The sequence below is a fragment of the Streptomyces sp. NPDC006463 genome (assembly GCF_042870715.1).
GTDB lineage: Bacteria > Actinomycetota > Actinomycetes > Streptomycetales > Streptomycetaceae > Streptomyces.
In genome coordinates this window covers 153,520-378,401 of record NZ_JBIAHP010000005.1, presented here as the reverse complement: position 1 = coordinate 378,401, position 224,882 = coordinate 153,520, and the positions used below count along the sequence as shown (strand labels likewise).

Here is a 224,882-nt window from a genome sequence, read left to right as displayed (position 1 = left end):
GTACACCGGCTACCTCGTGCTCGCGCCCCTGTTCGCGATGTACCAGGTGGCGGTCGCGGCGCGGTCCCGAGCGGTGACACTGGCCTGCGCCGGTCTCCTCTTCCTGGCCACCCTTGCCTACTGGCACCCGGCGGAGCTTCCGGAGGAGTGGACGCCCGAGTACGGCCTGATGGGGCTGGTCTCCGCTCTGCTGGCCAGCGCGGGCCCCACCGCACTGGGTTCGCTCGCGCGGGCGAGGCAGGAACTGTCCCAGCACATCAACGGGCTCGTCGCGGCGCAGGAACGCGAACGGGTGCTCCATGCGCGTACCGCGGCGGCCGAGGAACGGGCCCGGCTGGCCCGGGACATGCACGACTCGGTCTCGTACCACGTCAGCCTCATCGTGGTGCGGGCCGGGGCGCTGGAGCGGACCGCCGGCGAACGGGATAGCCGGGAGGCGGCCGCGTCGATCCGGCAGCTGGGCGCTGCGACGATGACCGAACTGCGGCGCGTGGTGGGCCTGCTGAAGGACGGCCCGGGCGGCGACGGGCCGGAGCTGCGGCAGGTGCCCGCGCTGATCGAGGAAAGCGGTCTGGACGTCTCGGCGGACCTGGAGGACGCACTGGCGCGCCCGTGGCCCGCGGCCGTGCAGGAGGCGGCGTTCCGGATCGTGCAAGAGGCGCTGACCAACGTACGCAAGCACGCGTCCGGGGCGGCCACGGCGGTGCTGGCCGCCCCCTCGCCGGGGCCCGGCCCGGAGGGCCTGCTCGTCGAGATCCGCAGCCGGGTGCCGACGCGCGCCGCCCGGCCGCAGCCGAAGCCGACGCCGTTGAAGGGCGGGGGGCACGGGCTGACCGGGCTGCGCGAGCGGGCCCAGGCCCTCGGCGGCAGCCTGGAGGCCGGCCCTACGCCGGACGGCGGCTTCCTGGTCCGCGCGTACCTGCCCGCCCCGGTGCTCGCAACGGAGCCGGAGCGGCTCCGGTAGGGCGGCGGGAAACCCTAGAGGGCGTCCCGCCTCCGGTAGGCCCAGGCGCCGGCGGCAGCCAGGACCAGGGTGAACAGGACGTACACCAGCAGACCGGTTCCGGGGCCGAGGTCGCTGCCGAGCATCGCCTGCGCGAAGGCGGCGTCCCCGGCGTCCGGCGCGTGGTCCGGGGCCCCCGACATGGCGGCCCGCGCAGCCGCGAAGGGCAGCCATCCGCCGAGCCCGTCGACGCCGAGGAGCCGACCGAGGAGCAGGCCTGTCAGCCGCTCGGCGATCAGCGGCCACACCACGAGGACCAGTACGGTTCCCGCCCGGTTGCGCACGATCGCCGCCACCGAGCCGGCCACCGCAGGCCAGCAGGCCAGTACCAGCACGAAGCGCAGCAGCGCGGGCAGCGCCTGCCCCCAAGCGGGCTGGGGCAGCCCGGACGCGGCGAGGGCCACTGCCCCGGCAGCCCCGGCGAGCAGCGCGGACGCGGCGGCGACGGCGGCGGCCGACGCCGCCGCGACGCCGAGCTTCGCGGCGAACGCCGTCCCCCGGGAGGCGGCGGTCAGCCATGTCGTACGAGCCGCTCCGCGCGCGAGGTCGGTGCTGACGGAGCCGGTGCCGAGCGCGATGAGCAGCAGGGCCAGCATCGGTACCTGGGTGGCGGCCGGAGACCATTGCAAGGCGTCGGCGACGGCCGCGGGCGTGGGGGCCGCGTTCGCGTCGGCCACCAGCAGCAGGCTCACCCCGTTGCCGATGGCCAGGAGGGCCACCACGGAAAGCAGGATCCAGGTGGAGCGCAGGCCGTACAGGTGGTGCCATTCGTAGGCGGCGGCCCGGCGCAGGGCGGTGGCGGCAGACGGCGTCTGCGGCCGGGGGCGCGCTGGGACGGCGTGCGCCGCCATCTCCGTCTGCGTCTGCGTCTCTGGAGGGTCCGTCATCGGGGTGCTCATCGGATGTGGAACTCCTCGTGCGCGACGGAGAGGTAGAAGTCCTCCAGGGAAGGCGGTCGTTCGTCCAGCCAGCTGAGTGCCAGCGAATCGGCAGCCGCCAGTGCCCCGACCTGGAAGCGGTCCAGTCCGCTGATCGCGACCATGTCTCCCTCGATCGGCCGCGTCGTGCCGCCTGCCTTCGATACGAGCTCCGTCAGCCGATCGGGGTGCGGACTCTGCGCGGTGACGGTCCCGGTCCGGGCGGCGATCTCCCGCACCGTGGTCTGCGCGACCACCCGCCCCCGTGCGAGAACGATCACCCCGTCGGCGAGCTGCTCCATCTCCCCCAGGAGGTGGCTGGAGACGAGGATGGCCCGTCCCTCCGCGGCGAGGCCGCGCAGGAACGTACGCAACCAGCGCAGGGAGTGTGGATCGAGGCCGTTCCCCGGTTCGTCGAGGATGAGCACGGGCGGATCTCCGAGCATCGCTTGGGCGATGCCGACCCGCTGGGCCATGCCCAGGGAGAGGGCCCCCAGCCGCAGCGCGGCGGCCTCCCGCAAGCCGACCAGGTCGAGGACCTCGTCGACCCGTTGCCCCGGCAGACCCATCCCGGCGGCGACCATCCCCAGGTGAGTGCGGACCCGGTGGCGGGGGTGGCCGGCGACGCCACCGAGAACGGCCCCGACCACATGGCCCGGGGAGCTCCAGGACGAAAGGGGCCGGCCGAGGAAGAGGCTCTGTCCCTCGCCCCTGAGCAGGCCGAGCACGATCCGGATGGCGGTGCTCTTTCCGGCTCCATTGGCTCCCAGAAATCCGGTCACAGAGCCGGGGGGAACGCGCAACGACACATCGTGCAAAACGGTTTTCGAGCCGAACGCGCGGCTCAGGGAATACGCGGTCAGACCACTTTCGGAGAGGGGTCCCGAGGAATTCACCAGGGCCACCCGTGGATGTTCCAGGCGATCAGGCCGATGACGGCTGCGCCGACGACGCAGCTCGCGCCGCCCCAGCTCGGGCTCTTCCGGGAAAGGCCGCAATAGAGCAAACCGCCGAGGGTCAGAAGTATCCCTGCCCCGTAAAGCAGCCATCCGGCGGTCCGTCCGGTGTCTCCCAGGAAGAAGAAGACCGGGAAGGTGAGGGCGAGCAGAACCATGGGTGCCGCGAAGAATGAGTCCACCGGAGTGGATCCGGACTTTCGTGTGGTCATGCCGCGCCTTCCGTTCGTCGAAGAGGGGCCGCCCCCTGAGGGTGCCCAGGGGGCGGCCCGGAGTTTTAGCCGATCCAGTTCAGCAGCTGCTCGAACACCCAGGTCTGGGTGCCGCCGCTGAGCGCCCACCAGGCGGCGCGGACGGTCCAGTGCTGGTCACCCATCCAATTGTTGAACGCGGCCCGGCCTTCCTTGGCCTTGGCGACGGCCTTCGAGAACAGGCCGCCCGTCCGCTTGAGCAGCTCCATGAAAGCCTTGCCCTTGCCGCTCGCGGCGGCTTCCTGCACAGCGGCCACGTCGGCTGCGCTGGCGGCCGGCGCCTGCGCGCTGCCGCCGAGCTGCCCGGCGGCGGTCACCGCGCCGGAGGGCGAGTGGGAGGCAACGGAGACGACCGGGGTGGCGGTCTGGGCGGCGCTGGCAACAGGAGCCGCGACACCGATCGCAAGGGCCGCGACGATCGAAGCGGCGGCTATGCGGGCTGACTTCGTCATGCTGTTCTCTCTTTCAGCGACACGATCACTTGACGAAGACAACTTTCGCCACCCCAAAGCGCTTGCCTCTACTGGCTCTTAGGGAGGTTCAGGATTCCGTGGACCTCGGCATGACGGAGTATCGACAAGGCCGTCGCATCGCCGCGCGAGCGCAATTCGAGCTTCGCGATGATGCTGGACACATGGGCCTTGACGGTGCGTTCGGCGATTCCCATCCGCCTGGCCAGCAGGCGGTTGCTTTCGCCCAGCCCGATCACGTGCAGCACTTCCAACTCGCGGCGGGTGAGCCGGGAAATGTCGGGAGCAGCAACGTTCATGACGTGCGATGCCCCCAAGTCGCAGTCGTGGAAGGGATCGAGCACGTCGTGGGAGGTACAGGGACCAGAACTGCGGGCAGCCTCGAGCATCAGGAATCCCCCGATTCGTTCGTGTACAAGACGCTGGTGCAGCCCTCTCGTGGTCAGCGGGAGGACCTTGTTGGCCATGCTCCCATCGCGCCGATCATGAAATGTCATCCATGGGAAGGACCGCCGATCCGGCGTTGCCGCCGTCCGGTGGGGTCCTGCCCCCGCCGAACGGCGGGGGGCTCGCCCGGCTGATCGCGGGTACGGCGGGTCTGCCGGCCCTCGGGCAACCGCCGACCGGCCGGAAGGCCGGGAGCCGCGGCGCGAGTTCGTAGAGCGGGGCCCAGGTCAGCGAGCCGGGTCTGCTTCGTCGTCCGGGTCCCCGCTCTCGGCAGTGGCGAAGATCCGGTCCAGGTGGTGATGGAGTACCGCGATGGCCGACTCGGGGCCGCGCTGGCCCACGAGGATGCTGGTGCCCATGGTCGCGGTCATCGCGAGCAGGCTGATCGCCTCCGTGCGCGCGTCGATGCCGGGATCGGCCAGGCCTGACGCCTGGGCCCGTTCGAGCAGGCCGGTCAGGGCGTTCTCGGCGGCGTCGGGGTTGTCGATGAAGGGCTGGGCGGCCAGCGCCTCGTCGGTCACGGACAGGATCGAGTAGGAGCTGTAGAGGAGGTGGAAGGTGCGGCTCTCCTCATCCGTCGGGAGGGACGCCAGCAGCAGCGCCTCGATGGTCGCGCGGGGGCCCGGGTTCGGACCGGCGGCACCGAGGCGGGCGCCCACCCGCGCGGTGAAGCGGTCGGTCAGGTGCTGGAGCCCGTAGAAGAGCAGCTTCTCCTTGGTCTCGAAGTAGTACTGCACCAGCCGGAGTGACACGCCGGCCTCGGCGGCCACGTCCCGCATGCCGACGGCGTGCAGCCCGCGCCGTCCGGCGACACGGATGAGCGCCTCGGCGATCTGGGCGCGCCGTTCCTCGTGGTCCACGCGCTTTGGCATGTGCCGGTCTCTCCGCACGTCGGTGGTGGGTTCGCGGTCCGGCTCACGCCGGACCTCTTTATGGTACCGCCGTACCATCATCATGGTACGCTCGTATCACGAAGAACGGATCCTTCCGGAGGTGCCCCGTGCCCGAGAACACGACCCGTGTGCGCCGCGACATCGGCCGCTACGTGAACGACGAACTGCGCGACCGCTACTTCGCCGCATGCGACGCGCTCTACGCGATGGGTGCGCCCGCCCGCTCCGAGACGGACGTGGAGACCAGCTTCGGCACCACGCACGTGTACCGGTACGGGCCCACGGACCCGGCGGCCGAGTCCCGTACGCCGGTCGTCCTGATCCACGGTTCCGGCGGCTGCTCCGCCCAGTGGTACCCCAACACCCGCGCACTCAGCGCCGAACGCCCCGTCTACGCCCTCGACACCCCCGGAGACCCCGGCCGCAGCGTGCATCGCGAGCCCATGTGGCAGCCCGAGCGTGCCGCCCAGTGGATGGACGAGACGCTCGACGCGCTCGGGCTGGACCGGGTCCACCTCGTCGGCTCCTCCTACGGAGGCTGGCTGGTCATCAACCAGGTGCACCTGCGGCCCGGCCGGCTCGCCTCGGTCACCGCCCTCGACCCGGGCGGCCTGGAAAAGGTGGGCCTGCGCTTCTTCGTCTGGATCTTCGCCAGCCTCTTCGCCACCTTCGCCCCCAAGGCACTGCGCCCGCGCCTCGCCTCCTGGCTCGAACAGCCGGTCCTCGTCGTCCCGGAACTGCGCAGGTTTGTCCAGGCCGGGGTGAGGGCCTTCCGGATCCGCCGCCCCGCCCCGCTGCCGCTGTCCGACGAAGAGCTGGGCTCCATCCGGACGCCGTTCTACCTGATCATGGGCAAGCGCAGCCTGCTCGTACACCCCAAGCGCCAGCTGGAACGGGTGCCGCGCCTGATACCCGGCGCCCGCGCCGAGATCGTCGCCGCGACGGGACACGGCCCGCAGATCGACCACCCCGACCTGGTCAACGCCCGGATGCTCAGCTTCATGGAAGACGTCGACTCCCTCGACCCGGCCGCGGTCGACGCGTAGGACCTACACCTGGGTGTGAATTCGCCCTGCCGGAGCAGCGGTTGGCGCTCCGCCCGCGCTCGCGTACCGCGGCGCGGGGGTCACCGGGATGCCCATGCCCGCTGCGACGCCCTCGCGCCGCGCCGATCCTGGTGGCATGACGCCCAGCCGGCCACAGGTCATCGTGCACGCACCCGACGGCCGGGGGCTGCGCGAGGTCGGCGTCGCCGGGCAGATCGTGGGCCGGGCGTGGTCCCCGCGGGACTCCGCCGGGTGCTGCGGCGGGCCGGGGTGCCCGCGGACATCGACCTCGGCCATCCGGGGCAGGTCCGGTGGCGGGCCGACCCTGGCCTGTGGCCGGACCGTCCCTGGCGCAGGCGCGCCCAAGGCGGCTTCATGATGCTCGGGCTCCTGGTGTCCGCCGCCGTGCTCTTCCGGGTGGGGCTCTCGGACGCCCTGAGGGCACTGACCTTCGCCGGCCGGGTCATGGAGGTGGTGTTCCTCGCCGGGGCGCTGGTGGAGACGGTCGCGGCGGCAGCGGTCGTCGACCACTGGGGCAAGCGGGCCACCCGGTACTCGGGGCAGTGCGTGCTGCTGGGCGTCGTCATCGTGACCGTCACGAGCCTGATGTTCCTGATCCTGCAGTGGGAGGGGGGATATCGCGCCGGGCTGTTCTGGCTCTGGACCGCCCTGGTGGCGTGGTCCGCCTGGGCGCTGTGGGAAGTGGGCCGGCAGAGGGTCTGGCGGGGGATTCCGCACCCCAGGAGCTTCGCGACCGGAGTCGCCCTGTCGGCTCTCATCGGTTCCGCGAGCGTGGCGTACTCCGCCATGTACACCCCGTACGTCGCCCCGCCCAGAGTCCCGTTCATGGAGTTCAGTGGGCGACCACCGGCCCGGGACGCCCACGGCTGGGCACCGGCTTCCCGAAGGACCCCTGCCCGCCGGGATTTCAGCGCAGGGTGAGCGGGATCCCGGACTGGACGTGGGAGAGCTTCTCCGGGTTGCGGACGTAGTAGAGGCCGGTGATGCGGGCGTCCTCGACGCGGACCGCCATGATGCCGTCCAGCTCCCCGTCCAGGTGTACGACCAGTGCCGGGCTGCCGTTGACGACGGTGATGCCGACGGCGATCGGGAGCTGGTTCTTGCCCAGCCCGCCGACCATGAAGCGGGACACCTTGTCGGAGCCGACGATCGGCCGCACCGCGGCCTGCTTGATGCCTCCGCCGTCGCTCATCAGGACGACCTCGGGCGCGAGGACATCGAGCAGGCCCTGCAGGTCCCCGCCGTCGAGGGCGCGCCGGAACGACTCCAGGGCCGCCCGGGTCTCGCTCTGGGAGACCACCTCGCGCGGGCGGCGGGCATCGACGTGCCGGCGGGCGCGGTGGGCGATCTGGCGGACTGCCGCGGGGCTCTTGTCGACGGCGGCCGCGATCTCGTCGTAGCCGACGTCGAAGACCTCGCGCAGCACGAACACGGCCCGCTCGGTCGGAGACAGCGTTTCCAGGACGAGCATGACCGCCATCGACACGCTCTCGGCGAGCTCGGCGTCCTGGGCCACGTCCGGCGCGGTGAGCAGCGGCTCCGGCAGCCACGGGCCGACGTACGACTCCTTCCGGCGCGACATGGTGCGCAGCCGGTTGAGCGCCTGCCGGGTCGTGATCCGGACCAGGTAGGCGCGCTGGTCGCGCACCTGCTCCAGGTCGACCTGGACCCACCGCAGCCAGGTCTCCTGGAGGACGTCCTCGGCGTCGGCGGCCGAGCCGAGCATCTCGTAGGCGACGGTGAAGAGCAGATTGCGGTGGGCGACGAACGTCTCGGTCGCCGGGTCGGTGGCGTGGTCGCTCATATCGCGAACCCCCTTCCTCGCGGCCGGTCCTGGCGGCCGACGACGGCCGATCGTGCATCCACGGTTGGGTCCCCTCTTCGCGTACGGCGATGGTGGTGCCGGTGGTAGCCCAGCCTGCCCGTTCCCGTTCAGGAAATGGCCAACGCCCCGTTCAGGAAATGGCCAACGCCTCGCCGCGCCCGGCCTCCAGCAGCTGCTGGCGCGTGCCCCCTCCCGAGGCGCGGTGCAGGCTGTACCCACCGGGCTTGTGTGCCTCGTCCGCCAGGTGCTTGACGACGCCCTTGCACACGAACTCCTTGAGCTTCGCGCCAGGGCGGCCGTCGATGTGGAACCACAGCGCGGTGTCGTTCTTGTGCGCGAACTGGAAGATGCCGGCGCGTCGGCCCAGGCTGATGCACTGGCCGGCGAACACCTGGTTGAGGGTCGCAGGCTGCTCACCCGCGATCCGGCTGAGCACCGTGTCGGCGGCCCGCGCGCCCAGCGGCATCGCGGCCTGGCAGCTCATCCGCAGCGGCAGGTTCGACGGCGCCGCCGAGTCCCCGGCCGCCACGATGCGCTCGTCGTCCACGCTGGTCAGCGTCTCGTCCGTGAGCAGGCGGCCCAGGACGTCCGTGCTCAGCCCGCTGCGCGCGGCCAGGTCCGGCACGCCGAAGCCGGCGGTCCAGATGGTCACCGCGCTCGGCAGCTCGCGGCCTGACCCGAGCAGCACGGCGTCACGGGTCACCGCCGTCACCTCGGTGCCGGGGCCGTCGACCACGGTCACCCCGAGCGCCTTCAGCCGCCCGGCCACCGAGCGCCGGCCGCGCGGGTGCAGGTACGGGCCCAGCACCCCGCCGCACACCAGGGTCACCGCGCGCCCCTGCTCCGCCAGCTCGGCGGCGGTCTCGATGCCGGTCGGACCGGCTCCGACAACGGTCACCGCGGCCGAGGCGGGCGCGGCGTCGAGAACCGGCCGCAGCCGCTGCGCCTCCTCCAGGTCGGCGATCGGGTAGGCGAACTCGGCCGCCCCGGGCACGCGCGGGTCGGCGCTGCCGCTGCCCACCGCGTAGACCAGGTAGTCGTAGCCCAGCGTTCGGCCCGACGACAGCGTCACGCTGCGCCCGGCCGCGTCGATCCGGGTCACGGCGTCGACCACCAGCCGCGCGCCCTCGGCCAGGACCTCTCGGTAGTCGACGACCGCGTCGTCGGACCCGCCCACCAGCTGGTGCAGACGGATGCGGTGCACGAAGGTCCCGCGCGGGTTGATCAGCGTCACGGTCACGTCGTCGCGCTGCGTCAGGCGATTGGCGGCCATGACGCCCGCGTACCCGCCGCCGATCACGACCACATCGGTGTGCCCAGTCATGGTGTCTCCTCCGTCTTCAGGGGTTCGACCACAAGACACCGCGCGGCCGATCCCTGTGACAGCACGTGACCCGGATCACTCCGCGGGCGGGGCGGGCGCCGGCACCGGGCCCGGTCAGGTGAAGTCGAGCGCTCCCGTCCGCGTCCGCTTGAGTTCGAAGAACTTCGGGTAGCCGGCCAGGAGCCGGACGCCGTCGAAGACGCGGACCGCGTCCTGGCCGCGCGGTATCGAGGTGAGGACCGGGCCGAAGAAGGCGGTGCCGTCGATGTGGATGGTGGGGGTGCCGACCTCCTCGCCGACGGGGTCCATGCCCTCGTGGTGGCTCTTGCGCAACGCGTCGTCGTACTCGGTGCCGTCCGCCGCGTCGGCCAGGTCCTCGGGGAGGCCGGCCTCGGCCAGGGCCTCCCTGATGACGGTGGCGTCGGCGGCCCGGTCCTCGTTGTGGAGGCGGGTGCCGAGTGCCGTGTAGAGGCCGCGCAGAACCTCCTCGCCGTGCTCCTGCGCCGCGGCGGTGCAGACGCGTACGGGCCCCCAGCTCGTGGCGAGGAGCCTTCGGTAGCGCTCGGGAAGGTCTTCGCGGCCCTCGTTGAGAACGGACAGGCTCATGACGCGGAAGGTGAGGTCGAGGTCGCGGTGGCGCTCGACTTCCAGCATCCAGCGGGAAGTGATCCAGGCGAACGGGCAGATGGGATCGAAGAAGAAATCGACTCTGTTGGTCACCGGCTCAGGCTAGGAGCGGGGCAGCCCGGTCCGTAGCGCCATTTCCCCGCGGGAATCCTGGGCCAATCCGCGCCCGGGACGCCCCGGGAGGCCCCGGGGGCGGCTACGGCTGGAGGCGGCTGAAGGCCACCTCGAAGTGCTCGACCGAGACGATCCGCTGGCCTTCGCGCTGCGCCGTCTCCTCACGGATCCGGGCGGCCCGGTCCTCGCTCGCCCGCATGGTCTGCTCGTCCTCCCACAAGGTCAGCGACTTGGCCTTTCCCGAGGCCCGGTCGACGAGGTAGTACACGCCCCGGAAGCCCGGAACGTCCTGGACCTGCTGGACGATCGCCTCCGAATGCGCGCTCAGGTCTCCCGTCGCGGGAACCGGTGATCCCTGGTAGGTGCTCAGCCTCGCGAACATCTCGAGCAGTCCTTTCCTCGGGCCCCACGACCAGCGTGCTCCGGCCGGTCGCACACCGCATGCCGAGCGGCGGCACAGCCGAGCAGCGTGACAATGGGAGGGGAGTGCTGCGTCTGCCGTTGCGGAGAGGCGGGTCGTCGTGGTGGCGTACATAGCTGTGACCGCCCTGAGCCATGTCGGGCTGATCCGTGACCACAACGAGGACAGCCTGGCCGTCGGCCCGTGGACACTGTGCGGGACCGTGACCCTGAGCCCCCAGACGCTGTTGTTCCCCCTCGGCAGACCGCTCGTCGTCGCCGTCGCCGACGGGCTCGGCGGGCAGCCGGCCGGCGAGGTCGCCAGCGAGCTGGTCGTCCGCGAGCTCGCCTCGCTCGGCCCGGCGCTGGACAGCGCGGAGGCGATCAGTGACGCGCTGAACCGCTGCAACGACGCGGTGTACTCGGCCACCGACGGCCGTCCGGATCTGGCCGCCATGGGAACCACGGTCGCCGGGGCCCTCGTACTGGCGGAGTCCCTGCTGGCGTTCAACGTCGGCGACAGCAAGGTGTTCCACGCGACCGAGGACGGGCTGCACCAGGTCAGCGTGGACGACAGTCCGCCGCCCGCGCCCGGCCATCGCACCACGTCGGCCGTCACCCAGACGCTCGGCGGCAGCCCCGGGCTCAGCCCCATCACCCCCCACGTGGCGGCTTTCCCGCTGTCCACGGGCGATCGCTACCTGGTGTGCAGCGACGGGCTGACCGACCCGCTGCCCGACGACGTGATCGACGACCTGCTGCGCGTGCACGACGACGGCAAGGCCGCCTTCGAGCTGTGGAAGGCGGCCATCGAAGCCGGAGGTCCGGACAACATCACGCTCGCCCTGGTGCGCATCGGCGCGTGAGGGGCCGGGTCCCGAGAGCGGCTGCAGGCCCCGCCCGGAAGGGCGGGGCCTGCAGCCGTCGAAGTGGCGCTGACGCGACCGCTCACGCCAGGAGCTTCGCCTTGGCGCGGTCGTACTCCTCCTGGGTGATGTCGCCCTTGTTCTTGAGCGCGGCGAGCTTGCTCAGCTCCTCCGCCGAACCGCCCCCGGGTCCCGCCGCCTCCTGGACGTAGCTGCGGAAGGCCTGCTCGTTCTCCTTGTACTGCTTCAAGTCCCGCTGGCCCATGCCGGATCCGCGGGCGATGAGGTAGACGAACACGCCGAGGAACGGCAGCAGGATCACGAAGATGAGCCATCCCGCCTTCCCCCAGCCACCGAGGCTGTGGTCACGGAAGATATCCGTGATGACCTTGAAGAGGAGGAAGAACCACAGGACCCACAGGAAGAGCCACAGCATCGTCCAGAAGATGTTGAGAAGCGGATAGTCGTCCATGCTCGCTCCGATCATGCATGCGGGTACTTCATTGATACAGCCGGTACTCAGCGTCCGCATTTCGGAGCACATTTCATATCTTTTGCAACCGGCCGCAGGGTCGGACGACCATGGACACCATGCTGCTTGACCTACTCGTCATCGGCCTCGTCATCACCATCTACCCGCTGCCCGTCATGGCGTTCGTGCTGGTGCTGTCGGCGCCCAAGGGCCTGTGGAAAGGTCTCGCGTTCATCCTCGCCTGGCTCGCGTGCCTCGTCGCCGTGATCGCCATCGTGCTCCTCCTCACCGGCGGCGAGCCGCCCGCGCCCAGGTCGCCCCCCTCCACCGCCGGGCTGGCGGCGAAACTGGCCATCGGCATCGGGCTCGTCGTCTACAGCGAACGCAGACGTCGCCGCCGGAGCCGCGGTGGACCGGACACCGCACCGGACGCCGCACCCGACACCGCATCCGGCTCCGCCCCGGGTTCCGCCCCGGATCCCGGATCCGACTCCTCCCAGAACTCGCACACGTCCCGGATGGACCAGGTCACCGCGTGGTCGGCGGCCGGGCTCGCGGTGCTCCTGCAGCCCTGGGGCATGGTCGGTGCGGCAGCCGCCACCGTCGTGGACGCGAACCTCAGCCACAGCGAGTCGTTCCTGGCGCTCCTGGCCTTCTGCCTCCTCGCCACCTCCAGCCTCCTGGCCATGGAGCTGTACATGGTGTTCGCGCCCGAGAAGGCCGGGCGGGCGCTGACGGGCTTGCGGACGTGGCTGTCGGACCACAAGGACCCCGCCATCGTGGTCACTTGCCTCGTCCTCGGACTGTGGCTGGTGGGCAGGAGCCTGTACGAGCTCACGCGCTGAGGCACGGACGCGGGCCGCTCCGGTCGCGCGATGTGCTCCGCCCCCTTCTCCTGAAGCCATGGAACGCAAGGCACCCGGGCGACATGGCCCCGCCGACGCGTCGTACCGGCGGCGCCGTCGCGTGACGGCAGGTCACCTGATCCGCTCACTGGGCTCGGCCTGCCTGCTCACGGCGCTGTACTACCTGAGCCCGCTGGACGGCGGGCTCGACGTCTCCATCGTCGTCACGCTCGCGCTCGGTCTGGCGACCTTCGGAGGGCTCGTCACCTGGCAGATCATCACCATCACCCGTTCGGAGTATCCGCGGTTGCGCGCCATCGAAGCGCTCTCCACCGCGGTGCCGCTGTTCCTGCTGCTCTTCTCCGCGGCGTACTACCTGCTCGAAGAGCAGGCGCCGCATTCCTTCTCGGAGCCCCTGGACCGCACGGACGCGCTGTACTTCACCGTCACGGTGTTCGCGACCGTCGGCTTCGGTGACATCACGCCCACCACCCAGACCTCCCGCATCATGACCACCGCCCAGATGACCCTCGACCTGATCCTGGTGGGCGTGATCGCCAAGGTCCTCTTCAGCGCCGTCCGGATCGGAATCGCGCGGCGGGACACGGCCGCCCCGGCCCCCGGCGGCGAAGGGGACCCCCCGGGTGGACCATCGAGAGGGAAAGGAAGTGACCCATGACGGAGCAGCGACCCCGATCCGACCCGCCCGTCAGCGGCACCCAGCCTCAAGAGGCGGACGTCCTGCGCCACATGCTCCGCAGCGCCGGGTACCTGAAGACACTCGCCTTCTCCGCCCTCGTCGGCGTCCTGGTGTCCCTCGCCTCCTTCTGGTTCCTCGCCGCGCTGCACGAACTGGAGCACGTGCTGTGGGCGGACCTGCCGCAGGCCATGGGCCGGGACACCCCGCCCTGGTGGTGGCCGCTCCCCCTGCTCCTCTTCGCCGGGATCGCGGTGGGCCTGATCGCCACGCACCTGCCCGGCGCGGGCGGCCACGTACCCGCGGCCGGACTCCACACGGTGGGCGCCGTGCCCGCGGCGCTGCCCGGGGTCGTGCTCGCGGCGGCCGCCAGCCTGCCGTTCGGCGCCGTGCTGGGGCCGGAGGCCCCGCTGATCGCCCTGGGCGGCGGACTGGCCCTGGTGTTCCGGGACCTCGCACAGGCGCCCGCGACCCCGCAGAGCAACGCGCTGCTGGGCGCGGCCGGCGCCGCCGCGGCCGTCTCCGCCATCTTCGGCAACCCGCTGATCGCGGCGGTGCTGCTGATGGAGTTGGCGGGCGTGGGCGGGCCGCGGCTGTTCGCGGTCATGCTGCCCGTCATGCTGTCCAGCGGAATCGGGGCCCTCGTGTTCACGGGACTCGGACGCTGGACGGGGCTGGAGACGGGGGACCTGACCCTGAAGCTGTTCGCCCCGGCCCCCCGTCTGGACCTGGCGGACGTGGCCTGGACGCTGGTCATCGCCGTCGCCCTCGCCGCCGCGATCCATCCCCTGCTGGCCGGGGCCCGGCGGCTCGCCGCGTACGTCACGTCGGAGCGACGCCTCGTACGGACCGTCCAGTGCGCCCTGGGCGCCGCGGTCTGCGCCTGCCTCTACGCACTGATCACCGGCCGCTCCCCCGCCGAGGTCGCCTCGTCCGGCCAGGCGGGCCTCGCCGCGCTGGCCGCCGACCCGCACGCCTGGGGTATCGGCGCCCTGTTCGCCGTCGTGCTGTTCAAGGGCGCCGCCTACGCGTTCTGCCTCGGCAGCCTGCGCGGCGGCCCCGTGTTCCCCGCGCTCTTCATCGGAGCCGCGGTGGGCGTCCTGCTCTCGCCCCTGCCCGGCCTGGGGGTCGTACCCGGGATGGCGGTGGGCATGGCGGCGGCCGCGGCCGCCACGCTGCGGCTGCCGGTGGGCAGCGCGGTCCTGGTGATCCTGCTGCTCGGCAGTTACGCGATGATGCCGGTGGTGATCCTGGCGGCCGTGGCCGCCTTCGTCGTCACCGAACTACTGCCTCCCGGGCGTGAGGTCCTGCCCTAGGCGGGGTTCAGCCGGTTCAGCGGCACCGGAGGCCGGTGGAGGCATTCGTCGTGGCCTGGTCCAGCTTCTCGATCTGCGGCTGCAGCTGGGTGCGCGCGTCCTTGCCGGTCGTGTCTCCCGGCAGGTCCTCGTACGCCTTCTTGAGGTTCTCGGCGGCGTCCTGGACAGCGGCCCGCTCCGCCTCCTTCAGCTGCTGGGCGTTCTCCTTGACGTTGGACCAGTCCTCTTTGACGGCGTCGACGGCGTCCTTGATCTGGTCCTTGGTCGCGGTGGCGGGACTCAGGGCCTTCAGCTTGGCGTTGTCCGCCTTCAGCGAGGTCAGGTCGGTGCAGAGGTCGGCCGCGGCCTTGGTCGCCTCCTCTTCGGGCGAGGTGTCGTCGGAACACGCGGCGAGACCGAACAACGCGCTGACGCAGAGCACGCCGATCACCGGGAAACGCTTCATGAGAGACCTTCCTCGACGAGACAGAGCAGGCGTAAGGGACCTTTCGCCACACATAGCACAATATGCACGGTCGGCTACGTTTCGCATCCTTACGCTCACACACGGTCAATGCCGGTGGTCGCCGCCCACCGCGTTCTCCCGGCCCTGGGTGGACGGGGCTGGGGGCCGATGCGTGATGATGTGGCGTGCCCGAGTGGGCAGTTGACCAGAAGAGCCGGTTGGGGGCCCTGCTTGTGAACGATGCGGTCGAGTTGGCGGACATGATCACGCAGCTGCGCCAGGAGCTGAGCCGTGCCATGTCGGAAGGCGACGAATCAGGCCTGCGGTTCAAGGCGGAGCGGGTGGAGCTGGAGCTGACCGTCGGGGTGGAGCGGACCAGCGAACCGGGGGTGAAGGTCAGGTTCTGGGTGTTCGACGCCGGCGCCACGGCCAAGCGGTCGACCACGGTCACGCAGAAGCTGACGCTGACGTTGCAGCCGGTACGGGCGGACGCGCCCGACCAGATGGCGCTGATCTCCGGGGACGAGCTGCTGGGTGAGGACTGACGGTGAGCACTGACGGTTCGGACGGGAGCGGCGGACTGGATCCGCACCGCATCGCGGAGGTCATCGTCACCACCGCCGACGGCGGCGGGCGGCGCGGCTCGGGCTACCGGGTCGGCGACGCGGTGGTGCTGACCGCCCACCACGTGGTGGCCGGAGCCGCCGGCGTCCAGGTGCGCTTCGACGCCGGCCGGCCGGGGCAGTGGGCCGCCGAGGCGACCGTGGCCTGGTCGGACGCCGGCACCGACGTGTCCGTGCTGGCCTTCGCGCCCCGGCCGGGCGACCCGCCCGTCCCGCCCGCCCGGTTCGGGCGCGTCGGCGACGACCGGCACGCCGTCATCGGTGTACACGCCGCGGGATTCCCGCTGTGGAAGCGGCGACGCACCCCCGACGGGCGGCAGTTCCGCGAGCTGCACCAGGCGGACGGGACCGTGGCGGCCCTGTCCAACCTGCGGACCGGCACCCTGGAGATCACCGTCCCGGTGGCGGCCGCCGACCCCGACCCCAAGGTGTCGCCGTGGTCGGGGATGTCGGGCGCCGCCGTATGGGCCGGGCCCCACATCGTCGGGGTCGTCGCCGAACACCACCGCTGGGAAGGGATGGGCCGGCTGGCGGCGGCCCGCATCGACCACACCCTGCACCGGGTCGGCGAGCAGCGCCGGGCCGAGCTGGCCGGGCTGCTGGCGATCGGTGACCCGCAGGCCCTGCCGGACGTGGTTCCCGGCCAGGGGGTCGCCGGACCCCGCCCCCGCCAGGCGGGTTCGAGGGTCATCGGGCTGCCCGTCACGCACGGTCTGGAGCTGTTCAAGGACCGGACCGAGGCCCGCGAGACGATCGGCCGGCTCCTCTCGGATCCCGCCGTCCGCATGGTCACCGTCACCGGCCGCCGGGGCATGGGCAAGAGCGCCGTAGCGGCCAAGGTCATGGAGCTGCTGGAGCGGGGCGAGTGGCCGGGCCACTCGCGGGCGTCCGCTCCGTCGGGGCTGGTCAACCTGAGCACCCGTACGTCGGGCATCTCCCTGGAGCGCATCTACTTCGACTGCGCCCGCGCACTCGGCCCCGAGGACGAGGCACGGCTGCTGGACGTCTGGGCCACGGGCCGCCCCGTACAGGACAAGATCGGCGAGCTGTTCGCCGCGATGGGAGACCGGCTCGTCGTCATCCTGATGGACAACCTGGAGGACCGGCTCCAGGACGACGGCACGCTCGACGAGGCAGCCGAGGAACTCGCGGTCTTCTTCGACTGCCTCTTCCGGGCACGGTCCACGCCCCGGCTGCTCGTCACCTCGCAGATACCGCTACGGCTCGCCCCCGAGCTGCGCCGCTTCGCCGCGGAGGTCGAACTGTCCGACGGTCTGCCGCCCGGCGAGTCCGTCGCGCTGCTGCGCGAGCTCGACCAGGACGGGAGCCTCGGTGTGGCGCAGCTGTCCGACGAGCAGCTGCTGCGGGCCGCGGTCCACGTCCACGGGGTACCGCGTGCGCTGGAGCTGCTGGTGGGCGCCATGGCCGACGACACGCTGGCGCTGCCGACGCTGCAGGAGGTCCTGGAGGACTTCACCCTGCGCGGAGACGTGGTCGCGGGGCTCGCCCAGGACCGGTACCGGCGGCTCGGCCCCGAGGGCCGCGGCGTGCTGAACGTCCTCGCGGTGCTGCGCACGCCCGTACCGCGCGAGGCGGTCGAGTGGATCATGGCGAGCCTCGGTACGGACAGCGGTACAGACCTCGGTGCCGTCCCGGGTCCCGGCCGCTCCGGCGTCGCACCGGTCCTGTCCGACCTGCTGCGCATGCGCATGCTGTCGGTGGACCGGGCCACCCGCACCGTCGCGCTGCACCCGATGGACGCCGACCTCGCATACGGCGCCATGCCGCGGGAAGGCGTCCTCGGACGGCGGTCCCTGGAGCGGCGGGCCGCCGACTGGTACGCGAGCATCGCCCCGCCCCGGCCGGAATGGCGCGGCCTGGACGACGTCCAGCCGTACCGGCGCGAGTTCGACCACCGGGTGCGCGCCGGTGACATGGACGGCGCCGCGCTGGTGCTCGGCTCGATCACACGATGGATGGTCCGGCACGGATCGGTGCTCGCGGCCATCTCGATGCACCTGACACTGGAGGGACAGTTGACCGACGACCGGGCACGTCTTGCCCATCTCATCAGCTTCGGGCACGCCCGGTTGAGCGGAGGCCCGCTGGCACACGCGGCCGAACTGTTCACCGAGGCAGCCGGTCTGGCCGAGCGCCTCGACGACCGCCGGGCCCTGCAGGACGCCATGTTCGGCCTGGGCGACGCCCACCGTCAGCTGGGCCGCCTCGACGCCGCCATGGGCCCGCTGGCCCGGGCCGGCGACCTGGCCCACGAGAACGGCGACGCCGAAGCCGAGGTGCACGCACTCCTGGGCCTCAGCCTCGCCCACAGCACCCTGGGCGACGGCGCGGCGGCCCTGGCCGGCGCCGACCGGCTGAGCGAACTCGCCCGTACGTCGGGGGACCCGCTCACCGAGGCCCGTTCGTGGAACGCCCGCTTCACGGCCCTGCTGACCCTGGGCCGGTGGGAGGAGACCATCACGGCGGGCGACAGGGCCGTCGCCGCCTACCGGGACGCGGGCGTCCAGGAAGCGACCGACTACGCGCTGAACGCCAAGGGCGTGGCGCTCCTCGCGCTGGGGCGGGTCGACGAGGCCCTGGCATCGCTGGAGGCGGCGCTCGGCGCGGCGTCGGCGATGGAGAACCCGCGCACCGAGGGCGTCTGCCTCTACAACACGGCGTGGGCGTACTGGACCGGCGGCCGGTACGGGCAGGCGGCCGAGGCGGCCGAGCGCGCGGCCGCCTCGCTGCAACTCGCCGGGGCGGCGGAGGCCGCGGCGGCAGGAGCGCTCGCCGAGGCGGCCCGCGCCCGGGCGGTGCCCGGCCCGCGGGAGGCCGCCGACGCGCTGGTCCGGGCCGCCGACGGCACCGGGCGCAACGTCGAGATGGTCCGCCCGGCCTGGCTCACCGAGGAGGCGGAGCGGCTGCGCGCCGGAGCCTGACGCCCCGGCGCGCCCCGGGCCGCGGTTACTTGGTGTCGTAGTAGCCGAAGACGTCGACGACGAGGTCGATGTTGTCCCAGCCCCGGTTCCAGAAGTCGACGATGCCGTTGGCACCGGTGCTCGCCTGGACCAGGTTCGGGACGGTCCTGCCCTGCGTCCAGTTCAGGTTGGAGGAGTTGGGCGGGGTCGGCCAGGCCTCCGTCCCGTTCTCGTACTGGCCGGACGTGTTCGGGTCCGGGGCGACCGTGAGGTACCCGCCGCCCTGGGTGTTGGTGACCGTGGTGTTCAGCACGAAGCCCGAGATGCCCGGTTCCGTGTCGGAGAACGGCACGTAGATGTAGCTCTGGCCCTCCAGCGGCCCGTACACCGGGCTGCCGGGGTCACGGGTGTCGACCAGGCGCAGCGGATCCAGCGGCAGGTAGGCGCCCTTGCCGTCGGGGCCGTAGTAGCCGACGACGTCGACGACCACGTCGGTCCCGGCCCAGGCGCCGTTGCGGACGCTGATCTTGCCGTCGGGGCCGACGGGCACGATCACCGAGTTGGCGATGGTCTGGCCGGCGGTGAAGTTCACGCTGGAGGTGGACGGAGCCGCCTGCCCGCTCGGGAAGACGGTCAGGTGGCCGTCCTCCTTCGGGTTGGTGACGGTCACGTTGAGCGCGACGGCCTTGACGCCCTGGGGGACGCCGCGCAGGCCGCTCATCTGCGTGCTGAAGGTCGCCTGCCCGGCGACCTGGCCCTTCGCGGTGCCGAGGCCCTCGCGGGTGTCGACGAAGCGGGTCGGCGCCATCGGGGTGTAGCCGCTGGACGCGGTCTGGGTGAAGTAGCCGGTGACGTCCGCGAGCAGGTCGACCGACTCCCAGCCGGCGTTGTACAGCTCCACGTAGCCGTCCTGGCTGACCGGCACGATCACCAGGTTCGGGACCGTCTGGCCGGCCGAGAAGTTGACGTTCGACGAGGTCGGCCGATCGGCGTCCTTGGCGTAGGCGGTGATGTGCCCGCCGCTGGTGGTGTTGGTGACGGTGACGTTGAGGACCACGGCGGTGACGTTGTCCGGGATCGAGCCGTTGCCCTCGACCTTGACGCGGGTCGTGCCGTACGCGGGCACCTTGCCCTTGGGCGCGCCGATGCCCGACCGGGTGTCCAGGAGGCGGGTCGGGGCGTACGGGGTGAAGTCGGAGCCCTCGGTGACGACGTCGAGCTGGTTGACGGCCTGCGTGTTGTTCGCGGCGTCGACCACGGTGACGGTGACCTTGTACGAGCCGACCTCGGCGTACATGTGCGGCGTGGTCAGCACGGTGGAACCGGCGGCGTCGGCCGTGTCCGTGGTCCCGTCGCCCCAGGCGATGGTGACCTTGAGCGAGGCGGCCTCACTGGTGATCGTGGACTTCAGCTGCAGCCCGTGCGCGCTGCTGTTCTCGGCGCCCAGGGCGACCGCGAGGTTGGGGTTGCCAGCGACGGTACCCGCGGTCATCGGGGCGGCGGCCGCCTTGTTCTGCGGGGCGGACAGCGTCTTTCGGACCGTACGGTCCGCGGGGCTGGTGAACGTCTTGAAGCTGCGCGCCGCGGCGTCGTCGAGGTTGACGTCCGGAGCGGCCAGCTTGGGCGCACCGGCCGTACCGGACGCGGCGGGATCGGCCTGGGCCGTGCCCGGTATGAGACCGACACCGGCCGCGATGAAGGCGGCGGAGAGAACGAGTCGGCGGTTGCGCACCGGACCCCCTTTTGGGATGTTTTTGAACACGCTCAGGGCAGAATCCCGCACAGCGTACAGAGCCCCGCGGCGGCCTCCGCGGGGGGTGCCCGTTCACGGTTCCAGCTGGTCACAGAGGCGCCCCAGCACCCTCGCGGCCAGCGGCGCCATCAGCGGGCGCAACGCCCGGTCGGCCACGCCGATGCCGGGCAGGCGCAGGCCGCCGAAGAAGGCGAACCGGGTCCCGTGCCCTTCCGGCACGGCGGCCATTCCGCCGACCACGAACCGGCTCTGCATGAGGCACCAGCCCGGCCGCAGCACGATGTCGAAACGCGCCCGCATGCCGAGCGGGCTGCGGGCCCGGGCTTCGAGGCGTTCACCGGCGGCCGAGGTCACCGTGAAGGAACTGATGTCGGTGATGAGCCGGGGCAGCTGGTCCTCCAGGTCCGAGGCGAGGCCCCAGACCCGGTCGAAGGGCGCGGCGAGGAGGTGCTCGGCGAAGCCGGCGCCCGGGGTGGTGCGGGCGATCACCCGCAGCCTGCGGACGGCGTCGAGTTCGGCGACCGGCCAGGAGTCGTTCAACGTTCCCACGCCTTCCGGAAGTTGCGGCGGGCCCGGAAGAGCCGGGTCCGCACGGTGGGTTCGGGCACCCCGAGCAGAGCGCTGACCGCGTGCTCGTCCAGCCCTTCGAGGTCGCGCAGGACCAGCACGGCGCGGTGCGCCGGGGAGAGCCGTTCCAGCACGTCGCGCACGTCGGCCGCGAGCTGCGGATCGCCCCGCGCCGGAACCTCGTCGAGCGGGTCGGCCACGGTCCGCGCCCCGGCCCGGGCCATGCGCACCGCCTCCCGTACGGCGATCACGCGCACCCAGCCGAACAGCGCGGCCGGCTCCCGCAGCCGCCCGATGTTCCGGAAGACCGCGATCAGCGCCTCCTGTGTGGCGTCCGGTCCGTCCTGCAGCGCGATCGGCCCGCACAGCCGCCCGACGTACGGGGTCAGCAGGTCGAGCAGCTCCTGGACGGCCATCCGGTCGCCGCGCTGGGCGGACCGCACGAGCGCCGACAGCTCCTCCTCGGTCGCCGTCACCGTGCGCCGGGCCGGGTCGCCGGGGCGATCCGGCACAACTGGGTCCACTGCCCCGGGATCCTCATGACTTCCTCCTTGACCGCGTCTCGAACGGGAAGAGGCCGCGAACCCTCCGAACATTCCATGTGACCTGCATCACAAGGGAGTTGGAGCCGGACGTGTGGGACTGCTTGCCGGATCATCGCGCCGGAGGACCGGCCCGAAGAAGCCCTCCGGCCGAACGAGGAGACGCGCCGCGGGCACGAAAATCCTGAAGCCGTCGGCAGCGTTCATATGACTTCCGTGCACGGATATCCGATTCCGCCGGCGCAGAATTACGAGTATGCACAGGGAGGTTTAAAGCCGCGCCGACCCCGAATGGCCGACATTCCCACGCCCTGACCTTCGCCCTGTGCTACGGTGACACCAGTTGCAGTTGTGGTTCCCGAAAACTTACAAGTGCTCTCACCGGATTTTTCGGGCGGGCGCTTTTTTTATTTACCGGTTGAGTTTCCGGTCGGGGCAATCATCGCGGCGACTCCGGCGCTCGCACAGTGCGATCCCGGGCACTGCCCCAAAGGAGATTCACCATGGCATCTGGCACCGTGAAGTGGTTCAACGCGGAAAAGGGCTTCGGCTTCATCGAGCAGGAGGGTGGCGGCGCTGACGTGTTCGCCCACTACTCGAACATCGCCTCCTCCGGCTTCCGTGAGCTTCAGGAAGGCCAGAAGGTTACCTTCGACGTCACGCAGGGCCAGAAGGGCCCGCAGGCCGAGAACATCGTTCCCGCCTAATCACCGGCGTATACGGGCTGGGGCCCGCACCTTGGGGTGCGGGCCCCAGCCCGTTGCGTTTTTTGGAATTCCTCGATACGCGTCTGCTGCTTGAAGCACACCACTCGCACGAACGACCGGCATTCCCGCACCCGTACGGGTGGCGGCCCCGTCCGGGGCTGACCGCTTGCTAGAGTCCGTGCCCATGTCGATCCCTGATGACCTGCTCATCGATCTCGCTGCCATGGTCGAGTCGGAGCAAACCAATCAGATGTCCCTCACCGTCGTGGTGGGCGGCGCCGTCATCACCGGCCGCCTCGCCCCCGAGAGCGTCTGGCGTCAGCGCGTCGCCGAGGTCCTCCAGGACTCCGACCAGCTGGTCCCGTTCGCCAAGGTCTTCAGAGCGTCCGGACAGCCCGGCCCCACCGGCCCGCCCGCCGGGCCGCCCTCGCACCTGCACTTCCACGTGGCGCGCATCCTCCAGGGCACCCTGGGCATCCCCGAAACCGGCGGCATGTACCGGATCGCACTCGCGGACGTCAGTGCGTGGACCGTCGGGGACTTCAGCTACTCGGACAAATAGGCCCACCCCCGATCAGGCGGCCAACTCCCGCCGCCCCACGGCGTTTCCGGCCTCAGGGCCTCCCGCAGAACGGCGTCATGCGCTTTTTCCATGCCGGGGGCCCTTGAGGCACGGGGTGAGGACGGGGCCGGCCCCGGTGTCGGCGGGGCGCGGCTGCGGACGCTGCTGATCCTGCTCGCGCTGGAACCGGGCCGCCTGGTGGCCTCCGAGCTGCTGATCGACGGGATCTGGGAGAACGATCCGCCGATGGGCGCCGCGAACGCCCTGCAGGCGCTGGTGTCCCGGCTGCGCCGGGCACTGCCCGGCGTGGCGGTCGAATCGCATCCGGCCGGGTACCGCCTCGTCGTCGAGCCGGACGACGTGGACGTGACCCGCTTCGAGCGTGCTCGGCGAGTGCCCCGGGCTCCGCGTCCTCGCGACCAGCCGGGAGCCGCTCGGCCTCACCGGCGAGGCCCTGTGGCCGGTGCACCCGACGGCTCTGCCTCCCCGGGACGCCGATGCCGCGCAGGCCACGTCGTACGCCGCGGTCCGGCTGCTGGGGTGCGGGCGGCGCGTTCGTAGCCGGCGCCGGGTCGGTGAACTCCAGGCGGAGCTGCCCGCCCGGGACCAGCCGCTTCAGCTCGTGCGCGGTGCCCTCCGCGACCAGCCTGCCGCCGTCCAGGACCGCGATCCGGTCGGCGCGGATGATCTGCGGGCCGCCCATCAGGGGCATCGCCAGGTCGAGGCGGCGCAGCATGCCGCCGGAGAAGGTCACGGAGACCTTCCGGGCCACGTCGGCCAGGTAGAAGGCCTCCAGCAGTTCGGCGGCGCGGCGGCCCTGCGCCCTGCCCAGGTGGCGCAGATCCGCCATCAGGCGGAGGTTCTCCTCGGCGGTGAGCAGCTTGTCGACCGCCGAGAACCGGCCGGTGACCCCCATCGCGGACCGTACGGCGCCGGGCGAGGCGGCCAGGTCGTGCCCGGCGATCCGTACCTGGCCGCCGTCGGCGCCGATCAGGGTGGAGAGGATCTGCACGGTGGTGGTCGTCCCGGCGCCGGGCGGGCCGAGCAGCGAGAAGATCGTGCCGGCCGGGCCGCGCGGGCCGGGATCCCTGCCACGGTGTCAGGTCGACTCGCGGTCGTTCCGTCGTGATGCCCTCACCTTGGCCGGGGTCCTGACCGACGAGCGAGGACACGGGGGGTACGGGATAATTTGTAGGGGTATATCCCCTTGGACAGCGCGACGACGCACCCCGGGCACTCCCCCGGGGTCCACCCGTCGGAGGAGCGCAGCGCCATGCACCGTACAGACCTCACAGACGTCTCGACCGACGAGGCCAGGGCCCTGTCCGTGTCCCTGTTCCGGAGAATGGCCGAGTTGGAGGAAGGCGGCGCGGAGTACTCGTACGTCCGCAACACCCTCGTCGAGCTGAACCTCAGCCTCGTGAAGTACGCCGCCCGCCGGTTCCGCGGGCGGAGCGAGCCGATGGAGGACATCATCCAGGTCGGCACGATCGGTCTGATCAAGGCCATCAACCGCTTCGACCCGGAGCGCGGGGTGGAATTCACCTCGTTCGCGATGCCGACGATCACCGGGGAGATCAAGCGGTTCTTCCGGGACACCAGCTGGGCCGTCAAGGTCCCGCGGCGGCTCCAGGAACTGCGCATCGATTCGGCCAAGGCACACGACGCCCTGGAGCAGGAACTCGGCCGCGAGCCCACGGAGACCGAGCTCGCCGGGCACCTGCACGTCACGCCCGAGGAGCTGGTGGAGGGCCGCAAGGCCGCGTCCGCGTACTCCGCGCGCTCCCTGGACGCGCCGGTCCAGGAGGACGGCGACCACGACGCCGGCGCCGACCGGCCCTCGCTCGGCGAGGAGGAGGCGGCGTACGACCGCATCGAGTGCCTGGAGTCCCTCAAGCCGATCCTGGCCGGCCTGCCGGAGCGCGAGCGCGTCCTGCTCTCGCTGCGGTTCGGGCAGGAACTGACGCAGTCCGAGATCGGCGACCGGCTGGGGCTCTCCCAGATGCACGTGTCCCGCCTGCTGGCCCGCACCCTGGAGCGGCTGCGCACCGGGCTGCTCACCGACGAGCCCGACGAAGCGCCGGAAGCGGCCGAGCTGTCGGCGGAGGCGGGCCGGGTGGGCGTTACGGCTGCGGAGCCCGCGGCGCGCTGACCGGTACCTCCAGCCAGACGGTCTTGCCCGGCCGTCCGTCGGCCGACGGCTCCCAGCCCCAGCCTTGCGAGAGCCGATCCAGCACGATCAGCCCGTGCCCTCCCGGCTGCGCGCGGTCGCGGGGCGGCCGCCGCCGCGGCGGCTCGGAGCTGTCGTCGCTGACCTCGACGCGCAGCAGCTCAGAGGTGTGCCGCAGGACCAGTTCGCGCGGGCCGCCGCCGTGCAGGCAGGCATTGGTGACCACCTCGGAGACCAGCAGGAGCACGTCCTCGACGGCGTCGGTCTCCCCCGGCCACTGCCAGTCGGCCAGCGCCCGGCGGGTGAAGTCCCGGCAGCGGCCCACGACACCGGCCGTGGCGCCTCCCAGGACCAGCCTCCGCGTCTGCTCGGCCACAGGGCCTCCCGTCTCCGCGCGCGCCGCTCAGCGCCGCACCTACCCCCACCCCAGGCTGCCAATCCTAGGACGGCGACCATCACCCACTCCCCATTGATTCCACATCGCGGAAATTGAATTCCGCAATACGGTAAATCGAGATCCAACCCGCGGCGCCCGCCACATCGCCCGAGTCCGCCCGCCCACCGGACACAGCCGCCGTTCCGCATCGTGGACAACTACTCTCGTTTTATGAACGCAGAAGCCGACGCCCTCGCCGCCGCGGAAGACGACGCGGCGCGAGGCGCAGTGAAAGACGCAGTGAAGGACGCCGACCGGAAGCACGTCTTCCATTCGTGGTCGGCGCAGGAGCTCATCGACCCGCTCGCCGTCGCCGGGGCCGAGGGCTCGTACTTCTGGGACTACGACGGCAACCGCTTCCTCGACTTCTCCAGCGCCCTCGTCTACACGAACATCGGCTACCAGCACCCCAAGGTCGCCGCGGCCATCCAGGAGCAGGCGGCCAAGCTGTGCACGGTCGCGCCCGGCTTCGCCGTCGACGTCCGCTCCGAGGCGGCCCGGCTGATCGCCGAGCGGACGCCCGGCGACCTGGACAAGATCTTCTTCACCAATGCCGGGGCCGAGGCCGTCGAGAACGCCGTCCGCATGGCCCGGCTGCACACCGGTCGGCCCAAGGTGCTCTCCGCGTACCGCTCGTACCACGGCGCCACCTCCACCGCGATCAACCTGACCGGTGACGCGCGGCGCTTCGGCAACGACACCGCCACCGCCGGTGTCGTGCACTTCTGGGGCCCCTTCGCCTACCGCTCGCCCTTCTACGCGACCACCGAGGCCGAGGAGTGCGAGCGCGCCCTGCGCCACCTGGAGGACACCATCGTCTTCGAGGGTCCGCAGTCCATCGCCGCGATCATCCTGGAGACCGTCGGCGGCGCCCCGGGCGTGCTCGTCCACCCGGCCGGCTACCTGCCCGGCGTGCGCGAGCTCTGCGACCGCCACGGCATCGTCTTCATCCTCGACGAGATCATGGTCGGTTTCGGCCGGACCGGTAAGTGGTTCGCCTCCGAGCACTGGGACGTGCGGCCCGACCTGCTCTGCTTCGCCAAGGGCGTCACCAGCGGCTACGTACCCCTCGGCGGGGTCGCCATCTCGGCCGCCATCGCCGAGACCTTCGCCCGCCGGCCCTACCCGGGCGGGCTGACGTACTCCGGCCACGTGCTGGCCTGTGCGGCCGCCGTCGCCACGATCAACGTCATGGAGGAGGAGGGCATCGTCGAGCAGTCCGCCCGCACCGGCGCCGAGCTGCTCGGCCCCGGGCTGCGCGAGCTCGCCGAGCGGCACCCCTCGGTCGGTGAGGTCCGCGGGCTCGGCACCTTCTGGGCCCTGGAACTCGTACGGGACGCGGCGACGCGGGAGCCGCTGGTTCCGTACAACGCCTCGGGCGCCGACAACGCGCCCATGGCGGAGTTCGGGGCGGCCCTGAAGAAGGGCGGCCTGTGGCCGCTGCTCGCGGGGAACCGCATCCACGTCGCGCCGCCGTGCAACATCTCGCCGAAGGACGTGGCCAAGGGCCTGGCGATCCTCGACGAGGCCCTGTCGGTCGCCGACGCGCACACGGTCTGACCTGCACGGACATACGGTCCCCCAATCCGTGGGTGCCGCTCTCGGAGGATTCGCGGCATTACGAACAGCACGTGAACGTGCTGAAATCCGAAAGAGCACCTACGGACCGGGATGCACGTCAGTCCCGGGGCGGTCCTGCGTGACCGAACGGCGGGGAGCGGTCCGACCGCTGGACGCCGGGCGTACGGGATCCCGCCAGCCGGACTCCGTGTACCCGTAAGGAAGTCGACCCATGAGCAAGCACGTCCTGGCCCAGAACCAGTACGGCAAGGCCGAGAACCGCATCGTCAAGGTCACCCGCAAGGGCGCCGACGGTTCGTGGCACGAGATCCGCGACCTCAACGTCTCGGTCGCGCTCCGCGGTGAGTTCCGCGACGTCCACCTGACCGGCGACAACGCCAACTGCCTGCCGACCGACACCACCAAGAACACGGTGTACGCCTTCGGCAAGGAGCACGGCATCGACTCCCCCGAGGCCTTCGGCATCCTGCTCGCCAAGCACTTCGTCTCCTCGCAGGAGCCCATCCGCGAGGCGCAGATCCGCATCGAGGAGTACGCGTGGGACCGCATCCCGGTCCCGACGCGCAAGGAGCAGCACTCCTTCGTCCGCAAGGGCCAGGAGGTGCGCACCGCGCAGATCACGTACAGCGAGACGACGGGCCTGCAGGTCATCTCGGGTCTGAAGGACCTGACGGTGATGAACTCGACCAACTCCGAGTTCCACGGCTACATCAAGGACAAGTACACGACCCTGAAGGAGGCGTACGACCGCATCCTGGCGACCAAGGTCACCGCGCGCTGGGCGCACTCGGCGCTGGCCGCCGACGACGCCGGGTACGACTGGGACCAGTCGTACAAGAAGGTCCGCAAGAACATGCTGGAAGCCTTCGCGGAGACGTACTCGTACTCGCTGCAGCAGACCCTGAACCAGATGGCCGAGCGGGTGCTCGACAACTGCGCCAAGGTCAACGAGGTGCGGCTGAACCTCCCCAACAAGCACCACTTCCTCGTCGACCTGGAGCCCTTCGGCCTCAAGAACGACAACGAGGTCTACTTCGCGGCGGACCGGATGTACGGCCTGATCGAGGGCACCGTCCACCGCGACGGCGTGCAGCCGGTCATCGCGACCTCCGACTGGATCGTCGCCTAGGCCTCCTCGGGCGCCGGGTACCGGTTCCCGATGCGCAGGTTCCACCGCCCCGCGCGCCCGCTGAGTTCGGTCAGCGTGCGGGGTCGTGCGTCCAGCCGCCAGAACGCGTGCGGCGGCAGCTCCAGCGCGTGCACGACCGCCGCCCGGACGAAGGCCTGATCGGCGGTCACCCGGTGGGTGCCGGGCGCGAGGCCGGTCAGCCAGATTCCCGCGCGGGCGACGAGCGCCTCGACGGACTCGCCGCCGGGCGGGGCGTACGCGGGGTCCGTGAGCCAGCTGCGCACCGCGGCCGGGTCCTCGGCCGCCACCTCGTCCAGGGTCCGCCCGGCCCACTGCCCGGTGTCCAGGGCGTACGGCCCCCCGTGGCCGAAGCGGTGCTGCCGCATCGAGCCGTCAAGCGCCGGGGTGACCAGGTGAACTCGTACCGACTGGGGGTTCATAAAGGGAGCGTAAGCGCGGTACGGTCTCGGACGACATAACTACATGACGACGGTACGACGGAAGCACGGTGAAAATCCGGCACGGTCGCGCCACTGTGATCCTCCCCGCAAGGGAGGCAAGTCAGACCCGCCGCCGTCGTCGCGAGCACCACTGACCGGGACGCGTGTTCCCTCTGGAGGTACCTGCCATGGCCGCTCACACCGCCGTGCCCACGACGGCTCCCGCCGTCGCCCCGATTTCGCTCTCCGCGCTCGCCCCCTGGGCGGCCTTCGTCGCCGTCCTCATGCTCGTCCTGCTGTACTTCATCGGCGTCGAACAGGGCGCCACCGCGGTCTTCGAGGGCGAGACCATCCACGAATGGCTGCACGACGGCCGCCACCTGCTCGGCTTCCCCTGCCACTGATCTCCTCGCCGCAAGGGAACCCGGACACAGATGAACTCTCTCTCCCCCCGCGTCCTTCTCGTCAGAGGCATGCTCGCCGGCCTGCTGGCCGGCGTCGCCGCCTTCCTCGTCGCGTACCTCCTCGGTGAGTCCAAGGTGGACGCGGCCATCGCCATCGAGGAGGCCGGCCATCTCGCGGCCGGCCACGACCACGGCGCCGAGGAGGCCCCGGTCAGCCGGGCCCTCCAGGCCACGGCCGGACTCGGCACCGGCGTCCTGCTGTACGGGGTCGCGCTCGGCGGCATCGCCGCGCTCGTCTACTGCTTCGCGCTGGGCCGCATCGGCCGCTTCGGCCCGCGGGCCACGGCCGCACTGGTCACCGGCGGGCTGTTCGTCACCATCACCCTGGTGCCGTTCTTCAAGTACCCCGCCAATCCGCCGGCCGTCGGCGACCCCGAGACGGCTGCCCGGCGGACCGCCCTCTACCTGCTCATGATCGCTCTGAGCGCGCTGCTGGCGGCGGGCGCGCTGATCCTGGGCCGACGGCTCGCCCCGAAGCTCGGCAACTGGAACGCGTCGGCCCTGGCGGGCGCGTTCTTCGTCCTCGCCGTCGGGATCTCGTACGCCTTCCTGCCCGGCATCAACGAGGTTCCGGCCGACTTCCCGGCCGCGCTGATCTGGGACTTCCGCCTCGCGTCCCTGGCCATCCAGGCCGCGCTGTGGACGACTTTCGGCCTCGCCTTCGGTTTTCTAGCCGAACGTGCCCTTGTGCCGGGCGCCGCACCCAAGGAGGCTGTGCAGCCGACGAGTTGACCATGAGGGGGCCGGTAGTACATGCCGTACGTGCCGACGGCGGTGAGACAGTGGCGAGGCTGGACGGGCGCCGCCCCGTTCTGGCTGAACTCGCTCCTGCTGCTCCTGGCCCCCTTCACCGCCGTCACGCTGTTCGGCCAGATCGGCGTGATCGCGGCCCTGGCCGCACTGGGCGGCCTGGCCCGGCACCTCTGGTTCGGCGACTACGGCCACCCGGCCGTCCACCTCGCCGCCATCCTGATGGGCGCGACGACGGCGACGATGGTCGCGGTGTGCTGACGACGGCCGGATGAGCTTCGCCGTCCACGCCCGCCGCGTCCGGGATCCCGGACGCGGGAGCGCGATCAGCCTCTACGCCCCCTTCGGCTCCCGGGAGACCTCCGGCACGACCCGGACGCCCTCGTACGGGCCCTGGACGCGCTGGAGCTGAGCCGCGAGGCCCGGATCGGCGAACGCTCCTGCCCGGGGTGCGGGAGCTGTGGCTCCGGACCCGGGGTACGGCCGCGCGGCGGCTGCTCGTGACGGCCGAACTGATCGTGGGGGACGGGCTGGGGGGCCGTAGGGCCTGCGGCGCGGACCCGTGAGATCACCCGTTCGGACGTACGGTCCCGCGCGCTCCCAAGGGGTGGCCGGAGCGGTCGTCAGCTGCGAAGACGTCGGAATCCCGATGCGACACACCCGTGACGTTCTGTCAGTCTCCCGTGTTGCACCACGTGCTGACGGGCAGAGGAGGTGTCCACTGCTCACATGACCCGGCTGCCCGAGCCGGACAGGAGGGATTCCCATGCCCCGCGCCAAGTGGGTCGTCGCCGCCCTGACGGTGGTGCTGCTGTCCACCGGAATCAGCGTTCTGCAGCGCACCGAGGGCGCCGCTCCCTCGGCCGCGACCACCGACGACGCGCTGCCCTCGCGGGCGCTGGGGCTGTCCGACCACCGGCGTCTCGCCCGGCAGCGGGAACATTCCGGTGAGCACACCCCCGGCCAGGGCGCGCGCTCGCCGAGGACGGCCCCCGGTCCGCTGCGGCCGGTCACCGGGCCCATGCGGCCCGCGCGACCGGTGCGGTTGCGCGTCCCGAGCCTGGACATCGACGTGCCGCTGGCCAAGGCGCGCGAGGGGCACGAGAGCCATGAGGGGCATGAGGAGCATGAGGGGCATGAGCGTCGCGAGGAAGCCGCCTGGGACACCGCCGGTCCGCCGCCGGGCTCGGCCGGCACCGCGGTGATCAACGGGTCGGGCCTGGACCTCGCCGGACTTCAGCGCGGCCGGACCGTCGAGATCTCCCGCGCGGACGGGCGTACGGCCGTGTTCACCGTCATCCGGATCTCTCCCGGCGAGGCCACGGGCCACGAGGACCGGGCCGGACGGGCCCAACTGCGCCTGATCGGCGGCGAAACCGCCGCACTGGCCCGGCTGACCGGGCAGCGGCGCGGCCGCTGACCCACCCTCGCGGGCCGTCACCCGTGGGGAGTGACTTCGTCCCCCGGTCGGGGGCTTCTGCGCACCCGGCCGGGAGCCGCCCGACTTGGAGGGGCACACCCCCCGCATGAGCGGGAGGCGGCGCACGCGTGCGGCATTGACCCGGGCCCTGACAGCGGCCTGTGTCGTGCTGCTGTGCGTGTTCGGCGCCGGTCCGGCCGCCGCGACGGTCGCCGAATCCCAGACCTCCTCCGCCGCGCCCGCCGAGCCCTCCGAGGGGCAGTCGGATCCGGCCGCCGACCCCGAGGTACGTGCCGCCGTACGGTGGCTGCCGCGCGGGGTGCCGGGCCTGCGCCGGACACCGCTGCCGCTGTTTCACGTGAAACACGGGGACCTGCCCGCGGGCGAGCCCGCACCGGGCCCGGGGAGGACCGAGCCGGTGCCGGCGCCGCCGACGGTGCGGAGTGTGGTCCTGCGCTGCTGAGCCGGCCCGTGCCCCGGGGTCCGGTCCGAATCGACCCGGCGGCCCCGGCAGCAGCGCAGTCCCCCCACACCCCTTGAGCACCGTGAGGTTCCGTCATGCCCATCGACCCGTACACCGCCCTGAACGCCATGCTCCGCGCCGAGGCCGCCCGCTTCACCCCGCCGGTACGCCAGAGTGATCCGGCCGCGCCGGTGCGGACGCCGGCCGCGGCCGCCGACTCCGAGAGCACGAGCGGTAGCGAACCGCAGCACACGGCCGCGCCGGACTCGGCCGCGTAGGAGCCCGCCGCAGACATGGAAGAGCCGCCCGGCCGAAAGTACGGCCGGGCGGTACGGCCAGGAGCCGGGGCTAGGGCTCCCGTGTGTAGTAGCGGTAGAACGCCGCCGCGCCGACGCCCACGCCGGAGAAGAGGCCGATGACGGTGGAGGTGAACACGCTCGCCCCCGTGAGGCTGTGCAGGTAGCCGACGGCGATGCCCGCGAAGGCTCCGTACGCGGCGGCGTGGATCTCGCGCATGAGGCGGGGACCGACGCGGTTGAGTCCGAACATGCAGCCTGCGAAGAGCGCGCCGCACAGGATGCCGTAGAAGACGTTGCCCGCGTCCACCCCTTCCGTGTCGCGCCTGATGAAGGCGGCCCAGACTCCGTAGACGAGTCCCATGAGCAGGGCGCGGATGAGGGCGTTCCTTGCGGAGTGGTCCGTGACCGCCGACTGGCGGTGGGGCTGCCGCCGGAAGGCTGTGGGTGCCGCATGTGCCATGACGGGCTCCTCTCTCCCATCCTCCAGGGCACACCCGAGAACCGGGACCGGCAAGTGGATCACGGCCCTCTCAGGAGGGGCGCACCGCCACGGCGTCGACCTCGAAGAGCATGCCGGGCATGCTGCGCGTCATACCGAGCTCCCTGGCTCCGTTTCGGTACGTACGGATGTGTGGCGCGACCACCTCACGCGTGAGGTGCCTACTGCGCGGCGAGCCAGGCTCGCAGCCGCTGCGGGGCCTCGGGGGCCTGCCGCTCGGCCTGCTGCCGGATCTCGTCGAGGTCCTGCGCGGCCAGGGCCCTGCGCCAGGCCAGTTCGGCCCGGGCCATGGCGTGCGCGACGGCACACTCCGCGGCGTCCGCGTCCGCGTCACGACCGGCCGCCGGTCCGGCGCCCGGGCCCTGCTGCCGGATCTCCGCGCACCTGAAGGCCTCTTCGGGCCCCTCGACGGCGGCGACCACGTCCATGAGCGAGATGGCGGCGAGCGGGCGGGCCAGCCGGAAGCCCCCGCGGGGGCCGGGTGCGGAGGTGAGGATGCCCGCCCGGGCCAGCGCCTGGAGCTGCTTGTTCAGGTAGGCCGCGGGCAGGTCGTGCCACGCGGCGAGCCGCGCCGCCGACACGGCCCGCTCGGGGCCGCTCCACGCCAGGTTGACGCAGCTGTGCAGCGCCCACTCGACGCCCTCGCTCATCTTCATAATCTGGATATTAGATATCCAGATTAAAACCCACAAGGGTGATACCCGCACCCGCCCGCAGCAACAAGGCTCGCGCCGCCGCCCCGCCCCGGCATTCCCTGGTGACGTGCGCACCATTCTGTCGGCGGTCCTCATCGTGCTCGCGGCCCTCCTCGTGCCCGCGAGCGCCGTCGCGTACTGGGCCGACCACGAGCTGGGCGACGCCGACCGCTACACCGCCGCCATGTCCCCGCTCGCCGCGGCCCCCGCCGTACAGGGCGTCGTCGTCACCCAGGCCGGCCGCGCCCTCTCCGGGCAGATCGACGCGGGCCCCTTCCAGGGCGACCTGGACGCCCTGCTCGGCGAAGCCCTGAGCTCCTTCTCCGGCACCCCGGCCTACCGCACCGCCTGGGACGCGGCCAACCGCGCCGCCCACAACGCCTTCCTGAAGGCGCTCACCACCGGCCACGGCAACGCCGTCACCATCGACCTCGCACCCGTCATCGCGCAGGTCAAAGAGGAACTCGTCGCCGACGGCGTGCCCTTCGCCGACCGCATCCCGCAGACCCACGTCTCCGTGAAGGTCATGGAGTACGACAACCTCGGCGCCCTCCGGAAGGGATTCCGCATGCTCCAGATCGCCGGCATCTGGCTTCCCGTCCTGACCGTGGTCCTGGCCGCGACGGCCGTCGCGGTCGCCGTCCACCGCCGACGCGCCGTCGTAGCCACCGGACTCGGGCTCGCGGGCGGAGCCCTCCTCCTGTGCATCGCCGTGGACCTGTGCCGACGGCTCACCCTGGACGACCTGCCGGCCGACATCGACCGGGCGGCCGCCGGGGCCGTGTACGACGCGCTCACCGCGTTCCTGCGCACCAGCGCCTGGATCGTCCTGGCGATCGGGGTCACCGCCGCGCTGGGCGCCTGGCTGGCGGGCCAACTGCGCCGCACCCCATAAGCTCGGAAGGTACCAACGTACGCAGAACGACGCAGAAGAGCCCAGAAGAACCGATTCGCGAGCGGCGGCACGGAAGCGGAATGAGCACCGAACGCACCGAACACATACCGTCCGGGCGAGACCGGCAACGCCCGCTGGCTCCACCCGCCTGGCTGCTGAACGGACTGCGGCCGAGCACCGCACCGATCCCCTGGGCCGCCGTGGTGCGCGCGGCGGTCGCGCTGTCCGTCCCGCTCGCCGTGGGATTCGCCCTGGACGAGCCCGAGTACGGCGCGCTCGTCTCCATGGGCGCCCTCGCCGGAGTCATCGGCGACACCGCCGACGCCTACCGGATGCGGATCCTGAACATCGCCGTACCCCAGCTCTTCGGCGCCGTGGGCGTGGCACTGGGCACCCTGGTCTTCGGACACGGCTGGGTGGCCGTCGGGGCCCTCACCCTCATCGCCCTGCTCTCCGGGATGATCTCCTCCATCGGCACGGTCGCCTCCGTGTCCGGACTGCTGCTCCTGCTCAACGCCGTGATCGGCGCCGGTCTGCCGCTGCCGCAGCCCTGGTGGACGGCGCCCCTGCTGATGAGCGCGGGCGGGCTGTTCGTCCTCGCCCTGACCCTGCTGGGCTGGCCGCTGCGCGGCCGTCAGCCGGAACGCGTCGCGGTCGCCGCCACCTACCGGGCACTGGCCGACACCCTGCAGGCCGCCGGCGGACCCGACTACACGGAGCGCCGCCAGCAGCTGACCCAGGCCCTGAACCAGGCCTACGACCTGGTGCTCGGCCGACGGGCCCGGGTCCACGGGCGCAGCCCCTCGCTGGTGCGGCTGCTGACCCAGCTCAATGTGGTGATCCCGCTGGTGGAGGCCGCGCCCGCCGCACACCTGCGCGGCCGGCCGCTGCCGCCCGAGATCCCCGCGGCCGTACGGGACCTGGCGGCCGCCGTCGAGGAGGAGCGCACGGGAAGCCCCGTGATGGAGCTGCCCACCCCGCACACGCCGGCCGAGCGGGCCGTCGATTCGGCCCTGCGGCACGCGGCGACCCACGTGTTCCTCGCCGAACCGGACCCCTACAGCCTCGACGACCGGCTCGGCCGACCCGCCGCCCTGCGGGTCCGGGCCGGGCACGCGGTGCACGACATGATGCTGTCCAGGGCCTCCTGGCGGTACGGGCTGCGGCTCGCGCTGTGCATCGGGCTCGCGCAGTCCCTCGTCTCGCTCATCGAGGTCGAGCGCTCCTACTGGGTCGCGCTGACCGTCACCTTCGTCCTCAAGCCCGACTTCGGCTCGGTGTTCTCCCGGGCCGTGCTGCGCGCGCTGGGCACCGCGGCCGGGCTGGTGATCGCGGCGGCCGTGCTGGCCGAGGTGCCGCGCGGCTGGTGGGACGTGCCGGTGATGATGGTCCTGGCCGCCCTGATCCCCGCCTTCTCCGTGAAGGGCTACGCCTTCCAGACCGCGGCGATCACGCCGGTCATCCTCCTCCTCTCGGACCTGCTCAACCACCAGGGCTTCGACCTGATCCGTCCCCGGCTGGTGGACAGCCTGATCGGCTGTGCCATCGCCCTCGTCGCCGGCTACCTGCTGTGGCCCGAGAGCTGGCACACGCGCATCGGCGACCGGCTCGCCGACACCGTGGAAGACGCCGCCCGGTACGTGGAGCGGGCCTTCGGCGCCCATCCGCCGACGCAGGCGGGCCTGCGGGAGGCCCGCACGGCCCGCCTGCAGGCACGGCGCCGGATCTACCGCGACCTGTCGGACGTGCGCAGCGAGTTCCAGCGGGCGCTGACCGAACCACCCCCGACGGGAGCGCGGGCCGCCGCGTGGTGGCCGCTGGTCGTCGCCGTCGAACGCATCGTGGACGCGACCACCGCCGCCCGGGTCCGCGTCGACCACGGCGCCCGCGCACCGGAGCCGGCCGAGGTCGACGGCATCACCCGCCGGCTCCGCGCCCTGGCCGGGGCCGTCCGCTCCACCACCACCCCGGTCCGCTCGGAACCGGAACCGACGGACGACGAGTCGAGCGTCCTGTCCCCGCTCCACCAGGAACTGGCGGCAGCCCGCGCCATCACCGATCCGGGCAGCTGACCCCGCTCCCGTCAGGCCCCGGATGGCCCAATGGCCGGGCCGAAGGCACCCCGGCGGGAGAGCATCGGTACATGCACCGCGCGCTGGCCGCCATACCGGTCCTCGCCGCCGTTCTCGCGGCGACGGCCGGCTGCGCCGACGTGGAGGGTCTGCAGAGCGACGGTGACCTCGGCACGGTGCACGCCCCCCGCTCCCTGTGGCAGGACATCCACCCCGACCCGCCCGACCCCGGGCAGCAGCCGGGCACGGCCGCCCCGGTACCCGGGCTCCCCAAGGTCTCGGACAAGGGCAAGGGCATGCGCGGCGTCGACGCGCTCGCCGTCGTGCGCGCCGACATCACCGCCGGCACCACCCAGGACGGCGGCACGGGCCGCCTCGTCGACCCCCGGGCGGTACAGCGGCTCGCGCTCTGTACACAGGCTGTGGACGGCGGCCCCGACTGCCCGGTGCGCCCCGGCGTCCTGCACGACCTGACGGGCGACGGCAAGGACGAGCTGATCACCGCCCTGGACGTGGACGGCCGCGTCAGCGAGCTGCGCGTCTACACCGCCCGCGACGACGGCTCCGTCGACCGGATCCTGGCCCGGCGCGGGGTGCTGGAGGGAGTGGAGGTGGCCGCCGAACACCTGGCGGTGCGCGAGCCCACCTCGAACCCGAAGTACGTCGCCGTCTCCGACTACGTGTGGGACCCGGGGGCCGGGCTGATGAACCTGTCGCAGCTCACCCTCGACGAGTGCCCGACTCCCAAGGAGACACCGCTGAGCTGGGGCCGAACGCGATGCGCGCGCTGAGCAGCCTGCGCTGGAAGATCGCCCTGACGACCACCATGGTGTGCTGCATGGTCGCCGCCGCGCTGGGGATCCTGGTGCACAACGTGGTCGCCCGGCAGATCGTCGGAGAGGTCCGCAAGGAGGCGGACGGGGATCTGGACCACGCCCTCGGCCACTACGAGTACGGCACCGCGCACGGCGATGTGAACGCCGCCCTGGACCCGCCCGACCTGCCGGAGCCACTGCGCGAGCTGGTCGCCCGCGGGGACACCGGAAGCATGGTCGGCGAGCACGGGGCCAAGCCCGTCATGTGGGCCGCCGCACCCGCCGACAACCAGGCCCTCGCGGTCTGGATCCCGTACGAGAGCACCCGCAACCGGCTGCGGGACATCGACGCGGCGATCCTCGCCTCCTCGGCGCTCGCGGCCGGCGTGGTCGCGCTGGCCGGCCTGTTCCTCGCCAACCGGATCAGCCGGCGGCTCACGACCACGGCCGCCGTGGCCCGCCGGATCAGCGCCGGGGACCTGGACGCCCGGGTGGACTTCCCGGCCGACGGGGACGCCCGCGCGAGGGACGCCGGAGACGGTCCGCGGCCGGCCCGCTCCCGGGACGAGGTACGGGACGTGGCACAGGCGCTGGACTCGATGGCCGGGTCGCTCCAGGACCGGCTGGAGGCGGAGAAGCGCTTCACGGCGGATGTCGCGCACGAACTGCGCACCCCGCTCACGGGTTCACTGGCCGCAGCGGCGCTGCTGCCGGAGGGCCGCCCCAAGGAGATGATCAACGACCGGCTGGGGGCCCTGCACCTGCTCACCGAGGACCTGCTGGAGATCTCCCGGCTGGACTCCGGCGTCGAACAGGCGGAGCTCGCCCGGGTGGAGCTGGGCAGGGCGGTGCGGCGGGCCGTCGCCGCGACCGGCCTGGACGCCTCCGTACGGGTGCTCCGGGACACGGTGGTGCTCACCGACCGGCGCCGCCTGGACCGGATCCTGGCCAACCTGCTGGTCAACTCCCACAAGCACGGCGGGCCGCCGGTCGAGGTGACCGTGGAGGGCCCGGTGGTGGTGGTCCGCGACCATGGGCCCGGCTATCCGTCCGAGCTGATCGAGCAGGGCCCACAGCGGTTCCGCACCGGGGACCCGGGGCGCGGCCGGGGCCACGGGCTGGGGCTGACGATCGTGGCAGGACAGGCAGCGGTCCTGGAGATCACGCTCGGCTTCACCAACGCCCCGGACGGGGGCGCGGTGACCACGCTCCGGCTTCCCGTAGGGCGACTGCCGGACGGAAGTTGACCGAAGCGACGGCATGCGCGAGGGCATGAACGAGGGGATGTTTCACTGGGGTACCTCCCAGCGTTGGCTGGGGGAGAAACATCCCCTCGTGCTGCCTCAACCGGACGTGCTCATCGGCTGGGTCAGACGCCGATGTTCTTGCCGTCCTTGCGCCAGACGGAGATGACCGCCGGACGGACGATCTTGCCGGGGCCGTCGGGCCACACGGACTGCGGCTTCTCGACGGACGCGCCGTCGATCTCACCCGGGTGCTGCACGGACACCAGGACGCGCTTGTCCTGGACGAGCGGGCCGCAGGTCTCGGCGCCGCGCGGCATGGTCAGGAACTGCTTCAGCTCACCGCGGCGGTCACCGGCGGTGGCGACACCGAACAGGCCGTCGTGGGAGCCGAGCTGGTTGCCGTCCGTGGAGATCCACAGGTTGCCGTGCGGGTCGAAGGCCACGTTGTCCGGGCAGGAGATCGGGCTGACCTTGTCCTTCGGGAAGCCCGCGAAGTAGGTCGCCGGGTCGTTCGGGTCACCGGCGACCAGGAAGAGCCGCCAGGCGAAGCCGTCGCCGGCCGGGTTGTCGAAGTTCTCGGCGAGCTCCAGGATCTGGCCGTGCTTGTTCAGGTTGCGCGGGTTGGCCTCGTCCGCGCCCGCCTTGCCGGGCTTGCCGCGGTCGGCGTTGTTGGTCAGCGCGATGTAGACGCGACCGGTGCGCGGGGACGGCTCGACGTCCTCGGGGCGGTCCATCTTGGTCGCGCCCACCTTGTCGGCGGCCTGACGCGTGAAGACGTAGACCTCCTCGGCGGTCATGCCCTCGACGTGCGAGACGTTGCCGGTGGCGAGCTTGATCCAGACGCCGGAGCCGTCGAACTCGCCGTCGGCGGGGAGCTTGCCGGAGCCGTCGATCGCGTCGGCCGGGGAGTCGCCGGTCAGCTTGGCGACGTAGAGGGTGCCCTCGTCGAGCAGCGTGAGGTTGTGCTCCTTCGCCGCGCGCGAGTTGCCCTTCTTCATCTGCTTCGACGAGACGAACTTGTAGAAGTAGTCGAAGCGCTCGTCGTCGCCCATGTAGACGACGGGACGGCCGTCCTCGGTCAGGCGGGGCTGCGCGGCCTCGTGCTTGAAGCGGCCGAGCGCGGTGCGCTTGCGCGGGGTGGAGTTCGGGTCGTACGGGTCGAGCTCGACGACCCAGCCGAAGCGGTGCGACTCGTTGGGCTCCTGCGCGACGTCGAAGCGCTTGTCGAACCGCTCCCACTTGCGCTCGGTGGCACCGGCGGTCACGCCGTAGCGCTTCAGGCGGGCGGCCTGGGTGGGGTCGGTGACCGTGCCGGCGTTGCCGAAGTACTGGTTGAAGTTCTCCTCGCCGTGGAGGGTGGTGCCCCACGGGGTGGTGCCGCCGGCGCAGTTGTTGAGGGTGCCGAGCACCTTGGTGCCGGTCGCGTCGGCCGACGTCTTCAGCAGGGCGCTGCCCGCGGCCGGGCCGGTCAGCTTGAACTCGCTGGTGGCGGTCAGACGGCGGTTGAGCTGGTGGCGGGTGACGGCGGTCAGCTTGCCGCTGCGGTGGTCCTCCTGGACGACGACCACGGACAGGCCGTGCGCGGCCCAGGCGATCTCGACCTGCTCGCGGGTCGGGTTGGCCGGGTCGTACCCCTTGAACATGAGGTTCTCGTCCGTGTACTCGTGGTTGGCCACGAGCAGCTGCTGGCGCTCGTAGTCGCCGCCGAGCGGGAGGAGGCTCAGGAAGTCGTTGTTGTAGCCGAACTGACCGGCCTGCGCGGCGGCGGTCTGCTTGTCGGCGTTGAACCCCGGGGCACCCTTGAGGATCGGCTCGCCCCAGCGGATGACCACGTTCTGGTCGTGGCCCTCGGAGACCGTGACCTTGTCGTCGGTGTTCGGCGCGACGGGCTTGAAGCGCAGACCGCGGGCGGCCTCGCCGCTCTTGGAGGCGCCGGCGGCCTCGGCCTCGCCGACCGGCGCGGCGTTGGCGCTCTGGCCGGGGCCGCTGAGGGCGACGGCGGTACCGGCGGCGGTGGCGACGGTCACGACGGCGGCGGTACGCAGCATCGAGCGGCGGGAGTACGCGCGGGCTATGACATCGCCGGCGTACTCGTTGTCGCTGGTGTTCGGCACCTCGTGGAAGCAGGCGTCGCCACAGCGGTAGCGGCAGGTGAGAGCGGAACGGCCGCTCCCATGCGGGTTGCCGATGAGCGGCAGGAGCTTGCGCACGAGTGTCCTCCGAGTAGCTGCGTGGGCGCCGACAACATGTCGGAACAATCCAGCGGTGACGCTAGGCGGGAGTTGCGCCGAAGTGGCGGCGCGGGGATGAACGATCGGTGAACCCCGCGCGTCGGAGCGGGAGTTCGGGACGGGGGTGAGCATGTCCGGAAGTCGGACACCACGAAAGGTGCCCCTCCCGAAGATCCAGCCGGGCGGCCGATAACCTTACGTGTCCACTCTGGGCAGGGATCATCCGCGCAGCACGGACAAATGACGCACGCACTCATGCGAAAGGCCTGGCCCATGGGTATTCGGAGCTTGTTGCGCAAGGTGTTCGGACGGTCGGCGGAACCCGTTCCGGAGACTTCGGACGCCCCCTCGGCGAACCTCCCGAGCCAGACGGAACGCACCCCGTTGGACGTGGCGGCCGAGTTGGTGGCCGCGTCCTTCGACAACCCCACCGTTCCGCCGCAGTCCGCGCCCCGGGACCGCGAGCCGGGTACGGTCCTCACGGCCCCGGCCCCGGACCCGTCCCCCGCGTCCGCGTCCGCGCCGCCTGCGGAGGCCACGGTCCCGGAGGCCCGCCGCCCCGTGCCTCCGGCGGTTCAGCAGAACCCCGCCGAGCCGGTGGTGCCCGCAGCCGAGGCCGAGCCGGTCGCGGCCGAGCCCGAGGCCGCCGCCCCCGAGGCGGAGCCGGTGGCCGCGGAGGCCGACGTACCGGCGCCGGAGACGGACCCCGAGCCCGAGGTCGCCGCCGAGGCTGAGGTCGCCGCCGAGGTCGTGGCGGAGCCGGTGGCCGAGCCCGAGGCCGAGGTCGAGGCGGAGCCCGAGACCGCACCGGAAACGGCTGCCGCCGAGGTCGCGGCCCCGGAGACGGAGCCGGTAGCCGCCGAAGCCGAAGCCGCCGCCCCCGAGGTCGAGGTCGCCGCCCCCGAGGCGGAGCCCGAGGTCGAGGTCACCGAGGTCACCGCCGAGGCCGAGCCCCTGGCCCCCGAGGCCGAGGCTGAGGTCGTGGCGGAGCCGGTGGCCGAGCCCGAGGCCGCCGCGCCGGAGGCGCAGCCCGAAGCCGAGGTCGAGGTCGAGCCCGAGACCGCACCGGAAACGGCTGCCGCCGAGGTCGCCGCCCCGGAGACGGAGCCGGTAGCCTCCGAAGCCGAAGCCCCCGAGGTCGAGGTCGCCGCCCCCGAGGCGGAGCCCGAGGTCGAGGTCACCGCCGAGGCCGAACCCCTCGCCGCCGAGGCCGAGGTCGCCGTCGAGGCCGAGCCCGAGGTCGAGCCCCTGGCCGCCGAGGCCGAGGTCGTGGCGGAGCCGGTGGCCGAGCCCGAGGCCGTCGAGGCCGAGGAGGCGGGGCCCGCACACGGTGCCGCCGCGGTGCGCAAGCGGGCTCCCGGGGTAGCCGGGGCCTACAAGGCTGCCGGGCAGGTGCTCCGGGGCAAGGGCAAGACCGGGGCGCGCGCCAAGGTCTACCTCGTCCTGGACCGGTCCGGATCGATGCGCGGGTTCTACAAGGACGGCAGCGCCCAGTACCTCGCCGACCACGCCCTCGCCCTGGCCGCGCACCTCGACGACGAGGCCACCGTCCACACGGTGTTCTTCTCCACGGAGCTGGACGGCACCGCCGACCTGGCCCTCGACAGCCACGACGAGGGCTGGGTCGAGGCCCGCCACGCCGAGCTCGGCCGGATGGGCCGCACCAGCTACCACGTAGCCGTCGAGGCCGTCGTCGAGCACTACCGGAAGGACGGCGGCGAAGGCCCGGCCCTCGTCGTCTTCCAGACGGACGGCGCCCCCGACAACCGGCAGCCCGCCAAGGCGGCCCTGACCGAGGCGGCCACCACCGCCCCCGGCATCCACTGGCAGTTCGTCGCCTTCGGCGACCACGACGCGAAGGCCTTCGACTTCCTGCGCAAGCTGGACGCCGAGAACGCCGGGTTCTTCCACGCCGGCCCCGCTCCCCGCGAGCTGACCTCCGCCGCCCTCCTCAAGGGCGTCCTCGACCGGTTCTAGAAGGTCCCGGAAGGTTCGGGAACGGGGGAAGGGCCCGGGATCCAAGGATCCCGGGCCCTTCCTCACACCTCGGCCTCACACCTCGGCCGGATTACCGCATTACCGCGAGGCGTCCGGGTGGACGGCCTCGGCGATCGGCTTGGCCTCCGCCGGCTTCGTCTCCACCGGCTTGCGCAGCGCGATGTTCAGCTCGCGCAGGCGGGTCTCCTCCAGGACGGTGGGCGCGCCCATCATCAGGTCCTGCGCGTTGCCGTTCAGCGGGAAGGCGATGGTCTCGCGGATGTTCGGCTCGTCGGCCAGCAGCATCACGATGCGGTCCACGCCCGGGGCGATGCCACCGTGCGGCGGGGCGCCGAGACGGAAGGCGCGCAGCATGCCGGCGAACTCGCGCTCGACGGTCTCGGCCTCGTAGCCCGCGATCTCGAACGCCTTCAGCATGACCTCGGGCTCGTGGTTGCGGATGGCGCCGGAGGACAGCTCGATGCCGTTGCAGACGATGTCGTACTGCCACGCCAGGATGTCGAGCGGGTCCTTCTCCTCCAGGTCCTTCATCCCGCCCTGCGGCATGGAGAAGGGGTTGTGGGAGAAGTCGATCTTCCCGGTGTCCTCGTCCTTCTCGTACATCGGGAAGTCGACGATCCAGCAGAAGCGGAAGACGTTCTCCTCGAACTGGCCGGCGCGCTTGGCGGCCTCGACCCGGACCGGGCCCATGATCTTGGAGACCTCGTCGAAGTCGCCCGCGCCGAAGAACACGGCGTGGCCGGGGACCAGGCCCAGGCGCTCGGTGAGGACCTTGACGTTCTCCTCGGTGAGGAACTTGGCGATCGGGCCGGTGAGGGCGTTCTCCTCGCCGACGCGGACCCAGGCCAGGCCCTTCGCGCCCAGGGAGACCGCGTAGTCGCCGAGGCCGTCGAAGAACTTGCGCGGCTGGTCGCCGGTGTCCGGGACGGCCAGCGCGCGCACGTGCTTGCCGGCGAACGCCTTGAACTCCGAGCCCTCGAACACGTCGGAGATGTCGACGAGCTCCAGCTTGGCGCGCAGGTCGGGCTTGTCGTTGCCGTACTTCAGCATCGACTCGCGGAACGGGATCCGCGGGAAGGGGGAGGTGACCTCGCGGCCGTTGCCGAACTCGGTGAAGAGCTCGGTCATCAGGCGCTCGATCGGCTGGAAGACGTCCTCCTGCTCGACGAAGGACATCTCCACGTCGAGCTGGTAGAACTCGCCCGGCGAGCGGTCGGCGCGGGCGTCCTCGTCGCGGAAGCAGGGCGCGATCTGGAAGTACCGGTCGAAGCCGGAGATCATCAGCAGCTGCTTGAACTGCTGCGGGGCCTGCGGCAGGGCGTAGAACTTGCCCGGGTTCAGGCGGGACGGCACCACGAAGTCACGGGCGCCCTCGGGGGAGGTCGCGGTGAGGATCGGGGTCGCCATCTCGTTGAAGCCGAGCGCCACCATCTTGGAGCGGATGGAGGCGATGACGGCCGAGCGCAGCATGATGTTGCGGTGCATGCGCTCGCGGCGCAGGTCGAGGAAGCGGTACTCCAGGCGCCGCTCCTCGTTCACACCGTCGTCGGTGTTGATGGTGAAGGGCAGCGGGGCGGCGGCGCCGAGCACCTCGACCTCGGAGACCTCGATCTCGATCTCGCCGGTGGGCAGCTCGGGGTTGACGTTGTCCGCGCCACGGGAGACGACCTTGCCGTCGATACGGACGACGGTCTCCTTGGTGACGCTGCTAAGCGCCTCGTTCGCGGCGGTGCCGGGACGGGCCACGAGCTGCGTGATGCCGTAGTGGTCACGCAGATCGATGAAGAGGATGCCGCCCAGGTCTCGACGGTTGTGCAGCCAGCCGCTCAGCCGGACGTCGGCGTTGACGTCAGAGGCGCGGAGCTCGCCGCAGGTGTGGGACCTGTACCGATGCATCAGTCATCCAGTTCTTCGCGATACCAGGGTGGATTCAACCGTCACAAGGTTACCGTCCGGGCGGCGGCCGGGTCGGGCACGCCCGCCGGGCCCCGCGAATGCCGCCCGCCGGGCCGGGTGACCAGGCAGGTAAGAGTGATGACCTGTAAAGATGGCCGGGTGCGCACCGAGGACGTCCTGACCGCCATCGCGACCGGCTTGTGGAGATGGGACAACGCCTCCGGGACGGTCACCCTCGACAACGAGGCCGCCCGGCTCCTCGGGCTGCCCGCCGAGCCCGTGGTGCTGCCGGAGGTCGCCGTACGGTCGCGGTTCCACCCGGTGGACTGGAACGAGATCAACGGCATCGTGAACCTGGCCGTCGCCGAGGGCACGCTCGCCGAGGCCAGGCTGCGGATCATGGACGAGGACGGGCGGGTCCTGCGGACCGTACGCAGCCGCTCCAAACCGCTGGAGAACCGCGGCGCCGACGGCCGCGTCGACTACGAGCTGATCGGCACCATCCAGGAGATCGCCGAGCCGCAGCCCGGCACCACCGCCGCGCACACCCCGATCACCGGTGACTGGCGGCGCTCCCGCGAGGCCTTCCTGCTGGACGCCGGCCGGGCCCTGGCGGAGGCCCGCTCCACGGCGGAGGTGCTGCGGGTCGCGGCCTCGCTGTCCATGCCCGGGTTCAGCCCGGACGGCCTGGCCGTCTTCGGCGTGGCCGGGGACCGGCTGTCGGTCATCGGGCACCACGGGCACGGTCCGGGGGACGAGGGCCCCTTCACGGACATGACGCTGGAGACGGACTACCCGGCCGCGGAGGTCGCCCGTAACGGCCGGGCGATCTACCTGCCCAGTCCGGAGGACTACAAACGGCGCTTCCCGGCCACCTGGCCGCTCGCCCAGCGCTTCGACCGGGTGTCCTGGGCCTTCCTGCCCCTGATCGTGGCCGGACGGACCATGGGCGCCTGGATGGCCGCCTTCAAGCACCCGGTGTCCTTCTCCCCCGACGAGCGGTCCGTCCTGACCACTGTGGCCCGGATGCTCGCACAGGCCCTCCAGCGCGCCGGGGTGGCCGAATCGGAGCGGGAACTCACCACGGGCCTGCAGCGGTCGATGATGCCGCAGCTCGGCCCCGAGATCCCCGGCATGCAGATCGCCGCCCGGTACGTCCCGACCGGCGGCGGGCTCCAGGTCGGCGGCGACTGGTACGACATGATCCCGCTGCCCTCGGGACGGTTCGCGCTGGTCATCGGCGATGTGCAGGGCCACGACGTGCGCGCGGCCGGGCTGATGGGCCAGCTGCGGATCGCGGTACGGGCGTACGCCTCCGAGGGCCACCGCCCGGACGCGGTGCTCTCCCGCGCCTCCCGATTCCTGGCCGGGCTGTGCTCTTCGCAGGAGTCCGATTCCCCCGAGGACCCGGACCTCGACCCCGGCGCCGACCCGGACTTCCAGAGCCCGCGGTTCGCGACCTGCCTGTACGTGGAGTGCGACCCGCGGACCGGAGTGCTGGAGGTGGCCCGCGCCGGCCACCCCGACCCCGCGATCCGGATGACGGACGGCACCGTCCTGATGCGCCCCACGGCGGGCGGCCTCCCCCTCGGGATCGTCCCGGACACCGACTACCCGACCACCCGGTTCACCCTGGAACCGGGCGAGACGATGATGCTGTGCACCGACGGGCTCATCGAGACCGGCGGGCACGACCTGGACACCGGCTGGGCCCGGCTGCGCGCGATCCTGGAGACCGAGACGGACCTCGACGGCGGCCACCTCGAAAAGCTGGCCGACCTGCTGGTCCAGGCCGTCCACGGGCCGTCCTCGCACCACACCACCGGCCCGCTGGCCGACCGCCGCGAGGACGACATAGCCGTGGTGCTGCTGTGCCGCGAGGGCGGCGGCTGCGGCTGCGGCTCCCCGCAGCTCCACCCCGGCCGGCCGGCCCGCCGCACGATGCTGACCGTGGCCCAGGCCGAACCGGAACGGATCGCGGGCGCCCGCCGCCAGATCCGCGAGCTGCTGCACGACTGGGCCGACCCCGAGCAGGTGGATTCGGCGGTGCTCATGGTCTCCGAGATGGTGACGAACGTACTGGTGCACACCGACGGCGACGCGCTCCTGGTCGCGGAGGCGGCGGGCGAGCTGGGCGGGCGTCGGCTGCGCGTCGAGGTCGCGGACTCCAGCGACGAGCCCCCGCACAAGCGGCACCCCGGCGAGATGGCCTCCAGCGGCCGCGGCGTGCTGCTGATGGAGATGCTGGCCGACACCTGGGGCGTGGACCCGCAGGGCGAGGGCAAGTCGATCTGGTTCGAACTGCACGAGCAGTCCAAGGCGGACGCCGTCCCGGTGTTCTGAGCCCGGGCACCGGGGGCGGTCTGACGGACCGTGATTGGATACAGCGGTGCCCGATCCCCTCCTGCCGGAGCCCGTGCGGCGGCTCGCCGCCTGGTGCGCGGTCGCCCTGCTCGTGACCGCGGTCCTCGCCGTCGGCGTGTGGCTGTGCATCGTCTTCCAGACCGCCGTCACGCCCGTACTGCTGGCCGTGCTCGGCACGGCCCTGCTCGGGCCGATGCACCGGCGCCTGGTCGCCATGAGGATGAACCGCTCGCTCGCCGCGGCCCTGACCTGCCTCGCCGTGGTCGCGGTCGTCGGCGGGGCCACGTACATCGTCGTCCTCGCGCTCATCGAGACCGGCGATCAGATCGTCGACGCGCTCCGGCGGGCCGGCGAGACCCTCGCCGGGCACTTCGGGGCGGTCGGCACCTCGCTGGAGGACGTCACCGCGAACTCCAAGGAGCTGCTCACGAAATTCGGCAGCACCGCCGCGTCGGGCGTGGTCGCAGGGCTCAGCGTGGTCGGCTCGATGATCGCGATGGCCCTGCTCTCGCTGGTGCTGATCTTCTTCTTCCTGCGCGACTCCCACCGGGCCGTGGGGATGCTGCGCTCGCTGGTCCCGAGCCGGTCCGGCGACCTGATGGAGGCCATGGGGCGGCGAGCCTTCGAGGCCGTCGAGGGCTTCATGCGCGGGACCACCTTCGTGGCCCTGGTCGACGCCGTACTGATCGGCGCGGGCCTGCTGGTCCTCGACGTGCCCGGCGCCCTGGGCCTGGCCTCGCTGGTCTTCGTGACCGCCTACATCCCCTACCTCGGCGCCTTCCTGTCGGGCGCCGTGGCGGTCCTCGTCGCCCTCGCCGACCGGGGCTGGGTCATCGGCCTGTGGGCGCTCGGTCTGGTGCTGGCGGTGCAGATGATCGAGGGGTACGTGCTCCAGCCCCTGGTGCAGAGCCGCACGGTGCAGATGCACCCGGCCGTGGTCATGCTGGCCATCACCGCCGGGGCGAGCATCGCCGGGGTCCTCGGGATGCTGCTGGCGGTACCGCTGACGGCGGCCTTCTTCGGGGTGATCTCGGAACTGCGGGCCCGGTACGGCGATGCGCCGCGACCCGGGCCCGTGGATACCGCCTAGCGCAACGGACTCCCCGGACGGAGTGCCTGCCGGGATCCCGTCCGGACCGGTCAGTCCTGCGCGTCGCCCGCGCCGCGGTGGCCGAGCCCCGTGCGGGCGGTGGTGGGGATGCGCCCCAGCCGGCCGGCCTGGAAGTCGTCGAAGGCCTGCTGGAGTTCGTGCTTGCTGTTCATGACGAACGGGCCGTAGTGCGCCATCGGCTCCCGTATCGGACGGCCGCCGAGGAGGACGATCTCCAGGTCCGGGGCGTTGGAGTCCTGGGACTCGTCCGCCCGCAGCGTGAGCGAGCCGCCCTCGCCGAAGACGGCCGTCTGCCCGGTGTGGACGGGCCTGCGGTCCTCGCCGACCGACCCGCGCCCGGCCAGCACGTACGCCAGGGCGTTGAAGTCCTCGCGCCACGGCAGGGTGATCTGCGCGCCCGGCGTGACGGTCGCGTGGATCATCGTGATCGGGGTGTGGGTGATGCCCGGACCCTGGTGCCCGTCGAGCTCACCGGCGATCACGCGGAGCAGGGCGCCGCCGTCCGGGGTGGTCAGCAGCTGGACCTGGCCGCCGCCGATGTCCTGGTAGCGCGGGGGCATCATCTTGTCGGAGGCCGGCAGGTTCACCCACAGCTGGAGGCCGTGGAACAGCCCGCCGCTGACGACGAGGGACTCCGGCGGAGCCTCGATGTGCAGCAGGCCCGAACCGGCGGTCATCCACTGCGTGTCACCGCCGTTGATGACACCGCCGCCGCCGTTGGTGTCCTGGTGGACGAAGGTTCCGTCGATCAGGTACGTCACGGTCTCGAAGCCACGGTGCGGGTGCCACGGGGTGCCCTTGGGCTCGCCCGGGGCGTACTCCACCTCGCCCATCTGGTCCATCATGATGAACGGGTCGAGGTGCTGGTAGTTGATCCCCGCGAATGCGCGGCGCACCGGGAATCCCTCACCCTCGAACCCACCGGGAGCGGTGGTGACGGCCAGCACCTTGCGCGGAACGACCGCCTGCGGCTCGGCCACGCGAGGAAGCGTCAACGGGTTCTCAACAGTCACTGCGGGCATGGTCAGGACCTCCTTCTGCGTCGAGTTTAGTTGAAACTCGAACTTTCTGCCACACCCGACAGAACAGAAGGAGCCCCGGGGGAATTCCCCCGGGGCTCACTCGTCCCTCACCGCACCCTCTCGACCTGGAACCGCAGGTCAGGAGGGTTGGCTCACGCCCACGAGACGTAGCAGTTGACGCCGTCGGACTCCCGATAGCAGTCGGCGTTCTCCACGTCATAGATCTTGGTGTAGACGTTCGCGCCGATCCGGTGCCAGGTGCCGTGCATGTTCAGCCAGTAGTCCTCGAACTGCAGGGTGAAGGCGTCCGTGTCACCGAACACCGTCCAGCTGTAGGTCCGACCGTTCATGCTGGCGGTCGTACAGTTCCCACCGGGGTTGACCCAGTTCGACGCGTTGCCGCCGTCCCAGTTCCAGATCGCACAGTTGCTGCCCCGGCCGGCGTTGTAAGCGGCGATGTCCTTGGCGATGACCAAGTTCTGGATGCTGTCGTGCCGGATGACATCGCCGCCGACGACGGCATGTGCGGGCGCGACACCCGCGAGCAAGCCACACGTTGCCGCCACGCTCACGGCGAGACTGCGCAGGACCGTTTTGCGGACCATGAGGGTCTCCTTCACTGCTACGAGGACGCGATACGGATCGAGTTGATCGGCGAGAGGTTCTCCGGCCAGCCGTCGCCGGGGCGCATCTTGGGCAGACAATCGGTGCCGTAGGAGGTCCTGCAGAGCTGTACGGTCCAGCCCCAGGTCTGATTGTTGTAGACGATGTGCGACCCCTCCTGGTTGTAGAGCTTGTGCACGCCGACGCTCCAGTACATGTCGGTCGGACGGGTGTCCCATCCAGCGTTCTGGCCGTAGATACACACGGCCCCCTCCGGACACTGGAACGAGTCCGCTTGCGCGGTCCCCGTCGCCAGCACACCCATACCGAGCGCCAGTGCCCCCGTGGCGACGACGGCGGCGAGCTTCGTGCGGATCGACATACGTGCCATTACTGTTTTCTCCCTGGCCATTGGACCGAGACGGCCTTCCGCGGTAATGCTGTACACACAGAGACGGAAACCCCGTCCGACATTCTGTCTAGCGATGCTGCCGGAGGCGGAGCGGGCACAAAGGGAAAGGCCCGGATCACGCGGAGACATGTCTCGCATTCCTCCGATGTAGCCGTTTGTCCGCGGCGGCTCCGACCCCCGCTGCACCACAGACTGCGAAATGACCGGGCGACGCTGCAACGGTGTGGACTAAGCTGGGACGCTGGGATGATTCACCTATCCCGACCTGCATAAATGCCGACGCCTGGGACGGGCGGCCGGCGCCGAGGGGGGATCGTTCGTGAGCGAGTCCAGCGCAGGGCATACGGAGGGGAACCAACCGGGGCCGGCCCGCACGGCCAGGGCCCGGCAGCAATTCGCGGATCGGCTCACCGAATTCAAGGACCGGCGCGGCTACAGCTACGAGTCGCTGGCCCGAAAAGCGCATATGAGCCGCTCGTCGGTGCACCGCTATTGCCGGGGAATCGTCATTCCCGTCGAGTTCGGAACAGCGGAGAAAATCGCCCGATTATGCGGTGCGAGTCCTCGTGAGCTGGCCGATCTTTACCGCCTGTGGGTGGCGGCCTCCGCCGCGGAGAGCGACCCGGGTCCGGACCCGGCCGGAGGCGAGGGGGCCGAAACGGGGGAAAGGGCCGAAGGCGCCGACGTCGCGGGCCCTGCCCCACAGCCGGTCCCGCCGCCCGCCCCGCGGCGGGCGGCCCGCCGCCCGCCCGCCGGCGCGCGCTTCGCCGTCGCCTCGTTCGCGTTGGTCCTGCTGTCCGTGGTATCGCTCAGCGGTTCCGTGCCCGCCCCGCGCCGGGCCGCCACGGCACCCCCCACGTCCGCCACCGCCGCGCCCTGGACCCAGGTCCCGACCCCCGTGTCGAACGGCATCTTCGGGATGACGCTCAACTCCTCCACCGGCGCCATGCCCACCTTCCAGATCGACACCGTCCGCCTCTGGGACAGCCGGACCCGGTGGTCCAACATCCAGCCGCGGCGCGGCGTGTACGACTGGTCGGTCCTCGACCGGCTGGTCACCGCCGCCAACGAGGCGGGCCTGCCCGTGCTCTTCACCATGGGAGGCACGCCCGACTGGGCGAGCCCGGGCGGCCCGCACACGGCGTACGACGACGGATCGCGCACCAGCCCGCCCGACGACCTCGCCGACTGGACGGCCTTCGTCGCGGCGGTGGCCGGCCGCTACCGGGGCCGTATCGACGCGTACGAGCTGTGGGTCATGGGCAACGACCCCCGCTACTTCAGCGGCAGCCTGGAGACCCTGGTCGAGATGACCCGCAGCGCCAAGGCCGTGCTCGACGCCGTCGATCCGGACGCGACCGTCGTCTGCCCCTCCATGGGCCGGCTCTGGGAAGCCGAGGGGATGGGCATGCTGGAGCGCTTCTCCGAGCTGCGCGGGTACGACTCCTGCGACGTCGCGGGGGTCAAGCTGTACCAGCGCACCGCCTCGGACCCGCCGGAGCAGATGCTCGGCCTGGTCGGCGAGATCGACCGCGCCTTCCACCGGGGCGGATCGCACCCCAAGCTGTGGAGCACGGGCACCACGTACGACATCATGCTCGAGAAGCCCCTCGAAGAGCCGGCGGCCTCCGCGAACGCCGTCCGCTTCTTCCTCGTCGGCCTGTACGCGCGCTACCAGCGCATGTACTTCTACAACTGGGGCGGCGTCAAGATCCCCATCGTGATGCAGCCCGAGGGGCAGCCTCCGACCCGGGCTGCCCTGTACGTCGAGGAACTGCGCCGCTGGGTGCACGGCACCCGGATCCACTCCTGCGGCAACGGCCTCGCGGCGGGGCTGCCGGTGGGGGTCTGGCAGTGCCGGTTCGACCGCGACGGCACCGAACTGGCGATCGTGTGGGCCCCCACCGGCACGGCGCGCCTGAAGGCGCCTCGGGGCGTGAGCGCGGTACGCCACCTCGACGGCACGACCTCACCCGTCGGCACCGACGGGACGGTCGAGGTCACGGCCCTGCCGGTCCTGCTCACGACGACGCGGTGACGCTCAGCCGCCGTTGTAGCTAGCCGTACATGCGGCGCATCGCGAAGTCGACCATCTGCTCGACCGCCTTCGCGTCGAAGACCATCCGGTGGTCGCCCTCCATGTCGAGGACGAAGCCGTACCCGGTCGGCAGCAGGTCGATGACCTCCGCGCCGGTGATCACGAAGTACTTCGACTCCTTGCCGGCGTACCGGCGCAGCTCCTTGAGCGTGGTGAACATCGGGATGACCGGTTGCTGCGTGTTGTGCAGCGCCAGGAAGCCCGGTGTTTCGCCGCGCGGACAGTAGACCTTCGAGGTGGCGAAGATCTGCTGGAAGTCCTCGGCGGACAGCGACCCGGTCGTGAAGGCGCGTACCGCGTCCGCGAGGGACGGCGGCGACGGCTCCGGGTACAGCGGCGGCGCCTGCTGCGCGTAGCCCTGCGGGGGCTGCTGCGCATACTGCTGCTGGGCACCCGGGTTCTGGTCGTAGCCGTACATGGGCGCCAGCCTACCGAGCGGCCGAAGCCGTACCGGCCGGTACCGGCCACTGCTGCCCGGCGGCGGGCGTCAGCCGGACGGTTTCCCCGCCTTCAGCGCCCGCACGAACGGCACCCACGCGCCGGCCGTGACGATCACCGCGGGCTCGTGTGGCCTCTTCGAGTCCCCGACGGGAACGATCCCGACCAGGCCGTCCGCGACCTCGACGCAGTCACCACCAGTGCCGTCGCTGTGGCTGCTCTTGCGCCAGCGGGCGGCACCGGGGAAGGCCTCGGTCGCCGACGCGTCGCGGTTCGTCACAGTCAGTCCGCACAGGAACGGAATCCCCATGAGTCACCACGCCGCCGACCGCGAGGCGATCGAGGCCCTGACAAAGCTCCGCGCCGCCCTTGCCGCGCACGGGATCGCGCTGCCCTCCCTCGACCTCCATCTCCCCCTCCTACGCGGACACGTACCGGACCGGACCCCACCCCTCCTTGCCCTCGGCAACTGCAACACCGACACCGCCAGCCGCCTGGCCGCCGCCCTCCAGGCGCCGGCCGGGGCCGACCGGTGCGGCCGTTCACCGCGGGGCTGCTCGCCGTACCGAAGGCGGTGCCGAACTTCGGCTGGCCGTGCGGGAGCACCTCGGCCCGGTCTGCCCCGACGCGGAGCTCTGCGTCAGCGAGCTGACCAACGTGATCACCCACCTCGGCGAAGGCACGCCCGTCACCCTGCAGATCACCGGAAGGGCAACCCGTACGCGGGTCGAGCTCACCGATCCCGAGCCGCGGGTGTGGCCCGCACCGCGGCAGGCGGCCGACGGCGACGAGTCCGGGCGGGGGCTGGCCCTGGTCGACGCCGTAGCCCTGAGCTGGGGGGTCACCCAGGGCCCGGACACCAAGACCGTTTGGTGCGAGCTTTGACGCTGGTCACATTGCCCGCCAAGGGTTGCGTCTTATTACCCGTGGGTAGCATCATTACGTTACCGATCGGTATGCACTCGGTATGTACGAGGAACCTGTCTCCCCGAGCCTTAACGGAGCCGTCGCCATGGGGCACTACAAGTCGAATCTCCGCGACATCGAGTTCAACCTCTTCGAGGTGCTCGGCCGCGACAAGCTGTACGGCACCGGTCCGTTCGAGGAGATGGACACCGAGACCGCCAAGAGCGTCCTGTCCGAGCTCACCCGTCTCGCCGAGAACGAGCTGGCCGCCTCCTTCGAGGACGCCGACCGCAACCCGCCGGTCTTCGACCCGGCCACCAACACCGCGCCGGTCCCGGCCTCCTTCAAGAAGAGCTACGAAGCCTTCATGGACTCGGAGTACTGGCGCCTGGGCCTGCCCGAGGAGATCGGCGGCACCACCTCGCCCCGCTCCCTCATCTGGGCCTACGCGGAGCTGCTGCTCGGCTCGAACCCGGCCATCTGGATGTACTCCTCCGGCCCGGCGTTCGCCGGCATCCTCTTCGAAGAGGGCAACGAGGCGCAGAAGAAGGTCGCGCAGATAGCCGTCGAGAAGCGCTGGGGCTCCACCATGGTCCTCACCGAGCCGGACGCCGGCTCGGACGTCGGCGCCGGCCGCACCAAGGCGATCCAGCAGGCCGACGGCTCCTGGCACATCGAGGGCGTGAAGCGCTTCATCACCTCCGGTGAGCACGACATGGAGGAGAACATCCTCCACTACGTCCTCGCCCGCCCCGAGGGCCACGGCCCGGGCACCAAGGGCCTGTCCCTCTTCCTCGTCCCGAAGTTCCACTTCGACTGGGAGACCGGCGAGCTGGGCGAGCGCAACGGCGTCTACGCGACGAACGTCGAGCACAAGATGGGCCTCAAGGCCTCCAACACGTGCGAGATGACCTTCGGCGACCAGCACCCCGCCAAGGGCTGGCTGATCGGCGACAAGCACGACGGCATCCGCCAGATGTTCATGATCATCGAGTTCGCCCGGATGATGGTCGGCACGAAGGCCATCGCCACCCTCTCCACCGGCTACCTCAACGCGCTGGAGTACGCCAAGGAGCGCGTGCAGGGCCCGGACCTGGCCAACTTCATGGACAAGACCGCGCCCAAGGTCACCATCACGCACCACCCCGACGTGCGCCGCTCGCTCATGACGCAGAAGGCGTACGCCGAGGGCATGCGCGCCCTCGTCCTGTACACCGCCTCCGTCCAGGACGAGATCCAGCTGACGCAGGCCGCGGGCGAGGACGCCTCCTCCCTCATCGGCCTGAACGACCTGCTCCTGCCGATCGTGAAGGGCTACGGCTCGGAGAAGTCGTACGAGCAGCTCGCGCAGTCCCTGCAGACCTTCGGTGGCTCCGGTTACCTGCAGGAGTACCCGATCGAGCAGTACATCCGCGACGCCAAGATCGACACCCTCTACGAGGGCACCACGGCCATCCAGGGCCAGGACTTCTTCTTCCGGAAGATCGTCCGCGACCAGGGGGCCTCCCTGAACGTCCTCTCCGAGACGATCAAGAAGTTCCTGGCCGAGGCCGTCGGCGGCGAGGAGCTGGCCGGCGCCCGCGACGCGCTCGCCAAGGCCGCCGTGGACCTGGAGGCCATCGTCGGCCAGATGATCGTCGACCTCACCGCCACCGGCGAGGACGTCAAGAACATCTACAAGGTCGGCCAGAACACCACCCGCCTGCTGATGGCCTCCGGCGACGTGGTCGTCGGATACCTGCTGCTCAAGGGCGCGGCCGTGGCCGCCGAGAAGCTGGCGACGGCCTCCCCCAAGGACGTGCCGTTCTACACCGGCAAGATCGCCGCCGCGAAGTTCTTCGCCGCGGAGGTCCTCCCGGGCGTCTCGGTCCAGCGTCAGCTGGCCGAGGCCGTCGACAACTCCCTCATGGAGCTCGACGAGGCCGCTTTCTAGCCCGCACCGCGCACCGAACGTCCAGCGGCCGGGTCCTCCGCACGGGGGCCCGGCCGCTGCCGTACCCCGCCACAGGCCTGTGTCCTGCGGCTTTCCCCGTTGTCGGTCGTTCATGGGACGCTCGTACGCATGAGTCCACAGGATCAGCACGGCAGCAGGGGGTACTCCGTCCCCACCGGGCGGCCGTACGCCCTCAAGGAGCTGCAGGCGAGCCTGGGCAGCCTCGGCGACCACCTGCGCGAGCTGTACGACGGCTCCCACCCCGCCGAGTACGACGGGATCGCCGACGCCCTCTACGTGGCCTTCCAGACCGCCGCCGGGCTGGCACCCGCCAAGAGCTACACCGGCTGCCCCGAGCACCCCAACGGCGCCCTCGACCCCGAGGCGCCCGAAGGCTGGGGCCGCTGCCTGATCTGCAACGACCGGCGGCGCCTCGGGCGGCGGCTGCAGGGCGGCCGGGCGGCCGGCCCCGCCGGAGAGCAGCGGCGCCTCGGCTACCCCGTGCCGGAGGGCCCGTACACGCTGCCCGCGCTGCGCGCGTGCCTGCGTACGGTCGAGGACCAGCGCTTCCACCTGAGCCTGTCCTCGCCCGCCGAGGACTTCGTCCGCATCGCCGACGACCTCCACCGCGCCTTCATCGTCGCCCGTGAGCTGTCCCGGCCCCGCAACGCCTCGGGCTGCTCCGAGCACCCCGGTGCGCCCATCGATCCCGACGCGCCCCCCGGCGAGGCCTGTATCTTCTGCGCCGGACGCAAGAGGCGCGCGCAGCGCTCCGCGCAGACCCCGGAGATGCTCCCGCGCATCCGCCGGGGCGAGCGCAGGCAACTGCACCGCAGATTCGAGCGCCCGCCGGGCTGAGAATCGACGCGACCGCAGAGGCGCGCGGGCGCGGAACCAGTTCTCTCGGTTGTCCGCGCGGTCCGGCCATGACGAACACGAACCCGACCCTCGTTAAGGTGAACCACTTGCCTTCCTCCCCTCCCTAGCGGGAGGGGATTCCCACACTCACGAGTGGGGATTCCTGTTTCGCCACGGACCGCCCCGACCGAGAGGAGGACTCCCGATGAGGTCTCGCATCCGCTCCACAGGCAGCAGCCGCCGGCCCGGCGGCCAGAAGACTGACCGCGGCGTTCCCGTCCCGGTCGTGAGCGGTCCCGCAGCTCTCACACGTCCACTCGCGACCGGTGCTGTCGCACGAGACCGTGACCGTGGACGGCGTCACCCCCTCCGGCAACACCTCCGCCAGGAAGGCCGGTTCCTCGGTCTTCTTCCACGCGGTGAGCACGGCCGACGTCCGCCCGTAGCCCATCCGCTCGCCGCTCGCCTTCCAGGCCTCGGCTCGGGCGGCGAGAGCCAGCTCGTAGACCTTCCGCACACACCCGAACGTCCGCGACAGTTCCCCGGCCTGCGCGTCCGTCGGATAGAAACGGTACTTGAACGACCGCTTCACCGAAGGAATCCCCACACCCCGGACGCTAGGGTCGGGCACGATCCGAACACAAGCACAGGTCACAGCCTCACGCTGCGGCAATCCTCCGCAGCGAGGCTCCGAGCCGGAAATGCGTTTCCTCACCCGGCTGAAGCCGGGGGCTTCCACACAAGGGAAATACGATGAGCTCTCCCGCCCGCTTCGACCGCGGCCACACCGACGATCTGATGACCTTCCTGACGGCCAGTCCGTCGCCGTACCACGCCGTGGCCAACGCGGCCGAGCGGCTGGAAAAGGCAGGCTTCAGGCAGTTGTCGGAAACGGACGCCTGGGATGCGGGCACCGGGGGCAAGTTCGTGCTCCGCGGCGGCGCGCTCATCGCCTGGTTCGTCCCCGAAGGCGCGGCCGCGCACACCCCCTTCCGGATCGTCGGCGCGCACACCGACTCGCCCAACCTGCGGGTCAAGCCGCTGCCTGACACGGGCTCACAGGGCTGGCGGCAGATCGCCGTCGAGATCTACGGCGGGACCCTGCTCAACACCTGGCTCGACCGCGACCTGGGCCTCGCCGGCCGGCTGACCCTGCGGGACGGCACCGACCGTCTGGTGAACGTGGACCGCGCGCTGCTGCGCGTGCCCCAACTGGCCGTGCACCTGGACCGGTCGGTGAACAGCGACGGGCTCAAGCTCGACAAGCAGCGGCACATGCAGCCCATTTGGGGTCTGGGCGATGTCCAGGAGGGCGACCTGATCGCGTTCCTGGAGGAGGAAGAGGGCCTGGAGCAGGGCTCTGTGGCCGGCTGGGACCTGATGGTCCATTCGATCGAGCCCCCCGCCTACCTCGGCCGCGACCGCGAGCTGCTCGCCGGTCCCCGCATGGACAACCTGCTGTCGGTGCACGCGGGCGTCGCCGCGCTGGTCGCCGCGTCCACCGCCGGGAAGCTCCACCACATCCCGGTGCTGGCCGCCTTCGACCACGAGGAGAACGGCTCGCAGTCGGACACCGGCGCGGACGGGCCGCTGCTGGGGAACGTGCTGGAACGTTCAATCTTCGCGCGCGGGGGCTCGTACGAGGACCGGGCGCGCGCCTTCGCGGGCACCATCTGCCTGTCCTCCGACACCGGGCACGCCGTGCACCCCAACTACGCGGAGCGGCACGACCCTTCGCACCACCCGCGGGCCAACGGCGGACCGATCCTGAAGGTCAACGTCAACCAGCGGTACGCGACGGACGGCAGCGGGCGCGCGGTGTTCGCGAGCGCCTGCGAGCGGGCCGGCGTGCCGTGGCAGACCTTCGTCTCCAACAACTCGATGCCGTGCGGCACGACGATCGGCCCGATCACGGCCGCCCGCCACGGCATCCAGACCGTCGACATCGGCGTCGCGATCCTCTCGATGCACAGCGCCCGTGAACTGTGCGGCGCGGACGACCCGTTCCTGCTGGCGAACGCCCTGCTGGCCTTCCTGGAGGACTGAGCCCCAGGAAGGCCGGGTCGCGGCGCCACCGAGTTCGCGGTCCGGGTTACCCCTCGTCGTCCATCCCGGCGAGGACGAGGGGCAGCCGGGCGGCGCCGCCGTCGGTGACGCGCACGGGTACCCCCCAGTCCTGCTGGTGGACGTGGCAGGCCGGGTACTCGTTGGCCGGGTCGTCGTCGCAGGACGCCGCCATCGCGGAGACGTGCAGCACGCCCTCGGTGACGTCCGGGTTCAGCGCGAGCTCCCGGAACAGGTCGGTCCCGGCCCCGTCGCCGCCGGCGAGGAGCTCGGGCGGGGTCGAGGAGACGAGCAGGCGCGTCGAGGGCCCGTAGCGGGTGTCGAGCTTCTGCCCGCTCGGGGCCTGGAAGACCACGTCGAGGCGGAGCGTGCCGGGGGCCACCTCGGTGGCGGCGCGCTGGGTCCGGTGGGCGACCGAGTCCACCCGTACCGCCTCCTCCGGGAGGCGCAGCCGGGTCAGCCGGTGCCGGGCGGACTCGACGACCACGATGTCGTCGTCGACCAGCACGGCGTCGCTCGGCTCGCGCAGGTCGGTGGCGAGCGTCGAAACCTCGCCGGTGGCGGGGTCGTAGCGGCGCAGCGCGTGGTTGTACGTGTCGCACACCGCGACCGAGCCGTCGGGCAGGGCGGTCACCCCGAGCGGGTGCTGGAACAGGGCCTGGCCCGCGTCCCCGTCCCGGTGGCCGAAGTCGAAGAGCCCGCTGCCGACGGCGGACGTGACCTCGTAGCCGGTGTCGGTGGGGTGGACGTACCTGAGGGCGCTCGTCTCGGAGTCGGCGATCCACAGCCGGTCCCCGGCAGCCGCGAGACCGGAGGGCTGGGCGAACCAGGCCTCGGCGGCGGGCCCGTCGAGGAGTCCCTCGTTGGTCGTCCCGGCCGCGACCTCGACCGTGCCGGTCTCCGGGTCCCAGGTCCACAGCTGGTGGACGCCGGCCATCGCGATCCACACCCGGCCCTGCCACCAGGCCACGTCCCACGGCGAGGACAGGTCCACCTCCAGCGCGGGGCCGGAGGTGGGCGAGCCCTGCCACCACTGCCGGCCGGTGCCGGCCACGGTCTCGACGGCCCCGGTGGCCGGGTCGAAGCGGCGCAGCGCGTGATTGACCGTGTCGGCGACGACGACGGTCCCGTCGGGCAGCAGCGCCAGCCCCTGCGGCTCGCTGAAGCTGTCGGAGGTGAAGCCGCGCTTCCCGCTGCCGACGCGCCGTACGACGCTCTCCCCGTCGGCGGCCAGCTCCACGAGCTGGTGCCGCGTCGAGTCCGACACCAGGAAGTTCCCGGAGGGCAGGAGCAGCGCCTTCCCGGGGAACCGCAGGTCGCTCGCCACGGCCTCGGGCGCCACGTACGGCCCGTCGCCGCGCCGCAGCGTCCCCTTGGCCTCGTGCGCGGCCTCCAGTTCCTCGACGAGCCGCTCGATGGCGTGCGCGTGCCCCTCACCGGCGTGCTGCGCGACGACGTACCCCTCGGGGTCGATCACGACGAGCGTGGGCCAGGCCCGTACGGCGTACTGCTTCCAGGTCGCGAGCTCCGGGTCGTCCAGGACGGGGTGGTGCACCTCGTACCGCTCGACGGCATCGACGACGGAGGCGTGCTCGGCCTCGTGGGCGAACTTCGGCGAGTGCACGCCGATGATCACGACGGTGTCGCGGTGCTTCTCCTCCAGCTCGCGCAGTTCGTCGAGGACGTGCAGGCAGTTGATGCAGCAGAAGGTCCAGAAATCCAGGATCGCAATACGTCCCCGCAGGTCGGCGAGGGTCAGCTCCTTCCCGCCGGTGTTCAGCCAGCCGCCCTTGCCGATCAGCTCGGGGGCACGGACACGGGCACGGCGGCGGGGCGCGGGCGCGGGGGTGGGCGCCGGGGCAGCATCGTTCATCCTTCAAGCTTGCCATCCGGGTACGAACACCGGATCACAGGTCCAGTGCGCCCGCAGGGGCGACGACAGGCGGACAGGACACGTGGGAGCCTGAACGTAGGCAGCGAAGGAGTCGTCCGCATGACCACCGCGCACAAGTACGGCGAGGGCATCGATCCCGAGCACGCCCTCAAGTACGCCGTCCAGCACCACAGCGGGGACCGCACCGAGATCGTCGAAGGGGTCATCAGCAACGTGACTCCGGGCTGGGACCACGAGAACGCGGCCGAAGAGATCCGCGATCAGATCCGCCCCCGGGTCAAGGAGCTGGACTGCGTCACAGGCTCGGGCAACCTGGACCTTCCAGGTTCGCCGAACTGGTACGTCCCCGACCTCGCCGTCGTGCCCAAGGCGCTGGCGAAGGGCGGGAGTGCTCTGCTGCCGGACCAGGTGCTGCTCGTCGTCGAGATCACCTCCGAGTCCAACGCCGAGACCGACCGGGTAGTCAAGCGCAAGCGGTACGCCGAGTACGGGGCTCCGCTGTATCTGCTGGTCGACCGGCTGGACAAGACCGTCACCCTGTTCGCCGGGCCCGGTCGGCTCGGGTACACCAAGGTGGACGGACCGCACCCGTTCGGGAGGCCGGTGCGGCTGCCCGAACCGTTCGGGATCGACCTCGACACCAGCGGGCTGTAAAGATCGTGATCACCCGGTAGCGTGCGTGGGCGTGACTGCCAGTACGCCGCCGAGCGGGCGGATATTCGATGCCGTGAACGCCACCGCCGTCCGGAGCACCGCCCAGTTGCGGGAGCTCTACGAGGAGCCGAGCGAGCTGGTCCGGCGCAAGGCCGTGGACCGGATCCACGACGCCGCCCGTGCGGTCATCGGGCGATCGTCGTTGGTGTTCGTCGCGAGCGCCGGCGCCGACGGCCGCTGCGATGTGACTCCCCGGGGCGGTCCGCCCGGATTCGTGGCCGTCCTGGACGAGTTCACCCTCGCCGTTCCCGACGCCACCGGCAACAAGCGGCTCGACACCTCCCACAACATCGTGGAGACGGGTCGGGCCGGGCTGATCTTCGTCATCCCCGGCCGGGCCACGACGCTGCGCGTGAACGGAAGGGCCTGCGTCTCCGCCGATCCGCGGCTGCTGGAGCAGCTGACCGCCGTCGGCAAGCCCCCGCGCAGCGCGATCGTGGTGGAGGTCGAGGAGGCCTACCAGCACTGCCCGAAGGCATTCCTGCGCAGCGACGCGTGGAAGCCCGCGAAGTGGCTCGCCGAGGACGCCGTTCCGAGCTCCGCCGAGGTCACGCTCTCCCACCTGGACCTGCCCGGTCTGACGATCGAGGAGATCCGGCAGCAGGAGCGCGAGTCCTTGCTCTACCGCTACGAGTAGTCGAAAAGGGCGCTCAGGCGGGGCAGCCGGGCCGTGATCTCGTCCTCGTCGTCGAAGTCGAAGTCCCAGGACGGATCCAGGGGCGGATAGCTGATCGTGAAGGAGTCCGAGGGGAGTTCGTGGCCGGTGGCCGACTCGTACGCGGTCCAGGCGATGGACAGCGCCTCCTCGTCCCACAGCTCCAGGCCCGCCGCCGCGGCCTCGCGGACCGGCGGGTGGGCCGCCAGGGAGTCCGGGTCGGCCAGGGCCGCCGCGAAGGCCGCCTCGCCCTGGGTGAGCAGCCAGCCCCGGAAGTAGTCGAAGCCGTCGTCCGAGCAGCCGCCGTTGATCACGTAGGCGGCGGCCCAGAGCGGGCTGCGGTAGGACTCCGCCAGCAGGTCCCACAGCACCTGCTGGGCCGCGGCTATCTCCGCCTCCGGGAGGCGGGCGAGCAGCGCCGCCGCGTGCTCCGCCACCTGGTCGTCCGGCGCCTGCGCGCGGGCCGTGTCGATCAGCTTCCAGAAGCTCTGCTTGTCCATGGACAGAGCCTCGCACCCGCCTCTGACATCACGTGAGGAAGGAGTGGAGAGATCCCGTGAGCGATGCGATGAAGCCGTCCTGGACGTCGGAGGGGACGAGGTCCAAGGAGAGGTACGGGTTCAGGTCCTCCAGCTCGACCAGCAGGAGTTCGCCCGAAGGGGCCCGGCAGGCGTCCACGCGCTGGATGCCGTGGGAGAGGGTGTTCCAGGCGACGAAGGCGCGGGCGAAGGCCAGGTCCGCGTCGGTCGCGGCGTAGGGCGCGAGCTCCCAGCGCCGGGCCGGGTCCGGTGCGTAGAGGGCGTACTGGAAGGCGTCGTCGACGAAGTAGAAGGACACCTCGTACGCGAAGTCGATCCGCGGCTGGATGAGGATCTCCCCCGCCGGGCCCGCCGGGTCGGCGGTGAAGGTGAGGCCGATGGAGTCGGCGCCCTGCTTGGGCTTGACCGCGTACTGCGGCACCTGCGGCAGCTCCGCCAGCCGCGCCGGGTCGTCGACCGTCGGGATCACCGGGTAGCCGGCGGCCGTCAGGTCGAGGAGGTACTGCTTGCCCGCCATGTCACCGCGGCCGGTCAGCGGGTTGTAGACCCGGGTGCCGGCGGCGAGCGCGGCGGTCCGGAAGGAGTCGTAAGCCTGCTGGTAGTGCAGGACCGGGCCGCTGTTGCGGACGATCACCGCCTCGAAGCCCATCGGCAGGAGTGCCTCCGCGTCCTCGGGGTGGCACAGGGCCAGGTCGAAGCGGGCGCGCAGCCGGGACGTGAGGAATATGTCCTCGTCGCAGTACCGGCGGCCGCGCGCCGGGTACGCCAGGTCGGTGACATAGAGCAGAGGCATGACGGCAACCTATCGCGGGCACGGATCAGCGCACGAAATACCCCGTAAGGGGCAAAGTACGGGCAATCGGAGGCGACCCTCAGGACCGAGAGGCCACCGCGACGATGCCGTAGACGATCCCACCGGCCGCGCACAGGCCGATGACGCCCGCGATGCCGGCCCGCACCCGGGCCCCCACCGGGTGGCGGCGGGGGTCGGCGCCGCGGGCCAGCAGCAACAGCACGGCCGACGGGATCATCAGGAACATGCCGATGAGGAACAGGACGAGCGAGATGGGGATCAGGACGACGGGCAGCCAGGCGCACAGCCGCCGGAACCCGACGGGGCTTCGGACGAGCACGGGTGCCGTGAGGGCGAGGAGGGGGAGGACGAACGCGCCCGCGGTGCCCACGCCCAGGCTCCAGGCCGTCGCGAGGCCGCCCAGCAGCAGCGCGCCGCCGGCGATCGCCCGCTGGACGGCATGCACCCGTGTCCGCGCCTGATCGGCCTCCGCCGTGTCCACTGCCGTTGTCATGTCCGCGAGGGTAGCCATCACCCCCTAGAGGCCCAGGCGGCGGTCCTTGAGGGCCGGGAACTGGGCGCGGGTGTCACGGACCTTGGCCGGGTCGAGGTCGACCGTGAGGACGTCCTCGCCGGGGCCCGCCTCCGCCAGGACCTCGCCCCACGGGTCGACCACCAGGCTGTGTCCGGCCTGTTCGACGCCCGCGTGGGTACCGGCCAGCCCGCAGGCCAGCACGTACGACTGGTCCTCCACCGCGCGCGCCCGGCTGAGCAGCGTCCAGTGCGAGCGGCGCCGCGCCGGCCAGCCGGCCGCGACGACCATGGTGGTGGCCCCGGCGTCGACCAGCCCGCGGAACAGCTCGGGGAAGCGAAGGTCGTAGCAGGTGGCGATGCCGAGGGTCTGCTCCGGCAGCTCCACCGTGGTCAGGGACTCGCCCGCCGACATGAGCACGGCCTCGCCCTGGTCGAAGCCGAACCGGTGGATCTTCCGGTAGGTGGCGGCCAGCTCGCCCTCCGGGGAGAGGACGAGGGTGGTGTTGTAGAGCGAGCCGTCGCCCGCGCGCTCCACGACCGAGCCCGCGTGCAGCCAGACCCCGGCGTCGGCCGCCGCCTTCGACATGGCCTCGAAGGTCGGACCGTCCAGCGGTTCCGCCTCGGTCTCGAACTGCTCGTAGGCGAAGGCCCCGACCGTCCACAGTTCGGGCAGGACGACGAGGTCGGAGGCGGACTGCTCCCGTACGAGATCGGCCGCCCGGGCACGCCGGGAAGATACCGACTCGCCCTCATTCACCGCGATTTGGATTAGCGAGGCGCGCACATTACCACCGTCCTGGCGTTCAAGCCGTCAACTCGGGCCCACGATCGTCACACGAAAGCACTGCCGGGGCGCTCACCGGCAGCGTAGTTTTGGAAACCGAGTCTGATGTCCAGAGCTTCCAGAACGCGCCACTGAACAGCACCGCGAGGGGTCCCGTTGACCGTCCATCCCAGCCTTCAGCCCTATGCCGACGCGTGGACGCACTCCATCGAGGCGATATCAGAGTTGGTCCTCCCGCTGGCGGAGGGCGAGTGGAACCGGGCGACGCCCTGCCCGGGCTGGTCGGTCCGCGACGTCGTGTCGCACATCATCGGCATCGAATGCGAGCAGCTCGGAGACCCGCGGCCGATCCACACCGTGGCCAGGGACCTGCGGCACGTGGTGGACGAGTTCAGCCGGTACATGGAGGTGCAGGTCGACGTACGGCGACACCACACCGCGCCGGAGATGACCTCGGAGCTGGAGTACACGATCATCCGGCGCTCGCGGCAGCTGCGGAACGAGAAGCGCGATCCGGCCACGATGGTGCGGGGGCCGCTGGGTGACCAGGTGACGCTGGAATTCGCGCTGCGGCTGCGGGCGTTCGACGTGTGGATCCACGAGCAGGACCTGCGGACGGCGCTGGGCGTGCCCGGGAACTGGGACTCGCCGGGGGCGTTCGTGGCGCGGGACATCCTCCTGGCCGGGCTGCCCAAGGTGGTCGCGAAGCTGGCCGGCGCGCCGGCGAACTCGGCCGTGGTGATCGACGTGCACGGTCCGGTCGAGTTCCTGCGGACGGTACGGGTCGACGCGGAGGGGCGGGGGACGGTGGACAAGTCGCCGTCGCTGGGCCCTGCGGTGACCCTGACGCTGGACTGGGAGACGTACGTCCGCCTCGCCGCTGGCCGGGTCCGGGCGGGGTCCGTCGCGGACCGGGTGAAGGTCGAGGGCGACGCGGAGCTGGCGGGCGCCATCCTGGCCAACTTCGCCGTCACCCCGTAGCCGCCGCCTGGTCACCGCCCGGGCACGCGGGCGGCTTCCCGGCGGAACTCGCTGGGGCTGATCCCGTACGCCTCGCGGAAGGAACGGCTGAAGACCGGGGCACTGGAGAAGCACCAGCGGGCGGCGATGTCGTGGACGGACCGGGCGGCCAGCTCCGGGCGGGCCAGATCGCTGCGGCAGCGCTCCAGACGCCGGCGGCGGACGGTCGCCGCGACGCTGTGCGGCTGATCGCGGAACAGCAGGTGCAGGGCGCGTACGGAGATGCCGTGGGCGGCGGCGATCAGGCCCGGGGCGAGCGCCGGATCGCCCAGGTTGTGCTCGATGAAGGCGTCGATCCGCTCGCGCAGGGCGCGGGCGCGGGCCTCGGCGGGGAGTTCGCCGTAGGCGTCGACGCGCTGGGCCAGGACGGCTGCCGCCAGATCGACCGCCACCGATCCCAGCCCGCGCAGCTCCTGCGGCTCGCATTCGGCGCCGTGCGAGCGGAGCGAGGACATGAACCGCGCGAGGACGGCCCCCATGCCGCTCTCCCCGCCGATGCGGCGGCCGAACAGCCCGTCGACGCGGCCGGCCCGCAGCGGCAGCGCGCCCCTGGGCATCTGCAGGATGACCGCTTCAATCGTGGCGTCCCCGGCGCGGGTCGCGGCCTGCCACTGCTTCGAGGTGTCCCACAGGATCATGTCGCCGGGGCCGACCAACGCGTCGCCGCCGCCGTGCTGGGACATCCACATACCGCCGCGGACCATCAGCCCCAGCTGGAACTGCTCCGGGTCCGAGCGCCGTATGAGCGCGGAGGTGCGGCGCGAGTGCAGCTGCCCGTACGTGTGGGCGGAGACCTGGGCCGCGCCCAGGTCCAGCACCGATGCCGCGCACCGGAAGTCCGCCGACTGATCGCTCGTGAGACTGACCGGCACCAGCGAGCTGGCGACCACCTCGTTGTACCAGTCGAACCTCTCCTTCGGCGCGACCATGTCCGCGGACAGCTTTGCCCACATCCCCCGGATCCCTCCTCCACGGTGCCCGCTCCCCCGACGGGACGGCGCTACCGTGCCGTGCGGCCCCCTGATTCCGGGAGGGGACACGCAGGGACGCCCGGCACCGGTTCCGTGACCGGTCCCGTGACCGGGGCGGACGCTCGCCGCTCGCGTTCGCGCTCCAGGGCCCGGCCCCGCAGGCGCAGGATCTGCGCGACGCCGAACGCCTCCAGGACGAACACCGTCGAGAAGGCCAGGCGGTAGTCGTCCCCGGTGGCGTCGAGCAGGACGCCCACCGCCAGCAGGGTGGTCATCGAGGCGATGAAGCCGCCCATGTTGGTGATCCCGGAGGCGGTGCCCTGGCGCTCCGCCGGGTTGGCGGGCCGGGCGAAGTCGAAGCCGATCATCGATGCCGGGCCGCAGGAGCCCAGTACCAGGCACAGGGTGACCAGCAACCACATCGGCGCCCGGTCACCCGGGTAGACCAGCACCGACGCCCAGAGCAGGGCCGTCACGCCGACCGTGCCCAGGGCCAGCGGTATCCGCGCGGACTGCCTGCGGCCGACGATCTGTCCGTAGACCAGGCCGAGCGCCATGTTCGAGGCGACCACCAGCGTCAGCAGCCCGCCCGCGGTGGTCCGCGACAGCCCCTGCGCCTCGACCAGGAACGGCATTCCCCAGAGCAGCAGGAACACCATCGCCGGGAACTGCGTGGTGAAGTGCACCCACAGGCCGAGCCGGGTGCCCGGTTCGCTCCACGATTCGCGAATCTGGCGGCGTACGAACCCGCCGGGAGCCCCCGCAGCGCGCGTCGGGGGAAGCGGGCCGTGGCCCTCCGGGTGGTCCCGCAGGAACAGCACCAGCGGGACCAGGACGACCAGCCCCGCCACCGCGCTCCCCGCGAAGGCGGCCACCCAGCCGGCCCCGTGCAGGACGGGCGCCAGCACCAGCGTGGAGACGAGGTTGCCCGCCATGCCCACCAGCCCGGCCAGCTGCGCCATCAACGGCGCGCGCCGGGCCGGGAACCACCGGGTGCCGAGCCGCAGCACCGAGATGAAGGTCATGGCGTCGCCGCAGCCGAGCAGGGCCCGCGCGGCCAGTGCCATTTCGTACGAGGGCGAGAGCGCGAAGCCGAGTTGGCCGACGGTGAAGAGGACCGCTCCCAGGGTCAGCACCTTCTTGGTGCCGAGCCGGTCGACCATCAGCCCCACCGGTATCTGCATCCCCGCGTACACCAGAAGCTGGAGCAGCGAGAAGGTCGCCAGCGCCGAGGCGTTGACGTGGAAGCGGTCGGCTGCGTCGAGTCCGGCGACGCCCAGGCTGGTCCGGAAGATCACCGCCACGAAGTAGACGGCGACGCCGATGCCCCAGACGGCGACGGCCTTGCGGCCGCCGGGAGGATCGAGGGCGCTCACCGGGCGTCGCCGCGCATCAGGCTTCCGACCCGGCCCACGTGCCCCCGTACGCACGCCGCCGCCCGGTCCGCGTCGCCCGCGCGCAGCGCCGTCAGGATCTCGCGGTGCTCGACGAGGCTCTGCGCGACCCGGTCCGGGTGGGCGTGCATCACGGCGACGCCCATCCGCAGCTGCCGGTCGCGCAGTTGGTCGTACAGGCGGGAGAGGATCTCGTTGCCGGCGTGCCGGACGATCTCGGCGTGGAAGCAGCGGTCCAGGGCCGCGAAGGCCGCGAGGTCGCCGCTGTCCGCGTGCCGCTCCTGCGCCCGCAGCAGCTCCTCCAGCCGTCCGAGCAGCGCGGCCGGGGCCGGGACGGCCCGCCGTACGGTGAACTCCTCCACCAGCAGCCGGGTCTCGACGACATCCGCGATCTCCTGCGCCGACACGGCCAGGACCAGCGCGCCCTTCTTCGGGTAGAGCCGGATCAGCCCCTCCGTCTCCAGGCGCAGCAGCGCCTCGCGCACCGGCGTACGGGAGACGCCCACGGCCTCGGCGACCTCGCCTTCGGTGAGGAGCGTGCCGCCCTCGTACCGGCGGTCGAGCACGCTCTGCTTGATGTGCCGGTAGACGCGGTCGGCGGCCGGGGCGGGTGCAGGTGCTGGCATGCGCACAGCATAGATACATGATCGGTACACCTGTATCGCGTCTCAGCATCCAAGACCATGCGGAGCCCGGTCCAAGGCCACGGCGACGGCGACGGCGAGGACTGCATCGAAGGATGTAGCGCGACCTCGTCCAGCGGCACGACGTACGGCGCCGCGCGCCCCGGGACGCTGAAGGCATGGCCGACACACTCATCGCCCCTGTGGACCGCAAGACCGCCCGGCTCCCCCTCCTCGACGTCCTGCGCGGCGCCGCCATCCTCGGCACGCTCATGACCAACGTATGGATCTTCGCCTCGCCCGGCTCGGAGTGGAGCGTCCTGACGGGCGGGCTCGCCTCCCCGGACCCGCTCGCCGACCCGTCCGCCGCGACGATCGCGGAGTCCGTGTTCCGCTTCCTCGCCGACGGCAAGTTCCTGGCCCTGCTGACGGTCCTGTTCGGAGTGGGCCTCGCCATCCAGTACGACTCCGCCGCGCGCCGCGGCGACCCCTGGCCGGGCCGCTACCCGCGCCGCGCCGCCTTCCTGTTCGTCGAGGGAACCGTCCACTTCGTCCTCGTCTTCGCCTGGGACGTGCTGATGGGGTACGCCGTCACCGCCCTCCTCGTCGCCTGGCTGCTGGCCCGCTCCGAGAAGGTCCGCCGGCGCGCCATGCGGGCGGCGGCCGCGGTGCACCTGACCCTGATCGCCCTGGTGACCCTGGCGGCCGTGACGAAGCCGGAGGGCACGCCGAAGGCCCCGCCCGCCGACGCCGTCGAGCTGTACGCCCGGGGCGGCTACGGCGCCCAGATCGCCTTCCGCCTGGAGAACTTCGCCGCGCTGCGCATCGAGCCCGTCTTCTCCTTCGGCCTGCTGGTCTTCCTCTTCCTCCTCGGTGTGCGCCTCCACCGCGCGGGCGCCTTCACCGACACCGCCGAAGGCCGCCGCATCCGGACCCGGATGGCCCTCTGGGGCCTCGGCCTCGGACTGCCGCTGAACGCGGCGACCGCACTCGGCGGCGACGACTTCTTCGCCCTGGGCCGCTACGGGGTCGCCCCGCTGGTCGCCGTCGGCTACATCGGCCTGATCGGCGTCGCCCTCGACCGGCTGTGGATCCCGGGGCCCGTCACCACCGCCCTCGGTTCCGTCGGCCGCACCGCCCTGTCCTGCTACGTCGCCCAGAACCTGCTCTGCATGCTGCTCTGCTACGGGATCGGGCTGGGCCTGGCCGACCGGCTCGCCGGGACCGGACCCTGGTGGGTGATGGGTCTGTGGGCGGCCGTCGCGCTGACCCTGACGGCCGGGTCGTGGCTGTGGCTGCGCCGCTTCGGCCGCGGCCCGCTGGAGTACGTACAGCACGCCGCGCTCAGCCCGCGGCGGTGACCTCCACGTCCAGCACGAACTCGTCGTACGGTGCCTCGTCCGGGTAGGGCGGCCGGACCTGCGCGAAGCGGATCCGGGCCCGGCCGCCGCCCGGAGCACGGCCCCGGACGACGTACGTGCGCTCCACCGCCGCCCCGGGCAGGCTCTCGTCGGACACCGCAGGCCCCGCCGACACGGCCACCACCTCCGCGTCCCCGCTGACCTGCCAGGTCCACACGTACCCGCGCGCCCCGCGGCCGGCGAGCCGCAGCTCGTACGGCTCACCGGGGCTCAGGACGACGCTCCGTACCTCCACCCTGTTCCTCCCGGGCCGTCTCAGGCGGGGCCGATCACGGGCCCTTCGTGCCAGCCCGCCCCGTCCCTCCAGTAGTGCTGGAGCAGGCGGTCGGTGCGCAGGACCACGACTTCCAGGTTGAACCCGAAACTGCCCTGGAGCATCCCGGTGACCGCGACGACGTCGTGCCCGAAGACCGCGCTGCGGCTCCAGGCCGAGCCGGCCGCGTTGCCGCGCCACCAGTGCTCGACCCGTCCGTCGGCGACGGCCACGCACAGCTCGTAGTTCCCGGCCGTGTCCTCGTCGACGGCTCCGTGCTGCCCTTCGATCAGGCACGGTGCGGAGGTGGCCCCTTCGCCGAACACCTCCCCGGCGCGCCAGACGAAGGCGTTCGCGTCGTCCCGCCACCACAGCTGCATCCGGCCGTCGGTGCGGGTCGCGACGAGGTCGAGACGGCGGCCGCGGGTCTGGACGAGGGCGGGCCCGTAGTGGGCGATGCCGGAGGCGAAGCGGCCGCCGTCGTTCCAGGTCCAGGGGGCGCCGTTGATCCGCCACCAGTGGTTCAGGCGGCCGTCCGCGGTCCGCGCGACCACCTCGAAGTTGCCCGGCTTGCCGTAGTCGCTCTGGATGAACGCCGGGGTCGAACCGATGGCCGCGTCGCCCGGACCGAAGGCGCCGCCGTCACGCCAGACACCGGCGGACTGCTCGTAGTACCAGTGGCGCAGCCGGCCGCCCGTGGTCACGTGCAGGGACTCCATGTTCCGGTTGTAGGTGGTCCCGGTGAAGGCGGGCTGGCCCGAGGCGTCGTTCGCGAAGGTACCCGCGCGGCCCCACGGGAAGGGGGCATCGCCCTCGCGCCACCAGTGCTGGAGGCGGCCGCCGCCGGCCCGGGAGAGGAGCTCGAAGTTGCGGTGGGCGCGGCCGTTGCCGCTCTCGTAGACGTTGCCGGTGTGCAGGCGGCGCTTGGTCCACGGGTCGACGCTGGTGCCGCGCAGGCCGCACTTGGCCCAGTAGTCGATGTTGACCTCGCCGTAGGCGATCCGGCCATAGCCGCCGACGTGGTAGCCCGTCCCCCAGGAGTTCTTGAACAGCCAGCAGCCCGCCGCGTCGTCGTAGCCGACGATCAGCACGCAGTGGCCGCCCGCGAGTTGGTCGCTGGTGCGGTGGTAGACGCCGGAGCCCAGGGCGAAGAAGTCGTCGTACACGTCGAAGCAGGCGGTCAGCGGGCCGACCGTGTCCAGCCAGACCTTCTGCTGCTCGACGTCGCCGAGGCGGACGTAGTCGGTGATCCGGACGGTCCGGCCCGAACGGTCCCAGCTGGGCGTGTACTCGGCGCGCCAGGCGTCGCGCCGGGCGGCGGGCAGTCCGGCGGGCGGGGTGCTGTACGGCCAGCAGTCCGGGTCGGCGAGCCCGCCGTTGTCCTTGATCCAGTCCAGCGCGGTCTCCGGGTTGCTCCCCTGCCCGCAGCTGAACTTCAGGCCGTCGTGCACGTCCCCCTCGGAGCGCGTGGCCCACACCCCGTGCTCGATGCGGGCCATGGACTCCACCAGACCGGCCGCGCCGAAGGCCCAGCAGGACCCGCACGGGTTCTGGTCCTTGACCTTGGTGATCCAGGGCCGGCCCCAGCGGCTGCGCCAGTCCACGGCGGCGGGCCGGACGGCGGGGCCCGCGGGCCCGGCGGCCGACCGCGTTCCCGCAAGCAGCCCGTGCGCGGCCCGGCGCCGGGTCAGGTCCGGGTTGGCGCTCTCCCGGCCGACGAGCGCCCGCAGGTCGACGGTCCGTACCGCCTCGGCGGGAGTCAGGTTCGCGCCGGGCTCCAGGCCGAGCGAGGGGCGCGGCACCGGCTCCTCGTCGGCCAGGTGCTCCAGGACCGACCACCGGGCCCCGAGTGCCGCGAGCCGTGCCCGCAGCTCTCCCACCGTCTGGACAGATTCCTCCGGCATGGCGGCCCCCCAGCTGCACCCGTTCGGATCCCGGCCCGGGGAGCCTCCCGCCGCCACCGGGGGGCGTCAAGGGGGGCCGTACGGTCGCGCGGTGGCACGAGGGGGGCTCTTCGGACGGCGGCCCGGCCGCCCGGGTCAGCTGTCCAGCGACATCGCGTTCTTGGCGTGCGCCACGGATTCCTCCGAGGCGGGTCCGCCGGGATTCTCGGTGGCCAGGGCCTGGTTGAGGGTGACGTAGGGGCGCATGCGGCGCTCGTACCCGGCGTACGCGGCGCGGTGGTCGCCGCCTGCCCGGGCAAGGCAGTCGGCCAGCACGTGGGCGCCCACGAGGGCCAGGCTGGTGCCCTGCCCCGAGAGGGGGGAGGGGCAGTAGCCGGCGTCCCCGAGCAGGGCCACCCGGCCCCGCGACCAGTGGTCCATGCGGATCTGCGCCATCGCGTCGCAGTAGAAGTCGGGCGCCGTTCGGGCGGCCTCGGCCAGCCGGGCTCCTTCCCACCGCATCGGGGCGAGCTTGTCCACGACGATCTGCCGCAGGGCGCCGCCGTCGCGCAGGGCGGGGGCGAGGGGTTCGGACTCGAAGCCGAAGGCGATCCTGAGCTGGGTGTTGTCGCGTACGGGCATGATGCCGAAGCCCGTGTCACCGGCCCGCAGCCACATCTGCCAGTCCTGCAGGGCGAGGAAGTTGTCCGCGCCGAACACCGAGAGGTAGCTGCCCAGGTGGTGGGCGAAGTCCTCCTCCGGCCCGAAGGCCAGACGCCGCACGGTGGAGTGGAGGCCGTCGGCCCCGACCACGAGGTCGAAGGTGCGCGGCGCCCCGTTCGCGAAGTCGACGCGCACGCCGCTCCCGTCCTCGTCGAGCGCGGTGACGGTGTCGCCGAAGAGGTACTCGACGTCCGGGCGGGTGTGCTCGTACACGATCTCCACCAGGTCCTCGCGCAGCACCTCGACGTCCTCGCTGTCGAGCCGGCCGCTGCTGAAGGTCGCCTCGGTGGAGCGGTCGATCTCGCGGCCGTCGGGGTCGAGGATCGACATGCCGCGCATCCGGGTCCGCACGCCCCGCACCTGCTCCAGCAGGCCCATGCGCTCCACGACGTCGAGCGCGACGCCGCGGATGTCCACGGCCTGGCCGCCGGGGCGCCGGCCCGGGGCGCGTTCGACGACGGTGGGCGCGAAGCCGTGGCGGCGCAGCCAGTAGGCGAGGACGGGCCCGGCGATTCCGCCGCCGGAGATGAGTACGGTCTGCATGGGACGCTCCTTCAGCTGCTTGTACGGTGTACGCACTCTGAACGTACGCCGTACGCACAGCGCCTTCAACTGCCCAAATGCGGCACTGCACTAGGACAGACACCTCCCCTGCCGACGTCGTCGCTGCTACCCTCTGCACTAGTACAGGACAGGAAGGTGGCGGCACGTGACGCAGACCACAGGAACCCCGGGTGATCCGCCCTACCTGCGCATCGTCGCCGCCATCCGGCGACGCATCGCGGACGGTGAACTCGCCCCCGGGGAGCGGATCCCCTCGACCCGGCAGATCGCCGCGGAATGGGGCGTCGCACTCGCCACGGCCACCAAGGCCCTGACCACCCTGCGCCTGGAGGGACTCGTCGAGGCCCGGCCCCGGATCGGCACGGTCGTCGCCGGAGCCGCCGCCGGCACCGCTGCGCCCGCCGGGCCCGCCACGCCGGCCCGCAGGCGCCCGTCACCCGCCGCGGACCCCGAGCAGGAGCTGAGCCTCGACCGGATCGTCCGGACCGCCATCGAGATCGCCGACGCCGAGGGGATCTCGGCGCTCTCCATGCGCGGCGTCGCGGCCCGGCTCGGGGTGGCGGCGATGTCGACCTACCGGTACGTCCCGAGCAAGGAAGACCTCGTCCTGCACATGGCCGATGCCGCGTTCGGCGAGGAGTCCTATCCCGCGGACGCGCCCGCGGAGTGGCGTCCTCGCATCGAGCTGGGCGCCCGGACCCTGTGGAAGCTGTACCGCAGGCACCCCTGGCTGGCCCAGCTCAGCTCCCTCACCCGCCCGTTGCTCGTACCCAATCTGATCGTCCACGGCGAATGGGTGCTGGGCGCCCTCGACGGCCACGGCCTCGACCCGACCACCCTGTTCGACATCCACGTCCTGCTCTACAGCCACGTCCAGGGCCTGGCGGTGCACCTGGAGATGGAGGCGCACGCCGAAGCCGCCACGGGCCAGTCGGAGGACCAGTGGATGGACAGCCGCGCCCCCGCCCTGCGGGACCTGATGGAATCCGGCCGCTTCCCGACCTTCGCCAAGGTCGTCGGCGCCTTCGAGGACGGCTACGACCTGCGGCTGGACGCGCTCTTCGAACGCGGCCTGCGGGCCCTGCTCGACGGCCTGACCCCCGTCGTCGAAGGACGGTAGGCCCTCAGCGGTAGTACCCCTCGACCACGGCCCGCACCTCGCCGAACAGCGCCGGCCCCTCCTGCGGCACGGGCGGCCGGCCGCTGCCCGGCCTGATGTCCAGGAGCTGCTCGCCGGACAGGGCGAACACCACCCGCCGCAGTCCGGCCTGCCGGATGACCGGCTCGCACATCCCACACGGCTGGCAGCTGGTGTACATCGTGGTTCCCGCCGCGGTGTCCGGGTCCAGCTCCCGCGCGGCCCACCTCGCCAGCTTCAGCTCGGGGTGCGCGGTGATGTCCCTGTCGGTGAGGGTCGTGTTGCGCTCCTCCGCCAGCACCGTCCCGTCCGGTCCCGCCAGCAGTGAGCCGAACGGCGGGTTGCCGCCCGCGCGCGCCTCGGCCGCGAGCGCGACGGCCCGCCGGAGGAGGGCGTGGTCGTCGGGTGTGGTCATGACTGCTCCGTTCCGGTGCGGGGCGGGAAGAGGTGCGCGGCCACCGTGGCCAGTGCCTGCCAGGCGGCCTGCGGGTGGCACGTCTCGCGGGGGTCACCGCGGTACGGGTCGAGGACGACGGCCTCGGCGCCGAGGCGCCGCAGCTGGCCGAGGTCGTCCATGACCTGTTCGATCGTGCCCTGACCGGCGAGCCGGTGCGGTCCGTCGACCGGCGCCGCGGTGAGTTCGAGGGCGATCCGGGGGGCCAGCGCGGGCACGGGGAGGTGCTGCTCGTCGGCGTGCGCCTGCAGCCTGACCACGGCTTCGCGCAGCCACGGCATGGTGCAGCGCAGCGGATGCCACGCGTCCCCGAGCCGCACGGCCCGGCGTAGCCCCGCGTCGCTGTTGCCGCCGACCCAGACCGGAATCCTCCGGTCGCCGTAGGAGGCGGTGTCCGCCCAGGCCGCCCGGATGTCCCGCAGGTGCCCGTCGGTCAGACGCCCGCGCTGCTCGAAGGGGATGCCGAGGGCGGCGAACTCCTGCCGCGCCCAGCCGACCCCCACGCCGAGGACGAGCCGGCCGCCGCTCAGCTCGTCCACGTTGGCCGCCATCCGGGCGGTGAGCAGCGGGTGCCGGTAGGGAGTGATCAGGACCGTCGTGCCGAGCCGGACCCGGGTGGTGAGGCCGGCCAGCCAGGACAAGGTGGTGAAGGGCTCGTAGAAGGGTGCCGGATAGCGCTCGGCTACATCGGGCGTGATGGCGACGTGGTCCGACACCATCAGCAGGTCGAAGCCCAGGCCCTCCACGGTCTGGGCCCAGCTCCGCAGGACTCCCGGGTCGGTGCCGGGGCCGAAATTGAGGACGTTGACTCCGATCTTCACGACCCGAGCCTAGCCAGGCGGCAGGGGCCTGCAGAAGTAACTCCCGCCTGTTCAAGACCGGTTCACCCGTGGATCCGCCGGTAATCTGGCCGGATGACCGAGAGTCTCGATGCGACGGACTGGGCGATCCTGGCAGAACTCCAACGGGAGGGCCGGATCGCGTTCACGGAGCTGGCGCGGCGGGTGAACCTGAGCGCGTCGGCGACGAAGGAGCGGGTACGCCGGCTGGAGGCGGCCGAGGTGATCACCGGGTACCGGGCGGAGGTGGACCTGGAGCGGACCGGGCACGGCGTACTCGCGGTGGTCCGGCTGAAGTACCCGGGGCCGGGCACCCGGCACGAGCCGTTGCGCCGCCTGCTGGAGGAGCGCGTGGAGATCCTGGAGTGCCTGCGCACCACCGGGGACGACTGCTACGTCCTCAAGGTGGCGACCACCTCGATGGCCCACCTGGAGGAAATCGTCGACGAGCTGGCCCAGTTCGGGAGCACGACCACCAACCTCGTCCTCAGCCGGCCGCTCCCGTTCACCGGGCTCCGGCGAAGGCCGCCCGCGCGGTGTCCGTGACCCGGGCCGAACTGGCGATCGACGGCTCCGGCTAGGGTTTCCGCATGGGGAACTGGACCGCTCCGAGCGCGATCGAACGAGAACTGGCAGAGGCCAAGGAACGGGGCGACTGGGTCGCGTTCCTCGACCGTCTCTCGCTCACCGAACTATTCGTACCGCAGTCCCGTACCTACCAGGACGCCAATCCAACCCGTGTACGGCTGGACCCTGCCTACTTCCCCCAGGTCCGCGCCAACGCCTACGTTGTCATCACGGAGGGCGTGCTCCCTGTCCCGACCCCGGAGCTGGTCTTCAAATGCCAGAACCTCGGCTGGTTCGTCGACAACTACCCGTCCGACGGACCCCCGTACCTGGCCATCAACCCCGGCACCCCCTTCGAGGTCTTCCTTCCGGCCACACCCGCCCACCGCGCCACCTGGGACTTCCACTGCAACCGGAACCAGCGCCCCGTCGGGCTGGAGCAGAACAAGGTCCACTCCCTCCACATCGGCGGCCCGCTGCAGGGACCCGTCGCCTTCGGGCTGGCTTGCGGAGCTCACCTATCCGTCCACAACGGGCTGTTCTGGAACGCCGTCGCCTACCACGGGCAGGGCTACACGAAGGAGCGCGAGAAGCTCAAGGAATGGTGGGGCATCACCACCCGCGAGGAGTGGCTGAGCAGCACCGAACAGCTCCTGACCGCCGACATGGTCAGCTCCGTATGGGAGTTCGCCCTCCGCGTCCGCCGCGCCCTCGCGAAGGAGTTCGCGGGGCCCGTGGACATCGAGCACTGGCGGCACGCCACCGCCTCCATCCTCCGGGCGAACGCCGAACGGGCCGCCGAGCCCCGGATCACCCCCGACGGCGTCACCATGGCCGAGCCGCGCCCGGCCGCCGAGGTCGAGGGCGAGATCGCGGGCATACAGCGGGTCATCGGCCGCATCGCCCGCTACGAGCAGCGCTTCCGCGCCGACGGGCTGCTCGCCGAAGACAAGTACGTCCGGTCCGTCGAGGCCTGGGACTACGGCCGGGCCTCGCAGATGGCCCGCTGGGGCCTCGGCGCCCGCTTCGGCAGCCTCGCCGAGACCGAGGACGCCGTCATCCGGGCCGGAAGGGTCTGCAAGCTCGCGTACCGCTCGTGGGAGGACCTGTCCGTCGGCTTCATCCTCGGGCGCTGCCTGCACTTCGACGAGGAGGAGTTCGGGCACTGGTACGAGGACATGGTCGCGACGCACCGGGCACTGACGACCGATCCCGGCAGCCCGTGGCTCAACATCCCCTGGACGTGACGAAGACGTGTCCGGCCCGGCGCATTCCCGGCGCCGCCCGGCCACCGGCAACTAGCCTTCCCCGCATGACTGTTGAGCTGAACGACACCGTGCGCACGCTGCTGGACTCCCCGCACCCCGCGGTGCTGTCCACGATCAACCCCGATGGGAGCCCGCAGAGTTCCGTCGTCTGGGTGTCCCGCGAGGGCGGCGACCTGCTGATCTCCACCGAACAGGGCCGCCGCAAGGAGCGCAACATCGTCCGGGACGGGCGGGTCGGCCTGACCGTCTTCGACCTGGCCAATCCCTTCCTCTACGCCGAGATCCGCGGCACGGCCACGGTCACCGAGGACACCGGCCGGGCCGTCGCCACCCGGATCGCCGAGGAGTACCTCGGCCCGGGCGCCGGCAAGGAGTACCAGGACCTTCCGGCCGAGGAGGTCCGCGTCGTCGTCCGCATCACCCCGACCAAGGTCCTCGGCAACGCCGCCAAGGCCGAAGGCTAGGACGCGGCCGTCAGATCCGGCGCAGGTTCCGGTCGAAGAGGGCCCGCAGCCGGTCCACGTCGGCCGGGTCCTGCGCGCCGCGCTTGGGGAGCACGAAGACGCCGCGGGTGTTCTTGGTCTTGATCGCGAAGTACTCGTCCGTCTCGAAGTACCAGGGGAACACGCGCCATTCGATGTCGCTGGACAGTTCGCCGCCCGTGGTGGTCAGCCCGTCCTCGCGGACGACCGTCCGGCAGGCCCCGTACTCCTCCATGTCCGCGTACTGCTCCCGCGCGGTGCGGGCCAGGACGCGGGGGAGCGTCACCAGCACGGTGACCACGGCGCAGGCCATCACGAAGGCCGTCGTGATGGGCGAGAACCTCTTGAGCGTCGGCAGGGTCCACGAGAGCGCCAGGGAGAAGGCCGTGACGAAGAGCACGCTCCTGCGCCCCGGCCAGGTCCCGAACGTGAAGCGCCGTACGGCCTTGGTGTAGTCGGCCTGCGTCGGCTCGTAGACGAAGGTGACCTGCTCGGTCGACTGCTGTACCCGATCCCCGCTCATGTTCATGACAGCGGAGCATAGCCACAGGTCAGGGCGGCACAACAGGCTCACGGTCACGGCAGGTGGGGCCGGACCGCCGCCCACGCGTCGACCGCCTCCGCGAGGGCTCCCGCGTCCGGGAGGTGGGGGCGCACGAGGGCCATCCGGGCGATCAGGACCTTGATGCGGCGCAGGTGCAGGATGCGCTCGTGCGGGAGGTCGCGCCAGACGCGGGCCTGCGCCACCGCCGCGCCCGGGGACAGGTCGATCAGATCCAGCAGCTCCCGGCACAGGGCCGCCGGGTCCCCGCCGCGCTCCGGCCCGAAGCTGCGGATCAGGTAGCCCCGTACGGCGGCCAGTTCGGCTGCCCGGGCCAGGTCGCCCGCGCCCTCGGCCCGCGCGCAGCGGTACGTCGCGGCCAGCGCCACCCGGCCCCAGCGCAGCCGGACCTCGTCGGGCCCGCGTTCGTCCTGCATCCGGCCGACCGCCATGACGCGCAGGGTCCGCGGCGGCGGCTCGTCCTCCGGCGGCGGGCCGGTGGCCAGCCATGCCTCCAGCTCCTCCAGCGTGTGGCCCTCGGGCGGCACCGAGGTCAGCACCTGGCCGCGGCTGAGCAGCGCGACCACGGTGCCCGTGAGGCGGACCTTCGCGATGTGCCCGGCCCCGAAGGAGCCGACGGGCCGCCCGTACCGCTCGATGCGGCGCAGCCAGAGCCTCAGCTCCCCCGCCGCATAGACCTGTCCGGTCCGCGCCACGCCGCCGACGCACCGGACCACGCATACGCCGCCGGTGACATCGGCTTCCTCGACGGAGTACACCTGCAGTTCGGCGATGGACACCCCGCCCCCCCCTTCCCCGGGCGGGAGGTTACCGCCCCGAGGGGCCTTCCAGGACGAGGCGGATCTCCGAGACCTGGTACCCGGCGCGGTCGAAGGCGGCGGCCATAGGGGCGTTGGCGGTGTCCGTGGTCGCGGTGATGCGTTCCGCGCCCTCGGCCGCGTGGAAGCGGGTGATCTCGCCCAGGATCTCGTCGATCAGGCCCTGGCCGCGCTGCTCCGGTACGACGCCCAGGTAGCCGACGTTGCGGTGGTACGGGGTCGCCGAGGGGATCGCCATGCCCGCCAGGGTGCCGTCCGGGAGGTGGGCGAGGCGCCACCAGGAACGCTCGCCGGGGCAGTCCAGGTAGAACTCGACGTCCTCCCGTGCCAGTTGTTCCGCGTCCATGGACCGGAGCTCGGTCTGCGTGTGCAGGTCGAGGCTGCCGGCCGACAGGCGGACGAAGGCGTCCAGGAACTCCTCGTCGGTGCCGTCACGGAAGACGAGCCGCCCGGTGGGCCCGGCGGTCCCGGCTTCCGGGGTCCACTCGTAGCGCAGACGCTCGATCTCGCGCGTCAGGCCGCTCCTGTACGCGGCCTCCTGCCGCCAGGCGACCGCGGCGGCCAGCTCCGGCTCGGTCCGCCAGCCGCGGGGCAGGGAGATGTTGAAGACCGGCAGGTTCCCGAAGGCGGCGTGCCCGGCCGCGAGCAGCCCGGCGGCGACGGCGGCCGGGTCGGCGACGGAGGCCCGCACCTGGAGGCAGTCGAGGGCGATGGGCCGCTCGCTGTCGGCGCGGCCCCACCACAGGGCGCGGGCCAGGACCTCACCGTCCTCGTCCTCGGCGAACCAGATCCACTCGGGGCGGAACTGTCCGGCGGCCAGCTCCTCGCGGATCTTCTCGGCGGTCAGGGCGGCGATCGGGCCGTCGGCCGGGTAGGCGACGGCGCGGGCCAGGTCAGCGGGGTCTGCGGTGGCAGCGCGGAAGAACATCCGATGATGATCACATCATGTGTTCTCGTCGGACAGGGATATTCGGCCGCCCCACGGCCGATGGCCGGCCTCCGCAGGGGAGACCGGCCATCGGGTGGGGCGTCGTGCGTGCCGCTACGACCAGGTGATCAGGCGGCGGGGGTGTTCCAGGACCGCCGCGATGTCGGCCAGGAAGCGGGAGCCGAGTTCGCCGTCGATGAGACGGTGGTCGAACGACAGCGCCAGGGTCGTGACGTGACGCGGCTTGACCTTGCCCTTGTGGACCCACGGCTGGAGCTTGATCGCGCCGACCGCGAGGATCGCGGACTCGCCCGGGTTCAGGATCGGCGTACCGGTGTCGACGCCGAAGACGCCCACGTTGGTGATGGTGATGGTGCCGTTCTGCATGTCCGCCGGGGAGGTCTTGCCGTCGCGGGCCGTGGCGACCAGCTCGGACAGGGCCGTCGACAGCTCGCCGAGCGTCTTGGCGTGGGCGTCCTTGATGTTCGGGACGATCAGCCCGCGGGGGGTGGCCGCCGCGATGCCCAGGTTGACGTAGTGCTTGAGCACGATCTCCTGGGCCGCCTCGTCCCAGGACGCGTTGACGTCCGGGTTGCGGCGGATGGCCACCAGGACGGCCTTGGCGATGAGCAGCAGCGGGTTGATGCGCAGCCCCGCGAGGTCCGGGTCGGCCTTGAGCTCCTGCACCAGCTTCATCGTGCGGGTCACGTCGAAGGTGATGAACTCCGTGACGTGCGGCGCGGTGAAGGCGGAGCCGACCATGGCCTGGGCGGTGACCTTGCGGACGCCCTTGACCGGGATACGGGTCTCACGGGCCTCCCGCACCGACACCTCGGCCGCGGCGGGAGCCTGAGCCGGAGCCGGTGCGGCGGCAGCCGCGGGCGCCGGCGCGGCCTGCGGGGTGATCGCCGCGGCGGCCGCCGCGTGGACGTCCTCCCGGGTCACGACCCCGCCGTCGCCGGTCGGCACCACGAAGGCCAGGTCGATGCCCAGGTCCTTGGCCAGCTTGCGCACCGGCGGCTTGGCCAGGGGCCGCTCGCCGGCCGGCTGGGCCGGGACGGCGGGGAGCACCGGGGCGGCCGGAGCCGCCGGAGCAGCGGGGGCCGCCGTGCCGTTCTGCGCGGCCACGGCGGGCGCCGGAGCCTTGCGCGGGCGGCGCTTCGTGGACGCCGTGGAGACGCCGTAGCCCACCAGGACGGGCTGGCGCGCCTCGGGCGCGGCCGGCTCCTCGGCGGCGACGGCCGCAGCCGCCTCCTGGACCGGGGCCTCGGCAGCGGCGCCGCCCTCCGTCTGCACGGAGATGATCACCTGGCCGACGTCGACCGTGGTGCCCTCCTCGAAGAGGAGCGCGTGCACGACGCCGTCGAACGGGATCGGCAGCTCCACGGCGGCCTTGGCCGTCTCGACCTCGCACACGACCTGGCCGTCGGTGACCGTGTCACCCGGCTGGACGTACCACTTGAGGATCTCGGCCTCGGTGAGGCCCTCGCCCACGTCGGGCATCTTGAATTCGCGGATGGTCATGAACGTGCTCCTCAGTACGCCAGCGAGCGGTCGACGGCGTCGAGCACCCTGTCCAGGCCCGGCAGGTACTCGTCCTCCAGGCGGGCCGGCGGGTACGGGGCGTGGAAACCGCCCACGCGCAGCACCGGCGCCTCCAGGTGGTAGAAGCACCGCTCCGTGATGCGAGCGGCGATCTCGGAGCCCATGCCCAGGAAGACCGGAGCCTCGTGGACGATCACGAGCCGGCGGGTCTTCTCCACGGACGTCTGCAGTCCGTCGAAGTCGACCGGGGACATCGAGCGCAGGTCGACGACCTCCACCGACTTGCCCTCCTCGGCCGCCGCGGCCGCCGCCTCCAGGCAGACCTTCACCATCGGACCGTAGGCGGCCAGCGTGATGTCCGCACCCTCTCGGGCCACCCGCGCCTTGTGCAGCTCACCGGGGATGGCGTCGACGTCGACCTCGCCCTTGTCCCAGTAGCGGCGCTTCGGCTCGAAGAAGATCACCGGGTCGTCGCTGAGGATCGCCTGCTGGAGCATCCAGTACGCGTCGCTCGCGTTCGACGGGGAGACCACCTTGAGGCCCGGGACGTGCGCGAAGAGCGTCTCGGGGGACTCGCTGTGGTGCTCGACCGCGCCGATGCCGCCCGCGTACGGGATGCGGATGACGACCGGCATCTTGATCTTGCCCAGGGCGCGCGCGTGCATCTTCGCGAGCTGCGTGACGATCTGGTCGTACGCGGGGAAGACGAAGCCGTCGAACTGGATCTCCACGACCGGCCGGTACCCGCGCAGGGCCAGGCCGATGGCGGTGCCGACGATGCCCGACTCGGCGAGCGGGGTGTCGATGACCCGCTCCTCGCCGAAGTCCTTCTGCAGGCCGTCGGTGATCCGGAAGACACCGCCCAGCTTGCCGACGTCCTCGCCCATGATCAGGACCTTCGGGTCCTGCTCCAGGGCCTTGCGAAGCGACTCGTTGAGCGCCTTCGCGATCGACATCTTCTCGACAGCCATCAGTGACCCTCCTCGGCCGACTCGAAGGACGCGAGGTAGGCGGCGAACTGCGCGCGCTCCTCGTCGACGAGCGCGTGCCCGTCCGCGTAGACGTTCTCGAAGATCGCCATGGTGTCCGGGTCGGGCATGGAGCGCACGGCCTCGCGCACGCGCTTGCCCATGGCCTCGCTCTCGGCCTCCAGCTCGGCGAAGAAGGCCTCGTCGGCGCCGCCGGTGGCCAGCAGGTGGGCCTTCAGGCGCAGGATCGGGTCCTTCGCCTCCCAGGCCGCCGTCTCCTCGTCCCGCCGGTACTTCGTCGGGTCGTCGGAGGTGGTGTGCGCGCCCATCCGGTACGTGAACGCCTCGACCAGCGTCGGGCCCTCGCCGCGGCGCGCCCGGTCCAGGGCCCAGCGGGTCACGGCCAGGCAGGCCAGCACGTCGTTGCCGTCGACGCGGACGCCCGGGAAGCCGAAGCCCTGGGCGCGCTGGTAGAGCGGCACGCGCATCTGGCGCTCGGTCGGCTCGGAGATCGCCCACTGGTTGTTCTGGCAGAAGAACACCACGGGGGAGTTGTAGACGGCGGAGAAGTTGAAGGCCTCCATCACGTCGCCCTGGCTGGACGCGCCGTCGCCGAAGTAGGCGATGACGGCCGAGTCGGCACCGTCCTTGGCCACACCCATCGCGTAACCGGTCGCGTGCAGCGTCTGCGAGCCGATCACGATCGTGTAGAGGTGGAAGTTGTTGGTGTTCGGGTCCCAGCCACCGTGGTTCACACCGCGGAACATCCCGAGCAGGTTCGTCGGGTCGACCCCGCGGCACCAGGCCACACCGTGCTCGCGGTAGGTCGGGAAGACGTAGTCCTCGTCGTTCAGCGCCCGGCCCGAGCCGATCTGTGCCGCCTCCTGGCCGAGGAGCGAGGCCCACAGGCCCAGCTCTCCCTGGCGCTGCAGCGAGGTCGCCTCACCGTCGAAGCGGCGGGTCATGACCATGTCGCGGTACAGCCCGCGCAGGTCCTCGGTCGTGATATCCGCGACGAAGGGGGCGAATTCCGCGTTCTCCGCGTTCTCTACCCGGTCCCCTTCGGGCGTCAGCAGCTGTACGAGCTGAGGTACGGCGTCATGCGTCTGCGCGGTGGCAGCGGCGGGCTTGGCGGCGCTTGCCGCGCCTGCCGCCCGCTTGGTGCCGCTGCTGCGTCGCGGCTTGCGCGCGGCAGTGCTCTCCACGGTCACGTGTGCTCCTCCGTCGGTCCGGCACCCGGGTTCTCCGGGGTCCAGTGCGGCTCACCTGTATCCGTAACGAGCGCACGGGGTGGGTGCGCTACGCGTTCGGGATTCAGGCGTGACAGGTGCCCCGGCGAGTGCCCTGCGCAATGCACGTTACCCAGTGCGCCGCATAACTGCGAAACCCCGTTTGACCTGCGTTTTTGCTTGGATTTCCAAGTAAATCCGCGGTCGCGGGAACAACCACTGGTCACAGCCTTGCAGGGGCCGGGAACAACGGCACGTTATCCCGGGTAACTCCGGCAGGGAAGGGGTGAGTGTGTGAAACTGACTTCGTGCGCGAAGACGGAAAAATCAAGGTATTCCTCCTGGACGACCACGAAGTGGTACGTCGGGGCGTCCACGAGCTCTTGTCGGTCGAACAGGACATCGAGATCGTGGGCGAAGCCGGTACCGCCGCCGACGCCATGGTCCGCATCCCCGCCACCCGGCCCGACGTGGCCGTCCTCGACGTGCGCCTGCCCGACGGCAGCGGTGTGGAGGTGTGCCGCGAGGTCCGCTCCCAGGACGAGGACGTCAAATGCCTGATGCTGACCTCGTTCGCCGACGACGAGGCACTCTTCGACGCGATCATGGCGGGCGCCTCCGGCTACGTGCTCAAGGCGATCCGCGGGAACGAGCTGCTCAGCGCCGTACGTGACGTCGCGGCCGGAAAATCGCTGCTCGACCCGGTGGCCACCGCGCGGGTGCTGGAGCGGCTGCGCGACGGCAAGAACGGCAAGGGCGACGACCGCCTGTCCAACCTCACCGATCAGGAGCGGAAGATCCTCGACCTGATCGGCGAGGGTCTGACCAACCGTGCCATCGGCGAACGGCTGCACCTGGCCGAGAAGACGATCAAGAACTACGTCTCCAGCCTGCTCTCCAAGCTGGGCATGGAGCGCCGCTCGCAGGCCGCCGCGTACGTGGCCCGCCTGCAGGCGGAGAAGGCCCGCTAGGCGGCTGCGCCGGGTGCCGAACGGGCGGGTCGGCTCGAGAATGCACGCCGGTTTCGACCACCGCCGAACTGGAACTATTCGGTCCCGGTCCGCATTTCGTGGACGGAGCGGTCTTCGGCCCCGTCCACATGCGGATCGGACTTCGGATCGAACCTCAGTTCGTCACCGTGCACTCTCTTCCCGGCAATCCCGGCCGTGAATAGCGGCACGCACTCTGACCAGGTCATTCCTCGGAAGTGACGCCGCCCGTCTCCACGGGCTTCGACGGCGAGTTCGTGACCGACTTCGACACCGTCGGCGTCGGGGAAGTCGTGGCCGACTTCGACGCCGAGGCCGAAGCCGAGGGCGAGGTCGAAGCCGTCGGCGTGGGCGACGTACTGAAGGTCTGGGACCGGGTACGGGTCGACGTGGGCGCGGTGCTCCACGCCGGGGTGTCGTCGGGGCTCGCCTGGGACGACGTGGTCGGCGGGGTACCGGAGACGCTCGGCTGACCGCCGGTGGAGGTCTGGACGTTGCCCGACGGGCTCTTCTGGTCGGCCTTGCCGCCCATGGACTTGACCGCGTAGCCCACACCGCCGGCGACCGCGATGATCGCGAGCACCGCGAACAGCCACATCTTCCAGCGGCCGGCGCCGCGGTCCTCGTATCCGTCGTAGCCGCCGTGGCCGTGGCCGCCCTGACCGTTGCCGCCGCCGGGGAAGGCCGAGCCGTCGTCGGGGTTCAGCGGCGGCACCATCGCCTGCTGGAACTGCGAGGTCGAGGCGTTCGAGGAGTACTTCTGCTGGCCGCCGGCGCCGCTCACGGGCATGGCCGTGGTGGCCGCCGCCCCGCCCCGCCCGTGCGGGAGGGCCATGGTGACCGGACCGGTGTTCCAGGTACCGGTGCCCGTCCCCTGGTCGTGCAGCATCTGGAGCGCGTACTGGACCAGCCCGCGCATCTCCTCGGCGCTCTGGAACCGGTCGTCCGGGTCCTTGGCCAGCGATCGCATGACCAGGCCGTCGAGTTCCTGCGGAAGGTGCTGACCCTCCGGCAGTTGTGAGGGCGGCACCGGTGGGTCCTGGACGTGCTGGTAGACCACCGAGAGCGGGGTCTCACCGGTGAACGGTGGCCGCAGCGCGAGCAGTTCGTACAGCAGGCAGCCGGTCGCGTACAGGTCGGAGCGGTGGTCCACGGCCTTGCCGAGGGCCTGTTCGGGCGACAGGTACTGCGGAGTGCCCATGACCATGCCGGTCTGGGTCATCGTCGACTGCGCGCCGTGCAGGGCGCGGGCGATGCCGAAGTCCATCACCTTGACCGCGCCGGTCTCGGTGATGATGACGTTCGCCGGCTTGATGTCACGGTGCACGATGCCGTGCTGGTGCGAGTACGCGAGCGCTTCGAGCACACCCGAGGTGATGATGAGCGCCTGCTCGGGGCCCGGGGCCTCGGCGCTCATCAGCAGGTCGCGGATGGTGCGGCCCTCGACCAGCTCCATCACGATGTACGGGACGGTGTTCGGACCGACCCGGTCCTCGCCCGAGTCGTACACGGCGACGACGGCATGGTGGTTGAGCCCGGCCACGGACTGCGCCTCGCGCGTGAACCGGGCCTTGGACACCGGGTCCTCGGCCAGGTCGGCGCGCAACAGCTTCACCGCGACGGTGCGGCCGAGGCGCACGTCCTCGGCGGCGAACACCTCGGCCATGCCGCCACGGCCAAGCCTGTGGGTCAGCCGGTAACGGCCGTCCCCCACCAGGCCGCCGGCGCCCCAGTGCTCAGGACCATCGGCCATCCCGGCGCCGTTTCCCTCGGGTTCGGGTGCCATCAGTCCTCGCCGTCGTCTCTCTCGGCCGCCGCTCAGCGGTGTCCTCTTCTTTGATGCTCCGATGAACGCTACAGCCTCGGAACCGGTCGCCGTTCGGACAAGGCTCCGTGTACGCGTGTGGTCACGGAACGGGTACCTGGCTTGACGTGTGCTTGCCCTCCGGCAGACTGGGCGCGACATGCGCTCAGCCAGACGCGTAGGGACCATCCCGAGGGGAAGCAACAGTCATGAGCCAGGACGGCACTCAGGGCCAGTACGCGGGCGGCTCTCTTGCCGGTGGCCGTTACCAGCTAAGGGACTTGCTGGGTGCGGGCGGCATGGCCTCCGTGTACCTGGCCTACGACTCGGCGCTCGACCGGCAGGTCGCCATCAAGACCCTGCACAGCGACCTCGGCCGCGAGCAGTCCTTCCGGGAGCGGTTCCGCCGCGAGGCCCAGGCTGTAGCCAAACTGTCGCACACGAACATCGTCTCGGTATTCGATACCGGTGAAGGCGAAGTGACGTTCGGCACCGGCGCGGGCGACGGCGCCGTGATGCCGTACATCGTCATGGAGTACGTGGAGGGCCAGCCGCTCGGCTCGGTGCTCGACGCGGACATCCGGCAGTACGGGGCCATGCCGGCGGAGAAGGCGCTGAAGGTGACGGCCGATGTGCTGGCCGCGCTGGAGACCAGCCACGAGATGGGCCTGGTCCACCGCGACATCAAGCCCGGCAACGTCATGGTGAACAAGCGCGGCGTGGTCAAGGTGATGGACTTCGGCATCGCCCGCGCCATGCAGTCCGGCGTCACCTCGATGACGCAGACCGGCATGGTCGTCGGCACCCCGCAGTACCTGTCGCCCGAGCAGGCGCTGGGGCGCGGGGTCGACGCCCGGTCCGACCTGTACTCGGTCGGCATCATGCTGTTCCAGCTGCTGACCGGGCGGATCCCGTTCGACGCCGACTCGCCGCTGGCCATCGCGTACGCGCACGTGCAGGAGGAGCCGGTCGCGCCGTCCTCCATCAACCGCTCGGTGACCCCGGCGATGGACGCGCTGGTGGCGCGGGCCCTGAAGAAGAACCCGAACGAGCGCTTCCCCACGGCCGCGGCCATGGGCGACGAGGTCGCGCGCGTGCTGGGCTCCGGGCAGACCGGGGCCCCGGTCATCGTCCAGGGCGCCCCCACGGGCGGCAGCGGCGCGGGCGTGGCCTCGGCCGTTTTCCCGCCGGTGGACTCCGGGTTCCAGGCGGCGCCGTCCGTGCAGCAGCCGTACCAGCCGCAGCCGCACACCCAGGCGCCGTCCCCGTACGCGCCGACGCCCGCCCCGCAGACGCAGGGAGGCTACGCCTACCCGCACACTCCCCCGCCGCACCAGCAGTACGCGCCGCCGACCCCGCCGCCGTACACGATCTCGCCGGCGACCGCGGCGGGCACGGCCGCCGCCGGGGCCGGGGGCGACAAGCGGAACATGCCGGTGATCGTGGGCGCGATCGCGGTGGCCCTGCTGGCCGTCGGCGGCCTGATCGCCGCGATCTCGATGAACGGCGACGACGACAAGAAGGACAAGGCGACGACCGCGGGGAGCTCGGCTGCGCCGTCCGGCTCGGCCAAGGCCGGGTTCAAGGGGCCGGACCCCTCGCGCACGATCGACCCGAAGAAGTGCAAGGAGCCGACGAAGCACTACAAGGACGCGGGGAAGTACCAGGCGCCGGACCTGCGCTACAAGAACCTGCTCTCCGTGAAGGAGTGCATCCAGGCCTCGGGCGGCAAGTACACGATCGTCGAGAAGGACGAGGCGGTGTACGGCAAGGACATGGTGCTCGAGCAGAACCCGCGCCCGGACGACCCGATCAACAAGGAGGGCACGGAGTACACGCTGACCGTGTCCACCGGCAATCCGGAGTAGCGGCTCAGGCACCTCGGCCCGGTCAGGGCGCGACACACCGGCATCCCGGGACCCGATAAGGGGCCCGGGATGCCGGTTTTGCCCCATTATGTAAATCTGGGCGGGACAGCTCGGTCTCTCGGGACGGGAGGGGCACCCGTGATCCAAGGCTTCCGCCCGCCGCGCCGGCTGGCCCGGGCCGTTCTGACCGCCGCCGCGTTCGCGGTGGCCGGCCCGGTGTACGCCGTTCCCGCGCTGGCCGTTCCCGTACTCGCCGTTCCGGTACTCGCCGTTCCCGCGCTCGCCACTGCCGCGCTCGCCCTCCCCGCGCCCGCCGCTCCCGCGCCCGCACTGGACGACGTACCGGAGGACGTGCGCGAGGGGCTCGCCGGCAGCGCCGCCGGGTCCGGGCGGGAGCGGCCGGGCAGGCCCGCCACCGAGCCCGCGAACCCGGAGATGCTGGTCGCCTCCCGCCCACTGCTGCCGGTCCGGCCGCCGCACCTCGAACCCCCCGCGCACCCCGCGCACCCCGCGCACCCCGACGCGCCGCAGGTCGCGCCCACCCCGCCCGAGGCCGTCGTCCGGGCCATCGGCACCGAGCCGAACGACCGGGCCGCCGACCTGGCCGCCCACATACTGCCGCTGGGCACCGGATTCGCCCTGATGGGACTGGGTCTGGGCTACCTCGGCGTACGGCTGCGGCGCGGGCACTAGCCCGCCGCCGGCCGGCGCGTCCCCCTTCAGACGTACGACCGGAGTTGGTTGCACAGAGTGAACATACTCGGTATACATACCGAGTATGTCGATCCGCCACGGCCTTCTGGCCCTGCTCGAACGGGGTCCTCGGTACGGCTCCCAGCTGCGCACCGAGTTCGAATCACGCACCGGCTCCACCTGGCCGCTCAACGTCGGGCAGGTGTACACCACCCTCGCCCGCCTGGAACGCGACGGCCTGGTCGCCCCCGGCGGCGAGGACGCCGCCGGGCACACCCTGTACGCCATCACCGACAGCGGCCGCACCGAACTGCGCGAGTGGTACGAGCGCCCCGTCGACCGCGCCAACCCGCCCCGCGACGAGCTGTCCATCAAGCTCGCCATGGCCGTGGGCGCCCCCGGCGTGGACATCCGCGCCGTCATCCAGTCCCAGCGGCACGCCACGATCAAGGCGATGCAGGACTACACCCGGCTCAAGGCCACGGCGCTCGCCGCGGTCGAGAGCGGACAGTCCCGCGAACGCGACGACGTGGCCTGGCTGCTGGTCCTCGAACAGCTCATCTTCCAGACCGAGGCCGAGGCCCGCTGGCTCGACCACTGCGAATCCCGGCTCGTCCGGCTCTCCCTGACGGCCGACGGGAAAGCCGCCGCGACCGCACCGCCGCGGGCCGCCGACACCGGTACCGAGGCCGACGAGCCCGTCCCGGCCGCTGCCCCGACCACCACCGCCCGACCCCGCAGCGCCCGCACGCGGCGCGGCTGAACCGCCTTTCAGGGGGGAACCCTTCATGCCTGACCAGCGCCAAGCCCAGCAACCCGTACTCCAGTTGGACAAGCTCGTCCGCACCCACGGCAGCGGGGCCACCGAGGTCCACGCCCTGCGCGGCATCGACCTCTCCGTGTTCCCCGGCGAACTCGTCGCCGTCATGGGCCCCTCCGGCTCCGGCAAGTCCACGCTGCTCACCCTCGCCGGCGGACTCGACACCCCCACCAGCGGCCGGGTCTTCGTCGAGGGCACCGACATCACCACGGCGGGCCGCAAGGAACTGGCCGCGCTGCGCCGGCGCAGCATCGGGTACGTCTTCCAGGACTACAACCTGATCCCGGCCCTCACCGCCGCCGAGAACGTGGCCCTGCCCCTGGAACTCGACGGCACCTCCGCCCGCAAGGCCCGTGTCGCCGCGCTCGCCGCACTGGAGGAGATGGGCCTCGGCCGGCTCGCCGACCGCTTCCCCGACGAGGTGTCCGGCGGCCAGCAGCAGCGCGTGGCCATCGCCCGCGCCCTGGTCGGCGACCGCCGCCTGGTCCTCGCCGATGAGCCCACCGGCGCCCTCGACTCCGAGACCGGCGAATCCGTCCTCGCCCTGCTGCGTTCCCGCTGCGACGCAGGCGCGGCCGGGGTCCTCGTCACGCACGAGCCGCGGTTCGCCGCCTGGGCGGACCGCGTGGTCTTCCTGCGCGACGGCACCGTGGTCGACGAGACGCTGCGCAGCCAGGCCGACTCCCTCCTCTCGGGGCAGGCGGCCGGCCAGTGATCTCCTGGTACCACTCCTGGGTCGCGGCCATCCGCATAGCCCGCCGCGACGCCTGGCGCTCCAAGGGCCGCAGCATCCTCGTCCTCGCGATGATCGCCCTGCCGATCGTCGGAGTCAGCGCCGCGGACCTGACGATGCGCAGCGCCGAACTCTCCGTCGAGCAGGACCTCCAGCGCCGCCTCGGCGCCGCCGACGCCGAGCTCAGGCTGTCCCGCATGAACGTGCCGATCTACCAGAGCCCGGACGGCAACCGCTTCTCTCCGGTCGGCGGCTACGACTCGTACGAGCCGCCCCAGGACGAGAACCCGGAGCTGCTGCCGCAGTCGCTCCCGGCGGGCGCCCAGGCCGTCAAGGACAGCACCGGGCACGCCAAGTTGCGCACCACGCACGGGCTCCTCGACACCGACCTGCGTGAGATCGACACGCACAGCCCGCTGGTGAAGGGCCGGTTCACCCTCGACCGGGGCCGACTGCCAGGGGGGGCGGGCGAGGTCATCGCGACCACCGCCTTCCTGAAGGAGTCCGGCTACTTCGTCGGCTCCAGCGTCAACCCGCGCGGCACGGACCACGAGTACAAGATCGTGGGCGCTTACGAACTGCCCAGCGCCCTCAAGGAAGTGCAGCTCATCGCGCAGCCGGGGACCCTGCTCACCCCGCTCGACAAGGCCCTGCAGGCCGCCGGGGTGCCCGGGGTGCACGCCGAGGACAAGTACCTCGTGAAGGTCGGCGGCGCCGATGGTTTCACGTGGAACATGGTCAAGGAGGCCAACGGCAAGGGCGTGATCGCCATCTCGCGTGCCGTCACCCTCCACGCTCCCGCCGACTCCGACGTGCCGTTGTACGCACAGGAGCCCAAGGACCGGTTCACCGACGACTCGGGCCACGCCGTCGAAGTGGCCGTCCTGGCCACCGTCGTCGGTCTCGCCATGCTGGAGATCTGCCTGCTCGCCGGTCCCGCCTTCGCGGTCGGCGCCCGGCGCTCGCGCCGCCAGCTCGGCCTCGTCGGCGCCAACGGCGGCGACCGGCGGCACATCCGGGCGATCGTGCTCTCCGGCGGCCTGGTCATCGGCGCCGCCGCCGCGGTCGTCGGCACCGTCATCGGCATCGCCCTCACCCTCGGGCTGCGGCCACTGCTGGAGGAGTACCTCGGGCTGCGCTGGGGCGGGTTCGAGCTCCGCCCGCTGGAGCTGGCCGCCATCGCCCTGCTCGCCGTAGTGACCGGCCTGCTGGCCGCCATCGCCCCCGCGATCACCGCCTCGCGGCAGACCGTACTGGCCTCGCTCACCGGGCGCCGCGGCATCCGCCGGGCCAACCGGGTGCTGCCGGTCATCGGCCTGATCGCCGTCGCGGGCGGCGCCGCCATCGCCCTGTACGGCACGGTGTCCGAGACGGGCTCCCTGGTCGTCGCGGGCGGCAGCGCCGTCGCCGAACTCGGCGTGGTCGCCCTCACGCCGGTGCTGGTCGGCCTCTTCGGGCGGATCGGGCGCTGGCTGCCGCTGTCGCCGCGGCTCGCGCTGCGCGACGCCGTGCGCAACCGGGGGCGCACGGCGCCCGCCGTGGCCGCGGTCCTGGCCGCCGTGGCCGGCACCGTCGCGGTGGCGACGTACCAGCACAGCCAGGAGGTCCAGGCCCGGCACGAGTACGTCGCCGACCTGCCGCACCACACCGGGGTGGTCTCGATGGCCGACAACAGCGCCTACAAGGACGTGGCGGCCGTGCGCGAGGCCCTGTCCAAGGAGTTCTCGCCGTCCGTACGGGCCGACGTGGACCGCCTGGTCGTCGGCAGGCCGGGCTGCGACTCGTACTCGAACGACACCGGCTGCGGGCGCGCCGAGATCGTCGTGCCCAAGGAGCAGCGCTGCCCGATGTCCGAGTCCCCGCACGGACCCGCGGACTTCACCCCCGAGCAGGTCAAGGAGTTGCGCAAGGACTGGCGCTGCGCGATGCCCCGGCACCGGAACTTCGTGGAGAACGACGCGGTCATCGCCGACGAGAAACTGCTGACCGCGCTGGCCGTGACCGACCCGGGCGCCGTGGCCGCGCTGAAGTCGGGCAAGCCCGTCTCCTTCGACAAGCAGAACGTGAAGGACGGCAAGGTCACCATCCGGCTCATCACCGACCCGGACGCGGCCGACAGCGCGCGCAGCAAGCGCGAAGACCCGCCGGGCGAGGACAAGGTCCTGGCGGTCTACCAGGTGCCGGAGGACGTCAACGGCTGGGGCTTCAAGCTCGTGCTGCCCGCCGCGACGGCCAAGGCCGCCGGGATGACGACGGCCCCGTACGGCTCGTACTTCGCGCTCGACGCCGCGCCGAGCAGCGAGCAGCGCCAGCGGCTGGACGGCACTTTCGACACGATGGGCGTGGACGCCCAGGTCAAGATCGAGCAGGGCTATCAGGGAGACAACAGCATCGAGATGCTCGCCCTGGCCATCTTCGCGGGTCTGGTCACCATCGGCGCGGCGGGCATCGCCACCGGGCTCGCCCAGGCCGACGCCGAAGCCGACCTGAAGACGCTGGCCGCGGTCGGCGCGCCCCCGCGGGTACGGCGCACGCTGAGCGGCTTCCAGTGCGGGGTGATCGCCCTGATGGGCGTCGTCCTGGGCTCGGCGGCCGGCATCCTGCCGGCAGTCGGACTCCGGCTCGCCCAGGCCCGCGAGATGCAGCGGTTCCTGGAGCGGGCCGTCACGATGGGGTACGAGTCCTCGGACACCGAGATCTACGTGCCGATCGTGGTGCCCTGGGAGACCCTCGGCGGACTGCTGATCATCGTCCCGCTGGGCGCGGCGCTGCTGGCCGCCCTGGTCACCCGGTCCAGCGGTGCGCTCGCCCGGCGGGCCGCCGGGTAGTGAGCACGCAGTGACGAGTTGCCTCCGTACAGGGTGGATCACGCTCGTACGGGGGCACACCGTCTGCTAACGAAGGTGTGCGAGAGAATGACGGCATGGAGATGCCGAGGAGTGAACGGTCGCAGGACAGTCCCCCGCACGTCCTGATCGTGGGACAGGACGGGATGACGGTCGGCGGCGCCGATGACGAGTCGCGCGAGGTCCCGGTGACGGAGATGGTCGAACAGCCCGCCAAGGTCATGCGGATCGGCAGCATGATCAAGCAACTCCTGGAAGAGGTACGCGCCGCGCCTCTCGACGAGGCGAGCCGAGTCCGGCTCAAGGACATCCATGCCGCCTCGGTGAAGGAACTGGAGGACGGCCTGGCCCCCGAGCTCGTGGAGGAACTGGAGCGCCTGTCCCTCCCGTTCACCAACGAGGCCATTCCTTCCGAGGCAGAACTGCGCATCGCCCAGGCGCAGTTGGTGGGCTGGCTGGAAGGCCTGTTCCACGGCATCCAGACGGCCCTGTTCGCGCAGCAGATGGCGGCGCGGGCCCAACTGGAGCAGATGCGCCGGGCCCTGCCGGCCGGCGCCCCCCACGACGACGAAGACGACGGCGGCCACGGAGCGATCCGCTCGGGCCCGTACCTCTAGCCACCCGACGGCGAGCAGCACCACGGCGGGTCCGCATCGCACTCACGGCGATCCGGACCCGCCTCCGTCTTTTCGGCCACCCGGATCCCTCGGCACCGCCGGGAGGTCCGCCGGGGAGGTCCGCCGGGGAGGGGTCCGCCGCATACTCTGGGGCATGAATTACGACGCGATCGTCCTGGCCGGCGGAGCCGCGCAGCGCCTCGGCGGGGCGGACAAACCCGCGCTGAGCGTCGGCGGCCGGCCCCTCCTGGACCGCGTCCTGGACGCCTGCCCGGACGCCCGGAGCACCGTCGTGGTCGGCAGCCGCCGGGCCACCGCCCGCCCGGTGCGCTGGACCCGCGAGGATCCGCCCGGTGGCGGTCCCGTCGCCGCGCTGGACGCCGGTCTGCGGCAGACCGCCGCCGAGCTGGTCCTCGTACTCTCCGCGGACCTGCCGTTCCTGGACCGGGAGACCGTACGGTCCCTGCTGACCGCGCCCGGCGGGCGCGAGGGGGCGCTGCTGCGCGATCCGACCGGCCGGGACCAGCCGCTCATCGCCGTCTACCGGGCCGAACCGCTCCGCCGCGAGCTGGCCCTCCTCGCCACCGAGCACGGCGGACTCGCCGGGCTCCCGCTGCGCGCGGTCACCGCCGAACTGGACCTCGCCCGCGTCGCGGCGCGGCCACTCGCCTCCTTCGACTGCGACACCTGGGAAGATCTTGCCGCCGCCCGCGCCCGGATCAGGGAGCATGGAACCGTGCTGGACCAATGGATCACCGCCGTCAAGAACGAGCTGGGCCTCGACCTCCCCGTCGACACCAAGGCCCTGCTCGACCTCGCCCGCGATGCCGCACACGGCGTCGCCCGGCCCGCCGCACCGCTGACCACCTTCCTGGTCGGCTACGCGGCGGCGCGGGCCGAGGCCGCCGGAACCGACCCCGCCCAGGCCGTCGCCGAAGCCTCCCGCAAGGCGGCCGATCTGGCGCTGCGCTGGGCCGCCGAGGCGGAGGCCGACGCCACATCTCAAGAGAACGGCTCCGGATGACCCCCACCGACGGCGAACACGCGCTGGACCAGGCCCTGGCCCTGGTCAGACGCGCCCCCGAGGCGGGCGGCGCCGGCGGCCACCGCGCCAGCGTCTGGGCGCGGGCCCGGGACATCGCCGTCCACGCCGGGAGCGGTGTGCGGGCCCGCACCCACCAGGTCCCCCTCGCGGACGCCCTCGGCGAGGTACTGGCCGAGCCCCTGGATGCCCTGACCGACCTGCCCTCCTTCGACACCTCCGCCATGGACGGCTGGGCCGTCGCCGGTCCCGGCCCGTGGACCATCCGCGCCGGCGCCGACGTACTGGCAGGCTCCGGGCGGCCCGAGCCCCTCGCGGACGGCGAGGCCGTACAGATCGCCACCGGCGCCCGGATCCCCGCCGACACCACCGCCGTCATCCGCAGCGAGCACTGCCGCGAGAGCGGCACGCAGCTCTTCGCCGGCCGGCCCGTCCACACCGGCCAGGACATCCGCCCGCGCGGCCAGGAGTGCCGCTCCGGCGACCTGCTGCTGCCCGCCGGGTCCCTGGTCACCCCGGCCGTGCTGGGCCTCGCAGCGGCGGCCGGGTACGACGAACTGACCACCTGGCCCCGCCCCCGCGTGGAGATCCTGGTGCTCGGCGACGAGCTCCTCACCGAAGGCCGCCCCCACGACGGCCTCATCCGCGACGCGCTGAGCCCCATGCTCGGCCCCTGGCTCACCCGCCTCGGCGCCGAGGTCATCGGCACGCGGCGGCTCGGCGACGACCCCGCGGGGGCCGAAGCCCTCCACGAGGCCGTCACCACCTCCGCCGCCGACGTCGTCGTCACCACCGGTGGCACCGCGTCCGGGCCCGTCGACCACGTCCACCCCGTACTGCGCCGGGCCGGCGCCGAACTCCTGGTCGACGGCGTGGCCGTTCGCCCCGGCCACCCGATGCTGCTGGCCCGCATCGGCGAGGCCCCCGGCCAGAACACGGTCCGGTACCTGGTCGGGCTGCCCGGGAACCCCCTGGCCGCCGTCTCCGGGCTGCTGACCCTCGCCGATCCGTTGCTGCGCGCCCTGGCCGGCCGTCGCCGACGGCCCCGCTGCACGGCCACGGTCGAGGGCGACGTACCGGGCCACCCGAACGACACCCGGCTGGTCCCGGTCCAGCTGAGCGGCGAGCACGCGGCGCCGCTGCGCTACAACGGCCCCGCCATGCTGCGCGGCGTGGCCGCCGCCGATGCGCTGGCCGTCGTACCGCCGCACGGCGCCCGGTCGGGGCAGGAGCTGGAGATCCTGGATCTGCCGTGGGCGTCGGGAGGATGTTTCACGTGAAACTCCACGGTTCCGACGCCATGGCCCGTGGCGCCGACGAGAAACTCGTCTCCCGGCGCATCAACCTGCCCCGGCGCGTCGTCGAGAAGCCGCTCAGGCAGGTCGGCAAGCGCCTGCTGATGGCCTTGTCCGTGCTCTTCCTGACGGTCCTCATCGTGTGGCTGGACCGCGACGGCTACCACGACAACGCCAACGAGCAGGTCGACCTCCTCGACTGCTTCTACTACGCCACCGTGACCCTGTCGACGACCGGCTACGGCGACATCGTCCCGTACAGCGACAGCGCACGACTGATCAACATCCTGGTGATCACGCCGCTGCGCGTGCTGTTCCTGATCATCCTGGTCGGTACCACCCTGGAAGTCCTGACGGAGCGGACGAGGGAAGAGTGGCGGCTGAACCGCTGGAGGAAGAACTTGCGCGAGCACACGGTCGTCGTCGGCTTCGGCACCAAGGGCCGCTCGGCCCTGCAGACGCTGCTGACCACCGGCCTGTCCAAGGAGCAGGTCGTCATCATCGACCCCAGCAGCAAGGTGATCGACATGGCCAACGCGGAGGGCTTCACGGGCGTGATCGGCGACGCCACCCGCTCCGACGTGCTGCTCCGCGCCGAGCTGCACAAGGCCCGGCAGATCATCATCGCCACCCAGCGGGACGACACGGCCGTGCTGGTCACGCTGACGGCGCGGCAGCTCAACCGGGGCGCGAAGATCGTCGCAGCGGTCCGCGAGGAGGAGAACGCGCCGCTGCTGCGGCAGTCCGGCGCCGACGCCGTCATCACGAGCGCGAGCGCGGCGGGCCGACTACTGGGCCTCTCGGTCCTCAGCCCCAGCGCGGGCACCGTGATGGAGGACCTGATCCAGCAGGGCAGCGGCCTCGACCTCGTCGAACGGCCCGTCAACCGGGCCGAAGTGGGCAAGTCGGTGCGGGAGACGGACGACCTGGTGGTGAGCGTGCTGCGCGGGCACCGGCTGCTCCCGTACGACGACCCGCACGCGAGCCCGCTGCAGCTGACGGACCGTCTCATCACCATCGTGCGGGCGGCACCACCGACTTCGCCGCCGGTGATACTGGGTCCTGCGCAGTAGCCGCCGCTTCGCGTAGCCTCCGGGCCATGCATGCGATCACCATCGAGCAGCCCGGCGGCCCCGAGGCCCTCGTCTGGACCGACGTACCCGATCCGGTGGCGGGCGAGGGCCAGGTCCTCGTCGAGGTCGCGGCGAGCGCCGTGAACCGCGCCGACATCCTCCAGCGCCAGGGGTTCTACGACCCCCCGCCCGGTGCCTCCCGGTACCCGGGGCTGGAGTGCTCCGGGCGGATCTCCGCGGTCGGGCCGGGTGTGTCCGGCTGGTCGGTGGGCGACGAGGTGTGCGCCCTCCTGGCCGGCGGCGGGTACGCGCAGAAGGTGGCCGTACCGGTCGGCCAGCTGCTGCCCGTCCCGACGGGCGTGGACCTGGTCACGGCGGCCGCGCTGCCCGAGGTCGTCACGACCGTGTGGTCCAACGTGTTCATGGTGGCCGGGCTGCGACCCGGCGAGACCCTGCTGGTGCACGGCGGATCCAGCGGCATCGGGACGATGGCGGTCCAGCTGGCGAAAGCGGTGGGCGCGACGGTCGCGGTGACGGCCGGAGGGCCGCAGAAGCTCGCGCGGTGCAAGGAGCTGGGCGCCGACATCCTGATCGACTATCGCGAGCAGGACTTCGTGGCCGAGCTGCGGGCGGCGACGGGCGGAGCCGGGGCGGACGTGATCCTGGACATCATGGGCGCGAAGTACCTCTCCCGGAACGTGGACGCCCTCGCCGTGAACGGCCGGCTGGCGATCATCGGGCTCCAGGGCGGCGTGAAGGCCGAACTGAACCTCGCCGCGCTGCTGGCCAAGCGGGCCGCGATCACCGCCACCTCACTGCGGGCCCGCCCGCTGGAGGAGAAGGCGGCCATCGTCGCGGCCGTACGGGAGCACGTGTGGCCCCTGGTGTCGGCGGGGCGGGTGCGGCCGGTGGTGCACGCGACGTTCCCGATGCCGGAGGCCGCCGAGGCGCACCGGGTCATGGAGTCGAGCAGCCACGTGGGCAAGCTGCTGCTCGTCACGCCGGCGGGTACGGCGACGGGTACGGCGGCCTGAGCCCCGGTTCGGGGCCCGGGTCCGGGCCCCGAACCGGGAGAAGGGCGGGGTGGGGCGGCGCCGCGCAGCGGCCCCGCCCCACCCCGCCCCCGCCGGACTACAGGCTGCGCAGCAGAACCGCCGGGGACTCCACGCAGTCGGCGACGTAGCGGAGGAACCCGCCCGCCGTCCCGCCGTCGCAGACCCGGTGGTCGAACGTCAGCGACAGCTGTACGACCTGGCGGACCGCCAGCTCCCCGCCGTGGACCCACGGCTTCGGCATGATCCGCCCCACCCCGAGCATCGCCGCCTCCGGGTGGTTGATGATCGGCGTGGAGCCGTCGACCCCGAACACCCCGTAGTTGTTCAGGGTGAACGTGCCGCCCGTCAGATCGGCCGGAGCCAGCTTCCCCGCCCGCGCCAGCTCCGTCAGCCGGGCGAACTCCGCCGACAGGGACTCCGGATTGCGCGTATGGGCGTCGCGCACCACCGGAACCATCAGACCCCGGTCCGTCTGGGCCGCGAAGCCCAGGTGCACGGCCGGCAGCCGGACGATCTCCTTCGCCTCCAGGTCCACGGTGGAGTTGAGCTCCGGGTACCGGGCCAGCGCGGCCGTGCAGATCCGCGCCAGCAGCGCGAGCACCGAGATCTTGGGCCCGCCCACGGCGTTCATCGCGGCCCGGGCCGCCATCAGTTCGGTGGCGTCCGCGTCGACCCAGCAGGTGGCGTCCGGAATCTCCCGCCGGCTGCGCGACAGCTTCTCGGCGACCGCCCCGCGCACGCCCTTGAGCGGAATCCGTTCACCCGCGGTCGCGGTCACGGCCACGGGTGCCGCGGCCGCGGCCGCCACCACCGGCTCCGGCGCGCGCAGCGCCGCCTCGACGTCCGCCCGCATGATCAGGCCCTCCGGACCCGACCCGCGAAGGGCACGCAGGTCGACCCCGTTGTCCTTGGCCAGCTTGCGCACCAGCGGCGAGATCACCGGCACCGGCCCCGCCGGAACGGCCGGAGCCGCCGCGACGGGAACGGGAGCCGGGGCCGGGGCCGCGGCGGGAGCCGACACCGCGGCGGTGACGGGTCGCACCCGTCGCCGTCGCGCCGGGCGCGAGTGGTCCGTGCCGTAACCGATCAGGGGCCGGGGCACGCTGCCGGAGCCTTCGGCATCGGCCTCCGGGGCCTTCGGAGCTTCCGGCATCGACTCCGCGCCCACGGCCACCGTGATCAGCGGGGCCCCGACCGGAAGCTCCTCCCCCTCTTCCCCGAAACGGGCGGTGACCACGCCGCCGTACGGGCAGGGCACTTCCACCATCGCCTTGGCCGTCTCGACCTCGACGACCGGCTGGTCGATGGCGACGACATCGCCCACCGCCACCAGCCAGCGCACGATCTCGGCCTCGGTCAGGCCCTCACCGAGATCGGGCAGCTTGAACTCCATGACCTGCGGCATCAGTTCTCCCACTGCAGGCGTGCGACGGTGTCCAGGATCCGTTCCACTCCCGGCAGGTGGTGCTTCTCCAGCATCGGCGGCGGGTACGGGATGTCGAAGCCCGTCACCCGCAGCACCGGCGCCTCCAGGTGGTGGAAGCACCGCTCCGTGACCCGGGCGGCGATCTCCGCACCCGGTCCGCCGAAGCCGTTCGCCTCGTGGACGACCACCGCGCGCCCGGTCCGGCGTACGGACTCCACGACCGTGTCCTCGTCGAAGGGGACCAGCGAGCGCAGGTCCACGACCTCCAGGTCCCAGCCCTCCTCGCGCGCCGCCTCGGCCGCCTCCAGGCACACCGGGAGCGAGGGCCCGTACGTGATCAGGGTCGCGCTCGTGCCCGTACGCCGGACCAGCGCCTTCCCGATCCCGGGAACGGCCGTCGGCGCCTCGGGCGACCAGTCGGCCTTCGACCAGTACAGCCGCTTCGGCTCCAGGAAGATCACCGGGTCGTCGCTGGCGATCGACGCGCGCAGCAGTCCGTACGCGTCATCGACCGTCGCCGGGGTCACCACGTGCAGGCCCGGCGTCGCCACGTAGTACGCCTCGGAGGAGTCGCAGTGGTGCTCCACGCCGCCGATACCGCCGCCGTACGGCACGCGGATGGTGATCGGAAGCGGCATCGCGCCCCGCGTACGGTTGCGCATCTTCGCCACGTGCGAGATCAGCTGCTCGAAGGCCGGGTACGCGAACGCGTCGAACTGCATCTCCACGACCGGGCGCAGCCCGTACATGGCCATGCCGACCGCCGCGCCCAGGATGCCCGCCTCCGCGAGGGGGGTGTCCGTACAGCGGTCCTCGCCGAACTCCTTCGCCAGGCCGTCCGTGATCCGGAAGACCCCGCCGAGCGTCCCGACGTCCTCGCCCATGACGTGGACCGTCGGGTCCTCGGCCATCGCGTCTCTCATCGCCCGGGTCAGTGCCTGGGCCATCGTCGCGGGCTTGACCCCCGACTTGGCCGCCTTGGCCGCCACCGTGGTCATGCGTCTCCCTCCGCGTCGAGCTCGGCGCGCAGCATGGCCGCCTGTTCGCGCAGCCTGCCGGTCTGCTCCGCGTAGACGTGCGCGAAGAGGTCCATCGGGTCCAGCACCGGGTCCGCGTTCATCCCCTCGCGGAGCTCCGCGGCCATCGTCTCGGCCGCGTCACGCGCCTCCTGGATGCCCACTTCGTCGAGGATCCCGCGCGCGGTCAGCTCGCGCTCCAGCAGGTCGACCGGGTCGTGCGCCTTCCAGGCCTCGACCTCGGCGTCGCCGCGGTACCGGGTGGCGTCGTCGGCGTTCGTGTGGGCCTCCATCCGGTAGGTGACGGCCTCGATCAGGGTCGGGCCGCCGCCTGCACGGGCCCGCCGGACAGCCTCGGTCAGTACCTCGTGCATCGCCGCGATGTCGTTGCCGTCGACCAGCCGGCCGGGCATCCCGTACCCCACGGCCTTGTGGGCCAGCGTCGGGGCGGCGGTCTGCTTGGCCAGCGGGACGGAGATCGCGAAGCCGTTGTTCTGCACGAGGAAGACCACCGGCGCCTGCCAGACGGCGGCGAAGTTCAGTGCCTCGTGGAAGTCACCCTCGCTGGTGCCGCCGTCGCCGACCATGGCCAGGGCAACGACGTCGTCGCCGCGCAGCCGGGCCGCGTGCGCCAGGCCCACCGCGTGCGGCAGCTGGGTGGCGAGCGGGGTCGAGAGCGGGGCTATCCGGTGCTCGCGCGGGTCGTAGCCGGTGTGCCAGTCGCCTCGCAGCAGCGTCAGCGCCTGTACGGGGTCCAGCCCGCGCGCGACGGCCGCCAGGGTGTCGCGGTAGCTCGGGAAGAGCCAGTCCTGGTCCTCCAGGACCATGGCCGCCGCGATCTCGCAGGCCTCCTGGCCCACGGTGGACGGGTAGACGGCGAGCCGCCCCTGCTTGGTCAGCGCGGTGGCCTGCGCGTTGTACCGGCGGCCGCGCACGAGCTCCGCGTAGCAGCGGCGCATCAGCGCGGGGTCCAGCCGGTCGGCCGCCGGTGTGCCCAGCACCCGGTAGGGCTCCGGGTCCGGCAGCAGCGGCGCGGCGTCCGTACGGGGCCTCCAGGCGGGCGGCGGGGTGGGACGGTGGGACGCACCGGCACCGGGCAGCTCTTGGACCGTCATGGCGGCGTACACCTCCTCGTGGGAAGTCGACTGGGCGCTCCGGGGACACCCCCGGCGGTGGCCGGGGGAATGTGAGGCGCCTCACCTACCGATTGTTCGGTTGTCCGCGCAATTTGGCTACAGGCGGCTCCAGGCTGTGGACAAACTGGCGCCGGGGCCCTGGGATGGATGCAGGACGTCCAGAAGAGGGAGGCATCGGGCAATGCCGGATGAACAAATGGCCGGAGCGGGTTCCGCACCGGTCCCGCCAGGGGGCACCTCTGGAGTCCCATCCGTGCCACCCCGTCCCCTGGACCCGATCGACAGATCCATCATGCGACTGCTCCAGGCGGACGGCCGCGCGTCGATACGCTCGGTGGCGGAACAGGTGCACGTCTCGCGCGCGAACGCCTACGCCCGCATCAACCGGCTCATCGACGACAGGGTGATCCGCGGGTTCACGGCCCGCGTCGACCACGAACGTGCCGGTCAGGGGGCCTCCGCGTACATCACGCTGAAGATCGTCCAGAATTCCTGGCGCACGGTCCGCGAACAGCTGCGCGAGCTCCCGGGCGCCGCGCACATCGCCCTGGTCAGTGGCGACTTCGACGTACTGCTGCTGGTCCACACCCCGGACAACCGCACCCTGCGCGAACTGGTCCTGACCCGGCTCCAGGCCATCCCGGAGGTCCTCTCCACGCGCACCCTGCTGGTCTTCGAGGAAACGGATCTGCTGGACACGGGCCCGGGTCCGGGGCCGACGGGGCCCACGCCGCTCACCGAGGAGTAGCAGCCGGACACGACGGCGCCCCGGGAACGGCCTGCAGCCGTTCCCGGGGCGCTGTGCGTGGCCACTGCCCGCAGGTCACCGGGCGCGCCGTGGTTCACCCAAAGGGGTCAGCGAGCGGTCCGCAGGCCGTCCAGGGCCATGGTGACCACCGCGTCCGCGAGTTGGTCGGGGCCCGTGCCCGGGTGCGGGCGGTACCACTCGACCAGGGAGTTCACCATGCCGAAGAGCAGGCGGGTGGCGAGGCGGATGTCCACGTCCGCGCGGAGGTCGCCCTCGGCGGCGGCGGCCTTGAGGAGGTCGGCGACCTGGTGGTCGAACTCGCGGCGGCGTTCCAGCGCCCAGCGCTCGGTCCGCGTGTTGCCGCGGACCCGCAGCAGCAGGGTCACGTACGGCAGTTCGCCGACGAGCACCTCCACCGTGCGGCGCGTCACGTACTCCACGCGGTCCACGGCCCGGCCGCGTATCGCGCCCGGCTCCTCCAGGACGGCGAAGAGCCCGTCGAGGGCGCGGCTCACGGCGCGCCGGAGCAGCTCCTCCTTGCCCGTGACGTGGTGGTAGATCGAGGACTTCGAGATGCCCGCGGCCTTGGAGAGGTGCTCCATCGAGGTGCCGTCGTAGCCGCGTTCGTTGAAGACCCGGACGGCGACGGACAGCAGGGTCTCGGGGGTGTAGGTGTCCCGCTTCGCCGTGGTCACTCGGTCTCCCCCGCCTCGTCCGTCTCGTCCGTCTCGTCCTCTTCACCGGCGGCGTAGCCCAGCTTGAACAGCGCCAGCGAGGGCGCGTACCGCCCGCCGGGACAGCGCTCGTCGAGGTGGTGCAGCAGGTCGTAGGCCCAGTCCCGGCCGAGCCGGTCGTGCCATTCGGCCGGTCCGAGCGGGTAGTTGACGCCGAGCTTCATCGCCGTGTCGATGTCCTCGGCGGTGGCGGCGCCGCGTGCGACCGCGTCGGCCGTGAGGTCGATCAGCATCGCCACGGTCCGGGCGACGATCATGCCGGGCACGTCGCCGATGACGGAGACCTTCTTGCCGAGCTTCTGGAACAGGCCGACGGCCTCGGCGAGGGTCCGCTCGCTGGTGTCCTCGCTGGCGGAGAGCGCGATGCGGGTGGCACCCCGGTAGTCGAGGGCGAGGTCGAAGTAGACGACGTCCGCGAACTCCACGGAGGTCTTGCCGTCCGCGAGGACCAGCTGGCCCTCGCCGGGCAGCTGGATGTACGGGCCCCCGTGCCCGGTGGCGTCGACCGCGATGCCGGCCTCCTCCAGGAGGTCGGCCAGCTCCGCCGCGGGCCCGAGGTCGCCGACGATCGTGACCTTGTCCGGGGCGTCCTCGGGCGCGGCGGTGTGCGGCGGCGGCACGGCGGCGTCCTGGCCGTACGGGAACCAGCCGTGCCCCGACTTGCGGCCGAGGCGGCCCGACTGGACCAGCCGGCGCTGCGCGAGGGAGGGGGTGAACTTGGGGCTGCGGAAGAAGGACTCCCACACGGAGCGGGTCACGGCCTCGTTGACGTCCTGGCCGATCAGGTCGGTCAGCTGGAACGGGCCCATCTTGAAGCCGCCGCTCTCGCGGAGCACGGCGTCGATGGTGGCCGGGTCGGCGCCCTGCTCCTCGTACACCGAGAAGGCCTCGGCGTAGAAGGGGCGGGCGATCCGGTTGACGATGAAGCCGGGGGTGTCGGCGCAGCGCACCGGGGTCTTCCCCCAGCCGAGGACCGTGGCGTACGCGCGCTCGGCGGCGGCCGGGTCGGTCGCGAAACCGCTGATCACCTCGACGAGCGGGAGCAGCGGGGCCGGGTTGAAGAAGTGCAGGCCGAGGAAGCGGCCGGGGTGCGCGAGACCGGCGGCGAGCTCGGTGACGGAGAGGGAGGAGGTGTTGGTGGCCAGCAGCGCGTTGGGCGAAACCACCTCTTCGAGTGCGGCGAAGAGCGACTGCTTGACGGTGACGTTCTCGACCACCGCCTCGATGACGAGGGCGGCCCCGGCGAGGTCTGCGAGGGCTCCCGCCGAACCGATCCGGCCGATCGCGTCCTCGGCCTCGGCGCGATCCAGGCGGCCCTTGGCGGCCATCCGCTCGACGCGGTCCTGCACCATGACGACGCCGTCGGCGGCGAGGGCGGCGTCGATGTCGTAGATCAGCACGCGGTGACCTGCGAGAAGGGCGACCTGGGCGATTCCCTGGCCCATGGTGCCCGCGCCGACGACCGCCACAGTGCGGGACCGCTCGATTGCTGTCATGTCCTGATCCTCCCGCACCGACTTATCCACAGGTCCGCCGGGCCCTCTTGTCCCGACCGATCGTTCGGTTACTCTAACTCCAGTCTGCTCTCCTTCGCCCGGCTCAACGAGGAGTTGGTCCCTGATGGCCGCCGAGCTCACCGTCCCCCAGCTGTCCGCCAAGCACCGGCCCACCCTGGACCAGGCCCTGTCGGCGATCCGCAGCCGCGCCTACTGGTCCCCGCACCCCGAGCACCCCAAGGCCTACGGGGAGACCGCCCCGGCCGACGGCCTCGCCGCCTTCCAAGCCCTCCACGGCACCCGGCTGGACCTGGACCAGCCCGGTACGGACGGCTGGACCGGCGCCGAGGTGTCCCCGTACGGCCCGGCCCTCGGCGTCGAGTACCCGCACGCCGACCCGGACGTCCTGCTGCCCGCGATGAAGGCCGGCATGGCCTCCTGGCGCGACGCGGGCCCCGAGGCGCGCGCCCTGGTCTGCATCGAGATCCTGTCGCGCATCTCCGCCCGCACGCACGAGTTCGCCCACGCGGTCATGCACACCAGCGGGCAGGCCTTCATGATGGCGTTCCAGGCGGGCGGCCCGCACGCCCAGGACCGCGGCCTGGAGGCCGTGGCCTACGCGTACGAGGAGCAGACCCGTGTCCCCGGCCAGGCCGACTGGTCGAAGCCGCAGGGCAAGCGCGACCCGCTGGAGCTCGGCAAGACCTTCACGGCGGTCCCGCGCGGCATCTCCCTGATGATCGGCTGCAACACCTTCCCCACCTGGAACGGCTACCCGGGCCTGTTCGCCTCCCTGGCCACCGGCAACGCGGTGCTGGTGAAGCCGCACCCGCGCGCCGTCCTCCCGCTGGCGCTCACGGTCCAGGTGGCCCGAGAGGTCCTCGCCGAGGCCGGTTTCAACGCGAACCTGGTCGCGCTGGCGGTCGAGCGTCCGGGCGAGGGCATCGCCAAGACCCTCGCGCTCCGCCCCGAGATCAAGCTGATCGACTACACCGGGTCCACGGAGTTCGGCGACTGGCTGGAGACCAACGCCCGCCAGGCGCAGGTCTACACGGAGAAGGCGGGCGTCAACACCGTCGTCCTCGACTCCACGGACGACTACAAGGGGATGCTCTCCAACCTGGCCTTCTCCCTGTCCCTGTACAGCGGCCAGATGTGCACCACCCCGCAGAACCTGCTGATCCCGCGCGACGGCATCGCCACGGACGCCGGACACAAGACGTACGACGAGGTCGTCGCCGATCTCGCCGCCTCGGTCGGCGGCCTGCTGGGCGACGACGCCCGGGCCAACGCGCTGCTGGGCGCGCTGGTCAACCCGGACGTCAAGGCCCGGCTGGAAGCGGCGGCAGGCCTGGGCGAGGTCGCGCTGGCCTCCCGCGAGGTCGCGAACCCGGAGTTCCCGGACGCGGTGGTCCGCACGCCGGTCATGGTGAAGCTGGACGCCTCCAAGCCGGACCCGGACGCGGCGTACCTCTCGGAGTGCTTCGGCCCGGTCTCCTTCGCGGTGGCGGTGGACTCGACCGCCGACGCCCTCGACCTCCTGCGCCGTACGGTCCGCGAGAAGGGCGCCATGACCGTGGGCGCGTACACGACGTCCGCGGACACCGAGCGGGCGATCGAGGAGGTCTGCCTGGAGGAGTCCGCGCAGCTCTCCTTGAACCTCACCGGCGGGGTGTACGTCAACCAGACCGCGGCGTTCTCGGACTTCCACGGCTCGGGCGGCAACCCGGCGGCCAACGCGGCCCTGTGCGACGGCGCCTTCGTGTCGAACCGCTTCCGCGTGGTGGAGGTCCGCCGCCAGGCCTAAGCCGTGTCCCTGGGCCCGCCCCAGTGGAACAGGGTCATGGCCACGCTGGTGGCCAGGTTGTAGCTGGAGACCTGCGGCCGCATCGGAAGTGCGACCAGGTGGTCGGCTCGTTCACGCAGCTCGGGTGAGATGCCGTGCCTCTCCGAGCCGAAGGCGAGCAGCGCGTCGTCCGGGAGGGTGAGGGTGCGGATGTCCTCGCCCTCCGGGTCGAGCGCGTAGAGCGGCCCGGGCGGCAGTTCGTCCAGCTCCAGCCGGTCGACGGTGGTGGCGTAGTGCAGCCCGGCCCCGGCCCGGACCACGTTCGGGTGCCAGGGGTCGAGGTCGCCGCGCGTCACCACACCGGTGGCCCCGAAGCCCGCGGCGAGCCGCACGACGGCTCCGACGTTGCCGAGGTTGCGGGGGTTGTCGAGTACGACGACGGGCGCGCGGCGCGGCATCCGGTCGAGCCCGGCCCGCCCCGCGTCCCTGTCGGGCCGCACGGCGAGGGCGGCGACCCCGGTGGGGTGCACGCGGGGCAGCAGCCCCTTGAGTGACGCCGGCCGCACCAGCCGGGCCACGTCCTCCTCGACATCCGGGGCCAGCTCGCCGGCGAGCGCCCGTACCGCCCCGGGGTCGTCGGCGACGGCCATGCGCACATCCGCCCCGAACCGCAGGGCGTGCTTCAGCGCGTGGAACCCGTCGAGAAGGACGAGATCCCCCCGCTCGACGGCCTCCCGCCACTGCCGCACGATCTCTTCGGGGCTCCGGTCCTCACTCATACCCCGACCCTACGGTCCGGGCGGAGCCCCGGGAGACGGCGCCGCAGGTCAGGTCAGGGCGGCCCCGGCGGCCACCGCGGCCGGCTCGGCGTCCGAAGGGGCCGACCGGCCCGGACTCCGGCGAGGCCGCAGAACCGCGGCCCTGGTACCCAGCCAGACCAGGAACACCGTCGGCAGGAACACCGCGTCGGCGGCGATCATCGCCAGGGAGAAGAACGGCAGGCCCAGCAGGACCGCGATCCCGGCGTGCTCCAGCATCATCAAGCCCAGCAGCACGTTCTTGATCCGCCGGTTGAACACGGTGAACGGGAACGCCACCTGCACCGCCACCGTCCCGTACGACAGCAGCATCACCAGCGTCCCGCTGCTCGCCAGCAGCGCCGACAGCCCCGGCCACGGGGTGAAGTAGTCGAGCCCGAGCGGGTAGTACAGCGCCGTCCCGTCCTGCCACCGCGAACCCTGGATCTTGTACCAGCCCGCCGTCGCGTAGATCAGGCAGACCTCCGCCATGATCACCAGCATCCCCGCGTTGTGCAGCAGGTTGGCGAGCACGTCGAGCGTCGCGCGCCCCTCGCCCTGACCGTCGTACCGGTCCACCACCCACCACAGCCCGCAGACCACCCAGACCGCCGCGAAGGCCGCCAGCCAGCCGTAACCGAACCGCCCGGTCACCGCCCCGTACGCGAACACCGCGCCCAGCACCGTCCACAGCACCGGCCCGGCGGCCCCGGCGGAAGCCGACCCCCGCAGCCGGGACCGTCGCGCGTCCAGGGACCACACCTGCGCGCACCGGGTCAGCACCAGGTAGACCGCCATCAGGTGGATGACGTTGTCCCCGCCGTCACCCATGAACACACTGCGGTTCTGCAGCGAGAGCACCCCGACCATGAACACCACGGACGTGGCGCGCGTCCGCCAGCCCAGCAGCAGCCCCACGCTCGCCAGCACGGCCACTGCGTGCACGATCTCGAACCACACCGCCGAGTCGGACCACATCAGCACCGTGAAGGCCCCGTTGGAGGCGGTCAGCTGCTGCGCCAGCTCCCAGCTCCACGGCCCGTCCGGCCCGTACATCTCGCCGCGGTGCGGGAACTCGCGCAGCAGGAAGAAGAGCCAGGTCCCGGCGAAACCGATGCGGATCACGGCGCTCTGGTACGGGCCCAGGGCCTGCCCGGTGACCTTCGCCAGCGCCCGCCCGGCGGAGGCCCGGAGCCTCATACCGTCCACCACGGCAGCTCCCGGTAGTAGGTCTGGGTGTCGGTCGTCTCGCCGCTCCACTCGGGCGCGTCCACCGCCCGCGTCGCCGAGCGCAGCTGGACCCGCAGGACGTGCCCGCCGGGGTGGGCCGGGGTGAGCCGGTTCACCGCGATCCGCCGCAGGTACGCCTCGGACAGCGTGCCGCGCTCGCCGATCGGCTTGTTGTCCTCGTCGTGGGATCCGGTGAAGAAGTCCCAGGCCCGGCGGAGCTCGTTCTGTTCCGTGTGGCTCGGCAGCAGGCTGTGCCGGATGGCCGCGCCGTCCTCGGCGCTCAGGTCCCGCCAGCCGGTCGTGGTGAGCTCGCCGCCGGCGGTCCTCACCTGGGCGCGCACCTGCACCGCGATGTTCTGCTGGAGCGGGTTGGGGGCGAAGAGCTTCCAGTTCTGTTCGAACTCGGGGTAGATCCAGCCGTCGACCGCCTTCGCGTGCTGCCGGCTCACCGTGTTCGCCGGGGCGACGTGCAGGAAGACCAGCGCGAGATGCCCGCAGGCGGCGACCGCGAGGGCCCCGAGGGCGAGCGCGGCGACGATCCGGTACGGGGTGGACAGACCCGCTATTCCGGGCACCCGCGGGGGTGGGGGAGCGGCCCCTCCGGCGGGCTCGTGCTCGTTCGAATCCATCCCGCCCCGATCGTCCGGCGTCCACAGGGTTGACCTCAGAGGTTGACACCCTACGGGCCGCCGTCTCACCATTGAAGAGGATGAACCGAACGATCGGTCGGTCGGGTGGGAAGACGGCCAGCCGACAAACACCCGACAAACACTGACAAGGGGCCGGGATGGTTGCAGTGACCCCGGAAACGGGGCCGGAAACGGCCCTCGGGACAGACGGGACGGATGGGACAGAGATGGCTGCTGATCTGGGCGCACAGCTCGCGGCGGCCTTCGACGCGGCCGTCGCGGCGGAGGAGCGCGTGGAACCGCGCGACTGGATGCCCGAGGAGTACCGCGCCTCCCTCGTCCGCCAGATGGCCCAGCACGCCCACTCCGAGATCATCGGAATGCAGCCCGAGGCCAACTGGATCACCCGCGCGCCCTCGCTGCGCCGCAAGGCGATCCTGATGGCCAAGGTGCAGGACGAGGCCGGCCACGGGCTGTACCTCTACAGCGCGGCCGAGACCCTGGGCACCAGCCGCGACGAGCTGCTCGACAAGCTCCACGCGGGCAAGCAGAAGTACTCCTCGATCTTCAACTACCCGACCCTGACCTGGGCCGACGTCGGCGCCATCGGCTGGCTCGTGGACGGCGCGGCGATCACCAACCAGGTACCGATCTGCCGCTGCTCCTACGGGCCGTACGCGCGCGCCATGGTCCGGATCTGCAAGGAGGAGTCCTTCCACCAGCGCCAGGGCTTCGAGCTCCTCATGACCCTGTCCAAGGGCACCGAGGCACAGCACGCGATGGCCCAGGACGCGGTCGACCGCTGGTGGTGGCCCTCGCTGATGATGTTCGGCCCGCCGGACGACGAGTCGGCCCACTCGGCGCAGTCGATGGCCTGGCGGATCAAGCGGCACTCGAACGACGAGCTGCGCCAGCGGTTCGTCGACATCGCCGTCCCGCAGGCCGAGGCCCTCGGCCTGACCCTGCCCGACCCGGACCTGAAGTGGAACGAGGAGCGCGGGCACCACGACTTCGGCGCCATCGACTGGGCGGAGTTCTGGAACGTGCTCAAGGGCAACGGCCCGTGCAACGAGCAGCGCATAAGCCAGCGCCGCCGGGCCCACGAGGAAGGCGCCTGGGTGCGCGACGCGGCCGCGGCGTATGCGGAGAAGCAGGCGGCACAGCACGCCGAGAAGAACGAGGAGGCACGGGTATGACGCAGAACTGGCCACTGTGGGAGGTGTTCGTGCGCTCGCGGCGCGGTCTGTCGCACACGCACGCGGGAAGCCTGCACGCCCCCGACGCGGAGATGGCCCTGCGCAATGCCCGCGACCTCTACACCCGGCGCAACGAGGGCATCTCGATCTGGGTGGTGCCCTCCACCGAGATCACCGCCTCCTCGCCGGACGAGCGGGACCCGTTCTTCGCCCCGTCCGCCGACAAGCCCTACCGGCACCCGACGTTCTACGACATCCCGGAGGGGGTGAGCCACCTGTGACCGGCACCGACACCACCGCAGCGACCACCGCGGCCACGGCGGCGGCCCTCGCCCTCGGCGACGACGCGCTGATCCTCTCCCACCGCCTCGGCGAATGGGCGGGGCACGCCCCCGTCCTGGAGGAGGAGGTCGCGCTCGCCAACATCGCCCTCGACCTGCTCGGCCAGGCCCGCATCCTGCTGTCCATGGCCGGCGACGAGGACGAGCTGGCGTTCCTGCGCGAGGAGCGCTCCTTCCGCAACCTCCAGCTGGTCGAGCAGCCGAACGGCGACTTCGCCCACACCATCGCCCGGCAGCTCTACTTCTCCCTCTACCAGCACGAGCTCTACGGGGAACTGGCGCGCGGCGACGGTCCTGTCGCCCCGCTGGCGGCCAAGGCCGTCAAGGAGACCGCGTACCACCGCGACCACGCCGAGCAGTGGACCCTGCGGCTCGGCGACGGCACCGAGGAGAGCCACGCCCGCATGCGGGCCGCCCTGGACGCCCTGTGGAAGTTCACGGGTGAGATGTTCCAGCCGGTGGAGGGGCTCGACGGCCTGGACTGGGCCGCCCTGGAACAGCGCTGGCTCGCCTCGCTGACCGACGTACTGGAGCGGGCCGGGCTCGCGCTGCCCGAGGGGCCGCGCACCGGCGCCTGGGCGGCCGGAGCCGGACGGCAGGGCCTGCACACCGAGTCCTTCGGCCGGCTGCTCGCCGAAATGCAGCACCTGCATCGCAGCCACCCGGGGGCGTCATGGTGACCGCCGACGCCGGGACGACCCGCCTGGAGGCCGAGCTGGCCGAGCTGGCCGGCTCCGTACCGGACCCCGAGCTGCCCGTGCTCACCCTCGGCGAGCTCGGCGTGGTGCGCGGAGTGCGGGTGCACGAGGACGGCCGCGCCGAGGTCACCCTCACCCCCACCTACACCGGCTGCCCCGCCATCGAGGCCATGTCCGCCGACATCGAGCGGGTCCTCACCGGCCACGGGATACCCGAGGTGCAGGTGACCACCGTGCTGGCCCCCGCCTGGTCGACCGACGACATCAGCGCCGAGGGCCGGCGCAAGCTCGCCGAGTTCGGCATCGCCCCGCCGCGCCCGCACTCGGCCGGCGGGCCGGTCCCGCTGACCCTGTCGGTCCGCTGCCCGAACTGCGGATCGACCGACACCGAGCTGCTCAGCCGGTTCTCCTCCACCGCTTGCAAGGCGCTGCGCCGCTGCACCGCCTGCCGCGAACCGTTCGACCACTTCAAGGAGCTGTAGATGGCCGCCCCCCGCCACGGCGCGTTCCACCCGCTGACGGTGGCGGCAGTCGACCGGCTCACCGACGACTCGGTGGCTCTGACCCTCCGGGTCCCGCAGGAGCTGCGCGAGGACTACCGGCACGCCCCCGGCCAGCACCTCACCCTGCGCCGCACCGCCGCAGAGGGCGAGGAGATCCGGCGCACCTACTCGATCTGCTCTCCCGCCCCGGGGCCGACGGGCCCGGGCCCGGCGGAGCTGCGGGTCGGAGTGCGGCTCGTGGAGGGCGGCGAGTTCTCCACCTTCGCGCACAAGGAGATCGCCGCCGGTGACGTGCTGGACGTGATGGTCCCGGCCGGCCGGTTCGTCCTGGACCCGGCCGCCGCCCCCGACGCCGCGCACTACGCGGCGATCGTCGGCGGCAGCGGGATCACCCCCGTGCTGTCCATCGCGGCGAGCCTGCTGGCCGCCCGCCCCGACGCCCGCTTCTGCCTCGTGCGCAGCGACCGTACGGCGGCGTCGACGATGTTCCTGGAGGAGGTCGCCGACCTCAAGGACCGCTACCCGGCGCGGTTCCAGCTGGTCACGATCCTCTCCCGCGAGGAGCAGGAGTCCGGTCTGCCCTCGGGGCGCCTGGACGAGGAGCGCCTGGCCGCCCTGCTGCCCGCGCTGCTGCCGGTGGCCGACGTGACGGGCTGGTTCCTGTGCGGACCGTACGGCCTGGTCCAGGGTGCGGAGCGGACCCTGGGCGCACTCGGCGTCGCACGGACCCGGGTGCACGAGGAGATCTTCCACGTCGAGGACATCACGGCGCCGGCCCGCGCCGCGTCCGGGCCCGCCCCCTCCCACGGGCGGGTCACCGCACGGCTCGACGGCCGTTCCGGTACCTGGCCGGTCCAGGACGGGGAATCCCTGCTGGACGCGGTGCTCCGCAACCGCGCGGACGCCCCGTACGCCTGCAAGGGCGGCGTGTGCGGCACCTGCCGGGCGTTCCTGGTGACGGGAGAGGTCCGGATGGAGCGGAACTTCGCGCTGGAGGCGGAGGAGACGGAGGCCGGGTTCGTGCTGGCCTGCCAGTCGCACCCGGTGACGGAGGAAGTGGAGATCGACTTCGACCGGTAGCCCCGGCCCTGTCCGCTTTCCGGGCCTGTCCATTTCAAAGAACCTGTTCTATCTTGACGCACCGTCAGATGAGAGCGGGAGGACCGGCAGTGGACTTCACCTTCACCGAGGAGCAGCAGGCGGCCGTCGAGGCGGCCAGGGCCGTGTTCGCGGACGTCGCACCCGACGGCGTGCCCAGTCCCGCACTCACCCCGGGAGCCGTGGCCGACGACTTCGACCGCCGGCTGTGGGCCAGGCTCGCAGGATCCGACCTGCTGAGCCTGGTCCTCGCCGAGGAGCACGGCGGCGCCGGCCTGGACGCCATCGCCCTGTGCCTGGTGCTGCGCGAAGCCGCGAAGGTACTGGCCCGGGTACCGCTGCTGGAACACTGCGCCACCGCCATGGCCGTACAGGCCCACGGCAGCCCCGAACTGGCCGCCGCCCTGCTGCCCGGCGCCGGTAGCGGAAGCCTCGTACTCACCGCCGCCGCGCACGGCCGCTCCGGCCACGACCCGGCCGAACTCGCCGTCATCGCCCGCCGCGAGAGCAGCGGCGGCGACTGGATCCTGGACGGCACCCAGACCGCCGTCCCCTGGGCACACGGCGCCGACTGGATCGCCGTACCCGCACACACCGGCGAAGGCGACGCCGTCCTCGCGCTCGTCCCGCGCACCGCCGAAGGCCTCGCCCTCGCCGAACAGGTCTCCACCAGCGGCGAGCGGCTCGCCGAACTCGCCCTGGACGGCGTACGGGTGGCCCCCACGCACCTGATCGACGCACCCGGCGCCTGGGACCGGCTCCGCCAACTCCTCGCCACCGGCACCTGCGCCCTCGCGCTCGGCCTCGGCGAGGGGGTCCTCACCATGACCAGCCAATACACGAGCAAGCGCGAGCAGTTCGGCTTCCCGGTGGCCACCTTCCAGGCCGTCGCCGTCCAGGCCGCCGACCGCTACATCGACCTGCGCGCCATGGAGGTCACCCTCTGGCAGGCCGCCTGGCGGCTCGACGCGGCGACCGGCGTCGCCGGCGGCCCGCTGCCGAGCTCCGGTGACGTCGCCGTCGCCAAGATCTGGGCCTCGGAGGGCGTACGCAGGGTCGTGCAGACCGCCCAGCACCTGCACGGCGGTTTCGGCGCCGACACCGACTACCCGCTGCACCGCTACCACGCGTGGGCCAAGCAGCTGGAACTCCAGCTCGGCCCGGCCGCCGCGCACGAGGAGGCCCTGGGCGACCTGCTGGCCGCCCACCCCCTCGCCTGACAACAGCTACGGCATCTACAGCACGAAGGCCGGGTTCCCGCTGTCCGTCACCATGGGGCGACCGGCGCCGTCCCACGCCTGCATGCCGCCGTCGACGTTCACCGCGTCGATCTCCTGGCGCACCAGGTACTGGGTCACCTGCGCGGAGCGGCCGCCGACCCGGCACATCACGTATACCCGGCGGCCGTCCTCGACGGCCTCCGTCAGCTCACCGAAGCGGCCCACGAAGTCGCTCATCGGGATGTGCAGAGCACCCTCGACATGCCCGGCAGCCCATTCGTCGTCCTCACGGACATCGAGGACAAAGCCTTCGGAGGGCACCGCGGCTGCGTCCACCGAGGGCAGCGGTCCGAAGTTCATAGCTGTCGCCTTCTCTCGTCACGGATCTGCTGCCAACCTATCCGACGCGCCCGGCAGCATTCAGCCCCGCCGACGCCCCGGACCCCCACCCGTCACTGCGCGGCGAGCTCCGCGGCCAGCTCCGCCTCCCGCTCGGAGACCTGCGCCAGCAGCTGCTCCGCGATTTCCTCCAGCAGCCGGTCCGGGTCCTCGGGGGCCATCCGCAGCATCGACCCGATCGCACTGTCCTCCAGCTCCTTGGCCACCAGAGACAGCAGCTCCTTGCGGCGCGCCAGCCACTCCAGGCGGGCATAGAGCTCCCCGCTCCCGCCCGGCGCCGCCTCCTCGGGCGCCGGACCGGCCGCCCACTCCTCGGCCAGCTCGCGCAGCAGCTGCTCCTCGCCGCGCCCGTAGGCGGCGTTGACCCGCGCGATGAAGGCGTCGCGGCGCTCCCGCTCCGCGTCGTCCTGCGCGAGGTCCGGGTGGGCCTTGCGGACCAGCTCGCGGTAGAGCCGGCGCACCTCCTCCGAGGGGCGCACCCGCTCCGGCGGCCGCACGGGCCGGTCGGTGAGCATCGCGGCGGCGTCGTCGGAGATCCCGTCCGAGCCCAGCCAGTCGTGGAACAGCTCGTCCACCCCGGGCATCGGCATCACCAGCGACCGCGCGTCCCGCGCACGCCGCAGGTCCTCGGGATCCCCGGTACGGGCCGCCTTCGCCTCGGCGATCAGCGCGTCCAGCTCGTCGAGCCGCGAGTACATCGGGCCGAGCTTCTGGTGGTGCAGGCGGGAGAAGTTCTCCACCTCGACCCGGAAGGTCTCCACCGCGATCTCGAACTCGATCAGCGCCTGTTCAGCGGCCCGCACGGCTCGCTCCAGGCGCGCCTCGGGACGCTCCTCGCCCACATCGCCGGATTCGCCAGGGACTGTCTGCTCGCTCTGCTCGCTCACCCGGCCAGCCTACGGCCACCCCGCGCGGGCGGATGTTTCACGTGAAACATCCGCCCGCGTTTCACCGGGGGCACGGCCGGCGGTAGCCGGGGGAGAAAACACCGCCCGCCCGCGGCACGCCCCCAGGAGCGGCGCTCTAGACACCCGCCTCCGCCGCGATCCGCCCCGTACGGACCGCCGTCACCAGGTCGGCGTGGTCGGCCTCGGTCCGGTCCGCGTAGGCCACGGCGAAGGTGGCCATCGCCTCGTCCAGCTCCTCGTTCTTCCCGCAGTACCCGGCCAGCAGCCGGGGGTCGGCGCTGTGCGCGTGCGCCCGGGCCAGCAGGGCCCCGGTCATCCGCCCGTAGTCGTCGATCTGGTCGACGGCCAGCGCCGCCGGATCCACGCTGCCCTTGCGGTTGCGGAACTGGCGCACCTGGAACGGACGGCCCTCCACCGTGGTCCAGCCCAGCATGATGTCCGAGACCACCTGCATCCGCTTCTGCCCGGCCACCACCCGGCGCCCCTCGTGCTCCTCCGGCGCCGAGACGAAGCCCAGCGCGGGCAGGTGCGGCAGCAGCACCGAGGGCCGCGCCTCCTTCACCTGGAGCACCAGCGGCTCGCCCCGGTGGTCCAGCAGCAGCACCACGTACGAACGCGTGCCGACGCTCCCGGTCCCCACCACGCGGAAGGCCACGTCGTGGATGGCGTACCGGGCCAGCAGCGGCAGCCGGTCCCCCTGCAGCGTGTGCAGGTACGGGCCCAGCGCGGCCGCCACGGCCGCCGCCTCCCCGTCCCCGACCCGCCGCAGCACCGGCAGCGCGTCCACGAAGCGCCGGCCGCCGTCCTCCCCGACCACCGTCGACTTGGCCGCGAACCGCGCCGAGGTGTTGTTGCGGGCCTTCTCCGAGACCCGCTCCAGGGTGCCCAGCAGATCGCGGGCATCGGTGTGCGAGACCAGTTCCTCGTCCGCGATGGCGTTCCACGCGTCGAGCGCGGGCAGCTTGGCCAGCAGCCGCATGGTCCGCCGGTAGGCGCCCACCGCGTCCAGCGCGGCTGCCCGGCAGGTGTCCTCGCACGCGCCCGCCACCCGGCCGGCCAGCACCAGCGAAGCCGCGAGCCGCTTCACGTCCCACTCCCACGGACCGAACACGGTCTCGTCGAAGTCGTTCAGGTCGATGACCAGCCGTCCGCGCGCGTCCCCGTACAGCCCGAAGTTCGCCGCGTGCGCGTCACCGCAAATCTGCGCGCCGACCCCGGTCACCGGACCGCCGGACAGGTCGTGGGCCATCAGCCCGGCCGCCCCGCGCAGGAACGCGAAGGGGTTCGCGGCCATCCGGCCCACCCGTATCGGCGTCAGCTCGGGAACCCGGCCGACATTGGACTCCTCCACCGCCCGCACGGCGTCCGGGCGCCCGGCCGGCGCCTCGAAGGCGGCGTGCGCCGCCCGCGGCACACGTCCGCGCAGCGCCTTGCCCTCCTCCTTCGGCGAGCCCGCCACCACCCGCGGCGCGAACCCCGCCACCTGCGGTATCCGCTGCCCCACTACCGTCGCCATGCGCGCCGCCCCCACCCGTACATTGATCGCTTCCGGAACGGGCTGACCGTATCTACAGCCCGGCGTCCCTGGCCAGCAGCGCGGCCTGCACCCGGTTCTCGCAGCCCAGCTTCGCCAGGATCCGGCTCACGTACGTCTTCACGGTCGCCTCGCTCATGTGCAGCCGCCGCCCCGCGTCCGCGTTCGACAGGCCCTCCCCCAGCAGCGCGAGGACCCCGCGCTCGCGCTCGCTCAGCGCCGCGACCTGGCGCCGGGCCTCCTCGCCGCGCACCACAGCCTTCCCCGACGCCAGCTGGTCCACCACATGGCGCGTCGCCGACGGCGAGAGGTACGCGTCCCCGGCCGCGGCCGCCCGGACGGCCCCGATCAGCTCGCCCGGCGCCGAGTCCTTCAGCAGGAACCCCGCACCGCCCTGGCCCAGCGCCCGCAGCACGTTCTCCTTCTCCCCGAAGGTCGTCAGGATCAGCGAGCGCACCTCCGGCACGGCCCGCCCCAGCTCGCCCAGCGCGGTCAGCCCGTCCATCACCGGCATCTGGATGTCCAGCAGCACCACGTCCGGCACGTGCGCGCGGGCCAGGTCCACCGCCTCCCGGCCGTTCGCCGCCTCCGCGACGACCTCGATGTCCGGCGCCGACGTCAGGATCATCCTGATCCCGGCCCGGATCAGCGGCTCGTCATCGGCGATCACCACTCGGATCACTTCGGCTTGCACCCGCGCTCCTACTGCTTGACCTCGTAAGCCTGCTTGTCCACGAGCTTGCCGTCCTTGAAGCAGAACCGGAAAATCAGGTCCGTCCCGAGCGGCTGCGAGTCGTCCGACGCCAGCAGCGCCAGACACTTCGAGCCCTCCGGCCGCGGCGGCCCCTTGCGCTCCGCCCCGGCGGTCAGGAAGCTCTCACCGCTCGGCAGCCGCTCCCGCACGGCCTGCTCCGACTCGCCCACCTGCACCGCGTCGAACTCCTCCCGGGCGACCACGGCCTCGCTCATCGAGCCCACCAGCAGAGCCACCCCCGCGCCGATCACGATCACCATGAGCACCACGGCCGCGAAGGCGATCCCGCAGCCCACCGCGAGACCACCGCTGCGGCTGCGCACCCGCACGGCCAGCTCCCGGTCCACCGCCTCCCAGTCCATCGGCGGCGCGCCCCGCAGCCCCCGCGCCTGCGCCTGCTGCCCGAAGTCGTCGGCGACGTCCTCCACCCCGGCCGGCTCCGCCCCGTACGGCAGCACTCCGGCCACCCGGAACCCGCCACCGTCGGCCGCCCCCGCGTGCACCATCCCGCCGACCAGGCGGGCCCGCTCGCGCAGCCCCGTCAGCCCCTGCCCGCCCGACACCACCTCACCGGCCCCCGGACCGGCCGCCGGACCGTTGGCGATCTCCACCACCAGCGAGTCGTCCTCGTACCGCAGCGCCACCGTGATCGGGGCCCCCGGAGCGTGCTTGTACGCGTTCGTCAGCGCCTCCTGCACGATCCTGTACGCCGCGTGGTCGCACGCCGCCACCAGCGGCCTCGGCTGACCCGAGACGGACATCCGCACATCGGTCCCCGCGCCGCGCGCCGCCTCGACGACCCCCGCGATCCCGGCCACCCCGCGCGCCGCGGGCTGCGCCGCCTCCTCCACGGGCACCGGCGCCGCGACCCCGTCCCGCAGGATGCCGACGACCTCGCGCAGCTCGTGCATCGCCGCCACCGACGCCTGCCGCAGCACCCCCACCGCCTCGCGCTGGCGGTCGGTGAGCTTCGGATCCACCTCCAGCGCACCGGTGTGCACCGAGATCAGTGCCAGCTGGTGGCCGAGGCTGTCGTGCATGTCCTGGGCTATCCGCTGCCGCTCGCGCAGCCTCGCCTGCCCTTCGACCATCGCCCGCTCGCGCAGCAACTGCCCGTTGCGCTCCTGGAGCGCGCGCAGCAGCGTCCGGCGCTGCGACCAGTACCGGCTGGCCAGACCCGGCATCACCGTCGTCGCCAGGAACATCAGCGCGGAGAAGACGACCACCAGGAGCGGCCGCATCTGCGCCCACTCGTGCACCACGCTCAGCCCGACCGACGCCACGAACGCCAGGGTGAATGCGGCCCCCGCCCGGCCCACCCCGACGATCCGGCGCCCCGCCGACCAGCCCAGCAGACCCGTGATCAGCACCGTGCCCGGCAGGAACGCGCTCACCGCCGAGCCCACCACTAGCGTCGTCGCCGGCATCCGCCGCCGCAGCAGGGTCAGCACCACCACGACCACGACACTCGCCAGCATCCGCCGCCCGGAGCCGTGGTCGAGTTCCTCGACGCCCAGGCCGGGCAGGGCCAGGATCCCGGCAAGCGCCAGATCCCCCGCCAGCATCCGCCAGGTCCAGGGCTCCGGCCCCTTCAGCCAGTCCCAGCCCGCACGCGTCATCGCCTTCGCATCCACCCGGCCGACCCTAGACACCCCGCCGCGCTCCCGGCCGCCCTCTTTCGTCGTGCCCCGAGCAACGAAAGTCGGACCATGCGCGACGAAAGCCGGACCGGGCGCGACGACGGCCCCGGCCACGCGGGGGCTGACCAGCCGTCAGCGGCGGCGCCCCGCAGTGGTCTACGTCACTTCCACGGCTCCAGCCCGACCCCCGGACCGGACTCCGAACGCACAACACGAAACGGCCGCCACCGCTTTCGCGATGACGACCGTTTCGTCGATGTGGGCGAGGGGGGATTTGAACCCCCACGTCCCGAAGGACACTGGCACCTGAAGCCAGCGCGTCTGCCGTTCCGCCACTCGCCCGAGTAGCGTCCCAGTGGTTCTTCCCTTTCGGGCCGTTCCCCTGGCGACGTCGAAACATTAGCACGTAGGACGGGGTGGAATCACATCGCTTTCCCCGCACCCCCGCACCCCGCCCAGGACGGCCCCTCCCGCACTCCGCCCCTGGTGCGGGACACTGTCCTTGGGGCGCCCCTACGATCCCTTGTGAGGACCAACACTCGTCCTCACAGGACCGATGGGGAACCACCCGAATCCGCCACGCGTGGATACGATCAGTAAGCAGTACAGGGCGACAACGACGGAGGAGGTGCCCCATGGGAGTTCTGAAGCGGTTCGAGCAGCGACTCGAAGGTCTGGTGAACGGCACCTTCGCCAAGGTGTTCAAGTCCGAGGTCCAGCCGGTGGAGATCGCCGGAGCCCTCCAGCGTGAGTGCGACAACAACGCCACCATCTGGAACCGCGAGCGGACCGTCGTCCCCAACGACTTCATCGTCGAACTCAGCGCCGGCGACTACGAGCGCCTGAGCCCCTACTCCGGGCAGCTCGGCGACGAGCTCGCGGGCCTCGTCCGCGACTACGCCAAGCAGCAGCGCTACAGCTTCATGGGCCCCATCAAGGTCCACCTGGAGAAGGCCGACGACCTCGACACCGGGCTCTACCGGGTCCGCAGCCGCACCCTGGCCGCCAGCAGCTCCCAGCCGCAGGCCTCCCAGGGCCGGCCGCAGGGCGGACCCTCCGTCCAGGGCGGATACGGTTACCCCCCGGTCGCCGCACCGCCCATGCCCAGCGCCCCGCCCCCCGGCGGACCCGGCGCCCGGCGGCCCGCCCCCGGCGGGCCCGGCGCGGCCGCACCCGTACCGACCTCCGGCGCACCCAAGCGCCACTGGATCGAGATCAACGGCACCCGCCACCAGATCTCGCGCCCCACGCTCGTACTCGGCCGAAGCACCGAAGCCGACGTGCGGATCGACGACCCCGGCGTATCGCGCCGGCACTGTGAGATCCGGACCGGAACGCCCTCGACGATCCAGGATCTCGGGTCCACCAACGGCATCGTGGTGGACGGGCAGCACACCACCCGCGCTACGCTCCGCGACGGCTCGCGGATCGTCGTGGGCAGTACCACCATCATTTACCGGCAAGCCGAAGGGTGAAGCGGGGGCAATGTCAGAGCTGACCCTGACGGTCATGCGGCTAGGTTTCCTAGCCGTTCTGTGGCTGTTCGTCATCGTGGCCGTACAGGTCATCCGCAGCGACCTCTTCGGAACGAGAGTGACGCAGCGCGGCTCCCGCCGCGGCAGCGCGGGCAACGCCCCGCAGCAGCCGGGGCGCCAGGCCGCGCCGCCGCAGCAGCGCCAGCGCCGCGGTGCGCCCACCAAGCTCGTCGTGTCCGAGGGCACCCTCACGGGAACCACGGTGGCCCTCGCCGGCCAGACGATCACGCTGGGCCGCGCCCACGATTCGACGATCGTGCTGGACGACGACTACGCGTCCAGCCGCCATGCCAGGATCTACCCCGACCGTGACGGCCAGTGGATCGTCGAGGATCTCGGGTCCACCAACGGCACGTATCTCGACCGGACCCGGCTGACCACCCCGACGCCCATTCCGCCGGGCGCCCCGATCCGCATCGGCAAGACCGTCATCGAGCTGCGGAAGTAGTACGAGAATGAGCGAGCGGAGCGAGCGCGCGGCGGTGATCCGTCCCACCGAGGACACGGACACGTGCGCGCTCCCGACCGGAGGGTGGGCAGTGTGGCTCGAGACCGGTTGTACCCGGAGCCGACCGGCGAGGTGCGCATGAGTCTGTCCCTGCGGTTCGCCGCCGGATCGCACAAAGGCATGATCCGCGAGGGGAACGAGGACTCCGGCTACGCCGGACCCCGCCTCCTCGCGATCGCCGACGGCATGGGAGGCCAGGCCGCCGGCGAGGTCGCGAGCTCCGAGGTGATCTCCACCCTCGTGCAGCTCGACGACGACGTCCCGGGCTCCGACATCCTCACCTCCCTCGCCACGGCCGTGCAGCGCGCCAACGACCAGCTGCGCGTCATGGTGGAGGAGGATCCCCAGCTCGAAGGCATGGGCACCACGCTCACCGCCCTGCTGTGGACCGGACAGCGCCTCGGCCTCGTCCACGTCGGCGACTCCCGCGCCTACCTGCTCCGCGACGGCGTCCTCACCCAGATCACCCAGGACCACACCTGGGTGCAGCGCCTCGTCGACGAGGGCCGCATCACCGAAGAGGAAGCCACCACCCACCCGCAGCGCTCCCTCCTGATGCGGGCACTCGGCAGCGGCGACATCGTCGAACCCGACCTCTCCATCCGCGAGGTCCGCGCCGGCGACCGCTACCTCATCTGCTCCGACGGACTCTCCGGCGTGGTCTCCCACCAGACCCTCGAAGAGACCCTGGCCGACTACCACGGCCCCCGCGAGACCGTGCAGTCGCTCATCCAGCTCGCCCTGCGCGGCGGCGGACCCGACAACATCACCTGCATCGTCGCCGACGTCCTCGACACCGACAGCGGCGACACCCTCGCCGCCCAGGTCAGCGACACCCCGGTCGTCGTCGGCGCGGTCGCCGAGAACCAGCACCAGCTGTTCGACGGCGGCAACGCGATGCAGACCCCGGCCGGCCGCGCCTCGGGCCTCGGCCGCCAGGCCGCCCCGCCCGCCGGCTCCTTCGGCCCCCCCGGCAGCGGCGAGGCAGGCGGCTACGGATACGGCGGCGACCAGGGCCAGGGCGGCGGCGCCTACGGCAGCTTCGGCGAGGCCGAGGCCTACGACGCGGACTCCGGCTACGAGGACACGTACGACCACCCCCGCCGACGCCGCAGCAAAGGGCGCAAGTGGACCACGCGTACGCTGGTCCTGCTCCTCGTCGCCGGCGCCGTCGGCGGCGGCCTCTACGCCGGCTGGCGCTGGACCCAGACCCAGTTCTACGTCGGCGTGAAGGGCGAGCACGTCGCGCTCTTCCGCGGCATCAGCCCGAAGCTCGGACCGCTGGAGCTCTCCAAGGTGGAGACCGACCGCCCCGACATCGAACTGAGCTACCTGCCGCCCTTCAAGCGGAAGCTCGTCGAGGCCACCATCAGCGAGGGCAGCCTCGACGTCGCCCGCGAGAAGCTCGAAGACCTCGGCGTCCAGGTCTCCGCCTGCAAGAAGGACGAAGAACGCCGCAAGGCCGAGGCGCAGAACCAGACACCGGGCTCCACTCTGACTCCCGCGGAGCAGCAAGTGGTCAGCCTCTGCGGCAAGCAGTAGACACTCGCGGGCACAGGGGGCCTGCCACACCATGAGCGTTGTCACCAACACGACCACCATCGGCGCCATCGAGCTGCCGAGCCGGCGGAACACCGAGCTCCTGCTGCTCGCTTTCGCCGTGGTCATCCCGATCTTCGCCTACGCCAACGTAGGCCTGTCGATCCACGGCGAGCTGCCCCCCGGCATGTTCCTCTACGGCCTCGGCCTCGGCGCCCTCGCCGGGATCGCGCACCTCGTCGTGCGCCGGTACGCGAAGTACTCGGACCCGCTGCTGCTGCCCCTGGGCACGCTCCTCAACGGGCTGGGCCTCGTCCTGATCTGGCGCCTCGACCAGTCCGAGCGGCTGCAGAACCTCGCCAAGCGCGCCTACGGCACCTTCACCCCCTCCGCGCCCCGCCAGATGATGTACACGGCGATCGCGATCGCCCTGTTCGCCGCCGTCCTGCTGATCCTCAAGGACCACCGCGTCCTGCAGCGGTTCACCTACATCTCCATGGCCGGCGCCCTGATCCTGCTGATCCTGCCCGTCATCCCGGGCCTTGGCGCCGACGTCTTCGGCGCCAAGATCTGGATCAGCATCGGCGGTTTCTCCATCCAGCCCGGTGAGTTCGCGAAGATCGTCATCGCGATCTTCTTCGCCGGCTACCTCATGGTGAAGCGCGACGCGCTCGCCCTGGCCAGCCGCCGCTTCATGGGCCTCTACCTGCCGCGCGGCCGCGACCTCGGCCCGATCCTGATGATCTGGGCGATGAGCCTGCTCGTCCTCGTCTTCGAGAACGACCTCGGCACCTCGCTGCTCTTCTTCGGCATGTTCGTGATCATGCTGTACGTAGCCACCGAGCGGACCAGCTGGATCGTCATCGGCCTGCTCATGAGCGTGGGCGGCGCCGCCGTAGTCGGCACGACCGCCAGCCACGTCAAGGTCCGCGTCAACGCCTGGCTCGACCCCTTCGCCTGCTACAGCACCTCCGGCGCCTGCGAGCAGGTCGGCCAGTCGATCATGAGCTTCGGTTCCGGCGGCGTCCTCGGCGCCGGCTGGGGCCAGGGCAACTCCGACCTCATCGGCTTCGCGGCCAACTCCGACTTCATCTTCTCCACCGTGGGCGAAGAGCTCGGCCTCGCCGGCGTCATGGCCTTCCTGCTGCTCTACGGCCTGATCATCGAACGCGGTGTCCGCACCGCCCTCGCCGCCCGCGACCCCTTCGGCAAGCTGTTCGCCATCGGCCTGTCCGGCGCGTTCTCCCTGCAGATCTTCGTCGTCGCCGGCGGAGTCATGGGCCTCATCCCCCTCACCGGCATGACCATGCCCTTCCTCGCCTACGGCGGCTCCTCCGTCCTCGCGAACTGGGTGCTCATCGCCATCCTCATCCGGATCAGCGACACCGCACGCCGACCTGCCCCGGCCCCCGCCCCGTCCCCCGACTCCGAGATGACCCAGGTGGTCCGCCCGTCATGAACAAGCCCCTGCGCCGCATCTCGCTGTTCTGCGGGCTGCTCGTCCTCGCGCTGCTGATCCGCACCAACTGGCTGCAGTACGTCCAGGCCGAGGAACTCAGCACCCGCAAGGAAAACCGCCGGGTCCAGATCGCCCAGTACGCCACCGAACGCGGCAACATCATCGTCAACGGCGAACCGATCACCGGCTCGGCGGTCACCGACGGCAGCGACTACAAGTACAAGCGGACCTACACGGACGGCGCCCTCTGGGCCCCCGTCACCGGGTACGCCTCGCAGGCCTTCGGCTCCACCCAGCTCGAATCCCTCGAAGACGGCATCCTCACCGGCAACGACGACCGGCTCTTCTTCGACCGCACCATCGGCATGTTCACCGGGGAGAAGAAGCAGGGCGGCAACGTCGTCACCACCCTGAACCCCGAGGCCCAGAAGGCCGCCTTCCAGGCACTCGGCAAGAACAAGGGCGCGGCCGCCGCCATCGACCCGCGCACCGGCGCCATCCTCGCCCTGGTCTCCACGCCCTCCTACGACCCCTCCCGCTTCGCCGGCAACTCCAAGACCGACGAGAAGGCCTGGGTCGAGCTGAAGGACAGCGAGGACAAGAACCTCGTCAACCGCGCCCTGCGCGAGACCTACCCGCCGGGCTCCACCTTCAAGGTCGTCACCGCGGCCGCCGCGCTCGAAAACGGCGTCGTCAAGGAGATCAACGACCCGACGGACACGCCGGAGCCGTACTTCCTGCCCGGCACCAAGACCGTGATGGAGAACCACGCCAAGGGCTGCGAGAAGGCCAGCCTCAACGAGGCCCTGCGCGTTTCCTGCAACTCCGTCTTCGCGAACATGGGCGACAAGGTCACCCGCGACAAGATGGTGGAGACCGCCGAGAAGTTCGGCTTCAACAACGACAAGGTCGACATCCCGGTCCGCGCCTTCGCCAGCGTCTACGACAAGAAGATGGGCAAGGACGGCAACGCCCTGAGCTCCATCGGTCAGTTCAACACCGCCGCCACCCCGCTCCAGATGGCCATGGTCACCGCCGCGATCGCCAACGACGGCAAGCTGATGAAGCCGTACATGGTCGACCAGCTCACCGCGCCCAACCTCGACGTCATCGAGAAGCACTCCCCGCAGGAGATGAGCCGGCCCCTCTCCGCCGCCAACGCGCAGAAGGTCCAGGAGATGATGGTCAACGTCGTCGAGAACGGGACCGGCACCAAGGCCAAGATCAAGGACGCGAAGGTCGGCGGCAAGACCGGTACCGCCCAGCACGGCGAGGGCAACAAGAAGCGCCCCTACGCCTGGTTCATCTCCTACGCCGAGAACCCGGACGGCACCTCGCCCGTCGCCGTCGCCGTCGTCATCGAGGACAGCTCGGCGGACCGCGAGGACATCAGCGGCGGCGGCCTCGCCGCCCCGGTCGCCAAGGCGGTCATGGAAGCCGTACTGAAGAGCCAGCGATGACCAAGGGATCGTCCCGGAACGATCCAGGGACGACGGACCGCCGGAACATAGTGATCCACATCACTGATCCCGGGCGGATCCGCGCGTACGGTACCGGTCCAGTATCAGCCTGTGGCCACGAACCGATCACAGACGATCGGCCGGTAGCCTTTGCGCGAACAGCACACCGCCGGACCACACACAGGTGCGGTCGGGACTGACGGAGAGGGCTGCAACGTTATGGAAGAGCCGCGTCGCCTCGGCGGCCGGTACGAGCTGAGCCACGTGCTCGGCCGCGGTGGCATGGCCGAGGTCTACCTCGCCCACGACACCCGGCTCGGCCGTACCGTCGCCGTCAAGACCCTGCGCGCCGATCTCGCCCGTGATCCGTCCTTCCAGGCCCGGTTCCGCCGCGAGGCCCAGTCGGCCGCGTCGCTGAACCACCCGGCGATCGTCGCTGTCTACGACACCGGCGAGGACTACGTCGACAACATCTCCATCCCGTACATCGTGATGGAGTACGTCGACGGCTCCACGCTGCGCGAACTGCTGCACTCGGGCCGCAAGCTGCTGCCGGAGCGCACCCTGGAGATGTGCATCGGCATCCTCCAGGCCCTGGAGTACTCCCACCGCGCAGGCATCGTGCACCGCGACATCAAGCCCGCCAACGTGATGCTGACCCGTACCGGCCAGGTCAAGGTCATGGACTTCGGCATCGCCCGCGCCATGGGCGACTCCGGCATGACCATGACACAGACGGCGGCCGTCATCGGCACCGCCCAGTACCTCTCACCGGAGCAGGCCAAGGGCGAGCAGGTCGACGCGCGCTCCGACCTCTACTCCGCGGGCTGCCTGCTCTACGAGCTCCTCAGCGTGCGGCCCCCGTTCGTCGGCGACTCCCCCGTGGCCGTCGCCTACCAGCACGTCCGCGAAGAACCGCAGCCGCCGTCGAACTTCGACCCCGAGATCACGCCGGAAATGGACGCCATCGTCCTGAAGGCGCTGGTCAAGGACCCCGACTACCGCTACCAGTCCGCCGACGAGATGCGCGCCGACATCGAGGCCTGCCTCGACGGCCAGCCCGTCGCCGCCGCCGCCTCCATGGGCGCGTCCGGCTACGGCTACCCCGACCAGGGCGGCTACGGACACCAGGGCTACGACCAGCCCACCGCCGCCCTGCGCGCCGCCGACTCCGGCCAGACCTCGATGATGCCGCCCATGCCCCCGGGCGAAGGCGGCTACGGGTACGGCGACCAGGGCCACGGCGGCTACGACCAGGGGCCGCACCGCCGCCAGAAGAAGAGCAGGGCCTCCACAATCCTGCTCGTGGTGGCCGGCGTGCTCGTCCTGGTCGGCGCGATCCTCATCGGCCGCTCCCTCTTCAACACCGCCGACAACCGGCCCAGCGTGCCCAAGCTCGTCGGATCGACCTTGGAGCAGGCGCAGAAGAGCGGCGAGAACGTCGGCCTCAAGGTCGTCAAGGGCGCCGACGAACCCTGCGACCAGCCCAAGGGCAGCGTCTGCAAGCAGGACCCGGCAGCCGAGACCAAGGTCGCGAAGGACTCCACCGTCACGGTGACGGTCTCCTCGGGCGCGCCCAAGGCGCCGGTCCCCAACGTCCTCAACCTCACGTACGAGCAGGCCGAGGCGGCCCTGAAGGAGAAGGGCTTCCAGGTCGACCGCAAGCTCCAGGAGTCCGAGCGCACCGCCGGTACGGTCATCGACCAGACCCCCAAGGCCGGCGGTGAGGCGGAGAAGAACAGCGTCATCACGCTGACCGTCGCCAAGGAGCAGGCCAAGGCGGTCGTCCCGGACCTCAAGGGCAAGACCAAGGACGACGCGGAGAAGGCGCTCAAGGCCGTCAAGCTCAAGCTGGGCTCCGTCACCGAGATCGACTTCCCCGGAGCCGCCCCGCGGACCGTCGTCGATCAGGGCAACCAGCCCGGTGAGCAGCTCGACGTGGGCAAGACGGTCAACATCACGATCTCCAAGGCCGCCGCGCCGCAGCAGACCCAGGTGCCGAACCTGGCCGGCCGGACCGTGGCCCAGGCGAAGCAGGAACTGGCGTCCAGGGGCCTGACGTTCGGAAGGGTCATCAACGGCCCGACGGACGACAACGCGGTCGTGTTCCAGTCCGACCCGATCGCCGGCTTCCCGGTCAACACCGGCTCGGTGGTCAACGTCTACACGACGCAGGGCGGCCAGCAGGACGGGGGCATCTTCGGAGGCCTGACCGGCGGCCGCCGCTAGAAGCAGGCACAAAAAAGGTCCGGCCCTTCTCCTCGGAGAAGGGCCGGACCTTTTTATGGGTGCTGGTTCACGCGTGCTGGTTCACGCGTGCTGGTTCACGCGTGCTGGAACGGACGCACGGCCAAGCCTTGGCCACCGCCGCCCGGGGAGGCGTCGCAGCCGTCCACAGGGGCCTTCTGGGGGCTTGGAGCACGGAAATCCGGCTCCAGGTGCCCTGCGCCCTTCCCAAGCTGCAGCCTGCGGCTTGGGAAGAACACCTAGCGCAGCTCCGCCGGCAGCGTCCGCTTGCCGTCCACCTTCTCCGTGCGGACCAGCTCGCCCCACACCACGTACCGGTACTTCGACGTGTACACCGGCGTGCACGTGGTCAGCGTGATGTAGCGGCCCGGGGCGGTCCTGCCCGACTCCTTGGGGACCGGGTTGATCACGTCCACGTTGTACTTCGACGTCTGCCGGAGCTCCGCGAAGACCTTGTACACGTACCAGGTGTCCTTGGTCTCGAAGACGATCGCGTCGCCGTTCTTCACCTTGTCGATGTTGTGGAACTTCGCGCCGTGCCCGTCCCGGTGCGCGGCGAGGGAGAAGTTCCCCTTCTCGTCCCACGGCAGCGCCGACTTCACCGGCTCCGTGTAGTAGCCCGCGACCCCGTCGTTGAGGATGTCCGGGTCCGTGCCCGGCTTGACCAGCACCTCGCCGTTCTTCATCGCAGGCACGTGCAGGAAGCCGACGCCGTCCTTCGTGTCCAGCGCCCCGGGCTCCGCGGGCTTCGCCGCCTCCGGGCCCGGCGTCAGCCACTGCTGGCGGATCTCGTCGCCCCGCGCCGACGCCTGCCGGTCCGCGAGCACGTTCGTCCACCACAGCGAGTAGGCCACGAACAGGCCCAGGACCAGGCCCACCGTGATCAGGACCTCGCCCAGCAGGCTGAGGAACCCGGCGAGCACACTGCGGCGGCCGGCGGGCGGGGCCGCGGCGCGGCGGCGGGCACGAGACACTGCTGATTCGTCCTTAGGGCGGCTACGGGCTGCTCAGCGCGGGCGGAAGGCCCTGGCTGCGGGGGCGTTCATCGGTCATCCTGCCCCATACGATCATCCGGTAGGTGCTGGTGAACTCCGGGGTGCAGGTCGTCAGCGTGATGTACCGGCCCGCCGAGGTGAATCCCGATCCCTCCGGCACGGGCTTCAGCACCGACACGTTCGTCGGCGGTGTCTGCGCCAGCGCCGAGGTCATCTCGTACGTGTAGTACGCGTCCCGCGTCTCGACCACGACGGGATCACCCGGCACGAGCCGGTTGATGAAGCGGAACGGCTCCCCGTGGGTGTTGCGGTGGCCCGCCACCGCGAAGTTGCCCTGCGGGTCCCCCGGCATCGCCGTCTTCAGCGCACCCTCCCCGTAGTGCCCGACCATCCCCCGGTCCAGCACCTTCGGCTTGCTGATCCCCTCCGCCACCGGCACCTTCAGGTCCAGCTTCGGGATGTACAGGATCGCGAAGCCCTGGCCCGGTTCGAAGGCCGACACCGCCGCAGCCGCGGGCCCGCCCGCGCCCGGGTCCCGCTGCCACGTCTGCTGGAGCGAGCCCGCGGCCCCGTCCGCCGCCCGCTCCGCCACGATGTTCGTGTACCAGAGCTGGTAGGCGACGAACAGCAGCATCACCAGGCCCAGTGTGATGAACAGTTCCCCGCCCAGCCGGCTCGCGATGACCACCGGGCCACCTGAGGCCGGGCGCCTGCGCCGCCTCCCGCCCCGCCTGCGGGTGTTCCTCGCGGCCCGCTTCGCGGCCTCCTGAGCTGCCCTGCGTCGCGCGGCCCGGCCCCCTGTGGGCGCGGACTGCGCGAGCGCGGTCACGCGACGGCCTTGCCCACCACCGGGGCCAGCCCCACCGAGCGCTCCACGGCACCCGCGTCACCGCACCGCACCAGCCAGTTCGCGAGCATCCGGTGGCCCCACTCCGTCAGCACCGACTCGGGGTGGAACTGCACACCCTCCACGTCGTGCTCCCGGTGACGCAGGCCCATGATGATCCCGTCCTCGGTGCGCGCCGTGACCTCCAGCTCGTCGGGGAGGGTCAGGGGTTCGGCGGCGAGGGAGTGGTAGCGGGTCGCGGTGAACGGCGACGGCAGGCCGGTGAAGACGCCGAGGCCCTCGTGCACCACGGGCGAGGTCTTGCCGTGCAGCAGCTCCGGAGCCCGGTCCACGACCCCTCCGTACGCCACCGCCATCGACTGCATGCCCAGGCAGACGCCGAAGACCGGAACGCCCGTCTGCGCGCAGTGGCGGACCATGTCGACGCAGACCCCCGCCTCTTCCGGCGTCCCGGGCCCGGGGGAGAGCAGCACGCCGTCGAAGCCGTCCTGCGCGTGCGAGAGCTCGACCTCGTCGTTGCGCAGCACCTCGCATTCGGCGCCGAGCTGGTAGAGGTACTGGACCAGGTTGAAGACAAAGCTGTCGTAGTTGTCTACAACCAGAATGCGCGCGCTCACGGAGTGGCTCCCGATCCCTCGTCCACCGTCACATCGTTGAACGGAAGGAGCGGCTCGGCCCACGGGAAGACGTACTGGAACAGCACGAACACCACCGCGAGGACAAGTACGAGTGAGATCAGCGCGCGCACCCACGCGTTGCCCGGCAGATGCCGCCAGATCCAGCCGTACATTCCGTCCGCATCCCTTTCGCTCCACGCACCGCAGGGGCGGTACGCGAACAGACTAAAGGCACAGGCCCGGCCGGGTCAGTCACCTCGGCAAACCCTCGGGCCCGCCCTGCCCCACGACGCGCGTGCGGGTCAGCTCCGCCCACACGACCAGCCGGTGACTGTGGCCCCACTCGGGGTCGCAGGTCGTCAGCGTCAGGTACCGGCCGGGCGTCGTGAACGGCGATTTCCGGGGCACCGGGTCGACCACCCCGACGTCCGTCGGCAGGGTGCGCAGCGGCCCGCCGCGCACCGTGTACGTGTACCAGGTCGTCGCGTCCTTGAGGATCACGGCGTCGCCGGGGCGCAGTTCGGGGAAGTCCTTGAAGGGGTCTCCGTAGGTGCGCCGGTGGCCCGCCACCGAGAAGTTCCCGGTGGCGCCGAGCGGGGCGGTGGCGGCGTAGTGGCCGAGGCCCTTCTTCAGCAGCTCGGTGCCCGTGCCCTCCAGGACGGGCTTGTTCCAGTCCGGGCCGAAGCGGGGGATGTACATCTCGGCGAAGGCCCGGCCGGCGGGATAGCCCTCCGGTGCCGCGGGCCGGGACGGTTCCGGCGGCGGCGCGGCGTCGGGGGCCGGTATCGGGGACGCAGCCGGGGCCGGGGCTGCCGCCGGGGCCGCGGCCCAGCCGTCGCGCAGCCGGGCCATCTCGCCGTCCATGGCCCTGTCGGCCTTGACCCCGGTCCACAGCAGGACGTAGGCGACGAACAGCACGATCAGCGTGCCCGCAGTCAGGCACACCTCGCTGAACGTCCGTACCACCAGGCGGAGTACGGCGTCAGGGCGAACTCGTCTCGGCGGAAGGGGCCAGCGGCTTCGCATAGTGGAGGTCCACTGTGCCGGAGTAGCCGGGAAGTGTCAGCGCCTTGTGCTCGTCCACTTTCCAGCCGAGCCCGTACGCGTTCACGTACAGCTGGTAGTTCTGCAGGGCCGGGGAGGCGGCGAGAGCCTTGCGCAACGCGCCCGGGTCGCCGACCGCCGAGACCTTGTACGGAGGCGAGTACACCCGGCCCTGGAGGATCAGGGTGTTGCCCACGCAGCGGACCGCGCTGGTGGAGATCAGCCGCTGGTCCATGACCTGGATGCCCTGGGCCCCGCCCTGCCAGAGGGCGTTCACCACGGCCTGGAGGTCCTGCTGGTGGATCACCAGGTCGTTGGGCTGCGGCTCGGGCACGTTGGGGATCCGGGCGGTGGCGTTCGGCGGGGCGTCGTTGAGGGTGACCGTCAGACCCTTGCCGGACAGCTCCTCGGTGCCCGACGCGGTGCGCAGAGCGGCCAGCTTGGCGTCCTCGGCCTTGGTGCTGCCGTCGTCGCGCTCGGCGAGGGCGTCCACCCGTCGGCGTACCGGTCCGAGGCTCTCTTCCAGCTCCCCGTTGCTCTGACTGCGTTCCTCGATGAGGTCCGACAGCTTGAGGAGCGAGGCGTCCGTCCGGATGTTCGTACCCTTGGAGGTGTTGAAACTGGTGACGAAGAGCAGCCCGGCCAGGGCGAAGACGGCGGCCGTCAGCAGCCGGACCACTCTGGTCCGGCGACGGGGACCCGCGGAGGAGTCGTCTGAATTGCTCAACGTACCCTTCTCCTTCAACGCCACAGGTCCACTACGCTAACGGACGCCCGGGGCAGGCAAGGTCCCCAGCGCATCGACAGGAGAGCCCCTCGTGCCGAAGTCACGTATCCGCAAGAAGGACGACTACACGCCTCCGCCCACGCGGACGCCGCAGTCCATCAGGCTGACGAACCGCAGCTGGGTCGCTCCGGTCATGCTGGCGCTCTTCCTGATCGGTCTCGCGTGGATCGTCGTCTTCTACGTGACCGAGACCCAGCTGCCGATCGAATCGCTGGGCAATTGGAACATTGTAGTCGGATTCGGATTTATCGCTGCGGGATTCGGCGTATCCACGCAGTGGAAGTAGCACCTGGCGCCCGCTGAGGGAAGCTCTCCCCATGAGTTATCCACAGCGTCATCCACACCTGAGGAAAAGACAGAAGATCTGTGGATAACTCTGTGGAGAGTTGACGCCGGTGTGATCAGGTGAGTTCGGCCGTCCGGATCAGAATCACCGCTGCCGCCAGCAGGAACACGGCCGCGCACGTCCCCCATTGGATGAGTGCGCGGTACCTGCCGGCGGCGGGCCGGAGCATGCCCAGGCCCACCAGCGCGCCGGTGACCAGCCCGCCCACGTGCGCCTGCCAGGACACGGTGAGGCTGCCGCCGATCGGTACGAAGGTCAGCACCAGCATCAGCACGACCATGACGATGACCGGCCGCATCTCGTAGCGCAGCCGGCGGGCGAGGACGACGGTGGCGCCGAGCAGCCCGAAGACCGCGCCCGAGGCGCCGAGGGTCGGGGTGTTCGGTTCGGTCAGCAGATAGACCAAGGCGCTGGCCCCGAGGCCCGAGAGCAGGTAGACGGCGAGATAGCGGGAGCGGCCCAGCGCCGCTTCCAGCGGTCCGCCGATCACCCACAGGGCGATCATGTTGCCGATGATGTGCCACCACTCGACGTGCAGGAACACCGACGTCAGCAGGCGGTAGTACTGGCCGGTGGAAACGCCTTCGACGGGGGCGCCGAAGAATTCCACATAGCGGCCGAGGAGCTCCAGCTGGACCACGACCGCCGGGGCCACCAGACCCGCGAGGAACACGGCGGCGTTGATGCAGATGAGGGTCTTGGTGACCAGGTGGGGATCCGCGGCCACCACTCCGCCCGCGATGTTGCGCGGCGCGTTCGCGGTCGGCCGGTGGCCGGTGCCGGAGCCCTCACGGACGCACTCGGGGCACTGGAAGCCGACCGAGGCGCTGATCATGCACTCGGGGCAGATGGGGCGCTCGCAGCGGGTGCAGCGGATCCCCGTATCGCGGTCCGGGTGGCGGTAGCAGCCCGGCAGACGGTCGGTGTCCATCGGTTCCCTCGATCGGCGGCGAGGCTCAGGGACGCCCCGCCGGTACGGCTCCCCACTTCGTATGCATGCAGGACGGACGGGCGGGGCCCAAAGGTTCCCTCGGGGGTCAGCGCTTCTCGATGACGACCGACTGGATGATCACGTCGTCCACCGGACGCTCGGTGCGCGGATTGGTGGCGCTGGAGGCGATGGCGTCCACGATCTTCTGGCTGGCCGGGTCGGTGACCTCGCCGAAGATGGTGTGCTTGCGGGTCAGCCACGCGGTGGGCGCGACGGTGATGAAGAACTGCGAGCCGTTGGTGCCCGGGCCCGCGTTGGCCATGGCGAGCAGGTAGGGCTTGGTGAAGGCCAGGTCGGGGTGGAACTCGTCGGCGAACTGGTAGCCGGGGCCACCGGTGCCGTTGCCCAGCGGGTCGCCGCCCTGGATCATGAATCCGCTGATGACACGGTGGAAGACGGTGCCGTCGTAGAGCGGGTCCGTGGTCTTCTGGCCGTCGGTGGGACGGGTCCATTCACGCGCGCCCGTGGCGAGCTCCACGAAGTTCCGGACCGTCTTCGGAGCGAAGTTCTCCAGCAGCTCGATCACGATGTCGCCGTGGTTGGTCTTCAGGGTGGCGTAGAGCTTCTCGGCCACGGATCTGCCTTCCATAGTCATCACTGTCGGTCCAGATGGTCCCACGCAGCGCAGCGCGGCACAGAAATCGTCCACCCGTATGCCCTGTCACGCATGCCGGTCGGCGCTATGGCAGGCATGATCCGACAAAGGGTGGAAAGGTGAACTGTGTCCGCCACCGAGGAGGAGGATCCCGTGACCGGCAAGGACAGCATGCGCCTGGCAGCCGAGAGCGCCAGGGAGAGTGTGCGGCACGCGGCGGAAGTGGTGGCGCCGTACGCGGAGTCCGCCAAGGATGCCGCGGTGCACTACGCGCAAGAGGCGAACGAGCGGCTGGCGCCGATGGTGTCGCAGGCGGCCAACGAGGCCGCACGGCAGGCGCGTACGACATACGACTGCCACGTGCATCCCCGGATCGTGCAGGCGCGCGCCCACGTGCCGCCGAATGTCGACCGGGCGGCTAAGAAGGCCGTGGAGCAGACGCGTCTGGTGGCGCGTCAGGCGGCCGATTACACCCAGCCCCGGATCGAGAGCGCGATGGCCGTGGCCTCGCCGGTGGCCGAGGAGGCCGCCGCGCGGTCGGCGGCCGCGTCGGCGGCGGCCCTGGCCGCGCTCCGCGGCCAGGTGTCGGCCAAGGAGGTGCACCAGATGGTGGCGCGCCACGAGCGGCGGGCGCGCAGGGGCCGGGTGCTGCGCGGTGTCGCGCTTGCAGCCGTGCTTGCGGGCGTCGCTTTCGCGGCGTGGAAGTGGTGGGACCAGCAGTCGAACCCGGACTGGCTCGTCGAGCCGCCGGCGGCCACGGAGGTGCCGGCGGGCGACGCCGGGCAGCCTGCGAGCTTCGACGACGAGCTGGCGGAGAAGGAGCGCGAGGCGGGTTCGGGACCGGGCTCGGAGGACGAGCCGCGCTGACCCGAGCCGAAGAACCCGAGCCGAAGAAGGGGCCCGGATCCATCAGGATCCGGGCCCCTTCGGCTGCCGTCCTGCGTCAGCCGGGCAGGGTCAGGACCATGCCGGGCCGGACGAGGTCGGGGTTGGAGCCGATGACGCCCTTGTTCATGGCGTAGAGCTCGCGCCAGCGGGCCTCGTTGCCGAGCTCGCGGCGGGCGATGTCCGAGAGCGAGTCGCCGGACCTGACGGTGTACGTGCGCTTCTTGGCCGTGGGCGCCGGCTTGGGGGCCGCGGGTACGGCCTTGTGCGCGGCCGACGCGGGGGTCGGGGTGTGCGGAGCGCCGGGCGCGGTGCGGGCCGAAGCCGATGTGGGCGGCATGGGGACGGGGTTGGGGGGGACGGGAACGGCCTTGTGCGCGGCCGAGGCCGGGGTCGGGGCCGCGGGGGCGTGCTTCGGCTTCGGCGGCGCGGCGGCCGCCATGCGCTCGGCGGCGGCGCGGGTGGCCGAGGCGGCGTCGGCCGCCTGGCTGCCGGGACGGGCCGTCGCGGCGGAAGCCTGCTGCTGGACCTGCTCCTTCGCCTTCTCGGCGGCCTCGTGTTCCTTCTTCTTGTCGGACTTCAGGAAGTCGAAGAGTCCCATGTGTGTACGCCTCCGGCGTGGTGATGCCCCCTGGGCTCGGTGCCTTCCCCCACTGTCGGACACCGGCCGCCGTCCGGCCCCGCGACAAGGCCGTCCGGGGGACCCGGCCGCCTCCCGTACGCCGGTCCTCGGCCGCGACCACCTCGGCCGCCACGCTTGCCCACCGGTGCCTCGACTGTTTCACGTGAAACATCGGCCGAACGGCGAGGCCCCGGGCCCGCTCCGGACCGGCTGATAGCGTCCGGAACATGCCCGAGCTGATACGGCCCACTCCCCGCCTGCACTCCTCCTGGCTCCGCGCCCGCGAGGAATGGGGCCCCGACGCCCACATGGACGGGGCCGGCCTCGGCTCCGACGACGACGTCGACAGCCCCGAGGGATTCGCGGCCTGGGTGGAGCGGCTGCACGGGTACGCGGACCGCACGGTGCCGGTCGAGCAGGGCCGGGTCCACGCCACGTACTGGTGGATCGCCGAGGGCGACACCTATCTGGGCGCCATAGACCTGCGCCACCACCTGAACGCGTTCCTCCTCGACGCGGGCGGCCACATCGGCTACAGCGTGCGCCCCTCGGCCAGGCGGCGCGGGCTGGCCGGCTGGGCGCTGGAATCGGTGCTCCACGAGGCACGGGTGATGGGGATGGACCGGGTCCTGCTGACCTGCGACCCGGACAACACCGCCTCGGTACGCACGATCGAGCGGGGCGGCGGTGTCCTGGAAGATCTCCGCGAGACCCTGATCGGCCCCAAATACCGCTACTGGATCGACGTCTAGACACCCGCAACCTGTCCGGCCGACGCGGCCGCCGCCACAGCCCTCCGGACGCGAAAAAGACCCTCCTTGACCGCGTTTCCGCAGGTCAAGGAGGGTCTTGTTTGTGGAGCCTAGGAGATTCGAACTCCTGACATCTGCCTTGCAAAGGCAGCGCTCTACCAACTGAGCTAAGGCCCCAGGGGTCGGCACACGCCTCTCCCTGTGCAGGGAGCGGGTGTTCCGCAGAACAGAGTACCGGGTGTACCCCCTCATCTCGCAAAATGATAGGGACTCCCGCCGTGCGACCACTCTCCGTAAGATGCTCGCGAGGTTCGCACCAGCGAAGGGGAGTAGTAAGAGTGGACGCAGTACAGCAAGAGGCCACGGCCAGAGCCAGAGAGCTTCAGCGCAGTTGGTACGGGGAGCCGCTCGGAGCTCTCTTCCGCCGGCTCATAGATGACCTCGGCTTGAACCAGGCCCGCCTCGCTGCCGTCCTCGGACTGTCGGCGCCCATGCTGTCCCAGCTGATGAGCGGCCAGCGCGCCAAGATCGGCAACCCTGCCGTGGTGCAGCGCGTCCAGGCGCTCCAGGATCTCGCCGGCCAGGTGGCCGACGGGAGCGTCAGTGCCGCGGAGGCCACCGACCGGATGGACGAGATCAAGAAGACCCAGGGGGGTTCCGTCCTCAGCAACAGCGGTCAGACCACCACCAGTTCGGGCGCGCCCACCGTCAAGCGCGTCGTCCGTGAGATCCAGTCGCTGCTGCGCTCGGTCTCCGCGGCCGGCGACATCATCGACGCGGCGGACAGCCTCGCCCCCAGCCACCCGGAACTGGCAGAGTTCCTCCGGGTGTACGGCGCGGGCCGCACCGCCGACGCGGTCGCCCACTACGAGGCCCACCAGAACTGACGGGCAGGGCGGGCGGACTACGGGTAACGGGGGACGGGCACAGCGATGGGTGAGGTTTTCGCCGGTCGGTACGAACTGATCGATCCGATCGGACGCGGGGGCGCGGGCGCCGTGTGGCGCGCCTGGGACCACCGTCGCCGCCGGTACGTCGCCGCGAAGGTCCTCCTGCAGAGCGACGCCCACACGCTCCTGAGGTTCGTGCGGGAGCAGGCCCTGCGCATCGATCACCCGCACGTACTGGCCCCCGCCAGCTGGGCGGCCGACGACGACAAGGTCCTCTTCACCATGGACCTGGTCAGCGGCGGCTCCCTGGGCCACGTCATCGGGGACTACGGTCCCCTCCCGCCGCGGTTCGTGTGCACCCTGCTCGACCAGCTCCTGTCGGGGCTGGCGGCGGTGCACGCGGAAGGCGTCGTGCACCGCGACATCAAACCGGCCAACATCCTGATGGAGGCCACCGGAACCGGGCGGCCGCACCTGCGGCTGTCCGACTTCGGCATCTCCATGCGCAAGGGCGAACCCCGGCTGACCGAGACGAACTACGTCGTCGGCACCCCGGGTTACTTCGCCCCCGAGCAACTGCTGGGTGCCGAGCCCGACTTCCCCGCCGACCTCTTCGCCGTCGGGCTGGTCGCCCTGTACCTGCTCCAGGGGCGCAAGCCCGACTCGCAGGCCCTGGTCGAGCACTTCCTCGCCCATGGCACCCCGGGCGCCCCGGAAGGCGTCCCAGCGCCGCTGTGGGACGTCATCGCCGGTCTCCTGCAGCCGGACCCCCACAGCCGGTTCAAGACGGCCACGGGGGCGCGCAAGGCCCTTGCCGAGGCCGTGGAGCTGCTCGCGCCGGCCGCGCCGGGCGAGGATCCGGTGGAGGTGTTCGACCAACTCGGCCCGCTCCCCTCCGGTTTCGGCCCTCAGGGGCCGCAGACAACGGCCGCGCCGGCCCCGGACGGACCCACGGCCGCCGCGGTACCGCCGCCGACCGGACCTCAGACCCCGACCGGACCTCAGACCCCGACGGGGACACCGGCCTCGGTCCCGACGCCGTCCCCGAACCCGTACGCGGGCTCGGTCCCGACGCCGTCCCCGAACCCGTATGCGACCCCGGGCCCGTACGCGTCCCCGTACGCGGCGTCGGCCACCGTGGCGGAGGCTCCCCGCACCGATCCGCGCGGCAACGGCGGCCAGACCGTCCCCGTGTCCGCCGGATACGCGGGTTCCTCGGAGACCGGGAGTTTCCACCTCCCGCCGCCCGTGGCGCACACCCCGGCCGCGCCGCCCGCCCGGGCCGGCGGGATCGCCCCGCCGCCGGGGAAGGTGACCGCCGGCATCGTCGCCGCGGCGCTGCTCTGCTTCGCCGTCGGCGTCTGGGCCCTCACCCAGCTGTAGTACGCGCGCCCCTGCGGGCGAGCAGGACCCAGCCGCCCAGCACGAGCAGCAGCAGCGTCCCGGCGCCGAACGCGGCACCCGCCACCACCCGCATCACGGAGCGGTTCCCCGCGGCGTCTGCGGCTTCCGGGGCGGTGAGCCCGGCCTTCGCCGCGGCCCGGTCCTCGGCCCCGACCCCGAACCCGCCCGCGGCCAGGCCCTCCTTGTACGCGGGCGCCTTGGCCGGGGTGCCGGTCACGTCCATCCGCAGGGTCAGCGGCACGGGCGCCGCGTCCTCGGTGAAGTCGGCGACCTTCGCGCCCATGGTCACGGCGACGTAGTACCAGCCCGCGACGCGCACGGACTGAACGGCCCGGTCGCCGGCGAAGCGGTTCTCGTAGGCGACGGGAGGCGTCTTCTCCAGGGTGATCCCGGCCTGCTTGCCGTCGTACGAGGTGTCCTTGTCGGAGATCAGGCTCCGGTAAGGGGTGTAGAGGGAGACGACGAGCCCGCCCGAGGCGGAGCCGTACTGCTTGGTCATCTTGGCGGCGGCGAGCTCGGCGCTGAGGCCCAGCTGCTGCCCCCAGTCCAGCGGGACCCGGTAGTAGCGGGTCTGTCCGGGCCGCATCTCGTCGCGCCACACACCGGCGCCCAGCGCGCGGGCGTCGTTGAAGCCGGTGCCCCCGGTGCGGGCCACCGCCTCGCTGCCGGGCAGGGCCGGGGCCCCCGAGGGCCAGCCGCTGGGCGCGGTGGTGGGGCCGCCGGTGCCGCGGCCGGGTTCCCGCTGGACCCGGAGTTCGAGCGGCCAGGGGCTCTGGTCGGAGCCCTTGGCCGACGTACGGGTGACCTTGGCGTAGTAGACGCCGGCCGGCGCGCAGTCCTCGTCCTCCGCCCCCCGCCGGACACCGGCGGCACTGACGGGGGCGGGGTCGTAGTTGAAGCTCGCGCGGCCGGTGCTGCCCGGGCAGGAGCGCCCGGCGGTGGTCATGATCTCCACCTCGATGCCGTCGCTTGAGGAGACCTTGGCGCCCGGGGCGGGCCGGAGCACGGCGGAGACGTACACATCGGACTCGTCCTTCTCCAGGACGAGCCGGTAGAAGCGCTCACCGGGGGCGAGCGTGTCCTTGTAGAAGTTCCCGGCCTCCAGGAGCGGGGCGTCCGCGCTGGAGGGCTTGCCCTCGACCGCCTTCGCACCGTCCGCCGCGCGGTACGTCGGGACCGGCTGCGGGGCCGTCCCGTCCGCGTGGGCGGCGTCCGCCGCGCCCGCCGCCATGGTCAGGGCCGCCGCCCCCACCACGGCTCCCGCCCGCACCGCCGTCCGTACCCGACTCATCACGCGCCCACCCCGACTTTGCTAGCGCAAGCCAAATCTTTGCATAATGTAACTTTTTGTCACAGAACAGCACAAAGCCCCGGCCGCAGCGGCAGCCGGGGCTTCATGAGATCAGCTTTCGGTCTCACACACCGGAACCAGAGGGCACGGAGTCAGTTGCCTCCGTCCACAGGTCCTGCTCGGCGCGGTCCGCCTGGATCTGGCGGTACACGAGGAGCCCGCCGATGGCGGCCAGTGCGACCAGGAGCAGCTTCTTCACCGCGCGACCTCGTCTTTCGTTGACGTAGGGGACTTCTGGCGCCCAACAATACACACCGACCGATACCGATCGGTGACCTACCGACCCACCAACTGGCCCAACGACGAAGACCCCCAGGCCATGGGCCTGGGGGTCTTCGACACTGTGGGGCTAACAGGATTTGAACCTGTGGCCTCATCCTTATCAGGGATGCGCTCTAACCAACTGAGCTATAGCCCCATCCGCGCTGCGCGCTGACTCCTGAAGGTTAGCGCACAGACCCGGGAGGTCCAAAATCGGTTCCCCGCGAACGTCTGCGCAGGTCACTCGTCCTCGGCGAGCGTCAGCTCCACACCACCGACGAAGCCCGCCGACAGGTTGTAGATGAACGCGCCGAGCGTCGCCAGAGCCGTTGCCAGCACCACGTCGATGACCGCGATCACCGATGTGAAGATCAGAACGCGCGGCAGGGACAGGAACGACTGGAGATCGAAGCCGTTGCTCTCGTTCGAGCCGGTCGCCTCGCTGATCGTGCCGCCGACGGTCGAGAAGACGCCCATGGCGTCCATGACCATCCACAGCACAGCCGCAGCCACGATGGTGCAGATGCCCAGCGCGATCGACAGCAGGAAGCTGACCTTCATCACCGACCACGGGTCGGCCTTGGCCACCCGCAGCCGCGCCTTGCGCGTCCTGGGCGTCATCCTGACCCCCGTACGCGGCTTGCGCTGTGCGCCGGCCGCCCCGCCGCCGCGCGGCGCACCCGGGCCCGAGGGCGCCGAGTAGGCCTGCGGCGGGTGGTAGGGCTGTGCGGGCCGCTCCTGACCGGCTTCCGCGCCGGCCTGCGGCTGCGGTCCTCGGGTGTCCGTCACAGTGCTCCCTCTGCCTTCGGTGGCGGTGCCCCCACCCTGGGAGTCCGCGGCGGGGCCACGGGCACCATTTTTTCCAGTCTCGGCCGGTCCGGCGCCCGTGGCTCCACTCACGACTTACTCCTCGTGCTCCCCAGCCGAAGGCTGCGTGCCCTCGGCGGCCTCGGCGGCCTGTCCATCGGCTGCCGCGGTCTCGATCTCGTCGGCCTCGACCTCGTCAGCTTCCTGACCGGCCTCGGCGTTACGGGCGATGCCCACCACGGCATCGCGCTTGCCCAGGTTGATCAGCTGGACGCCCATGGTGTCACGGCCGGTCTCCCTGACTTCGTTGACGCGCGTACGAATCACACCACCGCTGAGCGTGATGGCGAGAATCTCGTCCGTCTCGTCGACCACGAGCGCCCCGACGAGCGACCCACGGTCCTCCACGATCTTCGCGGCCTTGATGCCCAGACCGCCACGACCCTGGACGCGGTACTCGTCGACCGGCGTCCGCTTGGCGTAGCCGCCGTCGGTCGCGGTGAAGACGAACGTACCCGGCCGGACAACGCTCATGGATAGCAGTTCGTCACCCTCGCGGAAACTCATGCCCTTCACGCCCGAGGTGGCGCGGCCCATCGGGCGCAGCGCGTCGTCGGTCGCCGTGAAGCGGATCGACTGCGCCTTCTTGCTGATCAGCAGCAGGTCGTCCTCGGCGGACACCAGCTCCGCGCCGATCAGCTCGTCGGCAGTGCCGTCGCCGCCGTCGGCGCCCGTCTCCCGGAGGTTGATCGCGATGACGCCGCCCGAACGGGGCGAGTCGTAGTCCTTCAGCGCCGTCTTCTTCACCAGGCCGCCCTTGGTGGCCAGGATCAGGTACGGCGCCGCCTCGTAGTCGCGGATGGCGAGGATCTGCGCGATCTTCTCGTCCGGCTGGAAGGCCAGCAGGTTCGCCACGTGCTGCCCGCGCGCGTCACGGCCGGCGTCCGGGAGCTCGTACGCCTTGGACCGGTAGACCCGGCCCTTGTTCGTGAAGAACAGCAGCCAGTGGTGCGTGGTGGAGACGAAGAAGTGGTCGACCAGGTCGTCCTGCTTCAGCTTCGTACCGCGCACGCCCTTGCCGCCGCGCTTCTGCGAGCGGTAGTCCTCGGTCTTGGTGCGCTTGACGTAGCCGCCGTGCGTGATCGTGACGACGATGTCCTCTTCGGCGATCAGGTCCTCCATGGACATGTCGCCGTCGAAGGGCACCAGCTTGGACCGCCGGTCGTCGCCGAACTTCTCGACGATCGCCGCCAGTTCCTCGCTGACGATCGAGCGCTGCTTCTCCGGCGAGGCCAGGATCGCGTTGTACTCGTTGATCTTCGCCTGGAGCTCGTCGTGCTCGGCGACGATCTTCTGCCGCTCCAGTGCCGCCAGGCGCCGCAGCTGCATCTCCAGGATCGCGTTCGCCTGGATCTCGTCGATCTCCAGCAGGCCCATCAGGCCCTCGCGCGCGATCTCGACCGTGTTGCTGCGCCGGATCAGCGCGATGACCTCGTCGATCGCGTCCAGCGCCTTGAGCAGGCCGCGCAGGATGTGCGCCCGCTCCTCCGCCTTGCGCAGGCGGAACTTGGTACGCCGGACGATGACCTCGATCTGGTGCGTCACCCAGTGGCGGATGAAGGCGTCGATCGACAGCGTGCGCGGCACGCCGTCCACCAGCGCCAGCATGTTCGCGCCGAAGTTCGTCTGGAGGTCGGTGTGCTTGTACAGGTTGTTCAGCACGACCTTCGCGACCGCGTCGCGCTTCAGCACGATCACCAGGCGCTGACCCGTCCGCGACGAGGTCTCGTCACGCACGTCGGCGATGCCGCCGATCTTGCCGTCCTTCACCAGGTCGGCGATCTTCTGCGCCAGGTTGTCCGGGTTGGTCTGGTACGGAAGCTCCGTCACCACCAGGCACTGGCGGTTCTGGATCTCCTCGACCTCCACCACCGCGCGCATCGTGATGGAGCCGCGACCGGTCCGGTACGCCTCTTCGATGCCCTTGCGGCCCACGACCAGGGCGCCCGACGGGAAGTCCGGGCCCTTGATCCGCTCGAGGAGCGCGTCCAGGAGCTCCTCGTGCGAGGCCTCCGGGTGTTCCAGCGCCCACTGCGCGCCGGCCGCGACCTCGCGCAGGTTGTGCGGCGGGATGTTGGTGGCCATACCGACCGCGATACCGGCGGAGCCGTTCACCAGCAGGTTCGGGAAGCGCGCCGGCAGGACCGTCGGCTCCTGGTTGCGGCCGTCGTAGTTGTCCGTGAAGTCGACGGTCTCCTCGTCGATGTCCCGGAGCATCTCCATGGCCTGCGGCATCAGCTTGCACTCGGTGTAGCGCATCGCGGCCGCCGGGTCGTTGCCCGGGGAACCGAAGTTGCCGTTGCTGTCCACCAGCGGCATGCGCATCGACCACGGCTGGGCCAGGCGGACCAGGGCGTCGTAGATCGAGGAGTCGCCGTGCGGGTGGTAGGTGCCCATGACGTCGCCGACGACGCGGGCGCACTTGTAGAAGCCCTTCTCGGGCCGGTAGCCGCCGTCGTACATCGCGTACAGCACGCGGCGGTGCACCGGCTTGAGGCCGTCGCGCACGTCCGGCAGGGCGCGCGAGACGATGACGGACATCGCGTAGTCGAGGTAGGAGCGCTGCATCTCCGTCTCGAGCCCGACGGGCTCGATGCGCAGCACGGGCTGCTCCTCCGCGAGATTCTCGGCGTTCTCGGCGGGTTGGGTGGTTTCGTCGGCCATTGCTGGTCAGAAGTCCTTTCAGGCGGTCAGCGGAGGCCGACTCAGATGTCGAGGAAACGAACGTCCTTGGCGTTGCGCTGGATGAAGGAGCGCCGAGCTTCGACGTCCTCACCCATCAGCACCGAGAACAGGTCGTCGGCCTGGGCCGCGTCGTCCAGGGTGACCTGGCCGAGCACGCGGTGGTCCACGTCCATGGTGGTGACGCGCAGTTCCTCGGCGTTCATCTCGCCCAGACCCTTGAAGCGCTGGATCGAGTCTTCCTTGATCCGCTTGCCGTTCTGCTTGCCCAGTTCGACGAGGGCGTCGCGCTCACGGTCCGAGTAGGCGTACTCGAAGTCGTCCCGGCCCCACTTGATCTTGTAGAGCGGCGGGCGCGACAGGTACACGTGACCGGCCTCGACCAGCGGCCGCATGAAGCGGAACAGGAAGGTCAGCAGCAGGGTGTTGATGTGCTGGCCGTCGACGTCGGCGTCCGCCATCAGGATGATCTTGTGATAGCGGAGCTTCTCGATGTCGAAGTCCTCGTGCACACCCGTGCCGAACGCGCTGATCAGCGCCTGGACCTCGGTGTTCTGGAGGATCTTGTCGATCCGGGCCTTCTCGACGTTCAGGATCTTGCCGCGGATCGGCAGGATGGCCTGGTACATCGGGTTGCGGCCGGACTTCGCGGAGCCGCCGGCGGAGTCACCCTCGACGATGAAGATCTCGCACTTGGTCGGGTCGTTCGACTGGCAGTCGGACAGCTTGCCCGGCAGCGAGGCGCTCTCCAGCAGACCCTTGCGACGCGTCAGATCGCGGGCCTTGCGGGCCGCGACGCGCGCCGTGGCCGCCTGGATCGACTTGCGGATGATGTCCGCGGCCTCGTTCGGGTTCCGGTCGAACCAGTCGTTGAGGTGCTCGTGGACGACCTTCTGCACGAAGGTCTTCGCCTCCGTGTTGCCCAGCTTGGTCTTGGTCTGGCCCTCGAACTGCGGCTCGCCCAGCTTCACCGAGATGATCGCCGTCAGACCCTCGCGGATGTCCTCGCCCGCGAGGTTGTCGTCCTTCTCGCGCAGCAGCTTCTTGTCGCGCGCGTAACGGTTCACCAGACCCGTCAGCGCCGCGCGGAAGCCCTCCTCGTGGGTACCACCCTCGTGCGTGTGGATCGTGTTCGCGAAGGAGTACACACCCTCCGTGTACTGCGAGTTCCACTGCATCGCGATCTCGACCGAGAGCATGCGCTCCTTGTCCTCGGCCTCGACGTCGATGACGGTCGGGTGGATGAGCTCGCCCTTGCGCGAGTTCAGGTACGTCACGAAGTCGACGATGCCGCCCTCGTAGTGGTACTTCACCGTGCGCGCCGCGGGCTCGGCCGCCTCCGCGTCCGGGTCGTCGGCGCCGACCGTGGCCTTCGCCGACTCGCGCTCGTCGGTCAGCGTCAGGGTCAGGCCCTTGTTGAGGAAGGCCATCTCCTGGAAGCGCCGCGACAGCGTCTCGAAGGAGTAGTCGGTCGTCTCGAAGATGTCGCCGTCGGCCCAGAACGTCACCGACGTGCCGTGCTCGTCGGTCTCCTCGTTCTTGGCCAGCGGGGCCGTCGGGACGCCCAGCTTGTAGTCCTGGGTCCAGCGGTAGCCGTCCGTCTTGACCTCGACCGCGACCTTGGTCGACAGGGCGTTCACGACGGACACACCGACGCCGTGCAGACCGCCGGAGACGGCGTAGCCGCCGCCGCCGAACTTGCCGCCCGCGTGCAGGACCGTCAGGACGACCTCGACGGCCGGCTTCCCCTCGGACGGAACGATGCCGACCGGGATACCGCGGCCGTTGTCGACCACCCTGACGCCGCCGTCGGCCAGGATCGTCACGTCGATCGTGTCCGCGTGACCGGCCATCGCCTCGTCGACGGAGTTGTCGACGACTTCTTGGACCAGGTGGTGCAGGCCGCGCTCACCGGTCGAGCCGATGTACATGCCTGGCCGCTTGCGGACCGCGTCCAGGCCCTCGAGGACCTGGATCGCACTGGCGTCGTAATTCTTCTCGTTGGAGTCGCCGGAATCGGCCACGAAGCGCCCTCTCTGGCACAGCGCAGCCCGTACTCCGGACCAGCGAGTGCGCCGGAGGAGCGGCCGCGTCGATCTGCGTTGTCTGCGTGATCCCGCGAATGGGCGGGATCGGCTCCAGTCTACCGGTACCACCGACATGAATGGGGGTTTGCCGGTACCTGAGTCCGCATGTGCCGCCCTGAACCTCCACCTTCCGACTCCCCATATCCGGGAAGGGGCTCAAAGAGGCTCACACGGGCATCCAGCGCTTCGGCCTGTCAACCTCCCACTACCGTGAGGGACACCACCCGCGCCGAGGCCGCCCTCACCCGTAGGTGTCCCCCGGGCCCGAGCTTCCCGGCGCCCGCCACGGCCCGTACCGCTTCGGCCGCCCGCCCGGCCCCTGCACCTTGATCAGCCGTACGGTGCCCTGCCCGAGGTCCGCGTTCAGCCGCGCCACCAGCTGCGGAGCCAGCAGCTTCAGCTGCGCCGCCCACGCCGAGGAATCGCACCGCACCACGAGCTCACGGTCCTCGTACCGCTCCGGTTCACAGTGCGCCGCGATCTCCGGGCCGACGATCTCCGGCCAGCGCTCCATCACACCCGCCACCGCCATCGGCATCTCCCAGCCGCGCTCCGTGCGCAACCGGTCCAGCGCCGCCATCAAGGGCATCGGGTCCCGGCCGTCCGCACGGGCCCCCGAGCGCAGCCCCGGACCCTGCTGGCGCTTCTTCCCGCCCGCGGCGTTGCCCCGGGCACGCGCCTGCTCCCGCGCCGCGGCGAGCGCCTGCCGCGCCAGATCCACACCGGAGGGCTCCGGCGTCCTACGGGGCTCCTTGCCGTGACCGCCCTGACCGCCCCCCGTTTCGCCGCTCCGGCCGCGGCCGTGGCCGCCGCCCGTGTCGCCGCCCTGATCGCTCACAGCCGGGTCACCTCACCGCCGGACACCCCGAACCGCGCCCCCACCAGCACACCCGGAACGTCATCGTCCACCGCCGCCGTCACCAGCACCTGCTCACCCGGCGCCACCAGCTCCGCCAGCCGCTCCCGGCGCCGCGCGTCCAGCTCCGCGAACACGTCGTCCAGGATCAGCACCGGCTCGGCACCCTCCGAGCGCAGCAGCTCGTACGAGGCCAGCCGCAGGGCCAGCGCGTACGACCACGACTCCCCGTGGCTCGCGTACCCCTTCGCCGGCAGCTCCCCCAGCCGCAGCAGCAGATCGTCGCGGTGCGGACCGACCAGCGTCACACCCCGCTCGATCTCCTGCTTGCGCACCTCCGACAGCGCCGCCAGCAGCACCTCGTAGATCGCCTCACGGCCGCGCGCCGCCCCGCTGTCCACGGGCTCGCCCGCGGAGGACTTGTACGACAGCCCCAGCGGGCCACCGCCGGGCGCGAGCTGCTCGTACGCCTTGTCCGCCAGCGGCAGCAGCGTCGCTATCAGATCCAGCCGCTGCGCCAGCAGCTCCGCGCCCGCGCGCGCGAGGTGCTGGTCCCACACGTCGAGGGTGGAGAGGTCCATCGAGCGCCCGCCGTGCCGGCGCGCCATCGCCGCCGACTTCAGCAAGGTGTTGCGCTGCTTGAGCACCCGCTCGTAGTCGGAGCGGACCGCCGCCATCCGCGGGGAACGCGCCGTGACCAGCTCGTCCAGGAACCGGCGCCGCTCCCCCGGGTCACCCTTCACCAGGGCCAGGTCCTCCGGCGCGAACAGCACGGTCCGTACGATCCCCAGCACGTCCCGCGGCCTGACCTGCGAGGACCGGTTGATCCGAGCGCGGTTCGCCCGCCCCGGGTTCAGCTCCAGCTCGACCAGCTGCTGGCGCTCGCCCTGGGTGACGGCCGCCCGGATGATCGCCCGGTCCGCGCCCATCCGTACGAGCGGGGCGTCCGAGGAGACCCGGTGGCTGCCCAGCGTCGACAGGTAGCCGATGGCCTCGACGAGGTTGGTCTTCCCCTGCCCGTTGGGGCCCACGAAAGCCGTGACGCCCGGGTCGAGGGGAACCTCGGCCCGGGCGTACGAGCGGAAGTCGGCCAGCGAGAGATGCGAAACATGCATACGGCGCCGACCTCCCCCGGCTTCCCTACTGCTACTGCTCTGCGTGGTGCTGTGCAGCCACTGCGAGCTGCACGGTTTTCTTCTCTACTGCGTCGTCTCCACTGCGCCGTCTCTTCCCGACTGCGCCTTCTCGGCTACGCCTTCTCGACCGCGTGGCCGCCGAACTGGTTGCGCAACGCGGCGATCATCTTCATCTGCGGGGAGTCGTCCTGGCGCGACGCGAACCGCGCGAACAGCGAGGCGGTGATCGCGGGCAGCGGAACGGCGTTGTCGATCGCCGCCTCCACCGTCCAGCGGCCCTCGCCCGAGTCCTGCGCGAAGCCGCGCAGCTGCTCGAGGTGCTCGTCCTCGTCAAGGGCGTTCACGGCCAGGTCCAGCAGCCAGGAACGGATGACCGTGCCTTCCTGCCAGGAGCGGAAGACCTCGCGGACGTCGGTCACCGAGTCCACCTTCTCCAGGAGCTCCCAGCCCTCGGCGTAGGCCTGCATCATGGCGTACTCGATACCGTTGTGGACCATCTTCGCGAAGTGGCCCGCACCGACCTTGCCGGCGTGCACGGCGCCGAACTCGCCCTCGGGCTTCAGCGCGTCGAAGATCGGCTGGACCCGTGCCACGTGGTCCTTCTCGCCGCCGTACATCAGCGCGTAGCCGTTCTCCAGGCCCCACACACCGCCGGAGACTCCGCAGTCGACGAAGCCGATGCCCTTGGCCGCCAGCTCCGCGGCGTGCTTCTCGTCGTCGGTCCAGCGGGAGTTGCCGCCGTCGACGACGATGTCGCCGATCGAGAGCAGCTCGGCGAGCTCGTCGACGGTGGACTGGGTGGCCGCGCCGGCCGGGACCATCACCCACACCACGCGGGGGGCCTGCAGGCTGTTCACAAGTTCCCGCAGGCTGTGGACATCCGCGAGGTCCGGGTTGCGGTCGTATCCGATGACGGTGTGGCCTGCGCGGCGGATGCGCTCGCGCATGTTGCCGCCCATCTTGCCGAGACCGACGAGACCAAGCTCCATCAGGTGGTTCCTTAAGCGTTGTGGCCGTCTTTGCCGGGGCCTCCTGCTTGCCCGGAGGACATCCCAGGCCCCGAGCCTACGCCGGGCCGGGCCGCCCGGCTGCCCGGCTCCACGGGGTGCGCGGTGCCCCTACCCCGCTGCTTCGAACGTGGTCAGGCCCGGTCTCGCGGTGCGCGAGACCGGGCCTGACCTGCGAAGAATCAGCCGGAGAGGCGCACCGGCATGATCAGGTACTTGTAGGCCTCATCGGCCTCCGCGTCGACCGCCGGGCGGCCGCTGAGCAGCGCCGGCTTGGTGGACGTGGTGAAGCTGAGCTGCGCGGCGGGCGAGTCGATCGCGCTCAGTCCGTCGAGCAGGAAGGTCGGGTTGAAGGCGATCGAGATGTCGTCGCCCTCCAGCTTGGCGTCCACGCGCTCCACAGCCTGTGCGTCGTCGCTGGAACCGGCCTCCAGGATCAGCACGCCCTGCTCGAAGCTCAGGCGCACCGGGGTGTTCCGCTCGGCGACCAGGGCCACGCGCTTGACGGCCTCGACGAACGGGGCGGTCTCGATCACGGCGATGGAGTTGAACTCCGTCGGGAACAGCGTGCGGTACTTCGGCAGGTCGCCTTCGAGGAGGCGCGTGGTGGTGCGGCGGCCGGCGCCCTCGAAACCGATCAGGCCTTCACCGGCACCGGAGCCCGACAGCGCCAGGGTGACGGTGTCGCCGCTGGTCAGGGACTTGGCGGTGTCCAGGAGCGTCTTGGCGGGCACCAGGGCCACGGCGGAGGCGTCCGGGTTCTCCGGCTTCCACAGGAACTCGCGGACCGCGAAGCGGTAGCGGTCGGTGGAGGCCAGGGTGACGCGGTCGCCCTCGATCTCGATGCGCACACCGGTCAGCACGGGCAGCGTGTCGTCACGGCCTGCGGCGATGGCGACCTGGGCGGCCGCGGAGGCGAAGACCTCGCCGGGCACGGTGCCGGTCGCGGTCGGCATCTGCGGCAGTGCCGGGTACTCCTCCACAGGCAGGGTGTGGAGTGTGAATCGCGAGGAGCCGCAGACCACGATCGCCCGTACACCGTCTGTGGAAATCTCCACCGGGCGGTTGGGGAGGGCCCGGCAGATGTCGGCGAGCAGCCGGCCGGAGACCAGGACGGTGCCGTTCTCCTCGACGTCCGCCTCGACGGAGACGCGGGCCGAGACCTCGTAGTCGAAGCCGGAGAGGGACAGCGTGCCCTCCTCGGCCTTCAGCAGCAGGCCCGCGAGAACGGGCACCGGCGGCCGGGCCGGGAGGCTACGGGCAGCCCAGGCCACCGCCTCCGCGAGTACGTCGCGCTCCACCCGGATCTTCACCGGAACCGCCTCCTGCTGTTGCTCGCTCGTCTGCCGGCCTTCGTCGTCGGCTCGTCGATGCCTCGACCGATGCCGGGGACCAGTCTGACGTACGGCGCCGACAGTCGGTGCGGCTGGCGGTCAAGTCGGGAGCGAGGTGCCTGGGACGGCCGCCCACCGAGTTGTGCACAGGACCTGCTTGAAAACCGAAACCGGCCTAACTCTCTATGGGGGTAGTAGTAGGGCCTGTGGAAACGGTGGATAACCCCGTTTTCCCAGGTCATCCCGCGTTTTTTATCCCCACAGCCTGTGGGTGGCACCGGTGGACAACACGGTGTCTCTGTGGAGAACGAAAACTTCTGCACAGGCCGTCCCCAGGCGACCCCGACTACTCCACAGGTGTGTCCCCAGCTTTCCCCCGGTACTCCACAACCCAAACGTCCACCTCCGTGTGACGGCTTTCACTCGGGGCAGTGAGATGGGGTGGTGCGTTGCCGAACAGTGGACAAGGGTGTGGAGAAGACATCGGATCCTGTGCACAGGATCGGGGAAGCTGTGGGCAGGCGGTGGACAACGTGGTGGACAGTCCTGTGGACGAAGAATCTGTCCACAGCCTGTGGATGAAGCTTGCGCACAATTCCACAGCCCGTTGACCTGGCCTGATGGTGGCTCATGCCGCACCCCTGTGGACAGATTGTGGGCGACAGAACCCGTCCCCAGCCTGTGGACGGAAGAAAGTCCCCCAATCTGTGGACGAGTTGCGCCGGAGGGGGCGTATTCGAACAGAGCAGGGGCGCGCGAACGAAGAAGGGCGCCCCCGTTGTGGTCCGGGAGCGCCCTCTGAATGCGTTTGAAGGGACCTTGGCGTGACTCTCCCCAGCGGTCCGGGGCAGTCGGCTCAGGCGTTCTTGATGCGGTTGGTGAGCTCCGTGACCTGGTTGTAGATGGAGCGGCGTTCGGCCATCAGAGCGCGGATCTTGCGGTCGGCGTGCATGACGGTGGTGTGGTCGCGGCCGCCGAACTGCGCCCCGATCTTGGGCAGGGAGAGGTCCGTGAGCTCCCGGCACAGGTACATGGCGATCTGCCGTGCGGTCACCAGGACCCGGCTGCGCGAGGAACCGCACAGGTCGTCCACGGTGAGCCCGAAGTAGTCGGCGGTGGCCGCCATGATGTCGGAGGCCGTGATCTCCGGCGCGCTGTCCTCGCCGCCCGGGATCAGGTTCTTGAGCACGTCCTCGGTCAGGCCCAGGTCGACCGGCTGCCGGTTGAGGCTCGCGAAGGCGGTGACCCGGATCAGCGCACCCTCCAGCTCGCGGATGTTGCGCGAGATACGGGAGGCGATGAACTCCAGTACCTCCGGCGGGGCGTTGAGCTGCTCCTGGACCGCCTTCTTGCGCAGGATCGCGATGCGGGTCTCCAGCTCGGGCGGCTGGACGTCGGTGATCAGGCCCCACTCGAAGCGGTTGCGGAGCCTGTCCTCCAGGGTGACGAGCTGCTTGGGCGGCCGGTCGGAGGAGAGGACGATCTGCTTGTTGGCGTTGTGGAGCGTATTGAAGGTGTGGAAGAACTCCTCCTGCGTCGACTCCTTGCTCGCGAGGAACTGGATGTCGTCGACGAGCAGGATGTCCATCTCGCGGTAGCGCTTGCGGAACGCGTCGCCCTTGCCGTCGCGGATGGAGTTGATGAACTCGTTGGTGAACTCCTCGGAGCTCACGTACCGCACGCGGGTACCGGGGTACAGGCTCCGCGCGTAGTGCCCGATGGCGTGCAGCAGGTGCGTCTTGCCCAGACCCGACTCGCCATAGATGAAAAGGGGGTTGTACGCCTTCGCGGGCGCTTCGGCGACGGCCACCGCGGCGGCGTGCGCGAAGCGGTTGGAGGCGCCGATGACGAAGGTGTCGAAGAGGTACTTGGGGTTCAGCCGGGCGGTCGGTTCGAGCGGGCCCGAGGAGGAACCGCCGGACGGGGCCGGGGCCGAGGAGGGTCGGCCGGGAGCCTGGCGGGGCGCGGGCTGTTCGTACTTCTGCTGTTCGTACTGATGGGGCTGGTGCTGCTGGGAGTCGTACGGGGACTGCTCGTACTGCTGCTGCTCGTAGGAGCCCTGGTCGTAGCCGGAGGGCTCGGACTGCTGGAGGTAGCCCGGCTGCGGGGAGGCGTACGGGTCGCGCTCGGGGAATCCGCCGAGGCGCGGCTGCTGCCAGCCGTAGTCGTCCTGCTGGCCGCCCCGGGGCCAGGCGCCGGGCTCGGGGCGCTGCTGCTGGTAGTCCGGGTAGGCGGGGCGGGCGGTGGGGAGCTGGTCGTCGGGGCCGCCGCCGGGACGCTGGCCGGCGTACGGCTCGTACCCGCCCGGCTGCTGCACGGGCGGGGCGGGGGGCGCGGGCTCGCCGGCGGAGTCGTCCACGGTGATGGCGATCCGGATGGGGCGGCCGCATTCCCGGCTGAGGGCGTCGCTGATCAGCGGGGCGAGGCGGCCTTCGAGGACGCGCTTGCCCCACTCGTTGGGGACGGCCAGCAGTGCGGTGTCGGCGACGAGTGCCAGGGGCTGGCACCGCTCGACCCACTGCTTGTCCTTGGGTTCGATCCCCGGCTGTCCCTCCCCGAGGAGCTTCTCGAGCACCCTTGGCCACACTGCGGCAAGATCGGCAGGTACGTCAGCCACAGAGCACGCTCTCTCACAGGGGGTCCCACGAATGTGTGGTTCTTTGGGACGGTCGGGACAAAAAATCCGGGATCAGGCAACGGTAGTCAGGCCAGCGGGTACGGTTCAAGTCGTTGTCCACAGCCTGTGCACAGTGTGGGGCAGCATCGCCTCGGTTTGACCGGATGGCGTAGCCGCGCGTACCGTAACGAGGTCGAGTTGTCGATGGCTGCTGCCGCCTGCCTACCGATGGGCGAAGATCACTGTTAGTGATCGTTTAGCGGTGCCACTCGGGCGAACACGCGAGTTTCCTCGTGGGCGCACGGTGACAGCCAGGCGATGTCCCGCCACAACGATTCATTCTCTGGAGCCCCCGAGTGAGCAAGCGCACCTTCCAGCCGAACAACCGCCGTCGCGCCAAGACCCACGGCTTCCGCCTGCGGATGCGTACCCGTGCCGGTCGCGCGATCCTCGCGAACCGTCGTGGCAAGGGCCGCGCCGCCCTTTCCGCGTAACAAGCACGCAGGTCGTGACGTCGTGCTGTCTCCCGAAAATCGGCTGAGGCGGCGCGAGGACTTCGCGAGCGCGGTACGCCGAGGGCGTCGGGCCGGTCGCCCACTCCTCGTCGTCCACCTACGTACAAGCGGTTCAACGGACCCGCACGAGCCGGGGGAGATCGATCCCTCGACGCGTGCGGGTTTCGTCGTCAGCAAGGCTGTCGGCAACGCCGTCATACGTAACCGGGTGAAGCGCCGTCTGCGCCATCTGGTCCGGGAGCGGCTGTCCCAGCTGCCCGCCGGTAGCCTGGTGGTGGTACGTGCGTTGCCCGGAGCGGGTGATGCCGGCCCCGACGAGCTGGCCCGGGACCTGGATGCCGCTCTGGTGCGGCTTCTGGGAGGCGTGGCTCGATGAAGTACCCGCTGCTCGCTTTGATCAAGCTGTACCAGTGGACGATCAGTCCGCTGCTCGGGCCGGTGTGCCGCTATTACCCGTCGTGCTCGCACTACGGATACACGGCCATCGACCGGCATGGTGCGGTCAAGGGGACGGTCCTGACCGCCTGGCGGATCCTGCGGTGCAACCCGTGGTCCCCCGGTGGCGTGGACCATGTCCCACCCCGTAAACGCCCGCGTTGGCACGAGCAGCTGCGCAGTGCGTTGCGTAGATCTCGCAATGCTCAAGGAGCCTGATTAGTGGACACGATTGCCAATCTGTTCAGCTTTATCACCACGCCCGTCTCGTGGGTCATCGTCCAGTTCCACTCCGTGTACGGCGCGATCTTCGGGCCGAACAGCGGGTGGGCCTGGGGCCTGTCGATCGTGTCCCTGGTGGTCTTGATCCGCATCTGCCTGATCCCGCTCTTCGTGAAGCAGATCAAGGCGACGCGGGGCATGCAGGCGCTCCAGCCGAAGATGAAGGCGATCCAGGAGCGCTACAAGAACGACAAGCAGCGTCAGTCCGAAGAGATGATGAAGCTGTACAAGGAGACGGGTACCAACCCGCTCTCCTCGTGCCTTCCCATCCTGGCGCAGTCCCCGTTCTTCTTCGCGCTCTACAGCGTGCTGTCGGCCATCGCCAACGGGAAGACCATTGGCGTCATCAACCAGTCGCTGCTGGAGAGCGCGCGTCAGGCGCACATCTTCGGGGCCCCGCTGGCCGCGAAGTTCACCGACAGCGCCGAGAAGGCTGCTTCCCTGGGCGCTTCGATCACCGATGTGCGTGTCGTCACCGCCGTCATGATCGTCCTGATGTCGCTGTCGCAGTTCTACACCCAGCGTCAGCTGATGCAGAAGAACGTCGACCTGTCGGTCAAGACCCCGTTCATGCAGCAGCAGAAGATGCTGATGTACATCTTCCCCGTGATCTTCGCGGTCATGGGTATCAACTTCCCCGTCGGTGTTCTCGTCTACTGGCTGACCACGAACGTGTGGACCATGGGCCAGCAGATGTACGTGATCAACCAGAACCCGACGCCGGGCAGCAAGGCCCAGGACCAGTACCTGACGCGCCTGCTGAAGCACGTCAGCTCGCACGGTGAGGTCAAGGGCCGGGGCAAGAAGAAGATCGTCGCGGCGATCGTGGCCAAGGGCCCGGACCGCAACGACAACGAGCGCAAGTTCATCACCGCGCTGACCAAGCAGGGCATGGCCGCTCAGGCGGACGGCTCGGTGATCAAGAGTTCTGAAGCCACGGCCGACGCGGATGCGGCGAGCGGCGGTGTCGCCACGAAGCGGCAGCAGCCCAAGCGGCAGTCGAAGTCGAAGCGTCAGACGCCCCCCAGCAAGCCCTCCAAGAAGTAAGAAGGAGTCCCTCCCGTGACGGAAGGCACCACCACCGCCGCCGCTGAGAGTGGCGACACCCTGACCCGCCTCGAGCAGGAGGGTGAGATCGCGGCCGACTACCTTGAGGGTCTGCTGGACATCGCCGACCTCGACGGCGACATCGACATGGACGTCGAGGCCGACCGGGCCGCGGTGTCGATCGTCAGTGACTCCGCCAGCCGGGACCTGCAGAAGCTCGTGGGCCGCGACGGTGAGGTTCTGGAGGCTCTGCAGGAGCTGACCCGCCTCGCCGTGCACCGGGAGACCGGAGACCGCAGCCGGCTGATGCTGGACATCGCCGGGTTCCGCGCGAAGAAGCGTGAGGAGCTGGCGGCGCTGGGCGCTCAGGCGGCGGCGGACGTGAAGGCGTCCGGCGAGCCGCTGAAGCTGGCCCCGATGACCCCGTTCGAGCGGAAGGTCGTCCACGATGCCGTGGCGGCCGCGGGTCTGAAGAGCGAGTCCGAGGGCGAGGAGCCGCAGCGCTTCGTCGTTGTGCTCCCGGCCTGACCTGTAGTGCGAGTGTTCGGCCCCGTCTGTGTCGCAGACGGGGCCGATGTTTGTCAGCCTGGCATGTGAACGACGCGCCATTTTGAAGACGTGGTTCTTCAGAACCATGCGGTACGGAAGGGACGGTCCCCGTGACGGAGGCAGCTGAGCTTCCCCCGGCGCCTGAAGAGGCGCGCGCGGTGTTCGGTGAGTTTTTCCCGGAAGCTGTGCGGTACGCGGAGCTGCTGGCCGACGCGGGAGTCAAGCGGGGCCTGATCGGGCCGCGTGAGGTGCCGCGGCTCTGGGAGCGGCATCTGCTGAACTGCGCTGTGCTGTCGGAGGTGGTGCCGCAGGGCGTCACCGTGTGCGACGTGGGGTCGGGTGCGGGTCTGCCCGGGATCCCGCTGGCGCTGGTGCGGCGGGATCTGAAGATCACGCTGCTTGAGCCGCTGCTGCGGCGGACGACCTTCCTCCAGGAGGTCGTGGAGCTGCTGGGCCTGGACCATGTCACGGTGGTGCGCGGTCGGGCCGAGGAGGTTCTCGGCAAGCTGCAGCCGGTGCACGTGGTGACGGCCCGCGCAGTGGCTCCGCTGGACCGGCTGGCCGGCTGGGGTGTGCCCCTGCTGCGTCCGTACGGGGAGATGCTGGCGCTCAAGGGCGATACCGCCGAGGAGGAGCTGGTGTCGGCGAAGACGGCACTGACGAAGCTCGGTGTGGTGAAGACCTCGGTGCTGCAGGTGGGCGAGGGCGTGGTGGACCCGCTGTCGACGGTGGTGCGGGTCGAGGTCGGAGAGAGCCCCGGTGGGGTGAGGTTCGCGGCCAAGCGGGCTAAGGCTGCCCGGACCAGCCGTACGCGTCGGCGCCGCTGATACGCCGGCAGCCGGGCTTTCTTGCGGAGATTTAGGGCGTGTTGGGCCCTATAGGTATGGATTTCGGAGTGTCGTAGCGGCCTGATGACTCCGTCCCGGCATCGTGTTTCACGTGAAACGTCGCTCTCTGCTGCACGGAATCATCAGCCGCGGTCGTGCGGCCACGTCCCCCCGTCTCCGCAAGCACGAAGGGGGGACGGAGTTGTCCACATCGGTGGATTCATCCACAGGAGTACGGGCCCCGCTGGTTCGCGACCCGGGTGACATGGCAGGCTCTGTTCATCGCGAGCCTGATGTCGAGGAGAGTGACACCGTGCGGTCCGACGCCAACCTCGCGGGGCCGATGGCCGATCCGGTCCCCGGTCCCCGCTCTGAATCGGCGGGCGAGGATGTTTCACGTGAAACATCGACGCCCCTTGTAGACAACGACACCCCCATCGGCCGAGCCGCCCAGCTGGCCGTCGAGGCGCTGGGGCGTGCCGGCCAGGGTCTGCCCAGGCCGGAGCAGACCCGGGTCATCGTGGTCGCCAACCAGAAGGGCGGCGTGGGCAAGACCACGACGACCGTGAATCTGGCGGCCTCGCTGGCACTGCACGGGGCGCGGGTCCTGGTGGTCGACCTCGACCCGCAGGGCAATGCCTCCACGGCGCTGGGTATCGACCACCACGCGGACGTGCCGTCGATTTACGACGTGCTGGTGGACAGCCGCCCCCTGCTGGAGGTCGTCCAGCCCGTGGCGGATGTGGAGGGGCTCTTCTGTGCTCCGGCCACGATCGACCTGGCGGGTGCGGAGATCGAGCTGGTGTCGCTGGTGGCCCGGGAGAGCAGGCTGCAGCGGGCGATCCAGGCGTACGAGCAGCCGCTCGACTACATCCTGATCGACTGCCCTCCGTCGCTTGGGCTGCTCACGGTGAACGCCCTGGTGGCCGGGGCGGAGGTGCTGATCCCGATCCAGTGCGAGTACTACGCGCTGGAGGGTCTGGGTCAGCTGCTGCGCAATGTCGATCTGGTGCGGGCCCATCTGAACCCGACGCTGCATGTGTCGACGATCCTTCTGACGATGTACGACGGAAGGACCCGGCTGGCCTCGCAGGTGGCGGAGGAGGTTCGCAGCCACTTCGGCAAGGAGGTGCTGCGGACGAGCATTCCGCGGTCGGTGCGTATTTCCGAGGCGCCGAGTTACGGGCAGACGGTACTCACGTACGATCCGGGGTCCAGTGGTTCCCTCTCCTATCTGGAAGCGGCGCGTGAGATCGCGTTCCGAGGTGTGGGAATGCAGTACGACGCCCAGCAGGCCCATCTGGGCGCGGGCATGAACAGCACGCAGAGTGTGGCGGAGGGGATCCAGTGAGCGAGCGACGTAGAGGCCTGGGACGGGGGCTCGGTGCGCTGATTCCCGCTGCGCCGCAGGAGCAGACGCCGCCGGTGATCAGTGCCGGGTCGACGTCTCCGGCGGCGATGCCGGTGTTGACCTCGGAGCGTGGGATCGCGGCGGCGAAGCTGGCTTCGCTGACGCAGGCGGATGTTTCACGTGAAACATCGTTCGTCGCGCCGGTGGAGGAGCCGGTGCCGGCGGCGCCGGAGACCAATGTGGTGGCGGGAGCGACGTTCGCGGAGCTTCCGATGGACGCGATCACGCCGAACCCGCGGCAGCCGCGTGAGGTGTTCGACGAGGACGCGCTCGCCGAGCTGGTGACCTCCATCCAGGAGGTGGGTCTGCTCCAGCCGGTGGTGGTGCGGCAGTCATCGCCCGGCCGCTACGAGCTGATCATGGGTGAGCGGCGCTGGCGGGCCTGCCGGGAGGCCGGTCTGGAGAACATTCCGGCGATCATCCGGGCGACGGACGACGACAAGCTGCTGCTGGACGCGCTGCTGGAGAACCTGCACCGGGCTCAGCTGAACCCGCTGGAGGAGGCGGCGGCGTACGACCAGCTGCTGCAGGACTTCGACTGCACGCATGACCAGCTGGCGGACCGGATCGGTCGCTCGCGTCCGCAGGTGACGAATACCCTGCGGCTGCTGAACCTGTCGGCTCCGGTACAGCGTCGGGTGGCGGCCGGAGTGCTGTCGGCGGGGCATGCGCGGGCGCTGCTGTCGGTGGAGGACACCGAGCAGCAGGACCGGCTGGCGCACCGGATCGTGGCCGAGGGGCTGTCGGTGCGGGCGGTCGAGGAGATCGTCAAGCTGATGGATTCGGATCCCGCGAGTGCGGTGAAGCCGAAGGGCCCGCGTGCGGGTACCCGGGTGGCTCCGGCGCTCAGTGAGCTGGCGACGCGGCTGTCGGACCGGTTCGAGACGCGGGTGAAGGTGGATCTGGGTCAGAAGAAGGGCAAGATCACCGTCGAGTTCGCGTCGATGGAGGATCTGGAGCGGATTCTGGGGACGCTGGCGCCGGGCGAGGGCCGCGTTCTGGAGCAGGGGCTGTCCGGGGAGTGATCCCGCAGCCGCCGAGGGGCGGATCGTGTCGGTTTCCACCGTCGCGGTCCGCCCCTTCGCCGTGTTGCTGCTGTCGAAAGAGCGGGGGCCAGTGGATACGATGCCTTCATGGGTCGTCGGCTGGTACCGCTCACGCTGGACAACCTCCAGGACCTGCCCCGTCGTTGCCGGTCCTGTGTGTTCTGGGAACTGGATCCGGTCAGCGGTGAGGCCGCCGTGAAGGCGGGTACGCCGGCGCTGGAGAAAGAGGCCTGGATCTCCGCCGTTCTCCTGGAGTGGGGATCGTGCGGCCGTGTGGTCTACGTGGACGATGTCCCGGTCGGGTTCGTGCTGTACGCGCCGCCCGCGTACGTTCCGAGGGCCACGGCGTTTCCGACCAGTCCGGTCTCGCCGGACGCCGTTCAGCTGATCACCGCTTGGATCATGCCGGGATATCAGGGGCAGGGCCTGGGGCGGGTGATGGTCCAGACGGTGGCGAAGGACCTGCTGCGCCGGGGGTTCCGTGCCATCGAGGCGTTCGGGGATGCGCGCTGGGAGGGGCCGGCGTGCCTTTTGCCGGCGGACCATCTGCTCTCGGTGGGCTTCAAGACGGTGCGTCCCCACCCGTTGCATCCGCGGTTGAGGCTGGAGCTGCGGTCGACGCTGTCGTGGAAGGAAGACGTGGAGCTGGCGCTGGACCGGCTTCTGGGTGCTGCGCGCAAGGAGCCGGCGCTGCGTCCCCTGTGAACCGGGAAACGTGAAACGGGGCCGCCCCCTGCCAGGGGGCGGCCCCGTTTCACGTGAAACCCCCCTGGCTACCGCTGGTTGGGGCCCCTGGACGTCAGACGGTCTTGACCTCGACGAAGTCCGAGAGGTCGCGCAGGATGGCGGCCTTCGGCTTGGCGCCGACGATGGTCTTGGCGACCTCGCCGCCCTGGTAGACGTTCAGCGTCGGGATGGACATGACGCCGTACTTGGCGGCCGTGGCCGGGTTCTCGTCGATGTTGAGCTTGACGATCTCGATCTGGTCGCCGTACTCGGCGGCGATCGCCTCGAGGGACGGCGCGATCTGGCGGCACGGTCCGCACCAGGCGGCCCAGAAGTCCACCAGTACGGGCTTGTCGCTCTTGAGGACCTCGGCGTCGAAGTCAGCGTCGGTCACGTTCTTGAGGGTGCCGGCCACAGCGGCCTCCTTCTTCTTCCTGCGGGGTGTGGGTGGGGCTGGTGCGAGGGTCAGACGGCCGCGTGAGCCTTCTCGGCGTCCGCGAGGGCAGCGAGGAAGCGCTCGGCGTCGAGGGCCGCGGAGCAACCGGTGCCCGCGGCGGTGATCGCCTGACGGTAGGTGTGGTCCACGACGTCGCCGGCGCCGAACACGCCGGTCACGCTGGTCCGGGTGGAGGGGGCGTCGACCTTGAGGTAGCCCTCGTCGTCGAGCTCCAGCTGGTCCTTGAACAGTTCGGTGCGCGGGTCGTGGCCGACGGCGATGAAGAGGCCGGTGACGGGCAGCGCGGAGGTCTCGCCGGTCTTGGTGTTGCGCAGGGTGACACCGGAGAGCTTCTGCTCGCCGTGGATCTCGGCGACCTCGCTGTCCCAGGCGAACTTGATCTTCGGGTCGGCGAAGGCGCGGTCCTGCATGGCCTTCGAAGCGCGCAGGCTGTCGCGACGGTGGACGATCGTGACGGACTTGGCGAACCGGGAGAGGAAGGTGGCTTCCTCGATCGCGGTGTCGCCGCCGCCGACGACGGCGATGTCGTGGTCCTTGAAGAAGAATCCGTCGCAGGTGGCGCACCAGGAGACGCCGCGGCCGGAGAGGGCGTCCTCGTTGGGCAGGCCGAGCTTGCGGTGCTGGGAGCCGGTGGTGACGATGACGGCCTTGGCACGGTGGACGGTGCCGGCGGTGTCCGTGACGGTCTTGATCTCACCGGTGAGGTCCACGGACACGATGTCGTCCGGGACCAGCTCGGCGCCGAAGCGCTCGGCCTGGCCACGCATGTTGTCCATGAGATCCGGACCCATGATGCCGTCCTGGAACCCCGGGAAGTTCTCCACCTCGGTGGTGTTCATCAGGGCGCCACCGGCGGTGACGGCACCTTCGAACACCAGGGGCTTGAGCGAAGCGCGTGCGGTGTACAGGGCGGCGGTGTAACCGGCCGGCCCGGAGCCGATGATGATCACGTTTCGGACGTCGCTCACGGGTTTCTTCCTCGTTTCTGCGGACTGCGTGCTGCCTACCGGGGGCCGGTGCGGACTCTCACCCCACCCAACGGATCCTACGGCGCATGCATTCCCTGCCTGTCCCGGTGCGGCCTTACGTGTCGCTAACGGGGATAGGTGTTCGTCAGCAGGAGCTTTCCGGGGGTCGCCGGTGCGGTGTTCTCGCAGCCGGTGTCGACGAGGTAGGCGTCGACGCGGGAGGCGTCGCCCGGGTGCGGCAGGACGAGCAGGAGGACCGGAGTGCCCTGGTAGCTGCCGCGTTCGGCGGCGATCGGGGTCTCCGGGCGGCCGGTGGCGCGTTGGACACAGGCGGGGACGGAGGGCGCCTGGCGGTCGTTGGGGGCGACTCCGGGGGCGGGGGTGTTCTCCAACCCGTACGTGTTGTTCTGCTCCCCCTGGGTGGCTGCCTTGGCGCCCTGCCCGGAGCCGAGGAGCTGCTCGACGCTGCCGCGCAGGCCCTGGGCGGTGTAGGCGCCGTCGGTGGGGGGCTGCGCGGCGGAGGTCGCTGTTTCACGGCGTGCTGTGGCGTCGTGGGAGGACGGCCCGGAGAGGTCAGCGAACAGGAAGATCCCGAGTGCGCAGGCGGCGGCCCCGGCCAGGCCGGTGAGGACGGCGATCCGGCGGCGGGCGCGGCGTCGCCCGGGTCCGCTTGAGCCGTTCGGGTGGCCGACGGGCGATGTTTCACGTGAAACATCGCGGGAGGCCGGGCGGGAACGGGCGGCGGACGCGGGCCGAGTGTCCTCCTCGGAAGCCTGGGGGGTGGTGGAGTCGAGGAGGGCTTCGGCCGCGAGGGCCGCGTCGATGCGGCCCGCGATGTCGGCGGGCATCCGGGCGGGGCCCGGGAGGGTGCCCAGAAGGGCACGGATCTCGTCGAGGGAGGCGCGGACGTCGGCGCACAGGGGGCAGTCGCCGAGGTGGCGCCGGACTTCGGCGCTGCGGGCCGGGGAGAGGAGTCCTTCGGTCAGGTCGGCGATCTCCGAGACCTCCGGGTGCCGAATTGTGCCGGTCGTGCCTGTCGTGCTTGCCGGGGGGGTCACGGTCGTCCACCTCCGCCCTTCACTGCGTCTGGGTCTGGGTGCCTGGGGTCTGCCGCTGGTGGGACGGCCGTGCCCGGCGTCCGGTTCCTTCCCCGCTCGGTGGCGGTGTTATCCCCGGCATTCGTGCGCAGATGAGTGAGCATCGGGAGGAGCTTCGCCCGGCCGCGTGCGCAGCGGCTCTTCACGGTGCCGGTGGGCACGTCGAGGATGCGGGCGGCTTCGGCGACGGGGTATCCCTGCATGTCGACAAGGACGAGTGCGGCCCGCTGTTCGGCCGGGAGGGTGCTGAGGGCGGCCAGGAGCTGGCGGTGGAGGTCCTGGCGTTCCGCCGGGGCCTCGGCGGACTCATGGGGCTCCAGGAGGCGCTCCAGACGGTCCGTGTCGTCAAGGGGCGCGGTCCTGCGGGAGGCCGCCTTGCGAGCCCGGTCCAGGCAGGCATTGACGGTGATGCGGTGCAGCCAGGTGGTGACTGCGGAGTCCCCGCGGAAGGTGTGGGCGGCCCGGTAGGCGGAGACGAGGGCGTCCTGTACCGCGTCGGCGGCTTCCTCCCGGTCGCCGAGCGTGCGCATGGCCACCGACCACAGCCGGTCGCGGTGCCGCCGCACGAGCTCACCGAAGGCGTCGGGGTCACCGGCGACGTGCCGGGCCAGAAGGTCCCCGTCGCTGTCGTCGCCGGGTGTCGTGTCGTCCAACGGTGAGCCCCTCCCGGATTGTGCGGTCAGCCCGAGAACTTCACGTCCGTGATGGCCTGTTTGTAACCGGGACCGCTGAATTCGTCTTGCGGGGCGTTCGGCATGGCAGTGATCCACAGGAGCACGTACCGCGTCTTGACCGGTTTCTCGGCGGTCAGCTGGAGGGTGGTCTCCGAGGTGGTGGTTCCGGCGATCTTTGCCATGGAGCCGACGGAGCCCTTGGGGGTCTTGGAGTCGGTGGCGTACAGCGTGAGGGTCGTGTGCGGGCCGCCGTACTTCAGCGCTATCGAGGCTGTTGCGACCTCGTGTTCGGAACCGAGGTCGTAGACGATGCCCACGCCATCCTTGATCTTCATCTCGGGGCCGTCGAAGAAGCTCTTGGTGCGCCAGTAGGTGGAGACGTCTTTGTCGTAGGTGTTTGCGACGTCCTCGGCGTTCTGCGGTTTGCCATCCGGGAAGTACTCCTGTGCCCCCTTGATTTCCAGCGGGCTGGTGTCAGGCTTCTCCCCGTGTTCGCCGGTGTCGGCCGTGGTGTTGCTGGTGCCGCTGTTGCCCTTCTGGGTTCCATGGCCCAGCAGGGTGTCCGCGAGCTGCCAGCTGCCGAGGCCGAGGGCGGCGATGAGCAGGGCGGCGACACCCCACTTCAGGGCGCGGCCGGTGCGGCTCTGCAGCGGGGGCGGCGGGGGAGCGACGGTGACCGTCTGCGTGGTAGGCACGCCGGGGGGCGTGGGGCGGCCGTAGCTGCCCTGCTGGTAGGTGGTGTGCTGGTACTCGGGCGGGGCGGTGAAGGCGGGCTCCGGCGGCCGGATGCGGGGCATCGCGGCGACGGCCTTGGCCAGCTCCTCGGGGGTGGTGCAGGCCGGCTCCTGACGGGAGGCGGTGGCTCCGTCGTTGGCGAGGGCGCGCATGGCGAGCTCGCCCAGACCCCGGTGGACACCGGCGCGGACCTGGTCGGGGGCGATCAGGCCGACGCCCTTGGGCAGGCCGGTGAGGCCGTAGGCGTCGTTCTCGTACGGCCAGCGCTGGGTGAGCGCGGCGTACAGGAGTGCGCCGATGGCCTCGGTGTCGGCACGCTGGGGGGTCTCGCTGGTGATCCCGCGCAGGGCGGCGTTCACGGCGAGGCCGCGGATGCGGTACTGGCCCGTGGAGGTGCGCAGTATCGCGCTGGGCGTCAGGCGCAGGTGGGCCAGGCCCTCGCGGTGTGCCGCGGACATGGCCTGGGAGATCTGGCTGACGAGCTGGTAGGCCTCGTGGGGTTCCAGGGGGCCCGCGGCGAGGAGCGCGGTGAGCTCGGTGGCGTCGGGCAGCCACTCGTGGACGACGTAGACGAGGTCGTTCTCCTCCACGGCGTCGAGCACCTGGACGAACCGGGGGTCGCCGAGCAGGGCGGAGGAGCGCGCTGCGGCCAGGACGGAACGGGCCCGCGGATGGTCGGCGGGGATCAGGTGCACGCCCACGGCCCGGCGCAGCTTCTCGTCCATCGCGCGCCAGCTGCTGAATCCGTCCACACGAGTGACGCACTCTTCGAGCCGGTAGCGTCTGGCGAGCTTGTGGCCGCTGTGGAGTTCGGGTGCGGCCGTGGGGGCCGGGGTCGTGCGTTCGCCGTCCTTTTCGGGCATGGGTCCGTCCGCGGCTCGTCCGTTCTGGATGTCCACCCCGTCGGCCGTGGCCTTGTCCGCTTCTGCGGCCAGCGGCTTGACGCCACTGTTGTCGGCCACGTCGACGGCGGCCGTGCTACGTTCCGCCACCGTCGTTCCCGCCTCCCCATCCGTTGCACGCTGTCGGCCAGTCTGCGAAGCCACGCCAATTGTGCCCACAGTCCGACGCTATGCACGACACACGAAGGGGGGCGACGGTTGTGCGCATCAGCGCCCCAAACGTCCGCGGATCATTCCGACCATCGAGTTGAGCTCTTCGATCCGCATCCGCTTGGCGGCGATGAGGAACACGGCCGCCAGGGCGATGCCGCCGGCCACGAGGGCGGCGGCGGAGCCGGCGACTCCGTTGCCCAGCCACTGGGTGACCGCATAGGCGGCGGCGCCGCCCACGGCGGCGGCCGGGACGCAGGCGCCGGTGAGGCGGGCGTAGGTGCGCATCACGTGGGCGCCGTCGAGGTCGCCGCCGAGGCGGGTCTTCAGCCGGCGCCAGGCGACGCCGACTCCGACGGTGTAGCCGAGGCCGTAGGCGGCTGCCATGCCGACGACGGCCCATCGGGCGGGGAGGACGAAGAAGGAGGCCGTCGATACCGCCGCGTTGACGGCGGCGACGATGACGGTGTTGTAGAAGGGCGTCCGGGTGTCCTCGTAGGCGTAGAAGCCGCGCAGGACCACGTACTGGACCGAGTACGGGATGAGGCCGAGACCGAAGGCCATCAGGACGTAGCCGATGTTCTGTGCGCCGGCGCCGGAGCCCGCGTAGAGCAGGGTGGCCATCGGGACGCCGAGGGCGAGGAACGCGAAGGCGCAGGGCACGATCGCGACGGCCGAGGTGCGCAGCCCGTAGGAGATGTCGTCGCGGACGGCGGCGGCGTCTCCGTCGTGGGCGGAGCGGGAGATGCGCGGCAGGACGGCCGTCATGACGGAGACGGTGATGATGGCCTGCGGCATCTGCCACAGCAGAAGCGCGTAGTTGTAGGCGGTGATGCCGGTACCGGGGTGGCCCTGCTTCTCGGCGACGGATCCGGCCCAGGTGGCGAGCTGGGTGACGACGACGAGCCCGATCTGGTTGGCGAGGACGAAGAAGAACGTCCACTTGGCCAGGCCGGCGGCCTTGCCGAGTCCGTGGCCCTTCCAGTCGAAGCGCAGGCGCGGCCTGAAGCCCGCGTCGCGCAGGTAGGGGAGCATGGCCAGGGCCTGGACGGTGAGGCCCAGCAGGGTGCCCAGGCCCAGCAGGCGGACGCCCTCGGGGGTGACGGTGGTGGCGTTGACGCCGGAGGTGGTGAAGCCGCCGAAGGCCCAGATGAAGGCGCCGAAGGTGGCGATGACGACGATGTTGTTGAGGACCGGGGTCCACATCATTGCGCCGAAGCGGCCGCGGGCGTTGAGGATCTGACCGAGGACCACGTGGACGCCCATGAAGAACATGGTGGGCAGGCAGTAGCGGGCGAAGGCGACCGCGACGTCCATCTGCTGGGGGTCGGAGGCGATCTTCGGCGACATCATCGTGATGAAGACCGGTGCCGCGAGGACGCAGATGGTCGTGATGGCGGCCAGCAGGACCACGACGAGGGTCAGCAGCCGGTTGGCGTACGCCTCTCCCCCGTCGCTGTCGTTCTTCATGGCCCGCACCAGCTGCGGGATGAAGACGGCGTTCAGGGCGCCGCCGCCGACCAGCACGTAGATCATCGTCGGCAGGGTGTTGGCGATCTGGTACGTGTCGTTGAACGTGCCGACGCCGATGGCGCCGGCGATGACCAGGGTGCGCAGGAATCCGGTGATGCGGGAGACGATCGTGCCGGCGGCCATGAGCGCGCTGGACTTCAGGAGGCTGGACGCACGTCCGGCGGGCTTGCTCGGCGCCGGGACGGCGACGGGGACGTCCTCGGCGGGGGTGCGGGGAGCCGCCTCCTGGTCCCGGTAGAGGTGCGCGAAGGCGTCGGGCTCGGGCCGCTCGTCCGCCGCCTTGGTGACGAGAGAGTCCACACCGACGAACTCGGTGGTGGTGGCGTGGTCGCCGTACGGCAGGTGGCGGGAGGGCCCGTCCGGCTCGGGCGGCGGGGTCTGGGCCCAGACGCGCGGGTCGGGGGAGTAGGAGGGCGCGGTCGGGGCGGCGTAGAGCGGGCCGGGCTCCTGGTAGGTACCGGGCGGCGGCGGGGGGTGTGCGGCCCGGTCGTAGAGGACCTCGCCGACGGGGTCCTGGGCGGACAGGTCCTGCGACCGGTAGGGGTCGTGATCGTAGGCGTCCTGGACATATGGGTCGTGGTCCGGCGCGGGCGCGGGCGCGGGAACCTGCCCGGGCACCGGGGTGCTCGGGGCAGTGCCCTGGGAGGGCGCGGGCCCACCAGTGCCCTGCGCGCGGTCACCGTCGTACGGCGCGTTCATCGAAACCCCACCTCATCGTCCCCAGGCCGACCGGCCACGGCATCGCTCAACGGTCCACTGTCTCACTCGTGCCGGACCCCTCGGTGCTTTGCGGTCCGGTGTCCGGGGACTCGTCACTCGGCTGCGTGCTGTCCTCGGCGGCCGCGCGGGCCGCGACGCGCTTGCGGCTCGCGTACATCTTGATGCCCGCGAGGACGAGGAGGAGCACACCACCGGCGATGACGAGCATGACGGTGGGGGTGACCTCGGTGGCGTTCACGGTGAACTTGCGTTCCTTGCCGTAGGGGACGCCGTCCTTGGTGAAGAGCTGTGCGGTGACCTCGACGGGGCCGCTCGCGGTCGCGTTGGCGGGGAACTTGACGGTCTGGGTGTGGTCGCCCTGGACGGTGACCTGCTGTTCCGCCTCGCCCTTGTCGCCGAACATCAGGCGGGTGGGGTTGGCGGACTTCACCCGCAGGACGAGGTCGTGGACATCTTGGACGAGGCTGTTCTGGACGCTCACCGGGATGGTGGCGCTGTGTCCGGACAGCGTGGCGTCGGACTTCGGGATGACCTTGACCTTCTCGGTGAGACCGATCAGGTAGTTCTGGACCTGGTCCCGGTAGAGGCCGGCCTCGTCGGGGTGGCCGCGCCAGGAGGTGGACATCTCCCGGTTGGTGGTGTTGCCGAAGGGGATCTCTACGCGGTCGGGTGCGGCGAGGATCACTTTGAAGTGATCGAGGGTGTTCTGGGTGGTGCGGATCTTCTCGAAGGCCGTGACGGGGAGCTCCTGCTTGCGCAGGCTCTCGGGGTACTGGCCGGCGCCCGGCACCTGGGTGGCGGCCGCGGGGTCGGGCTTGGCGGTCGCCGCGGCTTCGAGGTCCCCGGGCTGGGTCCAGCGGCCGGCCTGGAGGGCGCGGACGGCCCGGGCCATGGTCTCCACCTGGCTGGCGGTCGGCATCCGCTGCGGGGCGACGACGAAGCTGCGCTGCTCGTCGGTGTGCTGCAGGTTCAGGGCGAGGGTGTGGGCGAGGAACCGCTGCTCGGCGAGGGTGGAGTTGCCGGCGCTCAGCATGTCGCCCTCGAAGGCGGTGGAGAGTTCCGCGTCCGCGACGACGGCGGTGGCGCCCGCACCGATGGGGCGGGCGGCCGAGGGGGTGTACCCGAGGGCTCCGCTCTCCGAGAGGCTGTCGCTGCGGGTGAGGATGTTGTGGGCACCGGCCGAGGTGGCGACGTTGACGATCGAGGGGTCGATCGCGCCGTCCACGGGCCAGGAGAAGTCGGTGGACGCGGGGACGTGCAGGACCGTCTCGACGGCCTGCTTCGCCTTGTCGGTCGCCGGCCGCAGCTGGCCCAGGGTGCCCGAGACGTCCTTGCCGTGGTGGGCGAGGGAGGCCAGGTCGGGGTCGGCGAAGGGCAGGGCGACGACCTTCTTGCCCTGGACGGCGGCTTCCAGGGAGTTCAGCCACTGTTCGGCGACGGCCTTGTTCTTGCCCTGTACGGGCTTGCCGCCCGGCACGCGGACCCGGTAGCCCTTGGTCATCGCGTCGACCGTGTACAGCAGGTCCGGGTCGATCACCCAGGTGATGGGCAGTTCCTTGCCGAGCGCGACCATCCGCTCCAGACGGCCGCCCGGCTTCAGCTCCTCGGCGAGGGAGTCGTCGAGGAACACGGGGGTCTGGGTCTCGTCCGAGCCGGTCTCCGCGGTCACGTGGGTGGTGGAGATCAGCGGCCACACGTACGTGAGCTGGGCGCGCTTGGCGGCGGCCTCCGGCTGCCAGGGGAGGAAGGTCCGCTTGATGCCGAGGACCTGCTCGGACGGGCGGCTCTCGGTCACGCCGGACAGGGAGACGCCGAGCTGGTAGACGCCGTCCTTGTCCAGGTCCAGCTTGTTCACCGGGACCGTGAGGCTGAACTGGCGGCCGACCTTGGAGGGCAGCGAGTCGATCTTCACGGCGTAGGCCGGGTCGATCTCCCCCGGGTCCGTGCCGGCCCGGAAGCCGGTGCGCTCCGCCGCCTCGTCTATCGAGGACCGGTCCGCGAGGAGGGGACCCACCCGCAGACCCACGTGGGCGTCGTTGATCGTCTCGGAGCTGTTGTTGACCACGGTGCCGGAGATGGTCAGGGTGTCGCTCTTGACCGGGGCGGCGGGGGTCATCGAGGTCAGCTGGATGTCGACGGAGGCCGCCTGCGCGGCCTGGGCCTTAGGGGCGGGAGAGTAGACGAGAGCGGCCATCACCGGCGTCCCGGCGAGCAGGACGACCGCGCGCCGCAGCCATCGGCGCCGGGCAGGGGCGGGTGACGCCCCCAGGATGTCTGCCGCATCGGCCACGCGCTAGCCCGTCCCTCGAAATGTCAGTGGTCGTCGTCTGTGCGTCCACGAATGGTAACGAGGCCCGCGGCGCGCGAGTGCCGCACCTTGCTCCACATGATCGGCTCACCCCGGGGACGGCTGTGTACCGGGGTCGCCGAAAACGCGGAAGCCCGCGCCGGGCGGGGCACGTACCCTTTTCTGTTGTGCCGAACGCCAACGAAGACAACCTCAGTGCCCTGAATCACGTGCAGCGCCGGGCGGTGAGTGAACTGCTGCGGGTCGCCCCTGTCGCCGACGAGCTCGGCCGCCGTTTCCAGGAGGCGGGCTTCCGCCTCGCCCTGGTCGGCGGGTCCGTCCGTGACGCGCTGCTCGGGCGTCTCGGCAATGACCTGGACTTCACCACCGATGCCCGCCCCGAGGACGTTTTGAAGATCGTCCGCCCGTGGGCCGACTCGCTGTGGGACGTCGGCATCGCCTTCGGCACCGTCGGGGCGCAGAAGCACGCCCGTGTCGGAGACGTCGACCGGAACTTCCAGATCGAGGTGACCACCTACCGCTCGGAGGCTTACGACCGCACGTCGCGCAAGCCCGAGGTCTCCTACGGCGACTCGATCGAGGAGGACCTGGTCCGGCGCGACTTCACGGTCAACGCCATGGCGCTGGCTCTGCCGGAGCAGCAGTTCATCGACCCGTACGGCGGCCTGGAGGACCTGGCCGCCGGTGTGCTGCGCACCCCCGGGACCCCGGAGGACTCGTTCTCCGACGATCCGCTGCGCATGCTGCGGGCAGCGCGGTTTGCCGCGCAGCTGGACTTCGAGGTCGCCCCCGAGGTCGTCGAGGCCATGAAGGCCATGTCCGACCGGATCGAGATCGTCTCGGCAGAGCGGGTGCAGGGTGAGCTGAACAAGCTGATCCTCTCCGCGAACCCGCGAAAGGGCCTGGGCCTGCTCGTGGACACCGGGCTGGCCGACCGGATCCTGCCCGAGCTGCCCGCGCTGCGGCTGGAGAGTGACGAGCACCACCGCCACAAGGACGTCTACGACCACTCGCTGATCGTGCTGGAGCAGGCGATCGCGCTGGAAGAGGACGGGCCGGACCTGGTGCTGCGGCTCGCGGCGCTGCTGCACGACATCGGCAAGCCCCGTACGCGCCGCTTCGAGAGCGACGGCAGGGTCTCCTTCCACCACCACGAGGTGGTGGGCGCGAAGATGACCAAGAAGCGCCTGACCGCTCTGAAGTACTCCAACGACATGATCAAGGACGTGTCCCGGCTGGTGGAGCTGCACCTGCGCTTCCACGGCTACGGGGACGGCGAGTGGACCGACTCGGCGGTGCGGCGCTACGTCCGCGACGCCGGTCCGCTGCTGGAGCGCCTGCACAAGCTGACCCGGTCCGACTGCACCACGCGCAACAAGCGCAAGGCCAACGCCCTCTCCCGTACCTACGACGGGCTGGAGGAGCGCATCGCGCAGCTGCAACAGCAGGAGGAGCTCGACGCGATCCGGCCCGACCTGGACGGCAACGAGATCATGCAGGTGCTGGATGTCGGCCCCGGCCCCGTGATCGGGAAGGCGTACGCGTTCCTGCTGGAGCTGCGGCTGGAGAACGGTCCGATGGGGCGCGAAGCCGCTGTCGCCGCCCTCAAGGAATGGTGGGCCGCGCAGGCCTGACGCAGGACGTCCGGGTCGATGTTTCACGTGAAACATCGACCCGGACGCATGTGCCGGCGGAGCGGTTTCTCCCTCGCCTACCGCTTGGAGGCGCCCCCGGTGAATCGTCGGCTCTGGCGTGCCAGCAGTGCAGCGGTGGCTGCGTAGAGGGCGGCCACGGAAAGGATCAGGGCCGCGGACCGCCCGTCCGGGGGGAGCATGAGCGAGGCCACCGCCGCGGCGCCGACGAAGGCGACGTTGAAGAGCACGTCGTAGAGGGAGAAGACCCGGCCGCGGTACTCGTCGTCCACGCCGGACTGGACGACCGTGTCGGTGGAGATCTTGGCCCCCTGGGTGGCGAGGCCGAGTACGAACGCGGCGATCACCATCGGGCCGGGGGCGAAGAACAGGCCGAGCGCCGGGACGAGGAGCGCGGCGCCCGCTGAGCAGGCGGTGATCCAGCCCAGCGGTCCCAGGCGGCCCACGAGCGAGGGAGTGATCACGGCAGCCGTGAAGAATCCGGCTCCGGAGACACCGACAGCGACGCCCAGGAGAGCCAGTCCGTCCGACTCGTTGTCCGACCAGGAGAAGCGGCAGAGCATGAGCAGCATGACGAACAGCGCTCCGTAGCAGAACCGCATCATGGTCATCGCGGTGAGCGCCTGGACGGGCTCCCGACGGGTGGACAGGTGCCGCAGGCCTTCGGCCATGCCCCGGACGGTGAGGGTGATCCCCTCGGCGACCGACGGGTTGAGCCTGCCGGGAGGGTGGTCGGGGCCGAGCAGATCGACGGCCAGGCTCAGGGACACGAGGGCCGAGCACAGGTACAGCCCGGCCCCGAGGAGGACGACGACGGCGTTGGAGTCGGAGGCAAGCAGCCGGACGACGAAGGCCAGCCCTCCGCCGACGGTCGCGGCGAGGGTTCCGGCGGTGGGGAACAGCGCGTTCGCGGTGACCAGCTGGCCGGGGCCGACGACGTGGGGCAGCGACGCGGAGAGCCCCGCCAGGACGAAGCGGTTGACGGCGGTCACGGACAGCGCTGAGGCGTAGAACAGCCAGTCGGGCACGTTCGCGACGATCAGCATGCCGGTGACACAGGCGAGAAGGGCGCGCAGCAGGTTGCCGTAGAGGAAGACCTGGCGGCGGCGCCAGCGGTCGAGGAGCACCCCGGCGAAGGGGCCGATCGCCGAATACGGCAGCAACAGGACCGCCATGGCCGAGGCGATGGCCGCGGGCGAGGTCTGCTTCTCCGGGGAGAAGACAACGTAGGTGGCGAGCGCGACCTGGTAGACGCCGTCCGCGGCCTGGGAGAGCAGCCGTACGGCGAGCAGGTTCCGGAAATCCCTCAGGCGCAGGAGTACGCGCAGATCACGTACGACAGGCATGAGGGCAAGGGTCACATACGCGGAGGGTCCCCGGGCACATTGCCCGGGGACCCTCCGCGGAAGAACAGCCGAAGCCCAGGTGTCGTCGACGACCTGTGGGGCTCGACTAGCGCTCGACCTCGCCCTTGATGAACTTCTCGACGTTCGCGTAGGCCTCGTCGTCGAAGTACTGCACCGGCGGGGACTTCATGAAGTAGCTGGACGCCGACAGGATCGGGCCGCCGATACCGCGGTCCTTGGCGATCTTGGCGGCACGCAGGGCGTCGATGATGACACCGGCGGAGTTCGGGGAGTCCCACACCTCGAGCTTGTACTCGAGGTTCAGCGGGACGTCGCCGAAGGCGCGGCCCTCGAGGCGGACGTAGGCCCACTTGCGGTCGTCGAGCCAGGCGACGTAGTCGGACGGGCCGATGTGGACGTTCTTCTCGCCGAGCTCACGGTCGGGGATCTGCGAGGTGACGGCCTGCGTCTTGGAGATCTTCTTCGACTCGAGGCGGTCGCGCTCGAGCATGTTCTTGAAGTCCATGTTGCCGCCGACGTTGAGCTGCATGGTGCGCTCAAGACGGACACCGCGGTCCTCGAACAGCTTCGCCATCACACGGTGCGTGATGGTGGCGCCGACCTGCGACTTGATGTCGTCGCCGACGATCGGGACACCGGCCTCGGTGAACTTGTCCGCCCACTCCTTGGTGCCGGCGATGAAGACCGGGAGGGCGTTGACGAAGGCGACCTTGGCGTCGATGGCGCACTGGGCGTAGAACTTCGCCGCGTCCTCGGAGCCGACGGGCAGGTAGCAGATCAGGACGTCGACCTGGCGGTCCTTGAGGATCTGGACCACGTCGACCGGAGCCTCGGCGGACTCCTCGATCGTCAGGCGGTAGTACTTGCCCAGGCCGTCCAGGGTGTGGCCGCGCTGGACGGTCACACCGGTGTTCGGGACGTCGCAGATCTTGATGGTGTTGTTCTCGCTGGCGCCGATGGCGTCCGAAAGGTCGAGGCCGACCTTCTTCGCGTCGACGTCGAACGCGGCGACGAACTCGATGTCACGCACGTGGTAGTCGCCGAACTGGACGTGCATCAGCCCAGGGACCTTGGACGCCGGGTCGGCGTCCTTGTAGTACTCGACGCCCTGCACCAGCGAGGCGGCGCAGTTGCCCACGCCGACGATGGCTACGCGAACCGAACCCATTCCGGTTGCTCCCTGTTTGTTCTCGGACGAGGTCTGCGAGATGCAGGCCTCATTTTGCAGTTTCGTCGGACGGACCGGGTCGCCTGCGATCCCGTCCCGCCCGCTCGCTCTCGATGAGCTCGTTCAGCCAGCGCACTTCGCGCTCCACGGACTCCATGCCGTGCCGCTGCAGCTCAAGCGTGTAGTCGTCGAGGCGTTCCCGCGTGCGGGCCAGAGAGGCGCGCATCTTCTCCAGGCGCTCCTCCAGCCGGCTGCGACGGCCCTCCAGTACCCGCATGCGTACGTCTCGTTCGGTCTGGCCGAAGAAGGCGAAGCGGGCGGCGAAGGACTCGTCCTCCCAGGTGTCGGGGCCGGTGTGGGAGAGGAGCTCCTCGAAATGCTCCTTACCCGCGGCCGTCAACCGGTAGACGATCTTGGCGCGGCGCCCTGCGAGTGAAGCGGCGAGCGCGTCTTCCGGGGCGTTGCCCGGCTCCTCGATCAACCAGCCGTTGGCGACCAGCGTCTTGAGGCAGGGATAGAGCGTCCCGTAGCTGAAGGCCCTGAACACTCCCAGTGAGGTGTTGAGCCGCTTGCGCAGCTCGTACCCGTGCATGGGGGATTCGCGAAGCAGGCCGAGGACGGCGAATTCGAGGATGCCTGAGCGCCTGCTCATCCGCCTGCCTCTCTTCCGACTCTGAGTCTTTATACCGAGCTGATGTATCGACTCGATACATCCAGACGATAGAACGGTGCGCGTCCGACGACAAGGGGTGACATGGTGACCGGCGTCACATCGCGAATTCGTGCCAGGTAAGTTGTCCGTTTTGGGGCGACCTTCGGCACTGGTGAGGTTTTGACCGTGCGTAGTCTGTGCGCCATGACACCGGGGGAACCGGAATTCATCTGCCGCTTCCAGGCCACTCGCCTGCCCGAGGAGTAGTCGTTCGATGAGCGAGCACCGCCGCAAACCGCCGCAGCCCCAAGGTGGCGGGCGAGCTTCGGCCCGCCGGGCCGCCCAGCCGCGCCCCGGCCGGGGCGCCGATGCCCGGCGTGACGTCCCCACGGCGTCACCCAGTGGCCCCTACGCCGAGCGGCCCCCCCAGGGCAGCCGCTCCGACACCCGCCGGGGCGCACAGAGAGGGTCCGCGGGCCCCGGACGGGGCTCGGGCAGAGCCGCTCGCGGCACGGGCCGCCCGGACAAGCGCCTCATCAACTACCCGCGGTCCGACAGGGACGGCTGGAAGCGCTTCGTACCGTCCTGGAAGTTCGTCTCCGGCACGGTCCTGGGCTTCTTCGCGGTCATCATCGCCGGGGCCGGCATCGGCATCGCGATGGTGAACAAGCCCGACGAGAACAAGGCGGCCCAGGCGCAGAACAACGTCTTCTACTGGGCCAATGGCGAGCAGATGGTCGCGACCGGCGGGTCGATGAACCGGCAGATCGTGCCCATCGACAAGATCCCCCGGTCGATGAGGGACGCCGTGATCGCCGCGGAGAACGAGTCCTTCGAGACGGACAAGGGCGTCGACCCGATGGGCATCGCCCGGGCCGTCTACAACATGGCCACGGGCGGCTCCACCCAGGGCGGCTCGACCATCACCCAGCAGTACGTGAAGAACACCTACCTGGACTCCGAGCAGACGCTCAAGCGGAAGGTCACCGAGCTCTTCATCGCGATAAAGCTGGGTGTCTCCGAGGAGAAGGACAAGGTCCTCGCGGGCTACCTCAACACCGCGTACTACGGTCGCGACGCCTACGGCATCCAGGCCGCGGCCCGGGCCTACTTCGGCAAGGACTGCCAGGACCTGAACCCCTCCGAGAGCGCCTTCCTGGCCTCCGTGCTCAAGGGTCCCAACCTCTACAACCCGGACGGCGGCATCGGGTCCGCGGCCACCCCCGCCCTCAACGAGGACCGGGCCAGGAAGCGCTGGGCCTGGGTGCTCGACCGCGAGGTCGAGGTGGGCCGGATGGACAAGGCCGAGCGGGCCACGTACAAGGACTTCCCCGCCCGGGTCGAGTCGGAGCAGGCCCGCGCCATGTCCGGCCAGATCGGCTACCTGGTCGAGACGGCCAAGCAGTACGTGATGAAGACCAAGGGCATCACGCCGGAGCAGATGGCCCTGGGCGGCTATCAGATCAAGACCACCTTCGAGAAGCCCCGGGTCGACGCCCTGGTCAAGGCCGTCGAGGACACCCGCAACGACTTCCTCGACGAGAAGAAGCGCCCCGACCTGGACACCTTCGTGCAGTTCGGCGCCGCCTCCGTCGATGTGAAGACCGGGGCGATCGTCGCTCTGTACGGCGGCGCCGGCATGGACAAGAAGCACTTCAGCAACAACGCCAACACCACCGGTGTCCCGGTCGGCTCGACCTGGAAGCCGTACGTCCTGGCGGCGGCGATGGAGTACGGCACCCAGAACTCGAACGGCCAGGGCCTGTCGGCCAACAGCAAGTACATGGCCGACGACCTCACGGTGATCAAGAACCGGCAGGGCAAGCCCCTGCTGGACAACTCCGGCAAGCCGTTCCGGCAGAAGAACGAGAGCTCGGCCGCCTTCGGCTACGTGACCCTCAACGAGGCGATGGAGAAGTCCATCAACGTGCCGTTCGCGCAGCTCGTCTTCGACGTGGGCCACACCAAGGTCCGCGAGGTGGCCAAGTCCACCGGCATCCTCAAGGAGACGATGAGCGCGGGCGACGACGCCTCCTTCGCACTGGGCACCTCGACCCCCAGCGCCATCCGGATGGCCGACTCGTACGCCACCTTCGCCGCGTCCGGCACGCACCACGAGCCCTACTCCGTGACCGAGGTCATGAAGAACGGCGAGAAGCTGTCCGGCTTCGAGGCGCCCAAGGCCGAACGGGCTATGGACAACGCCGTCGCGGACAACGTCACCAAGGTCCTGGAGAACGTCGTCGAGAACGGCACCGCAAAGAAGGCCAAGGCTCTGGGCCGGCCCGCCGCGGGCAAGACCGGCACCACCGACCAGAACAAGTCGGCGTGGTTCGTCGGCTACACCCCGGAGCTGTCGACCGCCGTCACCCTCTTCCGCACCGACCCGAACTCGGCCGACAAGAAGCTGATGTCCATGAACGGCGTGGGTGGCACCGACTCCATCCACGGTGGTGACATCCCGACGGTGATCTGGACCGAGTACATGCGCGAGGCGCTCAAGGGCGCCCCGCTCAAGCAGTTCCCCGAGGCAGAGGAGATCGGTGTGGTGGCCGACTCGGCCGGCGCGCCCTCCCCCACCCCCTCGGCCCCCACGGTGCCGTCCACCTCTCCGTCGCCGTCGCCGTCGAGTTCCCCGTCCCCGTCCCCGTCCCCGTCCAAGGGCGGCAAGCCGTCGTGCAAGCCGTCGTGGGAGCTGTACTGCGACCCGAACACCACCGGCGGGAACAGCACCGGGGGAACGAATTCCGGGGTCATCGGAGGCGCCGACGGCGGAGCCAGCGGATCACCGTCCCCGACGCCCAGCGCAAAGCCCGGCCGCCCGGGCGGTACCACGGGTTGGCCGACCGGCATGGCGGCCGACTGACCGCGGACCGAGTCGCCGAGTGATCGAGCAGGGGAAGGCCGTCGCACAGGGTGCGACGGCCTTCCCCCATGTCCGGCCCGGTACGGCAGGATGAGCCCATGACCAAGGTGCACGAGGACCGCCCCGTACTGCCCACGCAGCAGGACGAGGTCGCCGCGGCGGGCAGTGAGTTCATCGGCGGCCCGCTCGGCCGCTACGCCCGGCTGGGTGGGCACTGGCTGGGACCGGTGCGCGTGGTGGCCCTGATCGCCATCGGCATGTTCGCGCTGGGCATGGTGCAGAAGCTGCCCTGCTACGACTGGGCGTGGTTCCGGGGGGCAGGCTCGCAGTACACCCACGCCTGCTACTCGGACATCCCGCACCTCTACGCGGCACGCGGCTTCGCCGACAACCTGACGCCCTACTTCGACCGGCTCCCCGGCGACATGGAGTACCTGGAGTACCCCGTCCTCACAGGGCTGTTCATGGAGATCGCCTCCTGGCTGACCCCCGGCAGCGGCTCCATGCAGCACCGCGAGCAGATGTACTGGATGGTCAACGCCGGCATGCTGATGGCATGCGCGGCCGTCATCGCGGTGTGCGTCGCACGGACCCACCGCCGCCGGCCCTGGGACGCCCTGCTCTTCGCCCTCGCACCCGCCTTCGCGCTCACCGCGACGATCAACTGGGACCTGCTGGCCATCGCCCTGACCGCCGCCGGGATGCTCATGTGGTCGAGGGGCCGCACGGTGCTCTTCGGCGTCTTCATCGGCCTGGCCACCGCCGCGAAGCTCTATCCCGTGCTGCTGCTCGGAGTGCTGTTCGTGCTCTGCTGGCGGGCCGGGAAATGGCGGGCCTTCGGCGCCGCCGTCCTCGGCGCGGCCGGGTCGTGGCTCCTGGTGAACCTGCCCGTCATGATCCCCGCCTGGGAGGGCTGGACGAAGTTCTACACCTTCAGCCAGGAACGGCCCATCGACTTCGGCTCCGTGTGGCTGCTGATCTCCCAGCGCTCGGGCAACCCGCTGGAGGACGCCAACACGTACGCCACGGGGCTGACGCTCCTGATGTGCGGGGCCATCGGGCTGCTCACCCTGACGGCCCCCCGGCGCCCCCGCTTCGCTCAGCTGGCCTTCCTGGTCGTCGCCGCCTTCATCCTGGCCAACAAGGTCTACTCGCCGCAGTACGTGCTGTGGCTCATCCCGCTCGCGGCGCTGGCCCGGCCGCGCTGGCGGGACTTCCTGATCTGGCAGGCCACCGAGGTCGTCTACTTCCTCGGGATCTGGTTCTACCTGGCCTACACGAGCAGCGGCGACAAGCACCAGGGCCTGCCCGTGGAGGGCTACCAGCTGGCGATCACCGCCCATCTGCTGGGCACCCTCTACCTGTGCGCGGTCATCGTCCGCGACGTCCTGATGCCCGAACGGGACGTCGTGCGCCGGGACGGCTCGGACGACCCCTCCGGCGGGGTCCTGGACGGTGCCCAGGACGTGTTCGTGCTGTCGGACGCGGCGAGGGCGCCGCGGTACGCGACGCCCTCGGAGGGACAGCGGGTCGACTGGGGCACGAACCCCGAGGACTGACCCCGAGGACTGACCCCGTGTGCCGGCTCCGGGCCGGCACACGGCTGTCAGGCGTCGAGCACCCGGTCGAACTGCGTGGTGGTGTGGCGCAGGTGCGCCACGAGCTCGTCGCCGACCTTCGGCTCGGTCGCGTCCGCCGGCACGAACAGGATCGACACCTGCATGTGCGGCGGCTCCGCGAACCAGCGCTGCTTGCCCGCCCACACGAACGGCGACAGGTTCCGGTTGACCGTGGCCAGGCCCGCCCGGGCGACGCCCTTGGCGCGCGGCATCACGCCGTGGAGGGCCTTGGGGGCCTCCAGGCCAACGCCGTGCGAGGTTCCGCCTGCCACGACGACCAGCCAGCCGTCGGACGCGGCCTTCTGCTGGCGGTAGCCGAAGCGGTCGCCCTTGGCCACGCGCGTGACGTCGAGGACCGCGCCGCGGTACTCGGTCGCGTCGTGGTCGCCCAGCCACAGGCGCGTGCCGATGCGGGCGCGGAAGCGGGTCTGGGGGAACTGCTGCTGAAGCCGCGCCAGCTCCTCGGCCCGCAGGTGGCTGACGAACATGGTGTGCAGCGGCAGCCGGGCAGCGCGCAGCCGGTCCATCCAGCCGATGACCTCCTCGACGGCGTCCGAGCCGTCGGGGCGGTCCAGGGGCAGGTGCAGGGCGAAGCCCTCCAGCCGGACGTCCTCGATCGCCGCGTGCAGCTGTCCGAGGTCCTGCTCGGAGATGCCGTGGCGGCGCATCGAGCTCATGCACTCGATGACCACGCGGGCACCGACCAGGCCGCGGACCCCGTCCAGCGAGGACACCGAGCGGATGACCCGGTCGGGCAGCGGCACCGGCTCCTCGCCCCGCCGGAACGGGGTCAGGACGAGCAGGTCGCCGCCGAACCAGTCCTTGATGCTGGCGGCCTCGTACGTCGTCCCGACGGCCAGCACGTCGGCGCCCATCCGGGTCGCCTCCTCGCACAGGCGCTCGTGGCCGAAGCCGTAGCCGTTGCCCTTGCAGACCGGGACCATTCCGGGGAACTGGTCCTGGATCTGCTTCTGGTGCGCACGCCAGCGCGCGGTGTCGACGTAGAGCGTGAGCGCCATGCCCGTCCGGGACCTCTCCTGAATGGCTGCGGGATGCAGCGGTGCGTGGGTGGGGGTGAGGGGTGGAGTCAGCGACGCGACATATACATGTCGAGCGCCTTGTGCAGCACCTTGTTGAGCGGGAAGTCCCACTCGCCGACGTACTCGACGGCTTCGCCGCCCGTGCCGACCTTGAACTGGATCAGGCCGAACAGGTGGTCGTTCTCGTCCAGCGTGTCAGAGATGCCGCGCAGGTCGTAGACGCTGGCACCGAGCGCGTAGGAGTCGCGCAGCATCCGCCACTGCATCGCGTTCGAGGGACGTACCTCGCGCTTGTGGTTGGCGGAGGCACCGTACGAGTACCAGACGTGCTGGCCGACGGTGAGCATCGTGGCGGCGGCCAGCGGCTCCCCCTCGTGCTTGGCGATGTACAGCCGCATCCGGTTGGGATCCTCGGAGTTGAGGGCCGTCCACTGGCGCTGGAAGTAGCTGAGCGGGCGCGGGCGGAACTTGTCGCGCTCGGCCGTGATCTCGTACAGGTGCTGCCAGGTCGGCAGGTCCTCGTAGCCGCCCTGGACGACCTCGACGCCGGCCTTCTCGGCCTTCTTGATGTTGCGGCGCCACAGCTGGTTGAAGCCCTTGAGGACATCGTCCAGCGAGCGGTTGGCCAGCGGCACCTGGAAGACGTAGCGGGGCTGGACGTCGCCGAATCCGGCGCCGCCGTCCTCGGCCTGCTGCCAGCCCATGCGGCGCAGCTTGTCGGAGACCTCGAAGGCGCGGGGCTCGATGTGCGAGGCCTCCACGTCGCGCAGGCGCTTGACTTCCGGGTCCTGGATGCCGGCCTTGATGGCGGTGGAGTTCCAGCGGCGGATGACGACGGGCGGGCCCATCTTCACGGTGAAGGCGCCCTGGTTCTTCAGGTGCCCCAGCATCGGCTGGAGCCATTCCTCCAGGTTCGGGGCGTACCAGTTGATGACCGGGCCCTCGGGCAGGTACGCGAGGTATCGCTTCACCTTGGGCAGCTGTCGGTACAGCACCAGTGCGGCACCGACGAGTTCGCCGGACTTGTCGAACCAGCCGAGGTTCTCCGAACGCCATTCGTTCTTGACGTCGGCCCATGCCGGGACCTGGCAGTGGCTAGCCGACGGCAGGCTCTGGAGGTACGCCAGATGCTGCTCTCGGCTGATGGTCCTCAGGGACAGGCTCATGCGGGGTGTCTCCTCCGGCGGCTTCGCTGGCTATGGCGCGAAGCCTACTGCGACAGGGGCGCCACCCATCTGGGGGACGGGCCGGGGCCCGGGCCGCCCTGCGGCCGGTGCCCCGTCGCGGAGGTACCCCGGTCAGCCCGGTCAGCCGCCGAAAAGGCCGCCGTGGAACATGCCGAGGAAGAAGCCGATGGCAGACGCGCCAAGGCCGATGATCAGCGCGAAGCGCTCGCGTGTCGTGACGGAGACGAATTGTCCGTACGCGCCGGTCAGGATCCCGATCAGCCCGGACCACGTGGTGAGCAGGTGCAGGTTGTGGAAGAAAGCCGTGACGAACGCCACGGCTCCGAGGATCAAGGTAGCCGCCATCAGGGTGTCCTGCAGCGGATGGGGCTTGCCGTCGGTGGACAAGAGCGAGATCGACGGGGGCGAGGGCTGGGGCGAGGACTGGGGCCGCATTGCCTGTGCCATCGGAAGGCACCTCCTGGCTGACGCAGAGCGGTGCTGCGGGCTTTCTCCGGCGGGGGCCGAAGGCATAGCACCGAGCACACCCGATGGATACAGATTGTGGCCTCCTCCTGCCGGATTTCAACCGGAAGGAGTCGAGCAGGTAGTCTGTACGGTCTGCGCGGTGTCTGCTCTGCGGATGCCGTGCGCACGCATCACGACCCTCCTGCCACGGAACGACCGTGGCCGCTGAGTCCAAAGGAGGTGGGTTCCACATGCGTCACTACGAAGTGATGGTCATCCTCGACCCCGATCTCGAGGAGCGCGCTGTCTCCCCGCTGATCGAGAACTTCCTCTCCGTCGTCCGTGAGGGCAACGGAAAGGTCGAGAAGGTCGACACCTGGGGCCGTCGTCGTCTCGCTTACGAGATCAAGAAGAAGCCCGAGGGCATCTACTCGGTCATCGACCTTCAGGCCGAGCCTGCGGTCGTCAAGGAGCTTGACCGACAGATGAACCTGAACGAGTCGGTTCTCCGGACCAAGGTCCTTCGCCCCGAGACCCACTGAACTTCGGTTCAGCGGTAATCGGGACCGAGTAGCACAGCAGCCCAGCAGCAATCCCCGCCGAGAGGTTCATCCATGGCAGGCGAGACCGTCATCACGGTCGTCGGCAATCTCGTCGACGACCCCGAGCTGCGCTTCACCCCCTCGGGTGCGGCGGTCGCGAAGTTCCGTGTCGCGTCCACCCCCCGCACCTTCGACCGTCAGACCAATGAGTGGAAGGACGGCGAGAGCCTGTTCCTGACCTGCTCGGTGTGGCGGCAGGCGGCGGAGAACGTCGCCGAGTCCCTCCAGCGGGGCATGCGCGTCATCGTGCAGGGCCGACTGAGGCAGCGGTCGTACGAGGACCGTGAGGGTGTCAAGCGCACGGTCTACGAGCTGGACGTCGAGGAAGTCGGCCCCAGCCTGAAGAACGCCACGGCCAAGGTCGCCAAGACCACCGGTCGCGGTGGCCAGGGTGGGTACGGCGGCGGTCAGCAGCAGGGCGGCGGCGGTGGCAACTGGGGCGGAGCCCCCGGTGGCCAGCCGCAGCAGGGCGGCGGAGCTCCCTCCGACGACCCGTGGGCGTCCAGCGCGCCGGCCGGTGGCCAGCAGCAGGGCGGCAGCGGGGGCGGTTGGGGCGGAAGCTCCGGCGGCTCCGGCGGTGGCTACTCGGACGAGCCGCCCTTCTAGGGCAGCTCGCATCCCCACTTCTTGATTTCACAGGAGAGACACAATGGCGAAGCCGCCTGTGCGCAAGCCTAAGAAGAAGGTCTGCGCGTTCTGCAAGGACAAGACCGCGTACGTGGACTACAAGGACACGAACATGCTGCGGAAGTTCATTTCCGACCGCGGCAAGATCCGTGCCCGCCGCGTTACCGGCAACTGCACGCAGCACCAGCGTGACGTCGCCACGGCCGTCAAGAACAGCCGTGAGATGGCGCTGCTGCCCTACACGTCCACCGCGCGATAAGGAAAGGGTGACCGACTAATGAAGATCATCCTGACCCACGAGGTTTCTGGCCTCGGTGCCGCCGGCGATGTCGTCGACGTCAAGGACGGTTACGCTCGCAACTACCTGGTCCCGCGTGGTTTCGCGATCCGCTGGACCAAGGGTGGCGAGAAGGACGTGGCGCAGATCCGCCGCGCCCGCAAGATCCACGAGATCGCGACCATCGAGCAGGCCAACGAGGTCAAGGCCAAGCTCGAGGGTGTGAAGGTCCGTCTGGCCACCCGCGCGGGTGACGCCGGTCGTCTCTTCGGTTCCGTGACCCCGGCCGACATCGCCACGGCGATCGAGTCCTCGGGCGGCCCGAAGGTCGACAAGCGCCGCGTCGAGCTGGGCTCCCCGATCAAGACCCTCGGTTCGTACCAGGTCTCCGTGCGCCTGCACGCCGACGTGGCCGCGAACGTGGGCGTCGAGGTCGTCGCCGCCTAAGGGCAGCGCATGCGAAGGGCCGCACCCCACTGGGGTGCGGCCCTTCGTCGTTGTCGGGTGCGTCGATGTTTCACGTGAAACATCGACGACGGGGGACGGCCGCCGGCTAGCGGGTGGCTCCTGCGACCAGCCACCGGCCCGAGCGGGCGCGGAGCTGGAGGGTGACCATCCGGACCAGCATCATCAGCGTCATGGCCCACCACAGCGTCGTCAGGCCGCCCCCGAGGGCCGGCACGAGGAGCGCCGCCGGGGTGAACACGGCCAGTGTCAGCAGCATCGCCCAGGCCAGGTAGGGGCCGTCGCCCGCACCCATCAGGACCCCGTCGAGAACGAAGACGATGCCGGAGACGGGCTGGGAGAGGGCCACGACCAGGAGCGCGGGCAGCAGGGCGTCCTCGACCGCCGGATCGCTGGTGAACAGCGGAATGAACACGGGGCGGGCCAGGACGACCAGCAGGCCGAGCACGATGCCCGCCGCGATTCCCCACTGCACCATCCGTCGGCAGACGGCCTTGGCGCCTTCGGTGTCGCCGGCGCCAAGGTAGCGGCCGATGATCGCCTGGCCGGCGATCGCGATGGCGTCCAGGGCGAAGGCGAGCAGGCTCCACAGCGCGAGCAGGATCTGGTGGGCCGCGATGTCGGCGTCGCCGAGCCGGGCGGCCACGGCGGTCGCGATCATCAGGATGGCCCGCAGGGACAGCGTGCGGACGAGCAGGGGAGCGCCGGCCTGTGCGCAGGCCCGGATTCCCGCGATGTCGGGGCGCAGGGAGGCGCTGTGCCGCCGGGCGCCGCGTACGACGACGACGAGGTAGGCAGCGGCCATGGCGCACTGGGCGATGACCGTGCCCCAGGCGGAGCCGGCGATCCCGAGTCCTGCACCGTAGACCAGGAGGACGTTCAGGGCGGCGTTGAGGGCGAAGCCGCCGACGGCCACGTAGAGCGGCGTACGGGTGTCCTGGAGGCCCCGGATGACGCCCGTGGCGGCCAGGACCATGAGCATGGCCGGGATGCCGAGCGCGGAGATCCGCAGATACGTGATCGCGTACGGGGCGACGGTGTCGGAGGCCCCGAACAGGGAGATCAGCCCCGGGGCCGCGGGCAGGACCACGGCGATGACGACCGCGCCGATCAGGAGGGCGAGCCAGATGCCGTCCATGCCCTGGCGGATCGCCGCCTGAAGGTCGCCCGCTCCGACCCGGCGCGCGACGGCCGCGGTGGTGGCGTACGCGAGGAAGACGAAGACGCTCACGGCGGTGGTGAGCAGAGCGGCGGCGATGCCGAGGCCGGCCAGCTGGGGTGTCCCGAGATGCCCGACGATGGCGCTGTCGGCCATCACGAAGAGCGGTTCGGCGACGAGGGCGCCGAAGGCGGGGACGGCGAGCGCGAAGATCTCTCCGTCGTGCCGTCTCGGAGCAGCCTTCGGTGCGACGGGGGCCTGTGTCATGTGCTCAATCTAATCTTCCACAGGTAATAGATGCAAGGCTCGTTGGATCCTTACCAAGGCGCTGACTTGCGCGTTCTCCCCAACCCGTTGGAGGCGATCTTGGGACAGTGGCCAAGAATTTTTGGGCCCACTGTCCGTGGAGGAGGAAATTGCAGGTCAGGTGGGGTGTCGGGGTGGGTCGGGTGATTTTGTCCACAGCGTCGTCCCCCGGTCCGTGCACAGCTTCCAGGGACTTACCCACAGCATTGGCGCCGTCGTCCACATCTCATCCACACACCCTGTGGATAACAAGATTGGCTGACGCCGCTCGCGGCCCTACCGTGGTGCGTTGCCCGACTCGCCAACAGCCGAATCGGGTGCCCCATTTGTCAGAGCCGTGTCGTAGAAAGAATGGCACGGCGAGGTCCGCGTTGCGGACGGGAGGAGGCGGCCCGGTGAGCATGCCCGAGCCCATGGACGACCCTTGGGCCGACAGCGGTCCGAGTGACCGTCTGCCCGCCCGTACCCGCCGCAACAGCGAAGGCCGCGGCCGCGGGGACGAACAGCACGACCGGGGCCGCGAGGGCGGTTCCTGGGACGGCGGCGGCGGTGCCGGCGGCTTCGAGCGCGTCCCCCCGCAGGACCTCGACGCCGAGCAGTCGGTGCTCGGCGGCATGCTGCTGTCCAAGGACGCGATCGCCGACGTCGTGGAGGTCCTCAAGGGCCACGACTTCTACCGGCCCTCGCACGAGACGATCTACCAGGCCATCCTCGACCTGTACGCCAAGGGCGAGCCGGCAGACCCGATCACCGTCGGCGCCGAGCTGACCCGGCGCGGAGAGATCAGCAAGGTCGGCGGTGCCTCGTACCTGCACACGCTGGTGCAGTCCGTCCCGACGGCCGCGAACGCCGAGTACTACGCGGAGATCGTCCACGAGAGGGCCGTCCTGCGACGGCTGGTCGCGGCCGGTACGAAGATCACACAGATGGGCTATGCGGCCGACGGCGACGTCGACGAGATCGTCAACAGCGCCCAGGCCGAGATCTACGCGGTCACCGAGCAGCGGACCTCCGAGGACTACCTGCCGCTGGGCGACATCATGGAGGGCGCCCTCGACGAGATCGAGGCGATCGGTTCGCGCAGCGGCCAGATGTCGGGCGTGCCGACCGGCTTCACCGACCTCGACTCGCTGACCAACGGCCTGCACCCGGGCCAGATGATCGTCATCGCCGCCCGTCCCGCGATGGGCAAGTCCACGCTCGCGCTGGACTTCGCCCGCGCCTGCTCCATCAAGAGCAACCTGCCCAGCGTGATCTTCTCCCTCGAAATGGGGCGCAACGAGATCGCGATGCGCCTGCTCTCGGCGGAGGCCCGGGTGGCGCTGCACCACATGCGCTCCGGCACGATGACGGACGACGACTGGACCCGGCTGGCACGCCGGATGCCGGACGTGTCCGCCGCGCCGCTGTACATCGACGACTCCCCCAACCTGTCGATGATGGAGATCCGGGCCAAGTGCCGTCGGCTCAAGCAGCGCAACGACCTCTCCCTCGTGGTCATCGACTACCTCCAGCTGATGCAGTCGGGCGGCTCACGCCGTCCCGAGAGCCGTCAGCAGGAGGTCTCGGACATGTCCCGAAACCTCAAGCTGCTGGCGAAGGAGCTGGAGGTCCCGGTGATCGCGCTCTCCCAGCTGAACCGTGGTCCCGAACAGCGCACCGACAAGAAGCCGATGGTCTCCGACCTGCGTGAGTCGGGTTCGATCGAGCAGGACGCGGACATGGTGATCCTGCTGCACCGTGAGGACGCGTACGAGAAGGAGTCGCCCCGCGCGGGCGAGGCGGACCTGATCGTGGCGAAGCACCGTAACGGCCCGACGGCGACGATCACCGTGGCCTTCCAGGGCCATTATTCGCGGTTCGTGGACATGGCCAACACGTAGCATCCGATCATGGATGAGCTTTCTGAGGACCTGGAACTTCTCCCTTCCACCCGACGTGCGCTGAGGCACCGGATCGCCGTCGCGCAGAGCGAAGGACGGGCGCCGTCCGTGGTGGCGGCGGTCACGCGCGGCGGGCAGGTGGTCTGGGAGGGCTCCCGGACCTCGGTGGAGGGCCATGGTCCGGACGGGAACGTCCAGTACCGGATCGGGTCGATCACCAAGACCTTCACCGCCGTGCTGGTGATGCGGCTGCGCGACGAGGGGCTGCTGGCGCTCGCGGATCCGCTGGAGAAGCACCTGCCGGGGGCCGGCACCGGTGAGGTGACCATCGCCCAGCTGCTGTCCCACACCGGTGGACTGGCGGCGGAGACGCCCGGCCCGTGGTGGGAGCGCACCCCCGGTGAACTGCGCCCCGAGCTCGCCGACGTGCTGGGTGAAGAGCCGTTCAAGCACATGCCGGGGACCCGGCACCACTACTCCAACCCGGGTTACACGCTGCTGGGTTCGCTCGTCGAGGCGCTGCGCGGGAAGCCATGGGAAGAGGTGCTGCGGGCCGAGGTCCTGGAGCCGCTCGGGCTGGACCGGACGAGTGTGCTGCCGCAGGCGCCGAACGCGGGCGGCTGGGCGGTGCATCCGTGGGCCGACGTGATGATGCCCGAGCCGCTGGAGGACCTCGGGCTGATGGCTCCGGCGGGTCAGCTGTGGTCCACGACAAGGGACTTGGCGCGGTTCGCGGACTTCCTGCTCCGGGGTGACGAACGGGTGCTGACCGTGGAGTCCGTACGGGAGATGCGTACGCCGGCCGCGCCCCCGGAGCCCGGTTCCGCCGATCTCGGCTACGGGCTGGGGATGCAACTGGTGGCCCACGGCGTGTACCGGCTGGCGGGGCACAGCGGATCACTGCCCGGGTTCGTCGCGGGGCTGTGGCTGAGCGAGGCGGACGACGTGGCGGCGGTGGCGCTGGCGAACTGCACCTCGGGGCTCGCGGTCGCGACGCTGGCCGCGGACCTCGTGGGCATCGTCGCGGAGGCCGAGCCGCGGATCCCGAAGCCGTGGCGGCCCTTCGCGGAGTCCGACCAGGTGCCGCTGGAGCTGTGCGGCCCCTGGTACTGGGGGACTTCCGCGCAGGTGGTGCGCCTGAATGCGGACGGGTCGCTGGAGCTGGGACCGGTGGGCCCGATGGGGCGGACGGCCCGCTTCCGGGCGGAGCCGGACGGCAGTTGGACGGGCCTGAACGGCTACTACGCGGGGGAGACGCTGCGGGCGGTGCGCCGCGAGGACGGCTCGGTGAGCCACCTCGACCTGGCGTCCTTCGTGTTCACGCGGGAGCCGTACGAGGCCGGGGCCCCGGTGCCCGGCGGGGTGGACCCGCAGGGCTGGCGGGGCATCGGCTGACACCTGCGCTCACGCGACGAGTTCGCGTTCCAGCGGGGTGCGGAAGCGCGGGGTGATGCGGGCGTCGCCCACCCATTCCCCGAGACGGGCGGCCTCGGCTGCGACCGCCTTCTCGGCGGCGCCGCCGGGGCTGCCCAGCATCCGCCAGACGATTTCTCCGTCGGGGCGCTGGGCCCAGCCGCCGACGATCTCGCCGTTCCACCACACGGTGGGGCCGATGTTGCCGGCGTAGTCGAAGAGGGCGGGCTTGTGGGCGGGGTCGAGGTGGAAAGCGCGGTCGGCCCAGCCCATGCCGGTGGGGTCGAGGCCGGGCAGCAGGGCGGCCCAGGGCTCCGGGGCCGGTTCGGGTGCGGTGTCGCCAGGGCTGACGAGGGCGGTGGTCCCGTCGTCGAGGCGTACCTGGTCGGGGCCGATGGCAGCGAGGGCCTTGCGGACATCGGTGGGGGTCCAGCCGGTCCACCACTTGAGGTCGGCCTCGGTTGCCGGACCGTATGCGTGGAGCCAGCGGCGGGCGATCTCGGCGCGGGCCTCGGCTGGGGGTACGGTGGGCCAGGGGGCGGTGTGGACCCAGCGGTACTGGCTGGAGGTCCATGATCCGCGCGGGCGGTCGCGGCGGATCCGGCCGTCGGCGGCCAGCAGGCGGATGACTCGGCTGGCCACACCGGTCTGCGTCTCGTGTTTCTTGCCCCGGAACACGGTGATCTTCTGCCGCAGGGCGGGGACGGCCGCGGACAGCTGGCTGCCGGTGGAGGGCCCGCGGCTGTCGAGGGCGTCGAGCGCGGCGGCCTCCGCCTGGGCCAGCCAGTCGGCGTCGAGGCCCTGGCCGTCCTCTTCGAGGTGCTTGATGAGGGTGCGGCGCTCCTTGACCGCGATGCCGCGGGCGGTGGAGGAATCGACGTACGGGGCGAGGTCGGTGGAGACCGCGAAGAGCGTGTTGCGCATGCTCAGCAGCCGGACCAGGCTCACGTCCTCGTAGAGCGCCCGCTCGATCGCGTCGGGTCCGCCTTCGGTGAGCCGGGCGCGGGCGGACAGGAAGATGGTCGCGGCATCGGTCGCGTGCAGGGCGACGACGGCGTCCGCTGCCTCGGGAACCGTGGTGGCGCGGGTCGAGGGAGCCAGCCGGTGGCGCCGGCCGAGGCGGTGGCGGCGATCGGCGGTGCTGATGAGGGGGAGGCTGGGGCTCATCTTCCTGATCGTAGGCCGGGCCGCCGGCACAGGGGCCCGGCCTGCCGATCGGGCCGGTCAGAGCTGTAATTTGAACCCGACGTGGGAGGCGGCGAAGCCGAGCCGCTCGTAGAAGCGGTGGGCGTCGGTACGGCTCGCGTCCGAGGTCAGCTGCACGAGGTCGCAGTTCTCGGCGCGGGACTTGTCGATGGCCCATTCGACCATGCGGGTGCCCAGGCCGCTGCCGCGCTCGTCGGCGTGGACGCGGACGCCTTCGATGATGGATCTGGTGGATCCCTTGCGGGAGAGGCCCGGGACGATCGTCAGCTGGAGCGTGCCCACGACCCGGTCCGCGTGGACGGCGACGACCAGGTGCTGGTTCGGGTCGTCGGTGAGGCGCTCCAGTGCCGCGCGGTACGGCGTGAGGTCGTCCGGGGATTCGCGGGTGGCACCGAGGGGGTCGTCGGCGAGCATGGCGACGATGGCGGGCAGATCGGCCTCTGTGGCAGGGCGAATGGCGAGTTCGGGAGCGTCGGTCACGTCGGGGCTCCTTGTCTCAGCCCGCGGCCACGGTGAGCGGTGCCCAGCGGCGGGTCCAGTCACCGGGCAGGCCGGGGATGTCGCGGGTCATGACAGCGTTGAAGGCCACGGAATCGAGGCCGCGGTCCTTGAGCCAGGCGAGGAGTTCCTCGTGGCGTACGTCGACGTCGGTGCGCAGAGGCCGGTCGGTGCCCTGGGCGAGTGCGGTGACGAGGGACTGGGCGGTGGCGGTGTCTTGGGCGATCAGCGGCCCGATGACATGGGTGTCCATGTTGGGCCAGGCTGCGGCGTAGCCCGTGAGGGTGCCGTCGCCGCCGCGGTCCTCGGCGACGATGAGCTGGTCGGCGAAGGCCGGCAGCCGGGTGATCATGTGGGTGCGGTCGCTGCCGAAGACCTCGGCGTCCAGCCGCAGGATGCGCGGGAGGTCCTCGGCGCGGGCCGGCCGTACCCGGGTGGTGCCGTAGGTGCCGGGGGTGTCCGCAGCCTGGAAGTCCCCGCGGAGCATCTCGGCGCGGCCCGTGGTCTCGAAGCCGAGCTCCTCGTAGAGGGGGCGGCCATAGGGGGTGGCGTGCAGGGTGAGGGGGATGCCCTTGAGCACGTCGTCGCAGACGTACGTCATCAGGCGGCGTCCCAGGCCCTGGCGGGCGTAGCGGTCGGCGACGAGGACCATCCCGATGGCGGCGAGTTCCGGTTCGGCGTGGGTTCCTCCGTACCGGCTGACGACGCAGGCGGCGGCGAGTCCTTTCCCGTCCGGGGCATCGACGCCGTAGCCGCTTCCGGCGGCGAGGAGGAGGCCCCATTTGTGCTCCTCGCGGAGCCAGCCTCGGTCTTCGGACAGGTCGGCGCAGAGGCGGAGATCGTCCATGGTCAGCGCTCGGATGGGCAGATCATTGAGGTGTGGTGGTGTCACCGGCCCAGACTGGATCATCGATCAGGAGCCGTCCAGGGGATTTGCGCGTCGATGTTTCACGTGAAACAAGCCGATGTTTCACGTGAAACATCGGCTTGTGTCGACCCGCGGTGGGCGGGGGAGAGCTAGCCTCGACGGCTATGACTACCCTGCACCTCTTCGACCTCGACGGGACGCTGATGTTCGGCTCGGCGGCGCCGGTCGAGATCTCCCGGCAACTCGGGCTGAGCACCGAGATCGCGGAGCTGGAGCGGTCCTTCGGCGCACGGGAGATCGGGCCGCAGGAGTTCTCGGTGGCGGCGCATGCGCTGTGGGCCGAGTTGACGCCCGCGCATGTCCGGGCGGCGTTCGACGGGTCCCCGTGGCTGGCGGGCATCAAGGACGTGTGGCGGGAGATCCGCGAGCGTGGGGACTACTGCGCGGTGATCTCCTTGTCGCCGTCCTTCTTCGTGGAACTGCTGATGGAGTGGGGCGCGCACGCCGCACACGGGTCGGTCTTCCCGGCGGTGCCGTTCGCCGGGCCCATGGAGGTGGACGGGATCCTGACGCCCGAGGGCAAGGTCACGGTCGCGGACCGGCTGTGCGAGCGGTTCGGGGTGAGCCGGGGCGACTGCGTCGCCTACGGGGACTCGATGACCGACGCGGTGCTCTTCGAGGTGGTGCCGGTCTCGGTGGCGGTCAACGCGAGGCCCTATCTGGCGGAGCGCGCGACACACGTCTACGAGGGGCGGGACCTTCGGGAGGCATACCAGCTTGTTGGGGTGCCACGCCCGGGAGTTGAGGCATCTTAGGAGGAAAGTGGGTTCGAAGCGCAGATTTTCCGCGTTTCCCCGCAGGCCTTTGAGTCGGCTGGCACGCTGTGGAGCCCGGAACCACGGAATCACAGGCCGTGGCGTGTGCAGACCGACCGAGATGCTCGAAGCGAGGCACCGCATGGACGCTCCGCCCACCAGATCGGCCAGCCGGGGGACGTCCCGGATACCCGTCGAGGGCGGTGCGATCGAGCCCTCGCCGGATGCCGTGCTCATCCGCCGGACCCTCGCGGAGATCGCACCCGTCGCCGACAAGGTGACCTCGTACTTCTACGCCCTGGTGTTCACCGGACATCCCGAAGTGCGCGGCATGTTCCCCGCCGCCATGGACACCCAGCGCGACCGGCTGCTGAAGGCGTTGCTGACCGCCGCCGAGCACATCGACAATCCCGCGGTACTGACCCCTTATCTGCGTCGGCTGGGCACCGGGCACCGCAAGTACGGCACCATGGCGGGCCACTATCCGGCGGTGGGTGAGGCCCTCGTGGGTGCGCTGGCCCGCTACGCGGTGGCCACCTGGGGGCCGGAGACGGAGGCCGCGTGGGTGCGGGCCTACACCGCGATCTCCCAGATCATGATCGACGCGGCGGCGGAGGACGAGGTCAGGGCCCCGGCGTGGTGGCACGCGGAGGTGGTCTCGCACGATCTGCGCACCTCGGACATCGCCGTGCTGACCGTCCGCCCCGATCAGCCGTACGCCTTCGTCGCCGGCCAGTACGCCAGCCTGGAGACCCCGTGGTGGCCCCAGGTGTGGCGGCACTATTCCTTCGCCTCGGCGCCGCGCGCCGACGGACTGCTGTCCTTTCACGTCAAGGCCGTGCCCGCGGGGTGGGTCTCCAACGCGCTCGTACGTCACGCCCGCCCGGGGGACGTGCTGCGCCTCGGTCCGCCCGCCGGCTCGATGGTGGTGGACCACACGACGGACAACGGGATGCTGTGCCTGGGCGGGGGCACCGGAATCGCCCCGATCAAGGCGTTGATCGAGGACGTGGCCGAGCACGGTGAGCGGCGGCCGGTGGAGGTGTTCTTCGGGGCGCGCAGTGACCACGACCTGTACGACAAGGACACGCTTCTGGGGTTGCAGCGCTCGCTTCCGTGGCTGTCGGTGCGCCCGGTGATCGGCGACTGGCTCTCCGGGCAGCTGCCGCAGGCGGTCGGCGAGCACGGGCCGTGGAGTTCGTACGACGCGTTCATCTCAGGGCCACCCGCGATGATCCGCAGTGGGGTGGACGAGCTCAAGCGGATCGGGATACCGGGTGAGCGGATCCGGTACGACGCGGTGGAGGAGCTGGCGGGCGTGGCCGGCTGAGACCGGCGGGCGTTCCGCCGGTCACGGTCGGTCCGGGTCCTCAGCCCAGGTCGGGTGCGTGCATGGCGCGGACGCCCTCGATGTTCCCGTCGAGGTAGTGCCGCAGGGACAGCGGGACGAGGTGGACGGCTGCGATGCCGACCCGGCTGAAGGGCACGCGGACGATCTCGTACTCGCCCTCCGGATGGTCGATCTCGGGGCCGTGCCGTTGGCTGGGGTCCATCGATTCCAGGTGGCAGACGAAGAAGTGCTGCACTTTGACGCCGGTCACTCCCCCGTCGGCGATGTGCTCGACGGTGTCGACGAAGCAGGGCACCACATCGGTGATCTTCGCGCCGAGTTCTTCGTGGACCTCCCGGTGGAGGGCGTCGACGACGGTGGCGTCCGTGGACTCCACTCCGCCGCCGGGGGTGAGCCAGTACGGATCGACGCCGGGCTTGGTGCGCTTGATGAGGATCAGGTCGTCACCGTCGAGCAGGATCGCGCGGGCGGTGCGTTTGACCACGGGACGTTCGGTCATGGGAGAAGCGTGGCCCACCACTCCGCTTCTGAAACGCGCCAGGGGCCGGAAACGGCGGCTTACCAGTGCGCAGCGGCGCGCAGCAGCCGGTCGTGGGCCCGGGCGAGGTGGGCGAGGGCGAGACTGCCGGTCCGCACGACCAGGAACCAGGTGCGCAGCGGGGGGACGGGAGGATCCGCCAGGGCCACGATCCGGCCGCTGTCGAGAGCGTCCTGGCAGAGGTAGCGGGGGAGGACGGCGAGCCCGGCGCCGGCCTGGACGCATTCCAGTACGGCCCGCAGGTCGGGGGCGACCACGGTGGCGGCGAGGGCACCGGCATCGGGCCGGGTGTCGAAGACGGCGGCCCAGTAGCGGGTGACGAGCGGCAGGGTCTCGTGGACCTCGACGAGCGGGACGCCGGCGAGAGCGGCGGGGCCCTCTTCGCGCACCCGGTCCTGGCCTACGAGGGCGGCCCAGTAGGGCGCGGCGACCAGGACGTGCTCCTCGTCGCACAGCGCGGTGACGGTGAACAGTCCGCCCCGGGGGTGGGCGGTGGTGACGACGAGGTCGTGGTGGCCGGCTGCCAGTCCGTCGAGGGTCTCCTCGGCGCCGCTCTGGAGGGCGGCGCGCAGGGTGTGGCCCTGTCCGACGAGGGGCGCGAGGGCCGGGAGCACCCGCAGGCACAGGAACTCGGGGGGCCCGGCGACGTGCAGGGAGCGCAGGGTGCCCGCCGCCTCCCGTCCGGCCTCGGTGATCCGCAGCAGGGCGTCGAGGTGCGGGGCGGCCTTGTGGGCGAGTTCGTCGCCCACGGCGGTAGGGGTGACACCGCGGGCGCGGCGGTGGAACAGGGGGCGGCCCAGCTGGCGTTCGAGGGTGCGGATCTGCGAGGTGACGGCCGGCTGGGACAGTCCCAGGAGCGTGGCGGCCCGGGTGAAGGAGCCCGCCCGGTGCACGGCGATGAAGGTGCGCAGCAGTGCCAGATCCATCGCGGCACCTCTCGGTGGGGGCCTTCAACTATAAATATGCCGATAGCCCCCTGTCTTTACCGTGATTGGACTCTGACACAGAGTCAACTAGCCTTGTCGCGTGGTTCTTCACGTGCGGAACCCGGGGCGGTCCGAGCCACGAGGGGGGAGGCTCGGACCGCCGTTCCACAGCCTGTTCAGCCGTCGGCCGCCGCGAGGCCGAGTGCGCGCAGGACGTCCGCGACGAGGTCCTCGGTGTCCTCGGCTCCGGCGGAGAAGCGGATGAAGCCCTCCGGCACGGCGTCGCCGCCCCACCGTCCGCGCCGTTCGGCGGTGGACCGTACGCCACCGAAGCTCGTCGCGTCCTCGACGAGGTGCAGGGCCGCCATGAACCGTTCGGCGTGCGCGCGGTCCGGGAGCGTGAAGGAGACCACCGAGCCGAAGCCCCGCATCTGCAGGGCGGCCGTTTTGTGGGAGGGGTCCGAGGCCAGGCCCGGGTAGCGCAGCCCCGTCACGTCCGGGCGGCCGGCCAGTGCCTCGGCGACGGCCAGCGCGTTGGCCCACTGGCGCTGCGCGCGCAACTGGATGGTGGCCAGGGAGCGGTGGGCGAGCCAGGCCTCCATGGGACCCGGGATCGCTCCGACGATCTTGCGCCACTTGCGGACGCGGGCGGCGAGCTCCGCGTCGCGGCAGACGACGTACCCGAGCAGCAGGTCGCCGTGGCCGGTGAGGCCCTTGGTGCCGCTGGCGACGGAGAAGTCCGCGCCGAGTTCGAGGGGCCGCTGGCCGAGCGGGGTGGCGAGGGTGTTGTCGACGGCGACCAGGGTTCCGCCGGCGTGCGCCGCGTCCACGAGGCGTCGTACGTCGCACACGTCGAGCCCGGGGTTGGAAGGCGTCTCGATCCACAGCAGCCGGGCACCGTCGAGCTCCGCGAGCTGCCCGTCGCCGCCGGTCGGGGCGGTGCGTACGTGGACCCCGTACTCCTCCAGCTGTTCCCGCAGCAGGGGCAGGGCCTGGTAGCCGTCGTCGGGAAGGACCACGGTGTCGCCGGTGTGCGTCTGGGAGAGGAGGACGGCGGAGACAGCGGCCATGCCGGAGGCGAAGACGATGGTGTGCACGTCCTGCCCGGGGGCTTCCAGCTCTCCGACGGCCCGTTCCAGCAAGGTCCAGGTGGGGTTGGTGTCGCGGCCGTAGGTGTACGGGCCCTCGACGTCGCCGGGGAGGTGGAAGTGTGCGGCGAAGACCGGTCCGGGCAGGGGCGGTTCGTTCTTGACGGGCTCGGGCAGTCCGGCGCGGACGGCCACGGTGCCGTCGCCGAGCCGGGCAGCCCCGGGGCCGGGGTCGTGGTCGTCGTGGTGGGGGGAGTTCACGCGGTGTGCTCCTTCATGGCCTCGCATACGGCGTCCAGCAGGCCCGGACTCGCTGCCTCGACCAGCTCCAGGCACTCCTCGAACCCGTCGAGCGAACCGTAGTAGGGATCCGGTACGTCGGTCTCGTCGGCCGCGGCCGACGGATCGTAGGACCTCAGCAGCCGGACCTTGGCGGCGTCCCGAGGGGTGGGTGCGAGCGCCCGCAGGTCCCGCATGTGCCCGGCGTCGAGCGCGATGACCAGGTCGAGGCGGTCGAACCAGGAGGACCGGAACTGCCGGGCCCGGTGGTCCTGCTCGTATCCGGCGGCCTCCAGGACGGCGACGGTGCGCGGGTCGGCGCCGTCGCCCTCGTGCCAGCCTCCGGTTCCGGCGCTGTCGATCTCGATCAGGGCGTCCAGCCCGGCTTCGGCGACGTGGGCACGGAACACGGACTCGGCCATGGGCGAGCGGCATATGTTGCCCGTGCAGACGAAGCACACGCGGTACATGGCAGCCCGTTCAGTTCTTGTCGGGGAGGATCATGTTCACGGCCCACGAGACGATGGAGATGATCAGGCCGCCGACGACTGCCGTCCAGAAACCGTCGACGTGGAAGCTGAGGTCGAGCAGGTCGGCCAGCCATGAGGTCAGCAGCAGCATCAGGGCGTTCACGACCAGGGTGAACAGGCCGAGGGTGAGGATGAACAGCGGCAGCGAGAGCAGCTTCACCACGGGCTTGACGATGACATTGACCAGGCCGAACACCAGGGCGACCAGCAACAGGGTGAGCGTCCTGCGGCCCAGACTGCTGCCGTCGTCGAGGGTGATGCCGGCGAGCAACCAGATGGCGACGGCCAGGGCCGCCGCGTTGGCGAGCGTCTTGACTACGAAATTGGTCATGTGTCTGATCGTGGCAGAGAAGCTCCCGGTGGGACATCCGCAGATCAGCGGATGTGCGGGAACGATTGAGTACAAGGGGCGCAACCACGATGAAAGCCTTTCGTCTTGACGAGCTCGAAGCGGAGCGGGTCGCCAACGACGGCGCCTATCTGCAGTTCGTGCGCGAGCGGAACATGTCGGTCGGGCTGTACGCGCTCGACGCCGGGCAGAGCGATCCGCAGCAGCCGCACCGTCAGGACGAGGTGTACTTCGTCGTGAGCGGCCGGGCCTCGATCACGGTCGGGGAGGAGACGACGACGGTGGCGCGCGGCAGCGTCGTCTACGTCCCGGCGGGAGTCCCGCACAAGTTCCACCACATCAGCGAGGACCTGCGCGTGATGGTCGTCTTCTCCCCGCCGGAGAGCTGAGCGGCCCCCGGCCGGATGAGGGTCGCGCCCCTGGTCCCCCTAGGGGGCGGATCAGGGGACTGCGGGGGCTCGTGGGCCCCCGCGGCAGTCCGCGGACTCCTAGCATCGAGAGCAGGAAGTCACGGACGAGGAAGAGGACGAGGACATGGACGGCATCCGACAGATTTTCGCAGGCATGCCCTGGTGGGTTAAGTGGGTCGCCGTTCCGCTGCTGGCGCTGTTCGTCTTCGGCGGTGTGATCACGAGCATCCTGGGAGCCCTGATCGGCTTCGTCTTCAAGCTGCTGCTCTTCGTCGGCCTCGTCGGCGGCCTGATCTTCGTGGTGAAGAAGGTCAGCGGCGGCGGTACGAAGTCCTCCTCCGGTGAGTGGTAGGAGGACTCGGCCCGGGCGCTCCCGGGATTGAGCCAAGCGGGGGAACAGGGCGCGCGAAACCACTCATACTCCGGGAGTCGGTGGATAGAGTGGCAATCTGTGCCGTTCCCTGGGCACCGAAAGCCGGTACCACCGCTCTGACCTGCGGTCGCGTTGAGCAGCCGCCGAGCACAACCCCCAGGAGTCACGGCATACGCGGGGGCGGCCCCCGCAGGGCGGGCCCCCAAGGCCCGCCGCCACGCCTGGGGGTGAGCTGTGTCTCCGGTTCCCAACGCCGGTGTGCCGACTCTGATCGGTTCGGTTCAGCGGGCGCTGAGGCTGCTCGAAGCGGCGGGCTCGCACGGAGCGGGAGCGCCGGCGAAACAGCTGGCCCGCGAGGCCGGCCTCCCGCTCCCCACCGCGTACCACCTGCTGCGCACCCTCACGCACGAGGGCTATCTGCGGCGGGAGAGCGGAGTCTTCGTCCTCGGCGACGCGGCCGGGCGGCTGGCCGGCGGAGGGCTCCAGCAGAAACGTCGCAGCATGATCCTCGACTCCCTCGCGCACTTCCGCGACGCGGTCGGGGCCCCCGTCTACTTCGCGGTCTTCCGCGAGGGTGAGATCGAGGTCGTGGGCGTCTCGGACACCCCGGCCAGCCCGGCTTGCGAGGAGTGGGCGGATTTCCGTGAGACCGGCCATGCGCACGCCATCGGGCAATGCCTGCTCGGCCAGCTCGACGAGAAGACGCGCAAGGACTACTACGACCGGCACCCGGTCGAGCCCATCACCCCTTACACCGTGTCGGATCAACGTTCGCTGGAACACCGGATCGGTTCTCTGGAGCGAATGCAGCCTGTGATCGAGCGCCAGGAATATGCCTTGGGCACGGTATGTGCGGCGATCCCCATCACGGCAGGCGACACCGCCGCGACCATGGCGATTTCCCTTCCCTTGCACCAGGAAAATCAGTTGCTGTATGTAGTCGATCGACTACGGAGTGAAGTAGGCGCGCTGTTGAGCACCCTCTCCTTCTCTATCAGTATCTGAAAACTCACTCCTTGTGATCTGCCAGCGCTTCCACCACCCTTGTCAAGAGGGCCCTGGGGGTCATTCCTGGCCACTTCCACTACAGCGGGGTAGGCAATGCGCGAGTCGGTACAGGCAGAGGTCATGATGAGCTTCCTCGTTTCCGAGGAGCTCTCGTTCCGGATTCCGGTGGAACTCCGGTACGACGCTCGGGACCCCTACGCAGTCCGCCTGACCTTCCACCTTCCCGGAGACGCGCCCGTGACCTGGGCGTTCGGCCGGGAGCTCCTCCTCGACGGCATCAACAAACCGTGCGGCGACGGCGATGTGCGCATCGCCCCGACCGATCCCGAGGACTTGTCCGATGTCCACATCCGCCTCCAGGTCGGCGGCGACCGGGCGTTGTTCCGCGCGAGCGCGGCGCCGCTCGTCGCGTTCCTCGACCGCACCGACCGGCTCGTTCCGCTCGGTCAGGAGCGCAACCTGGGTGACTTCGAGGAGTACCTTGACGAGGCGCTCGGCAAGATCCTGGCCGAATCGCGGCAGAACGAGCAGAACGCGGGCTGACGCGGGCTGACGCGCTGCCGCGCGCGCACTGACGCGCGGCGCCGGCCGCTCAGTTCTCCCGCAATCCCGCGACCACCTCTCAGCGCTTGCGGCGGCGGCCCCGGCCGCCGCGGGCCGGCCCCGAGGCCGTCCCGGCGACCGGGGTCCCCGGCCGGTCGGCCGACACGACCAGGGCTGCCAGCGCCGTCGTCACAGGAACCGAAGCCACGAGGCCGATCGAGCCCACGAGGGTCCGTACGATCTCCACCGCGACCAGCTCGCTGTTGGCCACCGACCCCATGCTGCTGTTCGCGATCGAGAACAGCAGGAGCAGGGGGAGTGCGGCACCCGCGTAGGCCAGTACGAGCGTGTTGACCACCGACGCGATGTGGTCGCGACCGATCCGGATGGCCGCCCGGTACAGGGCGCGCGACCCCATCGAGGGGTCGGCCTGGTGGAGTTCCCAGACAGCGGAGGTCTGGGTGACCGTCACATCGTCGAGCACGCCCAGCGATCCGATGATGATGCCCGCGAGCAGCAGACCGCTCATGTCGATGTCCGGGTAGAGCCCGTGGATCAGGCCCGTGTTGTCGTCGGTGTTGCCGCTGAGGAACGCCCAGTCGATGAAGACCGAGCCCAGCAGCCCGATCAGCAGCAGCGAGACGAGCGTGCCGAGGACGGCGACCGAGGTGCGGGCGGTCAGCCCGTGGCAGATGTACAGGGCGATGAGCATGATGGCGCTCGCCCCGATGACGGCGACGACCAGCGGGTTCGACCCCTGCAGGATGGCCGGGAGGATGAAGAGGGTCAGCACGCCGAAGCTGATGACCAGCGCGATCAGTGCGAACACCCCGCGCATCCGGCCGACCAGGACGACGGCGAGCGCGAAGATCCCGGCCAGCAGTGCCAGGGGGAACTTGCGGTTCACGTCGATGACCGAGTACTGGAGGTCCCGAGGGGCGTCCGGCGCGTACGCGACCACCACCTCCTGACCCTTCGCCAACTGCCGTGGCGCGCCCGGCTGGACGATCTCCACGAAGGTGCGGCCCTTGTCCGGTCCGGTGCCGACCTCGACGGTGGCCTTCTTGCACTCGCCGGTCTGCGCGGCCTGGGCCTCGCGGCCCTCTGGTGTCGACGTGTTGCCGGTGGGCGGCACCTGCGAGGCGTTCACCGATTTGCAGTCGACCTGTTCGAGCGTGACGACCGTGCCCTGCTGAGTCTGCCGGTCGAAACCGACACCGGTGCGCTCGTGGGCGGGGGCGCCGCCCGGCCAGAGCACGACCATGCCGGCGAAGACGGCGACGGCGAAGGGGATCAGCACGGCCGCGATGACCTTGCGCAGGTGCTTCGAGACGGGGGCTGCCGGACCGTGGCCGTGGCTGTGCCCGTGACCGTGCCCATGGCTGGGCTCGCGGGAGTGCGCGTGGTCAGCGTGGCCGGTGGGGTCCGTGGGCTCGGTGGGGGGCTGCGGCGAGGTCGTCACCAGCAGATCATCGCAAGAGATGCGGGGGCCCACTGTTCAGCACGCCATGGATGGCGCTAGCGTGGGGACACCTTTGCACAACGCGGGAGCTCGGAGCACCGGGCTGAGAGGACGCTGATCACCGTACGCGCATCACGGATGCGTACGGGAGGAGGCTGCGTCGACCGCCGAACCTGTTACCGGGTAATGCCGGCGTAGGGAGATAGGTCTCATGACCATTCAGGACGCACGCACGCCTGCCGTCAGCCAGGACGCCGACGGCCAGACCGAGCGCCAGCCGGGCTGGCACAAGGGGTACGTGGCGGGCTCCCGCCCCGACATCCGGGTGCCGGTCCGCCAGGTCCACCTCACCAACGGCAAGGACGTGACGCTCTACGACACGTCCGGTCCGTACACCGACCCCCAGATCGAGACGGACGTGCGCCGGGGTCTCGCGCCGCTGCGCGAGAACTGGATCATCGGCCGCGGGGACACCGAGGAGTACGCGGGACGTCCCGTGCGTCCCGAGGACGACGGCATCAAGCACACCTCGCCGCGGGGCGGGCTCAAGAACCTCGACGCCGTCTTCCCGGGCCGTCCCCGCCAGCCCCGCCGGGGCCGTGGCGGCGCCGCCGTCACGCAGCTCGCGTACGCCCGCCGGGGCGAGATCACCCCGGAGATGGAGTACGTCGCGATCCGCGAGAACGTCTCCCCCGAGGTCGTCCGCGAGGAGATCGCCGCAGGTCGCGCGGTGCTTCCGGCGAACGTGAACCACCCGGAGATCGAGCCGATGATCATCGGCAAGCGGTTCCTGGTGAAGGTCAACGCCAACATCGGCAACTCCGCCGTCACTTCCTCCATCGAGGAGGAGGTCGACAAGATGACCTGGGCGACCAAGTGGGGCGCCGACACGGTCATGGACCTCTCGACGGGCCGCAACATCCACACCACGCGCGAGTGGGTGCTGCGCAACTCCCCCGTCCCGATCGGCACCGTCCCGCTCTACCAGGCGTTGGAGAAGGTCGACGGCCGCGCCGAGGACCTGACCTGGGAGATCTACAAGGACACGGTCATCGAGCAGGCCGAGCAGGGCGTCGACTACATGACGGTGCACGCCGGCGTGCTGCTGCCGTACGTGCCGCTGACCGCCCGCCGCAAGACCGGCATCGTCTCCCGTGGCGGGTCGATCATGGCCGCGTGGTGCCTGGCGCACCACAAGGAGAACTTCCTCTACACGAACTTCGAGGAGCTCTGCGAGATCCTCGCCACGTACGACGTCACGTATTCGCTGGGTGACGGCCTGCGCCCCGGTTCCATCGCGGACGCCAACGACGCGGCGCAGTTCGCGGAGCTGAAGACGCTGGGCGAGCTGAACACGATCGCCAAGCGCCACAACGTGCAGACGATGATCGAGGGCCCGGGCCACGTCCCGATGCACAAGATCAAGGAGAACATCGACCTCCAGCAGGAGATCTGCGAGGAGGCGCCGTTCTACACGCTCGGCCCGCTGACCACGGACGTCGCGCCCGCGTACGACCACATCACCTCGGGCATCGGCGCCGCGATGATCGCCTGGTGGGGCACCGCGATGCTCTGCTACGTCACGCCCAAGGAGCACCTGGGCCTGCCGAACCGTGACGACGTGAAGACCGGCGTCATCACGTACAAGATCGCGGCGCACGCGGCGGACCTCGCCAAGGGCCACCCGGGCGCCCAGGAGTGGGACGACGCCCTGTCGGACGCGCGGTTCGAGTTCCGCTGGGAGGACCAGTTCAACCTGGCCCTCGACCCGGACACGGCCCGTGAGTTCCACGACGAGACGCTTCCCGCCGAGCCGGCCAAGACCGCTCACTTCTGCTCCATGTGCGGTCCGAAGTTCTGCTCGATGAAGATCTCGCAGGACATCCGCCGTGAGCACGGCGGCGACCTGAAGGCCGAGGAGATCCAGGCGGGCATGGCGGAGAAGTCCGCCGAGTTCGCGGCCTCGGGCAACCGCGTCTACCTGCCGCTGGCCGACTGAGCCGGTCGACAGGAGCCACGGAGCGGACCCGCGACCCTATGGGGGGAGTCGCGGGTCCGCCCGTTTTTTGCGTCGGAGTGCTCCCGCTCGCCACGGCCGTCATAGCGGCCGTTGGTGTCGCATCGCTGATCCGATAAGTGGACTCATCTGCGAGTTGTCCCGCCACTCGCGGCAGAGCTTCCCACGCTGACCGATGTGTGGCCGGAGAGCCCCGGCCACACATCGGTCGAGCGGTTTCGAGTAGGAGTGCTATGAGCCCCGAAAACAGGACCAGGTCAACGACGCTCGGACCACTGCCGAGAAGGAGCAGATGGCTGACGGGCGGCACCCTCGCATCGCTCGCCCTGGTCATGATGGGAGTCGCCAGCCCCGCCTTCGCCGTTGCTCAGAGCATTCAGGCGGCCGGGCGGGTGAACGCGGCGAGCTCCACCGGTGGAGACCAATGCAAGCCGAATGGGCATCACCACCGCCAGGACGAGGATCCGGACGACGACCCGAGGGCCGCGGGCATCGAGTCCGGGCCCGCCGGTGACGACAGGTGCGAACAGGGCAGGCGGGGCCCGACAGGGCCGACGGGCGCGAGGGGTGCGACGGGCGCCACGGGTGCTCCGGGTGTGGACGGTGCGACGGGCGCGACGGGCGCGACGGGCGCGAGGGGTGCGAGGGGCGCGACGGGCGCGACGGGTGCTCCGGGTGCGGACGGTGCGGATGGCGTGGACGGTGCCACGGGTGCGACCGGTGCCACGGGTGCGACGGGTGCGACGGGCGGTACGGGTGCTCCGGGTGCCGACGGCGCGGATGGCGTGGACGGTGCGACCGGTGCCACGGGTGCCACGGGTGCGACGGGTGCCACGGGTGCGACGGGTGCTCCGGGTGCCGACGGCGCGGATGGCGTGGACGGTGCGACCGGTGCCACGGGTGCCACGGGTGCGACGGGTGCGACGGGTGCGACGGGTGCTCCGGGTGCCGACGGCGCGGACGGCGCGGATGGCGTGGACGGTGCGACCGGTGCCACGGGTGCCACGGGTGCGACGGGTGCCACGGGTGCGACGGGTGCGACGGGTGCGACGGGTGCTCCGGGTGCCGACGGTGCGGACGGCGCGGATGGCGTGGACGGTGCGACGGGTGCGACCGGTGCGACGGGTGCGACGGGTGCTCCGGGTGCCGACGGTGCGGACGGCGCGGATGGCGTGGACGGTGCGACGGGTGCGACCGGTGCCACGGGTGCCACGGGTGCCACGGGCAGTACGGGTGCCACAGGTACTACCGGTGCGACCGGCGCCACGGGTACCGGGCCCTGCGACGACATCGACAGCTCCGCGCCTTCGAACACCGTGTCGTTCAGTGCCGCTCTCACGAACGGCATCGCCTACGTCGGCCGCGCGGCCACGGCCGGAGGTGTGCCTGTTTGGCAGGACCTGACGAACGCGGACAACCCGGGATTCCCCTTCGGCAAGGCCTGCGGCATCTCGATCATCGAGCAGGGCAGCAACTCGTACGTAAAGGTCGTGACGACGGACGGGAAGGTCTACCAGACACACGGTGACACCAACGGCACCAGCTTCACCTGGGACGAGGGGTGGACCGAACTGACCCCCGCCCCGACGCCCGGAACCCTCCGGGGCAAGGAATTCAAGGGAGACCTGATGCGCAGAGCATCCCGGGGCCACCTCCCCTAGAGCAGCCGCTGCGGCCGGCCGACGCGACGGCCCAGCGCAACGACTGGAGGGCGCCGCTCCACGGCCTGTCGGCCCGGGCGACGCCCTCCGGTCGCGTGCTGCGTGGAGCGGCGGTCAGGCGACCACCTGATACTGCGGGTCCAGCTTGCGGCGCGCGAACGCGAGGTTCTCGGTGACCCGGTCACGCTGGGAGTCCGGGAGGCGGCCGTCCTGGAGGAGGCGCTCGCAGCAGTCCAGCGACTCCTGGTACTCGCCGACCCAGTAGGCGGCCACGGCGAGTTCGTCGAGCGCGCGCCATTCGTGCCAGTCGAACTCGACGAACAGGATGTCGTCCGGGCGGGGGATCCGGACCGCCTGCCGGGCGAACATGTACGCCAGCGGCCAGCGGCTTTCGAGCCGGCAGATGCGGGCGAGGCTGCCGATCGCTTCGGCGCGCGTGGGGCGGCTCTCGTGTGCGCGAAGGAAGCGGTCCATCACCTCGGCCGACGGCTTCTTGAGGTTCGCCGCGATCCGTGCCGCGTACAGCTGGGCACAGAAGGCTTCCTCGGCGAAGCCGCCCATCGCCGCCCGGCGGTCGTAGACGGCGAGGGATTTCTCCGGTTCTCCCGCGTCGCGCCAGCTCTGGGCCAGGTAGAACGCGTACCGGGCATTTCCGGGTTCCTCGATCAGCCCTTGTTCGAGTACCGCCGCGTCGCGCAGGTACTTCTCCCGTTCGCCCAAGTCCCTGAGGCGTGCCCCGCCTCCGACGATGAGGATATTGGCGCCTTCGAGCACGCCGCTGCTGTGCCGGAGTTCGCAATCGAGGTACTCGTGGAGTACGCCGACGTATTTCCACGGCAAGCGGGTGGAGACCAGAGCGGGCCTCCAGTGGATGACGGGCTCGTGGTGCACCGCGATGCGGTACGCGTCGAACGTGAGGTCCGGCATGCGAAAGCCGGGCTGTACCTGCATCACGTCGTCGGCGTCGATGAACAGCAGGTAGTCCGCGCTGGAGCGTGCGAGGTCGATCGCCTCGCTGCGGCTTTCGCCGAATCCCTTCCACGGCCGTTCGTGCAGGACACCGGGGAGATCGCTGAGGAATTCCCGGATGATGTCCTGGGTGCCGTCCGTCGAGCCCGTGTCCACGATCACCCATGTATCGATCAAAGGGCGCACCGATTCGAGACAGCGCCGGATCACCGGTGCCTCATTCTTGACGATCATGTTCAGGCAGACTGTTGCTCTCAAGGATTCCATCCCCTGTGGTGATGAAAACGACCGTGAGGCGACGGTAGGGCACGGTTCGTCCGTGCCTGGGCGCGTCGCGTCCGCCACCGCCCAAAAGACTCCATTGGGCTCGTACCGCTGGTCCGATAAGTTGACTTATCCGCGAGGCGTTCCACCGCTTGCGACCGCGATACCCACGATGACCGAGGTGGCCCGAGACGGCCCATCGCACATCGTTCGATCCGGTTTCGAGAAGGAGCGGCGTATATGAGCCCCGAGAACAGGACCAGGTCACACCTTGGTCCGCTGCCCCGGCGGAGCAGTTGGCTGACTGGAGGCACGCTCGCATCACTCGCCCTGGTGATGACGGGGATTTCCAGCCCCGCGTTCGCCACGGGGCAGGCCATCCAGGCAGCCGCGACAGTCCGCGCGGCGACCCCGGCAGGCGGCGACCACTGCGAGTCGAAGAAGCACGATTACGATCCGAGAGCGGCAACCCCCGTCGGCCCGCGCGGTGGAGGCGGCGACGACGAGTGCAAGCAGGGTCCGACGGGCCCGACGGGTCCCAGGGGTCCGCAGGGCCCGACCGGAGCTACCGGTGCTACGGGTGCCACTGGTGCGACCGGCGCGACAGGTGCCACCGGAGCCACCGGCGCGTCCCAGTGCGTCGACATCGACTCCGTCCGTGACAGCAACGCACGGGAGTTCAAGGCGGTGCTCCCCGGCGACGGCAATGCGTACGCGGGCATCCGCGGGCTTCAGCCGACCCCGGGTCTGTGGACCTGGTACGACCTCACCCTCAACCCGGAGGGCGATTACCCGGACGACGCCTGCGCGATCTCCATCAGCCATCAGGCCAACCAGCTGCTGGTCGAGGTGGTGACGACGGACGGCGTGATCTCGGAGACCACCTGCGCCGTCGTCCCCGGAAACAACACCCTCACATGCAACGGGGTGTGGGCGGAGGCAGAACCCCAGCCCGACGAGGGTGACCCGGACCTCGCCCGCCGGGCGGCCAATGCGCCGCCGATCCGGCCGATGAACCCCAACTACCTTCCGAAGGCACTGAAGTAGGGGAAGCAGAGGAAGGGAAGCGGGGCGCGAGGCCGGGAGGCCGGGAGGCCTACTCCGGCTCGTGCTCCGGGCCGCCGAAGTCCGGGCCGGTGAAGTCCGGAGGCGTGTAGCCCGGCCGGGGACCCTGTGACGGCGATCCCGGACTGGTGAAGTCGGGCCGGGTGTATCCCAGGTTGGGGATGCGCCCGGCCCCTGGCGTGCGGGGCGCCGGATATTCCGGCCGCGAACTCGGATCGGCCAGGGCGTCCCGCAGGAACGGCATGATCCCGCGCTCCAGCAGCGCGTTCCGCCAGGCCTCCCGGGCCTGTGCGACCTCGTCGGGTATCGCCTCCGCCTCGTCCGCGGCGACCTCGGTCGCGCTGTTGCGCAGCGCGGTCACCAGCAGGCCGATCACGGCGAAGATCAGGGCGGTGGCGGTGAGCACCCCGAAGAACGAACCCGCCGTCAGCATGGTCTCGGCGAAGGCCGGTTCGGGCTCGATCATCTTCAGGATGTAGCCCACGAGCAAGAAGATCAGCATGGCGGTGCCCGCCAGAACGGGTGCGAGGACCGCGATCACGGCGCCGAGGCCCGCGCCGCCCTGTCCGCCGTCCTCCTCGTCCAGGGTCCCGGGAGCGGAGAGGGCCTCGTCGCGTCGTTCCTCGCGGAGCTTCACGTAGTAGTCGTACTCTGCGGCGGCCGCAGCCGTCAGCAGTGCGCCGGCCCCCAGGGCCATGGTGCGCAGTTGTTCGGCGTTCAGGCGTTCGCCGAGGGTGGCGAGCTCGGGCCGTTCGTGTGCGGTGCGCAGCGCCTCGTCGAGGAGCCGATCGAACTCGGGCCGGTCTTCGGTCAGCAGGTGCGGAGCGCTGGTCATGTGCATCCCCCGATGCTCCGTGGAGGCCGGTTTGCCCGCGTAGACCCGGGCGCCGGCACAAACGGAGGAGAGCCTGCTACGGATAGAGCGATGGTAGAGGGACCACACCGCAGGTTGACAGGGGCTTTCCGGAAATACCCCCCTGATGACAATCCTCAGTCGCGCAGAGGCAGTTGCACGACCAGCAGTTTGCCCGCCATCGTGACCCCGCCGTCCATGGCGATGGCGAGCCCGTCCGCGTACACGTGGGGGCCGTCCACCGCCTCCGGGCCGCGCGCCTCGTCGCCGTCCTCGGTGCCCACTTCGCCGAGGAGGTACGGGATGGGGCTGTGCCCGTGCACGACGCGGCTGCCGCCGTACGTGCCGAGCAGTTCGCGTACGGCCACCGGGCCGGTCTCCTCGTCGCGGAAGGCGAACCGCTTGGTGAACTTGCGGAAGAGGTCCCAGGTGATGTCGGCGTCGCCCCGGTTGAGGAGCTCGTGGATGGTGTCGTTGACGTCCTCGATGGAGTCGCCGTAGTCCAGGTAGGCCGTGGTGTCGGAGTGCAGCAGCAGGTGGTCCTCTTCCAGGACGGCCGCGTCCAGGCGGGACATCCACTGCAGGTGCACGTCCTGCAGGCGCTCCATGTCGGTGCGTTGACCGCCGTTGAGCAGCCAGGCGGCCTGGAAGGTGGCCGTGCCGGCGCCGGAGGAGACGGGGGTGTCGCCGAACCGCTTGGCGCCGATGAGCAGCAGCTCGTGGTTGCCCATGAGGGCCTTGCAGTAGCCGCCGGCTGCCGCGGCCTCGGCGGACAGCCGCATGACGAGGTCGATGACGCCGATGCCGTCGGGGCCGCGGTCGGTGAAGTCGCCGAGGAACCAGAGCCGGGCGTTGCCCGCGGACCAGCGACGCTCGCTGTCGATCAGGCCCTGGGCGTGGAGTTCGGTGACGAGCTCGTCGAGGTACCCGTGGACGTCGCCGACCACGTAGAGCGGGCCGGGACCGGCGGCCGCGGTGTCCTGGGGGACGTACTGCACCTGGATGGTGTCGCCGGGGCCGCCGAGTGCGCCGCGGCCGATGACGGGCAGGTCGCGGTGGGTCGGGGTGTAGCCGTCGAAACCGTCGTCCTCTGGGTCCACGGGATCCGTGGGCTCGGCGGTCGCGTGCGCTTCGTGCGCTTCGTGCATGTCCTGCGCTGCGTGCACGTCGTGATGCGGGACGGGTGGTGCCACGGGCTGCGGCACGGACTGTGCGTTCGCCTGCGGCGCGTAGCCGGGCTGCTGGGGCGCGCTCAGCGCGCCGTCCTCGTAGTACGCCGGGTACTCGCCGTACACGGGAGCCTCACCGGGCAGCCCGGTGGATACGGCGTACGGGGCGGGTTCGGTGACCGGAACCCGGAAGTCCCGCAGCGTCTCCGTCCGCATCGCGGGTCCCTGACCGGCCCCCTGAGTCATCGACCCCTCCACCACCGTCGCGCTGCCGTACACCTGCGGACCCTTCTGACCTCCGGGGAGGAGGGTCCGTGATGTCGTGCGCCCATCATAGGAATGCGGCTCGCGCTGTGTGACGCACCAGGGGTGGTGAATCCTGTCCGGAGCCGATCGTTCCTACCGTTTTATACCAATATCGGTGTTCCTGAAATCCTCGGCGGTGTCGGCGGCGCCGCCGAGGAGTGGTGTGGCGCGTCAGTCCTGGGCCGGAGAGCGGGGCGGACTGACGGTCGTACGGGGCTGCCTGCGTTGTGACGAGGTACGGATGATGAGCTCTGTCGGGACGACCTGTTCGACGGGGCGTCCGGTGTCCACTCCCTCGATCGCGTCGATGAGCAGCTGCACCACGGCGGTGCCGATGCGGCGCGGTTTGAGGGAGAGGGTGGTGATGGGCGGTTCGGTGTTGGCGTACACGGTGGACTCGCTGCAGCACACGAGCAGCAGGTCCTCGGGTACGCGCAGGCCGTAGCGCCGGGCTGCCGCGAGCAGGTCCGTGCCGTTGGGGTCGAAGAGCCCGTACACGGCGTCGGGCCGGTCGGGGCGGGCGAGGAGCCGGTCGGCGGCCACGGCGCCCGCGCAGGGGTCGTGGGCGGGGTAGGACTCGTAGACGGGGTCCTGGCCGACGCGCTCGCACCAGTTGAGGTAGGCGGTCGTGGAGAGCCGGGTGTAGGTGTCGGTGGTGGTGCCGGTCAGCAGCCCGATCCTGCGGGCGCCGGCGGCGGCGAGGTGGTCGAGGAGGCCCAGTACGGCTGCCTCGTGGTCGTTGTCGACCCAGGCAGTGACGGGGAGGGAGCCTGCGGGGCGGCCGTCGGAGACCACGGGCAGGCCCTGGCGGACCAGTTCGGTGACGACGGGATCGTGGTCGGAGGGGTCGATGACGACGGTGCCGTCGAGGGCGACGTTGGACCACACGTCGTGTCGGGAGGTGGCGGGGAGGATGACGAGGGCGTAGCCGCGGGCGAGCGCGGCGGAGGTGGCGGCTCTGGCCATCTCGGCGAAGTAGGCGAATTCGGTGAAGGTGAAAGGTTCATCCCCGTACGTCGTCACGGTCAGGCCGATGAGGCCCGACTTGCCGGTACGGAGGGTGCGGGCGGCGGCGGACGGGCGGTAGCCCAGCCGGTCGGCGACCTCGCGAACGTGGCGGCGGGTGGCGTCCGGCAGCCGCCCCTTGCCATTGAGCGCGTCGGAGACGGTTGTGATGGAGACGCCCGCTGCGGCGGCCACGTCCCTGATGCCTGCCCGGCCCTGTCGGCCGGCGGCCCGCCGGGTGGTCTCGGTCCGGCTCACGTGATGCTTCCCTGCTGCTGTCATGGCGAGCCGATAGTAGGGCTCGGCGGGGTGGGTGGTCTGGGTGCATATGCACGCGTTGACAGGCACGTTTCTGCAAGGTTCGCCACCCCCAATGACCTTGGAATTGAAGGCATTTGCTCGGCCAAGGCTGCCGTGAGGCTTGTCGGCGGGTACGAGCATGCCAAAACGGTACGGTCGCGGGCCGTTCTCAACTCACCTGCACGAGGGATGCGCGCCACGGCGTAGGCCACCGGCGCGCGCATATATGCGCGCGCTCCCCCGCATTCCAGGCGCCCCCATTCTCGGAAGGGCGGAATCCTCATAAGGTGAGCAGTATTGAGTCGACGGCGACGTCGTACGGGATGGTCGAGGAGGACCTGCGGTGAGCGAGAAGAGCCCGAAGCTGCGCGCCGAGCTGGACGGCATTCCCACATACAAGCCCGGCAAGCCGGCCGCCGCGGGCGGGGCCGTCGCGTACAAGCTGTCCTCGAACGAGAACCCGTACCCGCCGCTGAACGGGGTGCTGGAGAGCGCGGTCGCGGCCGCCGGGAACTTCAACCGGTACCCGGACATGGCCTGCACCGGCCTGGTGAACGAGATTGCGGAGCGGTTCGGGGTGCCGGTGGAGCACATCGCCACCGGTACCGGCTCGGTGGGTGTGGCCCAGTCGCTGATCCAGTCGACGGCCGGCCCGGGCGACGAGGTCATCTACGCCTGGCGTTCTTTTGAGGCTTACCCGATCATCACGCAGATCTCGGGTGCGACCTCCGTGCGGGTCCCGCTGACCGAGGGCGACGTCCACGACCTGGACGCGATGGCCGAAGCGATCACCGAGCGGACCCGGCTGATCTTCGTCTGCAACCCCAACAACCCCACGGGTACCGCGGTGCGCCGCGCCGAGCTGGAGCGGTTCCTGGACCGCGTGCCCTCGGACGTCCTGGTGGTGCTGGACGAGGCCTACCGCGAGTTCGTGCGCGACGCGGACGTGCCGGACGGCATCGAGCTGTACCGCAGCCGCCCGAACGTCTGCGTGCTGCGTACGTTCTCCAAGGCGTACGGGCTCGCCGGTCTGCGCGTCGGCTTCGCGGTGGCACACGAGCCGGTGGCCGCGGCGCTGCGCAAGACGGCGGTGCCCTTCGGTGTCAGCCAGCTCGCACAGGACGCGGCGGTCGCCTCGCTGCGCGCCGAGGACGAGCTGATGGGCCGCGTCGGGGCGCTGGTGTGCGAGCGGAACCGGGTGCACGAGACGCTCCTGGCGCAGGGCTGGACGGTCCCGGACACGCAGGCGAACTTCGTGTGGATGCGGCTGGGGGAGCGGACCGCCGACTTCGCGGCCGCCTGCGAGAAGGCCGGTGTGGTGGTCCGGCCCTTCGCGGGCGAGGGCCTGCGGGTCACGATCGGTGAGACCGAGGCGAACGACCTCTTCCTGCACACGGCGGAGGCGTTCTTCAAGGAGCTGTAGCTCCGGCGGGGACTCGCACGCGTTGCGCGATTTCCAGGCGTTGAGCGATGCCCGGGCGTTGAGCGATGCCCGCGCATTGAGCGGTGCCCGCGCATTGAGCGGTGCCCGGGCGTTGAGCGATGCCCGCGCGCTACGCGAGTTCCACGCGGACGGGGTCGCCGTCGCGGACGGTGGCCAGCAGGCGGGAGTCGCCGTCGAACGAGCCGAGCACGTTGCACGGGCTTGCCAGGCGGCTCTCGCCTCCGCGCGAGATGGGCGTGGGGCCGTAGGGCAGCGCGAGCGCGTCGCCCTCGGTCCAGAACGCGACCGTGCCGGGTTCGACGACCTGCTGGGCGTCGTGCTCCAGGGCCACGGAGACGCCGGTGTCGAAGTAGACCTCCTCGCCCCAGGTGTTCGCGGACGCGGAGATCGGAAGGGCCTCGGCCAGCGCCCTGCTGGTCGGGGTCTCGTCGAGGGTTGCGGTGAGCTGGCCGGCGGGCCAGGAGATACGAATCTTCATGGGGCACATTCAACAATCTGTTGAATTTCTTGGCTAGGGGGACCCCGCCGCTAAGGGGTGAAAACGGGTGCGCCATAATGCTTGTGAATGTGAACGCGTTCACAAGCGTGTCCTGCTTCCTCCCGTTATGGGGGGAACCCGCCATGCAGCCTGCGGCTGTGCCCCACGGCGACGACAAGGAGAAGACGACGTGGACCTAGCTTTGGCGCCAGAGACATTGGCGCGCTGGCAGTTCGGCATCACCACCGTCTACCACTTCCTCTTCGTTCCCCTGACGATCTCGCTCGCCGCCCTCACGGCCGGCCTGCAGACGGCCTGGGTGCGCACCGAGAAAGAGAAGTACCTCAGGGCCACGAAGTTCTGGGGAAAGCTCTTCTTGATCAATATCGCGATGGGTGTCGTCACCGGCATCGTCCAGGAGTTCCAGTTCGGCATGAACTGGTCCGACTACTCGCGATTCGTCGGTGACATCTTCGGCGCCCCGCTGGCCTTCGAGGCGCTGATCGCCTTCTTCTTCGAGTCGACCTTCATCGGTCTGTGGATCTTCGGCTGGGACAAGCTGCCGAAGAAGATCCATCTGGCCTGTATATGGATGGTGTCGATGGGCACCGTCCTGTCCGCCTACTTCATCCTGGCGGCCAATTCCTGGATGCAGCATCCGGTCGGGTACCGGATCAACGAGGAGCGCGGCCGGGCCGAGCTCACCGATTTCTGGCACGTGCTCACCCAGAACACCGCGCTCACCCAGTTCTTCCACACCATCACGGCCGCCTTCCTGGTCGGCGGTGCGTTCATGACCGGCATCGCCGCCTTCCACCTGGCGCGCAAGAAGCACATACCCGTGATGCGGAGCTCGCTGCGGCTCGGCCTGGTCGTCATGATCATCGCTGGCATGGGCACGGCCCTGAGCGGTGACCTGCTCGGCAAGGTGATGTTCAAGCAGCAGCCCATGAAGATGGCCGCCGCCGAGGCGCTCTGGGACGGCGAGGCGCCGGCTCCGTTCTCCGTCTTCGCCTACGGCGACGTCGAGAAGGGCCACAACAAGGTCGCGATCGAGATACCCGGCCTGCTGTCCTTCCTGGCCAACGACGACTTCACCTCTTTCGTCCCGGGCATCAACGACGTCAACAAGGCCGAGCAGGAGAAGTTCGGCCCCGGCGACTACCGGCCCAACATCCCGGTCGCCTACTGGGGCTTCCGTTGGATGATCGGCTTCGGCATGGCCTCCGTCGGCGTCGGGGTGCTGGGACTGTGGCTGACCCGCAAGAAGTTCATGCTGCCTCCGGGTCTGCGCACCGGGGAGGAGGAGGTACCTCACCTGGTCCTCTTCAAGAAGGCGCTGAGCCCGAAGTTCGCCGGCCTGTACTGGATCGTCGCGCTCTGGACGATGGGCTTCCCGCTCATCGCCAACTCCTGGGGCTGGATCTTCACCGAGATGGGGCGCCAGCCCTGGGTGGTCTACGGAGTGCTGCGCACCCGGGACGCGGTCTCGCCGAACGTCTCCCAGGCCGAGGTGCTCACCTCGATGATCGGCTTCACCCTCCTGTACGCCGTGCTCGCCGTCATCGAGGTCAGGCTCCTCGTCAAGTACGTCAAGGCCGGTCCGCCGGAGCTCACCGAGGCCGACCTCAACCCGCCCACCAGGATCGGCGGAGACGACAAGAACCCCGACCGGCCGATGGCCTTCTCGTACTGAGGCTGAGGAGACCACACCATGCAACTCCACGACGTCTGGTTCGTACTCATCGCGGTCCTGTGGACCGGCTACTTCTTCCTGGAGGGCTTCGACTTCGGAGTCGGCGTACTCACCAAGCTGCTCGCCCGCGGCCGCACGGAGAAGCGGGTCCTGATCAACACGATCGGACCTGTGTGGGACGGCAACGAAGTCTGGCTGCTCACCGCGGGCGGCGCGACCTTCGCGGCCTTCCCCGACTGGTACGCCACGCTCTTCTCCGGGTTCTACCTGCCGCTGCTCCTCATCCTGGTCTGCCTGATCATCCGCGGTGTCGCCTTCGAGTACCGGCACAAGCGGGCCGAGGAGCGCTGGCAGACCAACTGGGAACACGCGATCTTCTGGACCTCCCTGATCCCCGCGTTCCTGTGGGGCGTGGCCTTCGCGAACATCGTGCGCGGCGTGAAGATCGACCAGAACAAGGAGTACGTCGGCACTTTCCTCGACCTGCTCAACGTCTACTCGATCCTCGGCGGCCTGGTCACGCTCACCCTGTTCACCTTCCACGGCGCGGTCTTCACCTCGCTCAAGACGGTCGGTGACATACGGGAGCGCTCGCGGAAGCTGGCGACCCGGCTGGGTGTGGCCACCGCCGTACTGGCCCTGCTCTTCCTGGGCTGGACCCAGGTCGACAGCGGCGACGCCAAGAGCCTGGTCGCGATGGCCGTCGCGGTGATCGCGCTGGTCGGAGCCCTCGGCTTCAACCTGGCGGGCCGCGAGGGCTGGTCGTTCGCACTGTCCGGGATCACCATCGCGGCGGCCGTCGCGATGCTCTTCCTGACGCTGTTCCCGAACGTCATGCCGTCCTCGCTGGACGACGCCTGGAGCCTCACGGTCACCAACGCCTCGTCCAGCCCTTACACCCTGAAGATCATGACCTGGTGCGCGGCAGTGGCCACGCCGCTCGTCCTGCTCTACCAGGGCTGGACGTACTGGGTGTTCCGCAAGCGGATCGGGACGCAGCACATCGTCGACGTGCACTGAGCCCCGGCACCCGCCCCTCCCGCCTGACCCTCCCTTGGGGGATGTTTCACGTGAAACCGATCGACCCGCGCCTGCTTCGGTACGCCCGTTCCACCCGCCTCTTCCTGGCGGCCGTGGTGGCCCTGGGCCTCGCCGGGGCAGGGCTGGTCGTCGGACAGGCGATGCTCATCGCCGAGATCGTGGTCGGTGCCTTCGAGGAGGGGCTCGGCGGGGCGGAGCTGCGGACGCCCCTCCTGCTGCTCGCGGCGGTGGCGCTCGGGCGCGGCCTGATCACCTGGCTGACAGAGCTGGCCGCGCACCGGGCCGGTGCGGCGGTCAAGTCGGAACTGCGCGGCAGGCTGCTGGACCGGGCCGCAGATCTCGGCCCCGCCTGGCTGACGGGACAGAAGACCGGGTCGCTGGTGGCGCTGGCCACCCGAGGTGTGGACGCCCTCGACGACTACTTCTCCCGCTACCTCCCCCAGCTGGGGCTCGCGGTGGTCGTGCCGGCGGCCGTGCTCGCCCGCATCGTCACCGAGGACTGGGTGTCGGCGGCCATCATCGTGGTCACCCTGCCCCTGATCCCCGTGTTCATGATCCTCATCGGGATGGCCACCCAGTCACGGATGGACCGTCAGTGGCGGCTGCTGTCACGCCTGTCGGGGCATTTCCTCGATGTGGTCGCCGGACTTCCCACGCTGAAGGTCTTCGGGCGGGCCAAGGCCCAGGCCGAGTCGATCCGCAAGATCACCGACGACTACCGGCGCGCGACGATGCGGACGCTGCGCATCGCCTTCCTCTCCTCCTTCGCCCTGGAGCTGCTGGCGACCCTGTCGGTGGCGCTGGTGGCAGTGACCATCGGCATGCGGCTGGTCCACGGGGATCTCGACCTCTACACCGGACTGGTCATCCTGATCCTGGCACCCGAGGCGTACCTGCCGTTGCGGCAGGTCGGCGCGCAGTACCACGCGGCCGCCGAGGGTCTGGCCGCCGCGGAGGAGATCTTCGAGGTGCTGGAGACACCCGTCGAACGCCCGGTCGGCGGGGCCGGGCTGCCGAGCGGCGTTCCTCTGCGCATCGAGATCGATGACGTCCGGGTCCGGTACGAGGGCCGGGGCCAGGACTCGCCCGGGCCGCTCTCGCTGACGGTCGAACCGGGCGAGTGCGTGGCCCTCACCGGACCGAGCGGGGCCGGGAAGTCCACACTGCTCCAGGTGCTGCTGGGGTTCGTGACACCGACCGCGGGGCGGGTGCGGGTAGCGGGAGTGGACCAGGCGGAGCTGTCCCAAGAGCAGTGGCGGGAGCAGATCGCCTGGGTGCCGCAACGTCCGCACCTGTTCGCCGGATCGATCGGGGAGAACGTACGGCTGGCCCGGGCGGGAGCCTCCGACGCGGAGGTGGCCCGGGCGTTGAAGGACGCCGGCGCCTGGGAGTTCGTGACGGCGCTGCCGCGCGGGGTGGAGACCCTCCTGGGCGAGGGCGGCGTGGGTCTGTCCGCCGGACAGCGCCAGCGGCTGGCCCTGGCGCGGGCGTTCCTGGCGGACCGGCCCGTGCTGCTGATGGACGAGCCGACCGCGGCGCTGGACGGCGAGACCGAGGCCGGGGTGGTGGACGCGGTCCGGCGGCTCGCCGTGGGCCGGACCGTGCTGCTGGTCGTGCACCGGCCGGCGCTGCTCGCCGTCGCCGACCGGGTGGTTCCGATCGCGCAGGCCGACGGCCGTTCCGGGCTGCCCGCCGCCGAGGGCCCGCTCCCCCGTCCCGCCTCCGTCCGGACCGACGCCTCGGGCGGTGCCGATGGCGGGGAGCGGATCCTCGCAGCCGCGCCCGAGCCGGCTCAGGCCGGTGGCGGGACCGCTCCGGGCGCAGCCGATCCGCTGGGTCGGGTCCGGGCGGTGGCCAGGGCCTGGCAAGGACGCTTCAGGCTCGGACTGCTCCTCGGGGCGCTGGCCGTCGGATGCAGCGTCGGGCTGATGGCGGTCTCCGGCTGGCTGATCTCACGGGCCTCCGAACAGCCCCCCGTGCTCTATCTGATGGTGGCGGTCACCGCCACCCGGGCCTTCGGAATGGGGCGGGCCGTCTTCCGGTACGCCGAGCGGCTCGTCTCGCACGACGCCGTGCTGCGGATGCTCGCCGATCTCAGGGTCTCCGTGTACCGGCGGCTGGAGCGCATCGCCCCCGCCGGGCTGCGAGAGCACCGGCGCGGGGATCTGCTGGCCAGGCTGGTGGCCGACGCCGACGCACTCCAGGACTACTGGCTGCGCTGGCTGCTGCCGGTGGGCACCGCGGTGCTCGTGGGCACCGGCTCGGTCGCCTTCACCGTCTGGCTGCTGCCGGAGGCCGGCGGCGCCCTCGCCGTCGGACTGCTCGCCGCAGGGGTCGGCGTTCCGCTGGTGAGCGGGGCTTGCTCCCGGCGTGCCGAGCGCCGGCTCGCTCCCGCCCGGGGTGAGCTTGCCACCCGGGTGGCCGATCTGCTCACCGGTACCGCGGAACTGACCGTCGCCGGGGCGCTGGAGGACCGCAAGGGCAGGGCCCGGGAGAGCGACGGCGTGCTGACGCGCATCGCCGCGCGCGGAGCCGCCGCAGGCGGTCTGGGCGGCGGACTGTCCGCCCTGGTGTGCGGGCTCACCGTCGTGGCCGCCGCGGCCGCGGCGGCCACCGCGGTCCACGACGGACGGCTGTCCGGGGTGGCCATGGCCGTCGCGGTGCTGACGCCGCTCGCCGCGTTCGAGGCGGTGGCCGGCCTTCCGCTCGCCGTCCAGTACCGCCAGCGGGTGCGCCGCAGCGCCGAGCGGGTCTACGAGGTCATCGACTCCCCGGTTCCCGTCGCCGAGCCGGAGCAGCCCGCGGCTGCGCCCGGTTCGCCCTTCCCGCTGCGGCTGACGGGGCTCACCGCCCGGCACCCCGGCCAGGAACGCGATGCGCTGCGGGGCCTGGACCTGACCTTGGAGGCCGGCCACCGCGTCGCCGTCGTCGGACCCTCGGGCTCCGGAAAGACCACGCTGGCGCAGGTCCTGCTGCGGTTCCTGGACCTGCGCGACGGCGCGTACACCCTGGGCGGGACCGACGCCCGGACCCTCGACGGTGATGACGTCCGTGCGCTCGTCGGGCTCTGTGCCCAGGACGCGCACCTCTTCGACAGTTCGGTGCGGGAGAACCTGCGGCTGGCCCGGACCGGAGCGAGCGAGGAAGAGCTCCGGGAAGCGCTGGCCGCGGCGCGGCTGCTGGAGTGGGCCGACGGACTGCCGGACGGGCTGGACACGCTGGTCGGCGAGCACGGCGAGCGGATCTCCGGCGGCCAGCGCCAGCGCCTGGCCCTGGCGCGGGCGCTCCTCGCGGACTTCCCCGTGCTGGTGCTGGACGAGCCGGCCGAGCATCTGGACCTGGCCACGGCGGACGCGTTGACGGCGGACCTGCTGGAAGCGACCCAGGGCCGTACCACCGTGCTGATCACCCACCGGCTCGCCGGCCTGGAGGCAGTCGACGAGGTGCTCGTGCTCGACGGCGGAGAGGTCGTCCAGCGCGGGGCGTACGAGGAGCTGGCCGCCGCCGAGGGGCCGTTGCGGCGGCTGCTGGAGCGGGAACGGGAGGCGGACGGGCCCGTGGCCGACTTCCTCCAGGCCGACTTTCCCCGCTAAAGGGGACTAACTAGTCTCAAGGGCATGTCACTGCAGGAGTCGCAGCCGCAGGAACCGCAGGACCCGCCGGAGCCGCAGGACCCGTCACCTGGAACACCGGACCCGCTGATGGCCGCCACCCAGGCCGCCAGGAGTCTGCAGGGCCTGTCCACCGAGCTCACGGCCCGGGTACCGCAACTGCTGGAGGCCATGAGGTCGGTCGGTACCGGGCTTGAGCTGCACTCCACGCTGGACCGCATCTGCGAGACCGCGGCCGAGCTCGCGGACTCCCGCTATGCGGCGATCGGCGTCGTCGACACCGAGGGCCGCGGGCTTTCGGACTTCGTCACGTACGGGATCAGCCCCGAGCTGGCCCGGAAGATCGGGCACCGTCCGGACGGGAAGCGGGGTCTTCTGGGAGCGTTGATCTCGCACCCCGACACCGTGCACCTCGACGATCTGACGAAGGATCCGCGCTCGGCGGGATTCCCTCCGCACCATCCGCCCATGAAGACCTTCCTCGGTGTCCCGATCAGGGTGCAGGGGGAGATTTTCGGCAATCTGTACCTTGCCGAGAAGAACGGCGGTGGCGCGTTCAACGACTACGACGTGCACATGGTCCGGGTGCTGGCCACCGAGGCGGGCATCGCCATCGGCAATGCCCGGCTGTACGAGGCCGCCACTCAGCGCGAGCGCTGGATCGACGGCTCGGTGGCCGTCACCACCGCCCTGCTGTCCGGCGGGGACGCGGACGACGCCCTCGCCGTGGTCGCCGAGCAGGCCCGTCGCCTGGCCAACTCCTCCGCCGGCATCGTGATGCTGCCGACCGAGGACGGCGGGATGGAGATCGTCGCCGTCTCCGCCGAGAACCCCGCCACCTCGCTCGGCGTGGTCATCCCCGCCGAGAGCCCGGTGGTGAACAGGCTGCTGCAGGGCGAGCCCGTCTTCGTGGACGACGCCGCGTCCGACCCGCGCATGGTCAGCAAGCTCACCAGCCAGTACGGACCCTGCATGATGCTTCCGCTGCACAGCGGGGGGCGGGTACTGGGCGCCCTGGTCACTCCGCGGGCCCGCGGCAAGCGCCCGTTCAGCGAGGCCGAGCGAACCCTGGCCACGCAGTTCGCCTCCCAGGCCGCGCTCGCCCTGATGATGGCCGAGGCGCAGCGCGACCGGGAGCGGCTCGCCGTGTTCGAGGACCGCGACCGGATCGCCCGGGACCTGCACGACCTGGTGATCCAGCGGCTGTTCGCCACCGGGATGATGCTGGAGGGCGCCCAGCGCCGGTCCATCGTCCCCGAGGTCGGTGACGGGATCGGCAAGGCCGTGGACGAGCTGGACGTGACGATCCAGGAGATCCGCACGGCGATCTTCGCGCTCCAGCAGGGCCCGGCGGAAGCCCCCTCCGGGCTGCGCACCCGGGTGCTGCGGGAGATCAACATGGCCGCCGTGCCGCTCGGCTTCAAGCCCGCGCACCGTTTCCTCGGCCCGATCGACGCGGTCGTGGACGACCTGGTGGGCAAGAACCTGATCGCCGCGCTGCGCGAAGCCCTGTCCAACGCGTTCCGCCATGCCGACGCGTCCCGGATCGAGGTGGTCGTGGATTCCACGGTCACGCTGGCCGACGGGCGCCCCGGGGTCCGGCTGGAGGTCGCCGACGACGGGGTGGGGATCACCGAGGGTGGACGGCGCAGCGGGCTGCGGAATCTGCGCCGACGGGCCGAGTCGCTGGGCGGCGCGAGCTCGTACGGCCCGGGCATCGGCGACGGCGGTGGCGGGACCACCGTCGTGTGGGAGGCCCCGCTCTAGGGCTGCCTGTCCCGGATCAGGCCCTAGGCGTCCAGGCGTCCAGGTGTCGCAGGAGATTGTCCTTGGAGCAGACGATGCGCGATCCGGTCGGCCACGATGTGCTCGATGACGACGGCGACGCCGTCCTCGTTGTTGGCGGTCGTACGGCCGGACGCGGCCGCGATCACATCCGGATGGGCGTTGCCCATCGCGTACGAGGTGCCCGCCCAGTTGAGCATCTCCACGTCGTTCGGCATGTCCCCGAAGGCGACGACCTCGGCGGGGGAGATACCGCGCTCGGCGCAGCACAGCGCCAGGGTGCTCGCCTTGGAGACATCCTTTCCGCTGACCTCCAGCAGGGAGGTCGGGCTGGAGCGGGTGATCGCTGCGTACTCGCCGGCGGTGGAGCGGGCCAGGGCGAGGAACTCGTCCGGGGCCAGCTCGGCGTGGTGTGCGAGGAGCTTGAGCACCGGTGCGTTGCCTTCGTCCGTGTCCTCGCGCAGCAGCTTCTCGGCGGTGGCGACGTTGGCGCCCGGGTCCTGGAAGAACGGCGGGTACGTCGGCTCGTAGTTGATGCCGGTGGTCAATTCGACCGCGAAGGAGGTACCGGGCGCAGCAGCCCGCAGGGCGTCCACGACGGCGAGGGCGGCAGCTCTCGGGAGGGCTCTTACCTGTACGAACTCTCGTCCGGCGTGGAGGTCGACGACCGCCGCGCCGTTCGCGCAGATCGCGAGGCCGTGGCCATGGACGTGGTCACTGACCACGCCCATCCAGCGGGCCGGGCGTCCGGTGACGAAGAAGACCTCGATGCCGGCCTCCTCGGCGGCCGCGAGAGCGGCGACCGTGCGGGGCGAGACGGACTTGTCATCGCGCAGCAGGGTGCCGTCGAGGTCGGTGGCGATGAGCCGGGGCATGGGGGTTGGCCCGTCCGGGCGCTGGGGAGCCGAGGTCACGGCTCCATCTTCGCCCATTGCCCGCGGAGGGCCGGACCATGTGCGGCTCGTCCGGTGCCGACGGCCTGATGTTTCACGTGAAACATCGGAGGGATGGCGATGTTTCACGTGAAACACGAAGGCCGCAGCAGGGCTGTCACAGCGGTCCGTTGTCCTTCAGTACTCGTCGGGCCTGCGCGAAGAGCATCCCCACGTTCGCCGACTTGCGGCAGACCACGACGGCGACCACCTCGTCCGCACTGTCGACGCGCAGGAAGAGGTGCGCCAGGTTGTCGCTGTTGACAAGGATTTCCTGGAAATAGTGCCGGTCGGACACCACTCCGCGACGCTCCTTGAAAATGTTCTCGATCATCACCACATTCCGGCCCTGGAAGAGGTCGAGTGTGGCCGCCGACAGCATGTCGAGTACCTCCGGCGGGTGCGAGTCGACGGTTTCCACCGACAGCAACATGCCCGTTGACATGTCGATGACCCCGGCGGCCACGCACTCCGGTACCTCCGCGCGGAGGGTTTTGACTATGGTGACCACCCGGTCGGACATGCTCTGGGGACCTGAGGCTCCCGATACGCTCATGGTTTTCCTTCTGATGGATTTGTTTCGGATAAGGCCCGAAGCCGGACCTGCCGGGGTGATCGTGTGGTCGTGAGTGCTGCCGGTGGAGCGCCACCGGCAGCACTCAGCCGGCCGGAGCGATTCCGGTCTCGGACGTCAGCAGGAGGCCGATCCGGTCGGCGCTCAACTGCGACTCGGAGTGGAACCGCTTCACGTCCATGCCCGAGTCGCCGAGCACCGCCATCAACGCCATGTCACCGATCGCCTGCGTGACCAGATAGCCGTCGTTGAACCGTGCGACGGTGTGGTGGACCAGTCCCTTGCCCGTGGCGGTGCCCGTCCGGCGGGCGATGCCGAGCGCCGCCGCGGTGAGAGCGGCCAGGCACTCCCCGTCGACACTGACGTCTGCTTCGGCAGTGATCAGCAGGCCGTCGGCCGAGGCCACGATCACGTCCGTGACACCGACGACCCGATCGCGGAGCGCGCGCATCTCAGCGGCCAGTTCGTCACTTTTGATCGTCACAATTCTCCTGTTTGTTCACGCTGGGATCGCTCCCAGTCGCCTGTGCGACTTGCTGTTCTGTGCTGGTGGCCGCTACCGGCGATCCGTCACCGGCCGCAGGGGCAGGACGTCGTGGATTCCACTCATGCCGCGCTGGCGCCGAGGCAGCCCGCTTACGCCCGACAGGCGGTGCGGGGCGTGGGCGTTCGACACCCGATCGGCCGCCCCGGCGGGCTCGCCGAGAGGAACAGCCGCAGGGGAGGGCACCACCTCGACCAGGCCGTCGCTGAGCATGCGCGTGAGTTCCACCGTGACGGCGTACAGGCCCCGCCCCAGTAGAAAGGCGATGTCCCGCGAGCTGCGACGGCCATTGACGTGCAGAAGGATTTCCCGTCGCTCACCGGCCGTCGAACCGTTTGCCGACGCGGCTCCGGTGGGCGTCAGCGCCATCCGGTCCCGGAAAGGGGAGAGCGGCACCCGCAGCGAAGTAAGAGCCTTGACGCGGCGACTCGCCTCCTGGAACAGCCAGTCCGCTTCGATGCCCTGTGGTGCCACCAGGTGGTGGCCGCCCCCGCCGGGTTCGAGGATGCACTCGTCCATGCGGCCCATGCCCACGGAGAGAGCCCCGTCCAGGGCCGCCATGAGACACATCAGCTGCAGCTCGGCGGCACCGACCAGCGTCCGGTCGATCAGTTCCGCTCCGATACGGCCGACGGTCGCGCCGGCGCGATAGGCAGCCGCCCACTCGTCCTTCCCGACCCGCCCGGAACGCACGAGCAGGGTTTCCACGGTCGGTGCCCCGGGGGACTCGACCGCGACGATGGCACCGTTCACGAGGTAGAAGGTGCCGCCCGGGTCGCCCACCACGACCAGAGTGCCGGAAAGCCGTTCGCGACGAGCGCGGACCAGATTCCGGGCCAGCTCCTGGGTTGCCCGGTCCGACGGCACGACCGACGCCGACGCCGACGCCGACGCCGACGCGGACGCCATCGAAGAGGCCATCGAAGAGGCCATCGAAGGCGCCGTCGAAGGTGCGACCGACGGCTCCGCCGCAGGCGCCACCGATGGCAGCGGCAGCGGCAGTGACCAGTCCGCGGGTGTCGAGGATGCTCCAGGGAGAACGGGATACGTCACCAGTCGGCTCCCGCTCGTGAAACAGACACGGCCGTGGCGGCCCGGGGGGTCTCAGGGGCGGCGGAGACCAAAGCCGTCCGGTCTCCCGGCATGGTGATTTCGAGCACGACCACCCCTCGTCAGAGGCTGAATTCGGACAAGGCATCCACTGCGGGTGCCGTGGGTCAACCAGCTCTCGGAATCGCACAGTAGTCGGCTCGGCCGAATCCGTGATCGACGATGCCGGAAGTCTTTGGTTTCTTTCGCCAGGGATCGCTTTGCGACTTCTTGCTTCTGAATTACCGCTCTCCATGGAGGGGTTTTCCGGAAGATCATTCGACAGGGAGCGCTCGGCGCCGACGCGACGCGGCAGGACCGGAACGCACTACCCGTCGGCTGAGCGCCGTAGGCTCGAACGCATGAGTCTGAGTCTGAGCACGGTGATCCTCCCGGTACGTCGATGGCACGAAGGGGGCCGCGACCAGTGGGTACGGGCGGAGACGCTCGGGTTCCACACCGCATACAGCTATGACCACCTGTCGTGGCGGGGATTCCGCGACGGACCGTGGTTCGGCGCGGTGCCCACCCTGACCGCGGCGGCCGCGGCCACCGAGCGGATGCGCCTGGGGACGCTGGTCACCTCGCCGAACTTCCGCCATCCGGTGACCCTCGCCAAGGACCTCATCTCCCTGGACGACATCTCCGGCGGGCGCATCACCCTCGGCATCGGAGCGGGCGGCAACGGCTTCGACGCGACCGCGCTCGGCCAGGAGCCCTGGTCCCCGCGCGAGCGGGCCGACCGCTTCGCCGAATTCGTACCGCTGCTGGACCAGCTGCTGACCGAGGGCGCGGTGAGCTCGCAGGGCACCTTCTACTCGGCCGAGGAGGCCCGCAACATCCCCGGTTGCGTGCAGCGGCCGCGACTGCCGTTCGCGGTCGCTGCCACCGGACCGCGCGGCCTGCGGCTCGCCGCCCGCCACGGCCAGGCCTGGGTGACCGCGGGAGACCCGAAGATCTTCGAGGACGGCACGCCCGAGCAATCGCTGGAGGCCCTGCGCCGGCAGATCGGCGGGCTGGAGTCGGCTTGCGCCGAGATCGGGCGTGAGTTCGGGCCGATGGAGAAGATCCTGCTGACCGGCTTCACCCCCGAACGCAGCACCATGCTGGAATCCGTGGACGCATTCGTCGACTTCGCGGGCCGCCACCGTGAGCTGGGCTTCACCGAGCTGGTGATCCACGCCCCGATCCCGGACTCCGACTTCGCCGCGGACGAGTCGGTCTTCGAGAAGATCGCCGTGGAGGCCCTGGCCCAGCTGGACACCTGATCCCACGGTCGTGGGCGCGGCCCCGGGCCGGGGGCGGCGGCGCCCCCCGCGCCGGGGGGGAGGCCGGGCCGGGGGGGGTCAGGCGCGCGGGGGGCGGCCGGGGGCCGGGGGGGGCGGGGCCCCCCGGCG

At 70.9% G+C, this 224,882-nt stretch carries 214 protein-coding genes, 3 tRNA genes, 4 pseudogenes and 1 riboswitch (1 of these 222 running past the window's edge); of the genes and pseudogenes, 105 read left to right on the top strand and 116 right to left on the bottom strand.

The features are described from left to right. Window positions 1-964, top strand: the 3' portion of a protein-coding gene (locus ACFYOB_RS12775; RefSeq protein WP_388558583.1) for a sensor histidine kinase. Its footprint begins 179 nt before the window's first position; 964 of the gene's 1,143 nt are visible here — the last part of the coding sequence; the start codon falls outside the window, past its left edge; its stop codon occupies window positions 962-964. Between the two features lie 14 nt (window positions 965-978). Here ACFYOB_RS12775 and ACFYOB_RS12770 read toward each other — a convergent pair whose 3' ends face one another. The 6 genes from ACFYOB_RS12770 to ACFYOB_RS12745 all read right to left on the bottom strand — a co-directional run bounded on the left by ACFYOB_RS12770 (window position 979) and on the right by ACFYOB_RS12745 (window position 4,916). After that, window positions 979-1,902: a hypothetical protein gene (locus ACFYOB_RS12770; RefSeq protein WP_388558580.1), complete on the bottom strand. Its 924-nt coding sequence runs from the start codon at window positions 1,900-1,902 to the stop codon at window positions 979-981. Beyond that, entirely contained in the window at window positions 1,899-2,729 is an 831-nt protein-coding gene (locus ACFYOB_RS12765; RefSeq protein WP_388558578.1) for an ABC transporter ATP-binding protein, read from the bottom strand. The genes ACFYOB_RS12770 and ACFYOB_RS12765 overlap by 4 nt, the downstream gene beginning before the upstream one ends. 83 nt (window positions 2,730-2,812) lie before the next feature. Continuing rightward, on the bottom strand, window positions 2,813-3,088 hold the full coding sequence (locus tag ACFYOB_RS12760) for a hypothetical protein (protein ID WP_388558576.1): 276 nt from the start codon (window positions 3,086-3,088) through the stop codon (window positions 2,813-2,815). A 65-nt stretch (window positions 3,089-3,153) separates the two neighbouring features. Then, a complete protein-coding gene (locus ACFYOB_RS12755) occupies window positions 3,154-3,579 on the bottom strand; it encodes a hypothetical protein (protein WP_388558573.1) in 426 nt (141 codons plus the stop codon). 68 nt (window positions 3,580-3,647) lie between these two features. Beyond that, the gene (locus ACFYOB_RS12750) at window positions 3,648-4,064 is read right to left on the bottom strand and encodes a response regulator transcription factor (RefSeq protein WP_388558570.1); all 417 of its coding nucleotides are present in this window, start codon (window positions 4,062-4,064) and stop codon (window positions 3,648-3,650) included. A gap of 207 nt (window positions 4,065-4,271) precedes the next feature. After that, the gene (locus ACFYOB_RS12745) at window positions 4,272-4,916 is read right to left on the bottom strand and encodes a TetR/AcrR family transcriptional regulator (protein WP_388558568.1); all 645 of its coding nucleotides are present in this window, start codon (window positions 4,914-4,916) and stop codon (window positions 4,272-4,274) included. 128 nt (window positions 4,917-5,044) lie between these two features. Here ACFYOB_RS12745 and ACFYOB_RS12740 point away from each other — a divergent pair, with 128 nt between their 5' ends. Continuing rightward, complete coding sequence (locus ACFYOB_RS12740; protein WP_388558565.1) at window positions 5,045-5,983, top strand: alpha/beta fold hydrolase; 939 nt, start codon at window positions 5,045-5,047, stop codon at window positions 5,981-5,983. A gap of 228 nt (window positions 5,984-6,211) precedes the next feature. Then, window positions 6,212-6,925 carry a hypothetical protein gene (locus ACFYOB_RS12735; protein WP_388558562.1) on the top strand — a complete coding sequence of 238 codons (714 nt, stop codon included), beginning with the start codon at window positions 6,212-6,214 and terminating at the stop codon, window positions 6,923-6,925. On the opposite strand, the gene ACFYOB_RS12730 is transcribed toward ACFYOB_RS12735, so the two are convergent. From ACFYOB_RS12730 to ACFYOB_RS12715, 4 genes are all read right to left on the bottom strand, one after another. Then, the gene (locus ACFYOB_RS12730) at window positions 6,912-7,808 is read right to left on the bottom strand and encodes an RNA polymerase sigma-70 factor (protein WP_388558559.1); all 897 of its coding nucleotides are present in this window, start codon (window positions 7,806-7,808) and stop codon (window positions 6,912-6,914) included. The two genes, ACFYOB_RS12735 and ACFYOB_RS12730, sit on opposite strands and share 14 nt — an antisense overlap. Before the next feature lie 151 nt (window positions 7,809-7,959). Beyond that, the gene (locus tag ACFYOB_RS12725; RefSeq protein WP_388558557.1) at window positions 7,960-9,153 is read right to left on the bottom strand and encodes an NAD(P)/FAD-dependent oxidoreductase; all 1,194 of its coding nucleotides are present in this window, start codon (window positions 9,151-9,153) and stop codon (window positions 7,960-7,962) included. Between the two features lie 114 nt (window positions 9,154-9,267). After that, complete coding sequence (locus ACFYOB_RS12720; protein WP_388558554.1) at window positions 9,268-9,873, bottom strand: DsbA family protein; 606 nt, start codon at window positions 9,871-9,873, stop codon at window positions 9,268-9,270. A gap of 103 nt (window positions 9,874-9,976) precedes the next feature. Beyond that, window positions 9,977-10,276 carry a hypothetical protein gene (locus tag ACFYOB_RS12715; RefSeq protein WP_388558551.1) on the bottom strand — a complete coding sequence of 100 codons (300 nt, stop codon included), beginning with the start codon at window positions 10,274-10,276 and terminating at the stop codon, window positions 9,977-9,979. Window positions 10,277-10,418: 142 nt separating this feature from the next. Between ACFYOB_RS12715 and ACFYOB_RS12710 the strand changes: the two genes are divergently transcribed. Next, window positions 10,419-11,159, top strand: a complete 741-nt coding sequence (locus ACFYOB_RS12710; RefSeq protein ID WP_388558548.1) for a PP2C family protein-serine/threonine phosphatase — start codon at window positions 10,419-10,421, stop codon at window positions 11,157-11,159. 82 nt (window positions 11,160-11,241) lie between these two features. Here ACFYOB_RS12710 and ACFYOB_RS12705 read toward each other — a convergent pair whose 3' ends face one another. Then, window positions 11,242-11,631, bottom strand: coding sequence for an SHOCT domain-containing protein (locus tag ACFYOB_RS12705; protein ID WP_388558545.1), 390 nt, complete (start codon window positions 11,629-11,631; stop codon window positions 11,242-11,244). Window positions 11,632-11,750: 119 nt separating this feature from the next. Between ACFYOB_RS12705 and ACFYOB_RS12700 the strand changes: the two genes are divergently transcribed. From ACFYOB_RS12700 to ACFYOB_RS12690, 3 genes are read left to right on the top strand one after another with little or no spacing between them, the layout of a single operon-like run. Then, window positions 11,751-12,476, top strand: a complete 726-nt coding sequence (locus tag ACFYOB_RS12700) for a GAP family protein (protein ID WP_388558541.1) — start codon at window positions 11,751-11,753, stop codon at window positions 12,474-12,476. A gap of 58 nt (window positions 12,477-12,534) precedes the next feature. Further along, complete coding sequence (locus ACFYOB_RS12695) at window positions 12,535-13,155, top strand: potassium channel family protein (protein WP_388558538.1); 621 nt, start codon at window positions 12,535-12,537, stop codon at window positions 13,153-13,155. Then, window positions 13,152-14,489, top strand: coding sequence for a chloride channel protein (locus ACFYOB_RS12690; RefSeq protein ID WP_388558535.1), 1,338 nt, complete (start codon window positions 13,152-13,154; stop codon window positions 14,487-14,489). Before ACFYOB_RS12695 ends, ACFYOB_RS12690 begins: the two co-directional genes overlap by 4 nt. Window positions 14,490-14,505: 16 nt before the next feature. Here ACFYOB_RS12690 and ACFYOB_RS12685 read toward each other — a convergent pair whose 3' ends face one another. Beyond that, a complete protein-coding gene (locus ACFYOB_RS12685; protein WP_388558532.1) occupies window positions 14,506-14,934 on the bottom strand; it encodes a hypothetical protein in 429 nt (142 codons plus the stop codon). Between the two features lie 233 nt (window positions 14,935-15,167). Between ACFYOB_RS12685 and ACFYOB_RS12680 the strand changes: the two genes are divergently transcribed. Together ACFYOB_RS12680 and ACFYOB_RS12675 are read left to right on the top strand one after the other, a co-directional pair. Further along, a complete protein-coding gene (locus tag ACFYOB_RS12680; RefSeq protein ID WP_388558529.1) occupies window positions 15,168-15,479 on the top strand; it encodes a trypco2 family protein in 312 nt (103 codons plus the stop codon). 2 nt (window positions 15,480-15,481) lie between these two features. After that, window positions 15,482-18,499 carry a trypsin-like peptidase domain-containing protein gene (locus ACFYOB_RS12675; protein ID WP_388558525.1) on the top strand — a complete coding sequence of 1,006 codons (3,018 nt, stop codon included), beginning with the start codon at window positions 15,482-15,484 and terminating at the stop codon, window positions 18,497-18,499. Window positions 18,500-18,524: 25 nt separating this feature from the next. Here ACFYOB_RS12675 and ACFYOB_RS12670 read toward each other — a convergent pair whose 3' ends face one another. The 3 genes from ACFYOB_RS12670 to ACFYOB_RS12660 all read right to left on the bottom strand — a co-directional run bounded on the left by ACFYOB_RS12670 (window position 18,525) and on the right by ACFYOB_RS12660 (window position 21,322). Further along, a complete protein-coding gene (locus ACFYOB_RS12670; RefSeq protein WP_388558522.1) occupies window positions 18,525-20,210 on the bottom strand; it encodes a hypothetical protein in 1,686 nt (561 codons plus the stop codon). A 93-nt stretch (window positions 20,211-20,303) separates the two neighbouring features. Then, window positions 20,304-20,771 carry a hypothetical protein gene (locus tag ACFYOB_RS12665; protein ID WP_388558519.1) on the bottom strand — a complete coding sequence of 156 codons (468 nt, stop codon included), beginning with the start codon at window positions 20,769-20,771 and terminating at the stop codon, window positions 20,304-20,306. Beyond that, entirely contained in the window at window positions 20,768-21,322 is a 555-nt protein-coding gene (locus ACFYOB_RS12660; RefSeq protein ID WP_388558516.1) for an RNA polymerase sigma factor, read from the bottom strand. The genes ACFYOB_RS12665 and ACFYOB_RS12660 overlap by 4 nt, the downstream gene beginning before the upstream one ends. A gap of 521 nt (window positions 21,323-21,843) precedes the next feature. Between ACFYOB_RS12660 and ACFYOB_RS12655 the strand changes: the two genes are divergently transcribed. From ACFYOB_RS12655 to ACFYOB_RS12645, 3 genes are all read left to right on the top strand, one after another. Then, window positions 21,844-22,047 (top strand): cold-shock protein, encoded by a 204-nt coding sequence (locus ACFYOB_RS12655; RefSeq protein WP_030011983.1) that lies wholly within the window; start codon window positions 21,844-21,846, stop codon window positions 22,045-22,047. Between the two features lie 184 nt (window positions 22,048-22,231). Further along, on the top strand, window positions 22,232-22,609 hold the full coding sequence (locus ACFYOB_RS12650; RefSeq protein WP_388558511.1) for a hypothetical protein: 378 nt from the start codon (window positions 22,232-22,234) through the stop codon (window positions 22,607-22,609). A 90-nt stretch (window positions 22,610-22,699) separates the two neighbouring features. Next, window positions 22,700-23,170 carry a winged helix-turn-helix domain-containing protein gene (locus ACFYOB_RS12645; protein ID WP_388558508.1) on the top strand — a complete coding sequence of 157 codons (471 nt, stop codon included), beginning with the start codon at window positions 22,700-22,702 and terminating at the stop codon, window positions 23,168-23,170. Here ACFYOB_RS12645 and ACFYOB_RS12640 read toward each other — a convergent pair. Continuing rightward, a pseudogene (locus ACFYOB_RS12640) lies at window positions 23,106-23,678 on the bottom strand (ATP-binding cassette domain-containing protein); the annotation flags it as partial. The gene ACFYOB_RS12645 and the pseudogene ACFYOB_RS12640 sit on opposite strands and share 65 nt — an antisense overlap. 138 nt (window positions 23,679-23,816) lie before the next feature. On the opposite strand from ACFYOB_RS12640, the gene ACFYOB_RS12635 reads away from it, so the two are divergent. Next, window positions 23,817-24,761, top strand: coding sequence for a SigB/SigF/SigG family RNA polymerase sigma factor (locus ACFYOB_RS12635; protein WP_388558505.1), 945 nt, complete (start codon window positions 23,817-23,819; stop codon window positions 24,759-24,761). Here the strand turns inward: ACFYOB_RS12635 and ACFYOB_RS12630 are convergent. Beyond that, on the bottom strand, window positions 24,733-25,155 hold the full coding sequence (locus tag ACFYOB_RS12630) for an ATP-binding protein (RefSeq protein ID WP_388558502.1): 423 nt from the start codon (window positions 25,153-25,155) through the stop codon (window positions 24,733-24,735). The genes ACFYOB_RS12635 and ACFYOB_RS12630 overlap by 29 nt on opposite strands. Window positions 25,156-25,386: 231 nt before the next feature. On the opposite strand from ACFYOB_RS12630, the gene ACFYOB_RS12625 reads away from it, so the two are divergent. Continuing rightward, window positions 25,387-26,775 (top strand): aspartate aminotransferase family protein, encoded by a 1,389-nt coding sequence (locus tag ACFYOB_RS12625; RefSeq protein WP_388558499.1) that lies wholly within the window; start codon window positions 25,387-25,389, stop codon window positions 26,773-26,775. A gap of 232 nt (window positions 26,776-27,007) precedes the next feature. Beyond that, the gene (pucL, locus tag ACFYOB_RS12620; protein WP_388558496.1) at window positions 27,008-27,925 is read left to right on the top strand and encodes a factor-independent urate hydroxylase; all 918 of its coding nucleotides are present in this window, start codon (window positions 27,008-27,010) and stop codon (window positions 27,923-27,925) included. On the opposite strand, the gene ACFYOB_RS12615 is transcribed toward pucL, so the two are convergent. Continuing rightward, complete coding sequence (locus ACFYOB_RS12615) at window positions 27,922-28,365, bottom strand: histidine phosphatase family protein (RefSeq protein WP_388558493.1); 444 nt, start codon at window positions 28,363-28,365, stop codon at window positions 27,922-27,924. The two genes, pucL and ACFYOB_RS12615, sit on opposite strands and share 4 nt — an antisense overlap. Before the next feature lie 188 nt (window positions 28,366-28,553). On the opposite strand from ACFYOB_RS12615, the gene ACFYOB_RS12610 reads away from it, so the two are divergent. The 7 genes from ACFYOB_RS12610 (at window position 28,554) to ACFYOB_RS12580 (ending at window position 31,740) form a co-directional block, all read left to right on the top strand. After that, window positions 28,554-28,769, top strand: a complete 216-nt coding sequence (locus ACFYOB_RS12610) for a CbtB-domain containing protein (RefSeq protein WP_388558490.1) — start codon at window positions 28,554-28,556, stop codon at window positions 28,767-28,769. A gap of 30 nt (window positions 28,770-28,799) precedes the next feature. Beyond that, the gene (locus ACFYOB_RS12605; protein ID WP_388558487.1) at window positions 28,800-29,561 is read left to right on the top strand and encodes a CbtA family protein; all 762 of its coding nucleotides are present in this window, start codon (window positions 28,800-28,802) and stop codon (window positions 29,559-29,561) included. Window positions 29,562-29,582: 21 nt separating this feature from the next. Beyond that, window positions 29,583-29,840: a hypothetical protein gene (locus ACFYOB_RS12600; protein WP_328926710.1), complete on the top strand. Its 258-nt coding sequence runs from the start codon at window positions 29,583-29,585 to the stop codon at window positions 29,838-29,840. Between the two features lie 10 nt (window positions 29,841-29,850). Beyond that, complete coding sequence (locus tag ACFYOB_RS12595; RefSeq protein ID WP_388558484.1) at window positions 29,851-29,991, top strand: hypothetical protein; 141 nt, start codon at window positions 29,851-29,853, stop codon at window positions 29,989-29,991. 354 nt (window positions 29,992-30,345) lie between these two features. Then, window positions 30,346-30,999 (top strand): hypothetical protein, encoded by a 654-nt coding sequence (locus ACFYOB_RS12590; protein ID WP_388558481.1) that lies wholly within the window; start codon window positions 30,346-30,348, stop codon window positions 30,997-30,999. A gap of 106 nt (window positions 31,000-31,105) precedes the next feature. Beyond that, complete coding sequence (locus tag ACFYOB_RS12585) at window positions 31,106-31,462, top strand: hypothetical protein (RefSeq protein WP_388558478.1); 357 nt, start codon at window positions 31,106-31,108, stop codon at window positions 31,460-31,462. A 95-nt stretch (window positions 31,463-31,557) separates the two neighbouring features. Continuing rightward, a complete protein-coding gene (locus ACFYOB_RS12580) occupies window positions 31,558-31,740 on the top strand; it encodes a hypothetical protein (protein ID WP_388558475.1) in 183 nt (60 codons plus the stop codon). 70 nt (window positions 31,741-31,810) lie between these two features. Here ACFYOB_RS12580 and ACFYOB_RS12575 read toward each other — a convergent pair whose 3' ends face one another. After that, window positions 31,811-32,221 carry a hypothetical protein gene (locus ACFYOB_RS12575; protein ID WP_388558472.1) on the bottom strand — a complete coding sequence of 137 codons (411 nt, stop codon included), beginning with the start codon at window positions 32,219-32,221 and terminating at the stop codon, window positions 31,811-31,813. 200 nt (window positions 32,222-32,421) lie between these two features. Next, window positions 32,422-32,910, bottom strand: a complete 489-nt coding sequence (locus ACFYOB_RS12570) for an RrF2 family transcriptional regulator (RefSeq protein ID WP_388558713.1) — start codon at window positions 32,908-32,910, stop codon at window positions 32,422-32,424. A gap of 112 nt (window positions 32,911-33,022) precedes the next feature. Between ACFYOB_RS12570 and ACFYOB_RS12565 the strand changes: the two genes are divergently transcribed. The 4 genes from ACFYOB_RS12565 (at window position 33,023) to ACFYOB_RS12550 (ending at window position 37,984) form a co-directional block, all read left to right on the top strand. Then, window positions 33,023-33,850: a hypothetical protein gene (locus ACFYOB_RS12565; RefSeq protein ID WP_388558468.1), complete on the top strand. Its 828-nt coding sequence runs from the start codon at window positions 33,023-33,025 to the stop codon at window positions 33,848-33,850. An 80-nt stretch (window positions 33,851-33,930) separates the two neighbouring features. Continuing rightward, the gene (locus ACFYOB_RS12560) at window positions 33,931-35,922 is read left to right on the top strand and encodes an FUSC family protein (RefSeq protein ID WP_388558465.1); all 1,992 of its coding nucleotides are present in this window, start codon (window positions 33,931-33,933) and stop codon (window positions 35,920-35,922) included. A 71-nt stretch (window positions 35,923-35,993) separates the two neighbouring features. Beyond that, window positions 35,994-36,713 (top strand): hypothetical protein, encoded by a 720-nt coding sequence (locus ACFYOB_RS12555; protein WP_388558462.1) that lies wholly within the window; start codon window positions 35,994-35,996, stop codon window positions 36,711-36,713. Beyond that, on the top strand, window positions 36,701-37,984 hold the full coding sequence (locus ACFYOB_RS12550) for a sensor histidine kinase (RefSeq protein WP_388558710.1): 1,284 nt from the start codon (window positions 36,701-36,703) through the stop codon (window positions 37,982-37,984). Before ACFYOB_RS12555 ends, ACFYOB_RS12550 begins: the two co-directional genes overlap by 13 nt. A 122-nt stretch (window positions 37,985-38,106) precedes the next feature. Here ACFYOB_RS12550 and ACFYOB_RS12545 read toward each other — a convergent pair whose 3' ends face one another. Then, complete coding sequence (locus tag ACFYOB_RS12545) at window positions 38,107-40,194, bottom strand: PhoX family protein (RefSeq protein WP_388558459.1); 2,088 nt, start codon at window positions 40,192-40,194, stop codon at window positions 38,107-38,109. Window positions 40,195-40,488: 294 nt separating this feature from the next. Between ACFYOB_RS12545 and ACFYOB_RS12540 the strand changes: the two genes are divergently transcribed. Next, window positions 40,489-42,192, top strand: a complete 1,704-nt coding sequence (locus tag ACFYOB_RS12540; RefSeq protein ID WP_388558456.1) for a VWA domain-containing protein — start codon at window positions 40,489-40,491, stop codon at window positions 42,190-42,192. A gap of 99 nt (window positions 42,193-42,291) precedes the next feature. Here ACFYOB_RS12540 and aspS read toward each other — a convergent pair whose 3' ends face one another. Next, the gene (aspS, locus tag ACFYOB_RS12535; RefSeq protein ID WP_388558454.1) at window positions 42,292-44,109 is read right to left on the bottom strand and encodes an aspartate--tRNA ligase; all 1,818 of its coding nucleotides are present in this window, start codon (window positions 44,107-44,109) and stop codon (window positions 42,292-42,294) included. A 159-nt stretch (window positions 44,110-44,268) separates the two neighbouring features. On the opposite strand from aspS, the gene ACFYOB_RS12530 reads away from it, so the two are divergent. After that, the gene (locus tag ACFYOB_RS12530) at window positions 44,269-46,452 is read left to right on the top strand and encodes a SpoIIE family protein phosphatase (RefSeq protein WP_388558708.1); all 2,184 of its coding nucleotides are present in this window, start codon (window positions 44,269-44,271) and stop codon (window positions 46,450-46,452) included. A 46-nt stretch (window positions 46,453-46,498) separates the two neighbouring features. Next, window positions 46,499-47,563 carry an AI-2E family transporter gene (locus ACFYOB_RS12525; protein ID WP_388558451.1) on the top strand — a complete coding sequence of 355 codons (1,065 nt, stop codon included), beginning with the start codon at window positions 46,499-46,501 and terminating at the stop codon, window positions 47,561-47,563. A gap of 50 nt (window positions 47,564-47,613) precedes the next feature. On the opposite strand, the gene ACFYOB_RS12520 is transcribed toward ACFYOB_RS12525, so the two are convergent. The 3 genes from ACFYOB_RS12520 to ACFYOB_RS12510 form a co-directional block, all read right to left on the bottom strand. Then, the gene (locus ACFYOB_RS12520) at window positions 47,614-48,606 is read right to left on the bottom strand and encodes a pirin family protein (RefSeq protein WP_388558448.1); all 993 of its coding nucleotides are present in this window, start codon (window positions 48,604-48,606) and stop codon (window positions 47,614-47,616) included. Window positions 48,607-48,758: 152 nt separating this feature from the next. After that, the gene (locus ACFYOB_RS12515; RefSeq protein ID WP_388558445.1) at window positions 48,759-49,211 is read right to left on the bottom strand and encodes a hypothetical protein; all 453 of its coding nucleotides are present in this window, start codon (window positions 49,209-49,211) and stop codon (window positions 48,759-48,761) included. Window positions 49,212-49,228: 17 nt separating this feature from the next. Next, a complete protein-coding gene (locus tag ACFYOB_RS12510; protein WP_388558442.1) occupies window positions 49,229-49,600 on the bottom strand; it encodes a hypothetical protein in 372 nt (123 codons plus the stop codon). Between the two features lie 340 nt (window positions 49,601-49,940). On the opposite strand from ACFYOB_RS12510, the gene ACFYOB_RS12505 reads away from it, so the two are divergent. Continuing rightward, the gene (locus tag ACFYOB_RS12505; protein WP_388558440.1) at window positions 49,941-51,659 is read left to right on the top strand and encodes a helix-turn-helix domain-containing protein; all 1,719 of its coding nucleotides are present in this window, start codon (window positions 49,941-49,943) and stop codon (window positions 51,657-51,659) included. A 19-nt stretch (window positions 51,660-51,678) separates the two neighbouring features. Here ACFYOB_RS12505 and ACFYOB_RS12500 read toward each other — a convergent pair whose 3' ends face one another. Together ACFYOB_RS12500 and ACFYOB_RS12495 are read right to left on the bottom strand one after the other, a co-directional pair. Continuing rightward, window positions 51,679-52,137 (bottom strand): SseB family protein, encoded by a 459-nt coding sequence (locus tag ACFYOB_RS12500; protein WP_356871053.1) that lies wholly within the window; start codon window positions 52,135-52,137, stop codon window positions 51,679-51,681. A 69-nt stretch (window positions 52,138-52,206) separates the two neighbouring features. After that, a complete protein-coding gene (locus ACFYOB_RS12495) occupies window positions 52,207-52,467 on the bottom strand; it encodes a DUF397 domain-containing protein (RefSeq protein WP_388558437.1) in 261 nt (86 codons plus the stop codon). Between the two features lie 284 nt (window positions 52,468-52,751). Here ACFYOB_RS12495 and ACFYOB_RS12490 point away from each other — a divergent pair, with 284 nt between their 5' ends. The 3 genes from ACFYOB_RS12490 (at window position 52,752) to ACFYOB_RS12480 (ending at window position 55,854) form a co-directional block, all read left to right on the top strand. Further along, window positions 52,752-53,042: an ATP-binding protein gene (locus ACFYOB_RS12490; protein ID WP_388558434.1), complete on the top strand. Its 291-nt coding sequence runs from the start codon at window positions 52,752-52,754 to the stop codon at window positions 53,040-53,042. 127 nt (window positions 53,043-53,169) lie between these two features. Then, complete coding sequence (locus ACFYOB_RS12485; RefSeq protein ID WP_388558705.1) at window positions 53,170-54,996, top strand: acyl-CoA dehydrogenase; 1,827 nt, start codon at window positions 53,170-53,172, stop codon at window positions 54,994-54,996. 129 nt (window positions 54,997-55,125) lie between these two features. Continuing rightward, window positions 55,126-55,854 (top strand): hypothetical protein, encoded by a 729-nt coding sequence (locus ACFYOB_RS12480; protein WP_388558432.1) that lies wholly within the window; start codon window positions 55,126-55,128, stop codon window positions 55,852-55,854. Between the two features lie 124 nt (window positions 55,855-55,978). Here the strand turns inward: ACFYOB_RS12480 and ACFYOB_RS12475 are convergent, their stop codons facing one another. Together ACFYOB_RS12475 and ACFYOB_RS12470 are read right to left on the bottom strand one after the other, a co-directional pair. Then, complete coding sequence (locus tag ACFYOB_RS12475) at window positions 55,979-56,218, bottom strand: zinc ribbon domain-containing protein (RefSeq protein ID WP_388558702.1); 240 nt, start codon at window positions 56,216-56,218, stop codon at window positions 55,979-55,981. A 12-nt stretch (window positions 56,219-56,230) separates the two neighbouring features. Continuing rightward, window positions 56,231-56,455, bottom strand: a pseudogene (locus ACFYOB_RS12470) (helix-turn-helix domain-containing protein); the annotation flags it as partial. A gap of 152 nt (window positions 56,456-56,607) precedes the next feature. On the opposite strand from ACFYOB_RS12470, the gene ACFYOB_RS12465 reads away from it, so the two are divergent. Next, entirely contained in the window at window positions 56,608-57,900 is a 1,293-nt protein-coding gene (locus ACFYOB_RS12465; protein WP_388558429.1) for a M18 family aminopeptidase, read from the top strand. Window positions 57,901-57,946: 46 nt separating this feature from the next. On the opposite strand, the gene ACFYOB_RS12460 is transcribed toward ACFYOB_RS12465, so the two are convergent. Further along, on the bottom strand, window positions 57,947-59,791 hold the full coding sequence (locus ACFYOB_RS12460) for an NHL domain-containing thioredoxin family protein (protein WP_388558426.1): 1,845 nt from the start codon (window positions 59,789-59,791) through the stop codon (window positions 57,947-57,949). A 120-nt stretch (window positions 59,792-59,911) separates the two neighbouring features. Here ACFYOB_RS12460 and ACFYOB_RS12455 point away from each other — a divergent pair, with 120 nt between their 5' ends. Next, complete coding sequence (locus ACFYOB_RS12455) at window positions 59,912-60,466, top strand: Uma2 family endonuclease (RefSeq protein WP_388558424.1); 555 nt, start codon at window positions 59,912-59,914, stop codon at window positions 60,464-60,466. A gap of 31 nt (window positions 60,467-60,497) precedes the next feature. Further along, window positions 60,498-61,163: an MSMEG_1061 family FMN-dependent PPOX-type flavoprotein gene (locus tag ACFYOB_RS12450; RefSeq protein ID WP_388558421.1), complete on the top strand. Its 666-nt coding sequence runs from the start codon at window positions 60,498-60,500 to the stop codon at window positions 61,161-61,163. On the opposite strand, the gene ACFYOB_RS12445 is transcribed toward ACFYOB_RS12450, so the two are convergent. From ACFYOB_RS12445 to ACFYOB_RS12430, 4 genes are all read right to left on the bottom strand, one after another. Beyond that, the gene (locus tag ACFYOB_RS12445; RefSeq protein ID WP_388558418.1) at window positions 61,154-61,681 is read right to left on the bottom strand and encodes a DUF4240 domain-containing protein; all 528 of its coding nucleotides are present in this window, start codon (window positions 61,679-61,681) and stop codon (window positions 61,154-61,156) included. The genes ACFYOB_RS12450 and ACFYOB_RS12445 overlap by 10 nt on opposite strands. Window positions 61,682-61,709: 28 nt before the next feature. Beyond that, the gene (locus ACFYOB_RS12440; RefSeq protein ID WP_388558415.1) at window positions 61,710-62,513 is read right to left on the bottom strand and encodes a hypothetical protein; all 804 of its coding nucleotides are present in this window, start codon (window positions 62,511-62,513) and stop codon (window positions 61,710-61,712) included. Between the two features lie 79 nt (window positions 62,514-62,592). After that, window positions 62,593-63,027, bottom strand: a complete 435-nt coding sequence (locus ACFYOB_RS12435) for a hypothetical protein (RefSeq protein ID WP_388558412.1) — start codon at window positions 63,025-63,027, stop codon at window positions 62,593-62,595. 24 nt (window positions 63,028-63,051) lie between these two features. Beyond that, entirely contained in the window at window positions 63,052-63,831 is a 780-nt protein-coding gene (locus ACFYOB_RS12430) for a carbon-nitrogen family hydrolase (RefSeq protein ID WP_388558409.1), read from the bottom strand. A 156-nt stretch (window positions 63,832-63,987) separates the two neighbouring features. Between ACFYOB_RS12430 and ACFYOB_RS12425 the strand changes: the two genes are divergently transcribed. Next, window positions 63,988-64,812 carry a maleylpyruvate isomerase family mycothiol-dependent enzyme gene (locus ACFYOB_RS12425; RefSeq protein WP_388558406.1) on the top strand — a complete coding sequence of 275 codons (825 nt, stop codon included), beginning with the start codon at window positions 63,988-63,990 and terminating at the stop codon, window positions 64,810-64,812. Window positions 64,813-64,823: 11 nt separating this feature from the next. Here ACFYOB_RS12425 and ACFYOB_RS12420 read toward each other — a convergent pair whose 3' ends face one another. Genes ACFYOB_RS12420 through ACFYOB_RS12410 form a run of 3 tightly spaced genes read right to left on the bottom strand, consistent with a single transcriptional unit; the run spans window position 64,824 to window position 67,842 of the window. Then, the gene (locus ACFYOB_RS12420; RefSeq protein ID WP_388558403.1) at window positions 64,824-65,804 is read right to left on the bottom strand and encodes a helix-turn-helix domain-containing protein; all 981 of its coding nucleotides are present in this window, start codon (window positions 65,802-65,804) and stop codon (window positions 64,824-64,826) included. Between the two features lie 47 nt (window positions 65,805-65,851). After that, on the bottom strand, window positions 65,852-67,198 hold the full coding sequence (locus tag ACFYOB_RS12415) for a nitrate/nitrite transporter (protein ID WP_388558400.1): 1,347 nt from the start codon (window positions 67,196-67,198) through the stop codon (window positions 65,852-65,854). Continuing rightward, the gene (locus tag ACFYOB_RS12410; protein ID WP_388558397.1) at window positions 67,195-67,842 is read right to left on the bottom strand and encodes a GntR family transcriptional regulator; all 648 of its coding nucleotides are present in this window, start codon (window positions 67,840-67,842) and stop codon (window positions 67,195-67,197) included. The genes ACFYOB_RS12415 and ACFYOB_RS12410 overlap by 4 nt, the downstream gene beginning before the upstream one ends. Before the next feature lie 176 nt (window positions 67,843-68,018). Here ACFYOB_RS12410 and ACFYOB_RS12405 point away from each other — a divergent pair, with 176 nt between their 5' ends. Further along, window positions 68,019-69,200: a DUF418 domain-containing protein gene (locus tag ACFYOB_RS12405; protein ID WP_388558394.1), complete on the top strand. Its 1,182-nt coding sequence runs from the start codon at window positions 68,019-68,021 to the stop codon at window positions 69,198-69,200. Here the strand turns inward: ACFYOB_RS12405 and ACFYOB_RS12400 are convergent. The 3 genes from ACFYOB_RS12400 to ACFYOB_RS12390 all read right to left on the bottom strand — a co-directional run bounded on the left by ACFYOB_RS12400 (window position 69,184) and on the right by ACFYOB_RS12390 (window position 72,662). After that, window positions 69,184-69,495 carry a protease inhibitor I42 family protein gene (locus ACFYOB_RS12400; protein ID WP_388558390.1) on the bottom strand — a complete coding sequence of 104 codons (312 nt, stop codon included), beginning with the start codon at window positions 69,493-69,495 and terminating at the stop codon, window positions 69,184-69,186. The genes ACFYOB_RS12405 and ACFYOB_RS12400 overlap by 17 nt on opposite strands. 20 nt (window positions 69,496-69,515) lie before the next feature. After that, complete coding sequence (locus tag ACFYOB_RS12395; RefSeq protein ID WP_388558387.1) at window positions 69,516-71,417, bottom strand: C1 family peptidase; 1,902 nt, start codon at window positions 71,415-71,417, stop codon at window positions 69,516-69,518. 135 nt (window positions 71,418-71,552) lie between these two features. Next, complete coding sequence (locus ACFYOB_RS12390) at window positions 71,553-72,662, bottom strand: FAD-dependent monooxygenase (protein WP_388558384.1); 1,110 nt, start codon at window positions 72,660-72,662, stop codon at window positions 71,553-71,555. Between the two features lie 166 nt (window positions 72,663-72,828). Between ACFYOB_RS12390 and ACFYOB_RS12385 the strand changes: the two genes are divergently transcribed. Next, entirely contained in the window at window positions 72,829-73,803 is a 975-nt protein-coding gene (locus ACFYOB_RS12385; RefSeq protein WP_388558381.1) for a TetR/AcrR family transcriptional regulator C-terminal domain-containing protein, read from the top strand. Between the two features lie 4 nt (window positions 73,804-73,807). Here ACFYOB_RS12385 and ACFYOB_RS12380 read toward each other — a convergent pair whose 3' ends face one another. Together ACFYOB_RS12380 and ACFYOB_RS12375 are read right to left on the bottom strand one after the other, a co-directional pair. Then, window positions 73,808-74,236: a nucleoside deaminase gene (locus tag ACFYOB_RS12380; protein WP_388558378.1), complete on the bottom strand. Its 429-nt coding sequence runs from the start codon at window positions 74,234-74,236 to the stop codon at window positions 73,808-73,810. Further along, a complete protein-coding gene (locus ACFYOB_RS12375) occupies window positions 74,233-75,096 on the bottom strand; it encodes an LLM class flavin-dependent oxidoreductase (RefSeq protein WP_388558375.1) in 864 nt (287 codons plus the stop codon). Before ACFYOB_RS12375 ends, ACFYOB_RS12380 begins: the two co-directional genes overlap by 4 nt. A gap of 93 nt (window positions 75,097-75,189) precedes the next feature. On the opposite strand from ACFYOB_RS12375, the gene ACFYOB_RS12370 reads away from it, so the two are divergent. From ACFYOB_RS12370 to ACFYOB_RS12360, 3 genes are all read left to right on the top strand, one after another. Next, window positions 75,190-75,660 carry an Lrp/AsnC family transcriptional regulator gene (locus tag ACFYOB_RS12370; protein WP_328926663.1) on the top strand — a complete coding sequence of 157 codons (471 nt, stop codon included), beginning with the start codon at window positions 75,190-75,192 and terminating at the stop codon, window positions 75,658-75,660. A 44-nt stretch (window positions 75,661-75,704) separates the two neighbouring features. Continuing rightward, window positions 75,705-76,928, top strand: coding sequence for a DUF1266 domain-containing protein (locus ACFYOB_RS12365; RefSeq protein WP_388558371.1), 1,224 nt, complete (start codon window positions 75,705-75,707; stop codon window positions 76,926-76,928). Window positions 76,929-76,993: 65 nt separating this feature from the next. Next, window positions 76,994-77,413 carry a PPOX class F420-dependent oxidoreductase gene (locus ACFYOB_RS12360; RefSeq protein ID WP_388558368.1) on the top strand — a complete coding sequence of 140 codons (420 nt, stop codon included), beginning with the start codon at window positions 76,994-76,996 and terminating at the stop codon, window positions 77,411-77,413. A gap of 10 nt (window positions 77,414-77,423) precedes the next feature. Here ACFYOB_RS12360 and ACFYOB_RS12355 read toward each other — a convergent pair whose 3' ends face one another. From ACFYOB_RS12355 to pdhA (ACFYOB_RS12330), 6 genes are all read right to left on the bottom strand, one after another. Next, window positions 77,424-77,954 carry a YcxB family protein gene (locus ACFYOB_RS12355; RefSeq protein WP_388558365.1) on the bottom strand — a complete coding sequence of 177 codons (531 nt, stop codon included), beginning with the start codon at window positions 77,952-77,954 and terminating at the stop codon, window positions 77,424-77,426. Between the two features lie 53 nt (window positions 77,955-78,007). Next, window positions 78,008-78,772, bottom strand: a complete 765-nt coding sequence (locus tag ACFYOB_RS12350) for a hypothetical protein (RefSeq protein ID WP_388558362.1) — start codon at window positions 78,770-78,772, stop codon at window positions 78,008-78,010. 28 nt (window positions 78,773-78,800) lie between these two features. Then, the gene (locus tag ACFYOB_RS12345) at window positions 78,801-79,739 is read right to left on the bottom strand and encodes a GNAT family N-acetyltransferase (protein ID WP_388558359.1); all 939 of its coding nucleotides are present in this window, start codon (window positions 79,737-79,739) and stop codon (window positions 78,801-78,803) included. A 114-nt stretch (window positions 79,740-79,853) separates the two neighbouring features. Beyond that, entirely contained in the window at window positions 79,854-81,263 is a 1,410-nt protein-coding gene (locus ACFYOB_RS12340) for a dihydrolipoamide acetyltransferase family protein (protein WP_388558356.1), read from the bottom strand. Window positions 81,264-81,274: 11 nt separating this feature from the next. Then, complete coding sequence (locus ACFYOB_RS12335; RefSeq protein WP_388558353.1) at window positions 81,275-82,255, bottom strand: alpha-ketoacid dehydrogenase subunit beta; 981 nt, start codon at window positions 82,253-82,255, stop codon at window positions 81,275-81,277. Beyond that, a complete protein-coding gene (gene pdhA / locus ACFYOB_RS12330) occupies window positions 82,255-83,463 on the bottom strand; it encodes a pyruvate dehydrogenase (acetyl-transferring) E1 component subunit alpha (RefSeq protein ID WP_388558350.1) in 1,209 nt (402 codons plus the stop codon). Before pdhA (ACFYOB_RS12330) ends, ACFYOB_RS12335 begins: the two co-directional genes overlap by 1 nt. A 326-nt stretch (window positions 83,464-83,789) precedes the next feature. Between pdhA (ACFYOB_RS12330) and ACFYOB_RS12325 the strand changes: the two genes are divergently transcribed. Then, the gene (locus tag ACFYOB_RS12325; RefSeq protein WP_388558347.1) at window positions 83,790-84,452 is read left to right on the top strand and encodes a response regulator; all 663 of its coding nucleotides are present in this window, start codon (window positions 83,790-83,792) and stop codon (window positions 84,450-84,452) included. Between the two features lie 223 nt (window positions 84,453-84,675). On the opposite strand, the gene ACFYOB_RS12320 is transcribed toward ACFYOB_RS12325, so the two are convergent. Beyond that, window positions 84,676-86,256 (bottom strand): protein kinase, encoded by a 1,581-nt coding sequence (locus tag ACFYOB_RS12320; RefSeq protein ID WP_388558344.1) that lies wholly within the window; start codon window positions 86,254-86,256, stop codon window positions 84,676-84,678. Between the two features lie 227 nt (window positions 86,257-86,483). On the opposite strand from ACFYOB_RS12320, the gene ACFYOB_RS12315 reads away from it, so the two are divergent. The 10 genes from ACFYOB_RS12315 to ACFYOB_RS12270 all read left to right on the top strand — a co-directional run bounded on the left by ACFYOB_RS12315 (window position 86,484) and on the right by ACFYOB_RS12270 (window position 98,295). Then, entirely contained in the window at window positions 86,484-88,142 is a 1,659-nt protein-coding gene (locus tag ACFYOB_RS12315) for a protein kinase (RefSeq protein ID WP_388558342.1), read from the top strand. A 138-nt stretch (window positions 88,143-88,280) separates the two neighbouring features. Beyond that, window positions 88,281-88,835 (top strand): hypothetical protein, encoded by a 555-nt coding sequence (locus ACFYOB_RS12310; protein ID WP_388558339.1) that lies wholly within the window; start codon window positions 88,281-88,283, stop codon window positions 88,833-88,835. 85 nt (window positions 88,836-88,920) lie between these two features. Continuing rightward, window positions 88,921-89,598, top strand: a complete 678-nt coding sequence (locus tag ACFYOB_RS12305; protein WP_388558336.1) for a PadR family transcriptional regulator — start codon at window positions 88,921-88,923, stop codon at window positions 89,596-89,598. A 25-nt stretch (window positions 89,599-89,623) separates the two neighbouring features. Continuing rightward, window positions 89,624-90,370, top strand: a complete 747-nt coding sequence (locus ACFYOB_RS12300; protein WP_388558333.1) for an ABC transporter ATP-binding protein — start codon at window positions 89,624-89,626, stop codon at window positions 90,368-90,370. Then, window positions 90,367-93,216: an FtsX-like permease family protein gene (locus tag ACFYOB_RS12295; RefSeq protein ID WP_388558330.1), complete on the top strand. Its 2,850-nt coding sequence runs from the start codon at window positions 90,367-90,369 to the stop codon at window positions 93,214-93,216. Before ACFYOB_RS12300 ends, ACFYOB_RS12295 begins: the two co-directional genes overlap by 4 nt. Window positions 93,217-93,311: 95 nt before the next feature. After that, the gene (locus ACFYOB_RS12290) at window positions 93,312-93,851 is read left to right on the top strand and encodes a bacterial proteasome activator family protein (protein ID WP_388558327.1); all 540 of its coding nucleotides are present in this window, start codon (window positions 93,312-93,314) and stop codon (window positions 93,849-93,851) included. A 154-nt stretch (window positions 93,852-94,005) separates the two neighbouring features. Continuing rightward, complete coding sequence (locus ACFYOB_RS12285; protein ID WP_388558324.1) at window positions 94,006-94,875, top strand: NTP transferase domain-containing protein; 870 nt, start codon at window positions 94,006-94,008, stop codon at window positions 94,873-94,875. Beyond that, entirely contained in the window at window positions 94,872-96,173 is a 1,302-nt protein-coding gene (locus tag ACFYOB_RS12280) for a molybdopterin molybdotransferase MoeA (protein WP_388558321.1), read from the top strand. The genes ACFYOB_RS12285 and ACFYOB_RS12280 overlap by 4 nt, the downstream gene beginning before the upstream one ends. Continuing rightward, a complete protein-coding gene (locus ACFYOB_RS12275) occupies window positions 96,161-97,261 on the top strand; it encodes a potassium channel family protein (RefSeq protein ID WP_388558318.1) in 1,101 nt (366 codons plus the stop codon). Before ACFYOB_RS12280 ends, ACFYOB_RS12275 begins: the two co-directional genes overlap by 13 nt. A 26-nt stretch (window positions 97,262-97,287) precedes the next feature. Continuing rightward, window positions 97,288-98,295, top strand: a complete 1,008-nt coding sequence (locus tag ACFYOB_RS12270; protein ID WP_388558315.1) for an NAD(P)H-quinone oxidoreductase — start codon at window positions 97,288-97,290, stop codon at window positions 98,293-98,295. Between the two features lie 97 nt (window positions 98,296-98,392). Here the strand turns inward: ACFYOB_RS12270 and ACFYOB_RS12265 are convergent, their stop codons facing one another. From ACFYOB_RS12265 to pdhA (ACFYOB_RS12255), 3 genes are read right to left on the bottom strand one after another with little or no spacing between them, the layout of a single operon-like run. Next, a complete protein-coding gene (locus ACFYOB_RS12265) occupies window positions 98,393-99,721 on the bottom strand; it encodes a dihydrolipoamide acetyltransferase family protein (protein ID WP_388558312.1) in 1,329 nt (442 codons plus the stop codon). Beyond that, a complete protein-coding gene (locus ACFYOB_RS12260) occupies window positions 99,721-100,740 on the bottom strand; it encodes an alpha-ketoacid dehydrogenase subunit beta (RefSeq protein WP_388558309.1) in 1,020 nt (339 codons plus the stop codon). The genes ACFYOB_RS12265 and ACFYOB_RS12260 overlap by 1 nt, the downstream gene beginning before the upstream one ends. After that, window positions 100,737-101,873: a pyruvate dehydrogenase (acetyl-transferring) E1 component subunit alpha gene (pdhA, locus tag ACFYOB_RS12255; protein ID WP_388558306.1), complete on the bottom strand. Its 1,137-nt coding sequence runs from the start codon at window positions 101,871-101,873 to the stop codon at window positions 100,737-100,739. Before pdhA (ACFYOB_RS12255) ends, ACFYOB_RS12260 begins: the two co-directional genes overlap by 4 nt. Before the next feature lie 202 nt (window positions 101,874-102,075). On the opposite strand from pdhA (ACFYOB_RS12255), the gene ACFYOB_RS12250 reads away from it, so the two are divergent. Next, on the top strand, window positions 102,076-102,642 hold the full coding sequence (locus ACFYOB_RS12250; RefSeq protein WP_388558304.1) for an Lrp/AsnC family transcriptional regulator: 567 nt from the start codon (window positions 102,076-102,078) through the stop codon (window positions 102,640-102,642). Between the two features lie 107 nt (window positions 102,643-102,749). Here ACFYOB_RS12250 and ACFYOB_RS12245 read toward each other — a convergent pair whose 3' ends face one another. Together ACFYOB_RS12245 and ACFYOB_RS12240 are read right to left on the bottom strand one after the other, a co-directional pair. Next, window positions 102,750-103,337 (bottom strand): TetR/AcrR family transcriptional regulator, encoded by a 588-nt coding sequence (locus tag ACFYOB_RS12245; RefSeq protein ID WP_388558301.1) that lies wholly within the window; start codon window positions 103,335-103,337, stop codon window positions 102,750-102,752. Then, window positions 103,334-104,872 carry a 3-hydroxyacyl-CoA dehydrogenase gene (locus ACFYOB_RS12240; protein WP_388558298.1) on the bottom strand — a complete coding sequence of 513 codons (1,539 nt, stop codon included), beginning with the start codon at window positions 104,870-104,872 and terminating at the stop codon, window positions 103,334-103,336. Before ACFYOB_RS12240 ends, ACFYOB_RS12245 begins: the two co-directional genes overlap by 4 nt. Before the next feature lie 124 nt (window positions 104,873-104,996). On the opposite strand from ACFYOB_RS12240, the gene paaN reads away from it, so the two are divergent. Continuing rightward, complete coding sequence (gene paaN, locus ACFYOB_RS12235; protein WP_388558295.1) at window positions 104,997-106,679, top strand: phenylacetic acid degradation protein PaaN; 1,683 nt, start codon at window positions 104,997-104,999, stop codon at window positions 106,677-106,679. Here the strand turns inward: paaN and ACFYOB_RS12230 are convergent. The 3 genes from ACFYOB_RS12230 to ACFYOB_RS12220 are packed head-to-tail and all read right to left on the bottom strand — an operon-like array spanning window position 106,676 to window position 109,314. Further along, a complete protein-coding gene (locus ACFYOB_RS12230; RefSeq protein WP_388558292.1) occupies window positions 106,676-107,437 on the bottom strand; it encodes a TrmH family RNA methyltransferase in 762 nt (253 codons plus the stop codon). The two genes, paaN and ACFYOB_RS12230, sit on opposite strands and share 4 nt — an antisense overlap. Before the next feature lie 48 nt (window positions 107,438-107,485). Then, window positions 107,486-108,655, bottom strand: a complete 1,170-nt coding sequence (locus ACFYOB_RS12225; protein WP_388558289.1) for an HTTM domain-containing protein — start codon at window positions 108,653-108,655, stop codon at window positions 107,486-107,488. Beyond that, window positions 108,652-109,314 (bottom strand): DUF5819 family protein, encoded by a 663-nt coding sequence (locus tag ACFYOB_RS12220; RefSeq protein ID WP_388558286.1) that lies wholly within the window; start codon window positions 109,312-109,314, stop codon window positions 108,652-108,654. The genes ACFYOB_RS12225 and ACFYOB_RS12220 overlap by 4 nt, the downstream gene beginning before the upstream one ends. 158 nt (window positions 109,315-109,472) lie before the next feature. On the opposite strand from ACFYOB_RS12220, the gene paaA reads away from it, so the two are divergent. The 6 genes from paaA to ACFYOB_RS12190 all read left to right on the top strand — a co-directional run bounded on the left by paaA (window position 109,473) and on the right by ACFYOB_RS12190 (window position 114,370). Beyond that, the gene (gene paaA, locus ACFYOB_RS12215) at window positions 109,473-110,510 is read left to right on the top strand and encodes a 1,2-phenylacetyl-CoA epoxidase subunit PaaA (protein WP_388558283.1); all 1,038 of its coding nucleotides are present in this window, start codon (window positions 109,473-109,475) and stop codon (window positions 110,508-110,510) included. Beyond that, window positions 110,507-110,791, top strand: coding sequence for a 1,2-phenylacetyl-CoA epoxidase subunit PaaB (paaB, locus tag ACFYOB_RS12210; protein WP_030817166.1), 285 nt, complete (start codon window positions 110,507-110,509; stop codon window positions 110,789-110,791). The genes paaA and paaB overlap by 4 nt, the downstream gene beginning before the upstream one ends. Further along, window positions 110,788-111,531, top strand: a complete 744-nt coding sequence (gene paaC / locus ACFYOB_RS12205) for a 1,2-phenylacetyl-CoA epoxidase subunit PaaC (protein WP_388558280.1) — start codon at window positions 110,788-110,790, stop codon at window positions 111,529-111,531. The genes paaB and paaC overlap by 4 nt, the downstream gene beginning before the upstream one ends. Then, entirely contained in the window at window positions 111,525-112,031 is a 507-nt protein-coding gene (gene paaD, locus ACFYOB_RS12200; protein ID WP_388558277.1) for a 1,2-phenylacetyl-CoA epoxidase subunit PaaD, read from the top strand. Before paaC ends, paaD begins: the two co-directional genes overlap by 7 nt. After that, window positions 112,032-113,132 (top strand): 2Fe-2S iron-sulfur cluster-binding protein, encoded by a 1,101-nt coding sequence (locus tag ACFYOB_RS12195; RefSeq protein WP_388558274.1) that lies wholly within the window; start codon window positions 112,032-112,034, stop codon window positions 113,130-113,132. It abuts the gene before it with no gap. An 89-nt stretch (window positions 113,133-113,221) separates the two neighbouring features. Beyond that, window positions 113,222-114,370, top strand: coding sequence for an acyl-CoA dehydrogenase family protein (locus ACFYOB_RS12190; protein WP_388558271.1), 1,149 nt, complete (start codon window positions 113,222-113,224; stop codon window positions 114,368-114,370). A gap of 15 nt (window positions 114,371-114,385) precedes the next feature. Here the strand turns inward: ACFYOB_RS12190 and ACFYOB_RS12185 are convergent, their stop codons facing one another. The 6 genes from ACFYOB_RS12185 to ACFYOB_RS12160 form a co-directional block, all read right to left on the bottom strand. After that, the gene (locus ACFYOB_RS12185) at window positions 114,386-114,730 is read right to left on the bottom strand and encodes a rhodanese-like domain-containing protein (RefSeq protein ID WP_388558269.1); all 345 of its coding nucleotides are present in this window, start codon (window positions 114,728-114,730) and stop codon (window positions 114,386-114,388) included. A gap of 92 nt (window positions 114,731-114,822) precedes the next feature. Then, the gene (locus ACFYOB_RS12180) at window positions 114,823-115,656 is read right to left on the bottom strand and encodes a J domain-containing protein (RefSeq protein ID WP_388558266.1); all 834 of its coding nucleotides are present in this window, start codon (window positions 115,654-115,656) and stop codon (window positions 114,823-114,825) included. A 136-nt stretch (window positions 115,657-115,792) separates the two neighbouring features. Further along, complete coding sequence (locus ACFYOB_RS12175; RefSeq protein WP_388558263.1) at window positions 115,793-117,193, bottom strand: DUF2252 domain-containing protein; 1,401 nt, start codon at window positions 117,191-117,193, stop codon at window positions 115,793-115,795. Window positions 117,194-117,245: 52 nt separating this feature from the next. Next, a complete protein-coding gene (locus tag ACFYOB_RS12170; RefSeq protein ID WP_328930352.1) occupies window positions 117,246-117,893 on the bottom strand; it encodes a response regulator transcription factor in 648 nt (215 codons plus the stop codon). Window positions 117,894-117,913: 20 nt separating this feature from the next. Then, window positions 117,914-119,584, bottom strand: coding sequence for a sensor histidine kinase (locus ACFYOB_RS12165; RefSeq protein ID WP_388558699.1), 1,671 nt, complete (start codon window positions 119,582-119,584; stop codon window positions 117,914-117,916). A 280-nt stretch (window positions 119,585-119,864) separates the two neighbouring features. Beyond that, window positions 119,865-119,947: transfer RNA gene (locus ACFYOB_RS12160), tRNA-Leu, on the bottom strand. A gap of 293 nt (window positions 119,948-120,240) precedes the next feature. Between ACFYOB_RS12160 and ACFYOB_RS12155 the strand changes: the two genes are divergently transcribed. From ACFYOB_RS12155 to pknB, 6 genes are all read left to right on the top strand, one after another. After that, window positions 120,241-121,080 carry an FhaA domain-containing protein gene (locus ACFYOB_RS12155; RefSeq protein ID WP_388558260.1) on the top strand — a complete coding sequence of 280 codons (840 nt, stop codon included), beginning with the start codon at window positions 120,241-120,243 and terminating at the stop codon, window positions 121,078-121,080. Between the two features lie 10 nt (window positions 121,081-121,090). Next, window positions 121,091-121,588, top strand: a complete 498-nt coding sequence (locus ACFYOB_RS12150) for an FHA domain-containing protein (RefSeq protein ID WP_388558257.1) — start codon at window positions 121,091-121,093, stop codon at window positions 121,586-121,588. Between the two features lie 93 nt (window positions 121,589-121,681). Next, window positions 121,682-123,190, top strand: coding sequence for a PP2C family protein-serine/threonine phosphatase (locus tag ACFYOB_RS12145; RefSeq protein ID WP_388558254.1), 1,509 nt, complete (start codon window positions 121,682-121,684; stop codon window positions 123,188-123,190). A 31-nt stretch (window positions 123,191-123,221) separates the two neighbouring features. Further along, window positions 123,222-124,646, top strand: a complete 1,425-nt coding sequence (locus ACFYOB_RS12140; protein ID WP_388558251.1) for an FtsW/RodA/SpoVE family cell cycle protein — start codon at window positions 123,222-123,224, stop codon at window positions 124,644-124,646. Continuing rightward, on the top strand, window positions 124,643-126,106 hold the full coding sequence (locus tag ACFYOB_RS12135) for a peptidoglycan D,D-transpeptidase FtsI family protein (protein WP_388558248.1): 1,464 nt from the start codon (window positions 124,643-124,645) through the stop codon (window positions 126,104-126,106). Before ACFYOB_RS12140 ends, ACFYOB_RS12135 begins: the two co-directional genes overlap by 4 nt. 219 nt (window positions 126,107-126,325) lie before the next feature. Beyond that, complete coding sequence (pknB, locus tag ACFYOB_RS12130) at window positions 126,326-128,335, top strand: Stk1 family PASTA domain-containing Ser/Thr kinase (protein ID WP_388558245.1); 2,010 nt, start codon at window positions 126,326-126,328, stop codon at window positions 128,333-128,335. Window positions 128,336-128,592: 257 nt separating this feature from the next. Here the strand turns inward: pknB and ACFYOB_RS12125 are convergent, their stop codons facing one another. The 6 genes and pseudogenes from ACFYOB_RS12125 to ACFYOB_RS12100 all read right to left on the bottom strand — a co-directional run bounded on the left by ACFYOB_RS12125 (window position 128,593) and on the right by ACFYOB_RS12100 (window position 132,583). Continuing rightward, a complete protein-coding gene (locus ACFYOB_RS12125) occupies window positions 128,593-129,327 on the bottom strand; it encodes a class E sortase (RefSeq protein WP_388558243.1) in 735 nt (244 codons plus the stop codon). A gap of 22 nt (window positions 129,328-129,349) precedes the next feature. Beyond that, a pseudogene (locus ACFYOB_RS12120) lies at window positions 129,350-130,204 on the bottom strand (class E sortase); the annotation flags it as partial. After that, window positions 130,174-130,812, bottom strand: a complete 639-nt coding sequence (locus ACFYOB_RS12115) for an aminodeoxychorismate/anthranilate synthase component II (RefSeq protein WP_388558240.1) — start codon at window positions 130,810-130,812, stop codon at window positions 130,174-130,176. The gene ACFYOB_RS12115 and the pseudogene ACFYOB_RS12120, both read right to left, overlap by 31 nt. Then, the gene (locus tag ACFYOB_RS12110) at window positions 130,809-130,985 is read right to left on the bottom strand and encodes a hypothetical protein (protein WP_030011120.1); all 177 of its coding nucleotides are present in this window, start codon (window positions 130,983-130,985) and stop codon (window positions 130,809-130,811) included. The genes ACFYOB_RS12115 and ACFYOB_RS12110 overlap by 4 nt, the downstream gene beginning before the upstream one ends. A gap of 79 nt (window positions 130,986-131,064) precedes the next feature. Next, window positions 131,065-131,838, bottom strand: coding sequence for a class E sortase (locus tag ACFYOB_RS12105; RefSeq protein WP_388558235.1), 774 nt, complete (start codon window positions 131,836-131,838; stop codon window positions 131,065-131,067). Continuing rightward, window positions 131,795-132,583, bottom strand: a complete 789-nt coding sequence (locus ACFYOB_RS12100; RefSeq protein ID WP_388558232.1) for a DUF881 domain-containing protein — start codon at window positions 132,581-132,583, stop codon at window positions 131,795-131,797. Before ACFYOB_RS12100 ends, ACFYOB_RS12105 begins: the two co-directional genes overlap by 44 nt. A 91-nt stretch (window positions 132,584-132,674) precedes the next feature. Between ACFYOB_RS12100 and crgA the strand changes: the two genes are divergently transcribed. Further along, the gene (gene crgA / locus ACFYOB_RS12095; protein ID WP_328926616.1) at window positions 132,675-132,929 is read left to right on the top strand and encodes a cell division protein CrgA; all 255 of its coding nucleotides are present in this window, start codon (window positions 132,675-132,677) and stop codon (window positions 132,927-132,929) included. Window positions 132,930-133,044: 115 nt separating this feature from the next. On the opposite strand, the gene ACFYOB_RS12090 is transcribed toward crgA, so the two are convergent. Together ACFYOB_RS12090 and ACFYOB_RS12085 are read right to left on the bottom strand one after the other, a co-directional pair. Further along, the gene (locus tag ACFYOB_RS12090) at window positions 133,045-133,920 is read right to left on the bottom strand and encodes a rhomboid family intramembrane serine protease (RefSeq protein WP_388558229.1); all 876 of its coding nucleotides are present in this window, start codon (window positions 133,918-133,920) and stop codon (window positions 133,045-133,047) included. Between the two features lie 106 nt (window positions 133,921-134,026). Continuing rightward, window positions 134,027-134,554 (bottom strand): peptidylprolyl isomerase, encoded by a 528-nt coding sequence (locus ACFYOB_RS12085; RefSeq protein WP_376677975.1) that lies wholly within the window; start codon window positions 134,552-134,554, stop codon window positions 134,027-134,029. 147 nt (window positions 134,555-134,701) lie between these two features. On the opposite strand from ACFYOB_RS12085, the gene ACFYOB_RS12080 reads away from it, so the two are divergent. Next, complete coding sequence (locus tag ACFYOB_RS12080; RefSeq protein WP_388558226.1) at window positions 134,702-135,442, top strand: DUF5324 family protein; 741 nt, start codon at window positions 134,702-134,704, stop codon at window positions 135,440-135,442. A gap of 76 nt (window positions 135,443-135,518) precedes the next feature. Here ACFYOB_RS12080 and ACFYOB_RS12075 read toward each other — a convergent pair whose 3' ends face one another. Next, the gene (locus tag ACFYOB_RS12075) at window positions 135,519-136,061 is read right to left on the bottom strand and encodes a LysM peptidoglycan-binding domain-containing protein (protein WP_388558222.1); all 543 of its coding nucleotides are present in this window, start codon (window positions 136,059-136,061) and stop codon (window positions 135,519-135,521) included. A gap of 248 nt (window positions 136,062-136,309) precedes the next feature. On the opposite strand from ACFYOB_RS12075, the gene ACFYOB_RS12070 reads away from it, so the two are divergent. Then, window positions 136,310-136,834, top strand: a complete 525-nt coding sequence (locus tag ACFYOB_RS12070) for a GNAT family N-acetyltransferase (RefSeq protein ID WP_388558219.1) — start codon at window positions 136,310-136,312, stop codon at window positions 136,832-136,834. A 104-nt stretch (window positions 136,835-136,938) separates the two neighbouring features. Here the strand turns inward: ACFYOB_RS12070 and ACFYOB_RS12065 are convergent. Further along, window positions 136,939-137,011, bottom strand: a tRNA-Ala gene (locus ACFYOB_RS12065). Between the two features lie 161 nt (window positions 137,012-137,172). Between ACFYOB_RS12065 and ACFYOB_RS12060 the strand changes: the two genes are divergently transcribed. Together ACFYOB_RS12060 and ACFYOB_RS12055 are read left to right on the top strand one after the other, a co-directional pair. After that, the gene (locus tag ACFYOB_RS12060; RefSeq protein WP_134072835.1) at window positions 137,173-137,721 is read left to right on the top strand and encodes a DNA-binding protein; all 549 of its coding nucleotides are present in this window, start codon (window positions 137,173-137,175) and stop codon (window positions 137,719-137,721) included. Window positions 137,722-137,766: 45 nt separating this feature from the next. Continuing rightward, window positions 137,767-139,107: a protein kinase gene (locus tag ACFYOB_RS12055; protein ID WP_388558216.1), complete on the top strand. Its 1,341-nt coding sequence runs from the start codon at window positions 137,767-137,769 to the stop codon at window positions 139,105-139,107. Here ACFYOB_RS12055 and ACFYOB_RS12050 read toward each other — a convergent pair. The 11 genes from ACFYOB_RS12050 to dnaA all read right to left on the bottom strand — a co-directional run bounded on the left by ACFYOB_RS12050 (window position 139,094) and on the right by dnaA (window position 153,026). Then, the gene (locus tag ACFYOB_RS12050) at window positions 139,094-140,419 is read right to left on the bottom strand and encodes a hypothetical protein (RefSeq protein ID WP_388558213.1); all 1,326 of its coding nucleotides are present in this window, start codon (window positions 140,417-140,419) and stop codon (window positions 139,094-139,096) included. The two genes, ACFYOB_RS12055 and ACFYOB_RS12050, sit on opposite strands and share 14 nt — an antisense overlap. 124 nt (window positions 140,420-140,543) lie before the next feature. Then, the gene (locus ACFYOB_RS12045; protein WP_208809277.1) at window positions 140,544-140,678 is read right to left on the bottom strand and encodes a DLW-39 family protein; all 135 of its coding nucleotides are present in this window, start codon (window positions 140,676-140,678) and stop codon (window positions 140,544-140,546) included. A 145-nt stretch (window positions 140,679-140,823) separates the two neighbouring features. Beyond that, window positions 140,824-140,897: transfer RNA gene (locus ACFYOB_RS12040), tRNA-Ile, on the bottom strand. An 83-nt stretch (window positions 140,898-140,980) separates the two neighbouring features. Further along, on the bottom strand, window positions 140,981-141,529 hold the full coding sequence (locus ACFYOB_RS12035) for a DUF3566 domain-containing protein (protein ID WP_388558211.1): 549 nt from the start codon (window positions 141,527-141,529) through the stop codon (window positions 140,981-140,983). A 114-nt stretch (window positions 141,530-141,643) separates the two neighbouring features. Then, window positions 141,644-144,271 carry a DNA gyrase subunit A gene (gyrA, locus tag ACFYOB_RS12030; protein ID WP_388558208.1) on the bottom strand — a complete coding sequence of 876 codons (2,628 nt, stop codon included), beginning with the start codon at window positions 144,269-144,271 and terminating at the stop codon, window positions 141,644-141,646. Between the two features lie 41 nt (window positions 144,272-144,312). Continuing rightward, on the bottom strand, window positions 144,313-146,334 hold the full coding sequence (gene gyrB, locus ACFYOB_RS12025; protein WP_388558696.1) for a DNA topoisomerase (ATP-hydrolyzing) subunit B: 2,022 nt from the start codon (window positions 146,332-146,334) through the stop codon (window positions 144,313-144,315). Between the two features lie 283 nt (window positions 146,335-146,617). Then, entirely contained in the window at window positions 146,618-147,097 is a 480-nt protein-coding gene (locus ACFYOB_RS12020; protein WP_388558693.1) for a DUF721 domain-containing protein, read from the bottom strand. 113 nt (window positions 147,098-147,210) lie between these two features. After that, window positions 147,211-148,347, bottom strand: coding sequence for a DNA replication/repair protein RecF (gene recF, locus ACFYOB_RS12015; protein ID WP_388558205.1), 1,137 nt, complete (start codon window positions 148,345-148,347; stop codon window positions 147,211-147,213). Window positions 148,348-148,481: 134 nt separating this feature from the next. Next, on the bottom strand, window positions 148,482-149,357 hold the full coding sequence (gene gnd / locus ACFYOB_RS12010; RefSeq protein WP_388558202.1) for a phosphogluconate dehydrogenase (NAD(+)-dependent, decarboxylating): 876 nt from the start codon (window positions 149,355-149,357) through the stop codon (window positions 148,482-148,484). A 200-nt stretch (window positions 149,358-149,557) separates the two neighbouring features. Continuing rightward, window positions 149,558-150,688 carry a DNA polymerase III subunit beta gene (gene dnaN / locus ACFYOB_RS12005; RefSeq protein WP_388558199.1) on the bottom strand — a complete coding sequence of 377 codons (1,131 nt, stop codon included), beginning with the start codon at window positions 150,686-150,688 and terminating at the stop codon, window positions 149,558-149,560. 877 nt (window positions 150,689-151,565) lie between these two features. Continuing rightward, a complete protein-coding gene (gene dnaA, locus ACFYOB_RS12000; RefSeq protein WP_388558690.1) occupies window positions 151,566-153,026 on the bottom strand; it encodes a chromosomal replication initiator protein DnaA in 1,461 nt (486 codons plus the stop codon). 656 nt (window positions 153,027-153,682) lie between these two features. Here dnaA and rpmH point away from each other — a divergent pair. The 9 genes from rpmH (at window position 153,683) to ACFYOB_RS11955 (ending at window position 160,143) form a co-directional block, all read left to right on the top strand. Then, the gene (rpmH, locus tag ACFYOB_RS11995; protein WP_008741645.1) at window positions 153,683-153,820 is read left to right on the top strand and encodes a 50S ribosomal protein L34; all 138 of its coding nucleotides are present in this window, start codon (window positions 153,683-153,685) and stop codon (window positions 153,818-153,820) included. Window positions 153,821-153,842: 22 nt separating this feature from the next. Further along, window positions 153,843-154,217, top strand: coding sequence for a ribonuclease P protein component (gene rnpA, locus ACFYOB_RS11990; RefSeq protein ID WP_388558196.1), 375 nt, complete (start codon window positions 153,843-153,845; stop codon window positions 154,215-154,217). Continuing rightward, window positions 154,214-154,495 (top strand): membrane protein insertion efficiency factor YidD, encoded by a 282-nt coding sequence (gene yidD / locus ACFYOB_RS11985; protein ID WP_075970728.1) that lies wholly within the window; start codon window positions 154,214-154,216, stop codon window positions 154,493-154,495. The genes rnpA and yidD overlap by 4 nt, the downstream gene beginning before the upstream one ends. Before the next feature lie 3 nt (window positions 154,496-154,498). Then, window positions 154,499-155,605 (top strand): membrane protein insertase YidC, encoded by a 1,107-nt coding sequence (gene yidC, locus ACFYOB_RS11980; RefSeq protein ID WP_388558191.1) that lies wholly within the window; start codon window positions 154,499-154,501, stop codon window positions 155,603-155,605. 15 nt (window positions 155,606-155,620) lie between these two features. Further along, window positions 155,621-156,133: a R3H domain-containing nucleic acid-binding protein gene (locus ACFYOB_RS11975; protein WP_030153171.1), complete on the top strand. Its 513-nt coding sequence runs from the start codon at window positions 155,621-155,623 to the stop codon at window positions 156,131-156,133. A 131-nt stretch (window positions 156,134-156,264) separates the two neighbouring features. Beyond that, window positions 156,265-156,981, top strand: coding sequence for a 16S rRNA (guanine(527)-N(7))-methyltransferase RsmG (rsmG, locus tag ACFYOB_RS11970; protein WP_328926600.1), 717 nt, complete (start codon window positions 156,265-156,267; stop codon window positions 156,979-156,981). Window positions 156,982-157,246: 265 nt separating this feature from the next. Then, window positions 157,247-158,332, top strand: coding sequence for an AAA family ATPase (locus tag ACFYOB_RS11965; protein WP_388558687.1), 1,086 nt, complete (start codon window positions 157,247-157,249; stop codon window positions 158,330-158,332). Further along, window positions 158,329-159,417 (top strand): ParB/RepB/Spo0J family partition protein, encoded by a 1,089-nt coding sequence (locus tag ACFYOB_RS11960; protein WP_388558187.1) that lies wholly within the window; start codon window positions 158,329-158,331, stop codon window positions 159,415-159,417. The genes ACFYOB_RS11965 and ACFYOB_RS11960 overlap by 4 nt, the downstream gene beginning before the upstream one ends. 108 nt (window positions 159,418-159,525) lie before the next feature. Continuing rightward, window positions 159,526-160,143 carry a GNAT family N-acetyltransferase gene (locus ACFYOB_RS11955; protein ID WP_388558184.1) on the top strand — a complete coding sequence of 206 codons (618 nt, stop codon included), beginning with the start codon at window positions 159,526-159,528 and terminating at the stop codon, window positions 160,141-160,143. Between the two features lie 94 nt (window positions 160,144-160,237). On the opposite strand, the gene trxA is transcribed toward ACFYOB_RS11955, so the two are convergent. The 7 genes from trxA to ACFYOB_RS11920 all read right to left on the bottom strand — a co-directional run bounded on the left by trxA (window position 160,238) and on the right by ACFYOB_RS11920 (window position 169,690). Further along, window positions 160,238-160,579, bottom strand: a complete 342-nt coding sequence (gene trxA, locus ACFYOB_RS11950) for a thioredoxin (RefSeq protein ID WP_388558181.1) — start codon at window positions 160,577-160,579, stop codon at window positions 160,238-160,240. A gap of 50 nt (window positions 160,580-160,629) precedes the next feature. After that, entirely contained in the window at window positions 160,630-161,589 is a 960-nt protein-coding gene (gene trxB / locus ACFYOB_RS11945) for a thioredoxin-disulfide reductase (RefSeq protein WP_388558178.1), read from the bottom strand. A 125-nt stretch (window positions 161,590-161,714) separates the two neighbouring features. Beyond that, window positions 161,715-162,647 carry an anti-sigma factor family protein gene (locus ACFYOB_RS11940; protein WP_388558175.1) on the bottom strand — a complete coding sequence of 311 codons (933 nt, stop codon included), beginning with the start codon at window positions 162,645-162,647 and terminating at the stop codon, window positions 161,715-161,717. After that, the gene (gene sigM, locus ACFYOB_RS11935; protein WP_388558172.1) at window positions 162,644-163,339 is read right to left on the bottom strand and encodes an RNA polymerase sigma factor SigM; all 696 of its coding nucleotides are present in this window, start codon (window positions 163,337-163,339) and stop codon (window positions 162,644-162,646) included. Before sigM ends, ACFYOB_RS11940 begins: the two co-directional genes overlap by 4 nt. A gap of 26 nt (window positions 163,340-163,365) precedes the next feature. Further along, window positions 163,366-165,087 (bottom strand): protein kinase family protein, encoded by a 1,722-nt coding sequence (locus ACFYOB_RS11930; protein WP_388558169.1) that lies wholly within the window; start codon window positions 165,085-165,087, stop codon window positions 163,366-163,368. 117 nt (window positions 165,088-165,204) lie between these two features. Continuing rightward, window positions 165,205-167,379: a murein biosynthesis integral membrane protein MurJ gene (gene murJ / locus ACFYOB_RS11925; protein ID WP_388558166.1), complete on the bottom strand. Its 2,175-nt coding sequence runs from the start codon at window positions 167,377-167,379 to the stop codon at window positions 165,205-165,207. 46 nt (window positions 167,380-167,425) lie between these two features. Beyond that, the gene (locus ACFYOB_RS11920; protein WP_388558163.1) at window positions 167,426-169,690 is read right to left on the bottom strand and encodes a DUF6049 family protein; all 2,265 of its coding nucleotides are present in this window, start codon (window positions 169,688-169,690) and stop codon (window positions 167,426-167,428) included. A 185-nt stretch (window positions 169,691-169,875) separates the two neighbouring features. Here ACFYOB_RS11920 and ACFYOB_RS11915 point away from each other — a divergent pair, with 185 nt between their 5' ends. Then, on the top strand, window positions 169,876-171,342 hold the full coding sequence (locus tag ACFYOB_RS11915) for a CCA tRNA nucleotidyltransferase (RefSeq protein ID WP_388558160.1): 1,467 nt from the start codon (window positions 169,876-169,878) through the stop codon (window positions 171,340-171,342). Window positions 171,343-171,419: 77 nt separating this feature from the next. Here the strand turns inward: ACFYOB_RS11915 and ACFYOB_RS11910 are convergent, their stop codons facing one another. The 3 genes and pseudogenes from ACFYOB_RS11910 to ACFYOB_RS11900 form a co-directional block, all read right to left on the bottom strand. Then, window positions 171,420-172,706, bottom strand: coding sequence for an MFS transporter (locus ACFYOB_RS11910; RefSeq protein ID WP_388558157.1), 1,287 nt, complete (start codon window positions 172,704-172,706; stop codon window positions 171,420-171,422). Window positions 172,707-172,812: 106 nt separating this feature from the next. Beyond that, the gene (locus ACFYOB_RS11905; RefSeq protein ID WP_388558154.1) at window positions 172,813-173,895 is read right to left on the bottom strand and encodes an inositol-3-phosphate synthase; all 1,083 of its coding nucleotides are present in this window, start codon (window positions 173,893-173,895) and stop codon (window positions 172,813-172,815) included. 52 nt (window positions 173,896-173,947) lie between these two features. Further along, window positions 173,948-174,547, bottom strand: a pseudogene (locus tag ACFYOB_RS11900) (helix-turn-helix transcriptional regulator); the annotation flags it as partial. Window positions 174,548-174,821: 274 nt separating this feature from the next. Here ACFYOB_RS11900 and ACFYOB_RS11895 point away from each other — a divergent pair. Together ACFYOB_RS11895 and ACFYOB_RS11890 are read left to right on the top strand one after the other, a co-directional pair. Then, window positions 174,822-177,413: a transglycosylase domain-containing protein gene (locus ACFYOB_RS11895; protein ID WP_388558151.1), complete on the top strand. Its 2,592-nt coding sequence runs from the start codon at window positions 174,822-174,824 to the stop codon at window positions 177,411-177,413. Window positions 177,414-177,511: 98 nt separating this feature from the next. Further along, complete coding sequence (locus ACFYOB_RS11890; protein WP_388558148.1) at window positions 177,512-178,972, top strand: glycosyltransferase family 87 protein; 1,461 nt, start codon at window positions 177,512-177,514, stop codon at window positions 178,970-178,972. Between the two features lie 47 nt (window positions 178,973-179,019). Here ACFYOB_RS11890 and ACFYOB_RS11885 read toward each other — a convergent pair whose 3' ends face one another. From ACFYOB_RS11885 to ACFYOB_RS11875, 3 genes are all read right to left on the bottom strand, one after another. Continuing rightward, complete coding sequence (locus tag ACFYOB_RS11885) at window positions 179,020-180,051, bottom strand: alanine racemase (protein WP_388558145.1); 1,032 nt, start codon at window positions 180,049-180,051, stop codon at window positions 179,020-179,022. A 68-nt stretch (window positions 180,052-180,119) separates the two neighbouring features. Further along, window positions 180,120-181,238 carry a lipid II:glycine glycyltransferase FemX gene (locus tag ACFYOB_RS11880; RefSeq protein WP_388558141.1) on the bottom strand — a complete coding sequence of 373 codons (1,119 nt, stop codon included), beginning with the start codon at window positions 181,236-181,238 and terminating at the stop codon, window positions 180,120-180,122. Window positions 181,239-181,379: 141 nt separating this feature from the next. After that, window positions 181,380-181,706, bottom strand: a complete 327-nt coding sequence (locus ACFYOB_RS11875) for a hypothetical protein (RefSeq protein ID WP_388558138.1) — start codon at window positions 181,704-181,706, stop codon at window positions 181,380-181,382. 251 nt (window positions 181,707-181,957) lie between these two features. Between ACFYOB_RS11875 and rpsF the strand changes: the two genes are divergently transcribed. From rpsF to rplI, 4 genes are all read left to right on the top strand, one after another. Beyond that, complete coding sequence (rpsF, locus tag ACFYOB_RS11870) at window positions 181,958-182,248, top strand: 30S ribosomal protein S6 (protein ID WP_004950685.1); 291 nt, start codon at window positions 181,958-181,960, stop codon at window positions 182,246-182,248. A gap of 72 nt (window positions 182,249-182,320) precedes the next feature. Then, window positions 182,321-182,914, top strand: coding sequence for a single-stranded DNA-binding protein (locus ACFYOB_RS11865; protein ID WP_388558136.1), 594 nt, complete (start codon window positions 182,321-182,323; stop codon window positions 182,912-182,914). Between the two features lie 43 nt (window positions 182,915-182,957). Next, complete coding sequence (gene rpsR / locus ACFYOB_RS11860) at window positions 182,958-183,194, top strand: 30S ribosomal protein S18 (protein ID WP_005315025.1); 237 nt, start codon at window positions 182,958-182,960, stop codon at window positions 183,192-183,194. An 18-nt stretch (window positions 183,195-183,212) separates the two neighbouring features. After that, window positions 183,213-183,659 (top strand): 50S ribosomal protein L9, encoded by a 447-nt coding sequence (rplI, locus tag ACFYOB_RS11855; RefSeq protein WP_360902748.1) that lies wholly within the window; start codon window positions 183,213-183,215, stop codon window positions 183,657-183,659. A gap of 106 nt (window positions 183,660-183,765) precedes the next feature. Here the strand turns inward: rplI and ACFYOB_RS11850 are convergent, their stop codons facing one another. Continuing rightward, window positions 183,766-185,103: an MATE family efflux transporter gene (locus tag ACFYOB_RS11850; protein ID WP_388558133.1), complete on the bottom strand. Its 1,338-nt coding sequence runs from the start codon at window positions 185,101-185,103 to the stop codon at window positions 183,766-183,768. A 452-nt stretch (window positions 185,104-185,555) separates the two neighbouring features. On the opposite strand from ACFYOB_RS11850, the gene dnaB reads away from it, so the two are divergent. Together dnaB and ACFYOB_RS11840 are read left to right on the top strand one after the other, a co-directional pair. Next, on the top strand, window positions 185,556-187,025 hold the full coding sequence (gene dnaB, locus ACFYOB_RS11845) for a replicative DNA helicase (protein ID WP_328930346.1): 1,470 nt from the start codon (window positions 185,556-185,558) through the stop codon (window positions 187,023-187,025). Between the two features lie 9 nt (window positions 187,026-187,034). Then, entirely contained in the window at window positions 187,035-188,420 is a 1,386-nt protein-coding gene (locus ACFYOB_RS11840) for a serine hydrolase domain-containing protein (RefSeq protein WP_388558130.1), read from the top strand. Between the two features lie 9 nt (window positions 188,421-188,429). On the opposite strand, the gene ACFYOB_RS11835 is transcribed toward ACFYOB_RS11840, so the two are convergent. Genes ACFYOB_RS11835 through ACFYOB_RS11825 form a run of 3 tightly spaced genes read right to left on the bottom strand, consistent with a single transcriptional unit; the run spans window position 188,430 to window position 191,034 of the window. Further along, on the bottom strand, window positions 188,430-189,605 hold the full coding sequence (locus ACFYOB_RS11835; RefSeq protein ID WP_388558127.1) for a winged helix DNA-binding domain-containing protein: 1,176 nt from the start codon (window positions 189,603-189,605) through the stop codon (window positions 188,430-188,432). Between the two features lie 57 nt (window positions 189,606-189,662). Continuing rightward, a complete protein-coding gene (locus ACFYOB_RS11830; RefSeq protein ID WP_388558124.1) occupies window positions 189,663-190,124 on the bottom strand; it encodes a GNAT family N-acetyltransferase in 462 nt (153 codons plus the stop codon). Between the two features lie 16 nt (window positions 190,125-190,140). Next, window positions 190,141-191,034, bottom strand: a complete 894-nt coding sequence (locus tag ACFYOB_RS11825; protein WP_388558121.1) for a GNAT family N-acetyltransferase — start codon at window positions 191,032-191,034, stop codon at window positions 190,141-190,143. Between the two features lie 140 nt (window positions 191,035-191,174). Between ACFYOB_RS11825 and ACFYOB_RS11820 the strand changes: the two genes are divergently transcribed. Continuing rightward, window positions 191,175-191,825: an HAD family hydrolase gene (locus ACFYOB_RS11820; RefSeq protein ID WP_388558118.1), complete on the top strand. Its 651-nt coding sequence runs from the start codon at window positions 191,175-191,177 to the stop codon at window positions 191,823-191,825. Between the two features lie 121 nt (window positions 191,826-191,946). Continuing rightward, the gene (locus ACFYOB_RS11815) at window positions 191,947-193,155 is read left to right on the top strand and encodes a globin domain-containing protein (RefSeq protein ID WP_388558115.1); all 1,209 of its coding nucleotides are present in this window, start codon (window positions 191,947-191,949) and stop codon (window positions 193,153-193,155) included. A 40-nt stretch (window positions 193,156-193,195) separates the two neighbouring features. Here ACFYOB_RS11815 and ACFYOB_RS11810 read toward each other — a convergent pair whose 3' ends face one another. The 5 genes from ACFYOB_RS11810 to ACFYOB_RS11790 form a co-directional block, all read right to left on the bottom strand. Continuing rightward, window positions 193,196-193,675, bottom strand: a complete 480-nt coding sequence (locus ACFYOB_RS11810; protein ID WP_328926574.1) for an NUDIX hydrolase — start codon at window positions 193,673-193,675, stop codon at window positions 193,196-193,198. Between the two features lie 59 nt (window positions 193,676-193,734). Next, window positions 193,735-194,640, bottom strand: a complete 906-nt coding sequence (locus tag ACFYOB_RS11805) for a LysR family transcriptional regulator (protein ID WP_388558112.1) — start codon at window positions 194,638-194,640, stop codon at window positions 193,735-193,737. A gap of 176 nt (window positions 194,641-194,816) precedes the next feature. Beyond that, on the bottom strand, window positions 194,817-195,989 hold the full coding sequence (locus tag ACFYOB_RS11800; RefSeq protein ID WP_388558110.1) for a cystathionine gamma-lyase: 1,173 nt from the start codon (window positions 195,987-195,989) through the stop codon (window positions 194,817-194,819). Continuing rightward, on the bottom strand, window positions 195,986-196,477 hold the full coding sequence (locus tag ACFYOB_RS11795; RefSeq protein WP_388558108.1) for a low molecular weight protein-tyrosine-phosphatase: 492 nt from the start codon (window positions 196,475-196,477) through the stop codon (window positions 195,986-195,988). The genes ACFYOB_RS11800 and ACFYOB_RS11795 overlap by 4 nt, the downstream gene beginning before the upstream one ends. A gap of 10 nt (window positions 196,478-196,487) precedes the next feature. Further along, complete coding sequence (locus tag ACFYOB_RS11790; RefSeq protein WP_388558106.1) at window positions 196,488-196,868, bottom strand: phage holin family protein; 381 nt, start codon at window positions 196,866-196,868, stop codon at window positions 196,488-196,490. 89 nt (window positions 196,869-196,957) lie between these two features. Here ACFYOB_RS11790 and ACFYOB_RS11785 point away from each other — a divergent pair, with 89 nt between their 5' ends. The 4 genes from ACFYOB_RS11785 (at window position 196,958) to ACFYOB_RS11770 (ending at window position 199,220) form a co-directional block, all read left to right on the top strand. Next, entirely contained in the window at window positions 196,958-197,275 is a 318-nt protein-coding gene (locus ACFYOB_RS11785) for a cupin domain-containing protein (RefSeq protein ID WP_328926569.1), read from the top strand. 145 nt (window positions 197,276-197,420) lie between these two features. After that, on the top strand, window positions 197,421-197,648 hold the full coding sequence (locus ACFYOB_RS11780; protein WP_388558104.1) for a DUF5326 family protein: 228 nt from the start codon (window positions 197,421-197,423) through the stop codon (window positions 197,646-197,648). 279 nt (window positions 197,649-197,927) lie between these two features. Beyond that, a complete protein-coding gene (locus tag ACFYOB_RS11775; protein WP_388558101.1) occupies window positions 197,928-198,674 on the top strand; it encodes an IclR family transcriptional regulator in 747 nt (248 codons plus the stop codon). Window positions 198,675-198,770: 96 nt separating this feature from the next. Next, window positions 198,771-199,220: an SsgA family sporulation/cell division regulator gene (locus ACFYOB_RS11770; RefSeq protein ID WP_388558098.1), complete on the top strand. Its 450-nt coding sequence runs from the start codon at window positions 198,771-198,773 to the stop codon at window positions 199,218-199,220. Between the two features lie 79 nt (window positions 199,221-199,299). Here ACFYOB_RS11770 and ACFYOB_RS11765 read toward each other — a convergent pair whose 3' ends face one another. Continuing rightward, the gene (locus ACFYOB_RS11765; RefSeq protein ID WP_388558095.1) at window positions 199,300-200,715 is read right to left on the bottom strand and encodes a YibE/F family protein; all 1,416 of its coding nucleotides are present in this window, start codon (window positions 200,713-200,715) and stop codon (window positions 199,300-199,302) included. Window positions 200,716-200,754: 39 nt separating this feature from the next. Next, window positions 200,755-200,900, top strand: a riboswitch (TPP riboswitch). On the opposite strand from ACFYOB_RS11765, the gene thiC reads away from it, so the two are divergent. Beyond that, window positions 200,894-202,681, top strand: a complete 1,788-nt coding sequence (gene thiC / locus ACFYOB_RS11760) for a phosphomethylpyrimidine synthase ThiC (protein WP_388558092.1) — start codon at window positions 200,894-200,896, stop codon at window positions 202,679-202,681. Its footprint overlaps the riboswitch before it by 7 nt. Window positions 202,682-203,394: 713 nt before the next feature. Further along, window positions 203,395-204,360 (top strand): hypothetical protein, encoded by a 966-nt coding sequence (locus tag ACFYOB_RS11755; RefSeq protein ID WP_388558090.1) that lies wholly within the window; start codon window positions 203,395-203,397, stop codon window positions 204,358-204,360. Window positions 204,361-204,474: 114 nt separating this feature from the next. Here ACFYOB_RS11755 and ACFYOB_RS11750 read toward each other — a convergent pair whose 3' ends face one another. Beyond that, complete coding sequence (locus ACFYOB_RS11750; RefSeq protein WP_388558087.1) at window positions 204,475-205,674, bottom strand: glycosyltransferase; 1,200 nt, start codon at window positions 205,672-205,674, stop codon at window positions 204,475-204,477. A gap of 255 nt (window positions 205,675-205,929) precedes the next feature. Between ACFYOB_RS11750 and ACFYOB_RS11745 the strand changes: the two genes are divergently transcribed. Further along, on the top strand, window positions 205,930-206,640 hold the full coding sequence (locus ACFYOB_RS11745; RefSeq protein WP_388558084.1) for a hypothetical protein: 711 nt from the start codon (window positions 205,930-205,932) through the stop codon (window positions 206,638-206,640). Between the two features lie 49 nt (window positions 206,641-206,689). On the opposite strand, the gene ACFYOB_RS11740 is transcribed toward ACFYOB_RS11745, so the two are convergent. From ACFYOB_RS11740 to ACFYOB_RS11730, 3 genes are all read right to left on the bottom strand, one after another. After that, window positions 206,690-207,499: a hypothetical protein gene (locus tag ACFYOB_RS11740; protein ID WP_388558081.1), complete on the bottom strand. Its 810-nt coding sequence runs from the start codon at window positions 207,497-207,499 to the stop codon at window positions 206,690-206,692. A gap of 149 nt (window positions 207,500-207,648) precedes the next feature. Then, entirely contained in the window at window positions 207,649-208,926 is a 1,278-nt protein-coding gene (locus tag ACFYOB_RS11735; RefSeq protein WP_388558078.1) for a metallophosphoesterase, read from the bottom strand. 231 nt (window positions 208,927-209,157) lie between these two features. Beyond that, complete coding sequence (locus tag ACFYOB_RS11730; protein ID WP_376677851.1) at window positions 209,158-210,273, bottom strand: LacI family DNA-binding transcriptional regulator; 1,116 nt, start codon at window positions 210,271-210,273, stop codon at window positions 209,158-209,160. Between the two features lie 361 nt (window positions 210,274-210,634). Between ACFYOB_RS11730 and hisC the strand changes: the two genes are divergently transcribed. Next, entirely contained in the window at window positions 210,635-211,714 is a 1,080-nt protein-coding gene (hisC, locus tag ACFYOB_RS11725; protein ID WP_388558074.1) for a histidinol-phosphate transaminase, read from the top strand. A 130-nt stretch (window positions 211,715-211,844) separates the two neighbouring features. Here hisC and ACFYOB_RS11720 read toward each other — a convergent pair whose 3' ends face one another. After that, window positions 211,845-212,213 (bottom strand): cyclophilin-like fold protein, encoded by a 369-nt coding sequence (locus ACFYOB_RS11720; protein WP_388558071.1) that lies wholly within the window; start codon window positions 212,211-212,213, stop codon window positions 211,845-211,847. A gap of 190 nt (window positions 212,214-212,403) precedes the next feature. On the opposite strand from ACFYOB_RS11720, the gene ACFYOB_RS11715 reads away from it, so the two are divergent. The 4 genes from ACFYOB_RS11715 (at window position 212,404) to ACFYOB_RS11700 (ending at window position 220,328) form a co-directional block, all read left to right on the top strand. Next, window positions 212,404-213,909, top strand: coding sequence for a cytochrome ubiquinol oxidase subunit I (locus ACFYOB_RS11715; RefSeq protein ID WP_388558068.1), 1,506 nt, complete (start codon window positions 212,404-212,406; stop codon window positions 213,907-213,909). Between the two features lie 18 nt (window positions 213,910-213,927). Further along, a complete protein-coding gene (gene cydB / locus ACFYOB_RS11710; protein ID WP_388558065.1) occupies window positions 213,928-214,929 on the top strand; it encodes a cytochrome d ubiquinol oxidase subunit II in 1,002 nt (333 codons plus the stop codon). Between the two features lie 50 nt (window positions 214,930-214,979). Continuing rightward, window positions 214,980-218,543, top strand: coding sequence for a thiol reductant ABC exporter subunit CydD (gene cydD, locus ACFYOB_RS11705; protein WP_388558062.1), 3,564 nt, complete (start codon window positions 214,980-214,982; stop codon window positions 218,541-218,543). Window positions 218,544-218,651: 108 nt separating this feature from the next. Continuing rightward, the gene (locus ACFYOB_RS11700) at window positions 218,652-220,328 is read left to right on the top strand and encodes a GAF domain-containing sensor histidine kinase (RefSeq protein ID WP_388558684.1); all 1,677 of its coding nucleotides are present in this window, start codon (window positions 218,652-218,654) and stop codon (window positions 220,326-220,328) included. Window positions 220,329-220,351: 23 nt separating this feature from the next. On the opposite strand, the gene ACFYOB_RS11695 is transcribed toward ACFYOB_RS11700, so the two are convergent. The 4 genes from ACFYOB_RS11695 to ACFYOB_RS11680 form a co-directional block, all read right to left on the bottom strand. Further along, window positions 220,352-221,278 carry a Cof-type HAD-IIB family hydrolase gene (locus tag ACFYOB_RS11695; protein ID WP_388558059.1) on the bottom strand — a complete coding sequence of 309 codons (927 nt, stop codon included), beginning with the start codon at window positions 221,276-221,278 and terminating at the stop codon, window positions 220,352-220,354. A 118-nt stretch (window positions 221,279-221,396) separates the two neighbouring features. Then, window positions 221,397-221,801 carry a hypothetical protein gene (locus ACFYOB_RS11690; protein ID WP_388558057.1) on the bottom strand — a complete coding sequence of 135 codons (405 nt, stop codon included), beginning with the start codon at window positions 221,799-221,801 and terminating at the stop codon, window positions 221,397-221,399. 136 nt (window positions 221,802-221,937) lie between these two features. Beyond that, on the bottom strand, window positions 221,938-222,336 hold the full coding sequence (locus ACFYOB_RS11685; RefSeq protein ID WP_388558054.1) for a roadblock/LC7 domain-containing protein: 399 nt from the start codon (window positions 222,334-222,336) through the stop codon (window positions 221,938-221,940). Between the two features lie 72 nt (window positions 222,337-222,408). Then, window positions 222,409-223,317, bottom strand: a complete 909-nt coding sequence (locus ACFYOB_RS11680; RefSeq protein ID WP_388558051.1) for a MarR family transcriptional regulator — start codon at window positions 223,315-223,317, stop codon at window positions 222,409-222,411. 530 nt (window positions 223,318-223,847) lie between these two features. Here ACFYOB_RS11680 and ACFYOB_RS11675 point away from each other — a divergent pair. Beyond that, the gene (locus tag ACFYOB_RS11675) at window positions 223,848-224,753 is read left to right on the top strand and encodes an LLM class flavin-dependent oxidoreductase (RefSeq protein WP_388558048.1); all 906 of its coding nucleotides are present in this window, start codon (window positions 223,848-223,850) and stop codon (window positions 224,751-224,753) included. The last annotated feature ends 129 nt before the right edge of the window (window positions 224,754-224,882 follow it).

Coding starts and splice junctions, on each gene's coding strand:
- ACFYOB_RS12715 (WP_388558551.1), bottom strand. CDS start 10,276: ATGTTCGCGAGGCTGAGCACCTACCAGGGATCACCGGTTCCCGCGACG.
- ACFYOB_RS11885 (WP_388558145.1), bottom strand. CDS start 180,051: ATGGCGCTCACGCTCTACGTCGACACCGCGCGCTGGCGTGCGCACCAG.
- ACFYOB_RS12750 (WP_388558570.1), bottom strand. CDS start 4,064: ATGGCCAACAAGGTCCTCCCGCTGACCACGAGAGGGCTGCACCAGCGT.
- ACFYOB_RS12070 (WP_388558219.1), top strand. CDS start 136,310: ATGCCCGAGCTGATACGGCCCACTCCCCGCCTGCACTCCTCCTGGCTC.
- ACFYOB_RS12440 (WP_388558415.1), bottom strand. CDS start 62,513: ATGCCTCTGCTCTATGTCACCGACCTGGCGTACCCGGCGCGCGGCCGC.
- ACFYOB_RS12575 (WP_388558472.1), bottom strand. CDS start 32,221: ATGGCACATGCGGCACCCACAGCCTTCCGGCGGCAGCCCCACCGCCAG.
- ACFYOB_RS11780 (WP_388558104.1), top strand. CDS start 197,421: ATGGACGGCATCCGACAGATTTTCGCAGGCATGCCCTGGTGGGTTAAG.
- ACFYOB_RS12560 (WP_388558465.1), top strand. CDS start 33,931: ATGAGCACCGAACGCACCGAACACATACCGTCCGGGCGAGACCGGCAA.
- ACFYOB_RS12705 (WP_388558545.1), bottom strand. CDS start 11,631: ATGGACGACTATCCGCTTCTCAACATCTTCTGGACGATGCTGTGGCTC.
- ACFYOB_RS12185 (WP_388558269.1), bottom strand. CDS start 114,730: ATGAACTTCGGACCGCTGCCCTCGGTGGACGCAGCCGCGGTGCCCTCC.
- ACFYOB_RS12515 (WP_388558445.1), bottom strand. CDS start 49,211: ATGGTCCGCAAAACGGTCCTGCGCAGTCTCGCCGTGAGCGTGGCGGCA.
- rplI (WP_360902748.1), top strand. CDS start 183,213: ATGAAGATCATCCTGACCCACGAGGTTTCTGGCCTCGGTGCCGCCGGC.
- ACFYOB_RS11795 (WP_388558108.1), bottom strand. CDS start 196,477: ATGTACCGCGTGTGCTTCGTCTGCACGGGCAACATATGCCGCTCGCCC.
- ACFYOB_RS11880 (WP_388558141.1), bottom strand. CDS start 181,238: ATGAGCCTGTCCCTGAGGACCATCAGCCGAGAGCAGCATCTGGCGTAC.
- ACFYOB_RS12230 (WP_388558292.1), bottom strand. CDS start 107,437: ATGAGTGAGGACCGGAGCCCCGAAGAGATCGTGCGGCAGTGGCGGGAG.
- pdhA (WP_388558306.1), bottom strand. CDS start 101,873: ATGACGGTCCAAGAGCTGCCCGGTGCCGGTGCGTCCCACCGTCCCACC.
- ACFYOB_RS11965 (WP_388558687.1), top strand. CDS start 157,247: ATGGCAGGCTCTGTTCATCGCGAGCCTGATGTCGAGGAGAGTGACACC.
- ACFYOB_RS11730 (WP_376677851.1), bottom strand. CDS start 210,273: ATGACAGCAGCAGGGAAGCATCACGTGAGCCGGACCGAGACCACCCGG.
- ACFYOB_RS11820 (WP_388558118.1), top strand. CDS start 191,175: ATGACTACCCTGCACCTCTTCGACCTCGACGGGACGCTGATGTTCGGC.
- ACFYOB_RS12315 (WP_388558342.1), top strand. CDS start 86,484: ATGAGCCAGGACGGCACTCAGGGCCAGTACGCGGGCGGCTCTCTTGCC.
- ACFYOB_RS12625 (WP_388558499.1), top strand. CDS start 25,387: ATGAACGCAGAAGCCGACGCCCTCGCCGCCGCGGAAGACGACGCGGCG.
- ACFYOB_RS12465 (WP_388558429.1), top strand. CDS start 56,608: ATGAGCTCTCCCGCCCGCTTCGACCGCGGCCACACCGACGATCTGATG.
- ACFYOB_RS12105 (WP_388558235.1), bottom strand. CDS start 131,838: ATGCGAAGCCGCTGGCCCCTTCCGCCGAGACGAGTTCGCCCTGACGCC.
- ACFYOB_RS12405 (WP_388558394.1), top strand. CDS start 68,019: ATGGCCGACACACTCATCGCCCCTGTGGACCGCAAGACCGCCCGGCTC.
- rpsR (WP_005315025.1), top strand. CDS start 182,958: ATGGCGAAGCCGCCTGTGCGCAAGCCTAAGAAGAAGGTCTGCGCGTTC.
- ACFYOB_RS12260 (WP_388558309.1), bottom strand. CDS start 100,740: ATGACCACGGTGGCGGCCAAGGCGGCCAAGTCGGGGGTCAAGCCCGCG.
- ACFYOB_RS12165 (WP_388558699.1), bottom strand. CDS start 119,584: ATGACGCGTGCGGGCTGGGACTGGCTGAAGGGGCCGGAGCCCTGGACC.
- ACFYOB_RS12555 (WP_388558462.1), top strand. CDS start 35,994: ATGCACCGCGCGCTGGCCGCCATACCGGTCCTCGCCGCCGTTCTCGCG.
- ACFYOB_RS12225 (WP_388558289.1), bottom strand. CDS start 108,655: ATGAGGCTCCGGGCCTCCGCCGGGCGGGCGCTGGCGAAGGTCACCGGG.
- ACFYOB_RS11850 (WP_388558133.1), bottom strand. CDS start 185,103: ATGACACAGGCCCCCGTCGCACCGAAGGCTGCTCCGAGACGGCACGAC.
- paaA (WP_388558283.1), top strand. CDS start 109,473: ATGGTTGCAGTGACCCCGGAAACGGGGCCGGAAACGGCCCTCGGGACA.
- ACFYOB_RS11910 (WP_388558157.1), bottom strand. CDS start 172,706: ATGCCTGTCGTACGTGATCTGCGCGTACTCCTGCGCCTGAGGGATTTC.
- ACFYOB_RS12355 (WP_388558365.1), bottom strand. CDS start 77,954: ATGAGCGGGGATCGGGTACAGCAGTCGACCGAGCAGGTCACCTTCGTC.
- ACFYOB_RS12745 (WP_388558568.1), bottom strand. CDS start 4,916: ATGCCAAAGCGCGTGGACCACGAGGAACGGCGCGCCCAGATCGCCGAG.
- ACFYOB_RS12110 (WP_030011120.1), bottom strand. CDS start 130,985: ATGTACGGCTGGATCTGGCGGCATCTGCCGGGCAACGCGTGGGTGCGC.
- ACFYOB_RS12435 (WP_388558412.1), bottom strand. CDS start 63,027: ATGACAACGGCAGTGGACACGGCGGAGGCCGATCAGGCGCGGACACGG.
- ACFYOB_RS12075 (WP_388558222.1), bottom strand. CDS start 136,061: ATGGGACTCTTCGACTTCCTGAAGTCCGACAAGAAGAAGGAACACGAG.
- ACFYOB_RS12420 (WP_388558403.1), bottom strand. CDS start 65,804: ATGTGGGCAAAGCTGTCCGCGGACATGGTCGCGCCGAAGGAGAGGTTC.
- thiC (WP_388558092.1), top strand. CDS start 200,894: ATGACCATTCAGGACGCACGCACGCCTGCCGTCAGCCAGGACGCCGAC.
- paaD (WP_388558277.1), top strand. CDS start 111,525: ATGGTGACCGCCGACGCCGGGACGACCCGCCTGGAGGCCGAGCTGGCC.
- ACFYOB_RS12685 (WP_388558532.1), bottom strand. CDS start 14,934: ATGAAGCGTTTCCCGGTGATCGGCGTGCTCTGCGTCAGCGCGTTGTTC.
- ACFYOB_RS12270 (WP_388558315.1), top strand. CDS start 97,288: ATGCATGCGATCACCATCGAGCAGCCCGGCGGCCCCGAGGCCCTCGTC.
- ACFYOB_RS11720 (WP_388558071.1), bottom strand. CDS start 212,213: ATGAAGATTCGTATCTCCTGGCCCGCCGGCCAGCTCACCGCAACCCTC.
- murJ (WP_388558166.1), bottom strand. CDS start 167,379: ATGAACGCGCCGTACGACGGTGACCGCGCGCAGGGCACTGGTGGGCCC.
- ACFYOB_RS11695 (WP_388558059.1), bottom strand. CDS start 221,278: ATGGGCGAAGATGGAGCCGTGACCTCGGCTCCCCAGCGCCCGGACGGG.
- ACFYOB_RS12175 (WP_388558263.1), bottom strand. CDS start 117,193: ATGGCGACGGTAGTGGGGCAGCGGATACCGCAGGTGGCGGGGTTCGCG.
- ACFYOB_RS12645 (WP_388558508.1), top strand. CDS start 22,700: ATGCCGGGGGCCCTTGAGGCACGGGGTGAGGACGGGGCCGGCCCCGGT.
- ACFYOB_RS12390 (WP_388558384.1), bottom strand. CDS start 72,662: ATGCAGACCGTACTCATCTCCGGCGGCGGAATCGCCGGGCCCGTCCTC.
- ACFYOB_RS12370 (WP_328926663.1), top strand. CDS start 75,190: ATGACCGAGAGTCTCGATGCGACGGACTGGGCGATCCTGGCAGAACTC.
- ACFYOB_RS12605 (WP_388558487.1), top strand. CDS start 28,800: ATGAACTCTCTCTCCCCCCGCGTCCTTCTCGTCAGAGGCATGCTCGCC.
- ACFYOB_RS12320 (WP_388558344.1), bottom strand. CDS start 86,256: ATGGCACCCGAACCCGAGGGAAACGGCGCCGGGATGGCCGATGGTCCT.
- ACFYOB_RS12500 (WP_356871053.1), bottom strand. CDS start 52,137: ATGTACGGCTACGACCAGAACCCGGGTGCCCAGCAGCAGTATGCGCAG.
- ACFYOB_RS12380 (WP_388558378.1), bottom strand. CDS start 74,236: ATGACCACACCCGACGACCACGCCCTCCTCCGGCGGGCCGTCGCGCTC.
- ACFYOB_RS12455 (WP_388558424.1), top strand. CDS start 59,912: ATGACCACCGCGCACAAGTACGGCGAGGGCATCGATCCCGAGCACGCC.
- ACFYOB_RS11790 (WP_388558106.1), bottom strand. CDS start 196,868: ATGACCAATTTCGTAGTCAAGACGCTCGCCAACGCGGCGGCCCTGGCC.
- ACFYOB_RS11805 (WP_388558112.1), bottom strand. CDS start 194,640: ATGGATCTGGCACTGCTGCGCACCTTCATCGCCGTGCACCGGGCGGGC.
- ACFYOB_RS12395 (WP_388558387.1), bottom strand. CDS start 71,417: ATGCCGGAGGAATCTGTCCAGACGGTGGGAGAGCTGCGGGCACGGCTC.
- ACFYOB_RS12150 (WP_388558257.1), top strand. CDS start 121,091: ATGTCAGAGCTGACCCTGACGGTCATGCGGCTAGGTTTCCTAGCCGTT.
- ACFYOB_RS12730 (WP_388558559.1), bottom strand. CDS start 7,808: ATGAGCGACCACGCCACCGACCCGGCGACCGAGACGTTCGTCGCCCAC.
- ACFYOB_RS12650 (WP_388558511.1), top strand. CDS start 22,232: ATGTCGATCCCTGATGACCTGCTCATCGATCTCGCTGCCATGGTCGAG.
- ACFYOB_RS12580 (WP_388558475.1), top strand. CDS start 31,558: ATGCCCATCGACCCGTACACCGCCCTGAACGCCATGCTCCGCGCCGAG.
- ACFYOB_RS11745 (WP_388558084.1), top strand. CDS start 205,930: ATGACGGGGATTTCCAGCCCCGCGTTCGCCACGGGGCAGGCCATCCAG.
- ACFYOB_RS12510 (WP_388558442.1), bottom strand. CDS start 49,600: ATGGCACGTATGTCGATCCGCACGAAGCTCGCCGCCGTCGTCGCCACG.
- ACFYOB_RS11810 (WP_328926574.1), bottom strand. CDS start 193,675: ATGACCGAACGTCCCGTGGTCAAACGCACCGCCCGCGCGATCCTGCTC.
- pucL (WP_388558496.1), top strand. CDS start 27,008: ATGAGCAAGCACGTCCTGGCCCAGAACCAGTACGGCAAGGCCGAGAAC.
- ACFYOB_RS11785 (WP_328926569.1), top strand. CDS start 196,958: ATGAAAGCCTTTCGTCTTGACGAGCTCGAAGCGGAGCGGGTCGCCAAC.
- ACFYOB_RS11815 (WP_388558115.1), top strand. CDS start 191,947: ATGCTCGAAGCGAGGCACCGCATGGACGCTCCGCCCACCAGATCGGCC.
- ACFYOB_RS12755 (WP_388558573.1), bottom strand. CDS start 3,579: ATGACGAAGTCAGCCCGCATAGCCGCCGCTTCGATCGTCGCGGCCCTT.
- ACFYOB_RS12365 (WP_388558371.1), top strand. CDS start 75,705: ATGGGGAACTGGACCGCTCCGAGCGCGATCGAACGAGAACTGGCAGAG.
- ACFYOB_RS12280 (WP_388558321.1), top strand. CDS start 94,872: ATGACCCCCACCGACGGCGAACACGCGCTGGACCAGGCCCTGGCCCTG.
- ACFYOB_RS12155 (WP_388558260.1), top strand. CDS start 120,241: ATGGGAGTTCTGAAGCGGTTCGAGCAGCGACTCGAAGGTCTGGTGAAC.
- ACFYOB_RS11890 (WP_388558148.1), top strand. CDS start 177,512: ATGACCAAGGTGCACGAGGACCGCCCCGTACTGCCCACGCAGCAGGAC.
- ACFYOB_RS11865 (WP_388558136.1), top strand. CDS start 182,321: ATGGCAGGCGAGACCGTCATCACGGTCGTCGGCAATCTCGTCGACGAC.
- ACFYOB_RS12360 (WP_388558368.1), top strand. CDS start 76,994: ATGACTGTTGAGCTGAACGACACCGTGCGCACGCTGCTGGACTCCCCG.
- ACFYOB_RS11835 (WP_388558127.1), bottom strand. CDS start 189,605: ATGAGCCCCAGCCTCCCCCTCATCAGCACCGCCGATCGCCGCCACCGC.
- ACFYOB_RS12460 (WP_388558426.1), bottom strand. CDS start 59,791: ATGAACGATGCTGCCCCGGCGCCCACCCCCGCGCCCGCGCCCCGCCGC.
- ACFYOB_RS12480 (WP_388558432.1), top strand. CDS start 55,126: ATGAGTCCACAGGATCAGCACGGCAGCAGGGGGTACTCCGTCCCCACC.
- gnd (WP_388558202.1), bottom strand. CDS start 149,357: ATGGAGCTTGGTCTCGTCGGTCTCGGCAAGATGGGCGGCAACATGCGC.
- ACFYOB_RS12445 (WP_388558418.1), bottom strand. CDS start 61,681: ATGGACAAGCAGAGCTTCTGGAAGCTGATCGACACGGCCCGCGCGCAG.
- ACFYOB_RS12240 (WP_388558298.1), bottom strand. CDS start 104,872: ATGACAGCAATCGAGCGGTCCCGCACTGTGGCGGTCGTCGGCGCGGGC.
- ACFYOB_RS12550 (WP_388558710.1), top strand. CDS start 36,701: ATGCGCGCGCTGAGCAGCCTGCGCTGGAAGATCGCCCTGACGACCACC.
- ACFYOB_RS12600 (WP_328926710.1), top strand. CDS start 29,583: ATGCCGTACGTGCCGACGGCGGTGAGACAGTGGCGAGGCTGGACGGGC.
- ACFYOB_RS12135 (WP_388558248.1), top strand. CDS start 124,643: ATGAACAAGCCCCTGCGCCGCATCTCGCTGTTCTGCGGGCTGCTCGTC.
- ACFYOB_RS12585 (WP_388558478.1), top strand. CDS start 31,106: ATGAGCGGGAGGCGGCGCACGCGTGCGGCATTGACCCGGGCCCTGACA.
- ACFYOB_RS12250 (WP_388558304.1), top strand. CDS start 102,076: ATGCCGGATGAACAAATGGCCGGAGCGGGTTCCGCACCGGTCCCGCCA.
- ACFYOB_RS12090 (WP_388558229.1), bottom strand. CDS start 133,920: ATGGACACCGACCGTCTGCCGGGCTGCTACCGCCACCCGGACCGCGAT.
- ACFYOB_RS12540 (WP_388558456.1), top strand. CDS start 40,489: ATGGGTATTCGGAGCTTGTTGCGCAAGGTGTTCGGACGGTCGGCGGAA.
- ACFYOB_RS12055 (WP_388558216.1), top strand. CDS start 137,767: ATGGGTGAGGTTTTCGCCGGTCGGTACGAACTGATCGATCCGATCGGA.
- ACFYOB_RS12615 (WP_388558493.1), bottom strand. CDS start 28,365: ATGAACCCCCAGTCGGTACGAGTTCACCTGGTCACCCCGGCGCTTGAC.
- ACFYOB_RS12290 (WP_388558327.1), top strand. CDS start 93,312: ATGGAGATGCCGAGGAGTGAACGGTCGCAGGACAGTCCCCCGCACGTC.
- yidD (WP_075970728.1), top strand. CDS start 154,214: ATGAAGTACCCGCTGCTCGCTTTGATCAAGCTGTACCAGTGGACGATC.
- ACFYOB_RS11770 (WP_388558098.1), top strand. CDS start 198,771: ATGCGCGAGTCGGTACAGGCAGAGGTCATGATGAGCTTCCTCGTTTCC.
- ACFYOB_RS12265 (WP_388558312.1), bottom strand. CDS start 99,721: ATGCCGCAGGTCATGGAGTTCAAGCTGCCCGATCTCGGTGAGGGCCTG.
- ACFYOB_RS12495 (WP_388558437.1), bottom strand. CDS start 52,467: ATGGGGATTCCGTTCCTGTGCGGACTGACTGTGACGAACCGCGACGCG.
- ACFYOB_RS12590 (WP_388558481.1), top strand. CDS start 30,346: ATGCCCCGCGCCAAGTGGGTCGTCGCCGCCCTGACGGTGGTGCTGCTG.
- rpsF (WP_004950685.1), top strand. CDS start 181,958: ATGCGTCACTACGAAGTGATGGTCATCCTCGACCCCGATCTCGAGGAG.
- ACFYOB_RS12570 (WP_388558713.1), bottom strand. CDS start 32,910: ATGAGCGAGGGCGTCGAGTGGGCGCTGCACAGCTGCGTCAACCTGGCG.
- ACFYOB_RS12220 (WP_388558286.1), bottom strand. CDS start 109,314: ATGGATTCGAACGAGCACGAGCCCGCCGGAGGGGCCGCTCCCCCACCC.
- ACFYOB_RS12655 (WP_030011983.1), top strand. CDS start 21,844: ATGGCATCTGGCACCGTGAAGTGGTTCAACGCGGAAAAGGGCTTCGGC.
- ACFYOB_RS12300 (WP_388558333.1), top strand. CDS start 89,624: ATGCCTGACCAGCGCCAAGCCCAGCAACCCGTACTCCAGTTGGACAAG.
- ACFYOB_RS12340 (WP_388558356.1), bottom strand. CDS start 81,263: ATGACCATCCGCGAATTCAAGATGCCCGACGTGGGCGAGGGCCTCACC.
- ACFYOB_RS12485 (WP_388558705.1), top strand. CDS start 53,170: ATGGGGCACTACAAGTCGAATCTCCGCGACATCGAGTTCAACCTCTTC.
- ACFYOB_RS12690 (WP_388558535.1), top strand. CDS start 13,152: ATGACGGAGCAGCGACCCCGATCCGACCCGCCCGTCAGCGGCACCCAG.
- paaB (WP_030817166.1), top strand. CDS start 110,507: ATGACGCAGAACTGGCCACTGTGGGAGGTGTTCGTGCGCTCGCGGCGC.
- ACFYOB_RS12345 (WP_388558359.1), bottom strand. CDS start 79,739: ATGTTCTTCCGCGCTGCCACCGCAGACCCCGCTGACCTGGCCCGCGCC.
- ACFYOB_RS11680 (WP_388558051.1), bottom strand. CDS start 223,317: ATGGCCTCTTCGATGGCGTCCGCGTCGGCGTCGGCGTCGGCGTCGGCG.
- cydB (WP_388558065.1), top strand. CDS start 213,928: ATGCAACTCCACGACGTCTGGTTCGTACTCATCGCGGTCCTGTGGACC.
- ACFYOB_RS11740 (WP_388558081.1), bottom strand. CDS start 207,499: ATGCACATGACCAGCGCTCCGCACCTGCTGACCGAAGACCGGCCCGAG.
- ACFYOB_RS11905 (WP_388558154.1), bottom strand. CDS start 173,895: ATGGGTTCGGTTCGCGTAGCCATCGTCGGCGTGGGCAACTGCGCCGCC.
- ACFYOB_RS12695 (WP_388558538.1), top strand. CDS start 12,535: ATGGAACGCAAGGCACCCGGGCGACATGGCCCCGCCGACGCGTCGTAC.
- ACFYOB_RS12410 (WP_388558397.1), bottom strand. CDS start 67,842: ATGCCAGCACCTGCACCCGCCCCGGCCGCCGACCGCGTCTACCGGCAC.
- recF (WP_388558205.1), bottom strand. CDS start 148,347: ATGCATGTTTCGCATCTCTCGCTGGCCGACTTCCGCTCGTACGCCCGG.
- ACFYOB_RS12305 (WP_388558336.1), top strand. CDS start 88,921: ATGTCGATCCGCCACGGCCTTCTGGCCCTGCTCGAACGGGGTCCTCGG.
- ACFYOB_RS11675 (WP_388558048.1), top strand. CDS start 223,848: ATGAGTCTGAGTCTGAGCACGGTGATCCTCCCGGTACGTCGATGGCAC.
- ACFYOB_RS11690 (WP_388558057.1), bottom strand. CDS start 221,801: ATGTCCGACCGGGTGGTCACCATAGTCAAAACCCTCCGCGCGGAGGTA.
- ACFYOB_RS12770 (WP_388558580.1), bottom strand. CDS start 1,902: ATGAGCACCCCGATGACGGACCCTCCAGAGACGCAGACGCAGACGGAG.
- paaN (WP_388558295.1), top strand. CDS start 104,997: ATGGCCGCCGAGCTCACCGTCCCCCAGCTGTCCGCCAAGCACCGGCCC.
- ACFYOB_RS12335 (WP_388558353.1), bottom strand. CDS start 82,255: ATGGCTGTCGAGAAGATGTCGATCGCGAAGGCGCTCAACGAGTCGCTT.
- ACFYOB_RS12725 (WP_388558557.1), bottom strand. CDS start 9,153: ATGACTGGGCACACCGATGTGGTCGTGATCGGCGGCGGGTACGCGGGC.
- ACFYOB_RS12700 (WP_388558541.1), top strand. CDS start 11,751: ATGCTGCTTGACCTACTCGTCATCGGCCTCGTCATCACCATCTACCCG.
- ACFYOB_RS11895 (WP_388558151.1), top strand. CDS start 174,822: ATGAGCGAGCACCGCCGCAAACCGCCGCAGCCCCAAGGTGGCGGGCGA.
- ACFYOB_RS12760 (WP_388558576.1), bottom strand. CDS start 3,088: ATGACCACACGAAAGTCCGGATCCACTCCGGTGGACTCATTCTTCGCG.
- gyrA (WP_388558208.1), bottom strand. CDS start 144,271: ATGGCCGACGAAACCACCCAACCCGCCGAGAACGCCGAGAATCTCGCG.
- ACFYOB_RS12285 (WP_388558324.1), top strand. CDS start 94,006: ATGAATTACGACGCGATCGTCCTGGCCGGCGGAGCCGCGCAGCGCCTC.
- ACFYOB_RS12140 (WP_388558251.1), top strand. CDS start 123,222: ATGAGCGTTGTCACCAACACGACCACCATCGGCGCCATCGAGCTGCCG.
- ACFYOB_RS12610 (WP_388558490.1), top strand. CDS start 28,554: ATGGCCGCTCACACCGCCGTGCCCACGACGGCTCCCGCCGTCGCCCCG.
- ACFYOB_RS12195 (WP_388558274.1), top strand. CDS start 112,032: ATGGCCGCCCCCCGCCACGGCGCGTTCCACCCGCTGACGGTGGCGGCA.
- ACFYOB_RS11840 (WP_388558130.1), top strand. CDS start 187,035: ATGGATGAGCTTTCTGAGGACCTGGAACTTCTCCCTTCCACCCGACGT.
- pknB (WP_388558245.1), top strand. CDS start 126,326: ATGGAAGAGCCGCGTCGCCTCGGCGGCCGGTACGAGCTGAGCCACGTG.
- dnaB (WP_328930346.1), top strand. CDS start 185,556: ATGGACGACCCTTGGGCCGACAGCGGTCCGAGTGACCGTCTGCCCGCC.
- ACFYOB_RS11875 (WP_388558138.1), bottom strand. CDS start 181,706: ATGGCACAGGCAATGCGGCCCCAGTCCTCGCCCCAGCCCTCGCCCCCG.
- ACFYOB_RS11735 (WP_388558078.1), bottom strand. CDS start 208,926: ATGACTCAGGGGGCCGGTCAGGGACCCGCGATGCGGACGGAGACGCTG.
- ACFYOB_RS11700 (WP_388558684.1), top strand. CDS start 218,652: ATGGCCGCCACCCAGGCCGCCAGGAGTCTGCAGGGCCTGTCCACCGAG.
- ACFYOB_RS11955 (WP_388558184.1), top strand. CDS start 159,526: ATGGGTCGTCGGCTGGTACCGCTCACGCTGGACAACCTCCAGGACCTG.
- ACFYOB_RS12275 (WP_388558318.1), top strand. CDS start 96,161: ATGTTTCACGTGAAACTCCACGGTTCCGACGCCATGGCCCGTGGCGCC.
- ACFYOB_RS12050 (WP_388558213.1), bottom strand. CDS start 140,419: ATGAGTCGGGTACGGACGGCGGTGCGGGCGGGAGCCGTGGTGGGGGCG.
- ACFYOB_RS12520 (WP_388558448.1), bottom strand. CDS start 48,606: ATGCCCGCAGTGACTGTTGAGAACCCGTTGACGCTTCCTCGCGTGGCC.
- aspS (WP_388558454.1), bottom strand. CDS start 44,109: ATGCATCGGTACAGGTCCCACACCTGCGGCGAGCTCCGCGCCTCTGAC.
- ACFYOB_RS12595 (WP_388558484.1), top strand. CDS start 29,851: ATGAGCTTCGCCGTCCACGCCCGCCGCGTCCGGGATCCCGGACGCGGG.